Annotated in this window: 204 protein-coding genes, 1 tRNA gene and 7 pseudogenes (1 of these 212 cut by a window edge); 100 read left to right on the top strand and 112 right to left on the bottom strand. The window is 60.5% G+C overall.

Translation table 11 applies throughout. The features are described 5' to 3' along the window. From astE to AC1MDC_RS04110, 7 genes are all read right to left on the bottom strand, one after another. Positions 1-895, bottom strand: partial view of a succinylglutamate desuccinylase gene (astE, locus tag AC1MDC_RS04140; protein ID WP_007951052.1) — the 5' portion only. The gene continues 116 nt to the left of window position 1, outside the view; only the first 895 of its 1,011 coding nucleotides appear in the window; the start codon lies at positions 893-895; its stop codon lies beyond the left edge, outside the window. A gap of 12 nt (positions 896-907) precedes the next feature. Continuing rightward, positions 908-1,198 (bottom strand): hypothetical protein, encoded by a 291-nt coding sequence (locus AC1MDC_RS04135; protein ID WP_011335531.1) that lies wholly within the window; start codon positions 1,196-1,198, stop codon positions 908-910. A gap of 59 nt (positions 1,199-1,257) precedes the next feature. Beyond that, positions 1,258-2,604 carry an N-succinylarginine dihydrolase gene (gene astB / locus AC1MDC_RS04130; RefSeq protein ID WP_480392550.1) on the bottom strand — a complete coding sequence of 449 codons (1,347 nt, stop codon included), beginning with the start codon at positions 2,602-2,604 and terminating at the stop codon, positions 1,258-1,260. A 138-nt stretch (positions 2,605-2,742) separates the two neighbouring features. Then, a complete protein-coding gene (gene astD / locus AC1MDC_RS04125) occupies positions 2,743-4,212 on the bottom strand; it encodes a succinylglutamate-semialdehyde dehydrogenase (protein ID WP_480392631.1) in 1,470 nt (489 codons plus the stop codon). Continuing rightward, entirely contained in the window at positions 4,209-5,234 is a 1,026-nt protein-coding gene (astA, locus tag AC1MDC_RS04120; RefSeq protein WP_011335534.1) for an arginine N-succinyltransferase, read from the bottom strand. The genes astD and astA overlap by 4 nt, the downstream gene beginning before the upstream one ends. A gap of 51 nt (positions 5,235-5,285) precedes the next feature. Then, positions 5,286-6,305 (bottom strand): arginine/ornithine succinyltransferase subunit alpha, encoded by a 1,020-nt coding sequence (gene aruF / locus AC1MDC_RS04115; protein ID WP_064598807.1) that lies wholly within the window; start codon positions 6,303-6,305, stop codon positions 5,286-5,288. Between the two features lie 201 nt (positions 6,306-6,506). Next, entirely contained in the window at positions 6,507-7,727 is a 1,221-nt protein-coding gene (locus AC1MDC_RS04110; protein WP_085697082.1) for an aspartate aminotransferase family protein, read from the bottom strand. A gap of 306 nt (positions 7,728-8,033) precedes the next feature. Here AC1MDC_RS04110 and AC1MDC_RS04105 point away from each other — a divergent pair, with 306 nt between their 5' ends. Beyond that, a complete protein-coding gene (locus AC1MDC_RS04105) occupies positions 8,034-15,767 on the top strand; it encodes a dermonecrotic toxin domain-containing protein (RefSeq protein ID WP_480392549.1) in 7,734 nt (2,577 codons plus the stop codon). Between the two features lie 48 nt (positions 15,768-15,815). On the opposite strand, the gene argR is transcribed toward AC1MDC_RS04105, so the two are convergent. From argR to acs, 7 genes are all read right to left on the bottom strand, one after another. Beyond that, complete coding sequence (gene argR / locus AC1MDC_RS04100; protein WP_480392548.1) at positions 15,816-16,796, bottom strand: transcriptional regulator ArgR; 981 nt, start codon at positions 16,794-16,796, stop codon at positions 15,816-15,818. Positions 16,797-16,908: 112 nt separating this feature from the next. Next, a complete protein-coding gene (locus tag AC1MDC_RS04095) occupies positions 16,909-17,673 on the bottom strand; it encodes an ABC transporter ATP-binding protein (RefSeq protein WP_003227281.1) in 765 nt (254 codons plus the stop codon). A 23-nt stretch (positions 17,674-17,696) separates the two neighbouring features. Further along, complete coding sequence (locus tag AC1MDC_RS04090; protein WP_234205817.1) at positions 17,697-18,809, bottom strand: succinylglutamate desuccinylase/aspartoacylase family protein; 1,113 nt, start codon at positions 18,807-18,809, stop codon at positions 17,697-17,699. A 1-nt stretch (position 18,810) separates the two neighbouring features. Beyond that, the gene (locus AC1MDC_RS04085; protein WP_085697085.1) at positions 18,811-19,509 is read right to left on the bottom strand and encodes an ABC transporter permease; all 699 of its coding nucleotides are present in this window, start codon (positions 19,507-19,509) and stop codon (positions 18,811-18,813) included. After that, positions 19,506-20,195, bottom strand: coding sequence for an ABC transporter permease (locus tag AC1MDC_RS04080; protein WP_007951063.1), 690 nt, complete (start codon positions 20,193-20,195; stop codon positions 19,506-19,508). Before AC1MDC_RS04080 ends, AC1MDC_RS04085 begins: the two co-directional genes overlap by 4 nt. Positions 20,196-20,286: 91 nt before the next feature. Further along, positions 20,287-21,060 (bottom strand): ABC transporter substrate-binding protein, encoded by a 774-nt coding sequence (locus AC1MDC_RS04075; protein WP_064383630.1) that lies wholly within the window; start codon positions 21,058-21,060, stop codon positions 20,287-20,289. A gap of 693 nt (positions 21,061-21,753) precedes the next feature. Further along, on the bottom strand, positions 21,754-23,709 hold the full coding sequence (acs, locus tag AC1MDC_RS04070; protein ID WP_085697086.1) for an acetate--CoA ligase: 1,956 nt from the start codon (positions 23,707-23,709) through the stop codon (positions 21,754-21,756). A 452-nt stretch (positions 23,710-24,161) separates the two neighbouring features. On the opposite strand from acs, the gene AC1MDC_RS04065 reads away from it, so the two are divergent. From AC1MDC_RS04065 to AC1MDC_RS04030, 8 genes and pseudogenes are all read left to right on the top strand, one after another. Then, on the top strand, positions 24,162-24,422 hold the full coding sequence (locus AC1MDC_RS04065) for a DUF2790 domain-containing protein (protein ID WP_085683611.1): 261 nt from the start codon (positions 24,162-24,164) through the stop codon (positions 24,420-24,422). 554 nt (positions 24,423-24,976) lie between these two features. Beyond that, positions 24,977-26,227 (top strand): ribonucleotide-diphosphate reductase subunit beta, encoded by a 1,251-nt coding sequence (locus AC1MDC_RS04060; protein WP_085683612.1) that lies wholly within the window; start codon positions 24,977-24,979, stop codon positions 26,225-26,227. A 347-nt stretch (positions 26,228-26,574) separates the two neighbouring features. After that, positions 26,575-27,105 carry a BRO-N domain-containing protein gene (locus tag AC1MDC_RS04055; protein ID WP_480392630.1) on the top strand — a complete coding sequence of 177 codons (531 nt, stop codon included), beginning with the start codon at positions 26,575-26,577 and terminating at the stop codon, positions 27,103-27,105. A 114-nt stretch (positions 27,106-27,219) separates the two neighbouring features. Next, positions 27,220-27,933 carry an HNH endonuclease gene (locus AC1MDC_RS04050; protein ID WP_480392547.1) on the top strand — a complete coding sequence of 238 codons (714 nt, stop codon included), beginning with the start codon at positions 27,220-27,222 and terminating at the stop codon, positions 27,931-27,933. 168 nt (positions 27,934-28,101) lie between these two features. Beyond that, on the top strand, positions 28,102-29,088 hold the full coding sequence (locus tag AC1MDC_RS04045; RefSeq protein WP_480392546.1) for a hypothetical protein: 987 nt from the start codon (positions 28,102-28,104) through the stop codon (positions 29,086-29,088). 65 nt (positions 29,089-29,153) lie between these two features. Further along, positions 29,154-29,564: pseudogene (locus AC1MDC_RS04040) on the top strand (helix-turn-helix domain-containing protein); the annotation flags it as partial. A 93-nt stretch (positions 29,565-29,657) separates the two neighbouring features. Next, entirely contained in the window at positions 29,658-29,975 is a 318-nt protein-coding gene (locus AC1MDC_RS04035) for a helix-turn-helix domain-containing protein (protein ID WP_480392545.1), read from the top strand. 20 nt (positions 29,976-29,995) lie between these two features. Then, positions 29,996-30,247: an XRE family transcriptional regulator gene (locus AC1MDC_RS04030; RefSeq protein WP_227233267.1), complete on the top strand. Its 252-nt coding sequence runs from the start codon at positions 29,996-29,998 to the stop codon at positions 30,245-30,247. A gap of 42 nt (positions 30,248-30,289) precedes the next feature. Here the strand turns inward: AC1MDC_RS04030 and AC1MDC_RS04025 are convergent, their stop codons facing one another. Continuing rightward, positions 30,290-31,342: an MBL fold metallo-hydrolase gene (locus AC1MDC_RS04025; protein WP_480392544.1), complete on the bottom strand. Its 1,053-nt coding sequence runs from the start codon at positions 31,340-31,342 to the stop codon at positions 30,290-30,292. Positions 31,343-31,555: 213 nt separating this feature from the next. Between AC1MDC_RS04025 and AC1MDC_RS04020 the strand changes: the two genes are divergently transcribed. The 5 genes and pseudogenes from AC1MDC_RS04020 to AC1MDC_RS04000 all read left to right on the top strand — a co-directional run bounded on the left by AC1MDC_RS04020 (position 31,556) and on the right by AC1MDC_RS04000 (position 35,526). Further along, positions 31,556-32,164 (top strand): TetR/AcrR family transcriptional regulator, encoded by a 609-nt coding sequence (locus AC1MDC_RS04020; RefSeq protein ID WP_085697095.1) that lies wholly within the window; start codon positions 31,556-31,558, stop codon positions 32,162-32,164. A gap of 147 nt (positions 32,165-32,311) precedes the next feature. Further along, entirely contained in the window at positions 32,312-33,364 is a 1,053-nt protein-coding gene (locus AC1MDC_RS04015; protein ID WP_480392629.1) for a diguanylate cyclase, read from the top strand. A gap of 174 nt (positions 33,365-33,538) precedes the next feature. Next, positions 33,539-34,312 (top strand): annotated as a pseudogene (locus AC1MDC_RS04010) (PAS domain-containing protein); the annotation flags it as partial. A gap of 87 nt (positions 34,313-34,399) precedes the next feature. Further along, a complete protein-coding gene (locus tag AC1MDC_RS04005) occupies positions 34,400-34,858 on the top strand; it encodes a methyl-accepting chemotaxis protein (protein ID WP_480392628.1) in 459 nt (152 codons plus the stop codon). Positions 34,859-34,983: 125 nt separating this feature from the next. Then, the gene (locus AC1MDC_RS04000) at positions 34,984-35,526 is read left to right on the top strand and encodes a DUF1003 domain-containing protein (RefSeq protein ID WP_085697097.1); all 543 of its coding nucleotides are present in this window, start codon (positions 34,984-34,986) and stop codon (positions 35,524-35,526) included. Positions 35,527-35,533: 7 nt separating this feature from the next. On the opposite strand, the gene AC1MDC_RS03995 is transcribed toward AC1MDC_RS04000, so the two are convergent. Continuing rightward, the gene (locus AC1MDC_RS03995; protein WP_480392627.1) at positions 35,534-36,475 is read right to left on the bottom strand and encodes a LysR family transcriptional regulator; all 942 of its coding nucleotides are present in this window, start codon (positions 36,473-36,475) and stop codon (positions 35,534-35,536) included. Between the two features lie 15 nt (positions 36,476-36,490). On the opposite strand from AC1MDC_RS03995, the gene AC1MDC_RS03990 reads away from it, so the two are divergent. Together AC1MDC_RS03990 and AC1MDC_RS03985 are read left to right on the top strand one after the other, a co-directional pair. Beyond that, positions 36,491-37,198 (top strand): CTP synthase C-terminal region-related (seleno)protein, encoded by a 708-nt coding sequence (locus AC1MDC_RS03990; RefSeq protein WP_480392543.1) that lies wholly within the window; start codon positions 36,491-36,493, stop codon positions 37,196-37,198. Next, positions 37,195-37,509 (top strand): antibiotic biosynthesis monooxygenase family protein, encoded by a 315-nt coding sequence (locus AC1MDC_RS03985; protein WP_480392542.1) that lies wholly within the window; start codon positions 37,195-37,197, stop codon positions 37,507-37,509. Before AC1MDC_RS03990 ends, AC1MDC_RS03985 begins: the two co-directional genes overlap by 4 nt. An 85-nt stretch (positions 37,510-37,594) precedes the next feature. Here the strand turns inward: AC1MDC_RS03985 and AC1MDC_RS03980 are convergent, their stop codons facing one another. Continuing rightward, positions 37,595-37,921, bottom strand: coding sequence for a DUF2025 family protein (locus AC1MDC_RS03980; RefSeq protein ID WP_085701605.1), 327 nt, complete (start codon positions 37,919-37,921; stop codon positions 37,595-37,597). 217 nt (positions 37,922-38,138) lie between these two features. On the opposite strand from AC1MDC_RS03980, the gene AC1MDC_RS03975 reads away from it, so the two are divergent. Continuing rightward, positions 38,139-39,266, top strand: a complete 1,128-nt coding sequence (locus AC1MDC_RS03975) for a glycerophosphodiester phosphodiesterase (RefSeq protein WP_085701606.1) — start codon at positions 38,139-38,141, stop codon at positions 39,264-39,266. Between the two features lie 138 nt (positions 39,267-39,404). Beyond that, positions 39,405-39,710, top strand: coding sequence for a PepSY domain-containing protein (locus AC1MDC_RS03970; RefSeq protein ID WP_007951089.1), 306 nt, complete (start codon positions 39,405-39,407; stop codon positions 39,708-39,710). A 201-nt stretch (positions 39,711-39,911) separates the two neighbouring features. Here AC1MDC_RS03970 and AC1MDC_RS03965 read toward each other — a convergent pair whose 3' ends face one another. Both AC1MDC_RS03965 and AC1MDC_RS03960 read right to left on the bottom strand, forming a co-directional pair. Continuing rightward, positions 39,912-40,616: a methyl-accepting chemotaxis protein gene (locus tag AC1MDC_RS03965; RefSeq protein ID WP_416383553.1), complete on the bottom strand. Its 705-nt coding sequence runs from the start codon at positions 40,614-40,616 to the stop codon at positions 39,912-39,914. Positions 40,617-40,844: 228 nt separating this feature from the next. Beyond that, positions 40,845-40,955: pseudogene (locus tag AC1MDC_RS03960) on the bottom strand (hypothetical protein); the annotation flags it as partial. An 854-nt stretch (positions 40,956-41,809) separates the two neighbouring features. Between AC1MDC_RS03960 and AC1MDC_RS03955 the strand changes: the two are divergent. Further along, entirely contained in the window at positions 41,810-42,832 is a 1,023-nt protein-coding gene (locus AC1MDC_RS03955) for a transporter (protein ID WP_085606510.1), read from the top strand. 241 nt (positions 42,833-43,073) lie between these two features. After that, the gene (locus AC1MDC_RS03950) at positions 43,074-44,687 is read left to right on the top strand and encodes an inorganic phosphate transporter (protein ID WP_480392541.1); all 1,614 of its coding nucleotides are present in this window, start codon (positions 43,074-43,076) and stop codon (positions 44,685-44,687) included. A 25-nt stretch (positions 44,688-44,712) separates the two neighbouring features. On the opposite strand, the gene AC1MDC_RS03945 is transcribed toward AC1MDC_RS03950, so the two are convergent. Continuing rightward, positions 44,713-45,609: a LysR family transcriptional regulator gene (locus AC1MDC_RS03945; protein ID WP_227233276.1), complete on the bottom strand. Its 897-nt coding sequence runs from the start codon at positions 45,607-45,609 to the stop codon at positions 44,713-44,715. A gap of 121 nt (positions 45,610-45,730) precedes the next feature. Between AC1MDC_RS03945 and AC1MDC_RS03940 the strand changes: the two genes are divergently transcribed. After that, positions 45,731-46,486 (top strand): SDR family NAD(P)-dependent oxidoreductase, encoded by a 756-nt coding sequence (locus AC1MDC_RS03940; RefSeq protein ID WP_480392540.1) that lies wholly within the window; start codon positions 45,731-45,733, stop codon positions 46,484-46,486. Positions 46,487-46,544: 58 nt separating this feature from the next. Here the strand turns inward: AC1MDC_RS03940 and AC1MDC_RS03935 are convergent, their stop codons facing one another. Further along, on the bottom strand, positions 46,545-46,982 hold the full coding sequence (locus AC1MDC_RS03935) for a multidrug/biocide efflux PACE transporter (RefSeq protein ID WP_085701612.1): 438 nt from the start codon (positions 46,980-46,982) through the stop codon (positions 46,545-46,547). An 87-nt stretch (positions 46,983-47,069) separates the two neighbouring features. Between AC1MDC_RS03935 and AC1MDC_RS03930 the strand changes: the two genes are divergently transcribed. Next, positions 47,070-47,924: a LysR family transcriptional regulator gene (locus AC1MDC_RS03930; protein WP_480392539.1), complete on the top strand. Its 855-nt coding sequence runs from the start codon at positions 47,070-47,072 to the stop codon at positions 47,922-47,924. 1 nt (position 47,925) lies between these two features. Here AC1MDC_RS03930 and AC1MDC_RS03925 read toward each other — a convergent pair whose 3' ends face one another. Next, positions 47,926-48,762, bottom strand: coding sequence for a LysR family transcriptional regulator (locus tag AC1MDC_RS03925; protein WP_480392538.1), 837 nt, complete (start codon positions 48,760-48,762; stop codon positions 47,926-47,928). A 111-nt stretch (positions 48,763-48,873) separates the two neighbouring features. Between AC1MDC_RS03925 and AC1MDC_RS03920 the strand changes: the two genes are divergently transcribed. After that, positions 48,874-49,599, top strand: a complete 726-nt coding sequence (locus AC1MDC_RS03920; RefSeq protein WP_266201706.1) for an SDR family oxidoreductase — start codon at positions 48,874-48,876, stop codon at positions 49,597-49,599. Between the two features lie 122 nt (positions 49,600-49,721). Here AC1MDC_RS03920 and AC1MDC_RS03915 read toward each other — a convergent pair whose 3' ends face one another. Genes AC1MDC_RS03915 through AC1MDC_RS03905 form a run of 3 tightly spaced genes read right to left on the bottom strand, consistent with a single transcriptional unit; the run spans position 49,722 to position 51,754 of the window. Continuing rightward, positions 49,722-50,951 carry an RNA polymerase sigma factor gene (locus tag AC1MDC_RS03915; RefSeq protein ID WP_234205865.1) on the bottom strand — a complete coding sequence of 410 codons (1,230 nt, stop codon included), beginning with the start codon at positions 50,949-50,951 and terminating at the stop codon, positions 49,722-49,724. Further along, positions 50,944-51,288, bottom strand: coding sequence for a YciI family protein (locus AC1MDC_RS03910; RefSeq protein ID WP_007951101.1), 345 nt, complete (start codon positions 51,286-51,288; stop codon positions 50,944-50,946). Before AC1MDC_RS03910 ends, AC1MDC_RS03915 begins: the two co-directional genes overlap by 8 nt. A 40-nt stretch (positions 51,289-51,328) precedes the next feature. After that, positions 51,329-51,754, bottom strand: a complete 426-nt coding sequence (locus tag AC1MDC_RS03905) for a YybH family protein (RefSeq protein WP_266201704.1) — start codon at positions 51,752-51,754, stop codon at positions 51,329-51,331. 141 nt (positions 51,755-51,895) lie between these two features. On the opposite strand from AC1MDC_RS03905, the gene AC1MDC_RS03900 reads away from it, so the two are divergent. Beyond that, on the top strand, positions 51,896-52,381 hold the full coding sequence (locus AC1MDC_RS03900) for a GNAT family N-acetyltransferase (protein WP_085697113.1): 486 nt from the start codon (positions 51,896-51,898) through the stop codon (positions 52,379-52,381). A 115-nt stretch (positions 52,382-52,496) separates the two neighbouring features. Here AC1MDC_RS03900 and AC1MDC_RS03895 read toward each other — a convergent pair whose 3' ends face one another. The 3 genes from AC1MDC_RS03895 to AC1MDC_RS03885 all read right to left on the bottom strand — a co-directional run bounded on the left by AC1MDC_RS03895 (position 52,497) and on the right by AC1MDC_RS03885 (position 54,528). Beyond that, entirely contained in the window at positions 52,497-52,985 is a 489-nt protein-coding gene (locus tag AC1MDC_RS03895; protein WP_085697114.1) for a GNAT family N-acetyltransferase, read from the bottom strand. Between the two features lie 317 nt (positions 52,986-53,302). Further along, positions 53,303-53,797, bottom strand: a complete 495-nt coding sequence (locus tag AC1MDC_RS03890) for a GyrI-like domain-containing protein (protein WP_085701617.1) — start codon at positions 53,795-53,797, stop codon at positions 53,303-53,305. Between the two features lie 68 nt (positions 53,798-53,865). Continuing rightward, complete coding sequence (locus AC1MDC_RS03885) at positions 53,866-54,528, bottom strand: LysE family translocator (RefSeq protein ID WP_085697116.1); 663 nt, start codon at positions 54,526-54,528, stop codon at positions 53,866-53,868. Between the two features lie 139 nt (positions 54,529-54,667). Between AC1MDC_RS03885 and alaC the strand changes: the two genes are divergently transcribed. Next, positions 54,668-55,876, top strand: a complete 1,209-nt coding sequence (gene alaC / locus AC1MDC_RS03880; RefSeq protein WP_085697117.1) for an alanine transaminase — start codon at positions 54,668-54,670, stop codon at positions 55,874-55,876. Between the two features lie 193 nt (positions 55,877-56,069). Here the strand turns inward: alaC and AC1MDC_RS03875 are convergent, their stop codons facing one another. After that, positions 56,070-57,422, bottom strand: coding sequence for a GntP family permease (locus AC1MDC_RS03875; protein ID WP_085697118.1), 1,353 nt, complete (start codon positions 57,420-57,422; stop codon positions 56,070-56,072). 82 nt (positions 57,423-57,504) lie between these two features. Beyond that, positions 57,505-58,038: a gluconokinase gene (locus AC1MDC_RS03870; RefSeq protein WP_085697119.1), complete on the bottom strand. Its 534-nt coding sequence runs from the start codon at positions 58,036-58,038 to the stop codon at positions 57,505-57,507. Between the two features lie 216 nt (positions 58,039-58,254). Here AC1MDC_RS03870 and gntR point away from each other — a divergent pair, with 216 nt between their 5' ends. Then, entirely contained in the window at positions 58,255-59,286 is a 1,032-nt protein-coding gene (gene gntR, locus AC1MDC_RS03865) for an HTH-type transcriptional regulator GntR (protein WP_085697120.1), read from the top strand. Between the two features lie 156 nt (positions 59,287-59,442). Here gntR and AC1MDC_RS03860 read toward each other — a convergent pair whose 3' ends face one another. Beyond that, positions 59,443-60,315 (bottom strand): LysR family transcriptional regulator, encoded by an 873-nt coding sequence (locus AC1MDC_RS03860; protein ID WP_480392537.1) that lies wholly within the window; start codon positions 60,313-60,315, stop codon positions 59,443-59,445. Between the two features lie 121 nt (positions 60,316-60,436). On the opposite strand from AC1MDC_RS03860, the gene AC1MDC_RS03855 reads away from it, so the two are divergent. The 3 genes from AC1MDC_RS03855 (at position 60,437) to AC1MDC_RS03845 (ending at position 63,145) form a co-directional block, all read left to right on the top strand. Further along, entirely contained in the window at positions 60,437-60,877 is a 441-nt protein-coding gene (locus tag AC1MDC_RS03855) for a PACE efflux transporter (protein WP_064598890.1), read from the top strand. Between the two features lie 125 nt (positions 60,878-61,002). Continuing rightward, complete coding sequence (locus AC1MDC_RS03850) at positions 61,003-62,424, top strand: MFS transporter (protein WP_085697123.1); 1,422 nt, start codon at positions 61,003-61,005, stop codon at positions 62,422-62,424. Between the two features lie 154 nt (positions 62,425-62,578). Further along, entirely contained in the window at positions 62,579-63,145 is a 567-nt protein-coding gene (locus AC1MDC_RS03845; protein WP_085701623.1) for a hypothetical protein, read from the top strand. Between the two features lie 86 nt (positions 63,146-63,231). Here AC1MDC_RS03845 and AC1MDC_RS03840 read toward each other — a convergent pair. From AC1MDC_RS03840 to AC1MDC_RS03815, 6 genes and pseudogenes are all read right to left on the bottom strand, one after another. After that, positions 63,232-63,660 (bottom strand): annotated as a pseudogene (locus tag AC1MDC_RS03840) (methyl-accepting chemotaxis protein); the annotation flags it as partial. Between the two features lie 120 nt (positions 63,661-63,780). Beyond that, positions 63,781-64,551, bottom strand: a pseudogene (locus tag AC1MDC_RS03835) (PAS domain-containing protein); the annotation flags it as partial. A gap of 579 nt (positions 64,552-65,130) precedes the next feature. After that, positions 65,131-66,144 (bottom strand): ABC transporter substrate-binding protein, encoded by a 1,014-nt coding sequence (locus AC1MDC_RS03830; RefSeq protein ID WP_085697126.1) that lies wholly within the window; start codon positions 66,142-66,144, stop codon positions 65,131-65,133. Further along, positions 66,141-66,686 (bottom strand): sigma-70 family RNA polymerase sigma factor, encoded by a 546-nt coding sequence (locus AC1MDC_RS03825; RefSeq protein ID WP_085697127.1) that lies wholly within the window; start codon positions 66,684-66,686, stop codon positions 66,141-66,143. Before AC1MDC_RS03825 ends, AC1MDC_RS03830 begins: the two co-directional genes overlap by 4 nt. A gap of 127 nt (positions 66,687-66,813) precedes the next feature. Then, complete coding sequence (locus tag AC1MDC_RS03820; protein ID WP_480392536.1) at positions 66,814-67,605, bottom strand: phosphate/phosphite/phosphonate ABC transporter substrate-binding protein; 792 nt, start codon at positions 67,603-67,605, stop codon at positions 66,814-66,816. A 7-nt stretch (positions 67,606-67,612) separates the two neighbouring features. Next, positions 67,613-68,554: a fatty acid desaturase gene (locus AC1MDC_RS03815; protein WP_480392535.1), complete on the bottom strand. Its 942-nt coding sequence runs from the start codon at positions 68,552-68,554 to the stop codon at positions 67,613-67,615. 120 nt (positions 68,555-68,674) lie between these two features. Here AC1MDC_RS03815 and AC1MDC_RS03810 point away from each other — a divergent pair, with 120 nt between their 5' ends. Beyond that, complete coding sequence (locus tag AC1MDC_RS03810) at positions 68,675-69,094, top strand: GNAT family N-acetyltransferase (RefSeq protein WP_234205871.1); 420 nt, start codon at positions 68,675-68,677, stop codon at positions 69,092-69,094. Here AC1MDC_RS03810 and def read toward each other — a convergent pair whose 3' ends face one another. From def to AC1MDC_RS03795, 3 genes are all read right to left on the bottom strand, one after another. Beyond that, positions 69,095-69,634, bottom strand: coding sequence for a peptide deformylase (gene def, locus AC1MDC_RS03805; RefSeq protein ID WP_007951144.1), 540 nt, complete (start codon positions 69,632-69,634; stop codon positions 69,095-69,097). 2 nt (positions 69,635-69,636) lie between these two features. Further along, complete coding sequence (locus AC1MDC_RS03800) at positions 69,637-70,587, bottom strand: YihY/virulence factor BrkB family protein (protein ID WP_085697131.1); 951 nt, start codon at positions 70,585-70,587, stop codon at positions 69,637-69,639. A 177-nt stretch (positions 70,588-70,764) separates the two neighbouring features. Next, positions 70,765-70,956, bottom strand: coding sequence for a CsbD family protein (locus AC1MDC_RS03795; RefSeq protein ID WP_039766114.1), 192 nt, complete (start codon positions 70,954-70,956; stop codon positions 70,765-70,767). 197 nt (positions 70,957-71,153) lie between these two features. On the opposite strand from AC1MDC_RS03795, the gene AC1MDC_RS03790 reads away from it, so the two are divergent. After that, the gene (locus tag AC1MDC_RS03790) at positions 71,154-71,531 is read left to right on the top strand and encodes a hypothetical protein (protein WP_007951149.1); all 378 of its coding nucleotides are present in this window, start codon (positions 71,154-71,156) and stop codon (positions 71,529-71,531) included. A 92-nt stretch (positions 71,532-71,623) separates the two neighbouring features. Here the strand turns inward: AC1MDC_RS03790 and fadD1 are convergent, their stop codons facing one another. Together fadD1 and fadD2 are read right to left on the bottom strand one after the other, a co-directional pair. After that, positions 71,624-73,321 carry a long-chain-fatty-acid--CoA ligase FadD1 gene (gene fadD1 / locus AC1MDC_RS03785; RefSeq protein ID WP_480392534.1) on the bottom strand — a complete coding sequence of 566 codons (1,698 nt, stop codon included), beginning with the start codon at positions 73,319-73,321 and terminating at the stop codon, positions 71,624-71,626. Positions 73,322-73,668: 347 nt separating this feature from the next. After that, complete coding sequence (gene fadD2, locus AC1MDC_RS03780; RefSeq protein ID WP_085697134.1) at positions 73,669-75,357, bottom strand: long-chain-fatty-acid--CoA ligase FadD2; 1,689 nt, start codon at positions 75,355-75,357, stop codon at positions 73,669-73,671. 258 nt (positions 75,358-75,615) lie between these two features. Here fadD2 and AC1MDC_RS03775 point away from each other — a divergent pair, with 258 nt between their 5' ends. After that, entirely contained in the window at positions 75,616-76,560 is a 945-nt protein-coding gene (locus AC1MDC_RS03775; protein WP_085697135.1) for an alpha/beta hydrolase, read from the top strand. A 42-nt stretch (positions 76,561-76,602) separates the two neighbouring features. Then, entirely contained in the window at positions 76,603-77,073 is a 471-nt protein-coding gene (locus AC1MDC_RS03770; RefSeq protein ID WP_480392533.1) for a MaoC family dehydratase, read from the top strand. Between the two features lie 70 nt (positions 77,074-77,143). Here AC1MDC_RS03770 and AC1MDC_RS03765 read toward each other — a convergent pair whose 3' ends face one another. After that, on the bottom strand, positions 77,144-77,620 hold the full coding sequence (locus tag AC1MDC_RS03765; protein WP_227233295.1) for a ferritin-like domain-containing protein: 477 nt from the start codon (positions 77,618-77,620) through the stop codon (positions 77,144-77,146). Positions 77,621-77,825: 205 nt separating this feature from the next. Here AC1MDC_RS03765 and AC1MDC_RS03760 point away from each other — a divergent pair, with 205 nt between their 5' ends. Further along, positions 77,826-78,062, top strand: coding sequence for a DUF3820 family protein (locus AC1MDC_RS03760; RefSeq protein ID WP_003213031.1), 237 nt, complete (start codon positions 77,826-77,828; stop codon positions 78,060-78,062). A 30-nt stretch (positions 78,063-78,092) separates the two neighbouring features. Then, positions 78,093-79,274 carry an aminotransferase class V-fold PLP-dependent enzyme gene (locus tag AC1MDC_RS03755; RefSeq protein WP_085701633.1) on the top strand — a complete coding sequence of 394 codons (1,182 nt, stop codon included), beginning with the start codon at positions 78,093-78,095 and terminating at the stop codon, positions 79,272-79,274. Here AC1MDC_RS03755 and AC1MDC_RS03750 read toward each other — a convergent pair. From AC1MDC_RS03750 to zwf, 4 genes are all read right to left on the bottom strand, one after another. Continuing rightward, complete coding sequence (locus tag AC1MDC_RS03750) at positions 79,271-79,987, bottom strand: intradiol ring-cleavage dioxygenase (protein ID WP_480392532.1); 717 nt, start codon at positions 79,985-79,987, stop codon at positions 79,271-79,273. The genes AC1MDC_RS03755 and AC1MDC_RS03750 overlap by 4 nt on opposite strands. Before the next feature lie 187 nt (positions 79,988-80,174). Continuing rightward, positions 80,175-80,840, bottom strand: a complete 666-nt coding sequence (locus AC1MDC_RS03745) for a bifunctional 4-hydroxy-2-oxoglutarate aldolase/2-dehydro-3-deoxy-phosphogluconate aldolase (RefSeq protein WP_011335602.1) — start codon at positions 80,838-80,840, stop codon at positions 80,175-80,177. 17 nt (positions 80,841-80,857) lie between these two features. Then, positions 80,858-81,571: a 6-phosphogluconolactonase gene (gene pgl / locus AC1MDC_RS03740; protein ID WP_480392531.1), complete on the bottom strand. Its 714-nt coding sequence runs from the start codon at positions 81,569-81,571 to the stop codon at positions 80,858-80,860. Further along, positions 81,558-83,024 (bottom strand): glucose-6-phosphate dehydrogenase, encoded by a 1,467-nt coding sequence (gene zwf, locus AC1MDC_RS03735; RefSeq protein ID WP_085697141.1) that lies wholly within the window; start codon positions 83,022-83,024, stop codon positions 81,558-81,560. The genes pgl and zwf overlap by 14 nt, the downstream gene beginning before the upstream one ends. A 226-nt stretch (positions 83,025-83,250) precedes the next feature. On the opposite strand from zwf, the gene AC1MDC_RS03730 reads away from it, so the two are divergent. Next, the gene (locus AC1MDC_RS03730) at positions 83,251-84,111 is read left to right on the top strand and encodes a MurR/RpiR family transcriptional regulator (RefSeq protein ID WP_169842436.1); all 861 of its coding nucleotides are present in this window, start codon (positions 83,251-83,253) and stop codon (positions 84,109-84,111) included. A 136-nt stretch (positions 84,112-84,247) separates the two neighbouring features. Here AC1MDC_RS03730 and AC1MDC_RS03725 read toward each other — a convergent pair whose 3' ends face one another. The 11 genes from AC1MDC_RS03725 to edd form a co-directional block, all read right to left on the bottom strand. After that, positions 84,248-85,102: a D-hexose-6-phosphate mutarotase gene (locus AC1MDC_RS03725; protein ID WP_085697142.1), complete on the bottom strand. Its 855-nt coding sequence runs from the start codon at positions 85,100-85,102 to the stop codon at positions 84,248-84,250. A gap of 116 nt (positions 85,103-85,218) precedes the next feature. Further along, entirely contained in the window at positions 85,219-86,565 is a 1,347-nt protein-coding gene (locus tag AC1MDC_RS03720; protein WP_085697143.1) for a carbohydrate porin, read from the bottom strand. A gap of 132 nt (positions 86,566-86,697) precedes the next feature. Then, positions 86,698-87,858 carry an ABC transporter ATP-binding protein gene (locus tag AC1MDC_RS03715; protein ID WP_227233300.1) on the bottom strand — a complete coding sequence of 387 codons (1,161 nt, stop codon included), beginning with the start codon at positions 87,856-87,858 and terminating at the stop codon, positions 86,698-86,700. A gap of 2 nt (positions 87,859-87,860) precedes the next feature. Beyond that, on the bottom strand, positions 87,861-88,706 hold the full coding sequence (locus AC1MDC_RS03710) for a carbohydrate ABC transporter permease (protein ID WP_007951164.1): 846 nt from the start codon (positions 88,704-88,706) through the stop codon (positions 87,861-87,863). Then, on the bottom strand, positions 88,699-89,607 hold the full coding sequence (locus AC1MDC_RS03705) for a carbohydrate ABC transporter permease (protein WP_085697145.1): 909 nt from the start codon (positions 89,605-89,607) through the stop codon (positions 88,699-88,701). The genes AC1MDC_RS03710 and AC1MDC_RS03705 overlap by 8 nt, the downstream gene beginning before the upstream one ends. Positions 89,608-89,700: 93 nt before the next feature. Further along, positions 89,701-91,002 (bottom strand): ABC transporter substrate-binding protein, encoded by a 1,302-nt coding sequence (locus AC1MDC_RS03700; protein ID WP_085697146.1) that lies wholly within the window; start codon positions 91,000-91,002, stop codon positions 89,701-89,703. A gap of 118 nt (positions 91,003-91,120) precedes the next feature. Beyond that, the gene (locus AC1MDC_RS03695) at positions 91,121-92,380 is read right to left on the bottom strand and encodes a D-mannose isomerase (protein WP_480392530.1); all 1,260 of its coding nucleotides are present in this window, start codon (positions 92,378-92,380) and stop codon (positions 91,121-91,123) included. A gap of 105 nt (positions 92,381-92,485) precedes the next feature. Next, a complete protein-coding gene (locus AC1MDC_RS03690) occupies positions 92,486-93,913 on the bottom strand; it encodes an ATP-binding protein (RefSeq protein ID WP_249490807.1) in 1,428 nt (475 codons plus the stop codon). A gap of 31 nt (positions 93,914-93,944) precedes the next feature. Further along, on the bottom strand, positions 93,945-94,676 hold the full coding sequence (locus AC1MDC_RS03685; protein WP_085697149.1) for a response regulator: 732 nt from the start codon (positions 94,674-94,676) through the stop codon (positions 93,945-93,947). Positions 94,677-94,848: 172 nt separating this feature from the next. Next, positions 94,849-95,802: a glucokinase gene (locus tag AC1MDC_RS03680; protein WP_085697150.1), complete on the bottom strand. Its 954-nt coding sequence runs from the start codon at positions 95,800-95,802 to the stop codon at positions 94,849-94,851. Next, positions 95,799-97,625 (bottom strand): phosphogluconate dehydratase, encoded by a 1,827-nt coding sequence (gene edd / locus AC1MDC_RS03675; RefSeq protein WP_011335614.1) that lies wholly within the window; start codon positions 97,623-97,625, stop codon positions 95,799-95,801. The genes AC1MDC_RS03680 and edd overlap by 4 nt, the downstream gene beginning before the upstream one ends. A 221-nt stretch (positions 97,626-97,846) precedes the next feature. Here edd and gap point away from each other — a divergent pair, with 221 nt between their 5' ends. From gap to AC1MDC_RS03630, 9 genes and pseudogenes are all read left to right on the top strand, one after another. Continuing rightward, positions 97,847-98,848 carry a type I glyceraldehyde-3-phosphate dehydrogenase gene (gap, locus tag AC1MDC_RS03670; RefSeq protein WP_007951174.1) on the top strand — a complete coding sequence of 334 codons (1,002 nt, stop codon included), beginning with the start codon at positions 97,847-97,849 and terminating at the stop codon, positions 98,846-98,848. Between the two features lie 190 nt (positions 98,849-99,038). Next, positions 99,039-99,557 carry an RNA polymerase sigma factor gene (locus AC1MDC_RS03665; protein ID WP_085697151.1) on the top strand — a complete coding sequence of 173 codons (519 nt, stop codon included), beginning with the start codon at positions 99,039-99,041 and terminating at the stop codon, positions 99,555-99,557. Positions 99,558-99,679: 122 nt separating this feature from the next. Next, on the top strand, positions 99,680-100,645 hold the full coding sequence (locus AC1MDC_RS03660) for a FecR family protein (RefSeq protein ID WP_227233306.1): 966 nt from the start codon (positions 99,680-99,682) through the stop codon (positions 100,643-100,645). A 122-nt stretch (positions 100,646-100,767) separates the two neighbouring features. Continuing rightward, positions 100,768-103,353: a TonB-dependent receptor gene (locus AC1MDC_RS03655; RefSeq protein ID WP_480392529.1), complete on the top strand. Its 2,586-nt coding sequence runs from the start codon at positions 100,768-100,770 to the stop codon at positions 103,351-103,353. 111 nt (positions 103,354-103,464) lie between these two features. Next, on the top strand, positions 103,465-104,061 hold the full coding sequence (locus AC1MDC_RS03650) for a biliverdin-producing heme oxygenase (protein ID WP_480392528.1): 597 nt from the start codon (positions 103,465-103,467) through the stop codon (positions 104,059-104,061). A 180-nt stretch (positions 104,062-104,241) separates the two neighbouring features. Continuing rightward, positions 104,242-104,637 carry a YbaN family protein gene (locus AC1MDC_RS03645; RefSeq protein ID WP_085697155.1) on the top strand — a complete coding sequence of 132 codons (396 nt, stop codon included), beginning with the start codon at positions 104,242-104,244 and terminating at the stop codon, positions 104,635-104,637. A 102-nt stretch (positions 104,638-104,739) separates the two neighbouring features. Further along, positions 104,740-106,098: pseudogene (locus AC1MDC_RS03640) on the top strand (methyl-accepting chemotaxis protein); the annotation flags it as partial. A 102-nt stretch (positions 106,099-106,200) separates the two neighbouring features. After that, on the top strand, positions 106,201-106,956 hold the full coding sequence (locus AC1MDC_RS03635) for a methyl-accepting chemotaxis protein (RefSeq protein WP_371320921.1): 756 nt from the start codon (positions 106,201-106,203) through the stop codon (positions 106,954-106,956). Between the two features lie 92 nt (positions 106,957-107,048). Further along, positions 107,049-108,398: a CoA transferase gene (locus AC1MDC_RS03630; RefSeq protein WP_480392527.1), complete on the top strand. Its 1,350-nt coding sequence runs from the start codon at positions 107,049-107,051 to the stop codon at positions 108,396-108,398. A 75-nt stretch (positions 108,399-108,473) separates the two neighbouring features. Here AC1MDC_RS03630 and arcD (AC1MDC_RS03625) read toward each other — a convergent pair whose 3' ends face one another. After that, a complete protein-coding gene (gene arcD, locus AC1MDC_RS03625; RefSeq protein WP_480392526.1) occupies positions 108,474-109,901 on the bottom strand; it encodes an arginine-ornithine antiporter in 1,428 nt (475 codons plus the stop codon). A 448-nt stretch (positions 109,902-110,349) separates the two neighbouring features. On the opposite strand from arcD (AC1MDC_RS03625), the gene arcD (AC1MDC_RS03620) reads away from it, so the two are divergent. From arcD (AC1MDC_RS03620) to AC1MDC_RS03565, 12 genes are all read left to right on the top strand, one after another. After that, positions 110,350-111,777, top strand: coding sequence for an arginine-ornithine antiporter (gene arcD / locus AC1MDC_RS03620; protein ID WP_085697158.1), 1,428 nt, complete (start codon positions 110,350-110,352; stop codon positions 111,775-111,777). Between the two features lie 34 nt (positions 111,778-111,811). Continuing rightward, positions 111,812-113,068, top strand: coding sequence for an arginine deiminase (gene arcA / locus AC1MDC_RS03615; RefSeq protein WP_480392525.1), 1,257 nt, complete (start codon positions 111,812-111,814; stop codon positions 113,066-113,068). 69 nt (positions 113,069-113,137) lie between these two features. Next, a complete protein-coding gene (locus tag AC1MDC_RS03610; protein WP_085697160.1) occupies positions 113,138-114,148 on the top strand; it encodes an ornithine carbamoyltransferase in 1,011 nt (336 codons plus the stop codon). 121 nt (positions 114,149-114,269) lie between these two features. Continuing rightward, on the top strand, positions 114,270-115,199 hold the full coding sequence (gene arcC / locus AC1MDC_RS03605; protein WP_227233315.1) for a carbamate kinase: 930 nt from the start codon (positions 114,270-114,272) through the stop codon (positions 115,197-115,199). Positions 115,200-115,261: 62 nt separating this feature from the next. Then, positions 115,262-115,624 carry a DUF5064 family protein gene (locus tag AC1MDC_RS03600; RefSeq protein ID WP_085697162.1) on the top strand — a complete coding sequence of 121 codons (363 nt, stop codon included), beginning with the start codon at positions 115,262-115,264 and terminating at the stop codon, positions 115,622-115,624. A 209-nt stretch (positions 115,625-115,833) separates the two neighbouring features. Then, entirely contained in the window at positions 115,834-117,342 is a 1,509-nt protein-coding gene (locus AC1MDC_RS03595; protein WP_085697163.1) for a sigma-54-dependent transcriptional regulator, read from the top strand. Positions 117,343-117,792: 450 nt separating this feature from the next. Continuing rightward, complete coding sequence (gene gcvH, locus AC1MDC_RS03590) at positions 117,793-118,176, top strand: glycine cleavage system protein GcvH (protein WP_007951190.1); 384 nt, start codon at positions 117,793-117,795, stop codon at positions 118,174-118,176. A gap of 10 nt (positions 118,177-118,186) precedes the next feature. Continuing rightward, a complete protein-coding gene (gene gcvP, locus AC1MDC_RS03585) occupies positions 118,187-121,039 on the top strand; it encodes an aminomethyl-transferring glycine dehydrogenase (protein WP_480392524.1) in 2,853 nt (950 codons plus the stop codon). A gap of 75 nt (positions 121,040-121,114) precedes the next feature. Next, the gene (locus AC1MDC_RS03580; protein WP_480392523.1) at positions 121,115-122,491 is read left to right on the top strand and encodes an L-serine ammonia-lyase; all 1,377 of its coding nucleotides are present in this window, start codon (positions 121,115-121,117) and stop codon (positions 122,489-122,491) included. 116 nt (positions 122,492-122,607) lie between these two features. After that, positions 122,608-123,732: a glycine cleavage system aminomethyltransferase GcvT gene (gene gcvT, locus AC1MDC_RS03575; protein ID WP_085697166.1), complete on the top strand. Its 1,125-nt coding sequence runs from the start codon at positions 122,608-122,610 to the stop codon at positions 123,730-123,732. A gap of 405 nt (positions 123,733-124,137) precedes the next feature. Then, positions 124,138-124,350, top strand: coding sequence for a cold-shock protein (locus AC1MDC_RS03570; RefSeq protein WP_011335634.1), 213 nt, complete (start codon positions 124,138-124,140; stop codon positions 124,348-124,350). Positions 124,351-124,447: 97 nt separating this feature from the next. Then, positions 124,448-124,936, top strand: a complete 489-nt coding sequence (locus AC1MDC_RS03565) for an RDD family protein (protein ID WP_085697167.1) — start codon at positions 124,448-124,450, stop codon at positions 124,934-124,936. Between the two features lie 58 nt (positions 124,937-124,994). On the opposite strand, the gene nadA is transcribed toward AC1MDC_RS03565, so the two are convergent. From nadA to AC1MDC_RS03470, 19 genes are all read right to left on the bottom strand, one after another. Then, complete coding sequence (gene nadA / locus AC1MDC_RS03560; protein ID WP_039766022.1) at positions 124,995-126,053, bottom strand: quinolinate synthase NadA; 1,059 nt, start codon at positions 126,051-126,053, stop codon at positions 124,995-124,997. Between the two features lie 271 nt (positions 126,054-126,324). Further along, positions 126,325-126,400: transfer RNA gene (locus tag AC1MDC_RS03555), tRNA-Lys, on the bottom strand. Positions 126,401-126,463: 63 nt separating this feature from the next. Then, on the bottom strand, positions 126,464-127,156 hold the full coding sequence (gene queC / locus AC1MDC_RS03550) for a 7-cyano-7-deazaguanine synthase QueC (protein ID WP_480392522.1): 693 nt from the start codon (positions 127,154-127,156) through the stop codon (positions 126,464-126,466). Position 127,157: 1 nt separating this feature from the next. Further along, entirely contained in the window at positions 127,158-127,805 is a 648-nt protein-coding gene (gene queE / locus AC1MDC_RS03545; protein ID WP_007951198.1) for a 7-carboxy-7-deazaguanine synthase QueE, read from the bottom strand. 165 nt (positions 127,806-127,970) lie between these two features. Next, a complete protein-coding gene (gene ybgF / locus AC1MDC_RS03540) occupies positions 127,971-128,810 on the bottom strand; it encodes a tol-pal system protein YbgF (protein ID WP_085701652.1) in 840 nt (279 codons plus the stop codon). 6 nt (positions 128,811-128,816) lie between these two features. Then, the gene (gene pal, locus AC1MDC_RS03535; RefSeq protein WP_003178634.1) at positions 128,817-129,314 is read right to left on the bottom strand and encodes a peptidoglycan-associated lipoprotein Pal; all 498 of its coding nucleotides are present in this window, start codon (positions 129,312-129,314) and stop codon (positions 128,817-128,819) included. A gap of 52 nt (positions 129,315-129,366) precedes the next feature. After that, positions 129,367-130,647, bottom strand: coding sequence for a Tol-Pal system beta propeller repeat protein TolB (gene tolB / locus AC1MDC_RS03530; protein ID WP_166742344.1), 1,281 nt, complete (start codon positions 130,645-130,647; stop codon positions 129,367-129,369). Between the two features lie 17 nt (positions 130,648-130,664). Further along, on the bottom strand, positions 130,665-131,744 hold the full coding sequence (gene tolA, locus AC1MDC_RS03525) for a cell envelope integrity protein TolA (protein ID WP_085697170.1): 1,080 nt from the start codon (positions 131,742-131,744) through the stop codon (positions 130,665-130,667). Further along, on the bottom strand, positions 131,744-132,196 hold the full coding sequence (tolR, locus tag AC1MDC_RS03520) for a protein TolR (RefSeq protein WP_162803534.1): 453 nt from the start codon (positions 132,194-132,196) through the stop codon (positions 131,744-131,746). The genes tolA and tolR overlap by 1 nt, the downstream gene beginning before the upstream one ends. 23 nt (positions 132,197-132,219) lie before the next feature. Further along, the gene (gene tolQ / locus AC1MDC_RS03515; protein WP_007912733.1) at positions 132,220-132,915 is read right to left on the bottom strand and encodes a protein TolQ; all 696 of its coding nucleotides are present in this window, start codon (positions 132,913-132,915) and stop codon (positions 132,220-132,222) included. After that, entirely contained in the window at positions 132,905-133,372 is a 468-nt protein-coding gene (gene ybgC / locus AC1MDC_RS03510; RefSeq protein ID WP_007951203.1) for a tol-pal system-associated acyl-CoA thioesterase, read from the bottom strand. The genes tolQ and ybgC overlap by 11 nt, the downstream gene beginning before the upstream one ends. A 127-nt stretch (positions 133,373-133,499) precedes the next feature. Continuing rightward, positions 133,500-134,561: a Holliday junction branch migration DNA helicase RuvB gene (ruvB, locus tag AC1MDC_RS03505; RefSeq protein WP_085689401.1), complete on the bottom strand. Its 1,062-nt coding sequence runs from the start codon at positions 134,559-134,561 to the stop codon at positions 133,500-133,502. Continuing rightward, positions 134,562-135,170 carry a Holliday junction branch migration protein RuvA gene (gene ruvA, locus AC1MDC_RS03500; protein ID WP_007951205.1) on the bottom strand — a complete coding sequence of 203 codons (609 nt, stop codon included), beginning with the start codon at positions 135,168-135,170 and terminating at the stop codon, positions 134,562-134,564. 114 nt (positions 135,171-135,284) lie between these two features. Next, entirely contained in the window at positions 135,285-135,812 is a 528-nt protein-coding gene (ruvC, locus tag AC1MDC_RS03495) for a crossover junction endodeoxyribonuclease RuvC (protein ID WP_007951206.1), read from the bottom strand. Between the two features lie 158 nt (positions 135,813-135,970). Then, positions 135,971-136,717, bottom strand: coding sequence for a YebC/PmpR family DNA-binding transcriptional regulator (locus AC1MDC_RS03490; RefSeq protein ID WP_085697172.1), 747 nt, complete (start codon positions 136,715-136,717; stop codon positions 135,971-135,973). Between the two features lie 123 nt (positions 136,718-136,840). Next, a complete protein-coding gene (gene aspS / locus AC1MDC_RS03485) occupies positions 136,841-138,616 on the bottom strand; it encodes an aspartate--tRNA ligase (protein WP_085697173.1) in 1,776 nt (591 codons plus the stop codon). A 108-nt stretch (positions 138,617-138,724) separates the two neighbouring features. Continuing rightward, positions 138,725-138,946, bottom strand: coding sequence for an FmdB family zinc ribbon protein (locus AC1MDC_RS03480; protein ID WP_007951210.1), 222 nt, complete (start codon positions 138,944-138,946; stop codon positions 138,725-138,727). A 113-nt stretch (positions 138,947-139,059) separates the two neighbouring features. Beyond that, positions 139,060-139,407, bottom strand: a complete 348-nt coding sequence (locus AC1MDC_RS03475; RefSeq protein ID WP_085697236.1) for a ribbon-helix-helix domain-containing protein — start codon at positions 139,405-139,407, stop codon at positions 139,060-139,062. A gap of 241 nt (positions 139,408-139,648) precedes the next feature. After that, on the bottom strand, positions 139,649-140,119 hold the full coding sequence (locus tag AC1MDC_RS03470; protein WP_085697174.1) for a Dps family protein: 471 nt from the start codon (positions 140,117-140,119) through the stop codon (positions 139,649-139,651). A gap of 308 nt (positions 140,120-140,427) precedes the next feature. Here AC1MDC_RS03470 and AC1MDC_RS03465 point away from each other — a divergent pair, with 308 nt between their 5' ends. Continuing rightward, positions 140,428-141,030: a cold-shock protein gene (locus AC1MDC_RS03465; protein WP_480392521.1), complete on the top strand. Its 603-nt coding sequence runs from the start codon at positions 140,428-140,430 to the stop codon at positions 141,028-141,030. 87 nt (positions 141,031-141,117) lie between these two features. Here AC1MDC_RS03465 and AC1MDC_RS03460 read toward each other — a convergent pair whose 3' ends face one another. The 3 genes from AC1MDC_RS03460 to AC1MDC_RS03450 form a co-directional block, all read right to left on the bottom strand. Then, entirely contained in the window at positions 141,118-141,324 is a 207-nt protein-coding gene (locus AC1MDC_RS03460) for a SlyX family protein (protein ID WP_085689409.1), read from the bottom strand. A gap of 3 nt (positions 141,325-141,327) precedes the next feature. Further along, the gene (locus AC1MDC_RS03455; RefSeq protein WP_480392520.1) at positions 141,328-141,753 is read right to left on the bottom strand and encodes an HIT family protein; all 426 of its coding nucleotides are present in this window, start codon (positions 141,751-141,753) and stop codon (positions 141,328-141,330) included. Positions 141,754-142,222: 469 nt separating this feature from the next. Beyond that, positions 142,223-142,576 (bottom strand): hypothetical protein, encoded by a 354-nt coding sequence (locus tag AC1MDC_RS03450; protein ID WP_480392519.1) that lies wholly within the window; start codon positions 142,574-142,576, stop codon positions 142,223-142,225. A 75-nt stretch (positions 142,577-142,651) separates the two neighbouring features. Between AC1MDC_RS03450 and AC1MDC_RS03445 the strand changes: the two genes are divergently transcribed. Beyond that, complete coding sequence (locus AC1MDC_RS03445; RefSeq protein WP_480392518.1) at positions 142,652-144,007, top strand: OprD family porin; 1,356 nt, start codon at positions 142,652-142,654, stop codon at positions 144,005-144,007. A 123-nt stretch (positions 144,008-144,130) separates the two neighbouring features. On the opposite strand, the gene AC1MDC_RS03440 is transcribed toward AC1MDC_RS03445, so the two are convergent. Beyond that, positions 144,131-144,970 carry a mechanosensitive ion channel family protein gene (locus AC1MDC_RS03440; RefSeq protein ID WP_064599011.1) on the bottom strand — a complete coding sequence of 280 codons (840 nt, stop codon included), beginning with the start codon at positions 144,968-144,970 and terminating at the stop codon, positions 144,131-144,133. A gap of 138 nt (positions 144,971-145,108) precedes the next feature. Further along, positions 145,109-145,594, bottom strand: coding sequence for a YajQ family cyclic di-GMP-binding protein (locus AC1MDC_RS03435; RefSeq protein WP_065258535.1), 486 nt, complete (start codon positions 145,592-145,594; stop codon positions 145,109-145,111). A 140-nt stretch (positions 145,595-145,734) separates the two neighbouring features. Here AC1MDC_RS03435 and AC1MDC_RS03430 point away from each other — a divergent pair, with 140 nt between their 5' ends. Genes AC1MDC_RS03430 through AC1MDC_RS03420 form a run of 3 tightly spaced genes read left to right on the top strand, consistent with a single transcriptional unit; the run spans position 145,735 to position 149,322 of the window. Then, positions 145,735-146,652, top strand: coding sequence for a putative 2-dehydropantoate 2-reductase (locus AC1MDC_RS03430; protein WP_085697179.1), 918 nt, complete (start codon positions 145,735-145,737; stop codon positions 146,650-146,652). Between the two features lie 45 nt (positions 146,653-146,697). Continuing rightward, positions 146,698-148,734: a sensor histidine kinase gene (locus tag AC1MDC_RS03425; protein ID WP_480392517.1), complete on the top strand. Its 2,037-nt coding sequence runs from the start codon at positions 146,698-146,700 to the stop codon at positions 148,732-148,734. 3 nt (positions 148,735-148,737) lie between these two features. Further along, a complete protein-coding gene (locus tag AC1MDC_RS03420; RefSeq protein WP_480392516.1) occupies positions 148,738-149,322 on the top strand; it encodes a cob(I)yrinic acid a,c-diamide adenosyltransferase in 585 nt (194 codons plus the stop codon). Between the two features lie 137 nt (positions 149,323-149,459). Here AC1MDC_RS03420 and AC1MDC_RS03415 read toward each other — a convergent pair whose 3' ends face one another. The 4 genes from AC1MDC_RS03415 to secA all read right to left on the bottom strand — a co-directional run bounded on the left by AC1MDC_RS03415 (position 149,460) and on the right by secA (position 155,174). Further along, complete coding sequence (locus AC1MDC_RS03415) at positions 149,460-150,404, bottom strand: Nudix family hydrolase (protein ID WP_085701658.1); 945 nt, start codon at positions 150,402-150,404, stop codon at positions 149,460-149,462. Continuing rightward, positions 150,401-151,033, bottom strand: coding sequence for a glutathione S-transferase family protein (locus tag AC1MDC_RS03410; protein ID WP_085697183.1), 633 nt, complete (start codon positions 151,031-151,033; stop codon positions 150,401-150,403). Before AC1MDC_RS03410 ends, AC1MDC_RS03415 begins: the two co-directional genes overlap by 4 nt. A 62-nt stretch (positions 151,034-151,095) precedes the next feature. Then, complete coding sequence (gene argJ / locus AC1MDC_RS03405) at positions 151,096-152,313, bottom strand: bifunctional glutamate N-acetyltransferase/amino-acid acetyltransferase ArgJ (protein ID WP_064383762.1); 1,218 nt, start codon at positions 152,311-152,313, stop codon at positions 151,096-151,098. Between the two features lie 122 nt (positions 152,314-152,435). Continuing rightward, positions 152,436-155,174, bottom strand: coding sequence for a preprotein translocase subunit SecA (gene secA / locus AC1MDC_RS03400; protein WP_085697184.1), 2,739 nt, complete (start codon positions 155,172-155,174; stop codon positions 152,436-152,438). A gap of 307 nt (positions 155,175-155,481) precedes the next feature. Here secA and AC1MDC_RS03395 point away from each other — a divergent pair, with 307 nt between their 5' ends. Then, on the top strand, positions 155,482-155,937 hold the full coding sequence (locus AC1MDC_RS03395) for a DUF721 domain-containing protein (RefSeq protein ID WP_085697185.1): 456 nt from the start codon (positions 155,482-155,484) through the stop codon (positions 155,935-155,937). Positions 155,938-155,947: 10 nt separating this feature from the next. Here AC1MDC_RS03395 and AC1MDC_RS03390 read toward each other — a convergent pair whose 3' ends face one another. Then, the gene (locus AC1MDC_RS03390; protein WP_227233329.1) at positions 155,948-157,435 is read right to left on the bottom strand and encodes a helicase HerA-like domain-containing protein; all 1,488 of its coding nucleotides are present in this window, start codon (positions 157,433-157,435) and stop codon (positions 155,948-155,950) included. A 187-nt stretch (positions 157,436-157,622) separates the two neighbouring features. On the opposite strand from AC1MDC_RS03390, the pseudogene AC1MDC_RS03385 reads away from it, so the two are divergent. The 5 genes and pseudogenes from AC1MDC_RS03385 to gpgF form a co-directional block, all read left to right on the top strand. Then, positions 157,623-158,654, top strand: a pseudogene (locus tag AC1MDC_RS03385) (HAMP domain-containing protein); the annotation flags it as partial. 93 nt (positions 158,655-158,747) lie between these two features. Then, positions 158,748-159,512 carry a methyl-accepting chemotaxis protein gene (locus AC1MDC_RS03380; protein WP_480392626.1) on the top strand — a complete coding sequence of 255 codons (765 nt, stop codon included), beginning with the start codon at positions 158,748-158,750 and terminating at the stop codon, positions 159,510-159,512. Positions 159,513-159,671: 159 nt separating this feature from the next. Next, positions 159,672-160,784: an N-acetylglucosaminyl phosphatidylglycerol synthase gene (gpgS, locus tag AC1MDC_RS03375; protein WP_085697187.1), complete on the top strand. Its 1,113-nt coding sequence runs from the start codon at positions 159,672-159,674 to the stop codon at positions 160,782-160,784. Further along, a complete protein-coding gene (gene gpgD / locus AC1MDC_RS03370) occupies positions 160,777-161,553 on the top strand; it encodes an N-acetylglucosaminyl phosphatidylglycerol deacetylase (RefSeq protein WP_480392515.1) in 777 nt (258 codons plus the stop codon). The genes gpgS and gpgD overlap by 8 nt, the downstream gene beginning before the upstream one ends. Continuing rightward, positions 161,550-162,548, top strand: a complete 999-nt coding sequence (gpgF, locus tag AC1MDC_RS03365; protein WP_227233334.1) for a glucosaminyl phosphatidylglycerol flippase — start codon at positions 161,550-161,552, stop codon at positions 162,546-162,548. Before gpgD ends, gpgF begins: the two co-directional genes overlap by 4 nt. Here the strand turns inward: gpgF and AC1MDC_RS03360 are convergent. Both AC1MDC_RS03360 and purU read right to left on the bottom strand, forming a co-directional pair. Continuing rightward, on the bottom strand, positions 162,532-162,708 hold the full coding sequence (locus AC1MDC_RS03360; protein WP_007951232.1) for a hypothetical protein: 177 nt from the start codon (positions 162,706-162,708) through the stop codon (positions 162,532-162,534). The genes gpgF and AC1MDC_RS03360 overlap by 17 nt on opposite strands. A 58-nt stretch (positions 162,709-162,766) precedes the next feature. Continuing rightward, on the bottom strand, positions 162,767-163,615 hold the full coding sequence (gene purU / locus AC1MDC_RS03355; protein ID WP_011335666.1) for a formyltetrahydrofolate deformylase: 849 nt from the start codon (positions 163,613-163,615) through the stop codon (positions 162,767-162,769). A 339-nt stretch (positions 163,616-163,954) separates the two neighbouring features. Between purU and mvaT the strand changes: the two genes are divergently transcribed. Then, positions 163,955-164,332: a histone-like nucleoid-structuring protein MvaT gene (gene mvaT / locus AC1MDC_RS03350; protein ID WP_007951234.1), complete on the top strand. Its 378-nt coding sequence runs from the start codon at positions 163,955-163,957 to the stop codon at positions 164,330-164,332. Between the two features lie 101 nt (positions 164,333-164,433). Here the strand turns inward: mvaT and sbcB are convergent, their stop codons facing one another. Further along, on the bottom strand, positions 164,434-165,864 hold the full coding sequence (sbcB, locus tag AC1MDC_RS03345) for an exodeoxyribonuclease I (RefSeq protein ID WP_480392514.1): 1,431 nt from the start codon (positions 165,862-165,864) through the stop codon (positions 164,434-164,436). A 180-nt stretch (positions 165,865-166,044) separates the two neighbouring features. Between sbcB and AC1MDC_RS03340 the strand changes: the two genes are divergently transcribed. The 8 genes from AC1MDC_RS03340 to AC1MDC_RS03305 all read left to right on the top strand — a co-directional run bounded on the left by AC1MDC_RS03340 (position 166,045) and on the right by AC1MDC_RS03305 (position 174,125). Then, positions 166,045-166,770: an RDD family protein gene (locus AC1MDC_RS03340; protein WP_480392513.1), complete on the top strand. Its 726-nt coding sequence runs from the start codon at positions 166,045-166,047 to the stop codon at positions 166,768-166,770. Continuing rightward, a complete protein-coding gene (locus AC1MDC_RS03335) occupies positions 166,767-167,744 on the top strand; it encodes a stage II sporulation protein M (RefSeq protein WP_480392512.1) in 978 nt (325 codons plus the stop codon). The genes AC1MDC_RS03340 and AC1MDC_RS03335 overlap by 4 nt, the downstream gene beginning before the upstream one ends. Beyond that, positions 167,731-169,275: a DUF4129 domain-containing protein gene (locus AC1MDC_RS03330; protein ID WP_480392511.1), complete on the top strand. Its 1,545-nt coding sequence runs from the start codon at positions 167,731-167,733 to the stop codon at positions 169,273-169,275. The genes AC1MDC_RS03335 and AC1MDC_RS03330 overlap by 14 nt, the downstream gene beginning before the upstream one ends. Next, positions 169,272-170,438, top strand: a complete 1,167-nt coding sequence (locus AC1MDC_RS03325; RefSeq protein ID WP_480392510.1) for a DUF4350 domain-containing protein — start codon at positions 169,272-169,274, stop codon at positions 170,436-170,438. The genes AC1MDC_RS03330 and AC1MDC_RS03325 overlap by 4 nt, the downstream gene beginning before the upstream one ends. After that, a complete protein-coding gene (locus AC1MDC_RS03320; protein WP_227233343.1) occupies positions 170,435-171,436 on the top strand; it encodes an AAA family ATPase in 1,002 nt (333 codons plus the stop codon). Before AC1MDC_RS03325 ends, AC1MDC_RS03320 begins: the two co-directional genes overlap by 4 nt. Further along, positions 171,433-172,767, top strand: coding sequence for a DUF58 domain-containing protein (locus AC1MDC_RS03315; RefSeq protein WP_480392509.1), 1,335 nt, complete (start codon positions 171,433-171,435; stop codon positions 172,765-172,767). The genes AC1MDC_RS03320 and AC1MDC_RS03315 overlap by 4 nt, the downstream gene beginning before the upstream one ends. Before the next feature lie 193 nt (positions 172,768-172,960). Beyond that, positions 172,961-173,176: a hypothetical protein gene (locus AC1MDC_RS03310; RefSeq protein WP_115079009.1), complete on the top strand. Its 216-nt coding sequence runs from the start codon at positions 172,961-172,963 to the stop codon at positions 173,174-173,176. Positions 173,177-173,720: 544 nt separating this feature from the next. Then, a complete protein-coding gene (locus AC1MDC_RS03305; RefSeq protein WP_234205887.1) occupies positions 173,721-174,125 on the top strand; it encodes a DUF6124 family protein in 405 nt (134 codons plus the stop codon). A 45-nt stretch (positions 174,126-174,170) separates the two neighbouring features. Here the strand turns inward: AC1MDC_RS03305 and AC1MDC_RS03300 are convergent, their stop codons facing one another. Then, a complete protein-coding gene (locus tag AC1MDC_RS03300) occupies positions 174,171-174,530 on the bottom strand; it encodes a PilZ domain-containing protein (RefSeq protein ID WP_108563106.1) in 360 nt (119 codons plus the stop codon). 224 nt (positions 174,531-174,754) lie between these two features. Further along, positions 174,755-175,141: a tetratricopeptide repeat protein gene (locus AC1MDC_RS03295; RefSeq protein ID WP_007951249.1), complete on the bottom strand. Its 387-nt coding sequence runs from the start codon at positions 175,139-175,141 to the stop codon at positions 174,755-174,757. A 173-nt stretch (positions 175,142-175,314) separates the two neighbouring features. Between AC1MDC_RS03295 and pyk the strand changes: the two genes are divergently transcribed. Continuing rightward, a complete protein-coding gene (gene pyk, locus AC1MDC_RS03290; RefSeq protein ID WP_085697206.1) occupies positions 175,315-176,766 on the top strand; it encodes a pyruvate kinase in 1,452 nt (483 codons plus the stop codon). A 249-nt stretch (positions 176,767-177,015) separates the two neighbouring features. Here pyk and AC1MDC_RS03285 read toward each other — a convergent pair whose 3' ends face one another. Genes AC1MDC_RS03285 through AC1MDC_RS03275 form a run of 3 tightly spaced genes read right to left on the bottom strand, consistent with a single transcriptional unit; the run spans position 177,016 to position 179,829 of the window. Continuing rightward, positions 177,016-177,765: an enoyl-CoA hydratase-related protein gene (locus AC1MDC_RS03285; protein WP_480392508.1), complete on the bottom strand. Its 750-nt coding sequence runs from the start codon at positions 177,763-177,765 to the stop codon at positions 177,016-177,018. Positions 177,766-177,794: 29 nt separating this feature from the next. Continuing rightward, positions 177,795-178,730, bottom strand: coding sequence for an iron-sulfur-binding ferredoxin reductase (locus tag AC1MDC_RS03280; protein WP_480392507.1), 936 nt, complete (start codon positions 178,728-178,730; stop codon positions 177,795-177,797). Continuing rightward, positions 178,723-179,829 carry a GGDEF domain-containing protein gene (locus tag AC1MDC_RS03275; RefSeq protein ID WP_234205889.1) on the bottom strand — a complete coding sequence of 369 codons (1,107 nt, stop codon included), beginning with the start codon at positions 179,827-179,829 and terminating at the stop codon, positions 178,723-178,725. Before AC1MDC_RS03275 ends, AC1MDC_RS03280 begins: the two co-directional genes overlap by 8 nt. 311 nt (positions 179,830-180,140) lie before the next feature. Between AC1MDC_RS03275 and AC1MDC_RS03270 the strand changes: the two genes are divergently transcribed. The 8 genes from AC1MDC_RS03270 to AC1MDC_RS03235 all read left to right on the top strand — a co-directional run bounded on the left by AC1MDC_RS03270 (position 180,141) and on the right by AC1MDC_RS03235 (position 199,279). Beyond that, the gene (locus tag AC1MDC_RS03270) at positions 180,141-181,664 is read left to right on the top strand and encodes a fumarate hydratase (protein WP_085697210.1); all 1,524 of its coding nucleotides are present in this window, start codon (positions 180,141-180,143) and stop codon (positions 181,662-181,664) included. A 153-nt stretch (positions 181,665-181,817) separates the two neighbouring features. Continuing rightward, positions 181,818-186,275, top strand: coding sequence for a SpvB/TcaC N-terminal domain-containing protein (locus AC1MDC_RS03265; RefSeq protein ID WP_480392506.1), 4,458 nt, complete (start codon positions 181,818-181,820; stop codon positions 186,273-186,275). Then, positions 186,272-189,055 (top strand): RHS repeat domain-containing protein, encoded by a 2,784-nt coding sequence (locus AC1MDC_RS03260; RefSeq protein ID WP_480392505.1) that lies wholly within the window; start codon positions 186,272-186,274, stop codon positions 189,053-189,055. Before AC1MDC_RS03265 ends, AC1MDC_RS03260 begins: the two co-directional genes overlap by 4 nt. Before the next feature lie 40 nt (positions 189,056-189,095). Continuing rightward, positions 189,096-191,804, top strand: coding sequence for an RHS repeat-associated core domain-containing protein (locus AC1MDC_RS03255; RefSeq protein WP_480392504.1), 2,709 nt, complete (start codon positions 189,096-189,098; stop codon positions 191,802-191,804). 30 nt (positions 191,805-191,834) lie between these two features. Continuing rightward, positions 191,835-194,555 carry an RHS repeat-associated core domain-containing protein gene (locus AC1MDC_RS03250; RefSeq protein ID WP_480392503.1) on the top strand — a complete coding sequence of 907 codons (2,721 nt, stop codon included), beginning with the start codon at positions 191,835-191,837 and terminating at the stop codon, positions 194,553-194,555. Positions 194,556-194,650: 95 nt separating this feature from the next. Continuing rightward, the gene (locus tag AC1MDC_RS03245) at positions 194,651-196,411 is read left to right on the top strand and encodes a sensor histidine kinase (RefSeq protein WP_085697215.1); all 1,761 of its coding nucleotides are present in this window, start codon (positions 194,651-194,653) and stop codon (positions 196,409-196,411) included. Next, positions 196,411-197,739: a sigma-54-dependent transcriptional regulator gene (locus tag AC1MDC_RS03240; RefSeq protein WP_085697216.1), complete on the top strand. Its 1,329-nt coding sequence runs from the start codon at positions 196,411-196,413 to the stop codon at positions 197,737-197,739. Before AC1MDC_RS03245 ends, AC1MDC_RS03240 begins: the two co-directional genes overlap by 1 nt. Positions 197,740-197,959: 220 nt before the next feature. After that, a complete protein-coding gene (locus AC1MDC_RS03235) occupies positions 197,960-199,279 on the top strand; it encodes an MFS transporter (RefSeq protein WP_085697217.1) in 1,320 nt (439 codons plus the stop codon). Positions 199,280-199,408: 129 nt separating this feature from the next. On the opposite strand, the gene AC1MDC_RS03230 is transcribed toward AC1MDC_RS03235, so the two are convergent. Then, on the bottom strand, positions 199,409-200,164 hold the full coding sequence (locus AC1MDC_RS03230) for a COG4705 family protein (protein ID WP_480392502.1): 756 nt from the start codon (positions 200,162-200,164) through the stop codon (positions 199,409-199,411). 347 nt (positions 200,165-200,511) lie between these two features. Between AC1MDC_RS03230 and AC1MDC_RS03225 the strand changes: the two genes are divergently transcribed. Together AC1MDC_RS03225 and AC1MDC_RS03220 are read left to right on the top strand one after the other, a co-directional pair. Next, positions 200,512-200,829 (top strand): hypothetical protein, encoded by a 318-nt coding sequence (locus tag AC1MDC_RS03225; protein WP_480392501.1) that lies wholly within the window; start codon positions 200,512-200,514, stop codon positions 200,827-200,829. 128 nt (positions 200,830-200,957) lie between these two features. Next, positions 200,958-201,587 carry a flavin reductase family protein gene (locus tag AC1MDC_RS03220; protein WP_011335689.1) on the top strand — a complete coding sequence of 210 codons (630 nt, stop codon included), beginning with the start codon at positions 200,958-200,960 and terminating at the stop codon, positions 201,585-201,587. A gap of 4 nt (positions 201,588-201,591) precedes the next feature. Here the strand turns inward: AC1MDC_RS03220 and AC1MDC_RS03215 are convergent, their stop codons facing one another. Next, on the bottom strand, positions 201,592-201,834 hold the full coding sequence (locus tag AC1MDC_RS03215; RefSeq protein ID WP_007960172.1) for a hypothetical protein: 243 nt from the start codon (positions 201,832-201,834) through the stop codon (positions 201,592-201,594). A 43-nt stretch (positions 201,835-201,877) separates the two neighbouring features. Continuing rightward, a complete protein-coding gene (locus tag AC1MDC_RS03210; RefSeq protein ID WP_085684418.1) occupies positions 201,878-202,231 on the bottom strand; it encodes a putative quinol monooxygenase in 354 nt (117 codons plus the stop codon). Between the two features lie 335 nt (positions 202,232-202,566). Between AC1MDC_RS03210 and AC1MDC_RS03205 the strand changes: the two genes are divergently transcribed. Next, on the top strand, positions 202,567-203,508 hold the full coding sequence (locus AC1MDC_RS03205) for an AraC family transcriptional regulator (protein ID WP_085697221.1): 942 nt from the start codon (positions 202,567-202,569) through the stop codon (positions 203,506-203,508). A gap of 6 nt (positions 203,509-203,514) precedes the next feature. On the opposite strand, the gene AC1MDC_RS03200 is transcribed toward AC1MDC_RS03205, so the two are convergent. The 6 genes from AC1MDC_RS03200 to AC1MDC_RS03175 form a co-directional block, all read right to left on the bottom strand. After that, positions 203,515-204,570: an ABC transporter ATP-binding protein gene (locus tag AC1MDC_RS03200; protein ID WP_085701684.1), complete on the bottom strand. Its 1,056-nt coding sequence runs from the start codon at positions 204,568-204,570 to the stop codon at positions 203,515-203,517. 17 nt (positions 204,571-204,587) lie between these two features. After that, positions 204,588-205,436 (bottom strand): ABC transporter permease, encoded by an 849-nt coding sequence (locus AC1MDC_RS03195; RefSeq protein WP_480392500.1) that lies wholly within the window; start codon positions 205,434-205,436, stop codon positions 204,588-204,590. Further along, positions 205,433-206,341: an ABC transporter permease gene (locus AC1MDC_RS03190; protein ID WP_480392499.1), complete on the bottom strand. Its 909-nt coding sequence runs from the start codon at positions 206,339-206,341 to the stop codon at positions 205,433-205,435. Before AC1MDC_RS03190 ends, AC1MDC_RS03195 begins: the two co-directional genes overlap by 4 nt. 192 nt (positions 206,342-206,533) lie before the next feature. After that, on the bottom strand, positions 206,534-207,637 hold the full coding sequence (locus tag AC1MDC_RS03185; RefSeq protein WP_085697225.1) for an extracellular solute-binding protein: 1,104 nt from the start codon (positions 207,635-207,637) through the stop codon (positions 206,534-206,536). A 217-nt stretch (positions 207,638-207,854) separates the two neighbouring features. Beyond that, the gene (locus tag AC1MDC_RS03180; RefSeq protein ID WP_480392625.1) at positions 207,855-209,303 is read right to left on the bottom strand and encodes an aldehyde dehydrogenase family protein; all 1,449 of its coding nucleotides are present in this window, start codon (positions 209,301-209,303) and stop codon (positions 207,855-207,857) included. Further along, positions 209,303-210,940 (bottom strand): 5-guanidino-2-oxopentanoate decarboxylase, encoded by a 1,638-nt coding sequence (locus AC1MDC_RS03175; RefSeq protein WP_480392498.1) that lies wholly within the window; start codon positions 210,938-210,940, stop codon positions 209,303-209,305. Before AC1MDC_RS03175 ends, AC1MDC_RS03180 begins: the two co-directional genes overlap by 1 nt. A 139-nt stretch (positions 210,941-211,079) precedes the next feature. On the opposite strand from AC1MDC_RS03175, the gene AC1MDC_RS03170 reads away from it, so the two are divergent. Continuing rightward, positions 211,080-211,958, top strand: coding sequence for a LysR substrate-binding domain-containing protein (locus AC1MDC_RS03170; protein WP_480392497.1), 879 nt, complete (start codon positions 211,080-211,082; stop codon positions 211,956-211,958). A 122-nt stretch (positions 211,959-212,080) separates the two neighbouring features. Here the strand turns inward: AC1MDC_RS03170 and AC1MDC_RS03165 are convergent, their stop codons facing one another. Further along, a complete protein-coding gene (locus AC1MDC_RS03165; RefSeq protein WP_085701688.1) occupies positions 212,081-212,695 on the bottom strand; it encodes an NAD(P)-dependent oxidoreductase in 615 nt (204 codons plus the stop codon). 46 nt (positions 212,696-212,741) lie between these two features. Continuing rightward, complete coding sequence (locus AC1MDC_RS03160) at positions 212,742-213,620, bottom strand: MBL fold metallo-hydrolase (RefSeq protein WP_480392496.1); 879 nt, start codon at positions 213,618-213,620, stop codon at positions 212,742-212,744. Positions 213,621-213,735: 115 nt separating this feature from the next. Here AC1MDC_RS03160 and AC1MDC_RS03155 point away from each other — a divergent pair, with 115 nt between their 5' ends. Both AC1MDC_RS03155 and AC1MDC_RS03150 read left to right on the top strand, forming a co-directional pair. Then, positions 213,736-214,641 (top strand): LysR family transcriptional regulator, encoded by a 906-nt coding sequence (locus tag AC1MDC_RS03155; protein ID WP_218191818.1) that lies wholly within the window; start codon positions 213,736-213,738, stop codon positions 214,639-214,641. A gap of 84 nt (positions 214,642-214,725) precedes the next feature. Continuing rightward, the gene (locus AC1MDC_RS03150; protein ID WP_166225760.1) at positions 214,726-214,902 is read left to right on the top strand and encodes a hypothetical protein; all 177 of its coding nucleotides are present in this window, start codon (positions 214,726-214,728) and stop codon (positions 214,900-214,902) included. 100 nt (positions 214,903-215,002) lie between these two features. On the opposite strand, the gene AC1MDC_RS03145 is transcribed toward AC1MDC_RS03150, so the two are convergent. Beyond that, positions 215,003-215,899 carry a helix-turn-helix domain-containing protein gene (locus tag AC1MDC_RS03145; protein WP_480392495.1) on the bottom strand — a complete coding sequence of 299 codons (897 nt, stop codon included), beginning with the start codon at positions 215,897-215,899 and terminating at the stop codon, positions 215,003-215,005. 187 nt (positions 215,900-216,086) lie between these two features. Between AC1MDC_RS03145 and pobA the strand changes: the two genes are divergently transcribed. After that, positions 216,087-217,271, top strand: coding sequence for a 4-hydroxybenzoate 3-monooxygenase (pobA, locus tag AC1MDC_RS03140; protein ID WP_371918952.1), 1,185 nt, complete (start codon positions 216,087-216,089; stop codon positions 217,269-217,271). A 75-nt stretch (positions 217,272-217,346) separates the two neighbouring features. After that, entirely contained in the window at positions 217,347-218,864 is a 1,518-nt protein-coding gene (locus tag AC1MDC_RS03135; RefSeq protein WP_480392494.1) for an MDR family MFS transporter, read from the top strand. A 35-nt stretch (positions 218,865-218,899) separates the two neighbouring features. On the opposite strand, the gene AC1MDC_RS03130 is transcribed toward AC1MDC_RS03135, so the two are convergent. From AC1MDC_RS03130 to AC1MDC_RS03115, 4 genes are all read right to left on the bottom strand, one after another. Beyond that, positions 218,900-219,748 carry a cache domain-containing protein gene (locus AC1MDC_RS03130; protein WP_480392493.1) on the bottom strand — a complete coding sequence of 283 codons (849 nt, stop codon included), beginning with the start codon at positions 219,746-219,748 and terminating at the stop codon, positions 218,900-218,902. 124 nt (positions 219,749-219,872) lie between these two features. After that, complete coding sequence (locus tag AC1MDC_RS03125) at positions 219,873-220,748, bottom strand: ATPase (RefSeq protein WP_480392492.1); 876 nt, start codon at positions 220,746-220,748, stop codon at positions 219,873-219,875. Positions 220,749-220,864: 116 nt separating this feature from the next. Then, the gene (locus tag AC1MDC_RS03120; protein WP_480392491.1) at positions 220,865-221,857 is read right to left on the bottom strand and encodes an NAD-dependent epimerase/dehydratase family protein; all 993 of its coding nucleotides are present in this window, start codon (positions 221,855-221,857) and stop codon (positions 220,865-220,867) included. 53 nt (positions 221,858-221,910) lie between these two features. Then, a complete protein-coding gene (locus tag AC1MDC_RS03115; RefSeq protein ID WP_085606712.1) occupies positions 221,911-222,804 on the bottom strand; it encodes a LysR family transcriptional regulator ArgP in 894 nt (297 codons plus the stop codon). Positions 222,805-222,900: 96 nt separating this feature from the next. Here AC1MDC_RS03115 and AC1MDC_RS03110 point away from each other — a divergent pair, with 96 nt between their 5' ends. From AC1MDC_RS03110 to AC1MDC_RS03085, 6 genes are all read left to right on the top strand, one after another. Beyond that, entirely contained in the window at positions 222,901-223,302 is a 402-nt protein-coding gene (locus AC1MDC_RS03110) for an ACT domain-containing protein (protein WP_480392490.1), read from the top strand. Positions 223,303-223,307: 5 nt separating this feature from the next. Then, positions 223,308-223,910 (top strand): LysE/ArgO family amino acid transporter, encoded by a 603-nt coding sequence (locus AC1MDC_RS03105; protein WP_011335710.1) that lies wholly within the window; start codon positions 223,308-223,310, stop codon positions 223,908-223,910. A 176-nt stretch (positions 223,911-224,086) separates the two neighbouring features. Continuing rightward, a complete protein-coding gene (locus tag AC1MDC_RS03100; RefSeq protein ID WP_003227660.1) occupies positions 224,087-224,683 on the top strand; it encodes a superoxide dismutase in 597 nt (198 codons plus the stop codon). 353 nt (positions 224,684-225,036) lie between these two features. Then, on the top strand, positions 225,037-227,088 hold the full coding sequence (locus AC1MDC_RS03095; protein ID WP_085699625.1) for a putative bifunctional diguanylate cyclase/phosphodiesterase: 2,052 nt from the start codon (positions 225,037-225,039) through the stop codon (positions 227,086-227,088). Positions 227,089-227,285: 197 nt separating this feature from the next. After that, entirely contained in the window at positions 227,286-228,632 is a 1,347-nt protein-coding gene (locus AC1MDC_RS03090; RefSeq protein WP_480392489.1) for an imelysin family protein, read from the top strand. Between the two features lie 234 nt (positions 228,633-228,866). Then, a complete protein-coding gene (locus AC1MDC_RS03085; RefSeq protein WP_227233387.1) occupies positions 228,867-229,205 on the top strand; it encodes a hypothetical protein in 339 nt (112 codons plus the stop codon). Positions 229,206-229,324: the final 119 nt, after the last annotated feature.

Below are 229,324 nucleotides of genomic sequence, written 5' to 3'. Positions count from 1 at the left end.
TATTGGCCAGGTCTTCGGCCAGCACATAACCCACATCCAGTTCCGAAAAGTTTTCGATGTCCGCCGGCAGGTTCAGGCGGAACGCATCGCTGTGCTTGATGATTTCCCGCGCCACGCTGAACAGTTGCAGACCGTCCAGGCCCTGCTCGGCCATCTCAGGCTCAGTGCCTTCGATGATCTGCTTCAGACGGGTTTCCAGCAGCGACACATTGACCCCGGCGTTCTGTCCGAACGGCCGCGCCTTGCCCAGCTCCAGCGTGAAGGACTCTGCACCCAGTTTGTCGTAGGTGTAGGAGCTGAACACGATCGACGGTTTGTTCTGCAACAGCACCGCTTCCATGCCGGCGGCGCGCAGGCGGGCCAGCTCGAGACGGGAATGCTGGCGACCTTCCTTCCACGGATACAAAGCGAACTGCTCGATCTTCGAACCACGAATCGCGGTGTGCAGGTCGTAGTGCAGACGCTGACGATCAGGAAGGCTGAAGAAACTTGCCGCCAGACGTTCCAGCTCGCAGGCGCGCAGGGCTTCGGAGCCGCTGCTTTGTTCGTGACGGCCATTGAACAGTCGATTGACATCCTGCTCGACGAAACGCTCGCCCTTGCGAATCGCTTCCGGGTTGCCGAACAGGAACAGAATGCGTGCGCGCGGCTTCAGGTCGCCGCGAGCGATGTCATGCAGCAGCCGGTCGAGCAATTCGATCGGTGCCGTTTCGTTGCCGTGGATGCCTGCCGACAGCAGCAGGTCCAGGCCATTGTCGCGCGCTTCGGGTGGCCGGACTTCCAGCGCACCCTCGCTCAACCAGCGCATGCGCACGCCTTCGACAGTCAGTTGAGTCTTCTCCGCCGGTTCACGGCCGGCGAGGGTCAGTTCAAGCAGTTTGCCGAGGGCGAGCATAGAGCGGTTTCCTTAGTGGTCGTGATTGCAATCCGGGCCGTGCACGTGGCCGTCATCGTCGCCGAGGTCAGCCGGTTCCATCTCCAGTTGCAGACTTACCAGATTAGTCGCCAATGGACGCAACAGCAGGTTGGCGTACTCTTCGTCGCCCTCTTCGACGTCCACGCCGATCAGCAGTTGGCCGCGGCCGTCCTGCTGGATCCACAGCTCTTTGCCTTGCCACATGACCGCGACGCGGGTGCAGGAAGTTTGCAATTGCGTGCCGTCAGTGTCTTCAAGGATCAGCTGCAGGGAATCGCTCATGTTTTACGCTCTCTTGGGGAGATGAAACCGTGCGCCGCGACGAGGCGGCGCACCGGTCATCAATTGATCTGGAATGGATAAACCGCGCCCAGTTTAAGGATTTGCGTCAGTTCATCCAGTGCCGTCCGGCATTCAAGCAGCAATTGCGGATCCGCCAGATCACTTTCGGTCAGGCGGTCGCGGTAGTGCTTTTCAACCCATGCGGTCAACGAACCGTACAACGGGGCGGTCATGATAACCCCTGGGTTGACGGCCGCCAGCTCGGTTTCGTTGAGCGCGACGCGCAGTCGCAGGCACGCCGGGCCACCACCGTTCTGCATGCTTTGCTTGAGGTCGAAGACTTTCACTTCGCGGATCAGGCCGCGGGAGCTGATCAGGCCTTGCAGGTAATTCCACACGCGCTCGTTGCCACGGCACTCTTCCGGCACGATCAACAGCATCGAACCGTCAGGACGCGACAGCAGCTGGCTGTTGAACAGGTAGGAACGTACTGCGTCGTCCACGGTGACGGCCGAACGCGGCACACAGACCGACTGGAAGTTGCCACCGACCTTGGCCAGTTTGGCTTGCAGTTCGGCCAGCATCTGATCGGTGTCGAGGAACGCGTCCTCGTGATAGAACAGCACCTCGCCGTTGCCCACCGCGATCACGTCGTTGTGGAACACGCCCTGATCGATCACCGCCGGGTTCTGCTGCGCATAGACCACGCCGTCGTCACGCAGGCCGTGCAGACGGGCAACCGCTTGCGACGCTTCGAGGGTCTGGCGCGCCGGGTATTTCTGCGGTGCCGGGTAGCGGGTGTCGAACGCACTGCGACCGAACACGAAGAACTCGACACCGGCCTCGCCGTACTCACGGCAGAAACGCGTGTGGTTGGCTGCGCCTTCGTCGCCGAACTGCGCCACCGCCGGCAACGCGGCGTGGTGAGCGAAGTGTTGCTGGTTGGCGAACATCGCGCCCAGCACGCGACTGGTGGTCGGGTGCTCGATGCTGCGGTGGTATTTGCAGTTCAGGTTGGCGGCGGTGAAGTGCACGCGACCGTCAGCGGTGTCGGCGCTCGGGCTGACCGTAGCGGCGTTGGCCACCCACATGCTCGACGCCGAGCAACTGGCGACCAGCAGCGGCATCGCTTCTTTTGCAGCGCGCTCGATCACCTGAGCGTCGGTGCCGCTGAAACCCAGACGGCGCAAGGCAGCCACGTCCGGACGCTCCTGTGGTGCGAGGACGCCCTGCTGAAAGCCCATTTCCATCAGCGCTTTCATTTTTGCCAGACCTTGCAGCGCCGCTTCCTTCGGGTTCGAGGATTGCTGGCTGTTGCTCTGGGACGCAACGTTGCCGTAGGACAGACCACCGTAGTTATGGGTCGGCCCCACTAGACCGTCAAAGTTGACTTCATAGGATTTCATCAGCGAGGCTCCACGAGAATCTGTTGTTATAGGCATCGGGTAACAATTCAATAAGACCGAGTCGCGGCCTTCGCGAGCAAGCTCGCTCCCACAGGAATCTCATCGTCCTTGTGGGAGCTGGCTGGCCAGCGATGGGCATCACACCATCTTCACGCCAGGCGTCAGGGCCGCCGGCAACACCAGGCTCGGGGTTTCGAGCGAGGCCACCGGGTACGCGCAGTAATCCGCCGCGTAGTAGGCGCTGGCGCGGTGGTTGCCCGAAGCGCCGACACCGCCGAACGGTGCGCTGCTGGCAGCACCGGTCAATTGCTTGTTCCAGTTGACGATCCCGGCACGGCTTTCCAGCCAGAACTGCTGGTAGCGCTCTTCGGAATCAGACAGCAGACCGGCAGCCAAGCCAAACGCGGTGTTATTGGCTTCGGCAATCGCCGCCGCGAAGTCGGCGTAGCGGATCACCTGCAACAGCGGGCCGAACAGTTCTTCATCGGAGCGCTCGGCAACCGCCGTCACATCAACGATGCCGGGGGTCAGCAGCGCCGACTGCGCCTGTGGCTGCGTCATTGCCAGCAGCGACACCGCGCCGTTGGCCAGCAGATGCGCCTGGGCATCCATCAACGATTTAGCCGCGCCGAGGGAAACCACCGAGCCCATGAACGGCGCCGGTTGCTGATCGAAAGCACCGACCTCGATGGTCGAGCTGACTTCCACCAGACGCTTGAGCAGGCTGTCGCCCCACGCGCCTTGCGGCACCAGCAGACGACGGGCGCAGGTGCAACGCTGGCCGGCGGAAATGAATGCCGACTGAATGATCGTGTAGACCGCCGCGTCGAGGTCGGCGACCTGATCGACCACCAGCGGGTTGTTGCCGCCCATTTCCAGCGCGAGGATCTTGTCCGGACGACCGGCGAACTGCTGGTGCAGGTGATTGCCGGTACGGCTCGAGCCGGTGAAAAACAGACCGTCGATGCCCGGGTTTGCCGCCAGTGCGATACCGGTTTCGCGGGCACCTTGCAGCAGGTTCAGCACGCCGGCCGGCAGACCGGCCTCGATCCAGCACTTGACCGTCAGTTCGGCGACTTTCGGGGTCAGCTCGCTGGGCTTGAACAGCACGCTGTTACCGGCCAGCAGCGCCGGCACGATGTGGCCGTTCGGCAAGTGGCCAGGGAAATTGTAAGGGCCGAACACCGCGACCACGCCATGCGGCTTGTGGCGCAACACGGCGGTGGCGTCGCCCAACGGGCCGCTCTTCTCGCCGGTACGTTCGCGGTAGCTCTGCACCGAGATCGCGATCTTGTTGACCATGCTGGTGACTTCGGTCGCGGCTTCCCACAGCGGTTTGCCGGTTTCCTCACCGATGGTGCGGGCCAGTTCGTCGGCGTGGTTTTTCAGCGCGGCGGCAAACGCCTCGAGCACGCTGATGCGATCTTCCAGGGTACGACGGGCCCAGCCCGGGAACGCCTGACGCGCAGCCTGCACGGCCGACTCGACCTGAGCGGCGGTGGCGCCCTCCCCCGACCACAGCACTTGCTGGGTCACCGGGTTCAGCGATTGAAAGGCCTCGCCCTGACCGGCCAGCCACTCACCTGCGATGTATAGCGAATTCATTATTTCGACTCCCGTGCAGCGGACAACGCCACGGCGCGAACCTGATCGCCAGCGTTGAGTTGAAGACGTTTGGCGGTCAGCGGATCGACCACCAGCGTACCGGCAGCCAGACGGGCCGGCGCAGCCGTGATGCGGCAGTCTTCGCGTTTGCGGTTATGGATGATGAACGGCGTGGCATCGTCGCCCGGCGTGCCGATGGCCAGCACCAGCGCTTCGCTGTCACGCACCGCGCGGATCTTGCTGGTCTCGCACTCGATGGCCGGGCCGGCGTCGAAGATGTCGACGTAACCCTGATAGCTGAAGCCTTCGCTCTTGAGCATCGCCAGTGCAGGCTCGGTGTCCGGGTGAACCTGGCCGATGACATTGCGCGCGTCCGGCGACAGGAAGCAGGTGTACAGCGGGAATTTCGGCATCAGTTCAGCGATGAACGCCTTGTTGCCGACGCCGGTCAGGTAATCGGCCTGGCTGAATTCCATCTTGAAGAAGTGACGGCCCAGGCTTTCCCAGAACGGCGAACGGCCGGCGTCATCCGACACGCCGCGCATCTCGGCGATGATCTTGTTGCCGAACAATTCAGGGAATTCGGCGATGAACAGCATCCGCGCCTTGGACAGCATGCGGCCGTTGAGGCCGGTGCGGTAATCGGCGTGCAGGAACAGCGAGCACAGCTCGGAGTTGCCGGTCAGATCGTTGGCCAGGAACAGCGTCGGGATCTCGCGATAGATGTTCAGTTCCTGCGAGGCGCTGACGGTCAGGCCGACGCGAAAGTTGTACCACGGCTCGCGCAGACCGACAGCGCCGGCGATGGCGGAAATACCCACCACGCGACCGTTGTCGTCTTCGAGCACGAACAGGTAGTCCGCGTCGCCACGACCGGCTTCACCGCGAAAGGTCTTCTCGGCCCAGCCGACCCGGTGAGTCAGGCGTTCTTCGTTGGCCGGCAAGGTGGTCAGGCCGGTGCCGGTGCTGCGGGCCAGGTCGATCAGAGCGGACAAATCGCTGCTGCGTACGGGACGAACAATCATGCTATCTCCTCAAACGGGCCGCCGTGGCCACCCGTGAAACTCGCTAAGGCGTTAAACCGCCACCAGGCGCACGCTGGCACCTTCACCGACGCCCAGGGCTTCGGCCGCTTCCAGATCCAGGGTCACCGGTTTGCCCGGCGCGTAATCCAGTTCCAGCAGTACCGCGCGGTAATCCTGCAACTGGGCATTGGCTACCAGATACTGGCGCCCGGCACCTTTGACCGGCTCGCCGAGCTTCACCGGCACCACACGGCTCTGGGCGATCGAACGGATCCCCGAAACCCGCGCATGCAGGGTCGGGCCACCGTCGAAGATGTCGATGTAGTGATCGGTCTCGAAGCCTTCGCGCATCAGGATGTCGAAGGTGATCTGCGCACGCGGGTGCACCTGGCCCATCGCTTCCTGAGCGGAGTCCGGCAGCAACGGCACGTAGATCGGGTAATGCGGCATCAGTTCGGCGAGGAACGTGCGGCTTTTCAGGCCACACAGACGCTCGGCCTCGGCGTAGTTCAGGTCGAAGAAGTTACGACCGATGGCGTCCCAGAATGGCGAGTCGCCGTTCTCGTCGCTGTAACCGACGATCTCGGTCACCACCGAATCGGCGAAACGCTCCGGATGGCTGGCAACGAACAGCAGACGGCCACGGGAGTTGAGTTCGGCCCACGGCGAACCCACCAGCTCGCGCTGCACATAGAAACTGGTCAGCAAGCTGTTGCCGGTCAGGTCGTGGCATTGCGAGAGCACGTGGATCTTGTTGTGGATCTTCAGCTCGCGGGAGGCGTGCACGAAGGTCTCGTTGCGAAAACTGTAGAACGGCTCGGAATAACCGGCCGACGCAACGATCGCCGAGCAGCCCACCAGCTTGCCGGTGGCGGTGTCTTCAAGGACAAAGAAATAACTCTCTTCGCCGTTGAAGCTCACTTCGGCGGCAAACGAGGCTTCGCTCGCGGCAATCTTGTCGCTCAGGCGTTCAACGTCATCCGGCAAGGAAGTGACACCAATCGGGCTGTCCGCAGCCAGACGCTGTACCTCGCCCAGATCAGCCATTTGCGCGGGGCGCATCACCAGCATGGTGTCACTCCTTTCTCTTATAAATTCACAGTAAAAAAACGCCGGACACTGTGGGAGCGAGCTTGCTCGCGAAGGCGGTTCACTAGTCGACAAACAGGTTGTCTGACCCACCGCATTCGCGAGCAAGCTCGCTCCCACTTTGATTTGCCCGGCATCAAAATTGGGTTCGGCGCCTGAAAGCTCCAGGCGCCGAAGGATCTATCAGGCTTGCGTCAGTTTCGCGGCAGCACGTTCGAAACGATCCAGACCGGCGTCGATGTCCGCGTCTTCAACCACCAGGCTCGGGGCGAAACGGATCACGTCCGGGCCGGCCTGCAGAATCATCAGGCCTTCTTGTTCAGCGGCGTTGAAGATGTCCTTGGCCTTGCCTTTCCAGGCATCGCTCAGCACGCAACCGATCAGCAGACCGAGACCGCGCACCTGGGTGAACAGGCCGTACTTCTCGCCGATCTGTTGCAGGCGGGTCTTGAACTTGTCGTGCTTGGCGTTGACGCCGTTCAGCACCTCAGGGGTGTTGATCACGTCGATCACCGCTTCAGCCACGGCGCACGCCAACGGGTTGCCGCCGTAAGTGGTGCCGTGAGTGCCGACAACCAGATGCTTGGCCAGCGCTTCGGTGGTCAACATTGCGGCGATCGGGAAACCGCCGCCCAGGCTCTTGGCGCTGGTCAGGATGTCCGGAACCACGCCGAAATGCTGGTAGGCGAACAGGTTGCCGGTACGGCCCATGCCGGTCTGCACTTCGTCGAACACCAGCAGCGCGTTGTTCGCGTCGCACAGCTCACGGGCGCCTTGCAGGTACGCCTGCTCGGCCGGCAGTACGCCGCCCTCGCCCTGGATCGGTTCCAGAACGACCGCGCAGGTCTTGTCCGAAACAGCGGCTTTCAGCGCCGCCAGATCGTTGTACGGCACGTGAGTGATGCCGGTGATTTTCGGGCCGAAACCGTCGGAATACTTCGACTGGCCGCCGACGTTCACGGTGAACAGGGTGCGGCCGTGGAAGCTGTTGAGCGCGGCGATGATTTCGTACTTCTCGGTGCCGAAACGGTCGAACGCGACGCGACGGGCCAGCTTGAAGGCGGCCTCGTTGGCTTCAGCGCCGGAGTTGCAGAAGAACACGCGCTCGGCAAAGGTGGCGTCGATCAGCTTGTGCGCCAGGCGCAGGGCTGGTTCGTTGGTGAACACGTTGGACACGTGCCACAGCTTGTTCGCTTGCTCGGTCAAGGCACCGACCAGCGCCGGGTGCGCATGGCCCAATACGTTGACGGCGATACCGCCGGCGAAGTCGATCAGCTCGCGGCCGGCCTGATCCCAGACGCGGGAACCGGCGCCACGCACCGGAATGAAAGCGGCAGGCGCGTAGTTGGGAACCATAACCTGGTCGAAATCGGCGCGTTGTACCGCAGCGTGCTCAACGGACATCGGAGTCTCCTGATGAGGGCCACCCGCCTGAAACTGGCGAGCGATGGGGGGATTGTAAGGACAGTTTTCAGCCCGGCCTTGTCGCCAAGCGACAACTTCTTATAGCGCAAACCCCGGATTTTCCCGGGTTTACGGCAATGCGACATATAGCGTCGCAAAGGCGCAGTTTAAACTGCCGCCGGCCATTGCAGCAGGCCTGCGAGCATATCAATTGCGAAGGCGCTGCCTGTCATACATCTCTACCACCTGCCGATGGCCGGCTGCTGTTTTGCTTGGGCTCCATTTCGATGCTCAAGGACGCCAACAATGCCATCCAATACCGGGCACTTGCCCGCCCTTCCACTCACGCCCGGCGCGGCGGCACTCAACCCTCCGTCTCACTATGAACCGCTGGTCAAAGCGCTTCCCGAATGGCTGGGCAAGGCCTCACCGGCCCGGCGCCTCGCCCTGAAGAACAACCGCCACCGCCTCCACCATGCCGTGAAGACAGCCCCGCGAGAGCAGCACGATGCCCTCAGAACGCTCATTGTCGAGTACATGAAGGCGCAAAACGGTGTCGATCAGGTGCTCGATCGCGTTCAGGACGCCAGCACCTTCGCCGAACCGCTGCTGACCGAGGCGCTCAAATCAAGCTTCGGCGTTGACGTGAATGTCAGAGAAACCTTCCTGCACTTGTACATCCCCGTGACCGCATCCGGCATTACCACCGGCACCCGGACATGGACGGTGTCTCTGCTCGACGCGGCCTTGCATAACTTCGAGACCGACGAAACCGTCGCCGACGCCTATGCCGCCGGCTCATCGTTCGTCACCCGACCCTCGGCAAGCGGGGCATACGAAACGCTGGCGCCCCTCAACATGAATCCGGGGATTGCCCCTTTCACCCGACTGTGCCGGGAACTGGACATCGGCAGCCGCTACAAAACCTATCTCGAAGAAAACCTGGCGGTGTCCAGTCCGGTGGCTGCCGCAGTCTTGCGCCACAAGATCAATGCGGCGCAAAAAGCCGCACTGCGCGCCGCCCTGAAACTGGCGCGGATGAAGGGCGATATCGACCACGCGCATCTGCATGCGATTGAACGTCTGCTCGATGGTGCCCACAACGTGCAAATGAATGGCCAGCCGCTGCTGTGCCAGGACCTGACGATGATGTCGGTCGAACTGACCGGGATTGTGCTGTTCGCACCCAACCTCGAACAGGTACGAACCGCGGCGCAAGTGGTGGCTTACATACCTGGCCACCCTGAACACCCGGTCAAGCAATACGCGTCTACAGCCCAACTGACAGAAGCGCTGATCCGGCAATTGCGCGAAGCGGCCTTCCAGCGATTCTTCAGCCGTTTTGTCGCCCACGATCAACGCGGGCAATTCTTCGGCCAGCTCAGGCAACGCCTGAGTCAGGTGACCTATCACAAGCCGCAGGCCGGCGATTTATCGCCTCCCTGGCGCGAAACGCCAGTCGCAAGGCCGATTCTGCAAATTGCCGCTACGCCCATCGCCGGCGAACTCTGGGAACACCTCTATCAGCGCAAGTTGAACAAGATACTCAACGATGCCGCCGCGATCGCGATTTCCACTGCGACGGTTGATCGCAACGCTCGCTGGCAGCGCTGGGATGCACTGGTCAGTGTCGCCGAGTCGATCCTGGAAGCGGCCGCGTTCGTTGTTCTGCCGTTCGTGCCGTTTCTGGGTGAAATGATGATGGCGTACATCACTTACCAGTTGCTTGACGAAGTCTTCACGTTCGTTGTCGATCTGTCCGAAGGACTCACCACCGAAGCTTGCGAACACTTTTTTGCCGCACTGGAATCCATGATCCAGCTCGGTTCATTCGGAGTCGGAACCGGCATTGCCATGGCGGAACTCCCCAAAGTATTACCGCCCGAAGTGGTGGCGTTCATGGATCGCTTCCAGCCGGTGAAACTGCGCAACGGCAAGACCCTGTACTGGAAACCGGACCTGAAACCCTACGAGTACCCATTGACCCCAGCGGCCGATTCCAGTCCCGACGCACAGGGTCTGCACCTGCTCGACGGAAAAAAACTGCTGCCTGCCGACCAGGCGCACTACACCGTCAGCGATCACGAACATCCCGGCAAGCTGCGCATCGAACACCCCACCGATCCGGATGCCTATCAGCCGATTGTGCGGCACAACGGCGAAGGTGCGTTTCATACCGAGCTGGAAAACCCGCTGCAATGGGACCGCGCCACCTCATTGCGACGTATCGGCCCACGCATGGAACCGTTTGCTGCGGCAAAGCGCGAGCGAATTCTGCAAGTCAGTGGTTACACCGAAGACGGGTTACGCAAAATGCACGTCAACCAGGAGCGAGTGCCACCCTTGCTGGCCGATACCATCGAGCGCTTCAAGATCGATCAGGACCTGCAGACCTTCATACAACAGCTCTCCAGCGACGACCCGACCGAGTACCGGATGGCCGATCCGTTGATTCAGCTGCAATTGCTCAACGAGCAGGGTTTGTGGCCTGCCAACCGGCGACTGCGCTTGCTCAACGCCCGAGGCGAAACCCTCTGGCAATCCTCCAGCGATGCGCAGCTTGCGCTGACAGACATTCACCAAGGCCAGCTGACCGACGGCGATCTGCTCAAGACCGTGCTGGAATCCCTCAGCGAGCCCGAAAAAAACACGCTGCTCGACGAAGAATTCGGGCAGGTGCTTTCCATTGAGGCCCGCACCCGGCGACTGCGCGCCAGACTCGCCGCAATCGCCGATCAACAGCGCCCGAACCTGTTCGAAAAACGCTATCAGGCACTTCAGCACCGCGATGCTCCACTGATAAAGGCGGTGGCCCGGCATGTGCCGCAACTGCCCGTCAGAATTGCCGAAGAGCTCATAGACACCGCCACGGGCACCGAGCTGCTGCAACTGGGTGATGGACAGTTTCCACAGCGTCAACAAGAGCTTTCCCAAACCGCCATGCACGAGCTGCGCATCACCCGCGCCTATGAGGGGCTGGAAATCGATTCGGTGCGTAATCCGGATTCCGAGATACTGGCCCTGCACAGCCTGCAGCTGTTGCCCGGCTGGCCCGAAGGCCTGAGCCTGGAAGTCCGTGACCTGACGTTTGCCGGAAACAGACTCGATGGCACCGGCCCTATGGATGCAGCCATCAAGAAAATCCTGGTACGTCAGGCCGATGGCCTGTGGCAACCGTTCGATTCGGACGGATTGCAATTGCACGGTTCGACGGACTTTTACACCTGCGTGCTTCAAGCCTTGCCGGACGCCCAGCGTCAGGCGTTGAACCTGCAGATCGGCGAAGGAGCGAAACTCCAGCAACTCATACGCGACAACCCGCTGCCCCGCTCCAACCTGCGTCTCACGCTGACCGACGCACCGGTGCCGACCCCGACACGCGACACCTTGCGCCTCCTGGGCACCGAGGGTTATTCACGCAATCGATCGACGGGCAGCTCGCCGCCTACCCTGGAAACACGCACAAGAGACATGTTTCCAGGGATCACCCGGGACGGCCTGCAAGCGATGGTGCAACACCTGCAAAATCTTCCGGGAAATCCGGTTGCCGAACTCTCGCGCCTGCGCCTCGAATACGCACGCCTGGAGAGCGACCTCGATCAATGGCGGTTCAGGGCCATGCGGACCGATCCTGCGACCGGCCGGGAACTGTCCCTCGCCCAGCGGGAAGCCGCAGAGCGCAATCGCCATTTGTTTGCCCGCACCCTGCTCAGTTGCTGGCGCCGGGAAACCCTGGACCGAATTGGCTATCGCCTGCAGTTCAACGAACCGCTGTTGGGCGATCTCCCGCAGCTGTCAGCCGATTACAGCCATGTCGTCAGCCTGGAACTGAGTGGCAGCGGAACGTCCTCAGGCATCGCAGCGTTCATCAGTCACTTTCCTGAACTGAGGCGCCTCGATCTGCGCAACTTCGACCTGCACGATCTGCCAACAGTTATCGCAAAGCCCTCCCTGCGCCAACTTCGGCTGCGCACATGCGAGATCGTACTGACCCCGGAAAACCAGGCACTGCTGGCCTCCCTTGATGAATTGATCGAACTGGACCTCAAGGACAACCCGCTGGGCACACGCCTTGATGTCACCCGCATGTCATCGCTGACCTACCTCAATCTCTCCCGCACCGCGATCGCCGAGGTGCCTTTCGGGGTGATCGACCACCCGAGAATCAGAAGCGCATGGTTGAGCGAAAACCTGATCACCTCTGTGCCTGATGCCCTGTTTGAACTCACGCCCGATGTCGGCGCCGGGTACGACCTCTCGGGCAACCCGCTCTCTGCGGCCACGCGCGAACACATCAAAAACTATTTCACCCGGACCGGACTCAATTTCGGCGTGCGTGCCGAGCAGGCTGATATAGCCCGAACCCGGGCGCTGTTTCCGGATATCGATGACGGCCAGGCCAGCAGCCTGATCTACAACCTGCCCGGCTCGCTGAATCAGGGTCGCCTGCAACTGACCGTGTGGGAAACGGAGCTGGCCACGCTGAACGCCGATCTGGCTTCATGGGCAAAAGATATTCCCGACCGCGATCCAATCAGTGGCACCACACTGGAGGCGAATGAGCGCTTTACCGAAATTGACGCCCGCGAAACTTTCGCCGGCAATCTGTTGCGCCTGTGGCGACACCGCTCAACCAGCCCTCCATACGTCAGAGCCGACGTCCTTTCGATCCAGGCCAACTTCAGGGGGGATTTGCCGGTATTGAACGCCGATTTCAGCCATATCACTCAGCTGACTCTCAACGGCAACAAGGGGATTGGCGGCAACACGGCATTCCTGAGAAGTTTCCCCCGACTCAGACAGCTGATGCTGCGCAACGGCAAGATTGATCAGTTGCACACGATGCTCAATGGCCTGCCGATGATGGAGATACTGGTCATGGAAAACTACGGTGTGACGTTCACTGCCGAGTCGCTGACAGCGCTGGCCAGCATGCCTGGGCTCGAGTCACTGGAACTACCCGGCAACACGCTGGGGCTGGCGCCCGACCTGCAAATGCTGAACTCACTGACCTATCTCGATCTGTCGCGCACCGGCCTTAGGGAAATACCGTCCGGTCTGATCGGCCACCCGAGACTCGAGACCGTTATTCTCAGCGAGAACCAGATCACCGAGTTGCCGGAAGGTTTGTTCGAAATACCGAATCAGGTCGCCGACGGCTATGACCTGTCGAACAACCCGCTGAATGCGGCCACCCGCGAACGTATCAAGCAACACCAGCGTGAAGCCGGCCAGGATTTCGCCGTGCTCGCCGACCGCGCAGATATCGAGTCCATCCAGCAACTGTTTTCCGACCTCGATGATCAAGATGCCAGCGACGTGTTCTACAGCTTGCCGGGGTCGATCGAGCATGGTCGCAGCCAGGTCAGGCACTGGCAGGCGGAACTGCGTCAAATGAAAGACGAACTGTTGCGATGGGAGGCGGCTGCGCCGAACATTCACCCGCTTACGGGACAGAGGCTGACCCCGTGGCAGATGTCGGCGATGCGTACCAGCCGGCGGGTTTTCACCCAACGTATTGAAGAACTGTGGCGCCACCGGTCTGCCGAAAAACCCACGGAGCGAGGCGATGTACTGATGGCCAGTCTGACCTTCATTGGAGACTTGCCTGAGCTGTCGGCCGACTTCAGTCATATTCTCGAGCTGACGCTCGATGGCAATCCGAATCTGGGCAATATCGACGCGTTCCTCTCGGGCTTTCCCGGCCTGCGCCACCTGGAATTGCATGATTTCAGACTCGAGCACCTGCCACAGGCTTGCGAACGCATGCCTTTACTGGAGCGTCTGGTGCTGGAGTCCTGTGGGCTGAGCCTCACACCGCAAACCCAGGCCCGCCTCTCTTCAATGAGCCGATTGCAGCTCCTCAATCTCAGCCATAACCCGCTGGGTGCCACACCACAGTTGAATACATTGCCGGCACTGGCCCGCCTGCGTCTGGTAGACGCCGGGATCTCTGAGCTGCCGGACGGCCTGATCGAACACCCGACGCTGAAAATGGCTGACTTCGATCAAAACCGGATCAGCGAACCGCCCGACAGTCTTTACCAACGCTCGGCACTGTCGCCCAAGCAATTCACCTTGAGGGATAACCCTCTGTCCCCGGCCGCTCGCGACCGGATCAAGACCCACTACCAGCGCAATCGGCAGAACTTCGGGGTATCGATGCCACAGGCCGACATCGATCGTGTACGCGCACTGTTTCCAGCACTGGATGCCGAGCAAGCGAATCAGTTGCTCTATTGGTTGCCGGGAACAATGGATGAGGGACGTGCCCGGATCGGCCACTGGGAAACGGAGTGGCAGCAGATGAATGCGACTCTCGGAGAATGGGCCGCGGAAATTCCCGAACGACATCCATCCAGCGGCATACCACTTACCGATGAGGAAAAAGCCGCTGAGCGCGCCGGGCGTGATCAATATCGCCGCGACCTGCAAGCGTTCTGGCGCGAACGCTCGACAATCCGCCCCGAAGTTCGCTCGGACAGCCTGACTCTCAACCTGTCCTTGATCGGTGAATTGCCCCCACCGAGCGCAGACTTCAGCCACGTCACAGCGCTGTCGATAACCGGCACTGGCCGATTGCGCATCGGCGACAACTTCTTCAGCACGTTCACAGGGCTGAAGACTCTGGAATTGCGTGATTTGGGATTGCGGCAGATACCGGCCTCATTCAGGCAGATGTCAGCCATGGAAAGCCTGGTGCTGAGCAACTGCGCCTTGAAACTGGATGCCGAAGGTCGCGCCACCCTCGCCACGATGACAGGGCTGAAAAAACTCGATCTGTACAACAATCCGCTGGGGCTGGCACCGCACATTGATACCCTGCCGAATCTGGATTTTCTGGATCTGGCCAGCACCGGGTTGGACGAATTGCCTGCCGGGATAATCAATCATCCGACGCTGGGCATCGCCATTTTCAACAACAATCGCATCAGCGAAATTCCTGATGAGATTTTCAATTTGCCGGCAGAAAGCGGTGACGGCTACGACTTTGGCAAGAACCCCCTGAGCCCTGCGACTCGCGAGCGGGTCAAGGACTACTTCAGACGTACCGGCAGTGATCTCGGCGTGCTTGCCGATGAGAGGGATCTCGCTCGGGTGCAAACCCTCTACCCCAGTCTGGATGACGATCAGGCCAGCACCCTGTTTTATCGTTTGCCCGGCAGTCTGGCCGACGGTCGCAACGAACTGACACGTCTGGAAAAGGTACTGAGCGATCTCAACCGCAATCTCGCTCGCTGGATCAGCGACATTCCGCTCGATCCGCGCACCGGCGAGCCACTGTCCGAAACCGCGCGGTCGCACCAGGAGCAACTGCGCTCACAGTTCGCCGAGGAACTGCTGACCTGCTGGCGCAAGGTTCCGCTGGAAGACTCGACCCTCGACGCTTACGCGTTCAACCATGCGATTAACTTCGCCGGAGACCTGCCGATACTGGGCACCGAATTTCCTCACGTACATGATCTGTATCTGACGGGCGACGGCCACTCGACGCGACTCGGGCATTTCCTTGAAGCGTTCCCCAATATCGACAGCCTGGCCATCCGGGCAATCCATCTGGGCGACATACCCAAGGACATTTACACCCTGAATCGACTGACAGCCCTGAGCCTTTCGGATTGCGGAATCAGCCTGACACCCGAATCTGTGGCGGCACTGGCAGGTATGGATAAGCTCGAGGTGCTCAACCTGAGCGACAATCCTCTGGGACTGACCCCCGACCTCAGCAACCTGCAGAGCCTGACCGAACTGGACCTGAGTCATACCGGAATCTCCGAAATCCCGAAAGGCGTGCTGGAAAACCTGCACTGGGGTGAGATTGACCTGTCCGGCAATGCCATTACCGAAGTGCCGGAAACCCTGATGGAAGTGCCCCCGACCATCGGTGACCGCTACGACCTGGGCGGCAACCCATTGTCGGCACAAAGCCTGGCGCGCATCCGCGCCTACTATGAGGAAACGGGTAACGACCTGAACGTCGCAGGCATTGACGGCACTCCACCACCACAGGTGAGGCCGGATATGGAAATAGAAGACTGATCGAGCTGCAGCCATGGCCGCTCGTGCCATGGCTGTATCGGTTATGGATCAACCGCGCTCGGGCGGCACCGACGACAGTTCGAAAGGACTGCTGCTGCGCCGCTGGTTGCGGTCTTCCCGTGGCGTGGCGCCGAAGAAGTTGCGATAGGCGCTGGAGAAATGCGGCCCCGAAGAGAACCCGCAGGACAGGCCGATCTGGATGATCGACTTGCTGGTCTGCATCAACATCTGCCGGGCCTTGTTCAGGCGCAGTTCCAGGTAGTACTGGCTCGGCACACGGTTGAGGTATTGCTTGAAGATCCGCTCCAGCTGACGCCGGGACACGCACACATGCTGGGCTATTTCGTCGGTGGTCAACGGCTCCTCAATGTTGGCTTCCATCAGCAGCACCGCCTGGGTGAGCTTCGGATGGCTGGAGCCGAGACGGTTTTGCAATGGAATGCGCTGACGCTCGCCGCCCTCGCGGATGCGCTCGACCACCAGTTCTTCGGAGACCGCACCGGCCAGCTCCGCACCGTGGTCACGGGCCAGCACAGCCAGCAGCAAATCGAGCACCGACATGCCGCCGCACGCGGTCAGGCGATCGCGATCCCAGTCGAACAGATGGCTGGTGGCGATGACTTTCGGGAAGCGTTCGGCGAAATCGTCCTGCCAGCGCCAGTGCACCGCCGCGCGGTAACCATCGAGCAGACCCAATTGCGCCAGCGGGTACACACCGGCCGACAGACCACCGATCACACAACCGGCGCGCACCAGTTGCTTGAGCGCGCTGCTGAGTGCCGGCGCCAACGTCGTCGGAGGCACATCGGCGAGCAGGAACAGTTTCTGGAAGTTCTCGAGTTTGCCGGCCCAGGGTTCGCCGGGCAGTTGCCATTCACCTTCGGTCGGGGCTTCGGCCTGCAGGAATGACAACTCGTAAACCACGTCCGGATGCACACGCTGGGCGACACGCAAGGCCTCCTCTGCCAGCGCCAAAGTCAGAGCTTTAGTGCTGGGCCAAATCAGGAAACCAATTCGATGGGCAGTCATGGGCGGGCAATCCGAAACGTAAACAGAGGGAAAAACCGAAATCGGCTGCAACCAAATTAGACCATCTGGCGCGCTGCGCAGCATGACCTAATTTGGTGCATAACGGGAGCGATTACTTGAGGCTGCCCGAGAGGAATTGTTGCAAACGTTCCGACTGCGGATTGACCAGCACTTCACGCGGGTTGCCGCTTTCTTCGACGACACCTTTGTGCAGGAACACCAGCTGGTTCGACACTTCACGGGCGAAGCCCATTTCGTGGGTTACCACCACCATGGTCCGGCCTTCCTGAGCGAGGGCCTGCATGACTTTCAGCACGTCGCCGACCAGTTCCGGGTCGAGGGCCGAAGTCGGTTCGTCGAACAGCATCACTTCCGGCTCCATCGCCAGCGCACGGGCGATTGCCACACGCTGCTGCTCGCCACCGGACATGTGCCCCGGGAACGCGTCTTTACGATGGGCCACGCCGACCTTGTTCAGGTAGTGCTCGGCTTTCTCGCGAGCTTCGGCCTTGGACACGCCAAGGACGTGAACCGGCGCTTCCATGATGTTTTCCAGCGCGGTCATGTGCGACCACAGGTTGAAGTGCTGGAACACCATCGACAGGCGCGAACGCATGCGTTGCAGCTGTTTCGGGTCAGCGGCTTTCAGCGCGCCGTCCTTGTTGGCGACCAGCTTCAGCTCTTCGTTGTTGAGCAGGATCTTGCCCGCGTGCGGCTGCTCGAGCAGGTTGATGCAGCGCAGGAAAGTACTTTTGCCGGAGCCACTGGAGCCGATGATGCTGATCACATCGCCGGCGGCCGCTTTCAGGGAAACGCCCTTGAGCACTTCGTGACTGCCATAGCGTTTATGCAGGTCTTGGACTTCAAGTTTGTACATGCGGTCGGTTCTCACAAAAACAGTCAGTCGTTGAGCAAAGGGCCGTCGCGCAGCGCATCGCGCCCCGCCACTTTGGCCAGCCAGAAACCGGGTTGGGCGTAACGCAGCCGCTCAATGGCAAACAGCACCCCGGACGTACCAGCACACACCGTGCTGACCCGATCCGACAGCGGATCGATCACTTCGAAAATCTTGTCACCGGCTTCAACCCACTCGCCGGGCTTGCGCAGGAAACTCACCACGCCCGGATGCGGCGGCAGGAGCAATTCAGTGCCCTCGAACGGCATGCCTTCGCACGGTTCGTGTGCCGCGCCCGGCCACTCGCCACGGATCAGGCCTTGCTCGGCAAGGAACGCCAGAATCCCTTCGGCCCAGGCTTCAGCCTGTGCAGGCGTGGTGTCAGCCTGACCGCCCAGTTCGACAGTCGTCGCCAGGCACGCCAGCGGAATCTGTGCATCCGGAAACAGACGCGACAGACGCAGCCACGGCAGCGAACAGGCTTCGTCGAACGAGCTGCCGCCGGAATCTTCCGCCAGCAAGCCGACCTTCACGTCCAGGTGCGCAGCGAGCGAACGCCACTGCGGCCAGTGCTGCGGCAAGGCATACATGTGCAGCGCGGCTTCACAGTCGCAATGCAGGTCCAGCACCACATCGGCGGTGGCGGCGTGTTGCAGCAGGATGCGCTGCATGCCTTGCAACTGGCTGCTGGCCTCGGGCAATGCGGCCAGATGATCGGCCATCGCCTGACGGATCAGACGGATGTTGGCGTGCGGGTCATCACCGAGATGTCCTTCCAGCCTGGCGGCCACGGGGGCGCTGAGCTCGACGAAATCACGGTTGAAATTCTTGCCGCTGCCGGCCTCGAAACGGCCCTGATGATTGCCTTGCAGCAACTGGCCAAGACCTAGCGGGTTGGCCACCGGCACCAGCTCGATGACGCCGTTGAGCAGACCCTTGGCTTCGAGTTCGCCGAGGCGTTTTTTCAGTTCCCAGGCGGTGCGCATGCCGGGCAGTTCGTCGGCGTGGAGGCTGGCCTGAATGTAGGCCTTGCGCTCGCCGCTGCCGAATCGAAATACCGAAATCCGGCGCTCGCTGCCCAGGTGGCTCCACGGCAGAACGTGGTCGATGCGTTCCATATCAGTGCTTCCTCGGGGCCAGGTAGCTCAGCCAGCGACGCTCGGCCAGCTTGAACAGGCGCACCAGAATGAAGGTCAGGCACAGGTAGAACACGCCGGCGGTAATGTACGCCTCGAACGGCAGGTAAAACTGCGCGTTGACGGTACGGGCCGCGCCGGTGATGTCGATCAGGGTCACGATGGACGCCAGACTGGTGGTCTGCAGCATCATGATCACTTCGTTGCTGTACTGCGGCAGCGCCCGGCGCAGGGCCGACGGCAACAGAATGCGCTTGTACATCTTGACCCGCGACATGCCCATGGCCTTGGCCGCTTCGATCTCACCGTTCGGCGTGGCCTTCAGGCTGCCGGCGATGATTTCAGCGGTGTAGGCGCTGGTGTTGATCGCGAACGCCAGGCACGCACAGAACGTGGCGCTGGACAGCCACGGCCAGAGGAAGCTTTCACGCACCGCTTCGAACTGGGCCAGACCGTAGTAGATCAGGAACAGCTGAACCAGCATCGGCGTGCCGCGAATCACGTAGGTGTAGAGCCACGCCGCGCCGTTGACCACAGCGTTCTTGGATACCCGCATCAGCCCCAGCGGCAGCGCCGCGAGCAGACCGAAGAACAGCGACAGCGCGAGCAACTTGAGGGTGGTGACCAGACCGCCGAGGTACAGCGGCAGGGCCTCCCAAATGACGTTGTAGTCGAAGATCATAGATCAGCCGCCCTTACGCCTACCGAGTAGCGCTTCTCAAGGTGACGCAGCGCCAGCAACGAGACACTGGTGATCACCAGGTACATCGCCGCCACTGCGAGGAAGAAGGTAAAAGGCTCGCGGGTGGCGTCGGCCGCCTGCTTGGCCTTGAACATCATGTCTTGCAGACCGACCACGGAAATCAGCGCGGTGGCCTTGGTCAACACCAGCCAGTTGTTGGTGAAGCCCGGAATCGCCAGACGGATCATCTGCGGCACCAGCACCCGGAAGAACACCTGGAAGCTGCTCATGCCGTACGCCATGCCGGCTTCGGCCTGACCTTTAGGGATCGCCATGAACGCGCCGCGGAAGGTTTCCGACAGGTACGCACCAAAGATGAAACCGAGGGTGCCGATACCGGCGGCCAGCGGGTTCAGGTCGATGTAGTCGTCATAGCCGAGCATCGGCGCAACGCGGTTGAGCAGGTCCTGACCGCCGTAGAAGATCAGCAGGATCAGCACCAGGTCGGGAATCCCGCGAATCACCGTGGAATACAGATCGCCCAGCCACGCCAGCCAGCGCACCGGCGACAGGCGCAACGCGACGCCGATCAGCCCGAGAACGATGGCCAGGGCCATGGACGACAAGGCGAGCTGAAGCGTCAGCCAAGCGCCATCGAGGATGACAGCCCCGTAGCCTTTCAACATGATTCAGGTCCTCGAAAGTTGGGATGAAAAAATGGCGCAAACCGCAGAGATCCTGTTGCTTGCGCCATTTCGGACGGGTCGAGCGACGTCTTTACTTGCCGTAAATGTCGAAGTCGAAGTACTTGTCCTGGATTGCCTTGTACTTGCCGTTTTCGCGGATGGCCGCGATGGCAGTATTGATCTTGTCTTTCAGGGCGTCGCCCTTGCGTACCGCGATGCCTACGCCGTCGCCGAAGTATTTGACGTCGGTGAACGCCGGGCCGACGAACGCGAAGCCTTTGCCGGCGTCGGTTTTCAGGAAGCCGTCATTCAACAGCGTAGCGTCCGCCACGGTGCCGTCGAGGCGGCCGGCGGCCACGTCGAGGTAGATTTCGTTCTGCGAGCCGTACGGCTTGATCTCGGCACCCAGCGGGGCCAGGACTTCGCGGGCGAAACGCTCGTGGATCGAACCACGCTGCACGCCGATGTTCTTGCCCTTGAGCTCGGCCAGACCTTCGCTGACCTGAGTGCCTTCCTTCATCACAAGGCGAGCCGGGGTGTTGTAGTACTTGTTGGTGAAGTCCACGGACTTCTTGCGGTCTTCAGTGATCGACATGGACGACAGGATCGCGTCGATCTTGCGCACTTTCAGTGCCGGGATCAGACCGTCGAACTCTTGCTCGACCCACTGGCACTTGACCTTCATTTCTTCGCACAGTGCGTTGCCGATGTCGTAGTCGAAACCGACGATGCTGCCGTCCGGCGCTTTGGAGGCGAATGGAGGGTAAGCCGCTTCGATACCGATTTTCAGAGGCTTTTCATCGGCGAATGTCGGCAGGGACAGCACGGACAGTGCCAGGGCGCCAAGCAGCACAAGTTTCTTCATCTTGGGACTCCATCGGTAAAGGGCAAAAACGGCAGAGTGAGCGACAGCCCAATATGCGAATGGGTGTAACGAAATCGATTGCTGCGTGCGTGGGACAGTTCCAGTCAAAACCGCGAAGGCTTCAACGCAAGCCACGACGAGCGAGTGATCGGCATTCTAACGACAGGCCCGAAGCCGATATTTCTTCAATGCGACAACTAATTACAGATGCACCGAGAAACCCGCTTGAGCACATTGACAGCCCTGCAATTTCATGCAAGAGCGAAAGACAGTGAACCGATCTATGCTGCAAATTGCGGGCCTATTATTCGCAAACCCTTCTAATCCGGCAAGCGCGGGGATGCGTCTTATTTTTCACCGGGGGTTTTGAGGCTCTAAAACGGGGCGATGCGTTTCCGGACGCCCCGTTGCGGAGCGGGCGGTTACACATTCAGTTACTTGAAGGCTGGCGGGTAACAGTGGGAATGGGCTGACGGAGCAATTCGATAATTATTGGCCGAAGATTCCCCCCTAACTGATTGTTCCCACGCTCCGCGTGGTAACGCCTCCCTCGACGCTCTGCGTCCGCTCTTGGGACGCAGAGCGTCCCGGGCTGCATTCCCACGCAGAGCGTGGGAACGATCGACTCCACAAATGAAAAAGCCCCGCCCGGTGCGATGCCGGGCGGGGCTTTTCAGCCTTCAGACCCGCCGCTTACGCGACGTTCATGGTCTTGTGCGTATCGATCAGGTGTTGCACCACACCCGGATCGGCCAAGGTGGAAATATCACCCAACCCTTCGTACTCGGCCGTGGCGATCTTGCGCAGAATGCGGCGCATGATCTTGCCCGAACGGGTCTTCGGCAGCCCCGGCGCCCACTGGATCACGTCCGGCGAAGCAATCGGACCGATCTCCTTGCGCACCCAGTTCTTCAGTTCCAGACGCAGCTGCTCACTCGGCTCTTCGCCGTTTTTCAGGGTGACGTAGACATAAATGCCCTGCCCCTTGATGTCGTGCGGCACACCGACCACCGCCGCTTCGGCGACTTTCGGGTGAGCGACCATCGCGCTTTCGATCTCGGCGGTGCCCATGCGGTGGCCGGACACGTTGAGCACGTCGTCCACGCGACCGGTGATCCAGTAGTAACCGTCGGCATCGCGACGGGCGCCGTCACCGGTGAAGTACATGCCACGGAAGGTCTTGAAGTAGGTGTCGACGAAACGGTCATGATCGCCATACAGCGTGCGCGCCTGACCTGGCCACGAATCGAGAATCACCAGATTGCCTTCGGCCTCGCCCTCGATGATGTTGCCGAGGTTGTCCACCAGCGCCGGCACCACACCGAAGAACGGACGTGCTGCAGAACCCGGCTTCATTGCATGAGCGCCCGGCAGCGGGCTCATCATGTTGCCGCCGGTTTCGGTCTGCCACCAGGTATCGACGATCGGGCAACGGGACTTGCCGACGTTCTTGTAGTACCAGTCCCAGGCTTCCGGGTTGATCGGCTCGCCCACCGAACCCAGCAGACGCAGGCTGCTGCCGTCCGCGCCTTCAACAGCGGCGGTGCCGGAGGCCATCATCGCGCGGATCGCGGTCGGCGCGGTGTAGAGGATGTTGACCTTGTGCTTGTCGACGATCTTCGCCACCCGGGTGATGTCCGGATAGTTCGGCACGCCTTCGAACAACAGCGTGGTCGCGCCGTTGGCCAGTGGGCCGTAGACGATGTAGGAGTGACCGGTGACCCAGCCCACGTCGGCGGTGCACCAGTAGATTTCGCCCGGACGGTAGTCGAACACGCGCTCGTGGGTCATGGCCGCGTACAACAGATAGCCGCCAGTGGTGTGCTGAACGCCCTTCGGCTTGCCGGTGGAACCGGAGGTGTAAAGGATGAACAGCGCTTCTTCGGCGCCCATCTCTTTCGGCGCGCAGACGGTGCCCGCCACTTTCATCAGGTCTTCGTACCAGATGTCGCGGTGCTGGTTCCACTTGATGTCACCGCCGGTGCGCTTGCACACGATGACTTTCTGGATGCTGCTGGTTTCCGGGTTGGTCAGGGCGTCGTCGACGTTGGCCTTGAGGGAAATCTTCTTGCCGGCGCGGATGCCTTCGTCAGCGGTGATCACCACTTTCGAGCGGCAGTCGATGATGCGACCGGCCAGGGCTTCCGGCGAGAAACCGCCGAACACCACCGAGTGAATCGCACCGATCCGGGTGCAGGCCAGCATGGCGACCACGGCTTCGGGGATCATCGGCATATAAATGGTCACCACGTCGCCGCGGTGCACATCCTGGCCACGCAGGGCGTTGGCGAACTTGCACACTTGTTCGTGCAGTTCGCGGTAAGTGATGTTGCGGCTTTCGGAAGGATCGTCGCCTTCCCAGATGATGGCGACCTGATCGCCGCGCTCGGCCAGATGACGGTCGAGGCAGTTGTAGGAAACGTTCAGGGTGCCGTCGGCAAACCATTTGATGTCGACATGGTGATCGTCGAACGAAGTCTGTTTCACCGTGGTGAAAGGCTTGATCCAGTCGAGGCGCTTGGCTTGTTCGCGCCAGAAGCCGTCAGGGTTGACGACCGACTGTTGGTACATGGCTTTGTAGGTCGCCTCGTCGGTCAGCGTATTGGCCAGAACCTCGGGACGAACGGGATACAGGGAAGCCGCACTCATCTTTCCTACCTCGGTGTAATAGTTGTTTTTGTATGACCCTGTTGTAGCCGGGGCGCCCGTATAGAACCATTCGACGATGGTAGTAACAAGCCCCTACAAAACATCCAGAAATGACCCAAGCGCCTCTGAAGCAAAGCACGCAGCCCTTGTGGGAGCTGGCTTGCCAGCGATTCAGACGACTCGGTTTCCGGGGAAAACCGCAGCGCTGATAACACGATATCCAGCGATTGTTACCAAATCTGCCAAAGGTGTTTATCAAAACCGGGTCTGTTTACCCCTACTCCGCCTCCCTAAAATTCACCTCGCCGACAAGGCAAAGCGATTAACAAGGTTACAGCCCCCACGAAGGCCGTTAATCCAGTTCTGAAGTAACAAAGCAAAACGATGAAGTTCCACACGCAACCCCAAAAAGGTTGCGTGACCCCACTCGACCTCAAGAAGGTAAATTTCAAATGAAAGCTTTATTGGTTCTGGCCCTCAGCAGTCTGTGCGCAACCGCCATGGCAGACGAGGTTCCGACTGATGTCGCACAGCAACAACCCGCCATCGAGGAATACACTTACTCCACTCACCTGGACATCGCCAAAGTTGTTTCCATGAGCGAAGTTCCAAATGTCTGCGAAGTAGTACCGATGAAAATGGAGTACGACGACTCCAAGGGTCAGCGTCACATCCTGCGTTACAGCATCATGGGCAACGGCTGCACCAATTGATGTTTTGAGACTGCACCGAATCGGATCGCTCAGCGCAACATCGAGGGTCGATTCCAGCCCGGCTTCGGTCGGGCTCAGTTGTGTTTGAAGCGGCGCAAAAGGCTTGCAAAACACAAGATATAGTGAAAAACCCGGTTTTTTGCTCGTTTTTTGAGCAATCAATCACACGCCAAAAAATTAATGAAAAAAAATTCTCCGGGGCCAATCCCGGCGAAAGCCCTGTAAACCCTCGCTCCGAACGAAATCACCTTCGCGCTCGACCACCCTGCGCTGTTTCGCCCTCCCCCACGCGGTTGTTTTTTTCCCTATAATGCCGCCCCATCGGGTCAGCAATATTCCCTTACAGGGATCAAAGCCATTCTGAAGCCCCGCAGCAGCGTCAACGCTGACTCGCGCCCGTCAGAGGCTCTCGGAAACCCGAAAAAATTTTCTGTTTATTGCCTGCGTAGCACCGCTGCAAAAAACGACATCCAACGCGGCCTGTACGGCCGTGTGAAAAACCAACCCATCAGTTTTCACACGGGCACAGGCCCTCACGCAGGAGACGACACGTCATGCTGAGCTGGGACGAATTCGACAAAGAAGACAGTGAAGAAGCAGTAGTGAAAGGCGCCAACGCCGGCCACGCTAGCGAAGCCAACATGGACCGCCTCGACAGCGCCGGCGGTGCCGCCGCCCTCGAAGCCCGTGCCGTGACCGCCGAAGACTCGGCCGCCGTGGCCCGCGCCAAGGCTGCACTGGATTCCCTCGACGTCGCCGAAGGCCTCGCCGAACTCGAAGGCTCCGCCGCCCGTGTCGCCGTTGACGAAAAGCGCATGATCAACTGCCGCGCCGACCTCAACCAGCTCGTGCCATTCAAGTACGACTGGGCCTGGCAGAAATACCTGGACGGCTGCGCAAACCACTGGATGCCGCAAGAAGTCAACATGACCGCCGACATCGCCCTCTGGAAAAACCCGGAAGGCCTGACCGACGACGAGCGCCGCATCGTGATGCGCAACCTCGGCTTCTTCTCCACCGCCGACTCCCTGGTTGCCAACAACCTGGCCCTGGCCGTGTACCGCCTGATCACCAACCCGGAATGCCGCCAGTACATCCTGCGCCAGGCGTTCGAAGAGGCGATCCACACCCACGCCTACCAGTACTGCATCGAATCGCTGGGCATGGATGAAGGCGAGATCTTCAACATGTACCACGAGATCCCGTCGGTCGCGAAAAAAGCCGCCTGGGGCCTGAAATACACCCGCGCCATCTCCGACCCGGAATTCAACACCGGCACCGTAGAGACTGACAAAGAACTGCTGCGCAACCTGATCGCCTACTACTGCGTGCTGGAAGGCATCTTCTTCTACTGCGGCTTCACCCAGATCCTCTCCATGGGTCGCCGCAACAAAATGACCGGCGTCGCCGAGCAGTTCCAATACATCCTGCGCGACGAATCCATGCACCTGAACTTCGGCATCGACGTGATCAACCAGATCAAAATCGAAAACCCACACCTGTGGGATGCCGAAATGAAGGAAGAAGCGTCGCAGATGATCCTGCAAGGCACCCAGCTGGAAATCGAATACGCCCGCGACACCATGCCTCGCGGCGTATTGGGCATGAACGCCGCGATGATGGAGGACTATCTGAAGTTCATCGCTAACCGTCGTCTGTCGCAGATCGGCCTTAAAGAAGAATATCCAGGGACCACTAACCCGTTCCCTTGGATGAGCGAGATTATGGACTTGAAGAAAGAGAAGAATTTCTTTGAGACTCGCGTGATCGAATACCAAACTGGTGGTGCGCTTAGCTGGGACTAATCGTCTCGCTCGCCACGATTTGACGATTGCTGCTTGAGTCGTCAAATTCAGAAAGCAAAAGCCCCGATTTTATCGGGGCTTTTTTTATAGGCGACTGGTAATCCTTTTCCATCCCTACGTGGCAGCGCTCAATCTCCTACAGCACTTACAGCCGCTTCGCATTGAAGCCAACTGCAAGCACCTCTAAGCTCAATTGCAGGTGCCTAAGAAACACCCAACGTAGAAAGCTTGGCCAGTTACACAGACGCACATGTCGTCGGTGGAACTGCCCCGCTCGTTGGGATTTCTTCAGTCCACTCTACGTTGGGGTCAGGCCCTCCAAAAATCTAAACGTAGAGGTAATGGATATGCCTAATCCTTTTTCTGTAACAGTCTTCTCACGTCACAACCTCGCTCTACATGCCCTTCTGCTCGAAAACCAAACGTGGTTCTGCGCTCGCGATGTCGGCCGCTTGATGGGTTTCCATCTGTGCGAACGCATGGTCAACAAGCTAGATAAAGATCAACGTCGCGTTTTGTGGATTGAGTATTTTCGGCAACCTGAAAAGCAGTTAATGCTCAGCGAGTCAGGTGTGTATGCGCTGCTGGTGTATCACTACGTCCCAGGGAATCGCTTGTTACGTGAGTGGTTAACTCTGCAGGTGGTGCCGGCCTTGCGCGATGCAGAGCACTCAGGACATTCAGAACGACCGATATTGAGTTTGTTGGATTGGCCGGAGATGTCGTTGAGTCTGTTGCATTGGCAGGATGAAGGCTGGATTCGGCTGCGGGATATGCCTTACCTGCTGAGCGATCAGACGCAACGGCAAAAACCGGGGAAGCCTTGGTGGCGAAAGGTTGCGCAGGTGTTTCAGTCTTCGAGGCATTCCATGGGCTAGTGATGGTGGTTGTAGGACTTCGCGAGATTCGTCGTTATTTTCTGTAGGAATTTTCGTAGACAGCTGTGATGGCCACTCAGTATCGTCCGAGGGTTTTCAACCCTCGGCGACTGTATGGATACGGAAAAAACTAATTGCGATTGGAGTGACGTAGAGATTCAGGCTGCGGTCGATGCCTACCTCAAGATGCTGGCGCGTGAGCAGAGCGGCCAGAAATTCGTCAAGACTGAGGAAAATCGCATTCTGCGAGAAGGCCCACTCGCCGGCCGGACGAAGGGTTCTGTCGAATTTCGGATGCAGAACATTTCTACCGTGTTGGTAGAAATGGGTCGAAAGCGTATTGAAGGCTATAAACCTGCCAAGAATGTTGGTGCGAATGTAGCGCGTAGCATCCGTAAAGCACTTGATGATTCCACCGTTCTGACGCTTGAAGATTCTGATCCAACTGCGGACGAAGCGTTACTGGAACAACGCGCAGACAAATTTGAGCGAACGCAATTTGATTACGTCCCCCAAGGGATAAAGACACCTCTCCAAACGACGGCCACCAGAAAGGTTTACTTTCGTGATCCCGAATTGAGGGGCTGGGTTCGTCAGGAAGCCAATGGGAAGTGCGAAGGTTGTGGCGAAGAAGCGCCATTTAAGAAAAATGGAAAACCGTTTCTTGAAGTTCATCACGTAAAGCATATGTCGCAAGAAGGATCGGACCAGCCTTCGAATGTCGTGGCGCTGTGTCCCAACTGTCACCAACGTTGCCACCATTCGGATGACAGAGAGGCTTTCACTGCTTGGCTGTATGACAACGTTGGAAGACTCGAAAGGGAATAATCGCGGTTTATCTGACTAATCGCGCTTGCTGACTTTCGGGCTGCTTCGCGGCCCAGCGGGAGCTGGCTCACTCACACAGACTTTGCATCATCCCGAAAACAATCAGTGCAACCCACCCCACCAACCGCTATTAATACCCCTCCCCCACTCAAGGACCCGAGCCCCACCATGAAATTCGACCTCGCCTACTGCCTCAGCCTCGACGACAAGTTGTCGATCTATGACGTTCGCGATCTCAATTTCGATGAGACGGTGGCGTTCGATTCCGCCAAGGAGCACTTCCAGTGCCCCAACGACGCCTGTCGTGCGGCGTTCGATGCTTCCAACGAGTTGGGCACGTTCAACGCCAAGAACGTGAATTACGTGCGCACGCCGCATTTCAAGAATCTGCCCGGTACGCAGCATGTGGCGGGTTGTCCGTATGTGAGTTTGAAGACGTCGGCGTCTGGGGTTGAGGCGGCGGATGGGGAAGTGGATGACGGGCGGGAGGAGCATTTCCCGTCGGAGTTGTTGCTGACGCGTCGTGAGTATGTGCGCAAGCCTGCCGCGCCAGCGGGGGCGGCGGATGTGTTGCGGGATGATCCGGTGCGGGTGGCGGCTAGCCCCTCAAAAGAATCGCCGAGTCGAGAGACTGCGCCGGGCAAGACCAGTGTCTTCGCTCACCCCGTGGAGTGTTTTGTGTCGAACTTCGCGGACAAGGATTTGCTCAAGCGCATGCCGTTGAAGATTGGCGAGCATACGGCGCCCTACAGTTCGTTCTTCAAGAAGATCGAGTATTTGATGGACAACAAGGGGCTGATTTACTGGGGCCGGATCAAGAAGATCGAGGACTTTCACAGCGCCAGTTTCCGGATCGATTTCGAGGACAAGGTCTGGTTCAAGAAGCCGGATGACAGCAAGAAGAAGCCTTATCCGGTGAGTGTCTATCTCAACAAGAAGCTGATCGACAACTACCGCAAGCGCAAGGCGTTTCTGGAAGAGATCAAGCACGCGATCGACAGTGATAAGGCGTTGTTCTGCTTCTTCTATGGTGTGACGCCGGAGTTGAAGCAGGTGCCGGGCAAGAAGAACCCCGAAAAGCCTTTCGAGGTCTTCAATGCCAATATCGAGAACCTGGATCACTTCATCATTCGTGAAGCGCCGGGGCTGGCGTGAGGGTTAGCCTTGGGGCAGTTGCAGTTTGACGGCGCCGGGGTTTGATCAGGGAGTACAGCCAGACGTATGACCTGAGCGGGCGCGACGGCGCGCTGATCGATTTGTTGCTGCATGAATTGCTACGCAGTGCGCCGTTGCCGCTACATATCCCGCTGCCGCCTGACGGAAGACTGCTCGAACTGTGTCAGACCTTTCTGCATCAGCCGAATGCCCACCAATCACCCCAGCAATGGGCCGATCAGCTGCACGTAAGCTTACGCACCTTCAACAGACTGTTTCGCCAGCAGACCGGCCTGAGTTTCAGCCAATGGCGCCAGCGCGCCTGCGTGGTATTGGCACTGGCACGGCTGGCGGCCGGTGAAGCGGTGACGCGAATTGCCCTGGATTTCGGCTATGACAGCCCGGCGGCGTTCTCGACGATGTTCCGCCGGATCCTCGGTCAGGCACCGTCCGTCTGGTTGGAGGCGGCGAACTAGGGCAAATCAAAAAATGCGTTTGATCCCGGCCGAAAACAACTGTACAAAAACACAGTGCATTTTCCATCAGCACTCTCGAGCCCGGAGCACACCATGGCCTCTTCTGCGATGAACCTCATCCTCGAACGTATTGCCCTTTTCCAGTTCACCCCGACCCATTGCGCCCAGGCCCGAGAGATGTTGGGCTGGAGCGTGGAACAACTGTCGCGGGAAGCCGGGGTTTCGGTTGACGACATTCAGCGGTTCGAAGCGCAGCAGGACATTGCGGATGCGGCGCGGCTGGCGTTGACGTATCGGTTCGAGGCGCAGGGGCTGGTGTTCTTTCCGGGGTTTGCGCCGGGGCGTTCGACAAGCATCAAAGGGACCACGGCCGAATCGGTGGAACGTGGGAATTATGCGATGGCAGACTGAAGACTCAGGACTTGATCGAAATGGAAGAAAGCACAGGTAACGTTTATCAAGACCTAGGCGTTGGTGATGCATACGAGATGCAGACCAAGGCAGAAGCGGTGATGAAGTTGGCTGCACTGATGGAAACTGCGCAGATGAGCGGAATTGAAGCGGCGGAGAAACTTGAGATATCGCTGGAGAAACTAGAGGGCATGCTCCGAGGACGATTCCGCGATATACCATCCGCCACAATTTCAAAGTACCTGAATCAGATTTCGGTAAAAGAAGCCTGAAAGAGCGGTTCGCTCCGATGGGGAGCGAGCCCGAGAAACTCGTCAGGCCCCTTGAACCACCGCCTCACTCTCCCCTTCAACCTCCGACCACCACGCATTCCCGCGTTGCGGTTGTGCCAGGTTGAACGCCTCGCCCATTTGAGGGGTGGTAATGGAAACACTGCGCTCCCAGGCCAGCGCCAGAATGCGATCAAACGGTTCATGCCAGGCATGCATCGCCAGATCGAACGTGCCGTTGTGGATCGGGAATAACCAGCGGCCCTTGAGGTCGATGTGGGCTTGCAGGGTTTCTTCCGGTTGCATGTGCACGTGGGGCCATTCGACGTTGTAGGCGCCGGTTTCCATCAGGGTCAGGTCAAACGGGCCGAACTGTTCGCCGATGCGTTTGAAGCCGTCGAAGTAGCCGCTGTCACCGCTGAAGAAAATCCGTGTGTCGCCGTGGATGATCACCCAGGAAGCCCACAGGGTCTGGTTGCCATCGAACAGACCGCGACCGGAAAAATGCTGCGACGGGGTGGCGATGAAGCGGATGCCGGCGACTTCGGTGCCCTGCCACCAGTCGAACTGGTGGATCTTGTCGGCATCGATGCCCCATTTGATCAGGGTGTCGCCGACGCCCAGCGGGGTCAGGAAGACGTTGACCTTGTCGGCCAGTTTCAACACCGCTTCGTAGTCGAGGTGGTCGTAGTGGTTGTGCGACAGGATCACCGCTTCGATCGGCGGCAATTCGTCGATGCTGATCGGTGGTTGGTGAAAGCGTTTCGGCCCGGCCCATTGCACCGGCGAGGCACGCTCGGCGAACACCGGGTCGGTGATCCAGAATTTGTCTTGCAGTTTGAGCAGCAGGGTCGAGTGACCGAGGCGATAAACGCTGTGGTTGGGCGCCGCGATCAGGTCCGCGCGGGTCAGTGGCTGCACCGGAATGGCCGCGGCCGGCCGGGTGTTGCGCGGTTTGTGGAAGATCATGTTCCACATGATTCGTAGCATCTTGCGCACACCTTCACGCTGCACCGGCGCATGGTTGCGGAATACGCCTTCGGCTTGACGCGAAGGTTCAGGAGTTTGACTGCCCGCAGAAGCAATGGATTTGGCCATGACTGAATGACTCCGGAAACACCGCGCAATTCACGGATTCCCACGGTGGGACGATAATGGCCAAGGCACGCACGCATCAGCCGGACATCTGGTTTTAGGTTGCACCGATTAACGCAGCATTACACTGACCGGTGTACTTTCTAGGTTGCATCAATCCTGGTGACAAGTAAACTGCCGAGTGTAATTTCACCCTTTTCCTGCCGAATCGAATTTATGACAGCCCCCCAGCGCCTCACCGACCGTAAACGCGAAGCCATCATCCAGGCCGCGATCACCGAATTCCGTACCAACGGTTTCGAGGTCACTAGCATGGACAAGATTGCGGCCACTGCCGGGGTGTCGAAGCGCACGGTGTACAACCATTTCCCCAGCAAGGAAGAGCTGTTCGCCGAAATTCTCAACCAGTTGTGGGCACGGATCAGCACCGAGCAAGCCGTGTCGTACCAGCCCGACCAGCCATTGCGCGATCAATTGCGAACGATGCTGCTGGCCAAACTGCAGACGATGGCAGACGACAACTTCATGAACCTGGCCCGGGTCGCTATCGCCGCCGCGATCCACTCCCCCGAGCGCGCGCAAAACATGGTGGCGCGCATGGGCGAACGTGAGGAAAGCGTGACCGTGTGGATTCGTGCCGCCCAGGCCGACGGTCGGTTGAAACCGGTTGATCCGGAGTTCGCCGCGCATCAGGTGCAGGGTTTGTTGAAGGCGTTTGCATTCTGGCCGCAGATCTCCATGGGCCAGCCCTCACTCGACAGCACCACGCAAAATGCGGTGGTCGACTCTGCACTCGATATGTTTCTGGCCTGTTATCAGCTCTAGACAAGGACCTGCGCCACGGTAAATGGCTCATAAGGACACTGAATTTTCCCGCTGGAATAAATGACAATGTCTGCCTTTGGCCGATGAACGGTCTGTCTGAAGAATGACACTGCAAAGTGTTTCAGAATGAATCTGGCGCAGAACATCATGGAAAACCAACGCGGCAAAGGCTTGTCATTCGCCAAGCGCATTTACTTGCCACGGGCCATCGGGTTGGGCATCGGTTTTTTCAGTGTCAGTGCAGCGCTGTATCCATTGAACATGCCGGGCTGGCTCTGGGCGCTGTTGCTGTTCAACGGTTTTCTCTGGCCTCACGTGGCCTATCAATGGTCGACCCGCTCGGCTTTCCCCTATCGCGCCGAACGCCGCAACCTGCTTTATGACTCGGTTTGCGGCGGCTTCTGGACCGCGTGCTTCCAGTTCAATCCGCTGACCACAGTAACCATTCTGTCGATGATGACCATGAACAACGTGGCCGCCGGCGGCCAGCGCCTGTTCCTGCTCGGCGCCCTCGCTCAGGTGATCGGCGTGCTGCTGGGCTGGTCGGTGTTCGGCGTCCATTTCACCCTGACGGCCACGCCGATTCAGGTTTGGGCCTGCCTGCCAATGCTGACCCTTTATCCGTTGGCGCTGGGCATGGTCTGTTACCGGTTGGCGATCAAACTCGCCGAACACAAACGCACCCTGAGCGCCCGAAGCCGCACCGACAGCCTGACCGGACTGCTCAACCACGGCGCCTGGAAAGACCTGCTGCATCTCAAGTTCCAGCAGTGCCGACAACACAATTCCCAAGCCATTCTGGCGCTGATCGACATTGATCATTTCAAGTCGATCAACGACAGTTACGGGCACATCGTCGGCGATGCGGTGCTGCGGCAATTGAGTCGCGAGCTGAAATTCGTGCTCGACGAAAGCGAGCTGGCCGGGCGTTACGGCGGCGATGAATTCTGCGTGATCTTGCCCAACCTGCCACTGAACAAGGCCGAAGCACTCATGGAGCAATTGCGTCAGGGAATGGATCGTTATCGCCACCCCGACGTCGCCGAACTGCGCGTCAGCCTGAGCATCGGCCTCGCCCGCTATCAGACCTTCTACGCCGACGCCCTTGAGTGGTTCGACGATGCCGACAAGGCGCTATACACCGCCAAGCACGCGGGACGTAACACGATCAGCGTTGCGTTGAGCCGATCCAGCGCCTGAAAAACTTGTACAAAATTGAAAAAAATCGATTTCTTGTACAAGTTTATAAAGTTTTGTATAAGTGAACCCGCCAGCCTGGATGCTGGCACACTGCTGCCAGCCATCGACATGTCTGGCTGACTGACGCGGAAACAGGGAACCCACTATCAGCCCTATTTCCAGAGTGCCTCCAGCATGTTTTTCAATCGCCACAAGACCGTCCTCGCCGATCTCCAAAACACCATTACCGAACAGTCCAGTCTGCTGGAAGCGATCAACCGCTCCATGGCGGTGATCGAATTCGATCTCGACGGCGTCGTGCTCAGTGCCAACGACAATTTCCTGAAAACCATGGGCTACACGGCTGAACAGGCGATCGGCCAGCCCCATCGCCGCTTCTGCCCGCCAGCGTTTGCCAATGGCCATCAATACACCGAGTTGTGGTCGCGATTGAAAAGCGGCCAGTTTCAGTCCGGCACCTTTGAACGAATCGACAGCCAAGGCCGACCGATCTGGCTCGAGGCCAGCTACAACCCGATCAAGGATGCCTCGGGCCGGGTAGTGAAAGTGGTCAAATACGCCATGGACGTCACCACCAAAGTCCAGCAGGAAAGTGAAGCCAACGCCAAGTTGCAGGCCATTGATCGCGCCATGGCGGTGATCGAATTCGATCTCGACGGTAATATCCTCACTGCCAATCAGAATTTTCTGACGCGCATGGGTTACACACTCGCCGAGCTGAAGGGCAAGCATCATCGGCTGTTCTGCCCGGCGGATCTGGTCAACAGCAGCGACTATCAGGACTTCTGGCGCCGGTTGAACCAGGGCGAGTTGTTTCAGGGGCAGTTCGAACGCATCGACAAACGCGGCCAGACCGTGTGGCTGGAAGCCAACTACAACCCGGTCTACGACGCCGCCGGCCGCTTGTGCAAAGTCGTAAAATTCGCCTCCGACGTAACCGCCCGGGTCGAGCAGCATGAGCAGGATGCACGCAGCGCCAGTGCCGCTTATCACATCTCCGTCGCCACCCGAAAAGTCGCCGAGCAAGGCACGCAAGTGATCCAGCAAGCGGCCAGTGAAATGCGCGAAATCGCCGACGACATTGCCGAGTCATCCACACTGATTGCGCAACTGGGCGAGCGCTCCGAACAGATCACCGCCATCGTCAACACCATCCGCGCGATTGCCGACCAGACCAACCTTTTGGCCCTGAACGCCGCCATCGAAGCCGCCCGTGCGGGCGAGCAGGGTCGCGGCTTTGCGGTGGTGGCCGATGAAGTGCGGCAGTTGGCGGCGCGCACCAGCGGCTCGACAGCAGAGATTTCCAATATGATCGGCCTGATCCAGAGTGAAACCCGTCAGGCGATCAAGAGCATGGACGGCACCCGGGATCGCGCAGCGCAGGGTGTTGAACTGGCGGATCAGGCCGGCACGGTAATCCTGCAGATTCGTGACGGCGCCAGCGAGGCGGTGGAAGCCGTAAGCATGTTCGCCAATGAGCGGGCGCGAGGATGAAATCCGCCACCATCGGCTAGCCCCCGGCGCTGGCATCTCTTTCGGGAGCCAGCTGCCAGCGCTGGGCACAAGCTCCACGGCGCGGGACTATAGTGTCTTCAGTCCCAAGCGTCACCGAGCCCATCATGACTATCAAACATCCCGAATCGCCTTCCCCTGCCGCCGCCGATCACCTGCGCTTCCACCGCCCCCACGCCCATCTCAACACGACGTTCGGCAACGACAAGTTCGCCTTGCGCGCCGAGGCGTTTGCACGATTCTTCGGCACGCCGACCTTTCTCGGCGCACAGACTCTGATTGTGGTGCTCTGGATGGGGCTCAACGTCAGCGGCGTAACCGGGTTCGACGCTTACCCGTTCATCCTGTTGAATCTTGCGTTCAGTCTGCAGGCCGCCTATGCCGCCCCGCTGATTCTGCTGGCCCAGACCCGTCAGGCCGCACGGGACAAGGCGCAATCAGAGGCCGACGCACAGCATCGTGAGGCGCTGGCGGTGGCCAACAGCGAACGCCAGGCGGAGGCGGCGAAGAACACTGCGCAACTGCTCGAATTACTGCAGCAGAACACACACCTGACCGAGATGACCAAGGACCTGACCGAGCGCATCGAAATCCTCACACGCGAAGTTCATCAGCACATCCTGCAACAGGAACAACGCCCTTCGTCATGATTCCTCTTCAGGCCAGACGCAACGCCCGCCCCAATTCATCGAACAACGTGACCACCGAGCGCAATGCGCGGCAGTCCGGGCGGGTCAGCAACCACAGCGCGGTGTCATAACCGTGCAAGGGTTCGCTCAGGGCTTGCAGCCCTTCGTTGATGAGAAAGTCCGGCAACGCCGCCACGCCCAGTCCGGCGCGGACCAGTTCGGTCACAGACAGCATGCTGTTGCAGCGATAACTTGGCGTCACACCCGGCAACTGCTGACGGCGCCAGGCAACGGTCGGGTGATCGGGCAGAAAGTCGTCCGGGGCGATCCAGGTCAGCGCTGCCAGATCGGCCGCTTCAACCTTTTGTAGATAGCGCGGACTGGCGCAAACCCGGTAGGAAATCTTCGCCAGCTCCCGTCCGACCAGATGCTCCGGCGGTGTACGCGTCAGGCGCACGGCGATGTCGGCATCACGACGGCTGAGGTTGGCGAAATCGTTGGACGTGCTCAGCTCGATGGTCAGCGCCGGGTAGTTCGGCATGAACTGCGCCAGCGCCGGCAGCAACAGACTTTGCAACACCGAGTCGGTGCAGGTCAGGCGCACCTTGCCGCTGACCACTTCACCGCCCTGCTCCACACCAATACGCGCCGCTTCCAGCGCTTGTTCAGCACGTTCGGCCTGCTCGGCCAGGGTTTGCGCGAGGCTGGTGGGCAGGTAACCGGCGCGGCTTTTTTCGAACAGTTGCTGTCCCAGTGCGGCTTCCAGTCGGCGCACGGCGCGAAACACCGTCGACACATCGACCTTCAGCAGCTGCGCGGCCCGGGCCAGAGAGCCGCCGCGCACTAAAGCGAGGATCAGGGCCAGATCCGGGAAATCCAGTCGGTATTGCGTGGCTGCATTGATCACTTGGGCAAACGCCAATTTTGAGTGCGTGAACGCCAATCTATAGTGAGCGCCATCCCTCAACAAGCACAGCGAGTACTCATGGAATCCAGAGCCCTGCGCATCGCCCTGATCGGTGATTACGATCCGCAAGTCACCGCCCACCAGGCCATCCCGGTCGCCCTTGGTCTGGCGACGGAGCACCTTCGCCATCCGGTCGATTTCGAATGGTTGGCCACCGACCGAATCCTGCCCGGGACGCCGCTGGAAAATTTCGACGGTTTCTGGTGTGTGCCGGCCAGCCCCTACAAAAGCGAAGTCGGTGCACTGCGAGCCATTCGTTTTGCCCGCGAACAGCAGCGCCCTTTCCTCGGCACCTGCGGCGGTTTTCAGCATGCGGTGCTGGAGTTTTCCCGCAACGTACTGGGCTGGGCCGACGCCGAGCATGGCGAAACTTCACCTGACTCGAGCCGTGCGGTGCTCTCGCCCCTGACGTGTTCACTGGTGGAAGCGGTGGACAGCATCCATCTGGTGCCCGGTTCGTTGATCGCCAAGGCGTACGAAACGTCGGAGATTCGCGAAGGCTATCGCTGCCGCTATGGTGTGAATCCGCAGTTCGAACGGGAGTTGCTGATCCATGATCTGCACGCCGTGGGTCACGATTCGGCAGGTGATCTGCGCGCCATCGAACTGAAAAACCATGTGTTCTTTGTCGCGACGCTGTTCCAGCCGGAACGCGCAGCACTCAAGGGGCAATTGCCACCGCTGGTGCGGGCGTTTGTCGAAGCCTGCGCGGAGAAACCTCGATGAAACCGAACACTGAATGCTTCGCCGTGATCTTCACCTCGACCCGCACCGAGGGTGACAACGGCTACACCGAGGCCTCCGAGCGCATGATGCAATTGGTGGCCGAGCAACCGGGTTTTCTCGGTATCGATTCGATCCGGGGCGCGGACGGCGTGGGGATTACGGTTTCGTACTGGGCGAGTGAGGCGGCGATTCTGGCCTGGCGCGAGCATCCGGAGCACCGGGTGATTCAGGCGCGCGGGCGGGCGGAATGGTATTCGGCGTTTCATACGCGGGTGTGTCGGGTGGAGCGGGAGTATCGGTTTGCTCTGTGAGTATTGAGGCGTGCTCACTGGCTTCATCGCGGGCTTGCCCCGGGCGGCGTTCCGACGATGAAGCCAGAAAAGTCACAGCAGAACCTCAGCCCTTCACCAGACTGCGCACCGCCTCAATCTCCGGCACTTCACGCTTGCTCATGTAAACGCGCAACGGCTCGGTGATATTGATCCGGTCGTCGATGTGCTGATCGAGCAGCAATTGGATCAACTCGCGCTTCAACGTCATGGTCTGTTCGGTGGCCGGTGCCCAGACGAATTCGCTGGCGGGAATAATGCCGTCATCGGCCACGTCCATGCCGAACGAGTCCTCACTGAAGCGCACGATGTACTGGCCGGTCTTGCGGTTGAGGCCGACGAAGCCCTTGAGGTCGTCGGCCGCCTGGCAGATGAGTTGCGATGTGATGCGCATGGTAAACCTCACGAAAAGGATCGATGGTCTACACGCAGGGCAATGAGAGGCGCGCCCTCTGCCGGGGCGGTTGCCGTGGCCAAGCGTACTGCAAACGAACGCACAAAAGTGCGGAAATATTCGCTTTCAGTACGTTTATGTCGGTCTCGCGATAGCACGTTTTCGTTTGAGTTGCTAAAAAGTACATCTTCGAAAATACCTGCGAAAGGACCTCGACATGCCCGCCACGTTCACCAAAAGCGCACTGCTGCTGAGCCTGATGCTCGGCCTCGGCCAGGCTCATGCCGCCGCCCAGCCAAGCCCTGCTGCGCTCGCTGCCTCCGAGGGCATTCCGCGTCCGGCGGTGATCGCCCACCGTGGCGCGTCCTTCGATGCCCCGGAATCCACCGCCGCCTCCTACAAACTGGCCCGCGACCTGGGCGCCGATTACCTGGAAATGGACTTGCAGCGCAGCAAGGACGGCGTGCTATTCGCCCTGCACGATGACAATCTGCAGCGCACCACCGACGTCGCCACCAAGTTTCCGGAGCGCAAGGACAGCCCGGCCAATGCCTTCACCATGGCCGAACTGAAAACCCTCGACGCCGGCAGCTGGTACAACGCCAAATACCCGGATCGCGCGCGTCCTTCCTACGTTGGTCTGAAGATTCTGACCCTGGACGAAATCATCGACATCGCCCAGGCCAATCCGAAGCACAAGCCGGGTCTGTACATCGAAACCAAGGAGCCGAAACTGTTCCCGGGGATCGAGCATGACCTGAAGGAAAAACTCCAGGATCGCGGCTGGCTCAGCCCGGCCGGTTCGAAACTGGCGAAAAGTGCTCTCGGTGTCGGCCAGGGTAAAGGCAAGGTGATCCTGCAAACCTTCGAAAAGAGCAGCCTTGAAATGCTGCAGAAGGAAATGCCGCAGGTGCCAAAAATCCTGCTGCTGTGGGTGGGCGAAGGCAGCATCGAGCCGAAATCCAAAGTGACCTTTGCCGAATCCGGCGAGAAGGACAAGAACGCGTTCTACGGCAAGCAAGAGCCGAAATCCGAGGCCGAATTCAAGCAGTGGATCGACTACGCCAAGGCCCAGGGCGCCATCGGCACCGGCCCTTCGGCGAAGCTGACCCACGGCGGCGATCAGAGCTATTCGGACCTGGTGCAGCCATGGATGAACCAGTACACCCACGACAAGGGAATGCTGGTGCACGTCTACACCGTGGATGAGCCGGTGGACTTCGAGAAGGTCATGGACTCCGGCGTCGACGGCATCTTCACCAACCGCGCCAGCGAACTGTTGAAGTTCTATAAACGCCCGGCCGCCGCCAGTGTGGATCAGGTGTTGAAGAACAACGGCTTCTGATCTGCAAATCAGGGTGTCAGTACCGCGAGCAGGCTCGCTCCCTTGGGGAGTCCGGCCTGCTCGCTGCGTTTTAAGGGTGAATTAAGTTGCGGCGATTAACCTGAACTCACTTAAACGAATCACCCAAAGGAATAACTCATGAAAACCCTGACTGCCCTGTTTACCGCTGCCGCCCTGACCCTCACCGCTGGCCTGGCCCAGGCTGACGTTCGCGTCGACCAGATCCCGCAACTGGTCAAGGAAGGCAAGATCAAGTCGCTGGAGTCGATGAACGAACAAGCGCTGAAACTGCATCCGGGTGCGACCATTACCGACACGGATCTGGATAACCACTTCAATGGTTATGAGTACGAAGTTGAATTGCGTACGGCTGATGGCAAAGAGTTCGATGTGGACTTCGACGCAACGACCGGCAAGGTGCTGACCAACAAGCAAGACACTTGATTGGCTGATAAGACAAAGCCGCACGATTAATAAATCGTGCGGCTTTTCTGTGTCCGCAAATTATGCGGAGGTCGAAACAGACGTGATGCTGACCGTCTCCAATGCCGGTTATAGATGACCGGGCATCGGCGGCGGTCTGCACGAATTGAGATCGACTGTGTACCGACTCGGTAACCGAACCGGTACACAGTCACTGGCCGGTCAGACGCTCAGGCGCGCGGTGACGTCGTTCAGTTGGCCCGACAGGCCGTGCAGGTTCCGGCTGGCGCTTTCGGTGCGCTGCACGTTGTCGAGGTTGGTGCTGGCGATCGAGGTGATCTCGGTCAGGTTGCGAGAGATGTCTTCGGCCACCGAGGTCTGTTCTTCAGCCGCCGTGGCGATCTGGCGGTTCATGTCGCGGATCGCTTCCACCGCGTGGGTGATGCGCTCGAGCATGGCGCCGGCCTGGGTCACTTGCTCGACGCTTTCATCGCTGCGGGTCTGGCCGCTGTCGATGGCCTGGGCAGCGTCCACCGCACCGGTCTGCACGCTGTGGATGATCTGGTTGATCTCGATGATCGACTCCGCCGTGCGCTGCGCGAGGTTGCGCACTTCATCAGCGACCACCGCAAAACCACGCCCGGCTTCCCCGGCCCGGGCCGCTTCGATGGCGGCGTTGAGCGCCAGCAGGTTGGTCTGCTCGGCGATCCCGCGAATCACTTCCAGCACCTTGCCGATGCGGCCGCTGTCGGCTTCCAGACGCCGGATGACCGTGGCGGTGTTGGCGATTTCACCGCGCATCTGGGTGATGCTGTGGATGGTGCTCTGCATGACCTTCTCGCCCTGTTGCGCGGACTGGTCGGCATCGTCGGCAGCACGCGCTGCATCAGCCGCATGGCGGGCGACTTCCTGGGCGGTGGCGGACATTTCGTTCATCGCCGTGGCCACCTGATCGGTGCGGTTGAACTGCTCGTTGGTGCCGCCGGCCATCAGCGTGGCGATGGCGTTCAACTCGCCGCTGGCGCTGTCCAGATCCTTGGCGCTGTGTTGCAGGTGATTGAAGGTTTCGGCGAGGAAATCGCGCAGGGTGTTGGCGGCAGCCGCCAGGTTACCCAGCTCGTCCTGACGGTCGCTGGCCACGCGCTCGACCAGACGGCCCTTGCTCAACTGGGTGACGTAGTCGATGAGTTTGCGGATCGGTTCGACCAGATTGCGGTTGACCAGCCACAGGCTCAGCAAACCGATCAGCAGGCCCGACGCAAGCATCACCAGCAGCCCCAGCCAAACGGTGCGATCGGCACTGGCGCTGATCTGCGCCGATTGTTCGGTGCCCTGCTTGCGCAGCTCGGCCACCAGTTCACTCATCTGGTCGCTGGCGGCTCGGTCGACGCCTTTGACGGCGGCGTCGCCAGCGGTCGGATCGGCACCGGCGGCGACGTAGGCATCGCGGCCCTTCTGATACGCAGCACCGAGCTGACGATGTTCTTCGCGCAGACGTTCGATGCGGGTTTTCAGTGCAGGCTCAAGGCTTTTCTGATTCGCAAGCTCACCGAGGATGCCCTGCACATCGCGCTGACGGTCTTCGAACTGGCTCCAGTATTTGGCCAGATCCGCCGGTTGCTTGCCGCGCAGCAGAACGTTTTTCCACTCCTGGACCTGCACCTTGAATTGCAGGTTGGCTTCGTCGATCAGTTGCGAGGCGTGCAAGGGGCCGGCGATCAACTGGCTGTAACTCTGCACGCCGTTGGACAGGAAGTGAAAACAAGCCAGCGCGATCAACAGCATCGCCAGCAGGCTGCCGCTCAGCAGGGCAAGAATTTGCGCTCTCAGGGATTTTTGCAGCATCGCAGGTACTCGGGACAGGGATGAGGCACGTCCGGCAAGACGTGATTTTTTAACCGGACATCCCTGTCGGCGAACCTTGGCTCTTGGCCGAAGGCGCGCAACCTAACCCATGCGTGATCGGCGTGCCAGAGCCCTTCTTTAGAAATATCCGACCGCCGGTAACGCATTGATTTGACATCATTTTGCTGTCACACAAGTGTCATGTGACATTGCGATGATGCGGCTCAGGTGAATCTGCAAATCCCGCGACAGACGCCTCCTCGCAGCGAGCCTTCATGAACCACAGCCTCGATATCAGTCATCGTGATCCTGACCTGTTCGGCCTGCTTTACGGTTTTCGGTTTCGCCCCGGTGAACGCGGGCGCGAGGTGGATTCGGCGACCGCCCTGCGCTGCCTGCAAGACGACAGCGAGGGCGATGAATTTCTCTGGCTGCACCTGAACCTGGCCCACGCCGCGTGCGAGCGCTGGATGAAAAGCCATCTGCAATTGCCCGAAGAGTTTTTCGAAGCGCTGCACGAAGGCTCGCGCTCGACGCGCATCGAGCATGTCGATTCGGCTTTGCTGGCAGTGGTCAACGACGTGGTGTTCAACCTTAGCAGCATGGTGTCGTCGGACGTGTCGACGCTGTGGGTCTGCGTGCGCAGCAAACTGATCGTCAGTGCGCGCCTGCAACCGCTGCACTCGGTGGACAAGCTGCGTTCTTCGGTGAAGTCCGGCGAGTGCTTTCGTTCGCCGCTGGAACTGCTGGTGCATCTGCTGCGTGATCAGGGTGAAGTGCTGACCCAGATCGTGCGCAAGACCAGCATGAGCGTCGATCAGGTCGAAGACGAATTACTCTCCTCGCGACTCTCGACCAACCGCGCCGAACTCGGCGCCAACCGCCGGGTGCTGGTGCGCCTGCAACGATTGCTGGCGCTGGAGCCGGGTTCGCTGCTGCGCCTGCTCAACCGGCCGCCGCCGTGGTTGCAGAAGGAAGACGTGAAGGAGCTGCGCAAATCCACCGAGGAGTTCGCGCTGATCATCAACGACCTCACCGCCCTCGGCGAGCGGATCAAGCTGTTGCAGGAAGAGATCGCCGCCAACCTCAACGAACAGAGCAACCGCACCCTGTTTACCCTGACCGTGGTCACGGTACTGGCGCTGCCGATCAACATCATTGCCGGCTTTTTCGGCATGAACGTCGGCGGGGTGCCGCTGGCCACCGATCCCGAAGGGTTCTGGATTCTGGTGGCGCTGGTAGCAACGTTCACCGTGATCGCCGGGCGCTGGGCGTTTCGCAAGCGGCGGGATTATTAAGAGCCGATCTCCTTGTGCCGCTCGTTCCCACGCTCCGCGTGGGAATGCCGCCCGGGACGCTCCGCGTCCCTGTGACGCAGAGCGTCACCTTATGCATTCCCACGCGGAGCGTGGGAACGATCATCATCCTTCAGATCAGCGGTGAAGCTAAAAACCCAAATACTGATCTATCGCAGATTCTCTGTAATATTTAGCAACGATCATGGGCAACACTCCTTCCCCCGCTCAGGATTGTCCGCCCATGGCTACTCCCTCCCTGACCGCCAGCCCGGCCTCCGCTGCCAGTGGCAGACCGGTCCTCGACAAGAAAACCGGCCCGTTCACCTACGTGGTGTTTTTTGCGGTGCTGGCGATGGGGCTGCTGTTCACCGCCTACAGCCTGATGCACGACATGCACCAACTCGGCACGGTGGTCACCACCTGGACCCCTTTTCTGCTGCTCGGCGTGGCGCTGTTGATTGCGCTGGGCTTCGAGTTCGTCAACGGTTTCCACGACACCGCCAACGCCGTGGCCACGGTGATTTACACCCATTCGATGCCGCCGTATTTCGCGGTGGTCTGGTCGGGGTTCTTCAACTTCCTCGGCGTGTTGCTGTCGAGCGGCGCGGTGGCGTTCGGCATCATCGCGCTGCTGCCGGTGGAGCTGATTCTGCAGGTCGGTTCGTCCGCCGGGTTCGCGATGATCTTCGCCCTGCTGATCGCGGCGATCCTGTGGAACCTCGGCACCTGGTGGCTGGGCCTGCCGGCTTCGTCGTCGCACACGCTGATCGGTTCGATCATCGGCGTCGGCGTGGCCAACGCGTTGATGCATGGCCGCGACGGCACCAGCGGTGTGGACTGGGCCCAGGCGACCAAGATCGGTTACGCCCTGCTGCTGTCGCCGCTGGTGGGTTTCGGTTGTGCGGCGCTGTTGCTGCTGGCGTTGCGCGCGTTCGTGAAGAACCGTTCGCTGTACAAGGCACCGAAAGGCAACACCCCGCCGCCGTGGTGGATTCGCGGTCTGCTGATTGCGACCTGCACCGGCGTCTCGTTCGCCCACGGCTCCAACGACGGACAGAAAGGCATGGGCCTGATCATGCTGATTCTGGTCGGTACGCTGCCGATGGCTTATGCGCTGAACCGCACCATGCCTGCCGATCAGACGTTGCAGTTCGCGGCGGTGGCCGAGGTCACCCAGCAGGCGCTGGTGAAAAGCGCCCCGCTGCCGGCCCCGGCCGATCCGCGTCCGGTGCTCTCGGATTACGTACGCAGCAAGCAAGCCACGCCACAACTGATCCCGGCCCTTGCTTCCCTGACCGGACACATCGGTGAAGAAGTCAAAGGCTACGGCTCGCTGGCGAAAGTGCCAGCCGAGGCCATGGGCAACGTGCGTAACGACATGTACCTGGCCAGCGAAACCATCCGCCTGATGGACAAGAACAAGGTCGGTAACTTCGACGCCGATACCACCGGCAAGCTGCAACTGTTCAAGCAACAGATCGACAACGCCACGCGGTTTATTCCGTTGTGGGTGAAGATTGCCGTGGCGATCGCGTTAGGGCTGGGCACCATGGTCGGCTGGAAGCGGATTGTGGTCACGGTCGGCGAGAAGATCGGCAAGACCCACCTGACCTACGCCCAGGGCGCCTCGGCAGAAACGGTTGCGATGCTGACCATTGGCGCCGCCGACATGTTCGGTCTGCCGGTGTCGACCACTCATGTGCTGTCCTCGGGCGTGGCCGGGACCATGGTCGCCAACGGTGGCGGCCTGCAGATGAAGACCATCCGCAATCTGCTGATGGCGTGGGTGCTGACCTTGCCGGCGGCGATTGTGCTGTCGGGCAGTCTGTATTGGCTGTTTACCCGGATCTTTTGAACACTTCGGGCTTTTGTGGGAGCTGTTAAAGCGTTGAGCGAATCAAATCCCCCAACCAATCCATGAACACCCGAACCCGCAACGGCAGATGCCGCTGCCTCGCGTACAGCAGTGAAATACCCATCGCCGGCGCGGCGTATTGCGGCAGCACGGTGACGATCTCGCCGCTGTCCAGATAGGTGTTCATGCCGGTGCGCGGCACCTGAATCAGACCGAATCCTCCCAGGCACGCCGACTCGTAGGCATCGGTGCTGTTGACCGTCACGCTGCCGGCCATCGGCACGCGATGGACCTGCCCGTCCTGCTCGTAGACAAACCCTTCCGAACGCGAACCGAGCACACCGACGTAGTGCACCAGCCGATGCTGCGCCAGATCCTCAAGCGTTTGCGGCACGCCGTAACGCTCCAGATATGCAGGGCTGGCGCAGTTGATCATGCTGAAATCCCCCAGATGCCGCGCCACCACGGATTGATCCGGCTGCGCGCCGACGCGCAGCACGCAATCGAAACCTTCGGCGAGCAGGTCGACCCGGCGATCGGTGCTGCTGATTTCCAGTTCCAGATTCGGATGACGGGCCATGAACTCCGGCAGCTTCGGCATGATCAGCCGCCGCGACAGAATGTTCGGCATATCGACCCGAATCCGCCCGGTCAGCGACGCTTCGTCCTGACGGAACAGGTTCTCGATTTCGTCCATGTGCGACAGCAGATCCTTGCTGCGCTCGTACAGCGCCAGCCCGTCCTGAGTCGCCTGTACCCGGCGTGTGGTGCGCTGCAGCAGGCGCGTGCCGAGCAGGGTTTCCAGCGCCTGCACCTGTTCGGACACCGTCGAACGCGGCAACCCCAGACTCTCCCCCGCCTTCGTGAAACTCGACAATTCGCTGACCCGGACGAAGGTGCGCAGCAGTTCCAGTTTGTTCATGAGCCACCCATTGATTGTTCTGACAATCCGACCAGTGATTCCGGTTTCAGTCTGTTTATCACCTCACGGCGGATAAATAAACTTTGCCTCATCAACCGTCACCGCCAAACGAGGAAGACCCATGAACCGCAAAATCGCATTGATCACCGGTGCCAGCCGTGGCCTCGGCAAGAACGCCGCCCTGCACCTCGCCGCCCAAGGCGTGGACATCATCGGCACCTACAACAGCCGCGCCGATGAAGCGCAGTCGTTGGTCGCGGAACTGAAAAATCTCGGCGCCAACGCCGTGATGCTGCAACTGGATGTCGGCCGCAGCGAAGGCTTTGCCGATTTCGCCGTGCAAGTCGAACAGGCGCTGCAACAGCTCGATCGTCCGCGCTTCGATTTCCTGATCAACAACGCCGGGATTGGCGTGCATGCGTCCTTCGCCGACACCACGCCGGAGCAGTTCGACCTGTTGATGAACGTGCAGTTGAAAGGGCCGTTCTTCCTGACTCAGCAACTGCTGCCGCTGATCAACGATGGCGGGCGGATCATCAACATCTCCAGCGGTCTGGCCCGTTTCACCCTGCCGGGTTATGCCGCTTACGCGGCGATGAAAGGCGCGATGGAAGTGCTGACCCGCTATCAGGCCAAGGAGCTGGGCGCGCGGCAGATCGCCGTGAATATCCTGGCCCCGGGCGCCATCGAAACCGACTTCGGCGGCGGCGCGGTGCGCGACAATTCGGCGCTGAACGCGATGGTCGCCAGCAACACCGCGCTGGGCCGTGCCGGTCAGCCGGATGACATTGGCGGCGCGTTGGCGCTGCTGCTGTCGCCGGGGGCGCAGTGGATCAATGGTCAGCGGATTGAAGCGTCGGGCGGGATGTTTCTCTAAACCCTCAACAAAAACCGGACAAAAAAATCGCAGCCCTCTCAGGCTGCGATTTTTTGTTTCAGCTCTGGCAAGCGTTGCGCATCACCAGCCGCTCGCGCACCACGTCATAACCCCAGTGGTAGATGTAGGTGTACGGCAGGAAAAACAGCAGCACGCCGATGTCGAGCAGGAACGCCTGCCACAGACTGACCGACAGCCACCAGGCAATCAGCGGCACGCCCATCACGATCAACCCGCCCTCGAACAGCAGCGCGTGCGCCACCCGCACCCAGGCGTTGTGCGGGATGTTCCAGCGTTTGAGCATGCGATCGAAGAAGCCGTTGAACACCACGTTCCAACCCAGGGCCAAGAGCGCGATGGCAATGGTGACCGCACCCATTTCGACCAGCGGCTTGCCCATGATCAAGGCCAGCAACGGAGTACAGATCAGGATCGCCAAAAGTTCGAAACCGATGGCCTGGAAGATACGTTCAGTGATGGATTTGTTGGCAGTCATGGCGAACTCCTCTGTGAAGATGGTTGCCATGATCCAGCACCAAACCGATACTTCAAAACCAATAACCATCGATCAAGGCGATAGTTCATGGCCTCTCAGGAAGTGTTGCTGGCGTTTGTCCAGGCGGCGGCTCAAGGTTCTTTTTCGGCGGCGGCGCGCAAACTCGGGCGCAGTCAGTCGACGGTGAGTGCGGCGGTGGCCAGTCTTGAAATTGATCTGGACTTGATCCTGTTCGACCGCAGCAGCCGCAAACCGACGCTGACCCCGGCCGGCCACGTGATGCTGCAACGGGCCGAGGCGATTCTGGCGGCCACCAGCCGACTGGAAATGACCGCCCGGCAATTGGCTCAAGGCGTCGAACCGAAACTCACGGTGGCGATTTCCGACACGTATCAGTCCGACCGATTCGAAGCGGCACTGGTGGGGTTCGAGCAGCGGTATCCGGATCTGGAACTGGAATGCCTGATCGCCGAATGCGATGACCTGGTTGAACTGGTGCAGCGCGGTCGGGCGCACCTGGCGTTCGCCGAGATGCAGGACAACTACCCGCCGGATCTGGCGACTGCGACCGTCGCCGAACGCACTGAAATCGCCTTGTTCGCCGGTCGCAACCATTCGTTGGCAACGCAGGAATCCATCGATCAAACAGTCCTTGAACAACATCGCGAGCTGCGCCTGGCCACCATCGTCAATCCCTATGACAGTCGCGGCAAAGGCCGGGTGTGGTCGGCGCCGAGTTATCTGATGCTGCTGGAAATGGCGGAAAAAGGTTTCGGCTGGGCGCCACTGCCGCGCTGGCTGGTGGAGCGCTTCGGCAATGACTTGCTGGTTGAACTGAAGGTGCGCGGCTGGCCGAAACCGGTGTTCGTCGATGCACTGTGGTCGCGGCTGTACCCGCCGGGGCCGGCGGGCAGCTGGTTGCTCAGCAAAATGCTGGAATAGCTCAGGCCGCCTCGATGGCGGCCGGGCGATTGACCTGAAAATACTCGTGCAACCGGCGCATCGTCGGCAACTCCAGCGCCTGCGCCGCGTAACACAATCCCACCCGCCGGGTCGGCGCCGGCAGGTGCAGCGCACGCACGACGATACGCTCGTGCCCGCTGACCAGCGACTGCGGCAACATCGCCACGCCAACGCCCGCCGCCACCATGTGCAACGCCTGTTGCAGTGAACCGGCATGCCCCGCCACGGCTTCCGGCGACCGCCCATAAAGCGCCATCAAGCGCTGATGGGACGGATGTTGCGGACAGGTGATCCAGTCCTCGATCGGCGCCCAGCCGGCCTGCGCGTTGGCCATCGGATGATCAAGGGGCAGCGCCATCACATAGGATTCTTCCCACAGCGGCAGGAACAGTTCGTCCTCGCAGCACATTTCCTCGACCGCCAATCGACCATCGCCGTGACAACCCTCCTCCAGGGTCAGCAGCAGATTGGGCAACGCCTGATGGGCCATGCGCACGAAGGCTTCGATGTGGCTGGCGGCGATGTCGCCCTCGATGCCGAGGGTCAGCGGCGCGCGGTTTTCGCGGCCGCGAAACATCCGGCTCAGCGCCTCGGCTTCGGCCACCATCCGCCGCGCCTGCGGGTACAACAATCGCGCTTCGTCGCTGACCTCCACACCACGGGGCTGACGCACGAACAGCGGCGCGCCGAGTTCTTCTTCCAGTTGTTTGATGGTCACCGACAACGTGGGCTGGCTGATGAACAGCCGTTGCGCGGCAGCGGTGATATTGCGTTCCTCGAATACGGCGAGGAAGGCTTTGAGATGGCGGATATCCATAGGAGATTCCGATAGTAGACAGAGGAATAAGGCATTTTTCAGCCTCCAACGGGCTAAATATACTGCGCCACGAATCTGGTTATTTGTTTTTCTTATTTCAGGAGTTCAACCATGGGCAAGCCATTGATCATCATCACCGGTGCCAGCTCGGGCATCGGCGAAGCCACCGCTCGCCGCTTGAGCGCTGCCGGCCATCCACTGCTGTTGCTGGCCCGGCGCATCGAACGCCTGGAAGCACTGGCCCTGCCGAACACCCTCAGCCGCCGCGTCGACATCACCGACCGCGCCGCGTTGCTGGCCGCTGTTGCCGAGGCGCAAGCGCAGTTCGGCCCGGCCGATGCACTGATCAACAACGCCGGCGTGATGCTGCTGGGCGAGATGAGCAAACAGGACCCGGCGCAGTGGGACCAGATGCTCGACGTCAACGTGAAAGGTTTGCTCAACGGCGTACACGCGGTGGTGGCCGGGATGATCGAGCGCAAGCACGGCACCATCATCAACGTCAGCTCGGTGGCCGGGCGCAAGACCTTCCCCAACCATGTGGCGTACGTCGGCACCAAGTTTGCGGTGCACGGGTTGTCGGAAAACCTGCGTGAAGAGTTGTCGCCGCATAACGTACGCGTGATCACGATTGCGCCGGGTGCGGTGGAGACCGAATTGCTGAGCCACACCACGGATGAGGCGATCAAGACCGGGTATCAGGCGTGGAAGCAGGACATGGGCGGCACGGTGCTGAGCGCCGAAGATGTGGCGACGGCGATTGCCTATGCGTATGGGCAGCCGCAGGGGGTTTGTATTCGCGAGATTGTGATGGCTGCTACGCGTCAGCAGGCCTGATCCATTGTTACAGACCTAAATGGCCCCTTCGCGGGCAAGCCCGCTCCCACATTTGATCGCATTCCAATTGTGGGAGCGGGCTTGCCCGCGAAGAGGCCAATATTGCCAACGATCCTTTCGGATCAGTCCAGTGCTTTAAGCCGCCCCTCGATAAACCGCCGCTCCGGCTCCTGCCGCGTCAACTCCAGCGCCCGCGTATAAGCCGCCCGAGCCTCCTCGACCCGCCCCAACTGCCGACAAAACTCCGCCCGTGCCGAATGCGCCAGGTGGTAATCCTGCAGCTCCCCGCGCTGCAGAATCCCCTCGATCAAGGTCAACCCGGCCAGCGCCCCGTCGCGCTTGGCCACCGCCACCGCCCGGTTCAACTCGATCACCGGCGACGGCACCGCCCGCAGCAAAACGTTGTACAGCCCGACGATCTGTGCCCAGTCCGTCGCCTCTGCTGTCGGCGCCTCGGCGTGCACCGCCGCGATTGCCGCTTGCAGGCAATAAGGGCCGAAGCGTCCGGTGGTCAGAGCCCGCTCCACCAGATTGCAGCCCTCGGCAATCAGCTCGGCATTCCACGAACTACGATCCTGGTCATCCAGCAAAATCAACTCACCATCCGGAGAAGAGCGCGCCGACCGCCGCGACTCATGCAGCAGCATCAACGCCAGCAACCCCATGACTTCCGGGTCCGGCAACAACTCCAGCAACAACCGCCCGAGGCGAATCGCCTCGCGGGTCAAATCCTCGCGGGTCACCTGGGCGCCGCCGGACGCCGAGTAGCCTTCGTTGAACACCAGATAAATCACCCGCAACACGCTGTCGAGGCGTTCGGGCAACTCACTCAGACTCGGTACTTGATAAGGAATTTTCGCGTCGCGAATCTTCGCCTTGGCCCGCACGATGCGCTGGGCAATCGCCGCCGGGGCCGAGAGGAATGCGCGGGCGATTTCTTCGGTGGTGAGGTCGCAGACTTCACGCAGGGTCAGCGGCACTTGCGCGTCCGCCGCCAGCGCCGGATGACAGCAGGTGAAGATCAGGCGCAAGCGATCGTCTTCCACGTCTTCAGCGTGCCATTCGGCCTGTTCCAGTTCTTCCAGTTGCGCCAGCAACAATGGTTGCGAGGCCTTGAACCGGGCGCGACGGCGCAACACGTCGATGGCCTTGAAACGCCCGGTGGACACCAGCCAGGTCCGCGGATTGTCCGGCACGCCGTCACGCTGCCAGCGCTCGACCGCGACGAAGAACGCCTCGTGCAAGGCTTCTTCGGCGAGGTCGAAATCGCCGAGCAGGCGGATCAGGGTCGCGAGGATCCGCCGCGAGTCTTCGCGATAGACCTGCTCGACCCGCGCCCTGACTTCAGACATTCAACTGGCGCACAGGACGCACTTCGACGCTGCCGACCCGGGCCGCCGGAATGTTCCCGGCGACCTGAATCGCCTCGTTCAGATCCCGCGCGTCGATCAGGTAGAAACCGGCCAGCTGCTCCTTGGTCTCGGCGAACGGGCCGTCAGTGATCGACAGCTTGCCGTTGCGCATGCGTACCGTGGTGGCGGTCTGCACCGACTCCAGCGCTTCGGCGGCGACCATCCGCCCGCTGCCCTGGATCGACTCGGCATAGGCCCAGCACTCGGCGTCTTCCGGGCTGTCGGGCGATGAATGCAGCAGGCGCTCGTCGCTGTAGACCAGGCATAAATACTTCATGGCGTTCTCCTGAATCGGACGGATCAACTATGGCTTAAGATCAGGGTTTCGCATCGAACAGGGTCGCACCAGTCATCGGATCGAACGGTGCCGACCAGTGTTCGTGGGCAATTTTCCAGGCACCGCCGACCAGCCGATAGCAGGCAGTGGCGCGCATCCAGCAACTCTGGGTTTCGCCTTTTTCATTGGTCCCGCCGCAGTTGGCGACCCAGTGAGCGAAGGCGATGTTGTCGCCGGTCTCGATGGCGATTTCGTGGAATTCGAAGATGTGCGGGCCGGGGCACATTTCCATGCAGGCGATCCAGTGGGCGCGGTAGGCCTCCTTGCCCTTGAATTGCAGGGCCTTGATCGCATCGAACGAGAGGATGTCGTCGGCGTAAAGGGTCATGACCTTGTCCACGTCCTTGGTCATGACGGCCTGACGGTAGGTGTCGATCACGGCTTGAATCTGCGCTTGCGTACTCATGGGGTTTCTCCCTGGTTTTTGTTGTGAAGACACCCTTAGTCGTTCGGCGATTGGCCGGATCGACAACCGAAACAAAAAATTACCGAAGAAGCCAAAATCGCTAGAATCCGAGGCTCATCTTTGCAGGAAAAGGAAATTCCCGTGTCAGCCCGACTCGTACCTTACGAAAGCCTGAACGCCGCCCAACGCCAACAGGTCGAGGCCATTGAAATCCACCCCGAGCAGATCAAATTCTCCGGCGACATCCACGGCGCCCTGCACACGCTGCTGTCCAAACCCGGCCCAGGCGTGAAGGGATTCGCGCTTTTGGCCGAAGACGTGCCGGTGGCCTTCCTGCTGCTCAAGCGCCCGCCGGCGTTGCCGGAATGGGCCGATGAACACAGCGCCACCCTGCATGCGTTGCAGGTCGATCACCGCGCCCAGGGCAAGGGCTATGGCAAGGCCTGCCTGCTGGCGCTGCCAGAAGTTGCGCGCGAGGCATGGCCGGAAATCAAAGGGCTGGAACTGTCGGTGGACGCCGACAACGACGCCGCGATTGCGCTGTACGCCAAGTACGGCTTCGTCGACAGCGGCGAAGCGTACAAGGGCCGTATCGGTTACGAGCGGCGGATGGGGTTGTTCTTCTAATCGTCGGGGGAGCAACGATGATCGAGAGTAAGGCGCGGGTGCGCGACATGCTCTACCGACCCACCCGTTGATCGTTCCCGCGCTGCGTGAGAACGATCAGGTCAGGGGCTTCTCCTCAGAGGGTCAGGATCATCTCGTGCCACGCCATCCCGCCGTGGTCGGACTCGGACGGTTTGATATAGGCAAAACCGAATCCGGCGTACAGCGGGATGTGCCGCTCCTTGCACATCAGGTGAATCGTTGCCTTGCCCTGCTCGCGCATGCGTTCGATGAATTCACCCAGCAGACGCTTGGCCAGACCCTGGCCCTGATAGTCCGGGTGCACCACCACCGACATGATCACCACGTTAGGCCCGGCCGGGTCGTGGCCGATCAGTTCCTTGAACGCCTCGTCGGACATCTGCACATCGAACGCCGCGCCGGAGTTGATGAACCCGGCCACCTGCCCGTCCACCTCGGCGACGATGAACCCGTCCGGCCAGGTGGCGATGCGCGTGGCGATCTTCTCGCGGGTCGCGGCTTCGTCGCCTTCATAGGCGAGGGTTTCGATGGCGTAGCAGCGGTCCAGGTCGGCGGCGGTGACGTGGCGGATGACGGTGTTCATGGCGGCTCGAAATCAGTGGAAACAAGGCGGCCAAGGATAAAGGAATAAGGTGTTCATATCGATCCGCGCGGGGAGCGTAAAGCCTGCGTATAAGCGCTTTTCTTCGGATTCGGGACGGTCTATTTCTGACGCCTGTCTCTGATCACCCGAGGAGGGAACCGTTTATGAGCAGCGTGGAAATCGGTTTGTTGATGGTGTTGGGCATCAGTGTCTTCGGTTTCATCACCCTGGGCATCGACCTGTTGCGGGCACGACGGATCAAGGGCAAATAAGGCTCGACCGGCAGCGCGAAGCGGGTTCGCGCTGCCGGTTGTCGATCAGGTTTTCTTTTCGACCGGGACACAGATTTCCAGCTTGCCGGTATTGAGCTTCGGGTTGAAGTCGGCGCTGTAGCGCTCCAGCTCCGGGGCGTTGAGCCCTTTGTAATCAGACGCCGGCAGCCAGGTGTTGTAGATGTAGTCAATGGTCTGCGGCAGCTGATCCAGCGACCCCTTGTGTTCGAACACTGCGTACTGACGCGGCAGGATTTCGATCCACGGATACTTTTCCTGCGGGAAGTCATCCAGCTTCCTGATTTCGACCCCGGCCATGTAATCGAAACCGCCGTTACCGTCGAAATTGCTGCAAACGCCGTAGGTCACCTCGCCCTTTTGACCCGGAATGCTTCCGATGTGCGGGATCAGTTTTTCCCACAGCGCGGAGATGTCCTGAACGGTCTCTTTGGTAAAGCGATCGCGAAAACCTGCAATCAGCAGGAAGTGCCCATGTTCGAAGCGAGGTTCAGCCACTTCGACGCGTTTTTGCTCATCCATGACGCGACTCCTTGAACGAAAAAAATGGGTTCGGCTGGGAGTATAGAAGCCAAACCCGATTCGCACATTTACAGCGTATGCAGGGCCTCGGCGGCGCCTGAACCGACGAATTCGTTATAACCGGATACGATCACGTAGACCGCGAAATAGCAGAAGATCGCCGCAGATGCCAGGTAGGAATAGCGCAGCAGCTTGTCGCCGAGCAACTTGCCGCCGTGGCTCGCGGCGAAACACAGCCCCGCCGACCACAGCAGCCCGGCGCACAAGAAACCGCCGAGGAACAGCGCCGAGCTCAAAGGACCGCCGCCACCGGAGCGGGCGATCAAGGTGCCGCCGACGGCCGCGAACCAGAGGATGGCGCTCGGCGACGACATGGCGAGAAAAATCCCGCGAAAGAACTCCTTGCGATGGGAGTTCTGCCCGACTTCGGCGGTCGCCGCCAATTGCGCTTCGTGATGAATCGCCGAATGGATCATCTTCGCCGCGAAGTAGATCAACAACGCCGAACCGCCGATCCACAGCACCCAGCGCACGGTTTCGTATTGCAGCAGAACGGTCATCCCGGCCAGCGCCAGTACCGCGTAGATCAGGTCGCCGACGCAGGTGCCGAGGCCCAATGCGAAGCCCTGAAAATAGCCGCGCTGCATGGCCAAAGTGATCATGGCGATGTTGGCCACGCCGATATCCAGGCACAGCGAAAGGCTCAGCAAGAAGCCACTGGTGAATTCCATTAACCGTTTTCCTTGGGAAAAAATTGTTGTCGTGCACGCTGGACAGTCAGCCATTGCTGCCCTTATCTTCCGCCACAGGTCACCGCAGTGACCAGCGTCGCTCGGACGGTTCCGGGCGCTTACGTTATCCGAGGCAACAATGGCTGAACAAGGTTCGCCGCGCCGCTTTGCGCGCATTGATCGACTCCCCCCTTACGTTTTCAACATCACTGCCGAGCTGAAGATGGCCGCCCGACGTCGTGGCGAAGACATCATCGACTTGAGCATGGGCAACCCCGACGGCGCCACGCCGCCGCACATCGTTGAAAAACTGGTGCAGGTTGCACAACGCGAAGACACCCACGGTTATTCCACGTCCAAGGGCATTCCGCGCCTGCGTCGGGCGATTTCCAACTGGTACAAGGAACGCTACGAGGTCGAGATCGACCCGGAAAGCGAAGCCATCGTCACTATCGGTTCCAAGGAAGGCCTGGCGCATCTGATGCTGGCGACCCTGGACCAGGGCGACACCGTGCTGGTGCCGAACCCGAGCTACCCGATTCACATCTACGGTGCCGTGATTGCCGGCGCCCAGGTGCGGTCGGTGCCGCTGGTGCCGGGCGTGGACTTCTTCGCCGAACTGGAACGGGCGATTCGCGGCTCGATCCCGAAACCGAAGATGATGATCCTCGGCTTCCCGTCCAACCCGACCGCGCAATGTGTGGAACTGGATTTCTTCGAGCGGGTGATCGCCCTCGCCAAACAGTACGACGTGCTGGTGGTGCATGACCTGGCCTACGCCGATATCGTCTACGACGGCTGGAAAGCCCCGTCGATCATGCAGGTGCCGGGCGCCAAGGACATTGCGGTGGAGTTCTTCACCCTGTCCAAGAGCTACAACATGGCGGGCTGGCGCATCGGTTTCATGGTCGGCAACCCGGAACTGGTCAGCGCGCTGGCGCGGATCAAGAGCTACCACGATTACGGCACGTTCACCCCGCTGCAGGTGGCCGCGATTGCTGCGCTGGAAGGCGATCAACAGTGCGTGCGTGACATCGCCGAGCAGTATCGCCAGCGCCGCAACGTACTGGTCAAGGGCCTGCATGAACTGGGCTGGATGGTCGAGAACCCGAAAGCCTCGATGTACGTCTGGGCGAAGATTCCCGAAGCCTACGCGCACCTCGGTTCGCTGGAGTTCGCCAAGAAGCTGCTGGCCGAGGCCAAGGTCTGTGTCTCGCCGGGTGTCGGCTTTGGTGAGTACGGCGACGATCACGTGCGCTTCGCGCTGATCGAAAACCAGGACCGGATTCGTCAGGCGGTCCGCGGGATTCGCGGGATGTTCCGGGCGGATGGCCTGGGCACTAAGTAACTGCCTCCTCCCCACCTGATCGTTCCCACGCTCCGCGTGGGAATGCAGCCCGGGACGCTCCGCGTCCCTGCCGAAAGCGGACGCAGAGCGTCCATTGAGGCATTCCCACGCGGAGCGTGGGAACGATCACTCGCGAATTGCACCCACAAAAAAAACCGCATCGCTGCGGTTTTTTTGTGTCTGCGATTCGCCGTTAGACGAAAAGCGACAACAACAGGATAAAGCCCAGGCCAACCACCGACAGGATGGTTTCCATCGCCGTCCAGGTTTTGAAGGTCTCGGCCACAGTCATGTTGAAGTACTGCTTCACCAGCCAGAAACCGGCGTCGTTGACGTGGGACAGAATCAGCGAGCCGGCACCGGTGGCCAGCACCAGCAACTCACGATTCACGCCCGGAATCATCCCGACCACCGGCACCACAATGCCCGCGCCAGTGATGGTCGCCACGGTGGCCGAACCGGTCGCGATGCGGATCACCGCCGCCACCAGCCACGCCAGCAGGATCGGCGAGATTTGCGCGCTGACCGCCATGTGGCCGATCACGTCGCCCACGCCGCTGGTCACCAGCATCTGCTTGAAACCGCCGCCGGCACCGATGATCAGGATGATCGCGGCAGTCGGCGCCAGGCTCGCGTCGAGCCATTTGAGCATCTGCTGAGAACCGATGCCCTGCTTGTAGCCGAAGGTGTACAGCGACAGCAGCAACGCCAGCAGCAGTGCCGAGATCGGGTGACCGATCATGTCCATCCAGGTGCGGAAGAAATGACCCTCCGGCATCACCACATCAGCGAAGGTTTTCAGCAGCATCAGGAACACCGGCAACAGCACGGTGACCAGCGTGATGCCGAAACTTGGCAGATCCTGCGAGTCCGACTCACGGGCCAGTTGATCGACCAGTTCCTGATTCGGTGTACCGGGAATGTGCTTGGCGATGAACGTACCGAAGATCGGGCCAGCGATGATGGCGGTCGGCAGCGCGACGATCAGACCGTACAGAATGGTCTTGCCGATGTCGGCACCGAACACGCCGATGGCCAGCAGCGGGCCCGGGTGCGGTGGCACCAGACCATGCACGGCGGACAGGCCGGCGAGCAGCGGAATACCGATCTTGATGATCGACACACCGGTGCGGCGAGCCACGATGAACACCAGCGGAATCAGCAGCACGAAGCCGATTTCGAAGAACAGCGGAATGCCCACCAGGAACGCGGCGAACATCATCGCCCACTGAACCTTGTCCTTGCCGAACGCGCGGATCAGGGTCTGGGCGATCTGATCGGCACCGCCGGATTCGGCCATCATCTTGCCGAGCATGGTACCCAGCGCGAGGATGATGCCGACGAAACCGAGCACGCCACCGAAGCCGTCCTGGAACGCCTTGATGATGGTGCCGATCGGCATGCCGGACGTCAGGCCGAGGAACGCGGCGGCGATGGTCAGGGCAATGAAGGGGTGAATCTTGAACTTGGTGATCAGGACGATAAGCCCGATCACCGTGACCACTGCATCAAGCAGCAGGTAGGCGTCATGGGACATGCCAAACATTGGGGGTGTCTCCTGGTTTGTTGTTGTTATTAAAGCGGGTTAATCAGAAGCCGTAATGACAGCGCTATCTTCGCAATCACACTCATACCGCCTGTTTCAGGCCATGGGCCTGCCACCAGACGTGGGCTTGCGACGCCAGTTCTTCGACGCTGTGGATCGAAGCATTCAGGGCCAGGGTCAACGGCTCGCCTACCGGCGATTCGAGGGTGGCGAACTGGCTTTCGATCAAGGTGGCCGGCATGAAGTGGCCCGGGCGATGGGAAACGCGGTCGGCGGCGACTTCAGGCGTCAATTCAAGGAATACGAAGCCCAGGCCCGGCAAGGCGCTGCGCAGGCGTTCGCGGTAAATGTGCTTGAGGGCCGAGCAGGTCAGCACCGGGCGTTCGCCCAGGGCGTCGACGCGACGCAGTTCGTCGCACAGGCTGTCGAGCCAGCCGGCACGGTCTTCGTCGTTCAGGGGGATCCCCGCGCTCATCTTTTCGATGTTCGCGGCCGGATGGAAAGTATCGCCTTCAATGGCAGTGGCGCCGCTCAATTGGCACAGGGCCTGGCTGACGCACGTCTTGCCGCAACCGGCAACGCCCATGATGACCAGGGCGGTGATGGGATGATTCATGTAACACCTCAGCGCGCAGACAGCGCTACCTTTGCTAGCTATGACTCTAGTGCACAGGCAGAAGTTGCCGACGCCTTCTTGTCGTTTTTTTGGGTTGCAGCAGGTTTTGTCGGTACGCCAAAAAGCGAGGATCAGGCAGGACCTCGCTTACGCATTTGCAGCTGCATAAGGACAGCGCTACCTTAGTGCCTTGATTTTTGTTTGGCAAGCCGCCCGATGACCACCCCTAAAAACGATAAAAACACCCGCACCACCGGCCGTCCCACCCTCAACGAAGTCGCCCGTCTGGCCGGCGTCAGCCCGATTACCGCCTCGCGCGCCCTGCGCGGGGTCAGCACGGTTGCCACCGAACTGGTGGAAAAAGTCCAGAAAGCCGCGCTGGAACTCAACTACGTGGTCAACCCCGCCGCCCGCGCCCTGGCCTCGGCCCAGAGCCATTCGGTGGTGGTGCTGGTGCCTTCGCTATCCAACCTGTTGTTCATCGACACCCTCGAAGCCATTCATCGGGTGCTGACGCCCAAGGGCTTCGAAGTGCTGATCGGCAACTTCCACTACTCGCGCGATGAAGAAGAAAACCTGCTGCGCAACTACATGGCCTATCAGCCACGCGGCCTCCTGTTGACCGGTTTCGACCGCACCGAAAGTTCGCGGCGGATGATCGAGGCCAGCAACATTCCCTGCGTGTACATGATGGAGCTGGACAGCGCCGCCGGGGTGAATTGCGTCGGTTTCTCACAGCTCAGCGCCGGCGAAACGGCTGCCGAACATTTGTTGTCCCGTGGCCGCAAGCGTCTGGCGTACATCGGCGCGCAGCTCGATCAGCGCACATTGCTGCGTGGCGAAGGCTTTCGCAAAGCACTGCAAAAGGCTGGTCGTTACGACCCGGATCTGGAAGTGCTGACCCCGCGTTCATCGTCCGTGGGGCTGGGCGGCGAGTTGTTCCTGCAATTGCTGGCGGCGCATCCGGATGTCGATGCGATCTTCTTCGGCAACGACGACCTGGCTCAGGGCGCCCTGCTCGAGGCCCTGCGCAACGGAATCAGGATTCCCGAACAAGTGGCGATCCTCGGCTTCAACGATTTGCCGATGTCGGAGCACATGGTGCCGCGCCTGAGCAGCATCAACACCCCGCGTGAAGCCATCGGCCGGCGTGCGGCGGAACAGATGCTGACGCTGATGGCCGGCAACAGCGTGGCGCGGCCGGTCGAGGACATGGGCTTCGAATTGAAAATCCGCGAGAGCACCTGACCCCCGCACGGCAATAACCTGTTTGATCGTTCCCACGCTCTGCGTGGGAATGCCTCAACGGACGCTCCGCGTTCGGCTCTGGAAGGGACGCGGAGCGTCCTGGGCTGCATTCCCACGCGGAGCGTGGGAACGATCAAGAGCGTGGGAACGATCACCTCACTTCCCAAGCAAATCCACTAGCGCCAGCGCGCCCTTCTGCAACGGCTGGCTCTTGAGCCACACCGCATGCACCGGCAGCACCAGGCCGTTTTCGATGTTGCGGAAATTCAGCCGTTTCAATCGCCCGCTATCGAGCCACGGCTGCACCACCGACAACGGGAAATTGCCCCAGCCCAACCCCGCCTCGACCATCTCCAGCGCCGTCTCCAGGCTATCGGTGCGCCAGTGGGATTCAGCCACCAGCGGCCGTGTTTCGCTGATCGGCAAATCACGACTGCCGACCACGATCTGCCGCACATGCACCAGATCCTCGAGAAACAGATCCTGCCCCTGCAACAGCGGACTGTCCGCCGCCAGCGTCGCAATCATTCGCTCGCTGCCGACAAACTGAAAGCGCTCCAGCACGTTCACACTCAACCCGGCGAACGCCAGGCAAACGCTGACCCGGCCACTGTGAAGCATCGCCAGCACATCGTCCTGCGGCGCAGTCAGCACTTCGATGTCGAGCAGTGGATGACGCTCGCTGATCTCCCTGATGGCCGCCAACAACCGTCGACGATCAATATCCGCCGCCACGCCGATCGACAATTTGCTCTCCAGACCCAGCGACAACTGCACCGCATGCACCTGCAATTGCTTGAGCTGATCGGCGATCAATCGCGCGTGAGGCACCAGCGAAAGCGCCATGGCCGTGGGTTGCGGTTCGCGGTGACGGCGGTCGAACAACGCATAGCCGAGTTCGGCCTCCAGATTGCCGATAGCCATGCTCACCGCCGACGGGACTTTACCCAATGCTCTGGCAGCGGCGGAAAACGAGCCGCGCTCGATCACGGCGAGAAACAGTTCGATGCTTTCGCTGTTGAAATTCACTTCACACACCTATCAATAAAACTGAAAGCTACTTACTTTTTCTGTCACCTCAATTGAAGCTATCTTTCGTCGCCTTCGCCAGTCCCACTGGCAACAAGTCGAAAGAAAGAGGCAATTTCCCATGCAAGGCGTCAAACGCAAACTGGTCTATGTGTCGCTCTATGAAGTGATCGGCATGACCTTCTCGGCCCTCGGTCTGGCGCTGCTGTCCGGCACTTCGCCCGGCAGCACCGGCCCGCTGGCGGTGATCATTACCACCATCGCCGTGACCTGGAACTTCATCTACACCTCGCTGTTCGAGCGTTGGGAAAGCCGTCAGGTGTCACGCACCCGCACGGTGAAACGGCGCATTGCCCACGCCGTCGGCTTCCAGCTGACGCTGATCGTGTTCCTGATTCCGCTAATCGCGTGGTGGATGAACATCAGCCTTGTGCAGGCCTTTTTGCTGGATCTGGCGCTGATCGTGTTCATCCCTTGCTACACCTTCGCCTTCAACTGGCTGTTCGATAAAGTGTTCGGCCTTCCGGCCTCGGCATTGCCGGATCCGCAGCCCGCGACATAAATCGTTAATTGGTAAGCAGATATTGCAAGAAATCGGCGGTTTTTCCGCGCCAACCGCCGATATAAACAATCCTTGATTTCCGATAGCAGGCTAAGCTTTTCCATCAATAAAAAATGGATCAGCCCATGACTGCACACGCCCCCGCCGCACAACGCGACGGCATCGACCCGATACGCGCCGCACAGATTTCCGCCCGCATCGACCGCCTGCCGGCCGTCGCCACGATCTGGCGGCTGGTGGCGCTGCTGTCGATCGGTGGTTTCTTCGAACTCTACGACCTGTTCCAGACCGCCTACATCAGCCCCGGGCTGATCCGCGACGGCATCTTTGCCACCGGCAATCAGGGCGTGTTCGGTTTCTCCGATCAGGCCGCGTTCGCCTCGGCGACGTTCCTCGGCCTGTTTCTCGGCGCCAGTCTGCTCAGCCCCATGGCGGATCGGTTCGGGCGGCGGGCGATCTTCACGTTCGCGCTGGTCTGGTACACCGTCGCCACGGTGCTGATGGGCGTGCAGAGTTCGGCGCTGGGGATCATCTGCATGCGTTTTCTGGTGGGCATCGGCCTCGGCATCGAGCTGGTAACCATCGACGCCTACCTCTCGGAACTGGTGCCCAAACGCATGCGCAGTTCGGCATTTGCCTTCGCGTTTTTCGTGCAGTTCCTGTCGGTGCCGGCGGTGGCGCTGATGTCCTGGTGGCTGGTGCCGCAGGCGCCGTTCGGGGTGTCCGGCTGGCGTTGGGTGGTGCTGGCAAGTGCGGTGTTTGCGTTGTTCATCTGGTGGCTGCGCAAGCGTCTGCCGGAGTCGCCGCGCTGGCTGGCCCAGCATGGCCGCTTCGATGAAGCGAACCGGATTCTCGATGGCATCGAGGCACGCTGCGAGAAAGATCACCGTCAACCACTGGACGCACCGCAAGCCGTGCCCGTGGACGTCGAAGGCAAGGGCCGCTTCGCTGATATCTGGCAACCACCGTACCGGCGCCGCGCGCTGATGCTGATCGCCTTCCACATCTTCCAGGCCATCGGTTTCTTCGGCTTCGGCAACTGGCTGCCAGCGTTGCTTTCCGGTCAGGGTGTCAGCGTCACCCACAGTCTGATGTACGCGTTCATCATCACCCTCGCCTACCCGCTCGGGCCGTTGCTGTTCGTGAAATTCGCCAACCGCTTCGAGAACAAATGGCAGATCGTCGGCTCGGCGCTGGGCGCCATGACCTTCGGCACCTTGTTCGCCCTGCAGACCAGCGCCTTCGGCCTGATCTTCTGCGGGGTGATGATCACCTTCTGCAACGCCTGGCTCAGCTTCAGTTATCACTCCTATCAGAGCGAACTGTTCCCCACCAACATTCGCGCCCGGGCGGTGGGCTTCTGCTATTCATTCAGTCGTTTGTCGACGGTGTTCAGCAGCCTGTTGATCGGTCTGTTCCTCGACCACTTCGGCACACCGGGCGTGTTGGCGTTCATCGTTGTCAGCATGCTGATCGTGATGCTGACCATCGGCTATTTCGGCCCGCGCACCCGCAACCTGGCGCTGGAAAACATCGCCCATCGCTGACGGACAACGGTCATCCTCTGCCGCCCACCGGCAAGGGATGACCGCTTCATCGGGCCACGCCAGAACCCAAATCGCTGAAATAAAAGGACTTTCTCGAAAGGCACGGTATTTGCTGGCGTAGGACTGACAGTCATTACCTACAGGTCTATCCATCATGTTGGTCAGTGCAAAACAACAGCAAATCATCCATCTGCCCAAGCACCTGAATGATGATGCAACCACCACCGCCGCTGCCGGCCTGCAAGGCGGGTTGCATGGCGCAATGCTGCAAACCCTGCAAGCCCAGACACAGGCGCAAACCGCCGAAGCCACCGCCAAGGTGCAAGAGTCGGCCACCCAGCTCGCCACCCAGCAAGTCAGCGAAGCCACGCGCATCAGCGACAACGTCGACGAGGCATTCGCCAAGACCCGCGTCGCCCTGCAAACCTCCGATAACTCGCCGACCAAATCCTCAGGTTCATCGGCGCTGGACGAGTTCAAGGACTACATGAGCAAGACGCCGGAACAGCGTTTGCGCGACAGTATCCTCCAGGAAATGGGCCTGACCGAAGACGACATCAAAGCCATGCCGCCGGAGAAACAACTGGCCATCGGCAAAGAGATCGCCGAGCGCCTGCAGGACAAGATGAAGCTGGCCGAAGCCGAGAAGCAGAACAAGCAAGACGCCAATTCGGCGAAGATCAGCGACGAGTCGGCTGACAAGTTCCTCGCCGCACTCTGACTGCTGCCGGTTGAATCGGATTAAGCACTGACACCTGTGGGAGCGGGCTTGCCCGCTCCCACAGGTTTTTCGGATGTTGCGATCAGTCAGTTCAGCTGCAACGTCTCGTTGAACTGGCTGATCGCATCCACCACATGCCGCGAGCCCTGCTGAATCTCACGGATCGCGTCGCCCGCCTCGTTCGCCAGTTCCACCCCGAGCCCGGTGCGGCTCAGGCTCGACTGCATGCTCGACACCGCACTCAGTGACAACTCATGGTTCTTGCGCACCACATCGACGATCTCCAGGGTCGCCTGGCTGGTCCGCGCCGCGAGGCTGCGCACTTCGTCCGCCACCACCGCAAAACCGCGTCCGTGCTCACCCGCCCGCGCCGCTTCGATGGCCGCGTTGAGCGCCAGCAGGTTGGTCTGGTCGGCGATCCCGCGAATGGTCTGGACGATGGTGCCGATGATGTCCGACTGTTTGCTGACCGCATCGATGCTCAGCGCCGCTTCATTGAGATCGCGGGAAATGTCCTGAATGATCTGCACCGTTTGCTGCACGACCTGTGAGCCTTTTTGCGCGCAGGCGTCGTTTTGTACCGAGGTGCTGTGGGCCGATTCCGCAGCAGTCTGCAAGGTGGTCATCTGGTGGGTGATGTCGCTGGCGAACTTCACCACTTTGTACAACCGGCCCTTGGCGTCGAACAGCGGGTTGTACGAGGCTTCAAGGTAGACGGTCTGCCCGGACTTGTTCTTGCGCTCGAAACGGTGCGAGTGATATTCGCCGCGATTGAGCGAAGCCCAGAACGCTTTGTACTGCGCGGATTCGGCTTCGGCCCGGTGACAGAACAGACTGTGATGGTGGCCGACGATTTCGTTGAGCGAGTACTGCATGGTCTTGAGGAAGTTGTCGTTGGCCGAGATCACATTGCCTTCCGGGGTGAACTCGATCACCGCCATCGAACGGCCGATCGCGGCCAGCATGCTTTCCTCTTCCTTTTCCTTGTTCACGCGCGTCGTAATGTCCGACGCCACTTTGATCACACTGCGGACTTGTTTGTCCGGGCCATACACCGGCATGTAACTGGCTTCGAGCCAGATCTCCCGGCCACTCTTGTTCAAGCGCAGGAAAGTACCGCTGATGGGTTCGCCCCGGGCCAGGTCACGCCACAACTTGGCGTATTCCTCGCTGCGATAGAACTCTTCTTCACAAAAGATCCGGTGATGTTTGCCACGCACTTCTTCGGCACTGTAGCCCATGGTCTTGCAGAAGTTCTCATTGGCATCCAGCACGATGCCTTCGGGAGTGAATTCGATCATTGCCATCGAACGGCTGATCGCCGCCAACTTGGCGTTGGCTTCGGTCAGGGCACAACTGAAGCGTTCGATTTCCTGCAGGTCAGCCTTGTGATGTAGGTTGAACATGTCTCGATCACCTTGAGCGCAGTCTTTTGATTTGATGAAAGTTCAGGTCTTTCAGAATCCACCACTACGTTCCACGGAACAGGCACACGCATTCCTCCACAGGAGGAAGTTGTCAGGTGATAAACGATGATCAATCGGAGGGTCCATGCGGCGACGCTCTAATCAAGACATCCTTCTCTTGATAGCCCGGTGACGGGCCATTCCTAACATGCAGAAGAACTTCCCTTTAAAAACAGCTCCTTGTCGGTCAAATGTCGGTGCCTTGGATTGCGCACTCTGGCAGCTTTGAGATCGGTAACTGCTAGCGGTCGAACCACACTGAAGGCGTTCGGCATAGTTAGTTATGAATGAGCATAGACAGCGCAATGCTTTGCGCAAGGCCACTAGTCGGCCAGCATTGAGTGAATTCGGACAGGAAGCGGACGAGAAACGGTTCAGCGAATGTGTTTTGTTTGATCTACCACTTTCGCGGGCAGGCCCGTTCCCACAGGTTTTACGCGCTGTTCAAGTCAGCGTAATACCTGTGTGGGCTTGCCCGGGATGGCGACGGTGCAGCGCTACAGAAATTTCAGAAAAGAATTACAGACTCCCGCTCACCTTGCTCGCCACATCACCCGGCACCCAAGGCGTCCACACTTGCGGTTGATCGCGCAGAAACGCTTCGGCCACCTGGCGTGGTTGCTGGCGCTTTTCGCTCATCCCGGCCAGGGTCTGGTTCAGCAGATCAATCGGCAAATCGACTTTCTCAAAGAACGTCACCAGTTCCGGGTACTGCGTCTTGAACGGCGCCGACACGCCAATCGCCAGACTCGCCGGCATCGAGCGGGTACCTTTCGGGTTTGGGTTGCTGGCATCGGCCAGGGTTTTCCAGGCTTCGGCGTCGAACGGCGGTTCTTCCAGCTTCACCAGTTTGAAACGGCCGAGCAACGGCGTCGGCGACCAGTAATAGAACAGCACCGGCTTGCCGCGCTTGATCGACGACGCCACCTCGGCATCCAGCGCCGCGCCGGAACCGGTACGGAAGTTGACGAAGCTGTCGTTCAGCGCATACGCCTTGAGCTTCTGGCTGTTGACGATCTCCGAAGTCCAGCCGGTCGGGCTGTTGAGGAAACGCCCGCGGCTCGGGTCTTCCGGATCCTTGAACACATCCTTGTAGCGCGGCAGGTCGGCCACCGATTTCAGCTCCGGCGCCAGCGGTTTGATCCCGCGCTCGGGGTCGCCCTTGATCACGTATTCCGGCACCCACCAGCCTTCGGTGGCGCCCTTCACGGTGTCGCCAAGACCGAACACCTTACCTTCGGCAGCGGCCTTGACCCACGCCGGACTGCGCCCTGCCCACTCTTCACCGATCACTTGAATATCGTTTTTCGCCAGCGCCGCTTCCAGGCTGACGGTGCTGCCCGGCAGTGTGTCGGTCGGGTAGCCGTAGCCTTTCTCGACGATCAGGCGCAGCACTTCGGTGATGAAACTGCCGCTTTCCCAGGTGATGTCACCGAAGTGGATCGGCGCTCTCGTTTCCGCGGCGCCAACATGCCCGGTCGTCAGGGTCAGGGCCAGCAGCGAACTGCCGAGCAGGGTTTTGATCGATCTCATGCGGACCTCTTGTTCTGGGAGGAAATCAGGGTTTGATTGGCGCTGTGGCGGTTGCACAGCGCCTGGGAACGGGTCATGTACAGGCTCACCGAACGCTGGGAGATGCCCAGTTCGGCGGCGATTTGCGGGTAGGTCAGGCCGTCGATGCGCGCCAGCAGAAAGGTCGAACGGACTTTGCCCGGCAGGCGCTGGAGCGTCCGGTCCAGATGTTTGAGGCTCTGTGACAGGTCGGCCAGTTCCTCTGGGGACGGCCCGTGATCAAGGTCACTCTGTCGCAGTTGCTGGAGATGCCGACGCTCCAGATCGCCGCGCCGCCAGCGTTCGTACAGCAGGCGTCGGGCGATGGTGGTGAGCAAGGCGCGGGGTTCGCGGATGGCGGTCAGGTCCGGAGCTTCGAGCAGTTGCGCGAATGTTTCGGCGGCGATGTCTTCGGCCGTGGCCGCATCATTCAATTGCCGACGCAGACGCGTGCACAACCACGGGTAATGGTCGCGAAACAACGTGTTCACATGATTGCGATGGGATGAGTCGGCGCCGGACATGGGGGCTCCTTGGTCAAGGGTCGCTGAATGTCCGGTCGTCCGGTGGCGCGATCCTAGCAAGGTGCTTTATGCGTTAAAAATACTTAAAAAGAATTCTTATATTCCATTAGTGAATTAATCGAGGGCCCTAACGCAAGCGGCCATAACCCAGTTCTTCGGCCTCGCGCTGGTAATCCAGCAGGATGAGGTAATCGTTTTCGCTGGCAGGCAGGACTTCGGACAAGCCGAGGATGCGGGCCACCTCGGGCAGGTCTTGAAGGCTGCGGTTCATGGCTCGGCGCAAGCGTTCGATCTGCTGGTCCGACGTGCTGGCGGCGGTGATAAAGGGCAAGGTCGGGCTGAACGCACTGCGCGCCAACACCCGCAATCCAATGACCTCTTCAACGGCGTACTGCGCCAGGTACGCGAAGGTCACGCTGTCGATGGCCGCCAGATCGGCATGGTCCTCGCGCAACCAGCGCAGGCTTTCGCGATGGCCGCCACTGATGCCCACCGAAGCAAAAAACTGCCCGTCCCGCTGCAATGGCGCCAGACGCTGACGCAACAGGTTCATGCCGCTGTTGGAGTCTTCGCTGTTGATCACTCCGCGACTGTCGAAGAACTCCGCCAGATGTCGGCGCGGATCATCGGCGCGGGCAAGGATCAGGCTGCAATGATTGCCGGCCGTGGCGTCCGGCAATTCGTAGCGCGGACGGCCGACAATCCTCACCTGCCTGCGCAGTGCGGTCATCAGCGGGTAGCCGCAGGTCTGGGTCAGCAGCAGTTGCGGCGACAGCCAGAGCTCCGGCAGCGACAAACCTTCGGCACTGAGCCGCGAATAGCCCAAGTGCTCGAGAATCCGCGCCAGCCACTGTTCATTGGCCGCGCGGATCGGCGCGGGGGCGATGTACATCAACAGTTCTGCGTAACCTGACGTCATGCTGGCCTCAAATAAACGGATGCTGCGGGCTGTCGATCGGCTTGATGCCGTGCTGGCGCCACAGTTGCCCGTAACCTTGCACCAGAAATCCACCGCTGCGCGCCACCCATTGCTCCCGACGCATGCGGTAGGCCTCGGGCAAGTCGTACCACGAAAGCTTCGGCAAATCGTGGTGCACGAGGTGGAAATTCAGGTTCAGGAACAGCCAGCGCCAAGGCCACCCGGCTTCGTTGAGCACCGTGCGCTGTTCCGGTTGTGTGTGCGGCCGGTGTTCATAGTAAGAGCGAACCATCGCAATCGACAGCGCCGGCACGCTGATCAAAAACAGGTAATGCCAGACCGGCAACACGCTGTAGCGGGCGATGAAAAACAGCATCAGCACGGCCAGGGCGCCGTGGGTCAGCCACATCAGCCAGGCCTGGCGCTCGCGGCTTTTCAGTCGTTGCAGTTCTTCACCGGCTAGCGCCAGCAACGCCAGCGGCGCGCCAAGAATGAATCGGCCCAATACGGTTTTGTTCAGCCAGTGCAGGCTGCGTTCGAACAGCGAACTGCCCTGCCAGCGCTCGGCGCTCAGGTAGCGGCTTTCGGGGTCGAGGCCAGGAATCGTCAGGTCTTCATCGCGATGGTGCTGCAAATGGCTGTCGCGATAGAGCGTATAGGGATACCACACCGCAAACGGCGCATAGCCGAGGACTTTGTTGACGAAGCTCCAGCGCGTCGGATGACCGTGAAGCAACTCGTGCTGCACGGACAGCCACAGCACCAGCAATGGAATCAGCAGCAGCGTGCTCCACCAGACGCCAAGCCAATTGCTGCCCAGCATCAGGGCGAACCAGCCGGCATACACGCCAATCAGCAGCAACCAGGTCGGCCAGTCGGTACGGGCCGTGAAGCGTTGACGCAGGGTTTCGATCTGTTGGCGATGGGCATCGTCGAAATAGTGGGGCATGGCGTGGCTCGGAACGAAGGTCTGTTCGTTCTGTGCAACACCAACGGGAAATCTTGCAGATTATTTTTGCGAGCCGGGATCCTTATAATCCCGTCTCTTTTTGCACCGGCAGTCCGAGTGATGACCGATACCCGATATAGCCAGCTCGATGAATTGTCCTGGCCCTTGATGAACAAGTTCTACCGCCAGCATCAATCGTCGATGAAAGCGGTGCGCGAGGCGCAATTGTGGGTGGCGCGGCGTGAGGAAATCGTGGCTGCGCTGTGCCTGCGGCCGGTGTTCGGCGGGCATTGGCTGACCGGGTTGTTCGTTGATCCGGCCTGCCGCGAACAGGGCATAGCTGCGCAGCTGATCGCGGCGGCGGTGAACGATGTGGAGGCCCCGGTGTGGCTGTTCTGCCACCCGGACCTGCGTGGTTTCTATGAGCGGCGCGGCTTCACCTTCGACCCCGCCCTGCCCCAGGCCATGGCCGAGCGCCTGAGCCGTTATGCGCGGAGCAAGCCGATGATTGCCATGGAGCTGGCCCCGCGCACTGGCTGATCAGTCGTCAGCGTTGGGATCGAGATCCGGGAACATCACTTCGGTAAAACCGAACTTGCTGAAATCGGTGATGCGCGACGGGTACAACCGCCCGATCAGGTGATCGCATTCGTGCTGCACCACCCGCGCGTGGAAACCCGAAGCCACACGCACAATCGGCTCGCCCTTGGGATCGACGCCTTCGTAACGGATCTGCTGGTAACGATCCACCGCGCCACGCAGACCAGGTACCGACAGGCAGCCTTCAAACCCCTCTTCCATGAGCGGACTGAGTGGCGTGATCAGCGGATTGATCAGGATCGTCTGCGGCACGGCTTCGGCATCCGGGTACCGTTCGCTGTGCTCGAAGCCGAAGATCACCAGTTGCAGATCGACGCCGATCTGCGGCGCGGCCAAGCCGACACCGCCGACGCTTTCCATGGTCTGGAACATGTCGTCGATCAGTTGCCACAGCTCCGGGCTGTCTAGCATCTCGGCGGGCACTGGCGGGGCGATACGCAGCAGGCGTTCGTCGCCCATCTTCAGAATTTCACGAATCATGATCAGGCTTCGTCGGTGTTCGGCTTGAGCGAGTGATCGCGCCCGAGGCCGGAAACGTGTTGTTTGGGATGTTCATCGAGTTCGCCGGGGACTTTCTCGCCCGGATCCTTGCCCTCGTTGGACATGTGTTCGATCACCGCATTCATCTCCGCACCGAGCAGCAACACGGCGGACGAAATGTAGAAATACAGCAACAGCACGATGATCGCACCGATGCTGCCATACATGGCGTTGTAGTTGGCGAACGTCTTGACGTAGAACGCGAATCCCAACGACGCGATGATCCACACCACCACCGCCAGAACCGAGCCCGGCGTGATGAAGCGAAACTCCTGTTTGACGTCGGGCATCACGTAATAGATCAGCGCCACGGCCACCATCATCAGGATCACGATCACCGGCCAGCGGGCGATGGTCCACACCGTGACGATGAAATCTTCCAGCCCGACCTGCGCGGCGATCCAGCCCATCACCTGCGGGCCGAGCACCATCAGCGCGGCGGCCACCAGCAGCATGCCGGCGATGCCGACGGTGTAGACAATCGACAATGGAAAGCGCTTCCAGATCGGCCGACCCTCGACCACGTCGTAGGCCGCGTTCATCGCGCTCATCATCAGGCGCACGCCGGCGGACGCAGTGTACAGGGCGATGACGATACCGACCGACAGCAGGCCGCCCTTGGATTGCTGCAGTTGATCGATCACCGGGTTGACCTGCTCCAGCGCCTGAGGCGGCAGGACCAGTTCCGATTGCAGACGCAGCCAGGAGAAGAAGTCCGGCAGGTGCAGGAAACCGATCAGGGCAATCAGGAACAGAATGAACGGGAACAGCGAGAACAGCATCTGGTAGGCCAGTGCCGAGGCATAGGTCGACATCTCGTCGTCCATGAACTCGGTGACGGTGCGCACGATGACCCGGTGCAGGGGCAGGCCTTTCATGTCGGGGAAAATCATTCGCGTCTCCTTTCGCCGCAAAACAGGTTGAAGTCGTGGCGACTCAGGGGCCGTTTTTCTCTCATCAAAGTAGCTCACTTGGCGACTTTGAAACACTGTGATCCATGACCGCATGTGAACGGGATACAAAAACGGCCATCCTTGGATGGCCGCTTCGTTGTTTCGTTCAAGGCTCGATCAAGCCTTGTCGACGCCTTTCTTGACCGCGTCCTTGGCTTTGCCCACCGCTTGCTGGGCCTCGCCTTTCTTCTCTTGCAGTTTGCCTTCGGCTTGCAGCTTGGTGTTGTCGGTGGCTTTGCCGACACCTTGCTTGACGTTGCCGACCGCTTCGTTGGCCATGCCTTTCACTTTATCGCTCGTGCTGCCCATGGTGATTCTCCTTGGAACATTAACGGGGAAAGTCAGTACGTAATGATTGACAGGCCCGGTTTGCGCCAAGTTTCATTTATTTTCACGGCTTCATTTCGTCGCCATGCGCAGGTTGGGCTTTATGTTTGCGAGCGTAGCCCCGAGAATGCCCGGCATAAGGGCGCCAGGCGCCACAGAACCGATCCCGCAGGAATGTTATGAAACTCGATAAAAAGCAGGCCATCGCCCGTCGCAACCAGGAACTGGGCGGTGCCGTGCTCGGCACCAACAACTGCCACTTCGCCGAACTGAACCGCAACCGCAACATCTGGTGGTTCGACTTGCCGGTGTCGCGCCTGGCCATCGGTCAATACGAGTGGATTCACCTGTTGATGCACACCCCGGCCACTGACGAACTGCTGCACCTGAAAGTACCGACCGTGTTCCTGCGTGAAAAGCTCGAAGGCCTGGTCATCCGCAACGAAGGCAAACGCAAGGCAGCCCTGAGCCTGGAACTGAGCGCCGACAAGGACTCGTACCTGCAGGACATGCGCCCGGCAGGCACCAATGTGAACTTCGCGCCGTTCCGCCAATAAACCTTTTATGCTGACCGACGTGATCGTTCCCCTGCTCTGCGTGGGAATGATCATCTACAACAAAAAGCCCCGCATCTGCGGGGCTTTTCGTTTTATGCGGCGTTCTTCGCCTTGATCTTCTTCAGCTCTTCGTCGCGCAGTTCGCGACGCAGGATCTTGCCGACGTTGGTGGTCGGCAGCGCATCGCGGAACTCCACCGAACGCGGCACCTTGTAACCGGTGACGTTGGCGCGCATGTGCTCCATCACCTGTTCCTTGGTCAGGGTGACGCCCGGTTTGGCGACGATGAAGATCTTGATCGCCTCGCCGGATTTCTCGTCCGGAATGCCGATGGCCGCGCACTGCAACACGCCCGGCAGGGCCGCCAGCACGTCTTCCAGCTCGTTCGGGTACACGTTGAAACCCGAGACCAGAATCATGTCTTTCTTGCGATCGACAATGCGCATGTAGCCGTCCGGCTGGATCAGCGCGATGTCACCGGTCTTCAACCAGCCTTCGCTGTCGAGCATTTCATCGGTGGCTTCCTGACGCTGCCAGTAGCCCTTCATCACTTGCGGGCCCTTGACGCACAGCTCGCCGATTTCGCCCAGCGGCTGCTCGACGCCGGCATCGTCGACGACTTTGCACAGGGTCGACGGCACTGGAATGCCGATGGTGCCGATCTGGATGTTCTGGATCGGGTTGACCGTGGCCACCGGGCTGGTTTCGGTCATGCCGTAACCTTCGCAGATCGGGCAACCGGTGACCGCTTTCCAGCGCTCTGCCGCGGCCAGTTGCAGGGCCATGCCGCCGGACAGGGTAACTTTCAGCGCCGAGAAATCAAGCTTGCGGAAGCCTTCGTTGTTGCACAGGGCCACGAACAGCGTGTTGAGGCCGACGAAGCCGCTGAACTTCCACTTCGACAGTTCCTTGACCATCGCCGGCAGGTCGCGCGGGTTGCTGATCAGGATGTTGTGGTTGCCGATCAGCATCATCGCCATGCAATGAAAGGTGAACGCATAGATGTGGTACAGCGGCAACGGGGTGATCAGGATCTCGCAACCTTCATTGAGGTTGGAGCCCATCAGCGCCTTGCACTGCAGCATGTTGGCGACGAGGTTGCGATGGGTGAGCATCGCGCCCTTGGCCACGCCGGTGGTGCCGCCGGTGTATTGCAGCACCGCGACGTCGCCACTGTCAGGGTTGGCTTCGGCGACCGGCTGGCCCTGGCCCTTGCTCAGTACGTCATTGAACTTGACGGCTTTGGGCAGGTGATAGGCCGGCACCATTTTCTTCACGTACTTGATGACGCTGTTGATCAGCAGGCGCTTGATCGGCGGCAGCAGATCCGCGACTTCAGTGACGATGACGTGCTTGACGCCGGTTTTCGGCACCACGGCTTCGGCCAGGTGCGCCATGTTCGCCAGGCACACCAGCGCCTTGGCACCGGAGTCGTTGAATTGGTGTTCCATTTCCCGCGCGGTGTACAGCGGGTTGGTGTTGACCACGATCAGCCCGGCACGGATGGCACCGAAGACGGCGACCGGGTACTGCAACACGTTGGGCAGTTGCACGGCGATTCGATCACCTGGCTGCAAATCGGTATGCTGTTGCAGATAAGCGGCAAACGCACCGGACAATTCGTACAGTTCACCGTAGGTGATGGTCTTGCCCAGGTTGCTGAACGCCGGTTTGTCGGCGAAGCGTTGGCAGGATTGCTTCAACACTGCCTGAATATTCGGGTACTCGTCTGGATTGATGTCGGCAGCAATTCCAGCGGGGTACTTATCCTTCCAAAAGTCTTCGATCATGGAAGCCCACTCCTCAGCAACGCGAATTCAGCACCGCATTTGATGCGATTATTATTGGTGTTTGTTTATTGGTGAGTCTGGCTTTTTACAAGGCCGAGAAGTCACAAAGCGCGCCGAGAGTAGCAGCTTTGCCAAGGGTCGACTAGAGCCAAAAGCGGCCCCTACAGTCATTTTCATGACTCAAGAACTACTGGCAGTCATTTTAGAGCAAAAATCCTATAACCCCTTGAAAGTCCCTGTTTTCGGGGACAACGTCGGGGATAAAAAGCAAAAGATCGCAGCCTGCAGCAGCTTGAGGAAGCCGCCAGAGGCTGCGATCTTTCAGTTTCAACGGTGCGCGTCATCGATCAGGCGATATCGCGCAACTCCCGCCGCAGAATTTTCCCGACAGGCGTCATCGGCAACGACTCACGCAGCACGATGTGTTTCGGCACCTTGTACGCCGTGAAATTCTCTTTGCAGTAGGCCTTCAGCTCTTCCAGGCTCACGCCGGTTTCCCGCGCCACCACGAACAGCTTCACCGCCTCCCCGGAGCGTTCGTCCGGTACGCCGATCACTGCGCAGTTGGCGACTTTCGGGTGAGCCATCACCACGTCTTCGATCTCGTTCGGGTACACGTTGAAACCGGAGACGATGATCATGTCTTTCTTGCGGTCGACGATGCGCACGAACCCGTCCGGATCGATCACCGCGATGTCGCCGGACTTGAACCAGCCCTCCGCGTCCAGCACCTCGGCGGTAGCCTCGGGTTTCTGCCAGTAGCCCTTCATGATCTGCGGACCCTTGATGCAGAGTTCGCCGCGTTCGCCCAACGGCTGTTCGACGCCGTCGTCATTGATGACTTTCAACCGGGTGCCCGGCACTGGCAGGCCGACCGTGCCGATGCGAGACAGCTCGCCGTACGGGTTGGTACAGGCTACCGGCGAGGTTTCGGTCAGGCCGTAGCCTTCGGTGATGCGGCAACCGGTGATCTTCTCCCAACGTTCGGCGGTGGCCTTGACCAGCGCAGTGCCGCCGGAGTTGGTGAGCTTGAGCGTGGAGAAATCCAGGGTCTTGAAGTCCGGATGATCCATCAACGCAACGAACAGTGTGTTGAGCCCCAGCAGCGCCGAGAACTTCCAGTTCTTCAGCTCCTTGATGAAGCCGCCGATGTCACGCGGGTTGGTGATCAGTACGTTGTGGTTGCCCGACACCATCATGCACATGCAATTCGCGGTGAACGCATAGATGTGGTACAGCGGCAGCGGCGCGATCATCACCTCCTGCCCTTCGCGCAACAGCGGCTGGCCGTCGCTGCCGAACTGACCGAGACAGGCGCGCACCTGCTGCATGTTCGCCACCAGATTGCCGTGGGTCAGCATCGCGCCCTTGGCCAGGCCGGTGGTGCCGCCGGTGTATTGCAGCACGGCGATGTCATCCAGACCGACCTTCAGCGGCTTGATGCCCAGGCCCCGGCCCATGCGCAACGCGCTCTTGAAGGAAATCGCCTGGGGCAGCGAATATGCCGGGACCATTTTCTTCACTTTGCTGACCACGGTGTTGACCAGCCAGCCCTTGGCGGTGGGCATCAGGTCGCCCATCTTCGCTTCGATCAGATATTGAATGTCGGTGTCCGGGAGCACTTCCTGGACTTTCTGGCCGAACATGTTCAGGTACACCAGCGCCCGGGCGCCGGAGTCCTTAAACTGATGACGCATCTCGCGCGCGGTGTACAGCGGGTTGGTGTTGACCACGATCAGCCCGGCGCGCAACGCGCCGAACACGGCAATCGGATAATGCAGGACGTTGGGCATCTGCACCGCGATGCGATCCCCCGGTGCCAGATCGGTGTGGGTTTGCAGATAACCGGCGAACGCGGCGCTCTGGCGCTCCAGCTCGGCGTAGGTCAGGGTCACGCCCATGTTGCTGAACGCCGGGCGATCAGCGAATTTCTTGCAGGAACGCTCGAACACCTCGATCACCGACTTGAATTCACCCGCGTCGATGTCCAGGGGTACGCCCGCCGGGCGTTTGTCATTCCAGAAATCAGGTTGCATTGTTCTTGTCCTCTTTACCTGAGCCGATCCGGGGCCGCTTCGCTGTCATTTTTGTCTGTCCCTGAAAAAGCCGAGAGCAAAAAGCGGGGCTTCACGGACACTAGCAGCTATGGTCAATCAGGCAAATATGGGCAAGGTCGTCATTGATCGTGTGAATCTTCCTGCCGTGGCGAGAGCTGATCGGACGCGCTATACAATGCAACCTCTGCAAGACGCATCAGCAACATTCAGCAATATCAGGCCGCAAAAGGAATCGCCATGATCCACGACACCTTCTGGCTGGACGCGAGTGACCGCAGCCGCCTCTACGTCAACCTGTGGCTGCCGAACACGCCGCTGAAGGCGCTGATTCTGCTGGCCCACGGCATGGCGGAACACAGTGGCCGCTACGCACGCCTGGCAGAGGCCTTCTGTGCCGAGGGCTACGGTGTGTATGCACCCGATCAGCGTGGCCATGGCAAAACCGCCGATCATGGGACGCTCGGGCATTTCGCCGATGATGATGGCTGGTGCAAGGTGGTTGGCGATATCGCCAGCCTCAACCAGTTCCTCGGCCAGCGTCATCCGGGGGTGCCGATCGTGCTGCTCGGGCACAGCATGGGCAGCTACATTGCCCAAGCGTATCTGCTGCATCACAGCGCCAGCCTGCACGGCGCGATTCTCAGCGGATCGAATTTCCAGCCGGTCGCGCTGTACCGCGCGGCCCGACAGATCGCCCGGTTCGAAAAACTGCGCCAGGGCCCCAAGGGCCGCAGCGCGTTGATCGAATGGCTGTCGTTCGGCTCGTTCAACAAGGCATTCAAACCGGCACGCACGCCTTTCGACTGGCTCAGCCGCGATCCGGCCGAGGTCGACAAGTACGCCACCGATCCGCTGTGCGGCTTTCGTTGCACCAATCAGTTGTGGATCGACCTGCTCGGCGGGTTGCAGCAAATCAGCAAAGCGTCCAATCTCGCCCAGATCGATCCGGGCCTCCCGCTGCTGGTAATCGGCGGCGAATGTGATCCGGTGAGCGAAGGCAAGCGTCTGACTGATCTGGCCAACGCCTTGCGCGCGGCCGGCAGCCAGAACCTGCAACTCAAGATCTACCCGCAGGCGCGGCACGAATTGTTCAACGAGAGCAACCGCGAGGAAGTGACCGCCGATGTGCTGACCTGGATCGACCAGGCCCTGAGCCATCGCCGGCCGCACCGCAGCGAATAATTTTTTGTGGATTCATTTCATCCGTCACAGGAATTCAGCCCCATGACCCAGGTTACCAACATCCCTTATGAAGCCCTCGAAGTGGGCCAGACCGCGACCTATAGCAAGACCGTCGAGGAACGCGACATTCAGCTGTTCGCCGCGATGTCCGGTGACCACAACCCGGTGCACCTGGACGCCGAGTTCGCCGCCGCCAGCATGTTCAAGGAGCGCATCGCCCATGGCATGTTCAGCGGCGCGCTGATCAGTGCCGCATTCGCTTGCGAGCTGCCTGGGCCGGGGACCATTTATATCGGCCAGCAGATGAGCTTCCAGAAGCCGGTGAAGATCGGCGACACCCTGACCGTGCGTCTGGAAATCCTCGAGAAACTGCCGAAATTCCGCGTGCGCATTGCCACCCGTGTTTTCAATCAGCGTGATGAGCTGGTGGTGGACGGCGAGGCCGAAATTCTGGCGCCGCGCAAACAACAGACCGTTACCCTGCCGACGTTGCCGGCTATCAGCATCGGCTGATCATCCTCGGTTTGATCCGGACACAAAAAAAACGCCAGACCCGCTGGCGTTTTTTGTTGGCCTCGAACGCTTACGAGCGTGCGCGGGCCTGGTCACGCAACACTTTCACCTGATCGTGATTGCGTTGCACACCGTGGTACTGCTTTTCGACCAGGTCAAAAATTTTTGTCAGGCCGTGATCTTTAATCTTGGTAAGCTTATCGATCGCTTCACGATAAGCCTTCAGGGCGTGGTCTTCACCGCGCTCGGCTTCGTTGAGCACCGCTTCTTCATCCTTGCCGGTGAACATCGCTTTGACGTCGACCCAACGACGGTGCAAGTCACCGCTCACGCTGGTCGAGGTTTCCGGATCGCCACCCATCGAACGCACCGCAGCTTGCAGCTCGGCCGCAGCCGTTGCGCAATCGGCGGAGCGTTTCACGAACAGCGTTTTCAGCTCTGGATGCTTGATGTCTTCAGCGCAGGTCTTGAACCCTTCCTGACCGTCCTTGCTGGTTTCGATCAGGTCGTTGAGGACGGAGATGGCTTCTTTATTCATGTCAGTCATTTTTCAATTCCTTGCGTGGGTTAAAGATGCAAGGAGTGTTGCAGCAGCCGTGCCAGATTCTATTAAAGAATTTAATCGTTATTTTTCAATAAGTTATAGATAAAGCAAAAATCTGTATGCCTGTTATTTGCATGATCTGTCATTTGGCCTGCATGCAGAATGCCTGTATTTTCCAAAGTGTTTTCAAAGCCAGACGACTCCAACGATGAACCCTGAAAAGCTCGAACTGCTGATCACCCGCGAAATGCCCTTCGGCAAGTACAAGGGCCGGATCATTGCCGACCTGCCGGGCCCTTACCTGAACTGGTTTGCCCGGGAAGGATTTCCCCATGGCGAACTGGGCGGGCTGTTGGCGTTGATGCAGGAAATCGACCACAACGGCCTGTCGGAACTGCTCGAACCGCTGCGCGCCAAACACGGCAAACCCGCCCCGCGCCACTGAGGCGTCACCCTGATCCGAGTCGAGTCGACCATGCCCGATAACACCCGCCGCGCCCGAGACGAAGCTTTCTGGCAAACCTTCGCCGACCGTTACGACCGCCACCCTGGCCCCGTGAATCTGGAGAACGGCTATTTCGGGCGCATGTCGCGCACCGTGGTCGAGGAGTACCAGCGCAACATCGAGCTGATCAACAACAGCAACTCGATCTACGTGCGCCAGCGTTTCGAACAGCACGACAGTTTCGACATCCGCGCGCAACTGGCCGAGTTGATCGGCGTGCGCGCGCAAAGCGTGGCGTTCACCCACAACGCCACTGCCGGCCTGCAATCGCTGATCCGCAACTACAATCGCCTGCAGCCAGGCGACCAGGTGTTGATCTGCGATCTGGAGTACGACACTGTCAAGGGCGCCATGCGCTGGCTGGCGCAGTATCGCGGAGTCGAGGTGATCGAAATCGAGCACGCCCACCCCGCCACCTTCGACAGCCTGCTGGCCACGTACCGCGAAGCCTTTATCCGCCATCCAAAGCTCAAGCTGATGGCCCTGACCCACGTCACCCACCGTACCGGGCTAGTGATGCCGGTGCAGGCCATTGCCTCGCTGGCCAGGGAGTACGGCGTCGATATCATCCTCGATGGCGCCCATGCCCTTGGCCAGATCGAGTTCAATCTTGAAGCGCTGGGCATCGCCTTTGCCGGGTACAACCTGCACAAGTGGATCGGCTCGCCGCTGACCCTCGGTTTTATCTACATCGCACCGCAGCGCCTAGCCGACATCGACCCGGACATGGGCGAGATGCATTTTCCGGCTGGCGATATCCGCTCACGCACGCCCCACAGCACGCCGAACATTCCGGCACTGATGACCCTGCCTCTGGTGTTCGAGGAGCACCGCTCACTGGGTGGCGCGGCGGCCAAAGGTGCACGGATGAATTACCTGCGCAACCTGTGGGTCAGCGCCGTGCGCAACCTGCCAGGCATCGAAGTCACGACCCCGGACGATCCGCGCCTGTATTGCGGCATCACCTCGATGCGTTTTACTCGCCATACCGACCAGCAGGCGATGGTCGAACGCCTGCTCAACGACTACAACCTGTTCACTGTCGTGCGCAACGGCGCAGCCTGCGGACCGTGCATCCGTATCACGCCGTCGCTGACCACGACGGCGGCGGAGATTCAGTCGCTGATTCTGGCGCTGAATGAGCTGCGTTAAACCGTGTACTTGTCGAAATCCTCGGGCTTGATCTGCGACGACACCGCAAAGGTGTCGATGCCGATCGTGAGGTGGCCGAAGTAACCGTCCTCGTGTGACTCGCGACCGATCGGCCACACCGTCAGGGTCGACTCTTCACCGCCCATGTTGGCGAAGTAGGGATCGTCTGCGTTGCACACCGGCAGCGAGCTGCGCCCGCGATAGGCCTTGGCATTGAGCACGCCACGGGAAACCACCTCCGGAAAATACAACTGCCCGACCCAGGCCACATTGCGCTCCTCCAGGTATTCGGTGCCGGCGACGATGCGCACCGCCACATGAATATGCAGGGCACGGCCGGCGTAGAACCCCGGATAGATCGTGGTGAAGCGCACCCTGCCCTTGTGGTCGCTGAACTGGCCACCGCGCAGATAAGTGTCGTCGTCGGTTCGCGGAATCGAGCCGATGTCCTCGACGTCGACTTCCAGATCCGGGTTCACCCGACTCCAGCCGGAATAGGCGCCGCGTGCGTTGCAATGCCAGATATCCACCAGCGCACCGCTGACCGGCTCGGCAGTCATGGCGTCGACGATGGTCAGGCGCAGCAGCAGCGGCAGGCCTTCGGCACCTTCGCTGATGTTGCGGCGCAACAGTTTGGGATTGCGAAAATACGGCCCGGCGACTTGCTCGGGGGCCAGTTGATATACCGGGGGTGCTGAAGGCTGGTTATCCATGACGCGCTCTCTCTTCCATAAGATGAACGCAGGTTAACGCCACACGCGAAGCCAGGTGCGGTAACTATGTATCTCCAGATAACGTATCTCCAGATAACGAAGTTTTTCGCGGGCAAAAAAAAACGGTGCACCGACCAAGCGCACCGTAAAGCCGTAGAACACACAACGAAGTGTAGGGTTGAACCAATCAGTCCAGCAGCGCCAACGCCTCGGCAGTGCATTCCTGAATGCGGGCCCAGTCGCCGTTCTTGATCCACTCAGGATCAAGCATCCAGCTACCGCCCACGCACATGACGTTTTTCAGCGCCATGTAGCTCTTGATGTTGGCAGGGCCGACGCCGCCGGTCGGGCAGAATTTCACTTCGCCGAACGGGCCGCCAAGGGCCTTGATCGCCGCCACGCCGCCGCTGACTTCAGCCGGGAACAGCTTGAAGCGGCGATAACCCAGGCCATAGCCTTCCATGATGCCGGAGGCATTGCTGATGCCCGGCAGCAGCGGGATCGGGCTTTCGACGCTGGCTTCCAGCAGATCACGAGTGATCCCCGGGGTGACGATGAATTGCGAACCGGCGGCTTCGGCCGCAGCCAGCATGTTACGGTCGAGCACGGTGCCGGCACCGGTCACCAGTTCCGGGCGCTGCTCGCGCAGGATCTGGATCGCCTTGAGGCCGAACTGCGAACGCAGGGTCACTTCCAGCGCGGTCAGACCACCGGCAGCCAGGGCGTCGGCCAGCGGCAGCACGTCCTGTTCACGGGCGATGGTGATCACCGGCAGAATCCGCGCCTTGGCGCAGAGGCTGTCGATCAGGGCAACTTTGTCCGCCATGGAAACGGTCGGGGATGGGGTTGTCATAGCGGCTGTTCCTTGGCTCATGGGCACCAGTAAATCTCTAACGTAGGTTGCAGAAACGCGCGAACCGGCATGGCGGCGACGTCGTTGGATGCCACTGCGGCATTCAGGGTGGTCAGTTTCGACTGACCGGAAATCGACAGAATCTTGTGCTTCGCGGAGGCCAGCAGTGCGCGGCTCATGGTCAGGCGCTGACGCGGCACGCTTGGCGCGAGCATCGGCCAGCAGCGGCGAGTGCCGTCAGCTTGCAGGGCTTCAGCCAGGTTCGGGCTGTCCGGGAACAGCGACGCGGTGTGACCGTCATCGCCCATGCCCAGCACCAGCACGTCGATGGGCGGCAACTCGGCGAGCAAACGATCGGCCTGCTCCGCAGCCTGATCGACGTTGGCCGCCGCGCTGTAAAGGCTGAGGAACTGCGCCTTTGCCGCCGGGCCCTTGAGCAGATACTGCTTGAGCAGACCGGCGTTGCTGTCGGCATGTTCGACCGGTACCCAGCGTTCGTCAGCGAGGGTCACGACGACCTTCGACCAGTCCAGTTCCTGCTTGGCCAGGTGCTGGAAAAACGCCACCGGGCTACGACCGCCGGACACCACCAGCACAGCGTTGCCGCGCGCTGCCAGTGCTTCGCTCAACTGTTTGGCGACGTTCAGCGCCAAACCTTCGGCGAGCAACACCGGGCTCTTGAATTCACGGGCATTCACGCCCTCGGGCAGTTTCACATCAGATATCGCCATACCACGACCTCCCGTCCCGCGTGATCAATGCAATGGAGCTCATCGGCCCCCATGACCCGGCCGCATACGGCTTGGGCGCGTCACCGGATTTTTTCCACCCGGCGATCAGCTGGTCACACCATTTCCACGCGGCTTCAATTTCATCTTTACGGACAAACAGGTTCTGATTGCCGTTCATCACTTCCAGCAACAACCGCTCGTAGGCATCGGGGATTCGAGCGCTGCGCCAGGTGTCGGAAAAATTCAGTTGCAGCGGGCCGCTGCGCAGTTGCATGCCCTTGTCCAGGCCTTGTTCCTTGGTCATCACGCGCAAGGAAATGCCTTCGTCCGGCTGCAGGCGGATGATCAGTTTGTTGCTGATCTGCAGGCGCTGCTCGGGGGCGAAGATGTAGTGCGACGGTTCCTTGAAGTGGATGACGATCTGCGACAGTTTCTGCGGCATGCGCTTGCCGGTACGCAGGTAGAACGGCACGCCGGCCCAGCGCCAGTTGCGGATGTCGGCACGCAGGGCAACGAAGGTTTCAGTGTCGCTCTGGGCGTTGGAATTCGGTTCTTCGAGGTAGCCCGGCACGGACTTGCCCTCGCTGTGCCCGGCGATGTACTGGCCGCGCACCACTTGGGTGGTCAGGCCTTCCGGACTGATCGGCGCCAGGGCCTTGAGCACCTTGACCTTTTCGTCGCGGATGCTGTCGGCGGACAGGTCGGCCGGCGGATCCATGGCGATCAGGCAGAGCAGTTGCAGCAGGTGGTTCTGAATCATGTCCCGCAGCTGACCGGCCTTGTCGAAGTAGCCCCAGCGGCCTTCGATACCGACCTTCTCGGCCACGGTGATTTCCACGTGGGAGATGTAGTTCTGGTTCCACTGAGTTTCGAACAGGCTGTTGGCGAAACGCAGGGCGATCAGGTTCTGGACGGTCTCTTTGCCCAGGTAGTGGTCGATGCGGTAGGTGCGGTTCTCCGGGAAGAATTGCGCCACGGCGTCGTTGACCTTGCGCGAGGATTCCAGGTCCGAACCGATCGGTTTTTCCAGTACCACGCGGGTGTTTTCTGCCAGACCGACATTCGCGAGGTTCTCGCAGATCGCGCCATACACCGCCGCCGGAGTGGCGAAGTAGGCAATCATGCGTTGTGTGTTGCCGGCCAATTCTGCCAGCGCCACGTAATCTTCAGCCTTGAGGAAGTCGACGTGCAGGTAGGTCAGGCGCGCCAGAAAGCGCTCGGCCACGGCCTCGTCCAGCTCTTTGCCCACATAACGGCGCAGCTCGGCGGCGATGAACGCCAGGTGCTGCTGCTCGGTACCCGCCTCACGGGCCAGTGCGATAATGCGCGTGTCCTCGTGCAGCAGGCCGGCGCCGTCAAGGTGATAAAGGGCAGGAAACAGCTTGCGCAGGGCCAGATCGCCCAAGGCGCCGAACAAGGCGAAGGTGCACGGTTCAACCGTAATCGAAGGCATGATGTTTGTTCTTTTATCAAGTTAAGCTACAAATACCTTTTTTCAAGGCATCACTCAAGGGAAAATGTAGTAATAACCACAACATTTTCGCAAAATACAGATTCCGAGTGGTGGTCGGTCGGAGCCATCAGTAGGATAGGCCACCGTCACGGGCCACATCAAAGGCCCAATTTGCATAGCCGCGCGCTTATCGGCGCCGGTGAATCTAGGAATTCTTATGGACCGCGTGCGAAATTTACTGGAACAGATCCAGAGTCGCCTTGAAGAGCTGAACAAGGCCGAACGCAAAGTCGCCGAAGTGATCCTGCTCAACCCACAGCAGGCCACCCGCTTCAGCATCGCCGCCCTCGCCCAGGCAGCGTCGGTCAGTGAACCGACGGTCAACCGTTTCTGCCGTTCGTTCGGCGTCAGCGGCTACCCCGAACTCAAGTTGCAACTGGCCCAGAGCCTGGCCAGCGGCGCGGCCTATGTCAGCCGCGCAGTAGAAGCCGACGACAATCCCGAGGCCTACACGCAGAAGATTTTCGGCAGCGCCATCGCCTCGCTGGACAGCGCCTGCCAGGCATTGGACCCGAACCTGATCAGCCGCGCCGTCGACCTGTTGATCCAGGCCCGGCAGATCCACTTCTTCGGCCTCGGAGCTTCGGCTCCGGTGGCTTTGGATGCGCAGCACAAGTTCTTCCGCTTCAACCTGGCGGTGACCGCCCACGCCGATGTGCTGATGCAACGCATGATTGCTTCGGTGGCGCACACCGGCGAGCTGTTCGTGATCATCTCCTACACCGGGCGCACCCGCGAGCTGGTGGAAGTGGCGCGCATCGCCCGGGAGAACGGCGCGTCGGTGCTGGGTCTGACGGCAGAAAACTCGCCGCTGGCCAAGGCCAGTACGCTGAGCCTGAACATTCCGTTGCCGGAAGACACCGACATCTATATGCCGATGACTTCGCGGATCATTCAGTTGACGGTGCTGGATGTGCTGGCGACGGGAATGACGTTGCGTCGCGGGGTGGATTTCCAGCCGCATCTGCGCAAGATCAAAGAGAGCCTGAACGCGAGCCGGTATCCGGTTGGCGATGAGTTCAACTAGTTCGCGCTGATCGCCCCCACGCTCTGCGTGGGAATGCCTCAAGGGACGCTCTGCGTCCAGTAACGCGGAGCGTCACGGGCTGCATTCCCACGCGGAGCGTGGGAACGATCAGCGCTCTGCGTCGGAACGATCATCGCTAGGCGCCAGCCCAAGCCTGCAAACTCAAATGCGCCTTCTCCCCCGGCGCCAGATGCAGGCTGTCGGTGCCCCCCGCCGCCGCTTCAACACAGACAAATTCCGAGATCTCGTCCCAGCTCACGCCCAGCAACGGCCGTGCTCCCGGATGCCACACCACGGTGTCCGCGCTGTCACCGGTATCGATGCACAATTCGCGTTGCCAGGCGTGATCCTTGAGCTGCAATTCGCCGTCGTGCTGGAACACTCGCTGACAGCCACCATCGACCCGTAACTCGCCCTCCTGCTGGCAGACCTCACGGTTCAACTGATCATAACCCTGCGCGCCTTCGAGCCCAGACAGCGCTATCTCACTCACATCGCCAATACGCCAGTAAGCGTGCAAAGCCTGGCTCAACTGGCACGGCATGTCGTCCTGATGCTCGGTGCTCAGGCGCAATTCCATGCGTTCGCCCAGGTGCGCGTGCAGGTCCACCTGCCAGTCGCACAGTTGCAATTGCCAGTGCAGGCGCACGCCGTCATCGGCGCTGCTGCTGTCGAGCAGTTTCCAGTCCAGCAGTCGCGCCCAGCCATGGGACGGCCACGCGTTTTCGCTCGGGTGACGGCCATACCACGGCCAGCACACCGGCACGCCGCCGCGAATCGCGCCGACATGCGGCCACTTCGCCGCGCACCACAACCACGGTTTCTGACCTCGCGGCTGAAAATGCAGCAATTGCGCGCCCTGACGACTGAACACCGCCTGACACAGTGGATGATCGATCACCAGCACATCGCGCATCTGATAGCGCTCCCAGGCGAACACCGGTCGTTCGCGCAGGGATTTGAAGAAGCGTTGCAGCGGATGCTCATGCATGGGCCACGGTTCCAGATTCAACTTTCATGGGCTGCGACACCCCTTTCCAAAAAAAAGCGGACAGCCTTGGCCGTCCGCAAATATGCGCACATAGAGAGGAGCTTATCGCAGACGCGTCAGAACGTAGACTGAATTTTCAGGCCAGCGACCAAAGCGTTATCCACTTCATCCACACCGCCCGGATGAGTGATGTATTGCAGGTTCGGGCGTACGGTCAGCCAGTTGGTGACGTGGAAGCCGTAGTTGATCTCGTAGTTGTATTCGGTTTCACGAATCGGCGAGAACACCGGATTGTCGTAGTCCGAAACACCGTTGGAGACGTTCAGCAGTTCAGCGTTCTTCTTCACGTCATCGTTGACATGAATTCGTGCCGCACCGATACCGAAGTCATCTTTCGGACGCGCGTCGAACGGACCTTTGTACACAAACATCACGGACTGGTAGTTGTCGATGAAGTTGGTGTCCTTGTCGTGGAACGTGGCGTTGGCAGCGATGCTCAGGCCACGGCTCTTGTCACCGTTGTGGCTGGTGAGTTGCTGTTGCGCAACGAACCAGTAACCGTGCTTGCTGCTGTGGGTGCGGTAGGCATCACCGGTGGTCGCCGCGTCGAAACCGTTGACGTCTTCGCGAACGTCGTCGGCATCGGCCGTGCTCTTGTAGTAACCGACACGGTATTCGCCCGGCAGGCCGCTCGGGTTAGGCGACCAGACCAGTTCCACTGGCAACACGGTGCCTTTGGTACCGCTGCCGCTCAGCTTGAAGCCGTTGCCGTGTTCCAGTTGCGACGGGTTCTGGTTGTACGCACCGATCTGCGCATACAGCTCGTCGTTGATGTTGTACTTGACGCGAATGGCCGCCTGGCTGACCGGCCAGTTGTACCAGATGTTGGTCGCCCAGTTGCCCACTTGCGAACCGCAGAACGCCAGGTTCTGGAAGTCGCACGGGAAGGTGTTGAAGTCTTCGCCTTCGCCGAAGTAACCGGCCTTGACGTCGAGTTTGTTGTCGAAGAACTGGTGTTTGATCCACAACTGGGTCAGACGCACCATGTGGCCACGACCGTAGACTTCCTGCGAGGAGCTGAGTGTGCCGGCACGCGGATCGCCAACACGGTCGTTGGAAATGTTTTCGCCATTACGGTTGGTCAGCTGGATCTTGGCCTGGGTGTTGTCCCAGCCCCACAGTTTTTGCAGGTCCAGCGCCACGCCCAGACCGAACTGGTCGGAGTAACGCGCCGTCTTGTCGTTGTTGTAGCCGCCGTGCAGGTTGCCGCCCACCTCACCGACGTAGTCCATCTTGATGTCGATACCCTGCTCGATCAGCTTGGTACGTTCGCCACCCCAGTCCCCGGTCATCCACTCCGAATCGGAGCTGAACGCGTCAGCCGCGTGGACGCTACCGGCCAGCATCATTGCCGCAATCGCCGACAACTGGCCGATACGCTGAGCGTTGTTGTTCTTCTTCATCCCTACATCCTCGTTTTATTGTTATTAACTGTTCTTCTTATCTAACGCGGTTTACATCTGATGCGGCGCGCGACAGGCCACGCACCGCGTGCTCCCTGCGGAAACGGGCGAGCCCGCTCCCGCATTTGTTGATCAGCGCCCCTTGAACTGGGCCACGTTTGCGCTGTGCGACTCGGTTTTCGGCAGGCCCGCAACCCCAAGGCGCTCACCGGACTTGGCGTCGAACAGCAGCACTTTCGACGGATCGAATTGCAACGTCAGGGTTTCGCCCACCTGCGGCGCCACGTCCGGCGCCAGACGGCAGCAGACCTTGGTGTCGTTGAGGTTGACGAACACCAGGGTGTCCGGACCGGTCGGCTCGGTGACCTGCACTTCAGCCTTGATGCTCGGCAGGCCATTGCCCTCGCCGTTCGCCAGAGCGATCTGCTCCGGACGCAGGCCGAGGATCACTTCGCGATCTTCGAGACCGGCGTCCTGCATCGCCATCGGCAACTCGCAACGGGCCTGGCCGCTGTCGAGCAGCGCCACCAGACGGCCGTCCTTGCGTTGCAGGCGCAGCGGGATGAAGTTCATCGGCGGCGAACCGATGAAGCTCGCAACGAACAGGTTGGCCGGGTCGTTGTAGATCTCCTTCGGCGTACCGAACTGCTGGATGATCCCGTCCTTCATCACCGCCACTTTGTCGCCCAGGGTCATTGCTTCGATCTGGTCGTGGGTCACGTAGACCGTGGTGGTTTTCAGACGCTGATGCATCAGTTTCATTTCGGTGCGCATCTCGACGCGCAGCTTGGCGTCGAGGTTGGACAGCGGCTCGTCGAACAGATAAATCTTCGGGCGACGCGCCAGGGCGCGGCCCATCGCCACGCGCTGTTGCTGACCGCCCGAGAGCTGGCCCGGCTTGCGATTGAGCAGGTGCTCGATCTGCAACAGCTTGGCCACGCGGGCGACTTCTTCGTCGATGGCCGATTGAGGCATCTTGCGAATCTTCAGACCGAATTCGATGTTCTCGCGCACGCTCATGGTCGGGTACAGCGCGTAGGACTGGAACACCATCGCGATGTCGCGATCTTTCGGGCTCATGCCGCTGACGTCCTGGTCACCGATCATGATCGCGCCGCCGGTGATGGTTTCCAGGCCGGCGATGCAGTTCATCAGGGTCGACTTGCCGCAGCCCGAAGGCCCGACGAGGATCAGGAATTCACCGTCCTTGATCGACAGTTCGATGTTCTTCAGTGTGTCCGGCAGGCCGGTACCGTAGGTCTTGTTTACATTGCGAAGTTCAAGCGTAGCCATGATTACCCCTTGACTGCGCCGGCCGTCAGCCCGCGCACGAAATACTTGCCTGCGACCACATAGACCAGCAGGGTCGGCAGCCCGGCGATCATCGCCGCCGCCATATCCACGTTGTATTCCTTGGCCCCGGTGCTGGTGTTGACCAGGTTGTTCAGCGCCACCGTGATCGGTTGCGAATCACCGCTGGAGAACACCACGCCGAACAGGAAGTCGTTCCAGATCTGGGTGAACTGCCAGATCAGACAGACCATGATGATCGGGGTGGACATCGGCAGGATGATCTGGCGGAAGATCGTGAAGAACCCCGCGCCATCGAGACGCGCCGCCTTGATCAGCGCATCCGGAATGCTCACGTAGTAGTTACGGAAAAACAGCGTGGTGAACGCCAGGCCGTAGACCACATGGATGAACACAAGGCCCGTGGTAGTGCTTGCCAGGCCCATCTTGCCGAGGGTGAACGACGCCGGCAGCAGCACGGTCTGGAACGGCAGGAAGCAGCCGAACAACAGCAGACCGAAGAACAGCTGCGAACCTCGGAAGCGCCAGAACGACAGTACATAACCGTTCAATGCACCGATGGCGGTGGAGATGATCACGGCCGGAACGGTGATCTTGATCGAGTTCCAGAAGTAGCCGTCAACGGTGGCCCAGGCTTTCACCCAGCCGATGCCGCTGACCACGGTCGGCCAGCTCAGCAGGTTGCCGGTGGAGATGTCTTCCGGGGTCTTGAAGCTGGTCAGCAGCATGACCACCAGCGGTACCAGATACAGCAGGACCGCGAGGATCAGCACCGCGTAGATCGCGATGCGACTCAGGCTGATGGCCGGTTTGGAGGCGAGACTAGTCATGACGCTTGGTCCTCAGCTCGGAGTACAGGTAAGGCACGATGATCGCGAGGATCGCGCCGAGCATCAGGATTGCACTGGCCGAGCCCATGCCCATCTGTCCACGGCTGAAGGTGAACGAGTACATGAACATCGCCGGCAGATCGGAGGAATAACCCGGGCCGCCGGCCGTCATGGCCGCCACCAGGTCGAAGCTCTTGATCGCGATGTGCGCCAGGATCATCACTGCACTGAAGAACACCGGACGCAGGCTTGGCAGCACCACTTTCCAGTAGATGCGCGGCATGCTCGCGCCGTCGATCTGGGCGGCACGAATGATCGACTGATCAACGCCACGCAGACCGGCGAGGAACATCGCCATGATGAAGCCCGAAGCTTGCCAGACCGCCGCAATCACCAGGCAATACACCACGCGATCCGGGTCGATCAGCCAGTCGAGACGGAAGCCTTCCCAGCCCCAGTCCCGCAGCAATTTGTCCAGGCCCATGCCCGGGTTGAGCAGCCATTTCCACGCAGTACCGGTGACGATCATCGAGAGCGCCATCGGGTACAGGTAAATGGTGCGGATAAAGCCTTCGCGGCGGATTTTCTGGTCGAGAAAAATCGCCAGTGTCACGCCGATCACCAGGGTGATGCCGATGAACATGCCGCCGAACACGGCCAGGTTCTTGCTCGCTACCCACCAGCGGTCGTTGTCGAACAGCCGCGCGTATTGCGCCAGGCCTGCCCACTTGTAGTTCGGCAGGAAGGTCGACGTGGTGAACGACAGGACAAACGTCCAGAGGATATAGCCATAGAAGCCCACCAGAACGATGAACATGCTCGGCGCCAGCACCAGTTTCGGTAGCCAGCGCTGCAATGCGTCGAACGGCGAGGCCTTGCTGAACACAGCAACAGAACTCATGGGAAGATCCAGTAAAGAAAATGAAGGACCGCTGCAAGCTGCAGGCTTGAGGCCGATGCGCGACCTCAAGCTTGCAGCTGCTCTACGCTGACGTTACTTGGCAGCCTTGATGGCGGTGCCGAGTTTTTTGGCAGCGTCGGCCGGGTCGGCTTTCGGGTCGTTGATGTAGTTGGTCACGACATCAAAGAACGCACCCTGCACCGCCAGCGTGGTCGCCATGTTGTGCGCCATGCTCGGCTGCAGGCCGCCATTCTTGGAATCTGCCAGGAAATCCTTGGCAGCGGTCTGGGCGCACGAGTCGAAACCGTACTTGCCCATGTCGGCGAGCATGTCGTTACGCACCGGGATCGAGCCCTTGTTGATGCTGAAGACTTTCTGGAAGTTTTCACCCAGCACGACTTTGGCGATGTCCTGCTGACCGGCCGCGGTGCCCGCGTCCTTCTGCTTGAACACGGCCAGCGAGTCGATGTTGTAGGTGAACGCCTTGTCGGTGCCCGGGAAAGCTACGCACTCGTAGTCCTTGCCGGCGACTTTCTTGGCGGCGGTCCATTCGGACTTGGCCCAGTCACCCATGATCTGCATGCCGGCCTTGCCGTTGATGACCTTGGCCGCTTCCAGGTTCCAGTCCTGACCTTTGCCGTCGACGTCCATGTAGGTCGCGACTTTCTTCAGCTCGGTCAGGGCCTTGACCATTTCCGGGCCGGTCAGGGCAGCGTTGTCCAGGTCGACCAGGGCTTTCTTGTAACCATCAACGCCCATCACCGACAGCACGACCGCTTCGAACACGGTGCTGTCCTGCCATGGCTGACCACCGTGAGCCAGCGGGATGAAGCCCGCCGCTTTCAGCTTGTCGCCGGCGGCGTAGAACTCTTCGAGGGTGGTCGGGGCTTTTTCGATACCGGCTTTCTTGAAGACTTCCGGGTTGATCCACAGCCAGTTCACCCGGTGAATGTTCACCGGCACGGCCACGTAATCACCTTCGTACTTCACGGTGTCGGAGACTTTCTTGTCGAGCAGGCTGTCCCACTTCTCGGACTTGGAAACGTCCTTCAGCACGTCAGTGTCGAGCAGACCGGTCGACGCCCATTCCTGGATGTCCGGGCCTTTGATCTGGGCAACGCCCGGCGGGTTGCCGGCTACCGCGCGGCTTTTCAGCACGGTCATGGCAGTCGCACCGCCACCGCCGGCGACAGCGCCGTCTTTCCAGGTGAAGCCGTCTTTCTCGACTTGAGCCTTGAGCACATCGACGGCGGCTTTTTCGCCACCGGACGTCCACCAATGCACGACTTCCACCGAACCTTTGGATTCGGCAGCGGAAACACTCAGGGGCAGCACAGCGAGCGGGAACAGGGAGGCGACAGAAATGACAGTAGCGAGGCGAGAAATCGCATTCATCTGAGATGTACCTTTCTTGTTGTTATGCATGCAAGTCTGGTGCTTGCGCTGCACACGAGTTTAAACAGAGCGTTTCCCCTCGCAGGTAACGAAGGGACGCGCGAATGTCACCACATGGTTACACAGGAACGCTTCGTGAAAGCTGTGCCAGAGCACTGGCCATGCTTGGCGCCAGCGGCAGACGCGGAATCAGAACCGCCTGCCAGGCGTGGTACAGATCCGGTTTGCCCGCCCAGATATCGGCACTTGGACGGTTTTGCGGGTCGAGTTCGTGATGCCAGCTGCCGTCGCAGCGGTCGATGAAACGGGTTTCGCAAAATTCCCAGAACAGGCGATACCAGGTTTCGTACTGCGCATCGCCGGTGCGCTTGAGCAAGGCACTGGCGGCAGCGCTGGCCTCGGCGTGAGTCCAGTGCAGGCGATGGCGCACCACCGCTTTGTTGTTCCAGTCGAGGGTGTAAACGATGCCCGGCGCACCGTCGACGTCCCAGCCATGGCGGCAGTTTTGTTCGAACAGTTTTTGCGCGTCGGTGGCCAGCCAGCCGGGGGTCAGCATGCCAGCCTGGACCCGCGCCGCTTCAAGGTGCAGCAACAGCCGCGCCCACTCGAAACCGTGGCCCGGCGTGGTGCCGTAGGGACGGAAACCGTCGGCGGGATTGTCCTGGTTGTATTCGCGCAGTGGCTGCCAGTCGCGGTCGAAATGCTCGATCACCAGGTAATCGTTGGCAGCGGCGTGACCGTGAATCACCCGTTCGACGATGCGCTGCGCACGCACCAGCCAGCGCGGATCTTCTGTGGCATCGGCCAGCGCCAGGAAGGCTTCAGTGGCGTGCATGTTGCTGTTGGCGCCGCGATAGGCTTCCTCTTCGCGCCAGTCGCGATTGAAGAACTCGCGCATGGCGCCCTCTTCTTCGCTCCAGAAATAGGTGTCGATGATGTCGATGGCGTCATCCAGCAACGCCTGTGCGCCGGGGCGTTGCGCGACCACTGCGGAACTCGCCGCCAGAGCGACGAAAGCATGCAGATAAGCGTTCTTGCCGGTGTTGCCGTCACGGTGTTCAGCGACGGCGAACCAGCCGCCGTGCAGCGCATCGCGCAACGGACCGCGCAGGGCCGCAATGCCGTGATCGACCAGCTCGGCAAAGCCCGGCAGGCCCTGAATGTGGGCCATGGCGAAACTGTGGGTCATGCGCGCAGTGTTCATGGTTTCGGCTTGCGCGCCGGCCTGGAGCTGGCCGCGCTCATCAAGATTGCCGAAGCCTTCGGGCAATCGTGAAGCCTTGGCAAATGCCAGCAGGCGCAGGCCTTCGTCGGCAAGCCATTGCTGGTGGGCAGGGGCGTTCAGCCAACTGCTGAAGTCCGGATTGAAGTGATCCATGGGTGGCCTTTTTTTGTTGTTATGACTGCGGGCAGTCTAAACAACGGGCCGAGGTGGACTTGTAACGAAGGGGGCGGGTTTTGTCACCGATCGGTGACATTCAGATCAATCCGCCGAACGCGGCAATTGCAGGGTCACCCGCAATCCGCCCTCACGCAGATTCTGCAACGTCACTTCACCGCCATGGCTATGAGCAATGTTGCGGGCGATCCCTAACCCGAGCCCATACCCCTGCTGCTGCCCCGCCAACCGGAAGTGCGGCTCGAACACCTGCTCCAGCCGCTGCTCCGGCACGCCAGGCCCTTCGTCATCGACGTGCAGCACGAAGGCGCTTTCGTCGTCATCGATATGCAAATGCGCGTTCTGTCCGTACTTCAACGCATTGTCGATCAGGTTGCCGATGCAGCGCTTGAGCGCCAACGGCTTGCCCGGATAAGCCGCCAGCGCCCGTCCCTGCTGGGTCACACGACCGTTGCCGTTGGGCGCCAGATACGGTTCCACCAGACAGTCGAGCACATGGTTCAGATCCACCGGCTCAATGTTTTCGTGGATGTCGGTGTCTTTGACGCATTGCAGCGCACCCTTGACCAGCAGCTCCAGCTCATCCAGATCGCGGCCGAACTTGGTTTGCAGCGTTTCATCTTCCAGCAGTTCGACGCGCAATCGCAGACGGGTAATCGGCGTGCGCAGGTCATGGGAAATCGCGCTGAACAACTGACTGCGCTCGGTCAGGTAACGGCTGATCCGCTCGCGCATGGTGTTGAACGCGCGGCCCACTTCCACCACTTCACTGCCACCGCCCTCGGCCACCGGCTCGACGTCGGCGCCCAGCGACAAGTCCCGCGCCGCCCGCGCCAGGCGCTTGAGCGGCCGACTCTGCCAGTGCACCAGCAGGCCGATGAACAACAACAGGAAACCGCTGGTGAAGACGATGAACCACACCTGCTGAGTCGGCAGGCCCTGCTCTTCCAGACTGGTGTAGGGTTCGGGCAACAGCGAGGCAATGTACAGCCATTCACCGGGCGCCAACTGAATCTGCGTGACTAGCACCGGCGGATTCACCGGTTCCAGCGTCAAGGCGTAATGCGCCCACGAACGTGGCAACTCATCGAGCTTCAATCCGGCGTTGAAAATCCGCAGATCATCGGGGCTGACGAAGGTCACCAGAATGTCGGTGTCCTGGCCCAGCGACTGACGCAGCACCTCATCCACCGCTTGAAGCACCGCTGCCTTGCGCGGTGTAACCGGCAACACTTCCATGCCCAGCGGTTTGTCGTTCAGCGTCACCACAAATCGGGTGCCGCCCATGCTGCGCAACTGATCGAGCACCAAAGGCCGGTAAGCCACCGGCAACGAGCGGAAATAACTGACGCTGGCGGTCATCGAATGGGCGAGGCTGCGGGCGCTGGTGACCAGGCCTTCGAGCTGGGTCGCACGCAACTGGGACACCCAGATCACGCTGGACAGGGTCTGGGCGAACAACACCGCGAGCAACGTCAGCAGCAACATCCGCCCAAGCAGCGAACGCGGCATCGGCACTTTGCGTGCAGTGTTGCGCAGGAACTCAGTGACCATTGCCGGCAACCACGTTGGCTGCCAGTTGGTAGCCGCTGCCACGTACGGTGCGGATCAGCCGTGGCGGCTTTTCGGTGTCGCGCAGACGCTGGCGCAAGCGGCTGACGGCCATGTCGACGATACGATCGAGGGGCATCAGATCGCGGCCGCGGGTGGCGTTGCCGATGGTGTCGCGGTCGAGGATTTCCTGCGGGTGATCAAGGAACAGCTTGAGCAGGGCGAAGTCGGCGCCGGACAGAATCACTTCCTCGCCGTCGGTGTGAAACAGTCGATGGCTGACCATATCCAGCCGCCACTCGTCGAACGCCAGCACTTCACTGCCGCCGCGCTCCTGACCGAACTGGGCGCGACGCAGCAGGGCCTTGATCCGGGCTTGCAGTTCGCGGGGGCTGAAAGGTTTGCCGAGGTAATCGTCGGCGCCGAGTTCCAGGCCGATGACCCGGTCGGCTTCGTCGGAACTGGCGGTGAGCATGATGATCGGCACCTGAGCCTGACGCGGATGCTGGCGCACCCAGCGGCACAGGCTGAAGCCGTCTTCATCGGGCAGCATCACATCGAGGATCACCAGATCGCTCGGCGCTTCGTTCAGCGCCTGACGAAAACCGGCGCCATCCGCCGTGGCCCGTACCTGAAAACCCGCGCGGGTCAGGTAGGTTTCCAGCAACTCGCGTATCTCCTGGTCGTCATCGACCAACAAAATCGACTTGTTGACTGAGCTCACTTCGAAGGCATCCTTGTTGTTGGAATTGGGCGGATTATGCCTGATGTGTAGACCGATCGTTCCCACGCTCTGCGTGGGAATGTATCAAGGGACGCTCCGCGTCCAGTGACGCAGAGCGTCACGGGCTGCATTCCCACGCGGACGGTTCGACGCCTCGACGTGGGAACGATCTTCAGCCTTCCTGTTCGAGCGCCACTCCTGCACCGACAAGCCCCGAGTACGGCGCCGTCACCAGCCACACCGGAATGCCCTTGAAGTAATCGCTCATGCAGCCCTTGTCGGCGAAACTGCGGGCGAAACCGCTTTCGAGGAAGAAATCGGCGAAACGCGGAATCACGCCGCCCACGATGTACACCCCGCCACGGCCGCCAACGGTCAGCACGTTGTTGCCGGCCACGCGACCAAGCCAGCAGCAGAATTGCTCCAGCACTTCCAGGGCAATCGGGTCGCCCGCAAGGCCTGCCGCAGTGATGGCTTCCGGCGTGTCGAGTTTCGGTTCATGCCCGTCCACCGCGCAGATCGCCCGGTACACCCGCGGCAAGCCGCCGCCGCTCAACGCGGTTTCCGCGCTGACGTGGCCGATTTCGTTGTAGATGTGCTGCCAGAGCTGGGTTTCGCGCGGGCTGCTCAGCGGCAGATCGACGTGACCGCCCTCTCCCGGCAACGCGGCGAACCGCCCTTCACCGAGATCAAGCAACGTGCCGACGCCCAGACCGGTGCCCGGGCCGATGACCACTGCCGGGCGCAATGGCTCCGGCTCGCCTTCGCAGACCACGCGGAATTCGCCGGGCTGCAAACGGGTCATGCCCAGCGCCATGGCCGAGAAGTCGTTGACCAGCAACAACTGCTCAACCTGCAGGGTCTGGCAGAACGCCTTGCGACTCAGGCGCCAGTGGTTGTTGGTGAACTTGAATTCATCACCGCTCACCGGCCCCGCCACCGACAGGCACACCGAACCGATGGCACCCGGCGCCAGACCCAGCCCGCTCAGGTAGAGGCTGATCGCCTCTTCCGGGCTGGCATGGTCGGCGGTGGCCAGCACCTGAACCGATTCGAGCTGCTGATCTTTCCACAACGCAAACCGCGCGTTGGTGCCTCCGATGTCACCGACCAAAGCCAGTTTCAATTAAGCGTCTCCAGGGCAGAAGTGAAGGCGCTGGCGCCCTGCTCCGCCGAGCTGAAGGCCAAACGCATGAAGCCAAACAGTTCGCGACCGCTGCCGATGTTGTTGCCCAACAGGCCTTTGGCGGGTTCGCGCGCTGCGAATTCAGCGGCGTCCACCTTGAGTTCCAAAGTGCCTTTGACGCCATCGACGCGGATGATATCGCCCTCTTGCACGCGCGCCAAAGCGCCACCCACATAAGCTTCCGGACTGACGTGGATCGCCGCCGGGATTTTCCCCGAGGCGCCGGACATGCGTCCGTCGGTCACCAGCGCAACCTTGAAGCCGCGATCCTGCAGCACGCCGAGAAACGGCGTCATCTTGTGCAGTTCCGGCATGCCGTTGGAGCGCGGGCCCTGGAAGCGCATCACCGCGACGAAATCCTTCTCCAGAAGACCGGCCTTGAAGGCGTCGGCCAGGTCCTGTTGATCCTGGAACACCATGGCCGGAGCTTCGACGATCTGGTTTTCCAGCGCGACGGCGGACACCTTCATCACCCCGCGACCGAGGTTCCCTTCCATCACCCGCAAGCCACCCTCTGCCGAGAACGCACGAGCCACCGGACGCAGGATGTTTTCGTCGAGACTTTCGGTCGGGCCTTCGCGCCACACCAGCTTGCCGTTATCGAGGAACGGCTCTTTGGTGTACTGGCTCAAACCGTGGCCGAGCACGGTGTTGACGTCTTCGTGCAGCAGGCCGGCTTCGAGCAGTTCGCGGATCAGGAACGACATGCCGCCGGCGGCCTGGAAGTGGTTGATGTCAGCCTTGCCGTTCGGATAGACGTGGCTCAGGGTCGGCACGACTTCGGAGAGGTCGGCCATGTCCTGCCAGGTCAGTTGAATGCCCGCCGCCATGGCGATGGCCGGCATGTGCAGGGTGTGGTTGGTCGAACCGCCGGTGGCGTGCAACGCGACGATCGAGTTGACCAGCGCCTTCTCGTCGACGATTTCGCCGATCGGCAGGAAGTTGCCGTTCTGCTTGGTCAGACGGGTGACCTGATGCGCGGCTTCGCGGGTCAGGGCTTCACGCAGCGGCGTGTTCGGGTTGACGAAGGAGGCGCCCGGCAAGTGCAGGCCCATGACTTCCATCAGCAACTGGTTGGTGTTGGCGGTGCCGTAGAACGTGCAGGTGCCCGGGCTGTGGTAGGACTTCATTTCCGATTCCAGCAGCTCTTCGCGGGTCGCCTTGCCTTCGGCGTACTTCTGCCGCACGTCGGCTTTTTCCTTGTTGGAAATCCCCGAGACCATCGGCCCGCCCGGAACGAAAATCGTCGGCAGGTGACCGAAACGCAGCGAGCCCATCATCAGGCCCGGCACGATCTTGTCGCAGATGCCGAGCATCAGCGCGCCGTCGAACATGTTGTGGGACAGCGCCACCGCCGTCGACATGGCGATCACTTCGCGGCTCGGCAGGCTCAGTTCCATGCCGGGCTCGCCCTGGGTCACGCCGTCGCACATCGCAGGCGTGCCGCCGGCGAACTGGCCGACCGAGCCGATTTCGCGCAGGGCGTTCTTGATCTGTTCCGGGAAGACTTCATACGGCTGGTGCGCCGAGAGCATGTCGTTATATGACGAAACAATTGCGATGTTTGCCGAGTTCATCATCCGCAGGCTGTGCTTGTCTTCGCTGCCACATCCGGCCACGCCGTGGGCGAAGTTGGCGCATTGCAGCTTGCCGCGCATCGGCCCGTCAGTTGCAGCGCCGCGAATCAGCGCAAGGTAAGCCTGACGCGTGGCGCGGCTGCGGGCGATAAGCCGTTCGGTGACCTCAAGAACGCGGGGATGCATGTTTAGAACTCCAGGCTAACGGATGTGGCGACCTGATTGTCTATGCTGATCAAGGAGCCCGCACGCATGGGATGACGGGCGGTTTTCTTGATCATTCGGACCAGTTGATTCAGGTCACTCGTTGTAGATAAAACAAAATATTGCCACTAAAAAGGCTTGTTTTCTATTTTTATGCGAATAATCTTGTAATTCCAACAACAAAACGACGGCGGCGCTGCTCAATGACTCTTCGAATCGCAATCAATGGTTTTGGCCGCATCGGCCGTAATGTCCTGCGTGCACTGTATACCCAGGGCTATCGTCAGGATTTGCAGATCGTCGCCATCAACGATCTGGGCGACAGCGCGATCAATGCGCATCTGCTCAAGTACGACACCGTTCATGGCACATTCGACGCCGAAGTTGCTCATGACAACGAGAGCCTGACCGTCAACGGCGACCGCATTTCGGTCAGCGCCATCCGCAACCCGGCCGACCTGCCATGGGCCGCGGAAAAGATTGATGTGGTGTTCGAATGCACCGGTCTGTTCACCGACCGGGCCAAAGCCGCCGCGCATATTACCGCCGGCGCACGCAAAGTGATTATCTCGGCCCCGGCCAAAGGCGCCGATGCCACCGTCGTTTATGGTGTGAACCACGACATTCTGCGCCAGTCGCACCAGATCATTTCCAACGCGTCTTGCACCACCAACTGCCTGGCGCCGGTGGCCCAGGTGCTGCACCGCGAACTGGGCATCGAAAGCGGTCTGATGACCACGATTCACGCCTACACCAACGACCAGAACCTGACCGACGTCTATCACACCGACCCGTACCGCGCGCGCTCCGCCACCCAGAACATGATCCCGAGCAAGACCGGCGCTGCCGAAGCTGTGGGCCTGGTGCTGCCGGAACTGGCGGGCAAACTGACCGGCATGGCCGTGCGCGTACCGGTGATCAATGTGTCGCTGGTTGACCTGACCGTGCAGTTGAAGCGCGAAGCCTCGGCCGATGAAGTCAATGCACTGATGAAAGCCGCGAGCCAGCATTCGAAGATCCTCGGCTACAACACCCTGCCGCTGGTCTCGAGCGATTTCAATCACAACCCGCTGTCGTCGATCTTCGATGCCAACCACACCAAATCCAGCGGCAAGCTGCTGAAAGTGCTGGCCTGGTACGACAACGAGTGGGGCTTCTCCAACCGCATGCTCGATAACTGCCTGGCGCTGTGCAACGCGGAATAAACAGCTATCCACCAGCGGGAACGAGCTTGTTCGCGAAAGCGGCAGGTCAGTCGACGTTTAATTGCCTGACACGACGCCTTCGCGAGCAAATCCCCTCCCACAGGTTTTTGATCTCAATCTGAAATCAACACTTGACCACTCCGACGGATGATAAGCATTATCATTCGCTCAAAACGGATCAGGTCCTCCCGTGAGTCATTCGCAGTTCAATCACGTTTTCCTCGCCCAGCGCACCTCACTGCTGCGAACGCTGGAACGCATGGTCAACAACCACAGCACCGCCGAAGACCTGTTGCAGGAAACCTACCTGCGCGTCACCCGGGCGCTGAGCGAGCGGGACATCGATCACCTTGAACCCTTTGTTTTCCAGACCGCGCGCAATCTGGCGCTGGACCATTTGCGTGCGCGCAAGATTCAATCGCGAACCATGGTCGACGACGTGCCGCAGGACGTGGTGCACAGCGTCGCCGCCCCCGCCAGCAGCGCCGAAGACGCCGCCCACGCCGAACAATTGCTGGAGCGCCTGAACGTGAGCCTCGGTGAACTCAGCCCCCGCCAGCAGCAAATCTTCATCCTCAGCCGCCTGCATGGGCGCAGCTATCAGGAAATCGCCGAAGAACTGAGCGTTTCCCTCAGCACGGTGCAGAAAGAACTCAAACTGATCATGACCATCTGCATCGGTGTCGCCGAACGCTTGAACGGCGACTGATCGGCAGCCTTGTCGGTATTGGACAGGATCGACTGCACTGATCATCGGGCTTTGTTACCCTTGCCCGACTTTTACGCTTCACCAAAAAAACAGCCGTGCACAGACACTGCCGAGGAAACACCGTGACGGACATCCACCGCTCCCCTTCGCCTGCATCGGCGCAGGACGCCGCAAGTGCAATGGACCAGGCGCTGGACTGGCTCATCGTGCTCGGCAGTCCGGACGAGGAGCAGACCCGGCAATTCCATGCCTGGCTGGCGGCCGATCCGTTGAATGGCGAGGCGTTCGCCAAGGCCCAAGCGATCTGGGACGGTCCGCAGATCGCCCAGTGCGCGAAGGACCTCGCAGCCAAACCGAAGAAAGTCCCCGTCCTCACTCGTTTGCGTCCGCACTGGAAACCGCTGGCGACCGCCGCCGTGCTGCTGCTCGGCCTGTTCAATTTCAGCAACCTGCCGATGCGTTTGCAGGCCGATCACCTGACCGTGGTCGGCGAACGTCAGCGCTTGCAGCTTGAGGACGGCTCGAAAGTCCTGCTCAACACCAATTCCGCGTTCTCCAGCACGATCAACGATCAGCAGCGAGTCGCGCGGCTGTATCAGGGCGAAGCGTTTTTCGAGATCCCGGCCAGCCGCAGCCAGCCGCTGGAAATCGATGCCGGCCCGGTGAAAGCCAGCGTGCGCGACACCGCATTCGCCGTGCGTTATCTGGACGGCGTGGCGCAGGTGCGCGTGCAGCGCGGCGATGTCGATCTGCGGGCTACCCGCGATGATGCGCGGGTTCGGTTGTCTGCCGGGGAAAGCATCCGCATCGGTCCCAACGGTTTCGACCGTCCGGCCAAGGTCGACGCCGCCACCGATCTGGCCTGGGTACAGGGTCGGCTGATCTTCGAGAACTGCCCGCTGAGCCAAGTGCTGGCGGAACTGCGCCGCTACTATCCGGGCTTCATCATCAACACCAGCGAACGGTTGGCCGACGTCGCCGTCACCGGCAATTACCGCCTCGACCAGCCGCTGGACGCAGTGCGTTCGCTCGCTCACATCACCTCGGCCAAGCTTCAGGAATTCCCGGCGCTGGTGATTTTGAACTAAATGAGAATTATTTTTACTCGATAGCCGAAGCTCGTTCGTCTCGTTATAGCCAATGCAATTGATTCGCATCTCGCGAGTTCAATCAGCACCTATAAAGATTCGTGCGACACGGAGCGCTATCGATGTCCTCACGCCTTACCCGCCAGACTTCTTCCCCTTCCCGCGTGCTGTCGCTGCTGACCGCCGCCATCCTGATGGCCGGCACCGCGCCGCTGATGGCCGCCACCGAACAACCGACGCGCAACATGGGCGATTACTCGTTCGCCATTGCCCAGCAGCCGTTGGTGTCGGCGCTCAATGCGTTCACCGCCGTCACGGGCTGGCAGGTCGGTTTGCCGGCGCAACTGGGTCAGGACGTATCGTCGCCGGGCGTGCGCGGTTCGCTGCCACCGGAAAAAGCCCTGGAGCGTCTGTTGGTGGGGACCAACCTGAGCTTCCGCAAACTGAGCAACAACAACGTCGTGCTGGAGAAACGCGTCAGCAGCGGCGCACTTAACCTCGATCAGGTGACCATCAGCGCCACCCGTCAGGAACAGTCGATCAACAGCGTGCCGACCACCGTCACCGTGCAGACCCGTCAGGATCTGGACCGCAACAACGTCAACACCATCAAGGATCTGGTGCGCTACGAGCCGGGCGTGTCCGTGGGCGGCGCCGGCCAGCGTGGAGGGATCAGCGGCTACAACATTCGCGGCATCGACGGCGACCGCATCCTGACTCAGGTCGACGGCGTCGAAGTGCCGGACGGTTTCTTCAACGGCCCCTACGCCAAGACCCAACGCAACTACGTCGACCCGGAAATCATCAAACGCGTCGAAATCCTCCGTGGCCCGGCCTCCGTGCTGTACGGCAGCAACGCCATCGGCGGCGCCGTCAGCTACTACACCCTCGACCCGGACGACATCATCAAGCCCGGCAAAGACGTCGGTGCCCGCCTGAAAACCGGCTACAGCTCCGCCGATGAGAGCTGGCTGAAATCCGCCACCGTCGCCGGTCGCGCCGACCAGTTCGACGGTTTGCTGCACTACAGCCAGCGCGACGGCCACGAAACCGATTCCTACGGCAGCAACAACGGCACCGGCCTGGAGCGCACCGCCGCCAACCCGGAGGACGTCAAAGCCACCAACGTGCTGGCCAAGATCGGCTGGAACTACAACGAAGGTTCGCGCCTGGGCCTGACCTATGAAAAGTACAAGGATGATCGCGACACCGATCAGAAAAGCGCCTACGGCGGACCGTACTTCAACGGTGCCCCGACGATCCCGAACAGCGTGCTGCCCGGCGGCATGTACCAGTGGCGTACCGGCAACGACACCATCACCCGCGAGCGTTTCGGTCTGGAGCACAGCTTCGAGCTCGACAGCCTGCTGGCGGACAACGTGAAGTGGAGCCTCAACCACCAGACCGCCAAGACCGACCAGAGCACCGACGAGTTCTACTACCCCATCACCCGTAAAGTGCTGCGTACCCGTGACACGATCTACGAGGAGAAACAGTGGGTCTTCGACGCGCAACTGGACAAAGCATTCGCCATCGGTGACACCGATCATGTGCTGACTTACGGCACCACCCTCAAGCAGCAGAAAGTCACCGGCTCGCGCAGCGGCGACGGCAAGTGCCTGTCGGTCGGTCGCGGCTGCACCGCCATCGGCGCTACCAGCGCGGCTGACGTACTGAAGAAGTCCAGCGACTTCCCGGACCCGACCATCAACACCTACAGCCTGTTCGCCCAGGATCAGATCAGCTGGAACAACTGGACCTTCCTGCCGGGCCTGCGCTACGACTACACCCGGCTCAAGCCGCACATCACCCAGGAATTCCTCAACACCGTGGCCGCCGACGGCAACGGCACGGTCAGCGACGAAAACAAGACCTGGCATAAAGTCTCGCCCAAATTCGGCCTGACCTACGCCCTGACCGACAACTACACCTGGTACGGTCAGTACGCCGAAGGCTTCCGCACCCCGACCGCAAAAGCGCTCTACGGCCGCTTCGAAAACAGCACCACCGGCTACAACGTGGCGCCGAACCCGGACTTGGAACCGGAAAAGAGCAAAAGCTATGAAACCGGCCTGCGCGGCAACTTCGAGCAAGGCTCGTTCGACGTGGCGGTGTTCTATAACAAGTACCGCGATTTCATCAACGAAGACGCCGTCACTCCGGGCTACGACGAGCTGACCTTCCAGTCGAGCAACATCAAGCACGCCACCATCAAGGGCGCCGAAGTCAAAGGGCGTCTGAATCTCGACGCGTTCGGCGCGCCGCAAGGCCTGTACACCCAGGGCTCGATTGCCTATGCCTACGGTCGCAACAACGACACCGGCGAACCGCTCAACAGCGTCAACCCGCTGACCGGAGTGTTCGGTCTGGGTTACGACCAGGACAACTACGGCGGCCTGCTGAGCTGGACCGTGGTCAAGAAGAAGGATCGCGTCGACGACAGCAACTTCAAGTCGCCGGACGGTGTCAGCAGCCAGTTCAAGTCGCCGGGCTTCGGCATTCTCGATCTGACCGGGTTCTACAAAGTCACTGACGACGTCACCGTCAGCGGCGGCATTTACAACCTGACCGACAAGAAATACTGGCTATGGGACGACGTGCGCGGTTACGACAGTGTCGGCGAAGCCTCGGTGACACAACCGGCCAACCTCGATCGCCTGACCCAGCCGGGTCGCAACTTCGCGATCAATCTCGTCTGGGATATCTGATCCGGATGACCTCACGGCACGCGTGCATTGCCGCGCCGTGAGGTTTTTTTACTGTCCGGCGCTTGCCCGTACGTCTCGTTATCAAGCGCCTCTTCTTTTCAAGGACATCTCATGAGCACCCAGGAAAAAGCCCTGCGTTCGCAACGCTTGAACCAGATCACCCACGAGCCGCACAGCAAGCTCGATGCACTGGTCAAGGCCCACGCGCCGTTCGAGAACCGCGCCAACTTCGCCCGCTTCGTGGTCGCGCAGTACCTGTTCCAGTCGGAACTGGTGTCGCTGTACAACGATGCCGAACTGACCGCCATCATCCCTGACCTGCCGACCCGCTGCCGCGCCGAAGCGGCCAGGGCAGACCTCGCGGACCTCGACACCGAAGTGCCTGTACCCGTCGCCGGTGCGCTGAAAAACCCGAGCAAGGCCCGCGCCCTGGGTTGGATCTTCGTGTCTGAAGGCTCCAAGCTCGGCGCTGCGTTTCTGATCAAGCGCGCCGTTGCCCTGGACCTGAGTGAAACCTTCGGCGCCCGTCACCTGGGCGAGCCTGAAGGTGGTCGCGCCGAAGGCTGGAAGCGCTTCGTGCGCACCCTCGATTCGCTGCAATTCAGCGCTGAAGAAGAAGCCGAAGTGGAGCAGGGCGCGATCGATGCGTTCAACCGCTTCACGGTGTTGCTGGAACAGGCTTACGCCACAGAAGCCGAACCGGCCTAAAGCGACACCGACCGCCCATTGTGGGAGCGAGCTTGCTCGCGAAGAGGCCGTCAGATTCAACATCATCGTTGACTGACGTACCGCTTTCGTCGGAGCGCCGCCCGGAGCAAGCTCGCTCCCACAGGGAACTGCACAAGTCTGTAAGATTGCCATTTCGCCTCACGCATTCCCCCCGAGCCCATGCCCCAACCCGCCTCTTCTCGACTCGCCCGCCTGCTGTTTGGCCTGCTCGCCTATGTCAGCCTCGGTATCGGCCTGATCGCCATCGTCGTGCCCGGCCTGCCGACCACCGAGTTCATCCTGCTCGCCGCCTGGGCCGCGACCCGCAGCTCGCCGCGCCTGAGTGCCTGGCTGGAAAACCATCGGCTGTTCGGGCCGATCCTGAGCAACTGGCGCAACGGCAAGATCATCGCCCGCAAGGCCAAGGTCAGCGCCACCGTCAGCATGCTGCTGTGCGCGACCCTGATGCTGGTGATGCTCGATCACGGCTGGCCGATTTATCTGGCGATTGCAGGGATGACGATGGGCAACCTGTGGATCTGGTCGCGACCGGAAACGCTGCCGAAGATTTCCTGATTTTTCCCTTGTTTTCAGGGCTTTTACCCACGCAAACGTTTAGTCATGACCGTTCGTCGGCATGTCGCTCATGCACTCTCGCCTCGCGCCGATGAGCATTGAATGGCGCTGAATGGATTTGGCGATCCGGGCTCCTCCCTGCCCCGCAGCCAACAGTTCATTCATTCGCGAGAACGTCCCATGTTCGACTCTCTGTCCATACGCCTGAAAATCGTCCTGCTGTCCGGCCTGTGCCTGCTCGGTGTGGTTGCGCTGATCGTCGGCATCAATATCTACCAGACCAACCAGAACGATGAACTGGTCAGCCAGTCGAGCAGCAGGATGCTCACCGCCAGCGTGCAGAACCTGCTGCAGGCCAAGGCTGCCGAACAGGCGGTGCAGGTACAGAAAACCTTCGGCGAAAGCCTGCTGGTGATTACCGCGCTGGCCGACCAGATCAAGGACATGCGCGTCATGGCCGCCAAGCGTTCGCTGGACGCCGGCGCCCTGCGTGAAGAGTTGAACCTGAGCCTGAAGACCGCGTTCGAGCGCAACAGCAAGGTGCTCGGCATCTGGCTGGCCTTCGAACCCAATGGCCTCGACGGCAAGGACAGCGAGTTCGTCAATGACGCCGCGCGCCAGTCCAACGAAGCCGGGCGCTTCGCCACCTACTGGAGCCGCGCCGCCGGTTCTGCGCTGAACACGATCATGGTCGAAGACGACATGAACAAGACCACCCTCAGTGTCAGCGGCACGCCTTACAACAGCTGGTACACCTGCCCTCGCGACAACAAGCGCACCTGCCTGCTCGACCCTTACGCCGACACCGTGGGCGGCAAGGAAATGCTCATGACCACCATTGCCGTGCCGCTGCTGGTGGATGGCAAGGCTATCGGCGTGGTCGGCGTCGACATCGCCCTTGATGCACTGCAAGCGGCGGCCGTGGGTTCCCAGCGCGAACTGTTCAACGGTGCCGGGCACATGCTGATTGTCTCCGGCAGCGGCGTGTTGGGCGCCTACAGCACCGACGCGACCAAGGTCGGCAAAGGCATCGCCGAAACCCTCGGCACCGAAGGCAAGGACATCCTGCAACTGCTGAGCGCCGGCACGCCGAAGATTCTGGAACAGGGCGATCTGATCCGCGCCGTTTACCCGGTCGATCCGATCGGCAATTCCCGCGCCTGGGGCGTGGTCATCGACTTGCCGAAACAAGTGCTGCTGGCCGACTCGGTCAAACTGCAAGCGGTGCTCGACGACGCTCAGCAAACCGGCCTGATGACCGCGCTGACGGTGGCCGTGATCGCCGGTCTGATCGGCCTGGTACTGATCTGGCTCACCGCCTCGGGCGTGACCCGTCCGATCAACAGCGTCGCCGAAATGCTGAAAAACATCGCCAGCGGCGAAGGCGACCTGACTCAGCGCCTGAACTACACCAAGAAAGATGAACTGGGCGAACTGGTGAACTGGTTCAACCGCTTCCTCGACAAGCTGCAACCGACCATCGCCCAGATCAAACAGAGCATCACCGAGGCCCGTGGCACCGCCGATCAATCGTCGGAGATCGCTCGCCAGACCAGCGAAGGCATGCAGGTGCAGTTCCGCGAGATCGATCAGGTGGCGACCGCGTCCAACGAAATGAGCGCCACCGCCCACGACGTCGCCAACAGCGCTTCGAATGCCGCCAACGCGGCGAAAGGCGCCGACCAGTCGGCCAAGGACGGGATGTCGATCATCGAGCGCAGCACCCGTGACATCAATCAACTGGCCGACGAAGTCAGCAAAGCGGTCACCGAGGTCGAAGAGCTGGCGGTCAACAGCGAGCAGATCGGTTCGGTGCTGGAAGTGATCCGCAGCATCGCCGAACAGACCAACCTGCTGGCGCTGAACGCCGCGATCGAAGCGGCCCGTGCCGGTGAAAGCGGTCGTGGTTTCGCGGTGGTGGCGGACGAAGTCCGTAACCTGGCCAAGCGCACCCAGGATTCGGTGGAAGAAATCCGCGTGGTGATCGAACGCATCCAGACCGGCACCCGTGGCGTGGTCGCGACCATGCACTCGAGCCAGACCCAGGCCCACAACAACGCCGGGCAGATCCGCCAGGCCGTGGACGCCCTCGGCAAGATCAGCGATGCAGTCACTGTGATCAGCGACATGAACCTGCAAATCGCCAGCGCCGCCGAACAGCAGAGCGCCGTGGCCGAAGAGGTCAACCGCAACGTCTCGGCGATCCGTACCGTCACCGAAACCCTGACCGAACAGGCCACCGAATCGGCGGCGATCAGCAGCCAGCTCAACGCCCTCGCCAGCCAGCAGATGAAATTGATGGATCAATTCCGCGTGTAATCGCTCGCCCTGACTCCCACAGGGGACAGAGTGTTTCATCGAGGTCGATAGTGTTTTGCACTATTCTGCCCTCTCGTTCCGGAGGGCCTTCGATGACCGATCTGCTCACGTCCATTCAAGCCGCACTCGGCTTGTCCCCCACGCCGATTGCATTTACCGCCGAGGGCGCCCTGCCCTCGGTGTTTGCCGTCACCGACCTTGCCTGCGCCAGTATTGCCGCTGCCGGGCAAGCGGTTGCCGAACTCCTTCAGCAGCAGACCGGCGACTTGCCCACTGTAGAAGTCGACCGACGTCTCGCGTCGTTCTGGTTCGCCACCTCGCTGCGACCGATCGGCTGGGCAGTGCCGCCCCTGTGGGATCCGGTGGCCGGCGACTACGCGACCAAAGACGGCTGGATCCGCCTGCACACCAACGCCCCGCATCACCGCGCCGCCGCTGAAAGCGTGCTCGGCGCTTGCGCCGACCGGGCGGCGATGGCGGCGAAAGTCGCGCAATGGGCCAGTGCCGATCTGGAGCAAGCGGTGGTCAATGCCAAGGGTTGTGCTGCCGAAATGCGCAATTGGGCGCAGTGGCAAAAACATCCGCAGGGGTTGGCGGTGAATGCCGAACCCTTGGTGCATTTCAGTGACGGGAAAGACGAAAGTCATCAACCCTGGCAAGGCTCGGTGGCGCAACCATTGGCCGGGCTCAAGGTGCTCGATCTGACTCGCGTACTCGCCGGGCCGACTGCCAGCCGTTTTCTTGCAGGGCTCGGCGCCAATGTGTTGCGCATCGACCCGCCGACCTGGAACGAACCCGGCGTGGTGCCGGAAATGACCCTCGGCAAACGTTGTGCGCGGCTGGATCTCCATCAACCGGCGGATCGTGCGGTGTTTGAAGGGTTACTTCAGGACGCTGACATTCTGTTGCACGGCTATCGCGCCGACGCTCTTGAACATCTCGGCTTCGGCGTCGAACGTCGCCGGCAACTGGCGCCGGGTCTGATCGATGTCTGCCTCAATGCCTACGGCTGGAGCGGCCCGTGGCAGAACCGTCGGGGGTTCGACAGTCTGGTGCAGATGAGCAGCGGCATCGCCGAGGCCGGGCAGCGCTGGAAGCAGGCAGACAAACCGACACCGCTGCCGGTACAGGCGCTGGATCATGCGACGGGGTATCTGATGGCGGCGAGTGTGATTCGGTTGCTGGCTGAACGGTTACGCAGTGGTCGAGGTGGCTCGGGGCGGTTGTCGCTGGCGCGGACAGCGAAGCTGTTGATCGAACATGGGCCGGGGACGGACGAAGTGCTGCGTCCGGAGGATGCAAAGGATCAGAGTTTGCAAATGGAACAGACGCCGTGGGGGCCGGCGCATCGGCTGCAAACGCCGCTTCGTATTGCTGGAACGCCGTTGCAGTGGGCTTTGCCGGCAACCGAGTTGGGCTCACATCCAGCGCAATGGTTTTGAAGGAGTGCGGATATCAATCCGCACGACTCAAGGTTGTCCACAGCACCTGCGCCGCATCCCGCCGGAGTCGCAATCTCACAGTGACAACACGCCGCTGTACAACCCGTAGGCCGCAAGCCCGGCCCCGGCGATGACGCAGGTGAAAATCCCTTTCTCGAGCGTGGTGAACAGTGGCTCGCCCTGCTCACGTTTGGCCTTGGCGAACAGGATCACCCCCGGCGCATACAGCAGCGCCGACAGCAGCAGGTATTTCACCCCGCCGGCATACAACAGCCACACCGCATAACACAGCGCGATGCCGCCGATCAGCAGATCCTTGGTGCGTTCGGCGGAGGCATGTTCATAGGTTTCACCCCGTCCGCTGAGCAACACGGCGTAGGCCGCCGACCACAGATACGGCACCAGAATCATCGACGAGGCGAGGTAGATCAGGCTGGTGTAAGTGCCGGCGGAAAACAGCGTGATCAGCAGGAAAATCTGGATCATCACGTTGGTCAGCCACAACGCGTTGACCGGCACATGGTTGGCGTTTTCCTTTTTCAGGAACGCCGGCATCGTATTGTCCCTGGCGGTGGCGAACAGGATCTCCGCGCACAACAGCGCCCACGACAACAACGCACCGAGCAACGAAATGGCCAGGCCCACGCTGATCAGCAACGCGCCCCATGGTCCGACGATGTGTTCCAGCACGGCGGCCAGCGACGGGTTCTGCAAGATCGCCAGTTCCGGCTGACTCATGATCCCCAGCGACAACACATTGACCAGCACCAGCAGCGCCAGCACACCGAGGAAACCGATCACCGTGGCGCGGCCGACGTCCGTGCGTTTCTCCGCCCGCGCCGAGTAAACGCTCGCGCCTTCGATACCGATAAATACAAACACGGTGACCAGCATCATGTTGCGCACCTGATCCATCACGCCGCCGAAATTCGGATTGCTGCGGCCCCAGATATCGCGGGTAAAAACGTCGGCCTTGAACGCCACGGCGGCGATGATCACAAACATGATCAACGGAATGATCTTGGCCACGGTGGTCAACTGATTGATCAGCGCTGCTTCCTTGATCCCGCGCATCACCAGAAAGTGCACGGCCCACAGCAACACCGAGGCACAACCGATGGCGATTGGCGTGTTGCCCTGGCCGAACACCGGAAAGAAGTAGCCGAGGGTGCTGAACAGCAACACGAAATACCCGACGTTGCCCAGCCAGGCGCTGATCCAGTAACCCCACGCCGAAGAAAAGCCCATGTAATCGCCGAACCCGGCCTTGGCGTAGGCATAGACGCCGGAGTCCAGTTCCGGTTTGCGGTTGGCCAGGGTCTGGAACACGAAGGCCAGGGTGAGCATGCCGATCGCCGTGATCCCCCAGCCGATCAGGATGGCCCCGGCATCGGCCCGGGCCGCCATGTTCTGCGGCAGGGAGAAGATCCCCCCGCCAATCATCGACCCCACCACCAGGGCGATCAGTGCGCCAAGGCGCAGCTTTTGCGTCGGTTGCGACATTCCAGCGTCTCCAAGTTCCAGAGCGGCAACTGCCGCGAAACCGTTATGCAACCGGCTTTTAACTAAATGGATAAAGCGTAATGACGTTTATTGAATAACGCCAATCAACACCCGTTATATATAGCCATCGGCACTAACGCATAGCACGTTCAGTTAGTTTTGTGCGCGAATCCTGATAAATCAATTCTGTACTGAAAACAGCGATGAAAAATTTGCCAAAACCTGAAAAGGAACTAGCGTGATAATTCGAAAGTAATAGGATCCATTCTTAACCACTCCGGACAAAGGCCTCTAGGACGGGCCTTCCAGAAAATAGCCTTATGCCTCCAGACGTTTCATAAGTCATTCATTAACAATGGAATGTGACTATGCACTGATCTAAGTCAGCTGTTTGAAAAGCCAACAGAACTACGCTGTGAACTCTTCTCTCCTGCAATGGAGTCATGCAATGTCTGAAGCTCCCGGAAAACTACGACTAGGTGCACTGGTTGCATTGGTAGTCGGTTCAATGATCGGTGGCGGGATATTCTCTTTGCCACAAAACATGGCCGCCAGCGCCGACGTCGGCGCGGTATTGATTGGCTGGGCCATCACTGCCGTCGGCATGCTCACCCTCGCTTTTGTCTTCCAGACCCTCGCCAACCGAAAGCCTGACCTTGATGGCGGTGTCTACGCCTACGCCAAGGCCGGTTTCGGCGACTACATGGGTTTCTCTTCGGCCTGGGGCTACTGGATCAGTGCCTGGCTGGGTAACGTCGGTTATTTCGTTCTGCTGTTCAGTACCCTCGGTTATTTTTTTCCGATTTTCGGGGAAGGCAACACTGTTGCCGCCGTGATCGGCGCCTCTGTCCTGTTATGGGCCGTGCACTTTCTGGTGCTGCGCGGGATCAAGGAAGCGGCGTTCATCAACCTCGTGACCACTGTCGCCAAGGTCGTGCCGCTGCTGCTGTTCGTCTTGATCGCGCTCTTCGCCTTCAAACTGGACATCTTCACCGCCGACATCTGGGGTGCGAAGAACCCGGACCTGGGCAGCGTGATGAACCAGGTGCGCAACATGATGCTGGTCACCGTGTGGGTGTTCATCGGCATCGAAGGCGCGAGCATCTTCTCGGCCCGGGCGGAAAAACGTTCGGACGTCGGCAAGGCGACCGTGCTCGGCTTCATCACCGTGTTGCTGTTCCTGGTGCTGGTGAACGTGCTGTCGCTGGGCATCATGACTCAGCCGGAACTGGCCAAACTGCAGAACCCGTCGATGGCCGCCGTGCTGGAACATGTGGTCGGTCACTGGGGCGCGGTGCTGATCAGCGTCGGTCTGGTCATCTCGCTGCTGGGAGCGTTGCTGTCGTGGGTGCTGTTGTGTGCGGAGATCATGTTCGCCGCCGCCAAGGACCACACCATGCCGGAGTTCCTGCGCAAGGAGAACGCCAACCAAGTGCCGGTCAACGCCCTGTGGCTGACCAACGCGATGGTGCAGCTGTTCCTGATCATCACCCTGTTCTCGGCCAGCACTTACCTGTCGCTGATCTACCTCGCCACTTCGATGATTCTGGTGCCGTACCTGTGGTCGGCGGCCTACGCCCTGCTACTGGCGGTGCGCGGCGAAAGCTACGAAGGCTTCGCGGCCGAACGGCGCAAGGATCTGATCATCGGCGCCATCGCCCTGATCTACGCGATCTGGCTGCTCTACGCCGGCGGCGTGAAGTACCTGCTGCTGTCGGCCCTGCTCTATGCCCCGGGCGCGATCCTGTTCGCCAAGGCCAAGCTCGAACTCAATCAACCGGTTTTCACCAACGTCGAGAAGCTGATTTTCGCCGCAGTGGTCGTGGGTGCCCTCGTGGCCGCCTACGGACTGTACGACGGCTTCCTGACTCTGTAATTGCCCAACGTTTTCTCTCTGGAGGATCACTGAAATGACCACGGAAAAAGTTAAGTACGGCGTCCACTCCGAAGCCGGCAAACTGCGCAAAGTCATGGTTTGCTCCCCAGGTCTGGCCCATCAGCGGCTGACCCCGAGCAACTGCGACGAACTGCTGTTCGACGACGTCATCTGGGTCAATCAGGCCAAGCGCGACCACTTCGACTTCGTCACCAAAATGCGCGAGCGCGGGATCGAAGTGCTGGAAATGCACAACCTGCTGACCGACATCGTCGGCAACCCCGAAGCGCTGAAATGGATTCTGGATCGCAAGATCACCCCCGATACCGTCGGCGTCGGCCTGACCAACGAAGTGCGCAGCTGGCTCGAAGGCCTGGAGCCACGCAAGCTCGCCGAGTTCCTGATTGGTGGCGTGGCCGGCGAGGATCTGCCGGACAGCGAAGGCGCCAGCGTGATCAAGATGTACCGCGACTACCTGGGCCATTCCAGCTTCCTGCTCGACCCGCTGCCCAACACCCAGTTCACCCGCGACACCACTTGCTGGATCTACGGCGGCGTGACGCTCAACCCGATGTACTGGCCGGCCCGTCGCCAGGAAACTCTGTTGACCACCGCCATCTACAAGTTTCACCCCGACTTCACCGGTGCCGACTTCGAAGTCTGGTACGGCGATCCGGACAAGGACCACGGCAAAGCCACTCTCGAGGGCGGCGACGTGATGCCGATCGGCAACGGCGTGGTGTTGATCGGCATGGGCGAGCGCTCCTCGCGCCAGGCCATCGGTCAACTGGCCCAATCGCTGTTCGCCAAAGGCGCGGCCGACAAAGTCGTGGTCGCCGGCCTGCCGAAATCCCGCGCGGCAATGCACCTGGATACCGTGTTCAGCTTCTGCGACCGCGACCTGGTGACGGTCTTCCCGGAAGTGGTCAAGGAAATCGTGCCGTTCATCATCCGTCCTGACGAAAGCAAACCTTACGGTCTGGACGTACGACGGGAGAACAAATCGTTCCTCGAAGTCGTGGCCAACTCGCTGAACCTGCCGAACCTGCGCGTCGTGGAAACCGGCGGCAACAGCTTCGCCGCCGAGCGCGAGCAATGGGATGACGGCAACAACGTGGTGGCTCTGGAGCCCGGGGTCGTTATCGGCTACGACCGCAACACCTACACCAACACCCTGCTGCGCAAGGCCGGGGTCGAGGTCATCACCATCAGCGCCGGCGAACTGGGCCGTGGCCGTGGCGGCGGCCACTGCATGACCTGCCCGATCGTGCGCGACCCAATCGACTACTAAACGACCATCTCCCCGGCCGCACTGACCCTGTCGCGGCCGGGCCGATTACCGAATCCAAGGAGAATCATCATGGCGTTCAACATTCACAACCGTAACCTGCTCAGCCTGGAACACCACACCCCACGTGAGCTGCGCTACCTGCTCGACCTGTCCCGCGACCTCAAGCGCGCCAAGTACACCGGCACCGAGCAGCAACACCTCAAGGGCAACAACATTGCCCTGATCTTCGAAAAAACCTCGACCCGCACCCGCTGCGCGTTCGAAGTCGCCGCCTATGACCAGGGCGCCAACGTCACCTACATCGATCCGAACTCTTCGCAGATCGGCCACAAGGAAAGCATGAAGGACACAGCCCGCGTGCTGGGTCGCATGTACGACGCCATCGAGTACCGTGGCTTCAAGCAGGAAATCGTCGAAGAACTGGCCAAGTTCGCCGGCGTGCCGGTGTTCAACGGCCTGACCGATGAATATCACCCGACCCAGATGATCGCCGACGTGCTGACCATGCGTGAGCACGCCGACAAGCCGATCCACGAAATCAGCTATGCCTACCTGGGCGACGCGCGCAACAACATGGGCAACTCGCTGCTGCTGGTCGGCTCCAAACTGGGTATGGACGTGCGCATCTGCGCGCCGAAAGCCCTGTGGCCGCACGATGACCTGGTCGATCGCTGCAAGCAATACGCAGAGGAAAGCGGCGCTCGCATCACCCTGACCGAAGACCCGAAAGCGGCGGTCAAGGGCGTGGATTTCATCCACACCGACGTCTGGGTATCGATGGGCGAGCCGGTTGAAGCCTGGGCCGAGCGGATCAAGCAACTGCTGCCGTATCAGGTCAACGCCGAGCTGATGAAAGCCACCGGCAACCCGCGCACCAAGTTCATGCACTGCCTGCCGGCGTTCCATAACAGCGATACCAAGGTCGGCAAACAGATCGCCGAGCAGTATCCGCACCTGGCCAACGGCATCGAAGTGACCGACGACGTGTTCGAGTCGCCTGCCTGCATCGCCTTCGAGCAAGCGGAAAACCGCATGCACACCATCAAGGCGATTCTGGTGTCGACTCTGGCTGATCTGTAACCCGGCTTTGGCACTGATCGTTCCCACGCTCCGCGTCCGCTGTGACGCAGAGCGTCACGGGATGCATTCCCACGCGGGAGCGTGGGAACGATCAGCGATCAACACGAAAAGGACATGCACCATGCGTATCGTCGTAGCTCTGGGCGGTAACGCCCTGCTCCGCCGTGGTGAGCCGATGACCGCTGACAACCAGCGCGCCAACATCCGCATCGCCACCGAGCAAATCGCCAAGATTCACTCCGGCAATCAACTGGTCATCGCCCACGGCAATGGCCCGCAAGTCGGCCTGCTGTCGCTGCAGGGCCTCTCCTATAAACCCGATGAAGCCTACCCTCTGGACGTGCTCGGTGCCGAAACCGAAGGCATGATCGGTTACATCATCGAACAGGAACTGGGCAATCTGCTGGACTTCGAAGTGCCGTTCGCCACCCTGCTCACCCAGGTCGAAGTCGATCCCAAAGATCCGGCCTTCAAAGACCCGACCAAATTCATCGGCCCGGTCTACGCCAAAGAAGAAGCCGAGCGCCTGGCCAAAGAGAAAGGTTGGGTGGTCAAGGCCGACGGTGACAAATACCGTCGCGTGGTGGCCAGCCCGAAACCCAAGCGCATCTTCGAGATCCGCCCGATCAAATGGCTGCTGGACAAGGGCAGCATCGTGATCTGCGCCGGCGGTGGCGGCATTCCGACCATGTATGGCGCTCATGGCAAGCTGCAAGGCATCGAAGCGGTGATCGACAAGGACCTGTGCTCGGCGCTGCTGGCCGAACAATTGGAGGCGGACTTGCTGGTGATCGCCACCGACGTCAACGCGGCGTACGTCGACTTCAAGAAACCGACCGAGAAAGCCATCGCCCAGGCCCATCCGGACGAACTCGACCGCCTGGGTTTCGCCGCCGGTTCCATGGGGCCGAAGGTGCAGGCAGCTTGCGAATTTGCGCGCCATACTGGCAAGGTCGCGGTGATCGGTTCGCTCTCGGACATCGAAGCCATCGTCCAGGGCACCGCCGGTACGCGGGTCAGCACGGCAGCGCCGGGCATCACCTATCGATAAAAAGAGACTCCGGGGGCAGACCTCAGGTCTGCCCTTCTCCCATGCCTTGAAAGGAGAAAACCATGGCCCAGTTCGAACCCGGTCATTTGCATATTGAGCGGCATGCGTTGACTGACGATGACGTCAATTACAACGTGCACCTCGACTATGAAGTGTTCACCGACCCTCAGAAAGGCAAAGGGATACAGTTCACCCTTCACGGCAGCATGCAGGGCAAAGAGGTCAACGAACCGTTCTTTCTGCCCAAGGAGGAAGCCTACAACTTCGCTCGCAACGTGACGCAGATTGCTGAAAAGTACGGCATCCCCAAGAGCCACAGCCAGCTCGGCTCGGTGCACAAGCATTACGACCTGATGTTTGAAGACATCCGCAAGCAGTTGAACATGCAATCCGGGGATCCGGTCAATCTCGAGCATTTCGAGTAACTCGAACTCACCCCATACCCCCTGTGGGAGCGAGCTTGCTCGCGAAAGCGCTCTGTCAGTCCATATCTTCATTGCTGATACACCGCATTCGCGAGCAAGCTCGCTCCCACAAGGGTATGTAGCCAGCGGAAGAACGCGCCCGGTTTCACCATTTCCCCGCCCCAAGGCATACTTGCCACCCTCCGCACTCCAGAACCCAGAACCACCCCATGCGTATCCACGTCAGCTTCATCGACCGCGTCGGCATCACCCAGGAAGTCCTGGCGATCCTCGGCGGACGCAATCTCAATCTGGATGCGGTGGAGATGATCCCGCCCAACGTCTACATCGACGCCCCGACCTTGAGCCCGCAAGTGCTCGAAGAACTGAAAGATGCGCTGTTTCGCGTGCGTGGCGTAGAAGCAGTGACCGTGGTCGACATTCTCCCCGGCCAGCGCCGGCACTTGCAGCTCGACGCCTTGCTCGCGGCAATGACCGACCCGGTACTGGCACTGGACAGCGCCGGCAAGGTGCTGCTGGCCAACCCGGCGCTGATCGCCTTGTACGGCCGCGAGCCGGCAGGCGAAAGCGTTTCGGAACTGTTCAATGATCCGCTCCTGCTGGAAACGTTGCTGGAGCAGGGCTTCCGCCTGCCGCTGCGGGAAATCACCGTCAACGGCCAGACCCTGTTGCTGGACGCCACGCCGATCACCGACGCCGGCGCCCTGCTCACCCTGTATCAGCCGAACCGCATCGGCGAACAACTCTCGGCGCTGCACCACGACCATGCCGAAGGTTTCGATGCGCTGCTCGGCGAATCCCCGCCGATCCGTACCCTCAAGGCCCGCGCGCAACGCGTCGCGGCCCTCGATGCACCGCTGCTGATCCAGGGCGAAACCGGTACCGGCAAGGAACTGGTGGCCCGCGCCTGTCACGCCATCAGCGCCCGGCACAACGCACCGTTTCTGGCGCTGAACTGCGCGGCCCTGCCGGAGAACCTCGCCGAGAGCGAACTGTTCGGCTACGCCCCCGGTGCCTTCACTGGTGCACAACGCGGCGGTAAACCGGGGCTGATGGAACTGGCCAACCAGGGCACGGTATTCCTCGATGAGATCGGCGAGATGTCGCCGTACTTGCAGGCCAAGCTGCTGCGCTTCCTCAATGACGGCAGCTTCCGCCGGGTCGGCGGTGATCGCGAAGTAAAGGTCAACGTGCGGATTCTCAGCGCGACCCATCGCGACCTGGAAAAAATGGTCAGCGAAGGCCTGTTCCGCGAAGACCTTTTCTACCGCCTCAACGTGCTCAACGTCGAAGTGCCGCCGCTGCGCGAACGCGGCCAGGACATTCTCCTGCTGGCGCGCTATTTCATGCAGCAGGCCTGCGCGCAGATCCAGCGCCCGGTCTGCCGCCTCGCCCCGGGCACTTACCCGGCGCTGCTCGGCAACCGCTGGCCGGGCAACGTGCGGCAATTGCAGAACGTGATCTTCCGCGCGGCGGCCATCTGCGAAAGCAGTCTGGTGGACATCGGCGACCTCGACATCGCCGGCACCTCCGTGGCGCGTCAGACCGACAGCGACGTCGACAGCCTGGAAGAAGCCGTGGAAGCATTCGAGAAATCCTTGCTGGAAAAGCTCTACGTCAGCTACCCCTCGACCCGCCAACTGGCCAGCCGCCTGCAGACCTCGCACACCGCGATCGCCCACCGATTGCGCAAATACGGCATTCCCAACAAACCCTGATCTGACCGCAAATCCCCTGTGGGAGCGAGCTTGCTCACGATGGCGGTGCGACATCCAAAAAGCTGTCGACTGACACGCCCTCATCGCGAGCAAGCTCGCTCCCACAGGGTTTTCCATCTAGCCGGCTCTCCATCCAGTTGAGGGTCCCAGCCCAAAAGCGACCTCCATCTGTACTGAAAGCGCTACAGCGGAACGATATCGCTACACCCTTCTCCGATCACCGCCGTGCAAGGCTTTGATCCGCTTCAGCTTTTTTCTTCGCCCCGAGCTGTAGCGATTTCGCTACAAGCCCCACCCTCAAAGCCTATCGGAAAAATATCAACTCATTGATTTATAACGATATTTTTACGTTGGCCGCGTTCTTGCTAAGTAACCGCTCATAAAATCAGGGCATTGCCGCCCGAGTATTCCACCGCGTCCACCAGACGAGTCTGGCCCCTAGGAGATTCCATGAGCGAGTTGCGTTTTACTGAAGATCACGAATGGCTGCGCGCCGAAGCCGATGGCTCTGTCACCGTTGGCATCACCGCTTTCGCGCAGAACGCCTTGGGCGACGTGGTGTTCGTGCAACTGCCTGAATTGCAGGCGTACGAGAAAGGCGCCGAAGCCGCCACCGTGGAATCGGTAAAAGCCGCCAGCGGCGTTTACATGCCACTGGACGGCGAAGTCCTGGCCACCAATCCGGCCCTGGAAGACAGCCCTGAACTGGTCAACGAAGATCCGCTGGGCGAAGGCTGGTTCTTCCGTTTCAAGCCGGCCGACGCATCGGCCGTCGCCAAGCTGCTGGATCAGGACGCCTACGACCGCCTGATCAAAGCCCAAGCCGAAGCCTGAGGAACCTGACATGACCCAAGTTAATCTCGGCACCGCCAACGAATTCATCACCCGTCACATCGGCCCGCGCGCCGGTGACGAGCAAGCCATGCTCAACAGCCTCGGCTTCGACTCGCTCGAAGCCCTGAGCGCCAGCGTCATCCCGGAAAGCATCAAGGGCACCAGCGTGCTCGGCCTCGACGACGGCCTGAGCGAAGCCGACGCCCTGGCAATGATCAAAGGCATCGCCGGCAAGAACCAGTTGTTCAAGACCTACATCGGTCAGGGCTACTACAACTGCCACACGCCGTCGCCGATCCTGCGCAACCTGCTGGAAAACCCGGCCTGGTACACCGCTTACACCCCGTATCAGCCAGAAATTTCCCAGGGCCGTCTCGAAGCGCTGCTGAACTTCCAGACCCTGATCAGCGACCTGACCGGTCTGCCGATCGCCAACGCTTCCCTGCTCGACGAAGCCACCGCTGCTGCCGAAGCCATGACCTTCTGCAAACGCCTGAGCAAGAACAAGGGCAGCAACCAGTTCTTCGCCTCGATCCACAGCCACCCGCAAACCCTCGACGTGCTGCGCACCCGTGCCGAGCCGCTGGGCATCGACGTGGTCGTGGGCGATGAGCGTGAACTGACCGACGTGACGCCTTTCTTCGGCGCGCTGCTGCAATACCCGGCCAGCAACGGTGATGTGTTCGACTACCGCGAACTGACCGAGCGCTTCCACGCCGCCAACGCTCTGGTGGCCGTGGCTGCCGACCTGCTGGCCCTGACCCTGCTGACTCCACCGGGCGAATTCGGCGCGGACGTGGCCATCGGCAGCGCCCAACGCTTCGGCGTACCGCTGGGCTTCGGCGGCCCGCACGCTGCTTACTTCTCCACCAAGGATGCGTTCAAGCGCGACATGCCGGGCCGTCTGGTCGGTGTCTCGGTTGACCGCTTCGGCAAGCCGGCCCTGCGTCTGGCGATGCAGACCCGCGAGCAACATATCCGCCGCGAGAAGGCCACGTCGAACATCTGCACCGCACAAGTGCTGCTGGCCAACATCGCCAGCATGTACGCCGTGTACCACGGCCCGAAAGGCTTGACCCAGATCGCCAACCGCGTGCATCACCTGACCGCGATCCTGGCCAAGGGCCTGAGCGCCCTGGGCGTGACCGTCGAGCAAGTCAGCTTCTTCGACACACTGACCCTGGCCACCGGCGCGCAAACTGCTGCGTTGCACGACAAGGCTCGCGCTCAACAGATCAACCTGCGCGTGATCGATGCCCAGCGTCTTGGCCTGTCGGTCGACGAAACCACCACCCAGGCTGATATCGAAACCCTGTGGGGCCTGTTCGCCGACGGCAAGACCCTGCCGGACTTCGCTGCTCTGGCCGCTGCCGCGCAATGCACCATTCCTGCCGCGCTGGTTCGCCAGTCACCGATCCTCAGCCACCCTGTGTTCAACCGTTATCACTCGGAAACCGAGCTGATGCGCTACCTGCGCAAGCTGGCGGACAAGGACCTGGCCCTCGATCGCACCATGATCCCGCTGGGCTCGTGCACCATGAAACTCAACGCCGCCAGCGAAATGATTCCGGTGACCTGGGCCGAGTTCGGCGCCCTGCACCCGTTCGCCCCGGCCGAGCAAAGCGCCGGTTACCAGCAACTGACCGACGAACTGGAAGCGATGCTCTGCGCCGCCACCGGTTACGACTCGATCTCCCTGCAACCGAACGCCGGTTCCCAGGGTGAGTACGCAGGTCTGCTGGCAATCCGCGCCTACCACCAGAGCCGTGGCGAAGACCGTCGCGACATCTGCCTGATCCCGTCGTCCGCTCACGGCACCAACCCGGCGACCGCCAACATGGCCGGCATGCGCGTGGTCGTGACCGCCTGCGACGCCCGTGGCAACGTGGACATCGAAGACCTGCGCGCCAAGGCCATCGAGCACCGCGAACACCTCGCCGCGCTGATGATCACTTACCCGTCGACTCACGGCGTATTCGAAGAAGGCATCCGCGAAATCTGCGGCATCATTCATGACAACGGCGGCCAGGTGTACATCGACGGCGCCAACATGAACGCGATGGTCGGCCTCTGCGCACCGGGCAAGTTCGGCGGCGACGTGTCGCACCTGAACCTGCACAAAACCTTCTGCATCCCGCACGGCGGTGGCGGTCCGGGCGTCGGCCCGATCGGCGTGAAATCGCACCTGACTCCGTTCCTGCCGGGCCACGGCCACATGGAACGCAAGGAAGGCGCGGTCTGCGCAGCACCGTTCGGCAGCGCGAGCATTCTGCCGATCACCTGGATGTACATTCGCATGATGGGTGGCGCAGGTCTCAAGCGCGCTTCGCAACTGGCGATCCTCAATGCCAACTACATTTCCCGTCGCCTGGAAGAGCACTACCCGGTGCTGTACACCGGCAGCAACGGTCTGGTGGCGCACGAGTGCATCCTGGATCTGCGTCCATTGAAAGACAGCAGCGGCATCAGCGTCGATGACGTCGCCAAGCGCCTGATCGACTTCGGCTTCCACGCCCCGACCATGTCGTTCCCGGTGGCCGGCACGCTGATGATCGAGCCGACCGAAAGTGAATCCAAGGAAGAACTGGATCGCTTCTGCGATGCCATGATCCGCATCCGCGAAGAAATCCGCGCAGTGGAAAACGGCACTCTGGACAAGGACGACAACCCGCTGAAGAACGCTCCGCACACGGCTGCCGAGCTGGTCGGCGAGTGGACTCATCCGTACAGCCGCGAACAAGCGGTGTACCCGGTGGCGTCGTTGATCGAAGGCAAGTACTGGCCGCCGGTCGGTCGCGTCGACAACGTGTTCGGCGACCGTAACCTGGTCTGCGCCTGCCCGTCGATCGAAAGCTACGCTTGACCTGTGAGGGGGCGGGTTCGCCCGCCCCTTTCATGCGTGCCTGATGTGCCTATAACAAGAAACCGGAGAACAACCATGTCGTTAAGCGTGTTCGACCTGTTCAAGATTGGCATCGGCCCCTCCAGCTCCCACACCGTCGGCCCGATGCGCGCAGCTGCGCGTTTCGTCGAAGGCCTGCGTCGGGAAAACCTGTTGTCGGCCACTACCAGCGTCAGGGTCGAGTTGTATGGATCCCTCGGCGCCACCGGCAAGGGTCACGGCAGCGACAAGGCCGTGCTGCTGGGCCTGGAAGGTGAACACCCGGACACCGTGGATACTGAAACCGTCGCCGGCCGTCTCTCGGAGATTCGTGGCAACGGGCGTTTGAACCTGCTCGGCGAACACAGCATTGCGTTCAACGAGAAAGAACACCTGGCAATGATCCGCAAGCCGTTGGCCTATCATCCCAACGGCATGATTTTCCGTGCCTTCGATGCGGCGGGATTGCAGATCCGCAGCCGCGAGTACTACTCGGTCGGCGGTGGTTTTGTGGTCGACGAAGATGCGGCCGGTGCCGACCGCATCGTCGAGGACGCCACCCCGCTGACCTTCCCGTTCAAAAGTGCCAAGGACTTGCTCGGTCACTGCACCACCTATGGCCTGTCGATCAGCCAGGTGATGCTGACCAACGAAAGCGCCTGGCGCCCGGAAGCGGAAACCCGCGCCGGTCTGCTGAAGATCTGGCAAGTGATGCAGGACTGCGTGGCTGCCGGCTGTCGCAACGAAGGCATCCTGCCAGGCGGCCTGAAGGTCAAGCGGAGGGCGGCGGCGCTGCACCGGCAACTGTGCAAGAACCCGGAATCGTCGCTGCGCGACCCGCTGTCGGTGCTGGACTGGGTCAACCTCTACGCCCTCGCCGTCAACGAAGAAAACGCCAATGGCGGGCGCGTGGTTACGGCACCGACCAACGGCGCGGCGGGGATTATTCCCGCCGTATTGCATTACTACATGCGCTTCATTCCCGGCGCGAACGATGACGGCGTGGTGCGTTTCCTGCTGACTGCGGCGGCCATCGGCATTCTATACAAGGAAAACGCCTCGATTTCCGGCGCCGAAGTCGGCTGTCAGGGCGAGGTCGGTGTGGCCTGTTCGATGGCGGCCGGCGCGTTGTGCGAAGTGCTCGGCGGCAGCGTGCAGCAAGTGGAAAACGCTGCCGAAATCGGCATGGAACACAACCTCGGCCTGACCTGCGACCCGATTGGCGGACTGGTGCAAGTGCCGTGTATCGAGCGCAACGCCATGGGCTCGGTCAAGGCGATCAATGCCGTGCGCATGGCCATGCGCGGAGACGGGCAGCACTTCGTCTCCCTCGACAAGGTCATCCGCACCATGCGCCAGACCGGCGCCGACATGAAAAGCAAATACAAGGAGACCGCCCGTGGCGGTCTGGCGGTCAACATTATCGAGTGCTGACAGACGCCCTCTCCCTATGGGAAAGGGATGAATAAATTTCCTCTCCCGACGGGAGAGGGTCGTAATGAGCTCCCTCTCCCTCCGGGATAGGGTTGGTGTGAATCAAGGAGTCACGCATGTCCACCGAACAACTGTCGAAAACCCCGCTGCACGCTCTGCACATCGAACTCGGCGCCCGCATGGTGCCGTTTGCCGGCTACGACATGCCGGTGCAATACCCGCTGGGCGTGATGAAAGAACACCAGCACACCCGTGAGCAGGCCGGGCTGTTCGATGTCTCGCACATGGGCCAGATCCGCCTGACCGGCGCCAATGCCGCCAAAGCTCTGGAGACCCTGGTACCGGTGGACATCATCGACCTGCCAGTGGGCATGCAGCGCTACGCGATGTTCACCAACGAAACCGGCGGCATCCTCGACGACCTGATGGTTGCCAATCTGGGCAATGACGAACTGTTCCTGGTGGTCAACGCCGCGTGCAAGGATCAGGACCTGGCCCATCTGCAAAAACACATCGGCGATCAATGCACCATTACCGAGCTCTTCGAAGCACGCGCCCTGCTCGCCCTGCAAGGCCCGGCCGCCGTGACCGTACTGGCACGCCTGGCGCCGCAAGTGGCGAAAATGACTTTCATGCAATTCGCCCGCGTGACTCTGCTGGGTGTGGATTGCTTTGTCAGCCGTTCGGGCTACACCGGTGAAGACGGTTTCGAAATCTCGGTTCCGGCAGCCGACGCGGAAAAACTCGCCCGCGCCCTGCTGGCCGAACCGGAAGTCGCCGCCATCGGCCTCGGCGCCCGTGACTCGCTGCGCCTGGAAGCCGGTCTGTGCCTGTACGGCCACGACATGAACACCGAGACCACCCCGATCGAAGCCAGCCTGCTGTGGGCAATCTCCAAGCCTCGGCGTGCCGACGGTGCGCGCGCCGGTGGTTTCCCCGGCGCGGAGCAAGTCTTCGCTCAACAGCACAATGGTGTTCAGCGCAAACGTGTCGGCCTGCTGCCGCAAGAGCGTACGCCGGTCCGTGAAGGTGCAGAGATCGTCAACGAAGCGGGCGAGATCGTCGGCAGCGTGTGCAGCGGCGGCTTCGGCCCGACCTTGGGCGGCCCGTTGGCCATGGGTTACCTGGACAGCGCCTACGTTGCACTCGATACGCCAGTTTGGGCAATTGTTCGTGGGAAAAAGGTGCCATTGCTTGTAAGCAAAATGCCATTTGTTCCACAACGCTACTATCGCGGTTGATTGACTGTTTCTATAAGTAACGCGATTGCGTTATGCGTGCACTAATGTGTAACGCAATCGCCATAAAACAGTGCACTCAGTTTACTTTCGTTTCGAATATGAACTTGGTTTATAACGTTCGAAAACAATTGAACGAGCTAATCGTATAAGCCGGTCTAGTGGACCTACCAAAGTGCCGGCAAGCGCAGGAAACTCGGGGTCTTCACGGGGCTTGTTTTTCCTCCCGTAGTTGGCGTAGAGTTTGTCCACTGTGTTTGCATGGGTCAGCTTGGAATCGTGACCTGGGCAGTAGCCTACAAGTTAGCTACATCCCGTTCGACGTCTTCTTACTCTCCTGCAACCAGCCCCAGTACTCTTTCATGAGGAAGAGACTGTCATCAATTTTTGCGTCAAAGGAAATAAGAAATGTCCCAACGTCAGAGCGGTACCGTCAAGTGGTTTAACGACGAGAAAGGTTTTGGTTTTATCACTCCAGAAAGCGGTCCGGATCTGTTCGTGCATTTCCGTGCCATTCAGGGCAACGGCTTCAAGAGCCTGAAAGAAGGCCAGAAAGTGACCTTCGTTGCAGTGCAAGGCCAGAAAGGCATGCAGGCTGACGAAGTTATCGCAGAAGCCTGATTTTCTGTTACGAAAAAGCCCCTGATATTGATATCAGGGGCTTTTTTGTGGGCGCAAATCCGTAAAATGGCGCTTCACTTTCCGTCCAGAGGCTGCCATGTCGAAACACCTGCTCACTCCCCAGGGCGATTTCCCCACCGTCGGCCTGGGTCGTCGTCTGGCAGCGATGTTCTATGACTTTCTGTTGTGCACCGCCCTGCTGATCGTGACGGGTGGCGTCTACAAGATGATTCAGGCGGCAATCATCGGCGAGGAGCGTCTGCGGGTTCTGACTGACGCCGGGCAGCTGGATGGCGATCCGCTGTACTCCACAGTGCTGCTGCTGGTGCTGTTCGGCTTCTTCGCCAAGTTCTGGACTCACGCCGGGCAGACCCTGGGCATGCAGGTCTGGGGCATTCGCGTGCAGAACGCTGATGGCACTGCGATCAGCCTGTGGCAGGCGTTGCTGCGGTTCATGGTATCGATTGCGTCGTGGCTGTGCCTGGGCCTTGGGTTCTTCTGGTCGCTGTTCGACAAACAGAAACGCGCCTGGCATGACATCTACTCCGACACGCAGCTCGTGCGAATCCCGAAAAAGACCAAATAATCCTCCAGATGCAAAAACGCCCCGATCCAATCGGGGCGTTTTTGTTTGCAGCTCAGAGTCAGGCGTTGCCGGCCAGCTTCATCCGCGCGGCCTGAGTGAAATCGAGCATGCGCTTGAGCGGGCGGATCGCCTGTGGGATCAGGGCCGGGTCGACGAAGATCTCGTTCGAGCCTTCCTTCAGGCACTTGAGGGTGCGCTCAAGGGTGTTCATGGCCATCCACGGGCAATGTGCGCAACTGCGGCACGCCGCGCCGTTACCGGCGGTTGGCGCTTCGATGAAGACCTTGTCAGGGCACAGCTGCTGCATCTTGTAGAAGATGCCGCGATCGGTGGCGACGATCAGGGTCTTGTTCGGCAGCGATTGAGCGGCGGCGATGAGCTGGCTGGTGGAGCCGACGGCGTCCGCCAGTTCGATCACCGAGGTCGGCGACTCCGGGTGCACCAGAATGGCAGCGTCCGGGTACAGCGCCTTCATGTCTTCCAGCTGCTTGGACTTGAACTCTTCGTGGACGATGCAGGCACCGTCCCACAGCAGCATGTCGGCGCCGGTCTGACGCTGGATATAGGTGCCCAGGTGCTTGTCCGGGCCCCAGATAATGGTTTCGCCGTTATCCATCAGGCTTTCGACGATTTCCAGTGCGCAGCTGGAGGTCACTACCCAATCGGCCCGGGCTTTGACGGCAGCCGAGGTGTTGGCATACACCACCACGGTGCGTTCCGGATGCTGATCGCAGAACGCCGAGAACTCGTCCACCGGGCAACCCAGATCCAGCGAGCAGGTCGCTTCCAGGGTCGGCATCAGCACGCGTTTTTCAGGGTTGAGAATCTTCGCGGTCTCACCCATGAATTTCACGCCGGCGACCACCACGGTCTTGGCCGGATGGGCATTGCCGAAGCGGGCCATTTCCAGGGAGTCGGAAACGCAACCGCCGGTTTCTTCGGCGAGGGCCTGGATGATCGGATCGCAATAAAAGTGGGCAACCAGCACCGCGTCCTGAGCCTTGAGCTCGGCGGCGATGGCGGAACGGTAATAGGCCTCTTCCTCGGCCGTCAGCGGCTTGGGCTGCTTGGCGTCGAGGTGGGCTTGTACCAGAAGGCGTTCGGAAATCTGCGTCATGTTCGCAAGACCTGCAGGCGCATTCGCGCGAAAGTCGAGTATACACCCGGCTCCGGACCGCTTGAGGGTACCGCCGGGAAAGTGAGTATTATCAGGCACGGACAGCGTTGGAGCTGCGCAAGGCTACAGAATATCCCGGTGATACAAAAGATGATTCTGACCTGCGTCACGGCGGGAAGAAACGAAGGGTGGGATGCCTGAATCGCAGGCAAAAAAAAATCCGGAAATCCTCACTTTCGTGGGCCTTCCAGACTTTTAAAAACAGCAAAAATGGTGGGTCGTGTGGGATTCGAACCTACGACCAATTGGTTAAAAGCCAACTGCTCTACCAACTGAGCTAACGACCCGCTGTGTGGTGGCGCGTATAATACTGATTTTTAAGGACTATTCAACACCTAATTTGAAAAAAATCAAAAATAAGGTGTCGGGTCGCTGATTCCGGCCGCCGCGAAGCCTTCTGCACGCAGTCGGCAGCTGTCGCATTTGCCACAAGCGCGGCCGTCATCGTCGGCCTGATAGCAGGAAACGGTCAGCGCGTAATCGACGCCCAGCTTCACGCCAGCCTGGACGATCTGCGCCTTGCTCAGGTTCTGCAGTGGTGCCTGGATGCGGAAACCATTGCCTTCCACACCAGCCTTGGTCGCCAGATTGGCCATGCGCTCAAACGACTCGATGAACTCGGGACGGCAATCCGGGTATCCGGAGTAATCCACTGCGTTGACGCCGATAAAGATGTCACGGGCGCCGAGCACTTCAGCCCAGCCGAGGGCCAGCGAAAGGAAAACCGTGTTGCGCGCCGGCACGTAGGTCACCGGAATGCCTTCGCCCAACTCCTCCGGAATATCGATGCTGGTGTCGGTCAAGGCCGAACCCCCCATGCCGTTCAGGTTCAGGCCGATCACCTTGTGCTCGACCACACCCAGATCGCGGGCAACGCGAGCAGCAGCATGCAGTTCAGCGTGGGAACGCTGACCGTAATCGAAACTCATGGTGTAGCAGGCGTAGCCTTCAGCGCGCGCCATCGCCACGACCGTAGCCGAGTCCAGCCCACCCGAAAGCAGGATTACCGCACGTTTTTGGCTAGTATTCAGTTGTTCAGTCATCTCAGCGCCCCGGCTCATCATTCCATAGATATTTATGCAGCTGCAGTTGCAGGCGCACTGGCAGGTTATCCGCCACCACCCAGTCCGCCAGATCCCGAGCATTCAGGTCGTGGTGACTTGGGGAAAACAGCACTTCACCTGCACGTCGCTCGAGACCGTACTGGATCAGCTTCGATACCGCCCAGTCATAGTCCTCCCGCGAGCAGATGACAAACTTCACCTGATCGTTGGGCGTCAGCAGTTCGATGTTCTCGTAACGGTTGCGATGGGCTTCTTTGGAGTCAGGCGTCTTCAGGTCGACCACCCGACTGACCCGCGGATCGACCGCCGAGATGTCGAGGGCGCCGCTGGTTTCCAGCGAGACTTCGTAGCCGGCATCGCACAATTGCTTGAGCAAAGGGATGGCGTTGGGCTGAGCCAGCGGCTCACCGCCAGTGACACAGACGTAGCGCGGGCGAAAGCCGGCCACTTGCTCGAGGATGTCGTCGAGGGTGCGGATCGTGCCACCGCTGAATGCGTAGGCGCTGTCGCAGTATTGGCAACGCAATGGGCAACCGGTCAGGCGCACAAAAACCGTGGGCAGCCCGGCAGTCCGCGTTTCCCCCTGCAACGAGTAGAAAACTTCGGTGATTCTCAATGTGTCTTGCATAGTCGCCACGGGCGTAACAGCTAAACAGGCTGTCCGCCTCCGTCAGGCACTTCAGGCAACCCCGCCAACGCGTAGATCACCAGAAGCGTGTTTCATAAAAGGGCGTGAATTCTAACGAAAAAACCCGCGACAAGCGCGGGTTTCTTCCAAACGGGTCAAACGCTGTTACATGCGTTGCAAGTCGCGCTGGGCCAACTGAGCGGCGGATGTGCCCGGATACTGGGCCACCACCTGCTGCAGAATGCCTTTGACCTTGTCGGTATGACCGAGGCGGCGTTCTACGTCAGCCAGCTTGTACAGCGAATCCGGCACTTTGGCGTGCTTGGGATACAGCTGCGAAACCTTGGCGAAAGCTTGACCTGCGCCTTGCAGATCCCCCTTGGCCAGGTTCACTTCACCCAGCCAGTACTGGGCGTTGCCCGCGTATTGGCTGTTCGGGTACTTACGCAGGAAAGCGGCAAACGCCTGGCTGGCCTTGTCGAAATCCTTGGCCTTGATCAGGTCGAAAGCTGCATCGTAATACAGCTTTTCCTTGGCCGGATCAGCCGGTTCGCCACCCGCAGCAGGTGCCTGGGCGGCAGCAGCGGCCCCGGCTCCAGCGGCGGCACCGGCAGCAGCACTTGCATCGCCACCGGCAGAAGAATTCTCGGGATTCGCGGCAGGTGCAACGCCGGACCCTATGCGCCGATCAAGATCCTGGTATCGCTCCAGGGATTCCTGTTTCATGCGCGAAACCTGGTTCTGCAGTTCTTCGATCACGCCTTGCTGGCGCGACAGTTGATCCTGCATTTGTTGCAGTTGGTTGAACAGCATGCCTTGTGCCGAGGCAGGGGCCGAAGCCGCTCCCCCGGCATAGGCGCCGTTCGTACCGTAACCTGCAGGCGGATAACTGCTCCCGCTATTGTTATAACCGGAGTTGTCATCGACCACAGGAACCGCAGCCCACGCCGCAAGCGGCGCGAGGCTGAGAGCCAGAACAGTTACAGCACGACGGCACGTTCGCATATCGAATTACTTACGCAGTTCGACGCGACGGTTTTGAGCCCAGGACTGCTCGTCGTTGCCGGTAGCAACTGGACGCTCTTCGCCGTAGGAAACCAGTTCCAGCTGAGCTGGGGAAACACCTTGCAGTACCAGGTAGCGCTGAACGGCTTTCGCACGACGCTCGCCCAGTGCCATGTTGTACTCACGAGTACCACGTTCGTCGGTGTTGCCTTCCAGAACAACGCGAGCGCCGTTTGCTTTCAGGTCTTTGGCGTGAACGTCCAGAGCGCGCATGGCTTCTGGCTTCAGGTCCGAGCTGTCGTATTCGAAGTAGAAGGTGGTGATTGCGCGCAGAGCAGCTTCTTCGCTCAGGGAACCGTCAACTGCACCAGTGTTTGCGCCGTAACCAGCGTTTGGATCAACAGCGCCTTCACCGGCGTTGTCGCCGCCTTTGGACGAGCAACCTACAGCTACAGCCATGGCCAGAGCCAGCGCAGCAAATTTACCAAACTTCAGCATTTCCATCGTGAAACTCCTAATGAACCCCAGTGTGTTAAGTAAAACGTAAAGCGCCGCGTCAGTTCAGGTAAGGGGACCAGGACGGTTCTCTGACTTCGCCTTGAGCGGTAGGAAGCGGGAGCCTCACGCGTCCATTAATGGACACGAGCATCAAGACTCCCCGGCCCTGCTGGCGGGTGGCGTAGATTACCATGGTGCCGTTGGGCGCAACAGTAGGCGACTCGTCCAGAGTGCTATCAGTGAGGATTTTTACACTTCCGCGCTGCAAATCCTGGGCCGCCACTTTGAAATTGGTGAAACCGTCCTGACGATGGATCATCACCAGGGTCTTTTCATCTGCCGAAAGCTTGGGGTTGGCGTTGTAGTTGCCCACGAACGTCACGCGCTCGGCACCGCCGCCACCGGCGCTGGTCTTGTAGATCTGCGGCTTGCCGCCACGGTCGGAGGTGAAGTAGATGGTCGAGCCATCCTTGCCCCAGTACGGTTCGGTGTTGATGCCAGGACCTGCGGTCACGCGGGTGATCTGACGCGAACCGAGGTTCATCACGTAGATGTCCGGGTTACCGTCCTTCGACAATACGAACGCCAGGCGATTGCCGTCCGGCGACCAGGCTGGCGCGCCGTTCAGGCCTTCGAAGTTGGTGATCTGCTCGCGGCGACCGGTGTCGATGTTCTGCATGAAGATGCGCGGACGCTTCTGCTCGAACGACACGTAGGCGATACGCTTGCCGTCCGGTGCAAAACGCGGCGACAGGATCGGCTCACGCGATTGCAGCAAGGTCACGGCGCGGGCGCCGTCATAGTCCGAGCGCTGCAGGGTGTAACGGGTGTTCTTCTCGGAGAAACGCTCGGCTGTGACGTACAGCAGGCGAGTCGAGAATGCACCTTTAATGCCGGTCAGTTTTTCGAAGGACTGATCGGAGATGTAGTGCGCCATGTCGCGCAGCTGTTCGGTGGTGCCGGACACACTGCCGTCAGCCACTTTCTGCTCGGTGGCGACGTTGAACAAAGCCCACTGCACCTGCAGACGGCCGCCGGCCGGCACGATGCTGCCGACCATCATGTATTGCGCGCCCACCGCCTTCCAGTCGCGGAAGATGATTTCGCTCGGCTGGCTTGGCTGGCTGATCATGTTTTGCTTCGGAATCGGCGAGTAGTAGCCCGAGTTGCGCAAATCGTTACCAATGATTTCAGCCATGTCATCCGGCAGGACGGCACCGCCCTGGAAACCGAACGGCACGACGGCGATCGGAGTCGCCCGATCACTGCCACTGGTGACCAGAATGTTCTTTTCATCCGCCATCGCGATCCCTGCCATGCAGCAGATCACGACCAGCATTCCTCGAAGAAGGTTTCTCACAAGGCTAGATCCTCAGGTGTGAATGTCATCTTGAATGAACGATACGGAGCGAAATCGCTCGGCTTCATTCCCTGCATTTCCGTCAAACGTCCAATATTCTTGACCGCTGCCACTGCAGATGCATCGAACGGACCGTCGCCACTGGACTTGGCCACGCTGACCGAAGTCACCGTACCGTCCGGCAACATGCCGATCTGCAGCACAACCGTCATGCCTTTGCGTGCCGAAGGTGGACGTGCCCAGCCTTCCGCTGCCCGCGCACGAATCAGGTCATCGAAACTGCCCGCGACTTCATCGCCCTGCTCATCGGCCAAGGCCTGCTGGCGCTGCGGCGTGTCGGAAAGCAAATCTGCCAGGGCCTGAGCCTTTTTGTCTTCGGCGGATTTACGTGCCGCTTCCTGCGCTTTCTTCTTCGCAGCATCGGCAGCAGCTTTCTTCTTCGCGTCTTCGGCGACTTTCTTCTTCGCCTCTTCAGCTTCAGCTTTCTTCTTGGCGTCTTCGGCGGCTTTCTTTTTCGCGTCTTCGACGATCTTCTTCTTGGCTTCTTCAGCGGCCGCTTTCTTGGCCTCTTCTTCAGCAGCCTTCTTGGCTTCTTCTTCGGCTTTCTTCTTGGCTATATCAGCCAATTGTTTCTCTTCTGCCTTCTTGGCCTCAGCGGCTTTCTTCGCGTCTTCGGCTTTCTTGGCTTCATCAGCCTTCTTCGCCTCGTTCGCTTTCTTCGCCTCATCGGCCTTCTTGGCTTCCTCGGCCTTTTGAGCCGCTTCTTCTTTCTTTTGTTCCGCAGCTTTCACCGCTTCCTGCTCGACCTTTTTCTGCTCCATCTGCTCGACTTCGGTCTGGCGCGCGGCGGATTTCTTCGCCTCACCCGCAATCTTCTGATTGGTCTGGGTGGTCGCCTGACTTTTCGATTTCAGCTGGTACAGGGTCGCCTGGACAATCGGCTTGGCCGGCGGCAGCTCAGGCGTCATGGCGAAACTGACAAACAGCATGCCGAACACCAGCACGTGCAAGCCAATCGCCCAGACGCTGGGCCAGAAGTAGCTTTCCGAGGCGGACGGCTCTCGCTGTTGCTGCATCAGGGCGCCTCGGTGATCAAGCCAACGTTACCGACCCCGGCTTTCTGCAACCCGCCCATGGCGCCCATGACGGAGCCATAATCGACGGACTTGTCGCCACGGATGAAGACCTGGGTACGCTTGCCGCCTTCAGTGCCGGCGCGAATGATCTTGGTCACCGCGTCGGTCATCTGTGGCAGGGTCATGGCCCGGTCCTGTTGCTTCTCGGTGTCGACTTCGCTGCCAAGGTTCCAGTAGTAGGTCTTGTCAGCCTTGATCGAAATGGTCAGCACCTGGGTGTTGTTGTCCTGCGGCAAGGCTTCGCTGGAAACCTTGGGCAGATCCACCTTCACGCCCTGATTGAGCATCGGCGCAGTCACCATGAAGATGACCAGCAGCACCAGCATCACGTCGATGTAAGGCACTACGTTCATCTCGGCGACCGGCTTGCGCTTGTGTCGGGCTCGAGTGATTAAAGCCATCGGGAAATACCTGCTTATTCTTCGCTGGTGTGCACTTTGCGGTGCAGGATCGCCTGGAATTCATCGGCGAAGGTGTAGTAGCGGCTCAGCAAGGTTTCGCTGCGGGCAGAGAAACGGTTGTAAGCGATAACGGCCGGGATTGCGGCGAACAGACCGATCGCAGTGGCGATCAGGGCTTCGGCGATGCCGGGTGCCACAGTGGCCAGGGTGGCCTGTTGTGCGCTGGCCAGACCACGGAAGGAGTTCATGATCCCCCAGACGGTACCGAACAGACCGATGTACGGACTGACGGAACCCACGGTAGCGAGGAACGGCAGGCTCTGCTCGAGCTTTTCTTCTTCGCGGGAGATGGCGACGCGCATGGCACGGGCCACACCTTCCATCACCGCTTCAGGATCGACACCTGGCTGCTGACGCAGACGGGAAAACTCCTTGAAGCCGGCACGGAAGATCTGCTCGACGCCCGAATCCGGATCCGGGTTGCTGCCGGCCTGACGATAGAGCTTGGACAGGTCGATACCCGACCAGAAGCGCTCCTCGAAGCTCTCCAGGGCGCGTCGACCGGCGCGCAGCAGATTGCTGCGCTGAAAGATCATGATCCATGAGGTCACCGATGCGGCCACCAGGGTCAACATTACCAACTGCACCACGATGCTGGCATTGCTGACCAGGCTCCACATGGAGGAATGGTCGACGACGTTAGCTTCCACGCTTTATCTCCTGCTTTGAGTGTGTACCCGTGCCGACCGCGTCGGCAAAGGCCGCACGCAGGTCTTCGGGAAGGGCCCGGGGTTTCAAACTGTTAGTGCGCACACAGGCCACCAGAAACTGCCCTTCGCAGAGCAGCACATTATCCGTTGCCCGCCTGACCTGCTGTCGAAAGCGCAGGCTGGCACGGTTCAATTCGATTACATCAGCGCTTACCAGAAGCTCGTCGTCCAGTCGCGCCGGCGCGTGATAACGCGCTTCGCTGGAATGCACGACGAACAACAGGTCCTCCCCTGCCAGCGCCGACTGGGCAAAGCCCAGCTCCCGGAGCCGCTCGGTTCGAGCCCGTTCCATAAACTTGAGGTAATTAACGTAATACACGATGCCGCCCGCATCGGTGTCCTCGTAATAAACGCGACAACGATGTGCGAACGGCTCAAGCCCGTTTTGCGCGCGCATACTCTAGTGCTTACTCCTCGGGTTGCCAATCCGGCCAGGCAACTGTTTTTCAATGTTCAAAGGCTTTACCGCAAAAGTACCGTCCTGAGACAGTACAAACGCTGAATAAATCGCCATTAAATGTGTATCAATCGTCCACGGCATCAAGAAACTCGTCTGCCACGGGCATTTCGCCCATTCGTGTCGGAATGTTTAAACCAAAATGCAGGTACGCGTGGCGAGTAACCACCCTGCCGCGCGGCGTCCGCATGATGTACCCCTGCTGAATGAGGTACGGCTCGAGCACGTCCTCAATGGTGTGGCGTTCTTCACTGATCGCCGCCGCCAGACTGTCGATGCCCACCGGGCCGCCATCGAACTTTTCGATCATGGTCAAGAGCAGACGCCGGTCCTGATGATCAAAACCGTGCTCGTCGACATCCAGCAGGTTCAGCGCCAGATCCGCGACGGACTTGGTGATGTGCCCCTTGGCCCGGACTTCGGCGAAATCCCGCACCCGGCGCAACAATCGGTTGGCGATTCGCGGCGTGCCCCGAGCGCGGCGAGCGATCTCGAAAGACCCTTCCGGATCCAGCGGCAGACCGAGAATGCTCGCCGAACGGCTGACAATCGTCGCCAGATCAGCAGTGCTGTAGAACTCGAGGCGCTGGACGATGCCGAAACGGTCGCGCAACGGATTGGTCAGCATGCCTGCCCGCGTGGTTGCACCGACCAGGGTGAACGGCGGCAGATCGAGTTTGATCGAACGCGCCGCCGGCCCTTCACCGATCATGATGTCGAGCTGGAAATCTTCCATGGCCGGGTACAGCACTTCTTCAACAATCGGCGACAGACGATGGATTTCATCGATGAACAGCACATCGTGCGGTTCGAGATTGGTCAACAGCGCCGCCAGGTCACCCGGACGCTCAAGCACCGGACCGGAAGTGCTCTTGATCGATACGCCCATTTCCTCGGCGATGATGTTCGCCAGGGTGGTTTTACCCAGCCCCGGCGGACCGAAGATCAGGGTGTGGTCGAGGGATTCGCTACGACCACGGGCGGCCTGGATAAACAGTTCCATCTGCTCGCGAACGGTCGGCTGGCCGATGTATTCGGCCAGACTGACGGGACGTATCGCCCGATCCTGGACTTCTTCGCGCTCACGCGGACTGTGCGTGGCGGCGATCAGACGATCAGCTTCAATCACTTAAATCATTCCCTTCAGGGCGCGTCGAATCATGTCTTCGCTGCTCAGGCCTTTCTCTTTGATTGCGGAAATCGCCTTGCTCGCTTCCTGTGGCTTGTAACCCAGAGAAATCAGCGCGCTGACCGCATCATTCTCGGCGGTATTGACCGGCGCCGGGCCGTCCGGCTGGTTCGGAACCAGCGCAAACATGGCCGGCGAGGTTTCCCAGGCCTTGAATCGATCCTTGAGCTCGACCAGCAGACGCTCGGCGGTTTTCTTGCCCACGCCCGGCACCTTGGTCAGCGCCGAGGTGTCCTGGGACTGCACGCAGCGGATCAGCTCATCGACTTCCAGACTCGACATCAAGGCCAGGGCCAGTTTCGGCCCCACACCATTGAGACGGATCAACTCGCGAAAAAAGTCTCGCTCACGCTTGCCGGCAAAACCATAGAGTAACTGCGCGTCTTCGCGTACGACCAAATGGGTGTGCAAGGTCAGCGGTTCACCGACCGACGGCAGACGATAAAGGGTGGTCATGGGCACTTCCAGCTCATACCCGAGGCCATTTACATCCAGAATCAGGTGCGGCGGCTGTTTCTCAGCCAGAGTGCCGCGCAAGCGTCCAATCACGTTTCAGATCCTTGAGCGTTGGCCAGCCGTGGGCTGGCGACCGACAGAACATGGATTTACGGCCGACGACCCAGGCGCGAAATCCACACTCCGTGAAATTGACTGCTGATGCTATCAGAGACGCAGGCGCCCGCCACGACTGCGTGCCGTTCCCAGGCCGTGCGGCAACAGACTGGAGCGGGTGTGAGCGTGACAAATGGCGATGGCCAGGGCGTCCGATGCGTCGATTTGCGGTTTGCTGGTGAGCTTGAGCATATGCATGACCATCATCTGCACCTGCTCTTTATTGGCGGCGCCGGTGCCGACCACGGCCTGCTTGACCTGGGTGGCCGTGTACTCGGCAATCTCCAGGCTCTCTTCGGCGCCGGCAACGATAGCGGCCCCACGGGCCTGCCCGAGCTTGAGCGCCGAATCGGCGTTTTTCGCCATGAACACCTTTTCGATGCCCATGGTCACCGGGCCGTAGGTCTGAATGATTTCCCGCACGCCGCGATAGACGATCTGCAGGCGCTCGTGCAGCTCGCCGGCACCGGTGCGGATGCAACCCGAGGCGACATAGATGCAACCGCCGCGTCCGGTATCGCGAACGATGCCGTAACCGGTAATGCGCGAACCGGGGTCGATACCAAGAATTAAAGTCATAACGCCTGCAGGTTCGGTAAAAGCACTGAATTCGAGATAACGCATAACAAATGTGGGAGCTGGCTTGCCAGCGATGACGGTGTGTCAGGCACCATCATTACCTGATGTGCCGACGCCATCGCTGGCGAGCCAGCTCCCACATTGCAGCCTAGCCGCTCTTAACCGAGCTGAGCGGCCACGTCTTCCGGAATGTCCGCGTTGGAGTAGACGTTCTGCACGTCGTCCAGGTCTTCCAGCATATCGATCAGCTTGAGCACCTTCTCGGCCCCCTCCAGATCCAGTTCGGCGCTGGTGGTCGGCTGCATGACGATTTCCGCGTCATCACCCTTGAAACCTGCGGCTTCCAGGGCAGTGCGCACCGCATAGAAACTGGTGAACGAGGTGAATACGTCGATCGAGCCGTCTTCGTGGCTGACCACGTCGTCGGCATCGGCTTCCAGCGCCGCTTCCGTCAGCGCGTCTTCGTCGACGCCTGGCGCAAAGCTGATCTGGCCCTTGCGTTCGAACAGGTAGGCTACCGAACCGTCGGTACCGAGGTTGCCGCCACACTTGCTGAACGCATGGCGCACAGCCGCTGCGGTACGGTTGCGGTTGTCGGTCATGCACTCGACCATCACCGCCACGCCACCCGGGCCGTAACCTTCGTAGGTCAGCTCTTCAACGTTGTCGGCTTCGGTCGCACCGGCGCCACGGGCAACGGCACGGTCGATGATGTCCCGGCTCATGTTGGCGCCCAGTGCCTTGTCCAGGGCCAGACGCAGACGCGGGTTGGAGCCCGGATCACCGCCGCCCTGACGGGCCGCCACGGTCAGTTCGCGGATCCACTTGGTGAAGATCTTGCCTCTCTTGGCATCCTGGCGTTCTTTGCGGTGCTTGATGTTCGCCCACTTGGAATGACCTGCCATAACTCGCTCCGAATTCTCTTGAACAATGCCCGCCATGCAAGTGCATCGGCCAGCAAAAAAACTTGTTTTCAATCACTGCAGAAAGAAAAAAGGCGCATCCGAAGATGCGCCTTCAGGCCCGTCTTACTCGGCCTTTGGCGTCTCGCGCAAACGAATGTGCAATTCGCGCAATGCCTTCGCATCCACAACACCCGGCGCCTGCGTCATCACATCGGCAGCACTCTGGGTTTTCGGGAAGGCGATCACTTCACGGATCGACTGGGCGCCGGTCATCAGCATTACCAGACGGTCCAGACCGAAGGCCAGGCCACCGTGCGGCGGCGCGCCGTATTTCAGGGCGTCGAGCAGGAAGCCGAACTTCTCTTCCTGTTCCGCTTCGTTGATGCCCAGCTGACGGAACACCGCCTGTTGCATCTCTTTACGGTGGATACGGATCGAACCGCCACCCAGTTCGGTGCCGTTCAGCACCATGTCATAGGCACGGGACAAAGCGCCTGCCGGGTTGGCTTCCAGCTCTTCAGGCGAGCACTTCGGCGCGGTGAACGGGTGGTGCAGAGCCGAGAAGCTGCCGTCGTCGTTCTCTTCGAACATCGGGAAGTCAACGACCCACATCGGAGCCCATTCGCAAGTCAGCAGCTTCAGGTCGTGACCGAGCTTGATACGCAGCGCGCCCAGGGCTTCGCTGACGATCTTGGCCTTGTCGGCACCGAAGAACACGATATCGCCATCGACTGCGCCGACGCGATCGAGGATCACGTTCAGGTTGGCTTCCGGGATGTTTTTCACGATCGGCGATTGCAAACCTTCAACACCGGCAGCGCGCTCGTTGACCTTGATGTACGCCAGGCCCTTGGCACCGTAGATGCCGACGAACTTGGTGTAGTCGTCGATCTGCTTGCGCGGCATGCTCGCCCCGCCTGGAACGCGCAGCGCGGCGATACGGCATTTCGGATCGTTGGCAGGACCGCTGAAGACCTTGAAATCAACTTCTTTCAGCTGATCGGCCACGTCGACCAGTTCCAGCGGGTTACGCAGGTCCGGCTTGTCGGAACCGTAACGGCGCATGGCTTCTTCAAAGGTCATGTGAGGGAATTCGCCGAATTCCAGATCCAGCACTTCCTTGAACAGGTTGCGGATCATGCCTTCGGTCAGGCCCATGATGTCCTTTTCGTCGAGGAAGCTGGTCTCGATGTCGATCTGAGTGAACTCAGGCTGACGGTCGGCACGCAGGTCTTCGTCACGGAAGCACTTGGCGATCTGGTAGTAGCGGTCGAAGCCGGCGACCATCAGCAGTTGCTTGAACAGCTGTGGCGATTGGGGCAGCGCGAAGAACGAACCAGCGTGGGTACGGCTCGGCACGAGATAGTCACGCGCGCCTTCCGGAGTGGCACGGGTCAGGATCGGCGTTTCGACGTCGAGGAAGCCGTTTTCGTCCAGGTAGCGACGGATGCTGGTGGTCATGCGCGAACGCAGACGCAGCTTCTCGGCCATTTCCGGACGACGCAGGTCCAGGAAGCGATAACGCAGGCGGGTTTCTTCGCCGACGTCGGAGAACTCGTTCAGCGGGAACGGCGGGGTTTCCGACTCGTTCAGCACTTCCAGCTCGTAGCCCAGCACTTCGATCATGCCCGACGCCATGTTGGCGTTGGTGGCACCGGCTGGACGCAGGCGAACCTTGCCGGTGATCTTCACGACGTATTCGCTGCGCACGCGATCGGCAGCGGCGAAGCTCTCGGCGCGATCCGGATCGAACACTACCTGGGCCAGACCGTCACGATCACGGATATCGAGGAAAATCACCCCGCCGTGGTCGCGACGACGGTGAACCCATCCGCAAAGGGTAATTTCCTGGCCTTCCAGGCTTTCGTTCAGTTGGCCGCAATAATGGCTGCGCATCATGGTAGTGGTTCGCTTCTCGTAATTCGAAATTCGGTGGAGATCCGGTTGCACTCAAGCAATGTGCAATCTGTGGAAACTCGCGCGTGTCGTTCGACCTGGGTTTGAACCCTAGTCAGATTTGTCGCCACCGGCCAGATTCTTCTTCGCGCCGGTCTTGAAATCGGTTTCGTACCAGCCGCTGCCACTGAGGCGAAAGCCCGGCATCGACAGTTGCTTCTTGAGTTCCGGCGCCTGGCAGGCAGGGCAATCGACCAATGGTGCGTCACTGATCTTTTGAATGGCTTCCAACTGATGACCACAGGAAGCACATTGGTAATCGTACATCGGCATGGGGTTGTCTCGGCAATCAGATTGCCAGCACACGCAGGGCTGTGCGGCGAAAGAGCGGGATTATATCCATTAAATGCGGCCTGTGCAGCCGGAAGACTGCACAGGCCGTCTTGTCAGTGACAACCCGCGGCGGGCGTCCCCGGAGAATCCCGCAGGCCATGCACCACGCACACCACCCGCACCAGACCGCTGAAGTTTTTCACCCCGCCATGGCGCAGGTGCACTTCACGATCGACACGGGACAACAGCGCGCCGACCGAACAGCAATTGTCTTCGGCCATCCGGCCCAGAATATTCCAGTAAACCTGCTCCAGCCGCATGCAGGTCGCGAACCCGTTCAAGCGTACCGATCGGGACAGTGGCCGGATCAACTCCATGTCGAACCCGCCGAGAAACGGCTCCCCGAACTTTTCCTGCTGCAAATCGACTGCAATATCTCGTCGCCTGCCTCCACCTTCCATATAGCTGACACTCCTTTGCCATTTTGCGCCTGTGTTCAAGGCGAAATCCTGTGACCTCATTAAAAGCGCAGGTGCAAAGGCGGATCCAGACGACTTATTGACCATCCACGTAGGATAAGCCAACACGATACGGAGGATCATGGAGCGGCGGGGCGTCTTCCTGGTTTCCTACCGTCGCGGGTGAAGTTTCCGAGGGGAAAGAAGAGCGCACGAACCATGAACATCCGTGCGCCTCCCGTCATCAGGCCTCGAGCAATGCACGAAGCATCCACGCGGTTTTCTCGTGAACCTGCATGCGTTGGGTCAGCAGGTCGGCAGTCGGTTCGTCACTGACCTTGTCCAGCAGAGGGAAAATCCCCCGCGCCGTGCGCGTGACCGCCTCCTGCCCCTCGACCAGTTGTTTGATCATGTCCTCGGCACTCGGCACGCCCTCCTCCTCTTTAATGGAAGACAGGCGAGCGTAGGTCGCGTACGCGCCCGGCGCCGGAAAGCCCAGCGCCCGGATGCGTTCGGCAATCAAGTCGACTGCCAGGGCCAGTTCGTTGTATTGCTCCTCGAACATCAGATGCAGGGTCCGGAACATCGGCCCGGTGACGTTCCAGTGGAAGTTGTGGGTCTTCAGATACAACACGTAAGTGTCCGACAGCAGGCGCGAGAGCCCTTCGACGATGGATTTGCGGTCTTCTTCACTGATACCGATATCGATTGCCATGCTTACCCCCTAACGGCGATTGAAATTCATCCAGCAGGTGTCGGTTCACTGTAGCAAGGCCACCCCCGCCCCGCAGCCCCCGCATGGGCCCGATAGACGCGACAAATCGTCCGGTACCTGCCGCTGGCCGGCGTGATTTGAGTAGCCGCAGGCTTTACTGTTAAATAGGCAGTGTGTCGCTACGCCCCGTTTTCCGGGCCTGCGCATAGGCTGATGCCGTGCACGTGTCCAACGCCTCTTATTGTTCCGAAGCGAACCGTGCGCTCTCAGCTCTTCCTTGTGAGCCGTCATAACGTGAGTCAATAAAAATGTTGAAAATCGTCCACCTGCTAATGGGCGCAGCAGCCTTGCTGCTGTCCTTCATACCTAGCCTGAAGTCCGAAGCGGTACCTTACCTGCAACAACCCGATGCACTTTACCTGGCCTTTTTCGGCCTGCTGAACCTGATCCTTGCGCCAGTTATTCCCTACTGGAACAAAGGTCCGCGCCAGCATCTGCAAAATCTGGTCAGCGCCTTGCTGGTTCTGACCGTCGTCCTGCAAACCCTGACCCTGATCGCGCCGATGCCTGTCATCGCCGGCCAGCCAGCCGTGCTGTTCAGCCTGGTGATCGCTCTGGTTGCCGTGGTCCTGCACCTGGCCATCAGCTTCTACAAGTCCGCCCCGGCCGCCGCTCCCACCAGCTACGACATGAGCAATCGCGATACCGGCACCGTCAAGTGGTTCAACACCTCCAAGGGCTTCGGCTTTATCTCCCGGGATTCCGGCGATGATATTTTCGTGCACTTTCGCGCCATCCGTGGCGAAGGCCACCGCGTCCTGGTCGAAGGCCAGCGCGTGGAGTTCTCGGTGATGAACCGTGACAAGGGCCTGCAGGCCGAAGACGTGATCGCTGCCCTGCCGCGCCGCTGATCCACGTCCCCGCAATAAAAAAAACCGCGAACAGCCTGGCTGTTCGCGGTTTTTTAATGGGAGCACGGAAGCATGCCCGCACACATTTCAATAGTGTGGCGGTGGCGCATCTTCTTCAAACGATCCGATCTGCCCCACCATCTCTTCCTGGCGCTTGAGTACGGCTGCCATCTGCAATTGCAGGCGCTCGACCACTCGCTGCTGTTCCACCAGCACATCGTTCAATGCCTGAATGGTGTCGTCCTGAAACGCCAGGCGGCTTTCCAGTTCAGTAACACGTTGTTCGAAACTCATGACTCAGCCCTCCAGAAAAGTGAAGTCTTCGTCCAGCACCAGACGCAGGCGCTCGCGAATCGCAGCCACTTGCCCGGCACTGTAAGGCTTGGCGGGATGTTTGCCCCAGACCGGTGCCGGCCAGGCGGCATCGTCCCGTTTACGTACGATCACATGCATATGCAGTTGGCTGACCACGTTACCCAGGGTCGCAACATTCATTTTGTCGGCGTCGAAGGAATCCTTGAGCACTTCGGCCAGGGCGGTGGTTTCCTGCCACAGGCGCTGCTGGTCGGCGAAATCCAACTGAAACAACTCGCTGATATCGTCGCGGCGTGGCACCAGGATGAACCATGGGTAGTTGGCGTCGTTGGACAACAGCAGTCGGCAAAGCGGGAAATCGCCGATGGTCAGCGTGTCCTGTTGAAGTCGTGAATCTAAAGCAAACACTGCGCGCACTCCCGGCGAATGACCTGTTTTCAGCTTAGCGCCCCGCCACGAACGCGGCGAGCCAAGCGACTGGATGGCAGCATACCTGCGATTGGAGAGACCTTCACGGCGAACAGCATTGCCGAAAGAATTCCTCCACGCCCCGAGATGTGACATTTATGACTTGAGCGCACCAGGACGGAACCGGGAGTGCGAATGAGCAGAGCAAAATGACCCGCACACACCTCAGTGTTCACGTTCATCCAGCGTCCCAACTGTATGAATTCAGTACAGCCTTTGAATTTTTTTGCACCAAAACCGCACAGTGCGTCTACGCTCAATGCGTCGGGCATCCGCCGAATACTCACTCACGGGGTGAACCGGTAACGTTTTTGGTTGTCGCGCAGCGAAACTGAAGGAGCAACACCATGCGAAGGATGGCGTCAAGCCTGTATGAAAGGCCCTCGAGGCCCCCGGTTTTATGAGGTTTTCACAGCGTCAGACGAGCACCTTGAAAAAAACCGGAACGATTCAGCGGTTTGTGCACGCTTGTTGCATTCATACCCATATGGACTATAAGCGCACCACACGAAGTGGATGCCTTGAGCCCCATAAAAACAGTGGCAGGGTTGCCCGATGGAGATTCAAGCGTTTTGCCAAGGGACTCTTTTTTACCGATGCTCAAGCTCTGTAAAACAGCGCTGAAGTTGTCAGTCCCATTGCATTTGGACTGTAAATTTGCGACATCTACCAAGCCGATTGCGACACGCTCGTAAAGAAGCTGAAAGGTTGGATTCGCAAGTATCGCCAACATGGTCGGCGTGATATAAGTTTGCGCCGACACAAAAAGAAAGAGCCGCCCAGATAATAAAACAGGTGGGACGGCAGTACTCTTCTAAAACCAAAGGAGCAAATCACGATGCGCGTGATGAAGTGGAGCATGATCGCACTGGCAGTTGCAGCAGCAGCCAGTACTCAGATGGCTACGGCCGCACCGTTCGTAAGTGACCAGGCTGAAGCCAAAGGCTTTGTTGAAGACGCGAAAGCTGATTTGCTGATTCGCAACTATTACTTTAACCGTGACAACAAAGACCGTTCCCGGGATCAGAAAGACTGGACCCAGGGCATTTGGGGCAACTTCAGCTCCGGCTACACCCAAGGCACCGTAGGCGTCGGCGTCGACGCATTCGGTTACCTGGCCATCAAACTGGACGGCGGTGATGGCACCAGCGGTTCGGGCAACATGAGCCGTGCCAACCTCCCCAATGCCAACGGCATCCGCGAAGCCAACGACAGCCAGGGTAAAGCCGGCGCTGCCATCAAGTTTCGCGTATCCAAAACCGAGCTGAAAATCGGTGACATGCAGCCAAGCACTGCTCCAGTGTTCGCTGTCGGCGGTTCCCGTATCCTTCCTCAAACTGCCAGCGGCTTCCAGCTGCAGAGCAGCGAAGTCAAAGACCTTGACCTCGAAGCCGGTCACTTCTACGCGGCGACCGCCCAGGACAAGAACGCCCATGATGGCGAGCTGTGGGCAACCTACGCCGGCGTACAGGCCGACAGCATCGACTACTTCGGCGGCAAGTACGGCATCACTGAAAACCTCAGCGCATCGCTGTATGGCGCCAAGCTGGAAGACATCTGGAACCAGTACTACGCCAACGTGAACCTCACCACGCCATTCGGTGGTGACACTTCGCTGAACACTGACTTCAACATCTACCGCACCACGGATACCGGCAGCGCCAACGCAGGCGACATCAGCAACACTGCATTCTCCCTGGCAACCGCCTTGTCGTTCCTGAAAGCACACACCATCACCCTGGCCTTCCAGAAGATCAACGGTGACACGCCGTTCGACTACATCGGCGTTGGTGGCCACGGCCCATCCAACCGTGGCGGTGACTCGATCTTCCTCGCCAACTCCATCCAGTACTCTGACTTCAACGGCCCAGGCGAGAAATCTGCCCAGATCCGTTATGACATCAAGATGGCCGAGTACGGCGTTCCAGGTCTGAGCTTCATGACCCGTTACGTTAAAGGCTGGGACATCGACGGCACCCACACTCCGGCAGGCAGCGCCTACACCGGTCTGTATGGCGAAGATGGCAAACACAACGAAACCAACTTCGAAGCCAAATACGTAGTTCAGTCTGGCCCGGCCAAAGACCTGTCCTTCCGTATTCGTCAGGCCTGGCACTTTGCTAACGCCGACGAAGGTGAAGGCGATACCAAAGAGTTCCGTCTGATCGTCGACTACCCGCTGTCGCTTTTGTAATCGCACCGCGTTAGTTGCGGTAACAAAACAAAAAGGCCCATCTTCCGATGGGCCTTTTTTATTGCCTGTCACTTGTAATAGATGCCTGACCGATAAGTCAGCCAATTAATTAGCAACCTATCATTACACCGCCGATTCCTGAACCACACGAATCACTCGTTGCGGGAAAGGAATATCAATGCCTGCAGTCTTTAAACGATCACGCGACTGTTCGTTAAACATGAACATCACATCCCAATAATCCGCAGTTTTAACCCACACGCGCAGGGAAACAGTGATCGAGCTGTCACCCAGTGTCGAAATAACGGCCTGCGGCGCCGGATCCTGCAGAACGCGCTCATCCTTGGCCAGATCCAGCAGCACCTGACGGGCCTTTTGCAGATCGGCTTCGTAATCCACACCTACGTCGAACACAACCTTGCGGGTTGGCTGACGGTTGGTGTTGGTAATGATGCCATTCGACAGATTGCCGTTCGGGACGATGATGGTCTTGTTGTCGCCGGTGCGCAGCACGGTGTGGAAGATCTGGATGCTGTCGACGGTACCCGCCACACCCTGGGCTTCGATCCAGTCACCAATGCGGAACGGACGGAACAGCAGAATCAGCACGCCGCCGGCGAAGTTCGCCAGGCTGCCCTGCAACGCCAGACCGATGGCCAGACCCGCCGCACCGATCGCCGCGACGAACGAAGTGGTCTCGACGCCGATCATCGACGCCACGCTGACGATCAGCAGCACCTTGAGAATGATGTTGGCCAGGCTGCTGATGAAACCTTGCAGGGCCAGGTCGGCGTTGCGCAGAGCCAACAGGCCGCCGAGCTTTTGCGTGACCTTGTTGATCAGCCACCAGCCGATGGCCAGGGTGATCACCGCCAGCAGCACACGGCTGCCGTATTCCATGATCATCGGAATCCACGCCTGGGATGCCTTGACCAGGTTGTCTACCTCAGCATTCAAATCCATCTTTTATCTCCTGATTACCGGCTTCCCGGGCTGTAAAAAACCAGCGGCAGAAAGACCGGGCCGTAAATGGCTCAATCGTTTCTGCCGTTGCTTGGGCCTCGGACGCTGTAAACGCCGAGAGGTTCCCGACCGGAAAGCTTAGTCGCGGAAGTTGTTGAACTGCAGTGGCATGCCGAATTCCTTGGCACGCAGTGCAGCAATGGCTTCCTGCAGGTCGTCACGCTTCTTGCCGGTTACACGTACCTGCTCGCCCTGAATGGCGGCCTGCACCTTGAGCTTGGCGTCCTTGATATGAGCGACGATCTTCTTCGCCAGCTCCTTGTCGATGCCTTCCCGAAGTACGGCATCCTGCTTCATCACTTTGCCCGATGCGTAAGCGTCCTTGACCTCAAGGCATTGCACATCAATCTTGCGCTTGACCAGTGCCAGCTTGAGGATTTCGATCATCGCTTCCAGCTGAAACTCGGCTTCAGCGGTCAGGTTGACGGTCAGTTCCTTTTCCTTGTACTCGTAGCTGCCCTTGCCTTTCAGGTCATAACGACGATCGAGATCCTTCGCGGCGTTCTCGACCGCGTTGGTGAGCTCGTGTTTGTCCAGTTCGGATACCACGTCGAACGACGGCATGTAATCTCTCCAATAAAAAGGCGCGCTCGTTCAGGACGTGGCGCGCTTGGCTTGCGGTTAAAATCGGGCTCATTATAACGGGTCTTTTCCCACCGACACCGCGAGCCTTGCATGCCTGTACCTTACCGAGTGAAAAACTGATGTCCACCCCTTGGCACATCCTCGGCGCCGGAAGTCTCGGCACGCTCTGGGCCACGCGTCTGGCCCGGGCCGGGTTGCCGGTCCGGTTGATCCTGCGCGACGTCGACCGTCTGCATGACTATGCAACGGCGGGCGGCCTCACCCTCGTCGAACAAGGCGTGGCCAGCCGTTACACGATCCCCGGCGAAACGCCGGACAGTCCCGGGCCGATTCGCCGCCTGCTGGTGGCCTGCAAGGCCTACGACGCCGAAGCAGCCGTGGCCGCACTTGCCCATCGTCTGGCGCCGGACGCCGAACTGATTCTTTTGCAGAACGGCCTCGGCAGCCAGGAAGCGGTCGCCGCGCGTGTCCCGCAAGCCCGCTGCATCAGCGCCTCCAGCACCGAGGGCGCGTTTCGCGATGGCGACTGGCGCGTGGTGTTTGCCGGTCATGGTTACACCTGGCTCGGCGACGCCGGTCACCCCGTGGCCCCCATCTGGCTGGACGATCTTGAGGCAGCGAAAATCCCCCATGAATGGAGCGCCGATATCCTCACCCGCCTGTGGCGAAAACTGGCGCTCAACTGTGCGATCAATCCGCTGACGGTGCTGCACAATTGCCGCAACGGTGACCTCCAGCAACATCATTGCGAAGTCGCGACGCTGTGCGGCGAACTGACCGAACTGCTCGAATGCTGCGGGCAACCGGCAGCGGCGGACAACCTGCAACAGGAAGTTGAACGGGTGATCCAGGCCACGGCGGCGAACTTCTCGTCGATGTATCAGGATGTGGCCAATAAACGCCGCACCGAAATCAGCTATCTGCTCGGGCATGCCTGCAAGGTAGCCGAGCGTCATCAGTTGAACCTGCCGCATTTGAAGCAATTGCAGCAGCGCCTGAGCGCCCATCTGAACAGTCTCGGATTGCCCGTCGACTGAGCAGCGGCTACGCTGGCCACTTGTTCCTTTTCTGCGATAAACCTGATGCCATTGCGCCAGCGTCTTGAAAACCTGCCGGTCGGCCAGAAACTGCTGGCTGCCCTGCTGGTGCTGTTGACCACCGTGCTGCTGGTCGCCAACCTGACCTTTATCAGCGCCGCCTATTACATCTCCCAGGAAAGCATGGCGCCTCAGGCGTTGCAGACCATCGGCCGGCTGGTATCCAACCCGAGCCTGGTGGCCGAAGCCTTGCAGTCGCCGCAAAGCGCCGAGCGGCTGCTCAAGGAACTCGACAGCTATTCCCCGCTGCGCGCCGCCGCTTTATACGACGGCAAAGGCGAACGTCTGGCGCAGTTGCAACACGGCGACAAACTCAAATTGCCAGAGCGCTATCGACACATCGAAGCCTGGCAACTGACCGAATTTCGCAGCAATCAACTCATCACCCTGCCCCGCCCCGGCACTGCACCAGGCCACCTGCTTTTGGTGGCCAGCAGCGAACTGCCAGTAGCGTTCTATACCGGCACACTCACGGCCAGTCTGGGGATCCTGATTTTCAGTGTGCTGCTGTGGCTGGTCATCGCGCGGCAGATCAAGCGCCTGATTACCCGGCCGATCCATCAACTCGAAGAACTGTCCCGCCAGGTGACCCGCGAAGAGAATTACGCCCTGCGCGCCTCACGGGGCAACCGTGACGAAATCGGCAGTCTGGCCGAGGCGTTCAACACCATGCTCTCGCGCATCGAGGCCCGGGAGCAGCAACTCAAACGCGCCCGTGACGATTCCCAGGCAGCCTACGATCAGGCCCAGGGTCTGGCCGAAGAAACCCGCCACACCAACCGCAAGCTGGAACTGGAAGTCCAGGTGCGCAGCAAGATCGAGAAGAAGCTCACCGGTTTCCAGAACTACCTCAACAGCATCATCGACTCCATGCCCTCGGCGCTGATCGCACTTGACGAACAGCTCTACGTCACGCAATGGAACCAGGAAGCCAGCGCCCTCTCCGGTACACGGCTGGACGAAGCGCTGAATCAGCCGATCTTCCTCGCCTTCGCGCCGCTCAAGCCGTTCCTGCCGCAACTCAAGCAGACCGTCGAGCAACACACGGTGGCGAAAATCGAGCGGGTGACATGGTTCAAGGACGACGAGCCCAAACACTACGCCCTCACCTTCTACCCGTTGATGGGCGGTGCCGGACGCGGCGTGGTGATCCGGATCGACGACATCACCCAGCGCCTGTCGCTGGAAGAAATGATGGTGCAGTCGGAGAAAATGCTGTCGGTCGGTGGCCTCGCCGCCGGCATGGCCCACGAGATCAACAACCCGTTGGGGGCGATCCTGCACAACGTGCAGAACATTCGCCGACGTCTGTCGCCAGACCTGCCGAAAAACCTCGAACAGGCCGAGCAACTGGGCATCGAGCTGGACGCAGTCAACCGCTACCTGCAAGGCCGGGAAGTCCCGCAATTGCTGGATGGCATCCAGCAGGCCGGCGCCCGGGCGGCAAAAATCGTCACCCACATGCTCAGCTTCAGTCGTCGCAGCAACCGCCAGATGGCGCCGTGCGATTTGCCGGCATTGATCGATCAAGCGGTGGAAATCGCCGGTAACGACTTCGATCTGGCCATCGGCTTCGACTTCAAGGGTCAGGCGATCATTCGCCAGTTCGACCCGGCGCTGGGCCCTGTGCCCGGCACCGCCAACGAACTTGAGCAGGTGCTGCTCAATCTGCTGAAAAACGCCGCGCAGGCAATTCACCAACGTGAAGATGACAGCGAGCCTGGGCGGATCACTCTGCGTACCCGGCTCAATCCACCCTGGGCCGAGATCCAGGTCGAGGACAACGGCATCGGCATGAGCGAGAACGTGCGCAAGCGCACCTTCGAGCCGTTCTTCACCACCAAGGAAATCGGCCAGGGAACGGGACTCGGTTTGTCAGTGTCGTACTTCATCATCACCAACAACCACAAAGGGCAGATGGAAGTGCAGTCGGCGCCGGGGCAAGGTACCTGCTTCACCCTGCGTCTGCCACTGACACAACCGGCGCCCATCGCCGCCGAAACCAATCAACTACCGAGGTAAACCATGGGCTTTCGCTTGTCGAAGATCTACACCCGCACCGGCGACAAGGGCGAAACCGGACTTGGCGACGGCCGCCGCGTGCCCAAGGATCACCCGCGCATCGAGGCCATTGGCGAGGTCGATACGCTGAACAGTCAGGTCGGCGTGCTGCTGGCCGGATTGCTCGCTGAACGCGAAACCTGTCCTGGGCTGAATGAGTTGATCGACGTGTTGGCGCCCTGCCAGCACCGACTGTTCGATCTCGGTGGCGAGTTGGCGATGCCGGAATATCAGGCGCTGAACACAGCGGAAATCGAACGGCTGGAATCGGCCATCGATGTGTGGAACGAGGAATTGGGGCCGCTGGAGAACTTCATTCTGCCGGGTGGTTCAATGCTGATTGCCCAAGCGCATGTCTGCCGTAGCCTGGCGCGCAGTGCCGAACGTCGTTGCCAGCATTTGAATGCGATCGAACCGTTGGCCGGGGTTGGCCTGGCGTACATCAATCGCTTGTCGGATCTGTTGTTTGTCGCGGCGAGGTTGATTGCGCGGCGCCAGGGTATTGCCGAGATTCTGTGGCAACCGGCGGCGAAACCTTCACAGCAGTAGCGACTGTCAGGACGCCTTCGTCGGAACGCCGCCCGGAGCAAGCCCGCTCCCACAGGGAAATGTATTCCTACAGTTGGAATGCAATCAAATGTGGGAGCGGGCTTGCCCGCGAAGGGGACATCAGCCTCAGTAAAGAATCAAGCCTCAGGCCAGAACGCCCGAATCCCCGCCACACCCTGAGCCCCGGCATCCCACGCTTTTTCGCGCTCCGCCGGGCCGACACCGCCCAGTAGAAATACCGGTTTGCTGAAGCCTTCGATCAGCGTCGAAGCCTGCTCCCAGCCCAACGGCTGGGCATCCGGGTGAGTCAGCGTCGGCTGCACCGGTGACAGGGTGACGAAATCCACGCCCATCTGCTCGGCCAGCGCCAGTTCTTCAGCGTTGTGGCAGGACGCCGCCAACCAGCGCTCCGCCGGCAGCGGCCGCCCCGCAGCCGCGTACTTGCGCAGTTGCGCCGAGGTGATGTGCCAGCCCGCGGCCGGGAAATCGCCCAGCCATTCGAACGGGCCTTTGATCATCAACTGCGCCTTGCCGGCACAGAGGCCGACCGCATCTACCGCCAGATCGCGGTACTTCGGGTCATAACCATTGGGCGCACGCAACTGGATCAGCTTGATCCCACCGGCGATCGCCTTCTGGATACCGCGCAGCAAGGCCGGAGTTTCCAGATCTTCCGGGGTGATCAGGTATTCGGCAGGCAGACGCGCCGCCGCGACGATCGGCTGGTTCGCCGCCGGAAATTCGTAATCCGTCAGCTCCTTGGCCGAAACCCAGGCCAATGGCTGGCCTTCGGCGCCATGGGGTTCGCCGGTGAAGCTCGAGACTTCCCAGACATCCAGCAACACCTGCTTGTCCGGATAATCGTGGCGCACCTTGATCAGCGGCCGCGCGGCGCCGACGACGATGCCCAATTCTTCGTGCAGCTCACGGGCCAGCGCGGTTTGCACCGACTCGTCGGCTTCGACCTTGCCACCGGGAAATTCCCAGAGGCCGCCCTGATGCTGGGTATCGGCACGCCGGGCGATCAGAATCTTGCCGCTGTCGTCACGAATGACGGCGGCGGCGACGTGTACACGTTTCACGACTGCAATTCCTCCAGTCCAGCCTTTTGCCAGGCCTTGAAGGCCGGCCATTGGTAGACGGTTTCAACATAGGCTTCATCTTCGGCGGGCAGCTTTACCTGATAGGTACGCAGGCGCACGGCAATCGGTGCAAAGAACGCATCGGCCAGCGACACCCGACCAAACAGGTAAGGTCCAGGCTCAGTCGCAACGGCGCGGCATTCGGCCCATAGCGCGAGCATGCGCTCGATGTCGACCTTCACCTCAGGCGGCACCGGATTGAGTGGCGCATCGTGGCTCAGGTTGAACGGCATGTGATTGCGCATCGCGAAGAAGCCGCTGTGCATCTGCGCGCAGGCGGAGCGGGCCTGGGCACGGGCGGCGATATCGGTCGGCCAGAGTTGTTCGGAAGGAAACTGTTCGGCCAGGTATTCGGCAATCGCCAGAGAATCGGCGATGGTGCCACGGGCAGTTTTCAGCAGCGGCACCTTGGCGGTCGGCGAGTGCGCCAGCAGCCGCTCACGAGTGTCGGGCTTGCCGAGTTTGACCAGTTCTTCGGTGTAGGGCGCGCCGGTCAGTTCAAGCGCCAGCGCCGCGCGCAGGGACCAGGAGGAAAGCAGTTTGTCGCCAATGATCAGGTGAAGGCTCATGTTCGGGTCCTTTCATGGGACAGAAGAAAAGGAGGTCCGCAGACCTCCCTCTTCGGCAGGGATCAGGTGCGGTATTCGGCGTTGATCTTCACGTACTCGTGGGACAGGTCGGTGGTCCAGATGGTTTCGCTGCAATCGCCGCGACCCAGCTCGATCCGGATGGTGATTTCTTCCTGCTGCATCACCGCCGAGCCCTGGGCTTCGGTGTAGGTCGCGGCGCGGGCGCCACGGCTGGCGATGCACACGTCACCGAGGAACACGTCGATCTTGCTCACGTCCAGATCCGGCACGCCGGCACGGCCAACGGCGGCGAGAATGCGGCCCCAGTTCGGGTCGGACGCAAACAGTGCCGTCTTGATCAGCGGCGAGTGGGCCACGGTGTAGCCGACATCCAGGCATTCCTGGTGATTGCCGCCGCCGTTGACTTCAACGGTCACGAACTTGGTCGCGCCTTCGCCGTCACGCACGATGGCCTGGGCCACATCCATGCACACTTCGAACACGGCCTGTTTCAGCTTGGCGAACAGCTCGCCTTCGGCACGGGTGATTTCCGGCAGCGCAGCCTTGCCGGTGGCGATCAGCATGCAGCAGTCGTTGGTCGAAGTGTCGCCGTCGATGGTGATGCGGTTGAACGACTTGTTGGCGCCGTCCAGCATCAGGTTTTGCAGCACGTCGCGGGAGACTTTGGCGTCGGTGGCGATGTAGCCGAGCATGGTCGCCATGTTCGGACGGATCATCCCCGCGCCTTTGCTGATGCCGGTGACGGTGATGGTCACGCCGTCATGCTGGAACTGGCGGCTGGCGCCTTTGGGCAGCGTGTCGGTGGTCATGATGCCAGTGGCGGCAGCTTCCCAGTTGTTTTCCGACAGATCGTCCAGCGCGGCCTGCAAGGCGCCCTCGATCTTCTCGACCGGCAGCGGCTCGCCGATCACGCCGGTGGAGTACGGCAGGATCTGGCTGGCATCCACACCGGTCAGTTCAGCCAGTTTGGCGGTGGTTCGCTCGGCGGCTGCCAGGCCCGGTTCGCCGGTGCCGGCGTTGGCATTGCCGGTGTTGGTCAACAGGTAGCGCACCGGGTTCTGCACGCGCTTCTTGGCCAGGATCACCGGCGCTGCGCAGAAAGCGTTCAACGTAAACACGCCCGCCACGGTGGAACCTTCGGCGCAACGCATCACGACGACATCCTTGCGCCCCGGGCGCTTGATGCCGGCCGAAGCGATACCGAGTTCAAAACCGGCAACCGGGTGCAACGTTGGCAAAGGACCAAGACCAACAGCCATGAATGCGCTCCTTACTCAATGATGTCAGCACCGCCAAGCGTAGTGGCGGTGGTGTAAATGGCAAAACGCCGCGACGGCTGGTGCCGGTCGCGGCGCGGGTATTTCAGCGATTGAAACGGGGTTTACTGGATCTGCCCGTGGCAATGCTTGAATTTCTTGCCCGAACCGCAGTAGCACAGTTCGTTGCGGCCCAGCTTCTGCTCGTTGCGAACCGGGGCGGCGGCGAGGGCCACATCGACCTCTTCACCGACCAGTTCCGGTTGCGCTTCCAGGCCAGGAGCCTCGGCGTGTTCGAACTGCATGCGGGCGGCCAGTGCTTCGGCTTCCTGACGCAGGCGTTGTTCTTCTTCGGCCGGATCTTCGCGGCGAACCTGAACGTGGGACAGCACGCGGATCGAGTCGCGCTTGATCGAATCCAGCAGCTCGGAGAACAGCGTGAAGGACTCGCGCTTGTATTCCTGCTTCGGGTTCTTCTGCGCATAACCACGCAAGTGGATGCCGTGACGCAGGTGATCCATGGTCGACAGGTGGTCTTTCCACAGGTCGTCCAGTACGCGCAGCACGATCTGCTTCTCGAACGAGCGCAGGGCTTCGGCACCCGCCTGGTCTTCTTTTTCGTTGTAGGCGGCGATCAGCTCGTTCATCAGCTTCTCGCGCAGGGTTTCTTCGTACAGGTGATCGTCTTCGTCGAGCCATTGCTGGATCGGCAGCTTCACGCCGAAGTCGCTGGCGATCGACGCTTCCAGACCCGCCACGTCCCACTGCTCTGGCAGCGATTGCGGCGGAATGTGCGCGCTGACGGTAGCGTTCAGGACATCCTGACGGAAATCAGCGATGGTTTCGCCGATGTTGTCCGCAGCCAGCAACGTGTTGCGCATGTGATAGATCACTTTACGCTGCTCGTTGTTGACGTCGTCGAACTCGAGCAGTTGCTTGCGGATGTCGAAGTTGCGGCCTTCAACCTTGCGCTGCGCCTTCTCGATGGCGTTGGTCACCATGCGGTGCTCGATCGCTTCACCGGATTGCATGCCCAGGGCCTTCATGAAGTTCTTCACCCGGTCAGAGGCGAAGATGCGCATCAGGCTGTCTTCCAGCGACAGGTAGAAGCGGCTGGAACCGGCGTCACCCTGACGGCCGGCACGGCCACGCAGCTGGTTGTCGATACGACGGGATTCGTGACGCTCGGACGCGATCACCTGCAGACCGCCGGACTCCAGCACTTGCTGGTGACGCTTCTGCCAGTCGGCCTTGATCTGGGCAATCTGCTCAGGGGTCGGGTTTTCCAGCGACGCGACTTCAACTTCCCAGTTGCCGCCCAACAGGATGTCGGTACCACGACCGGCCATGTTGGTAGCGATGGTCAGTGCGCCCGGACGACCGGCCTGCGCGATGATTTCAGCTTCTTTTTCGTGGAACTTGGCGTTCAGGACCTTGTGTTCGATGCCTTCCTTCACGAGCAATGCGGACATGTGCTCGGAGGTTTCGATGGTCGCAGTCCCCACCAGCACCGGACGGCCGGCGGCCATGCTTTCCTTGATGTCATTGACGATTGCCGCGTATTTCTCTTCGGCAGTCAGGAACACCAGGTCGTTGTAGTCCTTACGGGCCAATGGCTTGTTGGTCGGGATCACGACGACCTGCAGACCATAGATCTGATGGAATTCGAACGCTTCGGTATCGGCGGTACCGGTCATGCCGGCCAGTTTTTCGTACAGGCGGAAGTAGTTCTGGAACGTGGTCGATGCCAGGGTCTGGCTCTCGGCCTGAATGTTCAGGTTTTCCTTGGCTTCGATGGCCTGGTGCAGGCCTTCGGACAAACGACGGCCGGGCATGGTACGGCCGGTGTGTTCGTCGACCAGTACGACCTGACCGTCCTGCACGATGTATTCGACGTTGCGGTGGAACAGCTTGTGCGCACGCAGACCGGCGTAAACGTGAGTCAGCAGGCTCAGGTTATGCGCCGAGTACAGGCTCTCGCCCTCGGCCAGCAGGCCGATGCTGGTCAGTTGGTCTTCGATGAACTGGTGACCGGCTTCGTTGAGTTCGACCTGACGGGTCTTTTCGTCGACGGTGTAATGGCCTTCCTGGGTGACTTCGCCTTCGACTTCCTCGACGTGCAGCTTGAGTTTCGGGATCAGCTTGTTGATCTCGATGTACAGCTTGGAGCTGTCCTCGGCCTGACCGGAAATGATCAGCGGGGTACGCGCTTCGTCGATGAGGATGGAGTCGACTTCGTCGATCACGGCAAAGTTGAGTTCGCGCTGGAATTTCTCTTCCATGCTGAACGCCATGTTGTCGCGCAGGTAGTCGAACCCGAATTCGTTGTTGGTGCCGTAGGTGATATCGGCAGCGTAGGCGGCGCGCTTCTCTTCCGGCGGCTGGAACGGCGTCACGATGCCGACGCTCAGACCGAGGAATTCATACAGCGGACGCATCCAGTTGGCGTCGCGGCGGGCCAGGTAATCGTTCACGGTCACAACGTGCACGCCCTTGCCGGACAACGCGTTGAGGTAAACGCCCAGGGTACCCACCAGGGTCTTGCCTTCACCGGTGCGCATTTCGGCAATCTTGCCTTCGTGCAGGGTCATGCCGCCGATCAGCTGGACGTCGAAGTGGCGCATGCCCATGACACGCTTGCCGGCTTCGCGGGCGACCGCAAAGGCTTCCGGCAACAGCTTGTCGAGGGTCTCCCCCTTGGCAATGCGGTCCTTGAACTCTGCGGTCTTGGCGCGCAGTTGATCGTCCGAGAGGGCGACCATCTTCTCTTCGAAGGCATTGACGAGCTGCACCGTCTTGAGCATGCGCTTGACTTCACGCTCGTTCTTGCTTCCAAAAAGTTTTTTTAACAAAGGCGCAAACATATCGGCAGGATCTTCCACACTAAAGGGATGGAGGGCGGCCCCGTGAGTCGCCCGTGCAGCCCTCATGGCCGCATGCGAACGAGCATTCTACCCGGAAACGGTGGTGAGGAAAGTGGGGATATTCCACGATGCTGGCACTGCGCTTTGACGGGGCTCACTTAAAATAGGGGCATTTTGCTCAACTTCAAGCCGTACAGCGAAGAAGTTAGTCGTTGATTTAATGGGCAAAGCAGTGACAAAAGCAATGGGCGAGTGAAATGGGTGCCATCTGCTACCATGGCGCCTCTGCAACTTCAGGTCCTAGATCATGGCATTTCGCCCTCTCACAGCCAGAGCGCCCGCCGTTCTGCTACGCGAAGCCAGGCCGTTGAAAGCCATCCTCGGTCATGCCCAACGTCTGGCCCATCTGCAACGTCTGCTCGAAAGCCAGCTGCAACCCGCCGCCCGTGAACACTGCCACGTGGCCAAGTGGCGCGAAGGCGAGCTGTTGCTGATTGTCACCGACGGCCATTGGGCCACGCGTCTGCGCTATCAGCAGAAACGTCTGCAACGACAACTGCAGATGTTCGACGAGTTCGCCAATCTGACGCGGATCAAGTTCGCCGTGCGGCCACCGACCCTCCAGCGCGAGACGAGCGGATCCACGATCGATCTGTCGACGGATGCGGCGGCGACCATCCAGGCCACCGCCGAAGGGATCAGCGATCCAAATCTGCGAGCGGCCCTGGAACGACTGGCCGCCCACGCCAAACCCAAAACCTGAGCCTTATTGATCAGCGGCGCTTGCTGCCGCCCAGCAATGACCCCATCAGACCGCGCACCAACTGTTTACCCAGCGAATTCGCCGCCTGACGCATCGCCGATTTGAGCGCCTGCCCCGCCGCCGTGCCGAGGAACTCTCCGGCCCTGTCTGCCAGACTTGGCTCCTCAACCGCCGGTTTACCCGGCGCCGCTTCAGCCTCCGGTGCCAGCCCCTTGCGGCCCATCAGAATTTCATAGGCCGACTCGCGGTCGATCGGTTTGTCGTACCGCCCCTTGAACGGCGACCCGGCAATCAGCATCGTGCGCTCGGTCTCGGTCAACGGCCCGATCCGCGATTGCGGCGGCGCCACCAGCACGCGCTGGACCATTTCCGGCGTGCCCTTTTCCTGCAAGGTGCCGACCAGCGCCTCGCCAATCCCGAGCTCGGTCAACACCGACAACGTGTCGAACGCCGGATTCGGCCGGAAGCCGTCCGCCACCGCCCGCAGGGATTTCTGTTCCTTGGCGGTGAACGCGCGCAGGCCGTGCTGGATCCGCAGCCCCAGTTGCGCCAGCACATCATCCGGCAGGTCACCCGGCGACTGGGTGACGAAATACACGCCGACGCCCTTGGAGCGGATCAAACGCACCACTTGCTCCAGCCGTTCCTGCAAAGCCTTCGGCGTATCGCCGAACAACAAATGCGCCTCATCGAAAAACAGCGCCAGGAGCGGCTTGTCGGCATCGCCTCGTTCCGGCAGTTGCTCGAACAGCTCGGCCAGCAGCCACAGCAGGAAGGTCGCGTAGACCTTCGGCGCCTCATGCACCAGACGACTGGCATCCAGCAAATGAATCCGCCCGCGACCATCGGCGGCCGGGTGCAGAATGTCTTCCAGTTGCAGCGCCGGCTCGCCGAACAACGCTTCGGCGCCCTGCTGTTCCAGCGTCGCCAGACGCCGCAACAGCGCCTGGCTGGAGCCGGTGGTGAACAGCGCGGCGTCATCGCCCAGCAGTTGCGGATTGTCCTTGAGGTGGTTGAGCAGCGCTTTCAGGTCTTTGAGATCGAGCAGCAATAACCCTTCGCGATCGGCCACTTTGAACGCCGCGTACAACGCCGATTGCTGGCTGTCGGTCAGTTCCAGCAAGGCCCCGATCAATAGAGGGCCCATTTCACTCAACGTGGTGCGTAACGGATGACCGGACTGACCGTGGATGTCCCACAAGGTCACGGGATACGCCTGAGGCGTGTGCTTGAGCCACGGCATGCCGGCGATGCGCTCGGCGATCTTGCCCTGGGGATTGCCGGCGGCACCGAGACCACACAGGTCGCCCTTGACGTCGGCGGCGAACACCGCGACCCCAGCGTCGCTGAACGCCTCGGCCAGACGCTGCAAAGTAACGGTCTTGCCGGTACCGGTGGCCCCGGCTACCAGTCCATGACGGTTGGCCAGGCGCATCGCCTGAGCGATCGGTTGCCCGGCGAGATCGGCGCCGATTACGAGTTGCAAGGAGTCAGGCATTTGGTCACCCAATGGTTAATCTTTGTCGAGCATGGCCGATAGAGAGAGTGAGAGACCCGATCAAAAGTCCGGTCTGAGATTTCCCTAAGGAGAGAAGGAAATATCAGTGCGCTTTCACCCCTGCCCATTCTGCGCGCGTTTATAAAAGCACGCCTTGGACATTAAGACCTTAGCGGAACCCCAAGCCATGAACAAAAATCTGCGTTTCAGCCATAAAATTTTGCTTGCCGCGGCCCTCATTGTCATTGCCGCCTTCGCTTCGTTCACGCTGTACAACGACTGGTTGCAGCGCAATGCGATCCGCGAAGACCTGGACAATTACCTCAACGAGATGGGCGAGGTTACAGCCGACAACATCCAGACCTGGCTCAGCGGCCGCATCCTGCTGATCGAGAACGCTGCCCAGAACATTGCCATCAACCCCGAGCCGTCCGCCGTCGCCAGCCTGCTGGAACAGAAAGCCCTGACGTCGACCTTCATGGCCTCCTACCTCGGCGATGCCACCGGGCACTTCACCATCCGCCCGGATGCGAAGATGCCGGACGGTTTCGATCCACGCGTTCGCCCCTGGTATAAAGGCGCGGAAAGCAGCAGCACGTCGACCCTGACCGAACCGTACATCGACGCGGCCACCGGCCAGACCATCATTTCCATCGCCACCGCCGCGAAAAAGGCCGGCCAAAGCGTGGGCGTGGTGGGCGGCGACCTGAGCCTGCAGACCCTGATCAACACCCTCAGCGCCCGGGACTTCTCCGGCATGGGTTACGCGTTCCTGGTCAGCGCCGACGGCAAGATTCTGGTGCACCCGGACAAGGCCCTGGTGATGAAGTCACTGAAGGAAGCCTATCCGCAGGACACCCCGCGCATCAGCAGCGACTTCACTGAAATCACCGTCGACGGCAAGACCCGCATCGTCAACTTCACCCCGATCAAGGGCCTGCCATCGGTGAACTGGTACATCGGCCTGTCGGTGGACAAAGACAAAGCCTTCTCGATGCTCAGCGAATTCCGCACCTCGGCCGTGATTGCCACCGTAATTGCAGTGGCGATTATCATCGCCCTGCTCGGCATGCTGATCCGTTTCCTGATCCAGCCGCTGCACGTGATGACCCGCGCCATGGAGGACATCGCCGACGGCGAAGGCGACCTGACCAAGCGCCTGACCATCCAGAACCAGGATGAATTCGGCGTACTCGGCACCGCGTTCAACCGTTTCGTCGAGCGTATCCACGGCTCCATCCGCGAAGTGTCGTCGGCCACCGGCCAGGTCAACGAAGTCGCCCTGCGCGTGGTCGCGGCCTCGAACTCGTCGATGTACAACTCCGACCAGCAAGCCTCGCGCACCAACAGCGTGGCCGCGGCGATCAGCCAGCTCGGCGCCGCCGCCCAGGAAATCGCCCGCAACGCAGCCCAGGCCTCGACCCAGGCCAGCGACGCCCGCAACCTGGCCGAAGACGGTCAGCAAGTGGTGGATCGCAGCATCAAGGCGATGAATCAGCTGTCGAGCATGCTCAGCGCATCGAGCAGCAATATCGAATCGCTGAACAGCAAGACCGTGAACATCGGCCAGATTCTGGAAGTGATCACCAGCATCTCCCAGCAGACCAACCTGTTGGCGCTCAACGCCGCCATCGAGGCAGCGCGGGCCGGTGAAGCCGGGCGCGGTTTTGCGGTGGTGGCGGACGAGGTGCGCAACCTCGCCCACCGCACCCAGGAATCGGCGCAACAGGTGCAGACCATGATCGAGGAGTTGCAAGTCGGCGCCCGCGAATCCGTCAGCACCATGAGCGACAGCCAGCGCCACAGCCAGGACAGCGTGGACATCGCCAACCTTGCCGGCGAGCGCTTGAACAGCGTGACCCAGCGCATCGGTGAAATCGACGGGATGAACCAGTCGGTGGCGACCGCGACCGAGGAACAGACTGCCGTGGTTGAATCGATCAACGTGGATATCACCGAGATCAATACGCTGAACCAGGAAGGTGTCGAGAACCTGCAGGCGACGTTGCGTGCTTGCTCGGATCTGGAGCAGCAGGCTTCGCGACTGAAGCAGTTGGTGGGTAGTTTCCGTATTTAAAGCCGTTCTGCCGGTCGTCTTCATCGGTTCGTTGCCATCTGACGAAGACGACCAACAACCCCTCCGCAACCGGCCTTGCGCCTCACCGCGAAACCCCGACCGAACATCTATTCTTGATAAGGGTCAACCAAGGGAGATCAACGCGGAGGGCCGTTCACCGTGCATATCGCCGACATCACCATGTTCTACGCCCCGGCCAGCGGCGGCGTGCGCACCTATCTGGATGCCAAGCACCGTCGGTTGGCGGTCAAACCCGGCATCCGCCACAGCCTGCTGATTCCCGGCGCGCATTTCGGCGAACGTGACGGCGTCTACACCGTTCCTGCCCCCGCCCTGCCTTTCGGCAAAGGCTATCGCTTCCCCGTGCGCCTGGCCCCCTGGCGCAAGGTGCTGCAGGATCTGCAGCCGGATCTGATCGAAGTCGGCGATCCGTACCTCACCGCCTGGGCCGCGCTCGATGCGCGTCGACAACTCGATGTGCCGGTGATCGGTTTCTACCATTCCGACCTGCCGCTGTTGGTGGGAAACCGCATGGGCCATTGGGTCACGCCGAATGTCGACGCCTATGTGCGCAAGTTGTACGGCAATTTCGACCGGGTGCTGGCGCCCAGCCAGGTGATGGCCGACAAGCTCAGCGGGCTGGGTGTGCGCAACGTCTACGTGCAACCGCTGGGCGTTGACCTGCACACCTTCCACCCTGATGCCCGCGATACCGGCTTGCGCAGCGAACTGGGGATAGCCGAGGACACGCGCCTGTTGATCTTTGCCGGTCGCGGTTCCAAGGAAAAAAATCTGCCGGTGCTGCTCGATTGCATGAAACGCCTGGGCCCGCGCTATCACCTGTTGCTGGTCGGCTCGTCGATGCCGGCGTCCGTCCCGGACAACGTCAGCGTGATCGACCGGTTCTGCCCGGCCGCACAGGTCGCGCGACTGATGGCCAGTGCCGACGCTTTGCTGCACGCCGGCGATCAGGAAACCTTCGGCCTGGTGATTCTGGAAGCCATGGCCTGCGGCATTCCGGTGGTGGCGGTGGCGGCCGGGGCATTCGAGGAAATCGTCAGCGAATCCTGCGGCCTGCTCTGCGCGCCGAACAATGCGCAAGCCATGGCCAATGCGGTGCGCGAACTGTTCAGTCGCGGGACTGGGGTACTCGGTCAACAGGCGCGCCAACACGTCGAACGACATTACGCCTGGGACACGGTGGTCGATAGCCTGTTGGGCCATTACCACGCCGTGCTCGGCGATTCGGCTCCGTGGGTGGCCAATGGCTGAATCTCGCGAGCGCCCGGCGCTGATGTTGGTGCTGCATGACGTGGCGCCCTCCACGTGGGCTGATTATCGGGGGTTCGTCGAAGCCGTTGACCGGCTGGGCAATGTTCCGATCACGTGGCTGGTGGTCCCGGACTTCCATCGACACGATGCACTTGAAGCCGATCCGGCGTTTTGTCGGATGCTCGACGAGCGGGTCGCTCGCGGCGATGAACTGGCCCTGCACGGCCACTTTCATGAAGACACCGAGCCTGGCCCGCACACGGCGCGCGACTGGTTCATGCGCCGGATCTACACCCATGAAGGCGAGTTCTATCAGTTGTCCCGTGAAGCCGCCCTCGCCCGCCTGCTCCCGGGCATCGATCTGTTTCGACGCCACGGCTGGCCACTACACGGTTTCGTGGCCCCGGCCTGGTTGATGAGCGCCGGCACCCGCCAGGCACTGCGCGAATTGCCGCTGCGCTACACCAGCGATCCGCAGCATCTTTATCACTTGCCGGATTTCTCCGCGGTCGAGGCCCCCGGACTGGTGTGGAGCGCGCGCAGTGCCTGGCGTCGCGGGGTGTCGAAGATCATCAGCGAACAGCGTGAGCAGCGCTGGCGTCAGGCGCCGGTGATTCGTCTAGGCTTGCACCCGGTGGACATGCGCCACCGGTTTTCCCGGGATTACTGGTGGCGCACCCTTGAACGACTGCTGGCGGAGGGACGCGTGCCCATGACCAAAATCGACTGGCTGACGCGCCAGCGCACTCAAGCCGAGCGTGCCGCTTGAGCCGCGGCATTCTTTTGCTGATCGGCCTGCTGGTGGCCGTGGCGGTTCCCGTCCTGCTCGGGGGCGGCGAAACCTGGGAGCGCCTGCAGGCATTTCCACTGCGTTGGCTGTTGATCATGTTCGCCATGGTTCTGTTGTGCTGGGGCATCAACACCTTGCGCCTGCGGCTGCTGCTCGGCGATCAGCGTGACCGGGTCACGCCCGTCAAAAGTCTCGGGGTGGTGATGGCTGCCGAATTCGCTTGGTGCGCCACGCCCGGCGGCAGCGGGGGGCCGTTGACAATCATGGCGCTGCTGGCGCGCAGCGGCGTTCGTCCGGCCCGGGGCAGCGCCGTGTTTGCGATGGATCAATTGAGCGATCTGCTGTTCTTTCTCTGCGCCCTGAGCGGGATTCTGATCTACGCGCTGTTCCAGCATCTCAGCGACCGCATGGAGTGGCTGTTGATCGTCAGTGCCCTGTCGTTGACCGGCGGCCTGTTCAGTTGCGTGCTGGTCGCGCGCTATCACCGTCGATTGATCCGCCTGAGCGGGCTCCTGCTGGCGGGGATGAACGTCGAACCGCGTACCCGACGGCGCTGGGCGCGGCAGTTGCTGCACTTTCTGGCGGCTTTCACCGATGCGCTGAAATTGCCCTGGCAGACATTGATCAAGGTGTTCGTCCTGACCTGCGTGCATTGGTCGTTGCGATACAGCGTGCTTTATCTGGCGTTGCGCGGTCTGGGGGCGGATGTGCAATGGGCCTGGACCTTTCTGATCCAGATGCTTTCGCTGGGTGCGGGGCAATTCAGCCTGTTGCCGGGCGGTGCCGGTGCGGCGGAGTTGACCTCGGCGGCGCTGCTGGCGCCGATGGTCGGCAAATCGACCGCCGCGGCGGCGATCCTGATCTGGCGGGTGGTGACGTATTACTTCTATCTGCTGGTCGGTGGCCCGGTGTTTCTATTGATGCTGGGCCGGCCGTTGCTGAAAAAGCTGCTGAGCGTCAGACAGGCTTCTTGAGGTCATCCTCTTCGTCCTTGAGCTGTTCCCACAGTTCGGCAGCGCCGGGAAACTCCGTGCCGTCCTCCGGGCTCAGGTCATCCGGGTCATAGCGGCTCAGGCAGCCCTCACCCAAGGTGGCGGGGGCCTTGGAAGTGGCTTTGTCCAGTGGATCGCTCATCGGTCATTCCTCACGGTCCATGGATCGCTCCCGCGCTCTGCGCGGGAGCGAACCTGAATCAGAACACCACGGTCTTGTTGCCGTGCACCAGCACGCGGTCTTCCAGGTGATAACGCAGGCCACGGGCCAGCACCATCTTCTCGACGTCACGACCGAAACGCACCATGTCTTCGATGCTGTCGCTGTGGCTCACGCGCACCACGTCCTGTTCGATGATCGGGCCGGCGTCCAGCTCTTCGGTCACGTAGTGGCAGGTCGCACCAATCAGTTTCACACCGCGCATCGAAGCCTGGTGGTACGGCTTGGCACCGACGAACGACGGCAGGAAGCTGTGGTGAATGTTGATGACCTTGTGCGCGTATTCGCGGCACATGTCCGGCGGCAGGATCTGCATGTAGCGCGCCAGCACCACCACTTCGGCGTCGTGCTGCTTGACCAGACGCGACACCTCGTCGAAGGCCGGTTGCTTGTCCTGCGGATTGACCGGCACGTGGTAATAAGGAATGCCGTGCCACTCGACCATGCTGCGCAGGTCGTCGTGGTTGGAGATCACGCAGGAGATCTCGCAATCCAGCTCGTCGCTGTGCCAGCGGTGCAGCAGGTCAGCCAGGCAGTGGGATTCGCGGCTGGCCATCAGCACCACGCGTTTTTTCTGCTCGGTGTCAGTGATGCGCCAGTCCATCGAGAACTCTTCGGCGATCGGTGCAAACTTCTCGCGCAACACCTCGATACCGAAAGGCAGGGAATCGGCACGTATTTCGTGACGCATGAAGAACCAGCCGACCTGGTTATCCGAGTGGTGGCTCGCTTCGGTGATCCAGCCATTGTGGGCCGCCAGAAAGTTACTGACTTTGGCAACGATGCCTACGCGGTCCGGGCAAGAAATCACCAACCGAAAAGTGCGCATGAGGGGGAAACTCCAGAACTTCGCAAAGGCGGCCATTCTAGCGACTGCGCGGGAAAACTGCAGTATTGATGACCCTCGGAGCCTCCCGACAGCCCGCCGCAATTTTTTTGACGCCTGCAAACGCCAGAATGATGGCGTAGCAATAGCCCTGCATGTGCAGACCTGTGTGAATATCTGCGAAGACTCCATCACAATATTTAACTGAACATTCAATTCCGGGCTTTTCAACGTAACTAATTCAAATAAAAACCCCGGTTAAATGTTTACTTGATGAAACAGCCTGACTATTATTGCCGCACTGTCCCCTGCCATCGCGCACTCCCACATAAGGTAGTAATCATGTCCTTGATCAACGAATATCGTGCCACCGAAGAAGCTATCAAAGAGCTGCAAGCCCGTTTGAAAAACCTGTCGCAAGACGACAAACTGCAAGCCGAGCTGGAATTCGAAGGCAAACTGCGCACACTGATGGGCGAATATTCCAAATCCCTGCGCGACATCATCGCGCTGCTGGATCCAGAGTCCAAAACCAAGGCACCACGTGGCGGCGCAGCCAAAACTACCGGCACCAAGCGTGCTCGCAAAGTTAAACAATACAAAAACCCGCACAACGGCGAAGTCATCGAAACCAAAGGTGGCAACCACAAAACTCTGAAAGAGTGGAAAGCCAAGTGGGGCGGTGACGTGGTTGAAGGCTGGGCTACCCTGCTGGGCTAAGCCGCAACCCTCGTCGCAGAGCGCTTCTGTGACACAAAAAAACGCCAGCGAATGCTGGCGTTTTTTTATGCCCGGCATTCAAGCGCCGAACATGTTCGATTTCAAAGATCCAAACGTTTGCGCAGTGCCTGGACATAGTTCTGCCATTCAACCAACACCTCGGCCTGCATCGGCGCAGCACTAAGCAACCATTGCTGCATCGCCTCGGCAAAAGATTGCAAGGTATTAGGGGCACCCCACTCCGGCTCGGACAAGCGTTGCCGGCAAAAGATTTTCCAGCGTTCTTGCTCTTCGAAACTCAACGTATCGGGAAAGTTACGTGCTCGATATCGAAACAACAATTCAGGCAAACGTTCGTCATCGAACGGCCATTGCTCTCGCGCCAATTGAGCAGGATCGGTCGCTCTCACTTGCTCACATAAACGACGATCACGGTCACCGATAAATCCGTCGTACAACTGCTGTTCGGGATCGTCACTCGAGGTGAAATCTTCGCTGGCATAAATCGCCGAGACTTTATCTTTCCAAACTTGTTGTGCGTCACTTAGTCGCAACGCACGCGCCTGATACAACGCCATGTCCAGACCCAGACGCTGTTGATCGTTCGCACGCAACACCGACAATGGCGCCACCACCGGGCACTTGTTGATGTGGATGAGTTTGAGCGGTACCGGCAACTCGCCTTCGGCCAGGTCGTCACGCCGGGTGTACAGGCGCTGACGTAATGTTTCGGCATCCAGGTCGAGCAGACCCTGCGGATCCAGGTGCAGATCACAAACGATCAACGCGTTCTTGTTGCGCGGATGCCAGGCCAGCGGCAGCACCACGCCGACATAACTGCGCGCAGCGGAGAAACGACCGGAGATGTGCACCATCGGTTGCAACAGACGAATCTGGTCCATGACCTTCTGTTTGCTGCGCAACTGGAACAGCCAGTCATACAACTTCGGCTGCTTCTCGCGGATCAACCGGGCGAGGGCAATCGTGGCGCGCACATCCGACAAGGCTTCGTGGGCATTGCCGTGATCGATGTTGTTGGCGGCGGTCAGTCGTTCGAGCTTGAGCGTCACCTTGCCTTCATCATCGGTCGGCCAGACCAGGCCATCCGGGCGCAATGCGTAGGCGGCGCGCACCACATCGATCAGATCCCAACGGCTGTTGCCGCCCTGCCATTCACGGGCATAGGGATCGAAAAAGTTACGGTACAGGCTATAGCGGGTCATCTCGTCGTCGAAGCGCAAGGTGTTGTATCCCGCACCGCAAGTGCCAGGAGCTGCGAGCTGGGCATGGACCCGGGTCATGAAGTCGGCTTCGCTCAAGCCTTGCTCGGCGAGGCGGCTCGGAGTGATGCCGGTGATCGCGCATGCCGCCGGATGCGGCAGGATGTCTTCGCTGGGCTGACAGTAGAGATTGACCGGCGCGTCGATTTCGTTGAGTTCGTGATCGGTGCGGATCCCGGCCACCTGCAAGGGGCGATCGCATCGGGGGTTGATGCCGGTGGTTTCGTAGTCGTACCAGAAAATGGAAGTCACGGGCGGTTCCTGAACTGAAGATCGGCAAAGTCTAGGCGTTCAAGCGTCGTCGCGGCCAGCACCGCATCATTCAGTCACCTTTGGTTGAAGAATGTGTATGACATAGTTATGTCGTTTCCCCCCGAGAGACTGCTAGCATCGGACGCACTTGCATCCCGATCCGGCAACATCAGGTAGCCCATGCTCGAGACCACAGCACCGCGAAGGAAAGCATCGCTGGCCCCGCCACTGGACACGCGGCACAAGGTCGAAACGCCGGAAGGCATCGACCTGCCGCTGCGCCCCGCCGGCCTGATGGTGCGCGCCGTGGCGTACACCATCGATCTGGGGTTGCGCGGGCTGATCCTGGGACTGCTTTTCATGTTACTGGCGCTGCTCGGCAAACTCGGCATAGGCCTCGGATCACTGCTGCTGTTCGGGGTGAGCTGGTGGTACATGGTGCTGTTTGAAGTGCTGCGTCAGGGCCGCTCGCCGGGCAAGCAATGGATGGGCCTGCGGGTGGTGCACGACGATGGCACGCCGGTCGGCTGGTCAGCCTCCCTGTTGCGCAACCTGCTGCGTTTTGTCGACCTGATGCCCTTCGGCTATTTCCTCGGGGCGATCAGTTGCCTGCAACACCCGACCTTCAAACGCCTGGGCGACATCGCTGCCGGCACGCTGGTGATCTACAGCGAACGCTCGCTCCAGCGCCCGCAGTTGCCCGATGCCGAACCCCGCCGCTCGCAGATTCCGCTGACCCTGACTGAACAACGCGCCCTGCTCGCTTTCGCCGAACGCCAGGGGGAACTGTCGACGGCGCGGGTCAATGAACTCGCTGCATTGCTCGCTCAACCGCTGCACATCAGCGCGCCGAAAGCCGTTGGCGAGCTTAACGGCATCGCTCGCGGCCTGTTGGGTCCGACATGAAGCAAAGCCTTTTCGAAACCCGCCACAAGGCCGAATGGGAGCGTTTCACCCTCGCCCTCGAACGTCTCGAACGAGGCAAGGACACGTCGCAGGTCGCAGAATTTCCCAAGGCCTATCGACGCATCTGCCAGCATCTGGCGCTGGCGCAGGAACGTGGTTACAGCAGTTTTCTCGTCGACTCATTGCAACAGCAAGTGCTGCGCGGCCATCAACAGCTTTACCGTCATCGCCGGCAAACTGGTTCCAGCCTGCTGAGCTTCATCTTCGCCGGGTTCCCCCGGCTGGTTCGCGCGCAATGGCCTTTCGTGTTGGTGGCCGGGCTGCTGTTCCTCGGCAGCCTGGCCGGTTTCGGGGTACTGGTGTATCTGAATCCCGAATTGATCTACAACCTTATCCCCGCCGAGCAGGTGCGCGAGATGCAAGGCATGTACGATCCGGTCGCCGGCCACCTCGGGCGCTCGGCCGAGCGCGCCGCCAGTGAAAACTGGGTGATGTTCGGCTACTACATCATGCACAACATCGGCATCGCCTTTCAGACCTTTGCCAGCGGTTTGCTGCTGGGCCTGGGCAGCGCGTTCTTCCTGTTCTACAACGGTCTGACTATCGGCGCGGTGGCCGGGCATCTCACCGAGATCGGCTTTGGCCAGACTTTCTGGCCGTTCGTGATCGGCCACGGCGCATTTGAACTCAGCGCGATTGTCCTGGCCGGTGCAGCGGGGTTGAAACTGGGTTGGGCGCTGATAGCACCGGGACGCCTGACGCGCGGCGAGGCCTTGAGACATTCGGCGCGCCAGAGCGTACTGCTGATCTGTGGGGTCATGCTGTTTCTGTTGATCGCCGCGTTTATCGAGGCGTATTGGTCGTCACGCATCGGGTTTTCGCCGCAGACCAAATACCTGGTCGGCGCCGGGCTCTGGCTCGGCGTGGCGATCTATCTGCTGTTCGCCGGAAGGACCCGCCATGCGCCTGAGTGACGCAACTGTGGCAATCCGTCCGCGCACTACCTGGGAAGCCATGGATCTGGGCGTGCTCATGAGCCAGCAACATCGGCGCCTGCTGATGACCAGCTGGGCCATCGTCACCCTGCCGCTGTTCGCGGTGCTCAGCCTGCTGTTGTGGGATTCACCGTCGCTGGCCGTGTTCATCTTCTGGTGGCTGAAACCGGCGTACGAACGCTTGCCGTTGTACATCCTCTCCAAGGCGCTGTTCGGCGAAACACCCACCTTTAAACAGGCCTTGCGCCAATGGCCGCGTCTGCTCAAACCACAATTGCTCGCCAGTCTGACCTGGCGCCGCTTCAGCCTCAGTCGTAGCTTCCTGCTGCCCGTGCTGCAACTCGAAGGCCTCGACGGTAACGCCCGCCAGCAGCGTTTGCAGGTGCTGTTGCAACGCAACGCCGGCGCCGCGCAGTGGCTGACAATCATCGGTGTGCATCTGGAAACGGCGCTGTGGATCGGCCTGATGGTGTTGTTCTACCTGCTACTGCCGCAACAGGTCGAAACCGATTGGGACTGGCAAAGCCTGATCTTCGCGCCCGACTACGAATGGCGCTGGCTGGAGCATCTGACCAATGCGTTCTATGCGCTGATCCTGGTGATCTGGGAACCGATCTACGTCGCCTGCGGTTTCAGTCTTTACCTGAACCGCCGCACCGTCCTCGAAGCCTGGGACATCGAACTGGTGTTCCGCCGTTTGCGCCAGCGTTTGAACAGCAGCGTGATCGGCTTGCTGCTGGTGGTGTGCCTGCTGCTGCCGGGAGTGCCCTCGGCATGGGCCGCCGAACCTGACACCGCGCCGGATGCGCCCCGGCTCCTGAATCAGCCACTGACCAGTCAGACATCCCGTGACAGCATCAAGGCCTTGCTCGAACAACCGCCGTTCAAGAACAAGGAAACCGTCACCCGTTATCGCTTCGGCGACGATCCCGCTGCTGCCGAAAAAAACAAGGAAGGCGAAGCACCGCAATGGTTGAAAACCCTGCTCGACTGGCTGGACGGCCGACACCTCGAGGGCCTCGCCAAGGCGATCGAAGTCGTGCTGTGGGGCGCGCTGATCGCCGGAATTGGCTGGCTGGTCTGGCGCTATCGGGATTTTCTGCAAGGGTTCGTCGGCCGCCGTCCACGCTTGCCCAAACAGATCAAAAGGCCTTTGCCGCAACAGGCCTTCGGGCTGGATCTGCAAAAGGAAAGCCTGCCCGATGACATCGCCAGCCACGCGGAACAGCTCTGGCAAACCGAGCCGCGCGCAGCACTGGGCCTGCTGTACCGGGCACTGCTCAGTCATCTGTTGCACGACTTCAACCTGACCCTGAAACCTGCGGACACCGAAAACGAAGTGCTGGCCCGGATCGAACAGTTGCAGCGTCCCGACTTGCTCGCCTACAGCCGTCACCTCACAGGCCACTGGCAGAACATGGCCTACGGGCACCGCGTACCGGCGGCGCATCTGCAACAGCAATTGTGTGATGGCTGGCGGTCCCTGTTTGGCCAGGGAGTCGCCCGTTGAACCGGCGTGCGCTCTGGCTTTCGGGTGGCACGCTTATCGTCGTCCTGCTCGGTGCGCTGGGCATTTATCTGTACCTCATGGCCACGCCTTACCAGGCCGAAGTCGATCATGGCCCGTCCCCCGCCGCGCAAGCCAATCCTTATCTGGCGGCGGAGATGTTTCTGCGCGAACGCGGAATCGAGGTCACTCACGCCGAAAGCCTCGCCGTGTTGCCCGACATCGATCCGCGCCAGCACACACTGCTGATGTTCAATGACCGCTCGAAAATGACTCCGCGTCAGGTCGATCAGGCTCTGAACTGGGCCCGGGCCGGCGGAAGGCTGGTGTTCGTCGCCGAATCGATCTGGGATGAGAAGACCGGCCAGAGCAACGACCTGCTGCTCGACCGCGTGCAACTGCATCAATCCTTCACCAAGGATCTCGAGGGAACGCCACCGGATGCCGCCGAAGATCCATACCCCAATCTGACCAAGCTCTACCTGGAAGACGAAGACGCCCCGGCCTATGCCGGATTCGACACCGCGTTCCACCTCGACGACCCGAAAAACCTCGCCCAGGCCTGGGCCAACAGCGCGAAAGCCACACACATGATGCAACTGGCTTTCGGCCTCGGCACGATCACCGTGGTCACCGATGCCGACCTGTGGAAAACCCCGGCGATTGCGCAACACGACAATGCCTGGCTGCTCTGGTACCTCAGCGCCGACACCGCCGTGACCTTGTTGTACAACACTGAACACGACAGTCTGCCGACCCTGCTCTGGCGCTATTTCCCACAAGCCATCGTCGCCCTGCTCGCGCTGATCGGTCTGTGGCTGTGGCATGTCGGCGTGCGTCACGGCCCGGTGCAGGCGCCCGCCCCGCGCAGTCGTCGGCAGTTGATGGAACACCTGCGCGCCAGTGCTGGTTTCATCCTGCGTCACAACGGACAACAGACCTTGCTGCAAGCGTTGCAGCAGGACGTCCTGCGCCGCGCCCGTCACCGTCATCCCGGTTTCGATCAACTGAATGTCGCCGAACAATGGCTGGTGCTGTCGCGTCTGACCCGCCAGCCGACCCGTGCCATCAGCCAGGCCCTGAGCCCGGCACCGAAGCGGCGCATGTCCGACGCCGAATTCTGCCGTCAGGTCGCCCACCTGCAAGCCTTGAGGAACACGCTATGACCGAACACATAGAACCCGGCTCGCCCGGCCACGCGGCCCAGCAACGCCAGCGAGCCAGTCAGTTGGCCCAAGCAGTGCGCGGCGAATTGCAGAAAGCGCTGATCGGCCAGAACCCGGTGATCGACGACGTGCTGACCGCGCTGATCGCCGGCGGCCACGTGCTGCTCGAAGGCGTTCCCGGCCTCGGCAAAACCTTGTTGGTACGCGCCTTGGCAAAGTGCTTTGGCGGCGAGTTTGCGCGCATCCAGTTCACCCCGGACCTGATGCCCAGCGACGTCACCGGCCACGCGGTCTACGACCTGCAGACCGAGCAGTTCAAACTGCGCAAAGGCCCGTTGTTCACCCACCTGCTGCTGGCGGACGAGATCAACCGCGCCCCGGCCAAGACGCAAGCCGCCCTGCTCGAAGCGATGCAGGAACGTCAGGTCACCCTCGAAGGTCGCGCCCTGCCGATAGCCCAGCCGTTCATGGTGCTCGCCACGCAAAACCCGATCGAACAGGAAGGCACCTACCCGCTGCCCGAGGCCGAGCTCGACCGTTTCATGCTCAAGGTGCGCATGGATTACCCCGACGCCGATCAGGAGCTGGACATGGTGCGGCAGGTCAGCCGCTCGACCCGCGCCGACATGCTCGACGTGCAGCCGCTGCGCACCGTGTTGCAGGCCAAGGACGTGCAAGCCCTGCAACGCATCGCCAGTGATTTGCCGCTGGACGATCAAGTGCTCGATTACGCCGTGCGCCTGGCGCGCAGCACCCGTACCTGGCCGGGGCTGACCCTCGGTGCCGGACCTCGCGCCTCCATTGCACTGGTGCGCTGCGCCCGCGCCCGGGCCTTGTTGCGCGGTGGCGAATTCGTGATCCCGGACGACATCAAGGGCTGCGCGCTGGTGGTGCTGCGTCACCGGGTGCGCCTCGCACCGGAACTGGACATCGAAGGACTGCAAGTTGATCAAGTCCTTCAGCAACTGCTTGACCAAGTACCGGCGCCGCGCCTGTGAAACCCTCGCGTCGTTTGTTGATCTGGCTGGCAATTCTGCTGGCCATCGGCATTGTCCTGGGCGCGTTACAGGCGCTGGATGTGGAAGTGCCATCGAGCCTGTTGTCGATCAACTGGGGTTTGCTGCTGGCGCTGTTCGCGCTGAGCCTGCTGGACGCGCTGCGCCTCAGGCGCCTGCCCTCGCCCCGCGTGCAACGACAGATGCCCGGCAGCTTGGCATTAGGTCGCTGGAGCGAAGTGCGGCTGGAGGTAGAACATGATTTCGACCAACCACTGGCCATTCAGATCTTCGATCACGTACCCGATGGCCTGAGTTTCGAAAACCTGCCACTCGACACCGAGCTGCAACCGGGCCAGAGCAGCCTGATCGGCTATCGCCTGCGCCCGCTCAAACGCGGCCACTTCACCTTCGACACCTGCGAGCTCAACCTGCCGAGCCCCTTGGGTTTGTGGTCCGGCAAACGCCTGCTGAACATCACCGACCACACCCGCGTCTACCCCGACTTCGCCCGCCTCTACGGCGGCCAGTTACTGGCGGTCGACAACTGGCTCAGCCAGCTCGGCATACGCCAGCGCCAACGCCGTGGGCAGGGGATGGAATTCCATCAACTGCGGGAATTTCGCGAAGGCGACAGCCTGCGCCAGATCGACTGGAAAGCCACCGCCCGCCACCGCACGCCGATTGCCCGAGAGTACGAGGACGAGCGGGATCAGCAGATTGTTTTCATGCTTGATTGCGGGCGGAACATGCGCAGTCAGGATGGAGAGCTGTCGCATTTTGATCATGCGTTGAATGCGTGTCTGTTGTTGAGCCATGTGGCTTTAAGGCAGGGGGATGCGGTGGGGTTGTTCACCTTCGCCAGTGTCCAGCCGCGGTTTATTGCGCCGGCCAAGGGTGCAGGGCAGATCAAGGTGTTGCTCAACGGTGTTTACGATCTGGATAGCACGCGACGTTCGGCGGATTATCCGGCGGCGGTGAATCAGTTGCTGGCGAGGCAGAAGCGTCGAGCGCTGGTCATATTGATGACCAACCTTCGTGATGAGGATGATGAAGATCTACTGAGCGCCATCAAACACTTGAGCCAACAGCATCAGGTGCTGGTTCTCTGTATACGCGAGGAGGCCTTTGATCCTTCGCAACTGGCGACAGTGCAAACCTTGCAGGAAGCGCTTGCTTACTGCGCGACTGTGGATTACCTGAACGCCCGAGCTACAGTTCATCAGCGCTTGGACGCTCAGGGGATAGTGGTGCTGGACACTCGTCCCGAACGATTGGGCGCAGAGCTCGTATCTCTATATCTGAACTGGAAAAAATCTGGAGCACTCTGCTAACACTTTGTGAAATTCACACGGGGGGGCCAGATTAAAATTAGGAAAATCAAATGTCCTAAACAATAAGCTGGCTCAGTTCACCCGCGGAGCATCACAAGCTGATGCAGCTCATCAGTTGAGTAGAAGTCGCTAGCCAACTAACACTCGCAAATGCCACTGCTATGCTTGGTTTTTTGCAAAAAGGAGCCTAAAAATGGCCGCTCAATACTCTCTATCAGACGTGCTGGAAAGGATGTATCAGAATCAACTTGGCTTGGAAGCCGCTCTGATGGAATTAGTACTCCAAGTCGAAGCACAGGGAATGGTGGAGACCGGAAACAACGTCCGAGAAGCACTTTTTACAATTGGAGAAAACGCTGGCTTCATCAAGCAAGGTTTGGCCAAGCTGAAGGGAAAACGTCCCAGCTAAAAGCTTTCTGGCTTTCACCTATGCCCAAGATCTTTTGATGTATTTCTTCTATGCTTCGTGTCCTCTAAAACCAATCATTAACTGGGGGGGGGGGGGCTTACTGCTCGGTTCTTAAAAAAACCCCTTTGCCTACGACTACACTGGCCCTGCCCCACGTGTAAAAAACCTCAAAAGACATGCAAAACTGTTGTTCTCTCGCTTTTTGTGGACAACAAAAAAACGGTGGAATTGAGGCTACAACATGTGACGCTTTTGCCTACATATAAGCGCGAATCCGCTGGCTTGTGCACCTTGGCGTTGCCCCGTAACTTGATCACGTCGCTGCCAATCAGCGGCCGGGTTTAGTCGCCCGAGGTAAGATAGGTTTGCAAACGCATCGTCCAGTCGGGTATTCCCTATCCCTGCACTCGATGGTGGCTGTGAGCAGGGTGCCCCCGGGCACGCCGGAAAAAGCCTACTTCCCCGGTCGACTAACCTGCTTACAGCTGCCACCCCCTCGCTTAGTCGCGAAGCGGTAACAGCCCAACTTATTAGGAAGTTAGGTATGTTCAAAGCAACACCAAATCCGCCTTCGGATATCGATCCAACTGACAAGACTGATCAGACCGATCCAATCTCCCCCTATGCCTCCGTCGATTCAAAAAAACTCCACGACGCGGCTCATCGGGCCCTCGACTTCTACCTCAACCCCAAAGCTGAAAAATCACGCAATTCCGTGGATCGTGGCATGCAGATGTTCAAGGTCGATCCGGACATCAACCCAGAAGCCATCGCCATCCAAACCTACGAAACCTTTTCCTCGGTCAGCATTCTGTTGCTGGATCTGGCAGACAGCCTGGACGACAAGCCGAGACATCTGGCGATGGCTATCTATCAGTTGAGTGAGTTAGGGTTGTTGCTGGTGGAGAAGACACTGGATAACGAACGGGCGATTGCAATAAGAGAGTAAGAAAAAAGGGCCACAACCTTCAGCAGGTTGTGGCCCTTTTGGTTTTCAGGCCGAGGCCGGCAACGGCTGAAAACTGAAGTACTGCTTCAACGCCTCGACCAGCTGCCCATACTCGGGCGGCGTCCGGTACAGGCTGAAGCCGGCGTCGTAGTGTCGAGGGGTCGCGTCTTCGTGGCACCACAGGCAGCACGCCGTCAGGTCTATGACCTGCTGACAGCCCTCGCCCAAGGGGATTTTCAGGCGCAAGTTGAACTCGGCACCAATCATCATCGGCAACTGGCTGATAAGCATCAAACCATCTTCGGACACGTTGCCCAGAAAACCGATGGGTTTGTCGGTGACTCTGTTGAACACTCGCAGAAAATACGGCAGCTGATGTCGTTCGATTCGACGGTCGGTAAACATACGCATTTCGCCATGCAAGGCTCTATCACAGAGCCGCACTCTCGCTTCGGAACGGGACTGTGCGTCAGACCCGCTCTCCCCACTCCCGGTGTGGTGCTCGCCAAGTGCATCTCACGCCAGTCGCAGGTGTTGCACCGATACCGATACCGATACCGATCTGCACCAGTGTCATTCGACTATAGCTCACCCTATACAAGCAGCCAGCCTCTGTATGACAACCGCCATCAGAATCGGGTTGGACGCACCACGGCGGCTGCGCTGCGAGTCGGGTAGTGACCCAGGCTCTGCAGGGTTTCCAGACGCGCACGGGCGCGGTAGGCGTATTCGCTGTTGGGGTACGAGGCGATGATGAACTGGTAGGTCTGCGCCGCATCGACGAACATTTTCTGCCGCTCAAGGCACTGGCCGCGCATCATCGAGACTTCCGGCCACACGTAAGGGCGGGCCCGGCTGGCGCGTTCGACCTTGGACAGCTCGAGCATCACCTGCTCGCAGTTGCCCCGGTCATAGGCGCTGTAAGCGTTGTTCAAATGATGGTTCATCGACCAACGGGTGCAGCCCGTGACGGCGAGGACGCTGAGGGCAAGGGCGGCAATGGGCACGAATCGCATGGGGGTTCTCCTGTCTTGTGCTCTGTATCGACCCCTGGTCGGAAATCTTCAGGCGCGTTTGTCCCAAAGTTGCCGTGTTCAATAAAGAAAGTATTAAGTAGTGCAAACGAACAATGACTACACCCCAAGAGCATAGTAGCCTTCGCTGGCGCTTGAACTTGAGGAGTCTTTGCATGTCCGTCCGTCGTACCAAAATCGTCGCTACCCTTGGCCCGGCCAGTAACTCGCCGGAAGTTCTCGAACAGCTGATTCTGGCTGGCCTGGACGTCGCCCGTCTGAACTTCTCCCACGGCACCCCCGACGAGCACAAGGCTCGCGCGAAGCTGGTGCGTGACCTCGCTGCCAAGCACGGCCGCTTCGTCGCCCTGCTGGGTGACCTGCAAGGCCCGAAAATCCGCATCGCCAAATTCGCCAACAAGCGCATCGAGCTGAAGATCGGTGACAAGTTCACCTTCTCCACCAGCCATCCGCTGACTGAAGGCAACCAGCAGGTTGTCGGCATCGACTACCCGGACCTGGTCAAGGACTGCGGCGTGGGCGACGAGCTGCTGCTCGACGACGGCCGCGTGGTCATGCGCGTTGAAACCGCCACCGCCACCGAGCTGAACTGCGTCGTGACCATCGGCGGCCCGCTGTCCGACCATAAAGGCATCAACCGTCGCGGTGGCGGCCTGACCGCACCGGCCCTGACTGAAAAAGACAAGGCCGACATCAAGCTCGCCGCTGAAATGGAAGTCGACTACCTCGCCGTGTCCTTCCCGCGTGACGCCGCCGACATGAACTACGCCCGTCAACTGCGCGACGAAGCCGGCGGCACTGCCTGGCTGGTGGCGAAGATCGAACGCGCCGAAGCCGTGGCCGACGACGAAACCCTCGACGGCCTGATCAAGGCTTCCGACGCTGTGATGGTTGCCCGTGGTGACCTGGGCGTGGAAATCGGCGACGCCGAGCTGGTGGGCATCCAGAAGAAAATCATTCTGCACGCACGCCGCCACAACAAGGCGGTGATCGTGGCGACCCAGATGATGGAGTCGATGATCCAGAACCCGATGCCGACCCGCGCCGAAGTGTCCGACGTGGCCAACGCCGTGCTCGACTATACCGACGCCGTGATGCTGTCGGCCGAATCCGCTGCCGGCGCTTACCCGCTGGAAGCCGTGCAGGCGATGGCGCGCATCTGCGTCGGCGCTGAAAAGCACCCGACCAGCAAGACGTCCAGCCACCGCATCGGCAAGGAATTCGAGCGTTGCGACGAGAGCATCGCGCTGGCGACCATGTACACCGCCAACCACTTCCCGGGCGTCAAGGCGATCATCGCGCTGACCGAAAGCGGCTACACCCCGCTGATCATGTCGCGTATCCGTTCGTCGGTGCCGATCTACTGCTTCACTCCGCACCGCGAAGCCCAGGCCCGCGCGGCAATGTTCCGTGGCGTGTACACCGTGCCGTTCGACCCGGCGTCGCTGGCCCCGAACGAAGTCAGCCAGAAAGCCATCGACGAGCTGGTCAAGCGCGGCGTTGTGGAGAAAGGCGACTGGGTGATCCTGACCAAGGGCGACAGCTACCACACCACCGGCGGCACCAACGGCATGAAGATCCTGCACGTGGGCGACCCGCAGGTCTGAGTGACCGGTTGCTGAAAACGAAAAGCCCCGCCATGTGAATGGCGGGGCTTTTTCATTTCTGGGTTGGATTTTGTTGATCGTTCCCACGCTCTGCGTGGGAATGCCTTAATGGACGCTCCGCGTCCGCTTCGGCATGGGACGCGGAGCGTCCCGGGCTGCATTCCCACGCAGAGCGTGGGAACGATCAGTGTTCGGGGTGCGAGCGCCAGGTGCGCGTCGGCAGTCGGTAGTCGGCAGTCGGCAAATATTTCAATGCCGTTTGATGAACCCGGTCAGCGCCGCCAACGCCTCTGGCGAGCGCAACCGCTGGGTGAACAACGCCCCCTCCTCTTCGATCACCTTGCGAATCAATTCCCGATCCGGCGCGCGCATTAATTGTTTGCTGATGCGTACCGCCTCCGCCGGCAGCTCGTCAAACCGCAGCGCCATTTCCCGCGCCCTGGACAATGCGGCTTCGCCACTGCCCAGCGCTTCGGTGGCAATCCCCCATTGCGCCGCTTGCTCACCGGTAAAACCTTCACCGAGCAGCAACAGTTCCGACGCCTTGGCCTGCCCGAGCAATCGCGGCAGGATCAGGCTGGAACCGAACTCCGGGCACAACCCGAGATTGACGAACGGCATGCGCAACCGCGCATCCCGCGCCACATAAACCAGATCGCAATGCAGCAACAGCGTGGTGCCGATCCCCACCGCCGCCCCGGCCACGGCAGCGATCACCGGTTTGCGGCATTCGAGCAGTTCAAGCATGAAGTGGAACACCGGGCTGTCGAGGTCGCCCGGCGGTTGCTGGATGAAGTCGGCGATGTCGTTGCCGGCGGTGAAGCACTCGGTGCTGCCGGTGATCAGCACGGCGTTGACTTCCGGGTCGCTGCCGGCCTGTTTCAGCGCCTCGGCCAACTGGCTGTACATGGCGCGGGTCAGGGCGTTTTTCTTGTCCGGGCGGTTGAGGCGCAGGGTCAGCAAACCGCGTTCGCGGTGCAGCAGGATGGCTTCGGGCATGGCAGGTCTCGCGTCTGGGAATTCAGCGCTCAATCACGGCTGAGGAAGACATCGGCCAGCAGTTGATTGCGCGGCAGTCCGGCCAGGAACAGACGCTTGGCAAACGCGTCGACGCTGGCAGTCGAGCCGCAGACTAAAGCCAGGGTTTGTCGGGAGACAAGGCGCAGTTGCGCCAAAGCGCCCGGCAACTCGGCCGCCGTCCAGCATTCGACGCTGAGGTTTTCCCGCTGCGCGGCCAGTGCCTCAAGGGGTTTGACCAGGTAATGCCCGTCGGCATCATGGGCCAGGTGAATGACACGAATGGCGCCCCGATGATCGTGACGCAAGGCTTCGCGCAACACCCCGAACAACGGGCCGAGCCCGGTACCGGCGGCCAATAGCCACAGCGGCCGGTCATGCCAGTCAGGGTCGTAATGCAGCGCACCGCCGCGCAGTTCGCCGAGGCGGATGGGGTCGCCGATCTGCAAGCGGCGCGCGGCATCGCTGAATTCGCCGGGCTCGCGGCAATCAACGTGAAACTCAAGAAAGCGGTCTTCCTCCGGCAGGCTCGCCAGCGAATACGGCCGCGCGATGTGGCCGGCCCACAGCACCAGATGCTGGCCGGCGCTGTAGCGCAACGGCCGCTGGGGTGTCAGGCGCATTCGCAACACGCTGTCGCCGAGCCAGTCCAGCGCTTCGACCGTGGCCGGACGACCATCGGTGACGGGATCGAAGGTGTGCACCTGCAAATCCTCGATCACCTGACACTGACAGGCCAGGCGCCAGCCCTGATCGCGTTGCTCCGCGCTGAGGGCATCCGGACGACTGTCAGCAGGCAAACCCCGCACGCATTGCACCAGACACGCGTGGCAACTGCCGGCGCGGCAGCTATAAGGCACCGCTACACCGTTCTGATTGAGAGCATCGAGCAGATTGCTGCCCGCCGCCACCGACCACTGTCGCTCACCGACCCGCAGTTCAGGCATCGACGTTCTCCCACGCCGCTGCGCAACGGTTGCGCCCGTCACGCTTGGCCCGGTACAGCGCCTGATCGGCGCGCTGCAAGGCTTCGTCCAGATCATCGCCCAGTTCCAGCAAGGTCATGCCGGCCGAAAGACTCAGGTTTTTCACATTCAGGCCCACCAGTTCAACGTCGGTGAAGGCGATGCGCAGGCGTTCGCAACAGGCGGTCAGGCGCTCGGCGTTGCAATCGGGCAGCAGCACCACGAATTCTTCACCACCATAACGCGCCAGCACGTCGCCGTCGCGCAGGCAGGCACCGGCCACCCCGGCGAACGCTTGTAACACCTGATCGCCGGCGGCATGGCCGTGCAGGTCGTTGATGCGCTTGAAGTGGTCGAGGTCGATCAGCGCCAGACCATGTACCACGTCGGCCTCCATCGCGTTCAGCTCGCGGGTGGCCAGGCGCAGAAAATGCCGGCGATTGAACAGCCCGGTCAGTTCGTCGGTGGCGACCAGATCTTCGAGCTGGCGCATCATCCCGCGCAGGGTGTCCTGATGCGCCTGCAAGGCGAACCGGCGCTGGCGCATGCGTTGCCGCGAGGTCTGGACGAAACGGGCATAGATCACCAGCCACACCAGCACGATCAGCAGAAGGCACACCTGCAACGCGGCCAGCGCCGGGTCAGGTAACTGGAAGTGATAGCCGTCCCACAAGGTGATGGCGCAGAAACTGAAGAACACCAGCATCGCGCAGCGCACGAATGCCCGGCGTGACAGATGGAACAGGCCGAACAACAGGATCAGTACATAAAAGACCAGGAACTCGCCCCGGGCTTCCTCCAGATGCGCGATCAGCCACGTCTGCCAGCCGAGGCCGAGCAATACTTGTGCTTCAGTCAGGCTCGGATCGGAGAAGCGCAGGTTGGCGCCCGAAAAAAACACCGCGAACAGGGTCGCCTGGCTGATCACCACCAGCGCGCTGCCGACGGCGACGCCGGCCAGCGAATCGTTGTAGTGACCAGTGAAATACGCCAGCCACAGCAGCAGCAAAGCCAATCCATAGGTGGCTGCAGCGAGGGCGAAGCGTTTGAGCAAAAGACGTTGAATGGCGTTATGGGTCAATCGTTGACTCACCGTGCGATAAGAGGCTGACCGAGTGTCCTACTCTACAGACCGGCTGCCACTTTAGTGGCCCGGTCGATAAATGACCATTGATTTTCGGGCCGGGTATTTGGCGTCAAAAACCTGCAGCCATGCGACCAACGAATGACTCCCGGCAGATGTGCCCGGCACCGAGGCGCGGTATACTGCCGCGCCTTTTTAGCGTCGCGCCAGCAGCCCCGGCGTGCCTTGAAAGGTGTCTGCGACCGACCGATGCACCCAAGCCGCAGGCACCTTATTGAATGTTCCCGTCTTTTAGAGGAGCGCGACTCATGACCGTGATCAAGCAAGACGACCTGATTCAGAGCGTTGCCGACGCCCTGCAGTTCATTTCCTACTACCACCCCGTGGACTTCATCCAGGCGATGCACGAAGCCTACCTGCGCGAAGAATCGCCAGCGGCCCGTGACTCGATGGCGCAGATCCTGATCAACTCGCGCATGTGCGCCACCGGCCACCGGCCGATCTGCCAGGACACCGGCATCGTGACCGTGTTTGTGCGTGTGGGCATGGACGTGCGCTGGGATGGCGCGACGATGAGCCTGGACGACATGATCAACGAAGGCGTGCGCCGCGCCTACAACCTGCCGGAAAACGTCCTGCGTGCCTCGATCCTCGCCGACCCGGCGGGCGCTCGTAAAAACACCAAGGACAACACCCCGGCGGTCATCCACTACTCCATCGTTCCGGGCAACACCGTGGAAGTGGACGTGGCGGCCAAGGGCGGCGGTTCCGAGAACAAGTCGAAAATGGCCATGCTCAACCCGTCCGACTCGATCGTCGACTGGGTACTCAAGACCGTTCCGACTATGGGCGCCGGCTGGTGCCCACCGGGCATGCTGGGCATCGGCATCGGCGGCACCGCCGAGAAAGCCGCTGTGATGGCCAAGGAAGTGTTGATGGAGTCCATCGACATTCACGAGCTCAAAGCCCGTGGCCCGCAGAACCGCATCGAAGAAATGCGTCTGGAGCTGTTCGAGAAGGTTAACCAGCTGGGCATCGGCGCCCAGGGCCTCGGTGGCCTGACCACCGTGCTCGACGTGAAAATCATGGATTATCCGACCCACGCAGCTTCCCTGCCGGTGTGCATGATCCCGAACTGCGCCGCGACCCGTCACGCGCACTTCGTGCTCGATGGTTCCGGCCCTGCTTCGCTGGAGGCGCCACCGCTGGACGCCTACCCGGAAATCGTCTGGGAAGCCGGCCCGTCGGCCCGTCGCGTCAACCTCGACACCCTGACCCCGGAAGAGGTGCAGAGCTGGAAGCCGGGCGAAACCGTCCTGCTCAACGGCAAGATGCTCACCGGTCGCGACGCTGCGCACAAGCGCATGGTCGAGATGCTGAACAAGGGCGAAACCCTGCCGGTTGATCTGAAAGGCCGCTTCATCTACTACGTCGGCCCGGTTGATCCGGTCGGTGACGAAGTGGTGGGTCCGGCTGGCCCGACCACCGCCACGCGGATGGACAAGTTCACCCGCCAGATCCTTGAGCAGACCGGCCTTTTGGGCATGATCGGCAAGTCCGAGCGCGGCCCGACCGCCATCGACGCGATCAAGGACAACAAGGCCGTGTATCTGATGGCCGTCGGCGGTGCCGCTTACCTGGTGGCGCAAGCGATCAAGAAGTCCAAGGTTCTGGCGTTCGCCGAGCTGGGCATGGAAGCGATCTACGAGTTCGAGGTCAAGGACATGCCGGTCACCGTTGCGGTGGACAGCAAAGGTGAGTCGGTGCACATCACCGGTCCTGCGATCTGGCAACAGAAGATCAGCGAAAGCCTGGCGGTGGAAGTGCAGTAAGCACTTCATCTGCTTGTGAAAAAACCGGGCGGCCAGCGATGACCGCCCGGTTTTTTTTCGCCTGCCGTCAGTCGGCACCTGTCAGATCTGACAGGTGTCTGGCGCACTTCGCTTTGCTAGCGTGATGTCTCGACATTTTCAGGTTGCGACGCCATGACCCCGGATGCAGATGCGCTCGTCACTCCTCCCTCCATTTCCAAGACTGCGTCCATTGCAACGAATGGACGCAGTTGGAGTGAGACGGGTGCGACCGGGCAGCGCTCTTACACCCTGCCCCTCCCGATCCTGAAGGCGCGCACGCTCACTCCCGAGTTGCAGCTTGTCTACGAGGGGAACGCGGGCAATGGCAAGTACGGGCTCGGCTGGGATCTGCCGCTGCCCGCGATCTCGCGCAAGACCAGCAAGGGCGTGCCGAAGTACGCAGGCGCCGATGTCATGCAGGCCGACGGCACCGACCTGCGGCCCGAACTGACGGCCAGTGGCAGGATCAAGGCAACCCGGCGCACTCGAGGAAAAGGCAAGAACACCAGAAAATTTTCCGTAGTGCGCTACATCCCTCGCCTGGAAAGCACGTTCAACCGCTACGAACTCTGGACACCTGCCGACGGCAACCCTTTCTGGGTGGTGTCCCGTGCCGACGGCTCGCAACATTGCTACGGCAACTCGCCGGAATCATGCATTTACGACCCTGAAGATCCAACCCGTATTGCCGTGTGGCTGCTGGTGGAAATCAGGAACGCCGTCGGGGAAAACATCTGCTTCGAATACAAATCCGACGACACCGACGCCGACCCACGCTTTGACTATCGGGCCCAGCGCTACCTGCGTCAGGTCTGCTACTGCAACAAGGCTCCCAGCACCGGGCTGCTATGTCTCGAACACCCGAACCCGCAGGATCTGGAATGGTTGTTCAGATTAATCGTCTGCTACGGCGAACGTGCCACCGGGCTGGATGAGCTACCGACATTTGAACCCGTTCGTGCGTGGCCAGCACGCAGCGACCCTTTTCGCATGCATCGCTTCGGGTTCGAGGTGGGCACCCGGCGCCTGTGCAGGCAGTTTCTGTTGTTCAACCACACCGGTCCCGCTCCGGTGCTGGTCAATCGCCTGCTGCTGGAACACGAATCCACACCACTGCTGTACAACCATCTGAAAGCCGCGCACTACATGAGTTTCGACGCTACAGGTCGCGTCAAGCACATGCCGCCCCTCGAATATTTCTATGAAGCACTAATACTCGACACTACCCCCAAACCCTTCCTGCAACTCGATCACATGCCCGGCCTCAACGACGGCCAGCCCTACCATTGCGTCGATGTTTACGGCGAAGGCGTGCCCGGTTTTCTCTGCCAGTACGACGGCGCCTGGTACTACCGCGAGCCCTTGCGGGGCGCGCCTGGTACAGACGAAATCGTCTACGGTTCCTGGACACTGCTACCGCTGATTCCGAACGCCGACAGCAACAAGCAGGTGGTGCAGATTCTCACCGACCTCACCGGTGACGGGCGTCTGGACTGGGTCGTCGCGCAACCCGGAGGCAGCGGGTATTACACGCTCAATCCGGATGGCACCTGGTCGTTGTTCAAACCTTTCAGCCAGTTCCCCGTGGAGTTTTTCCACCATCTGGCCCAGATGGGCGACTTGAGCGGCGCCGGTCTGGACGACCTCGCTCTGATCGGCCCGAACAGCGTAAGGGTGTATGCCAATGTGCGGGAGAAAGGATTCATGCCCGGCAAGGAGATACCGCATACACCGGATCGCTTGCCGCTGTTCGGCAACGCCCGCACCGAACTGGTGATGTTTGGCAACCTGCACGCCAGTGACCTCTCGGGACTGTGCAGAGTCCGCCACGACAGTATCGAAACCTGGGCGAATCTGGGGCATGGCCGATTCGGCAAAGGTATTGCGATCAGCGCGCTGCCTTTTGAGTATCAGCATTTCAACGCCGATCACATTCGCTTCGCCGACCTCGACGGCTCCGGTGCACCGGCGCTGATCCGTCTGTGCTCCGATCATTTCGAGATCTACTGGAATTACGGGGGCAATGCCTTTGAGCAAGTCCCGCTCATCGTCGACTGGCCCACAGGCATTCGCTACGACAACCTCTGCCAGGTAACCTTCGCCGACCTGCGAGGCCTGGGCTGCGCCAGCCTGCTGTTGACCAAACCGCACATGACGCCGCAGCACTGGGTTTATCACTTCGTCAGTGAACGGCCCTATCTGCTTACCGGCTGCAACAACAACATGGGCTACGGCGCAACCCTGAAACATCGCAGCAGTGCGCAATTCTGGCTGGATGAAAAACGTCTGGAACTGATGGCGCGCCGGCGTCCGGTCTGCCTTCTGCCCTTTCCCCAAATGGTGCTTCACTGGTTGCGCCAGGACGATGAAATCACCGGCAATTATCTGATGCAGTTCCACGAATATTTCGAGGGCTATTACGACGGCTACGAACGTGAATTCCGCGGTTTCGGCAAAGTCTGTCAGACCGACAGTGACCTGGAGCCGGGCAAGGCCGAAAGTGGCCACACGGCGCCGATGCGGGTGACACATTGGTTTCATACCGGTAGAAGCATCGATCTGGTCTTGAGCGGCATCTGCGAACTCGACGACGAAAACACGCCACTGGGGCCTACGGTTATTTCAACGTTCGATGCCAAGAACAGAAAGGAGCGTGTTCGGACGCAGCACACAGCCGACGACCATCGCGAAATCGCCTACGCCCTGGCCGGTAGTCCACTGCGCAGCGAGGTCTGTCAGGCAGACGACCCCGCCCCGGCGCGGCTGTTCTCACTGAGCGAATTCCGTTATCGGGTGCGGGTGGTCAACGACAACCCGTCCAGTCTGCTGGTGCTCGAACTGGAAACCCGTACCCATCAATACGAACGCTTCATGGACGACCCCAATTGTCAGCACACCATCAATCAGGAGCTGAACGAGTACGGTCAGTTGACTCGAAGTGTCACAGTCGCCTGTGCTCGCCGTCGCACCGAACTGGACAAACCGCCCTTCGATCGAGAGGACCAGCTTCGAGCCTGGGTGGACAGCCACGACGAGCAGCAACAGTTTTTTTATCTGAGCGAAACACTCGCCGCGTACATACAACTGACCACTGACGGCCACTGGCTGCTCGGCTTGCCCTGGCGCCAGCGCAGCAACGCGATGAAGCTGCCCAAAGGCGCACTCCCGGGCGGACTGCAAGCGGCGGACATCAGTTTCGAAAACTTCGAACGGTATAAAGACAGTGCCGAATGGACGACCGCGCGGGAACTGACCTCACTCTTGCAACACACGTATCTGGAGTCAGGGGGCAAGATGCTCTACCCGCCGCTGGCCGGCCCGACCGAGCAGGCCGTGTTCGACAAGAAGGCCCTGGTGGCCTACGACGGCGTCCCGATAGTCATCCGGGACGAACTGACAAAGATCGGCTACACGCCCATGAAGCTGTTCTTCCCGGAGGACCCTGAAGAGGATCTGCTGCAAAACCTGTGGTCAGCGCAAAGCGGCTTTTTCACCTACGCCAGCGCCAGCGGTTTCCACCACGTCACCGAGGTGCAACAGACCGCCAGCCATGGTGTGACGCACATAACATGGGATGCAGACCATCTGCTGACCATTGCCATCACCCTGCCGGACGGCTGTGCGACTTCAGTGAAATACGACATGCACACCCTGTTGCCGCAGAGCATCACGGATCCCAACGAGAACATTCAGGAAGTGCTGTACGAACCGGGCGGCCAACCGATTGCCCATAGTTTTCATGGCACCGAAGAGGGGCTGCCGGCCGGTTTTCAGCCGCTGGCCGCTTACCCGCCGCAGTCTGATCTGAGTGTCGAATACGCCCTCGCCCATCCGAAAACCGTAGTGGCATCCGCCGCCAGTGCAGTGCGCACCGAGCTGTTCAGCTGGATGCCCGTTCTCTCGCGCCAGACCCTGTCGCAGAAAAGAAAGGAATGGGTCTCCAACGGCCTGATTCTGCCCGATGGCCACATCCGTGCCTCGGCATTGCGCTGGCTGAACCAGCGCAAAAAACGCACGGCCAGCGAACAGGCCCTGCTCGGTATTATTCACACCGCTCCCAGGCAGCCGGTGCACAGCCTGAGTCTGGTTGCCGACCGCTATCACACCGACCCGCTGCAACAGATTCAGATGACGATCAGCTATACCGACGGTTTTGGCCGCGAGCTGCAAAGCAAACAGCTCGTCCCGCCGGGCGATGCCCTTGTCGCCACGCCCGAAGACGATCTGGTGACCGGCGCCGACGGCAAGCCGGTCGAAATGCCGGCCATTCAGCGCTGGCGGGTCCAGGGGCGTGTGGAATACAACCACAAGGGCGAGACCATCCGGGTTTACCGCCCCTACTTTCTCAACACCCATCGCTGCATCAATGACAGTGCGATGCGCAAGCACGGCTACCACGACCAGATGTTCTACGACGCCCTGGGCCGGCCAATCCAGACGATCAACGCTCTTGATTATCTGGCGTTCGACATCCTGCATCCATGGTTCAAGCTCAGTTATGACTTCAATGACACTGATGACACACCGCCGTCGAAACCCGCGAAGGTCCCTTTTAAACAACCTGTCAGAAGGTTGAAAAAGGCTAAATGACAAGTGCCAATGTGCACGGGAACACACCCGCCCTGCAGGCTCATGATCCGCGCGCACTCGGGATTCGGCAGGTGGCCTATCTGCGCAATGTGGCGGGTGAGGCTGTTCAGGCGCTCGTCACCCGCAGGCTCCATGACGTCGCTGGCCGAGCCGTGGGGCAACAGGATCCGCGCCTGTCCACGGTGAATACAACCAGCCTTTTTACGCTGGATGGTCAGGTCGTGAAGCTTGCCAGCGTCGATGCCGGCGTGAACGTCACGTTGCCGGGGCTGGCCGGTGAAACCCTGCAATCCTGGGACGCGAACGGCAACCACCGACGCAGGCATCACGACCTTCAACTGCGCCTTTTGACGCTCGAAGAGAACGGCGTGCCGGAAGTCGAAACCCGGCTGTATGCCACCCTGTCAGCCGACCCTGGTCACAACCTGCGCGGGCAGATGATCAAGCTGACCGACCCGTCCGGCAGTGTCGAATTTCACAGCTTCGCTCTCACAGGCCCCGCTCGACAGGAAACCCGCACTTTTCACGATGGCCTGGCGCTGACCAGCCACAAGTTGTTCAGCCCGCTGGGCATGCTTGTCGAACATACCGATGCCGCCGGGCACCGGCAGCAGTCGAAGTTCGATGTGGCAGGTCAGCTGGTACAAGTGCTGCTCGGGCTGCATGGCCAACCCGACTGGCAAACGGTACTGCAAGGTGCACAGTACGATGCCGCCGGGCGGGTCATCGAACACCAGGCCGGCAATGGCGTAATCAGCCATTCGCACTATCGCGCCGCCGACGGTTTCCTGCTGCGTCGCTACGCACAAAAGGGGTCAGGGCCGGCGCTTCAGGATTTCGAATATGAATACGATCCGATGGGCAATATCACGACCCTCATCGATAACACCTTCACGCCGCGTTTTTTCGCCAACCAGCGGCTCGACGGTCGTCGCCTGTTCGCCTATGACTCACTCTACCGACTGCACAGCGCGACCGGATACAGCGACAGGCCCCTGACAGACAACCCGGGCCGGCCCCAACCGTCCGACCCTGCTGATCGGCGCAATTACACGCAAACCTATGAGTACGACAAGGGCAACAACCTCATCAAAACCACTCATGCACGCGACGGCGCCAGTTACACCAGCGAGGTGTTCATAGATCCACTCAGCAACCGGGGTTTGCGCTGGAGGCCCGGAGATCCGCCACCAGACTTCAGCACTCGGTTCGACAGCGCCGGCAACCTGCTGGCCCTGCAGTCTGGCCAGCCGATGCAATGGAACAATCGCAATCATCTGGCGTCGGTCATCCTGGTAGACCGCAACGGCAGTGGCCCGAATGACGAAGAGCATTACCGCTACAGTCAGGGCAAGCGAGTCTACAAACGCCACGACAGCCACACAGCGGCCATCGATCACTTCCATGAGGCGCGCTATCTGCCGGGGCTGGAGATTCGCACCCGAGACAATGGCGAAGAATTACATCTGATCGCCCTCGTCAGCGGCATCGAAAACGTGGTTTGCCTGCACTGGGTCAGCGGTAAACCGCCGAACATGCCGGCCGATCAAATGCGCTACACCCTCAATGATCACCTGCAGTCCGTATCCATGGAACTCGATCAACAGGCGCAGGTGATCAGTCATGAAGGTTACTTGCCCTTCGGCACCACCGCCTGGATGGTGGCGCGATCACAGATCGAGGTGGACTACCGCTTCATCCGCTACTCGGGCAAGGAAATGGATATCGGCGGGCTGTACTACTACGGTGCGCGTTACTACGCCCCCTGGCTGGGCCGCTGGATCGCCGCCGATCCGGCGGGAGATGTGGACGGACTGAATCTTTACGCGTTTGTCGGCAACAACCCGCTGATCCATGTCGATGTCACAGGTCACGAAAGTACGTGGTTTAACGTGCTCACGGGCTTCTTTTCGTTCGTGAACATATCGAAAAAAGCGTCGGGACAGCTCAAGGGAATGGCAGCAGCTTTCAGAGATATGGTGCCTGAACCTTCACCGCAAGATGAAGGTGGTGGCGGTGGCGGTGGCCCACCTCTAAAGCCGGAGCCACGTGGTCGAGCGGATGTAGATGACGCCCCTCCCGACAGGCCGGTGCCAAAAGGTTTTAGCCGATATCTTGCTTTCAAGGCACAGATTGAAAATCTTACGCTCGGCGAGTATCTGCGTTCTTCGTCCGGTCGGGCCGCCATGAAGGCCGGTGTGAAGATTGGCTCCACAACAGGCTCGGCGCTGGGTACTTTTATCGGTGGAATTGCGGGCTTGATAATCGGTGGCCCGCTGGGCGCCGTCCTGGGTGCCGTGCTCGGAGGCGCGATTTTCGCAATCCTGGGTGGGGTGATCGGCTATGTGGCGATGCCCGTCATCATGCTCAGGTACATGAAGAAGAACGTAAACGAGGGAAAAGCCAGGGAAGACATTCTGGAGTCCATGAATAATCTGGCCGACCATATCGACATCGTCAACGTGATAAGTGAAAACCTCCCTGATCCGCAGGATCTGCCTTCCGAACTACCTGATGACTCCAGAGGTAATACGGGCAATTTCTTTTCGGACATCGAAATGGGCCGCCTGCTTGGGCAAGTCGGGCAACTCCCTACAGAACAACAGGTGGCGTTTGCAGCAGTGGTGAATCACCGGGCATTGGTGCAGGCCATTTCAAGAGGTGGCGCCCCTCGAACGATAGAGGTGAGCGATACGCACCGCGCGCAAAGGCCAACGCCAAAACCAGGAAACCTGAGAACCGTCAGGCTTCAGCGCCAGTATTCCGAAACATTCGTCTGACGCCGTTTCATCCTGTAAAGCCCATAAAACGGATCAAGTCATGAACGCCAGCGTGCACTACCTCACACCAACGATGTCGGTATCCGGCCCTCGTGGCGAGGCTGTCAGACAAGTCGACTACCTGCGCAAAGTAGCCGGCGAGGAAGTGCGAGCGCTCATCAACCGACTGCAATATGACGTTGTTGGCCATCTGGTTGCACAGCAGGATCCGCGCTTACCAAAGCCCAATACAACGACCGTGTTCAAGTTAGATGGCATAGCGGTCAAGGCCCGGAACGTCGACGGTGGCGCGGACACGCTTCTGCCCGGACTCGACGACGAGCTTTTGCAGCATTGGGATGCCAACGGCAATCACCGGGAGATGAGCTACGACCCGCAACTTCGTCTGAGCAGCGTCACAGAAAACGGGATAACCGGATTCGAAAGCTTCAGCTACGGCAGCGTTTCGGCCGACCCGACGCACAACCTGCGCGGACAAATGACAGCGCTGAGCGATCCATCGGGTACGGTGCAATTCAACAGCTTCAACATGCGTGGCCAGTCAACGGAAGAAATCCGCACCTTCAATGACGGCAAGATCTGCACCGGCCGCCAGCGTTTCAGCGCCATGGGTGCACTGCTGCAAACCACCGACGCCGGCGGGCATGTTCAACTTTCCACCTTCGACATCGCCGGGCAGCTTGCTCAAGTGCAACTGCAACTCAGCGGACAAAATGTTCAGCCGATCTTGAATGGCGCGGATTACAACGCCGCCGGCCAGATCACCGAACAACGGCACGGCAACGGTGTGAACAGCCACTGGCATTACCGCGAGGCCGACGGACGTCTGCTTCGGCAGTCCGCGCAAAAGGCTTCGGAGCCGCCGGTTCAGGATTTCGAGTATGCATATGACGCAGCAGGGAACATCACTCGCATCATCGATCACACCTACACACCGACGTTTTTCCGCAACCAACAGGTCGACGGTGAACGCACATTTGGCTATGACTCGGTGTACCGCCTGATCCGCGCCACCGGTTACAGCGACGCCCCGCCTGCGGACAACCCCGGACGGCCGCAACCCACCGATCCCGATGACCGACGCAACTATGTCGAGTCTTTCGAATACGACGACGGCAACAACCTGAAAAAACTGACCCACGTGCGCGAGGGCAACACCTACACCCGCGAGATGTTCATCGACCCGTCCAGCAATCGCGGTGTGCGCTGGAAAGCGGGAGACCCGGCACCTGACTTCAACGCCCTGTTCGACCGCGCCGGTAATCAACTGGCCCTGCAACCCGGGCAGCCGATGGACTGGAACAGCCGCCATCAGCTGAAATCGCTGATCCTCCTGGAGCACGCTAGCGGCCCGCCCGATCAGGAGTTGTATCACTACAGCCAGGGTGCAAGGGTCTATAAGCGCCACGAAACCCACACAGGCACAGTCAACCATGTTGCTGAAGCGCATTACGTGGGGAGTCTGGAAATCCGCACCCGAAGCAGCGGAGAAGAATTGCACAGGGTCACTGTCGCCACCGGCATCGGCGAAGTGACGTGCCTGCACTGGATCACCGGCAAACCACCTGGTATCGATGCTGATCGGTTGTGTTATTCCCATTCCGACCATTTGGGATCGAGCGTTACGGAGATTGATCAACGGGCGCAGGTGATCAGCCGCGAAAGCTACTACGCCTTCGGCGCTACCTCGTCGATGGCGGCCCGCTCGCAGATCGAAGCGGACTACAAGTTCACCCGCTATTCGGGCAAGGAAATGGATGTCACCGGGCTTTATTACTACGGAGCACGGTATTACGCGCCATGGCTGGGGCGCTGGATCAGCGCCGACCCCAGCGGCGATGCGGATGGAATGAATCGGTATGCTTTTGTCGGCAACAATCCGATTTTCTATGTGGACGACACCGGCAACACGAAAGACGAAGCCGGCGCCTCCGGCAACACCGGTGACGGCAAAAAAACCATTGGTTATAAGCTGAATAGATGGGTTGGCGCCGTTAAAAAAGCGCAAACAGCCGCAGGACAGATGAAAAACATCGCATCCGATTTTGAGAAACTGGTTCCTGAAGACGCCGATATCGAGCAGGTTCGCCAAGACCTCACGTTTGGAAAATACATCAGGTCCCGGTACGGCAGGGCTGCCATACGAAAAGGCTTAGGTGTCGGCGGTACTGCGGGAGGGGCTATCGCCGGCGTTGTCGGCGGCGTTGCTGCCCTCATTTTTCCCCCCGCCGCCGCCGCCGCCCCCGCCATCGTGAGTGTCGCGCCGGCTATCGGCATGGCCCTCGTACCGATATTAGGTTACCGCCACTTGAGGAAAGGCCTGAACAGGGCGGACATGTTGCGCAAAGCCGAAGCCGTGAACGACACCATCGACCTCGCTGAAGAAATCCTGGGCGCCGTTGCTGGACTACCCGATCAACTGAATCCAGTAGCGGATGAAGGCCCGGAAACGGAAATGAAGCCCGAGGCCGCTCCCGCTACCTATGAGGCAAAGATGCAGGAATTGTTCTTTGAGCAAATGAAGACACTCACTCCTCTGCAGCAGGCGGAAATTGGCAAATTGGTCCCAGGCGAAGGCGCCCCGTACTTCGAGGCATTGAGCCAAGTGCTGAAGGCTGCCAACGATCCGTCCTCTTCGCCCCGGCAGACGCCGGAGGTCAGCGACCCTCCACAAGAAAAACCAACACCTGAATCGATGGTAAACAAGCCTCAACTCGCTCGGCGCAGGCTTGTAATGTCGGGTCTTTGAATTTGATGAACACAGCAGAGGACAAAGACGATGCTCCCCTCTCTCCATGAGCGCACACCTTCGCTGTCAGCTTATGACAGCCGGGGCCTGATGGTTCGTCAGGTGGCCTATCTGCGCTCGGTTGCCGGCGCAACCGCCGAGGCACTGATCACACGCCAGCAACGCGATGCGCTCGGGCACGTGGTGAAACAGTGGGACCCGCGTCTGGCCAGCCCCACCATCACCAGCGTTTTCAATCTGATCGCAGAGCTGCTTGAAACAGACAGTGTGGACGCCGGAAAAAGCCGGCGCCTGCCTGGAGTGACAGGCGAAACCTTGCAACGCTGGGACGCACGCAACCACCACTGGCAGCACACATTCGACAATCAACTGCGCCTGGTGTCCGTCGCGCAGGACACCGGACTGGATAAAGAGGCCTACGTCTATGCCGATGCCTCGGCCGACGCGGGCTACAACCGGCGCGGGCAAATGGTCGAAATCAATGATCCATCGGGCAGCGTCAAACTGCACTCTTTTGCCCTTACAGGCGCAGCGCTGCAGGAAAGCCGAACTTTTCACGATGGATTGTCCTTTTCCAGTCAGCAGAATCTCAGCCCCCTTGGCGCACTACTGAAGCAGACCGATGCCGGCGGCCACCAGCGGCGTCTGGCTTACGACGTAGCCGGGCAGCTCACACAGGTGCAACTCAAGGTTAACGACCTACTCGCCTGGCAACCGGTCTTGCGGGATGCACAATACAACGCCACCGGGCAGACGACCCTGCAACGGACAGGCAATCATGTGAGCAGTCACTGGCACTATCGGGCCGCTGACGGTCGCCTGCTTCGACAATACGCACAAAAGGCGACAGGGGAATCGATTCAGGATTTCGGGTATGAATATGACCGGATGGGCAACATCACTCGCATCCTCGATGGCGGCTACGCACCGACGTATTTTCACAACCAGCGCGTCGATGGCCACCGTGCGTTCAGCTATGACTCAACGTACCGCCTGATTTACGCCAGCGGATACGACGAGATGCCACCTACGGATAACCCGGGTCTGCCACAGCCGACCGACCCCAATGATCGGCGCAATTACACGGAAACATACGAGTACGACAATGGCGACAACCTCGTAAAAACCACCCGCGTCCGCGATGGGGCCAACCATACTTTCCAGGTGTATATCGATCCGGACAGCAACCGGGGGGTGCGCTGGAAAACGGGTGATCCGATACCGGTTTTTCCCATCGAGTTCGATGCTGCGGGCAACCAGCTGGCGCTTCCGTTCGGCCCACTGCAGTGGAACAGTCGCAATCAACTGGACTCCGTGACCCTGGCCAGACATCCCACCGGACCACACGATACGGAGCAGTATCGCTACAGTCAGGATCTGCGCGTGCACAAAAGACTGGAGACCCACACTCCCTCAGTCAGCCATTTCCGGGACGTGCGCTACTTGCCCGATCTGGAGATCCGCACCAGAGACAACGGCGAAGAGCTGCACGTGATCAAGCTGGACACTGGCGCAGGCCACGTGACATGTCTCCACTGGGTGAAGGGAAAACCCACGGGCATCGATCAGAGTCAAATGCGCTATATCCTCAAGGATCACCTGGGGTCGTCCCTGAAAGAAGTGGATCAACTGGCGCGATTGATCAGTGAGGAGACCTACTACCCGTTTGGCAGTACCTCGACACTGGGAGCCCGGTCACGGATTGAGGTGAACTACAAGTTCATCCGCTACAGCGGCAAGGAAACCGATGAAAGCGGCCTGATCTATTACGGACAACGCTATTACGCCCCATGGCTGCAACGCTGGACCCAGCCGGACAAGGCAGGAACCGTGGACGGATTGAATCTGTACCGGATGACGGCGAACAACCCGATCAATTTCATTGACGAGCAAGGGATGATGACGAGACCGACGCCGGCCACGCCTGACCAGACCTCCGTCCACATAGGCGGATCGACGTCGTCGTCACGTCCCAACTCGATCGCCGGCAGCGAGCCATCCACCGGTACACCCGCGCTGGTGGATGACCCGGCAAACAATCCTCCCGGCAAGCTGCCGCCCAAACCCGAACAATCCTGGGGCGAATGGGGCACGCAAGCCGCGCTGGCGGCGGTCAATTCGAAAGTCGGATTGGCATTGCTGCCCGTCGGGACTTCGTCTCCGGCCAACGCAGCTGTAGTTTCCACATTACTCACCGCCACCGCCCAGTTCGTTTTGCACGCAACGCTGTTCACCCCGGGCTGGTCACCGCCCAACACCTGGAACCCCGGTGGGAACGGCGCCGTACCACCCGCCGATGTCACGCAAGATGCCAACCGGTTCTTCACCATGAGCACACTGGGTGTTACCACGGCAGCAACCGTGGCGGGCATGATATTGGGTCCGATCGTAGGGGGCTACGTCGACGAGTTGAGAGGCACCAAGGCCAAGGCGGACAAGAAGGCTCAGGCGGCAAAATGGCTGGACACGGCTGACAGGCTCATCGCCGAACAGAGCCTTAAGGAAGAGGTGTCAGTGAAAGCCCAGCAAGCGCTGCGTCAGCAAGTACTGGACGCCGAAGAGTTGGTCGGAATTTCCTGGCAAAGCATGACAATGCTCGAAAAAATCACGGGGCTGCGGCCGTCAGACCAGAGTGAAAGCAACCTATCGTTACGTCGCAGTTCAGTGTCCTCGCAAAGTTCTGCCGGGAGTGTATTTCATAGAGCCAAAATAACTCGCATCCCCGTGCGCAAATCCAACACGCACCTCTGATCAGGCGATCCGGGCAGAACTTCTGCCCCTCTTGTCAGTTCGGGCCGACACCATGCTATGGTGCCGGCCCGACTTCCTATCTCTATGCGCCCAGCATGCTGCCGACTTCCCGTACCTTGCGTCTGTCGTTGTACACCCTGCTGATCCTCGCCGGCGCTGCCCTCGCCGCAACGCTTGCGATCCGTCACGCCGAACGCCAGGCACTGGTGGAAGATGCCGCCCGAGCCAACCAGCAACTGGCGCTGTACGCCAATTCGCTGCACACCCTGATCGACCGTTACCGCGCCCTGCCCGCCGTGCTGGCGCTGGACCCGCAATTGCGTGCGGCGCTGGCAGGTCCCGTGGATGCCGAACAGCAGGCTGCGCTGAATCTGAAGCTGGAAAAGATCAACGGCGCCGCGCAGTCCTCGACGCTTGAACTGCTCGATCACACCGGCCTGGCGGTGGCGGCCAGCAACTGGCGTCTGCCCAGCAGTTACGTCGGCCACAACTATGGCTTTCGCCCCTATTTCAGTCAGACCCGCACCCAGGGCACCGGGCGTTTCTACGCAGTCGGCGTGACCAGCGGGATTCCCGGCTACTTCCTGTCCAGCGCGGTGCTCGGCGACAACGGCGAGTTCCTCGGGGCGATGGTGGTCAAACTCGAATTCCCGGAGCTTGAACGCGAATGGAGCCAGGGCAGCGATACGCTACTGGTCAGCGATGCCCGGGGCATCATCTTCATTGCCAACCAGCCCGACTGGCGCTACCGCCTGCTGCACCCGCTGAGCCCGGCCGATTACCGAGAGATCAAGCGCACTCGCCAATACGACAAGCAATCGCTGGTGCCGCTGACTCATCTGTCGCTACGCCGCTTTGATGACAACAGCGAACTGCGCCGCGTCGAAGGCCCGCAAGGCACGGCGGATTACCTGTGGGAATCGCTGCCGCTGACCGCCGAAGGCTGGACGCTACACCTGCTGCGGCGTCCGCAAGTGTCCTTCGAAGACCAGCGCAATGCCGGGCTCGCCGCCGCCGGGGTGTGGCTGGCGCTGGTGTTTCTGTTGCTGTTCCTCAACCAGCGCTGGCGTCTGGCCAAGATGCGCCAGCGCAGCCGCGAAGAGCTTGAGCAACTGGTGGAGGAACGCACCCGGGACTTGCGCACCGCCCAGGAAGGTCTGGTGCAATCAGCGAAACTGGCGGCACTGGGGCAGATGTCCGCTGCGCTGGCCCACGAAATCAATCAGCCGCTGACCGCCCAGCGCATGCAGCTTGCAACTCTGAGGCTGCTGCTCGATCACGGTCGGGTCGATGACGCCTGCAAGGCGCTCAAACCGGTGGACGAAATGCTCACGCGCATGGCTGCCCTCACCGGCCACCTGAAAACCTTTGCCCGCAAAAGCCCCAGCGGCTTGCGCGAACGGCTGGACCTGGCGACTGTGGTCGATCAGGCGCTGCAATTGCTCGATGCGCGCCTGCGTGATGAACAGGTCAGTCTGGTGCTGCACCTGACCCGTCCGGCCTGGGTGCGCGGCGACGCGATTCGCCTCGAACAAGTGCTGATCAACCTGCTGCGCAACGCCCTCGATGCGATGCAGGGCAAGCCGTGCAAGCGTCTGGAAATCCGCCTGGAAGCTGACGAACAACTGTGGCGCCTGAGCGTCATCGACAACGGTGGCGGCATTGCCGAAGAACATCTGGGTCAGGTATTCGATCCGTTCTTCACCACTAAACCTGTGGGTGACGGGCTGGGTCTGGGACTGGCGGTATCGTTCGCCATCGTCCATGAATCCGGCGGGCGCCTGTGCGCCGAAAATGGTGACAACGGTGCAGTGTTCAGCCTGACCTTGCCGATCGATCTGGAGGCGCACCTCTGATGCTCAACTCAGTGATGGTGGTCGATGACGAAAGCAGCATTCGCAACGCCGTCGAGCAATGGCTAAGCCTGTCCGGGTTCGAGGTGCAGCTGTTCAGCCGCGCCGAGGAATGCCTGGCGGCGCTGCCGAAACACTTTGCCGGGGTGATTCTCAGCGATGTGCGCATGCCCGGTCTCAGCGGTCTTGAACTGCTGGCCGAAGTCCAGCGCCGCGATGCCGACCTGCCGGTGATTCTGCTCACCGGCCACGGCGATGTGCCGATGGCGGTCGAAGCGATGCGCGATGGCGCCTACGACTTTCTGGAAAAACCCTTCAGCCCCGAGGCCCTGCTCGGCAGCCTGCGGCGGGCGCTGGACAAGCGTCGGCTGGTGCTGGAAAACCGCGCCCTGCACGAACAGGCCGACAACCGCGCCAGACTGGATGCGACGCTGCTCGGCGTGTCCCGTGGTATGCAGACCCTGCGCCGGCAGGTGCTTGACCTCGCAACATTGCCGGTCAACGTGCTGATCCGTGGCGAAACCGGCAGCGGCAAGGAACTGGTTGCCCGCTGCCTGCACGACTTCGGCCCGCGCGCCGACAAGCCGTTCGTGGCACTGAACTGCGCGGCGATCCCCGAGCAGTTGTTCGAAGCCGAATTGTTCGGGCATGAGAGCGGCGCGTTCACCGGGGCCTCCGGCAAGCGCATCGGCAAACTGGAATACGCCGATGGCGGCACCCTGTTTCTCGATGAAATCGAAAGCATGCCGCTGGCCCAGCAGGTGAAACTGCTGCGGGTGTTGCAGGAGCAGAAACTGGAACGGCTGGGGTCGAACCAGAGCATTCGCGTGGACTTGCGCATCGTCGCGGCGACCAAACCCGATTTGCTGGATGAGGCCCGGGCCGGGCGTTTTCGCGAGGACCTGGCGTATCGCCTGAACGTTGCCGAATTGCGCCTGCCACCGCTGCGCGATCGTCGGGAGGACATTCCGTTGTTGTTCGAGTCCTTCGCACAAAGCGCCGCTCAGCGATTGGGGCGGTCTTTTCCGCCGCTCAGTGGTGCGCAATTGAGTCACCTGCTGAGCCATGACTGGCCGGGTAATGTTCGTGAGTTGGCGAACGTCGCCGAACGGCAGGTGCTGGGGCTGGATGAACCGGTGCAAGGTATCGATCCGGGGCAGTCGCTGGCGGCGCAGCAAGAGGCGTTTGAGGCGCAGTGCCTGCGGGCCGCTTTGACCCGGCACAAGGGGGATGTGAAAGCCGTGTTGGAAGAACTGCAACTGCCGCGCCGAACCTTCAATGAAAAGATGCAGCGCCATGGTCTGACCCGGGAAATGTTCGTGCCCGACTGATCCCCGCATTGAGGCATTCCCACGCAGAGCGTGGGAACGATCCGAGCCCGAGTGAGCGGATTTCCGCTCATTCATTCCGGCTCATCGGCAAAATCCCGCTCAACCCATCTCCCCAACCCCTCTAAACCGGCCCTCTCCCCGTTGGCACAGCTCCTGCTATAGCCCTCGCAGGCTGCGTTTCTGCGCGCTCCACAAAAACAATTAAACGAAGGATCCTTCAATGGATAACTCCAACGCCCTGCCTCTTGGGTCGGCTGCCGTGCCGGCCAAAGAACGAACCACCGCCAGTCGCATCAAGTCGATCTTCAGCGGTTCCGTCGGCAACATGGTCGAGTGGTACGACTGGTACGTTTATGCCGCCTTCTCGCTGTACTTCGCCAAGACCTTCTTCCCCGCCGGTTCCACCACCGCCCAGTTGATGAACACCGCTGCGATCTTCGCCGTGGGCTTTCTGATGCGTCCGATCGGTGGCTGGCTGATGGGTCTGTACGCCGACAAGGTCGGCCGTAAAAAGGCACTGATGGCCTCGGTGTACCTGATGTGCTTTGGCTCGCTGCTGATCGCCCTCAGCCCGAACTACGAAACCATCGGCATCGGCGCGCCGATCCTGCTGGTATTCGCCCGTCTGCTGCAAGGCCTGTCGGTCGGCGGCGAGTACGGCACCTCGGCGACTTATCTGTCGGAGATGGCGACCAAGGAACGTCGCGGCTTCTTCTCCAGCTTCCAGTACGTGACCCTGATCTCCGGCCAGCTCATCGCGCTGGGCGTGTTGATCGTGCTGCAGCAGATGCTCACCACTGAGCAACTGTACGCGTGGGGCTGGCGCATCCCGTTCGCCATCGGCGCGCTGTGCGCAATCGTGGCGCTGTACCTGCGTCGTGGCATGGAAGAAACCGAATCCTTCGTGAAAAAAGAGAAATCCAAGGAAAGCGCCATGCGCACCTTGCTGCGTCATCCGAAGGAATTGCTGACCGTGGTCGGCCTGACCATGGGCGGTACGCTGGCGTTCTACACCTACACCACTTACATGCAGAAATACCTGGTGAACACCGTCGGCATGAGCATTTCCGACTCCACCACCATTTCCGCCGCCACGCTGTTCCTGTTCATGTGCCTGCAACCGATCATCGGCGGCCTGTCCGATAAAATCGGTCGTCGCCCGATCCTGATCGCCTTCGGCGTGCTGGGGACGATCTTCACCGTGCCGATCCTGATGACCCTGCACACCATCCAGACCTGGTGGGGCGCGTTCTTCCTGATCATGGCGGCGCTGATCATCGTCAGCGGCTACACCTCCATCAACGCCGTGGTGAAGGCCGAGCTGTTCCCGACCGAAATCCGCGCCCTGGGCGTGGGCCTGCCGTACGCACTGACCGTGTCGATCTTCGGCGGCACCGCCGAATACATCGCGCTGTGGTTCAAGAGCATCGGCATGGAAACCGGTTACTACTGGTATGTGACCGCGTGCATCGCGGTGTCCCTGCTGGTGTACATCACCATGAAAGACACCCAGAAACACTCGCGCATCGTCACTGACTGACCGGATTCATTCAGCCACTGCAACGGTGGCTGTTCTGGCCCCATCGCGAGCAAGCTCGCTCCCACATTGGATCGGCATACAACTGACCCTGTGGGAGCGAGCTTGCTCGCGATTGAAGTCACCTCGGTATCAGGTCAACTCGGCAACCTGCTGTTTGCCATAACGCTTCTGCGCATAAGACGCGCCCACGATCATCACCAGCAAAATCCCCGCCAGCACTGCCGACGAACCGATGGTGCCAAAGTCCAACCCGCCCTTCTCATGGGACTTGGTCATCAAGTCGCCCAACGTCGCGCCAAACGGCCGGGTCAGCACGAACGCCACCCAGAACAGCGCGACGGTCGAAATCTTCGTGAAGTACTTGAGCAGCACCACCACAGCAATCGCCGAGCCGATCAGCAGCGCGCCACCGGCAAAGCCCAGGCCCGAGTCGTCCGCCAGGTAATCGCCGAGCGCGGTGCCCAGGGTGTTGGAGAACAGAATCGCCATCCAGTAGAACATCTCGCCGCGAAAGCTCTGCACCCTGGTGACGTTGAGCGAGTCGCCGCTCAGGCGCCATGCCGCGAAGATCGCCAGCAGAATCGCGATCAGGATCATCGAACCGGTGGCGTAGCCCAGCTCCAGCGTGCGGTCCATGAAGTCCGACATGGTGGTGCCGGCGGTGCTGGTCGACAGGATCACGATCCAGTACAGCAACGGCTTGTAGGTCTTGGACATCAGCTGCGTGATCAGTGTCAGGACAAACACGCTGATCAGGATCAGCGAACTGATGGCGTAGCCGACGTTAAGGGTCATCGACAGCAAATCCCCCGCGGTTTCCCCCAGGGTCGTCGCGCAGATTTTCATGACCCAGAAGGCCAGGGTGATTTGAGGCAGTTTGTTCATCGCGGGCAACGCTCCTGTGTGTGACGGCCGTTTTTGGCTTTATGGCCGTGGGCAGACTGGCGTTGCGCGGGTGAAAAACCGGTCGGGAATCCATGAAAAATCTGTCACACAGGCAAAAAGCGGCGATTAATCACCGGTTAATGCCCCCGCCGCATTCTGCACCTACCTGATCGATTAACCGCGCGACGCTCGCTACGACGACGAAAGCGAATTGAATGCGTCGCCCTTAATATCAAGTTAATCGATAGTTTTTAGCATTATTTTGCGCTTTTTAATCAACTTAGTTGGCGTAGCATGAATCCCATGCGAAACACATCGCCAACGAATAACGAATCTGGAGAACGAACATGAAAACCAAACTGATCCTCGCCCTGACCCTGTCCGTCCTGGCCGCCAACACCTTTGCCGCCGACGGTTCGGACAAAACCAAATCCGCCGACTTCATTTCCGGCGTCAGCGCTGCCATCGAAACCAGCCACACCGGCACCTACGCCGCTGACGGCTTCGACAAGACCAACGTCGGCAAAGCCGTTGCTGCTGATGGTTTTGACAAGACCGGCACTGCTGCGGCTATCGCAGCTGACGGTTTCGAGAAGACCGGTACTGCCAACGCTATCGCTGCCGACGGTTTCGATAAAACCGGTACTGCTGCAGCTATCAGCTGATCGGCAGAATGCAGACACCAAAGCCCGGCCATTGCCGGGCTTGTTCATTTTCAAAGGTCGGCATTTGATCTTCGCGGACCGGACTTGCACTATTGGCCGCTTATAAAAGCCTTCAGGAACACCCCACCATGCCCGATGACATCCATTTCTACGAACCGGCCAACGGCCACGGCCTGCCACACGATCCGTTCAACGCCATCGTCGGCCCGCGCCCCATCGGCTGGATTTCTTCGCAGGATGCCGAGGGCCGGCTGAACCTGGCGCCCTACAGCTTTTTCAACGCGTTCAACTACATTCCGCCGATCATCGGCTTCTCCAGCGTCGGGCGCAAAGACAGCCTGAACAACATCGAGCAGACCGGTGAGTTCGTCTGGAACCTCGCCACCCGCCCGCTGGCCGAGCAGATGAACCAGAGCTGCGCGATGGTCGGGCCAGAGGTCAACGAGTTCGAACTGGCGGGGCTCACGCCGGTGGCGTCGAAGGTGATTGCCGTGCCGCGCGTGGCCGAAAGCCCGGTGTCCTTCGAATGCAAGGTCACCCAGATCATTCAGTTGCAGCGCGCCGACGGCGAGACCGTACCGAGCTGGCTGGTGCTGGGCGAAGTGGTCGCCGTGCACATCGCCAAATGGCTGTTGAAGGACGGGATCTACGACACCGCCGCCGCCGAACCGATACTGCGGGGCGGCGGACCGGCGGACTATTTCCAGCTGGGGCCGGAGGCGTTGTTCAAGATGTGGCGCCCGGGGGCTACGAAGTAAGCGCTTACCAGATCAGCTCGGCGTCGTCGGTGACGCCCTTGAGCTTGTCCAGTTCATTGATCGCGGCTTCATCGGCCGCGATGGCGCCGGGGAAAACCTGATCGTTCAGCAGTTTGTGAAAGCGCGGTGCTCCGCCGTCGACCAGCGCCTTGACGGCGATTGCCGCGTGATAACCCTTGTTGCCGCCCAACTCGACGGGGACTACAGCGGAAACCGCTTCGAAGTGTTCGAACTCTTTACGTGCCATATCGCAGGTCCTGGCTCAGTCAGATAGGCCGGCCATTAAACATTCAACCGGCGAGTTTGTGTATCGGCGCAGTGCATTGGCCTACGGCCTGTGCGGCCGAGACTTCCTTGAACGTGTGGAAATCCAGGCTATTGACCACCAGGTCCTGCACCAGCTCGGCAAAGATTTCCATCGACGGGCTGCTGAAATAGGCGGTCATCGATTGCTGGTTGATCCAGAAACCGGAGACCAGCCACAACTCCGGATCACACTGCGAATGCTGCAAGGAAAAGCTCAGGCAACCGGCGGCGGCACGGGACGGCTCGATCAGCGCGCTCAGGCGCATGCCGAGTTCCGCCGAGCGCCCGGCGCGCGCTCGAACGAAGGCCATATGACTGACGGGAATCTGCTTGGACATGTTCAACCCTCCCAGGGAGTCGTGTGGCAGCCGGGGACGGGCTGCGACAGGATCAAAGGTTAAGGGCCGGGCATCGCTCGCCGTTAGTCGATTCCTGCCGTCGCGTTGCACAATCCTGCGAGACTGTCTTGCAGACCTGTAACAAGTCGTGAATTGCTGTCACTGTCCTGTCACACCGGTTTCGAGCAAGTTTCCCGGGTTTCGCCCCTTCATGTCCGGGCAGGCACGCAACGCCATGCAGGATCAGGCAAGCATTTCGCAGGATGTGTCTACCGCTCGCGCTTGCACAAACTTAAGCTCTGCTCCCATTCCATCCCTTGCCGAGGAGGCTGTGCATGACGTCGTTCGATCGTTTTCAGGCGCCGCGCGATGCCGATATGGAAGCCGACATGGAAAAGCAGCGCGCGGAACTGGCGGCCATCATTCGCCGCAACACGTCCGAAGATGGCAGTTATGCCACTGCCGTCGGTTCGCTGTTCATGTCGCGCCACACCCAATCCCATGACTTCGCCCCGGTGCTCGCGCAACCGGCGCTGTGCATCATGGCCCAGGGTCGCAAAGAGGTACGGCTGGCGGACGAGTTCTTCAATTACGACCCGTTGAATTACCTCGTGGTGTCGGTCTCGATGCCGTTGAGCGGTCGAGTCGTGAATGTCTCGCCCGAAGAGCCGATTCTCGCCGTACGCCTGGACATCGACCCGGCGGAAATCACCGCGCTGATCGCCGACGCCGGCCCGATGGGCGTGCCGACCCGTCCGACCGGGCGCGGTCTGTATGTGGAAAAGATCGACAGCGCGATGCTCGATGCGGTGCTGCGTCTGGCCCGTCTGCTCGACGCGCCGAAAGACATCGCCATGCTCGCACCGCTGATCCGCCGGGAAATTCTCTATCGCCTGTTGCGCAGTCCCCAAGGCCATCGGCTGTACGAAATCGCCATCGCCAACAGCCAGAGCCACCGCATCAGCCAGGCGATCAAATGGCTCAACGGCAACTTCGAACAGCCGCTGCGCATTGATGATCTGGCGAAGGAAGTGAACCTCAGCGTCTCGACCTTGCATCACCGCTTCAAGGCGATGACGGCGATGAGTCCGTTGCAGTATCAGAAGCAACTGCGCCTGCAAGAGGCGCGGCGCTTGATGCTGGCTGAGGGGCTGGAGGCGTCGGCGGCGGGGTATCGGGTGGGGTATGAAAGCCCTTCGCAGTTCAGCCGCGAGTACAGCCGCCTGTTCGGCGCGCCACCGTTGAGGGATCTGGCGCGCTTGCGGCTGACCGTCTGATCTGGATCAGGCGCCGAGCACCCGACACGCCTCACTCGGCAGCGTCACCGACACCGGATGCCCGATCCCCAGACCGATGCCCTGACACGGCGTGCTCAGCGCCGTGAAGGTCACCCCGGAACATTCCACCGTAGTCTCGATGGTCGCGCCGATGTCGCGCACGAACGTCACCTTGCCCAGCAGGCGATTGCCCGCCGTGGCCTGGGGCGCCGACAGTTGCAGATCTTCAGGGCGGATCAGCATTTTTACTTTCTGCCCGACCACGATGCTGCTGCAGATCGGCACTTGCAGGGCATCGCCGCCCGGCAGCACAACCTTGCCATCGCCCAGGGCCGTTGCCGGGAAGATATTGCCGGAGCCGATGAAGTCCGCGACGAATTCGTTGGCCGGATGCCGGTAGATTTCAATCGGCGTGCCCACCTGCTGCACCCGATGCTCACCGAGGACTACCACGATGTCCGCCATGGTCATGGCCTCGCGCTGATCGTGGGTGACCATGATCGTGGTGATGTTCAGGCGTTGTTGCAGCTGGCGGATTTCCACCTGCATCGACTCGCGCAACTTGGCATCCAGCGCCGACAGCGGTTCGTCCAGCAGCAGGATTTTCGGGTGCGAGGCAATCGCCCGGGCAATCGCCACTCGCTGACGCTGACCGCCGGAGAGTTTCGCTACCGGACGATCGATCATCGGTTGCAGCTGGATCAGCTCCAGCAATTGCACCACCCGCGCCTGTTGATCGGCCTTGCTCACGCCGCGCAGCTTCAGCGGATAGGCGATGTTCTCGCCCACGGTCATGTGCGGAAAAAGCGCCAGCGACTGAAACACCATGCCGAAGTTGCGCAGGTGCGCCGGCGTGTGGCCGATGTCCTCGCCGTCCAGGCGAATCTCGCCGCCGGTGAGGGTTTCCAGCCCGGCGATCATTCGCAGCAAAGTGGTCTTGCCGCAACCCGAAGGGCCGAGGAAACACACCAGTTTGCCCTCGGGCAAATGCAGGTTGACGTCTTTCACCGCGCAGGCCGAGCCGTAGTGTTTCTCGACGTTTTCCAGAATCAGACCAGACATAAAATCACCTCAAGAAATCAAAAGGACACGCCGCCTTCACCGACCAGCTTCTCCAACGCCCAGATCAGGACGAAGTCGATCAACACGATCAGCACGGCAAACGAGAACACGGTAGGGTCGAGCGATGACACGGTGCGGCTGTACATCCAGATCGGCACGGTCATGACGTCGATGGTGTAGAGGAAATAAGTCACGGTGAACTCGTTGAACGAGACGATGAACGCCAGCAGCATCCCCGCCAGAATCCCCGATTTCATCAACGGCACCACCACGTCGACGATGGCGCGCAGTGGCGAAGCGCCAAGCATCTGCGCGGCCTCTTCGACTTCGCTGCCGATGGAAAGCATGGCAGCCGTGCAGTTCTTCACCACGAACGGCAGCGCCAGAATCACGTGAGCAATTACCAGCCGCGATGTGGTCATGTGAAACGGCAGGCTATCGAACACCAGCAGCAACGCCAGCCCGAGCACCACCATCGGGAACACCAGCGGCAGCGACATCAATTGCAGCGCCACAGTCTTGCCACGGAACTCGCAACGGGTCAGCGCGTAAGCCGCCGGCACCGCGATCAGCGTGGCGAAAATCATCGTCAGGCACGACACCAGCAAACTGGTGCCCATGGCCTGGCCGAGGCTCAGCACATCGCTGGCGTCCGGCGACACAAACGTGTGCCACGCCGCCTTGTACCACTGCAGGCTGTAACTGCTTGGCGGGAAGTCGAGGTTCGACGCGCCGCTGAACGACATCACGATCATGGTCAGGATCGGCAACACGGCCAGGAACAAAATGATCCCGGAAAGGATGCCCGCAAACTTGCCGGTGTCGCCCGGCAGCAGCGACTGACGCTTCTTGATCAGGGCACTCATTGCGAAGCCTCCAGCAGACAGCGACGGCGGCCGGTGATGTATTCGGACAAGGTCATGATGGCGAGCGTGGTGACGATCAGCACCACCCCGGCGGCGGAGGCGGCAGGCCAGTTCATCAGCGGAGCGATCTGGTCATGCACCATCACCGCCAGCATCGGCACGCGACGGCCACCCAGCAGAAGTGGCACCACAAAGCTGCTGGCGTTGTAGGCGAACACCAGCGTCGCGCCGGTGATGATTCCCGGCAGACTCATTGGCAACACCACCTGGCGGAACACTTGAAAGCGGCTGGCGCCGAGGGTCGCGGCGGCTTCTTCGTAGCTGCGTGCGACGCCGCGCATGGCGCTGGCAATCGGCAGCACGGCCAGCGGAAACGCCGTCTGCACCAGGCCCATCAACACGCCGTTCTGGTTGTACAGCAACATGATCGGGCGCTTGATCAGACCGAGTCCCATCAGGGTCTGGTTGAGCATGCCGCCGGGGCCGAGGATCACCAGCCAGCCGTAGCTTTGCAGCAGCAGGTTGACCAGCAACGGCAGCAGCACCGCCGCGAGGAAAATCCGTCGCACGAACGGCGAGGTCAGGCGCGCCATGGTGTACGCCACCGGGATCGCCAGGACCACGGCAATCACCGCGCTGATCAGCGCCAGACGCAAAGTCAGCAGCAACGATTTGAGGTAGTAGGGTTCGAGCAACTGCGCGTAACTGGCCAGGCTGAAACCGGACCACTCCGCGCCCTTGGTGCCGACGCTCATGCGCAGCACCAGCAGGCTGGCGGCAATCAGCACGCCGAGAAACAGCATCGACGGCGTGAGGAAAAACCACGCCCGCGCCGTCGGCGAAATACCGCGCGCCGGGCGCACGTCACCCGTGCCGACCGGTTGGGTCAGGGATTGATGTTCCATAGCAATGATCTCGTCAATGGAAAAACAACTGACAGACACTGCCTTCAAATTCACCGAGAAACCTGTGGGAGCGAGCTTGCTCGCGATAGCAATCTGTCAGTCGACACTGTCGGTGAATGTCAGTCCGCGATCGCGAGCAAGCTCGCTCCCACAGGTACTTCGGTGTTTGAAGAACCTGTGTCCATCACTCGATCAGGAAGAAAAGATTTCCGTGTAGCGACGAATCCACTGGTCATGCACGGTCGCCAGGAAAGCGTTGTCGTGCATGATCGCCTTCTCCGCGATCTGCTCCGGCGTGAGGATGAACGGGCTCTTGCGCGCTTCGGCGGAGATGATCGCCTTGGCGTTGACCGGGCCGTTGAAGATGTCTTCGGCCATCTTGCCCTGCACGAGCGGGTCGAGGGAGTGGTCGATGAAGGCATAGGCCAGATCGGTGTCGCCCGGACGGTTCTTCGGCATCACCGAGAGCATCAGGTCGGTATAGAAACCTTCCTTCATGCCGAACGTGGCGCCGAGGCCATAGTTCGGGTCGCGGATCTGCTTGGGGAAGAACGCCGGGGCGTAGAGGCCGCCCATGTCCAGGGAGCCGGTGCGGAACAGCTCGGCGATCTGGTTGGGGTTTTCGCCCAGGGTCACCACGCGGTCTTTCAGCTCCGCGAGTTTCTTGAAGCCCGGTTCGATGTTGTGCTCGTCACCACCGGCCAGTTTGGCGGCGATGATGATCAGGTCCATCGCCTCGGTCCAGTTCGGCGGCGGCAGGAAAATGTTCGGCGCCAGATCGGCGTCCCACAGCGCGGCGTAACTGTCCGGCGCGGTGGTCTGGGTGCGAGTGCTGTAGACCAGACTGTTGCACCACAGCAGGTAACCGATGCCGTGACCATTGGCCCCGGTACGGTATTTTTCCGGAACGTCGATCAGGTTGGGAATGCGGTTGAGATCGGGTTTTTCCAGCAGTCCGGCAGCGGCCAGACCTTCGGCGCCGACCCCGGCCAGAGTGATGATGTCGTACTGCGGACGATCACCGCCGGCCTTGAGTTTGGCGACCATTTCCGAGGTGCTGCCGGTACGGTCGGCAATCACTTTGGCGCCGGTCTTGGCTTCGAACGTTGCAGCGATGTTGCGCAGCGCGGCCAGGCCCGTGTCATCGGACCAGGTCAGCAGGCGCAGGGTCTTGCCGGCAAAGCGGGTGTCGCTGGCACTGGCCCGGATGAAGGGCATGCTCATGGCCGCCGCAGCCACCGAGGCCACGCCGACGGTTTTGATGAATTGACGCCTGTTCAGATCGTGCTCGCCCATTTAGGACTCCCATTATTCTTCTAAGTATGAGATTGATCGCAACCCTTGCATCTGCCTGACCGATGTTGCCCAAGCGCCCGGTTTCAAAGGGCTTGAGCGTGGTCTGCGGGTTCATCCTGAGGTCGTGCAAAACACCTGACTATCGATAAAAACTCATTGGAGCCATGACGCCGGCGCATGCCTCCTTGCGAGGCATGCGCTGACCTTTTTCGGGCATTCAGAGCGCGCGAATCACGTGCTTGATTTCCTGAAATGCCGCCAGACCCCACGGCCCCAACTCGCGACCGATGCTGCTCTGCTTGTAGCCGCCCCACGCGGTCTGCGGGAAGATCACCTGCGGCGCGTTGAGCCATACCAGCCCCGCCTGCAAGGCGTTGGCGACCCGATCCGCCGTCTCGGGATTGCGCGTGACGACACTGGCGACCAGACCGAACTGGCTGTCGTTGGCCAGGGCAATCGCCTCGGCTTCCGAAGCGAAACTGCGCACGCAGATCACCGGGCCGAAGATCTCTTCACACCACAGCGCACTGTCGAGGGGCACTTCGGTGAAGATCGTCGGCTGCAAGAAATAGCCGCGCGGCAGATCGGCGGGACGATTGCCGCCACAAATCAGCCTGGCCCCGGCACTCAGCCCACGGTCGATATGACCGAGCACCCGCTGGTACTGCGCCTGATTGACCAGCGCACCCATCTCGACCTCCGGATCGAACGGATCGGCGACACGGATTTTTTCCGCGCGGGCCTTCAGACGAATCAGGAATTCGTCGGCCAGCTCATCGGCCACCAGCACCCGGCTGGTGGCCGAGCACATCTGCCCGGCGTTGAAGAAACCGCCGCCACAGGCCAGCTCCACCGCCAGGTCAAGGTCGGCATCTTCCAGAATCAGCAGCGAGGATTTGCCGCCCAGTTCCAGGCTCACACCCTTCACGGATTCAGCGGCGCGCTGCATCACTTGCACACCGACGGCGTTGCTGCCGGTGAAGGAAACCTTGGCGATGCGCGGATCCGCCGACAGCGGCGCGCCGACTGCCGGACCGGTGCCGCACACCAGGTTGAACACGCCTTTGGGCAGGCCGGATTCGGCGATGATGGTCGCCAGTTCCAGCTCCGGCAGCGGCGTGACTTCCGACGGCTTGAGCACCACGCAGCAACCGGCGGCCAGGGCCGGGGCGAGTTTCCACGCGGTGGTGACCATCGGGAAATTCCACGGCACGATCAGCCCGACCACACCGCACGGTTCGCGGCGCAGACGTGCGCTGAAATCGTCGCTCGGCAGCGGTACGTCACTGTCGAGTCTGGCGTCGAGGCCTTCGGCGAGTTCGGCGTAATACTCGAAAGTGGCGATCACGTCGTCGACATCGATTCCCGCTTCGAACTGCGGTTTGCCATTGTTGCTCGACTGCAACGTCATCAGATGTTCGCGACCGTTGCGCACGCCATCGGCGATGTTGCGCAGTATCGCGCCGCGCTCGGCGCCCGAGGTTTTCGACCAGTCCTTGAAGGCTTCAGTCGCCGCTGTCACCGCTTGATTGACGGCGCTTTCGTCACCGCCATTGACCGTGGTCAGCAACGCTTCGGTGGCCGGATTGATGACGCGCAGGTGTTCGCGGCCGGCGGACCATTGGCCGTTGATGTACAGGCCGTCGAGTGTGGTCGGGAAGTTCATCATTGGGTCACCGCCTTCATCCATTGGGTCTGGTCGATTTCGATCAGGGTCGGGCCCTGACGATCGCTGGCGGCGCGCAGTGCACCGCGCAGTTGTTCGGCCGAGCTGATCGCTTCTGCCGCGCAACCCAGGGCCTTGGCCACGCCGATGAAATCCGGGGTGTAGATGTCCACGCCCACCGGCTCGATGGCGCGGTTGACCATGTATTTCTTGATCTCTTCGTAACCCTGGTTATTCCACAGCAGGATGATCACCGGCGTGCGCGCTTCCACGGCACTCGCCAGTTCCGGCAGGGTGAATTGCAGACCGCCGTCGCCGATCAGACACACCACCGGTGGACGTGCGCCGTGTTCGAGGTTGCCGCCGAGCCACGCGCCAATCGCTGCCGGCAAGGCGTAACCAAGGGTGCCGTAGCCGGTGGACGAGTTGAACCAGCGGCGCGGACGCTCCGGGTTGAAGGTGAGATTGCCGGTGTACACCGGTTGCGTGGAGTCGCCGACGAAAACTGCATTCGGCAGTTCGTGCAGCACGGTTTCCAGGAAACGGGTCTGGGCCAGGGTCGGCGCGTCCCAGGTCGCTGCCAGGTCTTCACGCAGACGGGCGGCTCGCACCTGGCCCCAGTCGTTGCGGCGCTCGGCCAGCGGTTTGTGCGACAGCGCACTGAGCAGCGCTTGTGCGGCATTGCGCGAGTCGGCGACCAGCGCCACGTGGGGCGGGTAGTTGCGCACGGTCTGGTCGGGATCGATATCGACGCGCAGCAACTTGCCGGGAATTTCGAAGCCGCCGGCGAAGGTCACGTCATAGTCGGTTTCCGCCAGCTCGGTGCCGATTGCCAGCACCACGTCGGCATCGGCCACCAGGGCGCGGGTCGCTACCAGGCTCTGGGTCGAACCGATCAGCAGCGGATGACTGGACGGCAACATGCCTTTGGCGTTGATGGTCAGCGCCACGGGTGCGCCGAGCAGTTCGGCCAGCTCAGTGAGTTCGGCAGCCGCGTCGATGGCACCGCCACCGGCGAGGATCAGCGGACGCTGGGCGCCGGCCAGCAGTTCGGTCATGCGGCTCACGGCGGCCGGCGCAGCTCCGGCGCGGTCGATGTTGACCGGCACACTGGCCAGCAGTTCGTCGGCCTCTTCGACCAGCACGTCCAGCGGAATTTCGATGTGTACCGGACGCGGACGCCCGGCCTGGAACAGCGCAAACGCACGGGCCAGCACTCCCGGCAATTCCGACGCCGACATCAGGGTGTGGGAGAACGCCGCCACGCCGCCGACCAGTGCGCTCTGGTTCGGCAGTTCATGCAACTTGCCGCGACCGCCACCCAGTTGACTGCGCGACTGCACGCTGGAGATCACCAGCATCGGAATCGAATCGGCGTACGCCTGGCCCATGGCGGTGGTGATGTTGGTCATGCCCGGGCCGGTGATGATGAAGCACACACCCGGTTTGCCGCTGGTGCGGGCGTAGCCGTCGGCCATGAAGCCGGCGCCTTGTTCATGCCGGGGGGTGACGTGGTTGATGCTCGAACGGGCCAGCCCGCGATACAGCTCCACGGTATGTACACCGGGAATGCCGAACACCTGCTCGACCCCATAACCTTCGAGTAACTTGACCAGTACTTCGCCACACGTCGCCATGTCTTTGCCCTTCTTGTTCGTTGAGGCACCGGGCTTTAAAGGAACCGGTGATTGGCCTCATTGAAACGGGCGGCGTGTAGCCGCAACAATCGATAAAAGCTCATACTAGCCATGTCCTCACGTCATACCTTGGATCCACATGAAACGACTGCCTCCCCTGCCCGCCCTGCACACGTTTCTGATCACCGCGCAGTGCTGCAACTTCACCCGGGCCGCCGAACAGTTGCACATCACCCAGGGTGCGGTGAGCCGGCAGATCGCCGGGCTGGAGGAACATCTGGGTTATGAGCTGTTCATTCGCCTGGCCCGGGGCCTGGAGCTGACGGCCGAAGGTCGCGAATGGCTGCCACGGGTGCAGCAGATCTTCAGCCTGATCGGCGACTCGGTGGAGCAGATCGGCGCCAAGCGCGAGACCCTGCAACTCAAGGCCCCGAGCTGCGTGATGCGCTGGTTGTTGCCACGGCTGTTGCAATGGCAGCGCGAACGCCCGGACGTGCCGGTGAAACTCACGGCGTCGTTGCAACACGGGGTGGACTTTCATCGCGAGCAGTTCGACGCGGCGGTGATCTACGGCACCGCGCCCCACGACTCACCCGCGACCCTGCATCTGTTCGATGAGCAACTGACGCCGGTCTGCTCGCCGACGCTGCTCAACGGCGGTCCGGTCCTGCACACACCGGCAGACCTGCAACAACATCTGCTGCTGCACCCGACCCACACCGATGACGACTGGACACTCTGGCTCGAAGCCGCCGAACTGCAATTGAGCAACATCGCCAGCGGTCAGCATTTCGAAACGCTGGATCAGGCGATGTCGATGGCGTCCCACGGGACAGGGGTGGCGATCGGCGACTGGTCGTTGATCGGCGATGACTTGAACGCCGGGCGACTGGTGATGCCGTTCGATCTGAAGGTGAAGACGGGACTGGGCTATTACATCGTCGCGCCGGCGTCGGAGCCGTCGGCGAAATTGCAGGAATTGATGGGGTGGCTGGTGGAGCAGGCTCATACGCGGTGAACACCCCAATATCCTGTGGGAGCGAGCTTGCTCGCGAATACGGTGCGTCATTCAACGTTGATGTCGACTGACACGCCCTCTTCGCGAGCAAGCTCGCTCCCACATTGGATCGGTGTCGAGATTCAGTAACCGACCGTAAACCGCTGACGCGAATGCTTCGGCGTTTCCACTTCGTCGAGCAGCGCAATCGCGTAGTCGGCAAAGGTGATCGAGCTCTGGCCTTCAGCACTCACCAGCAAGTCATCCTTGCCGACACGGAACTTGCCGGTGCGCTCGCCTTCGACAAACAGCGCCGACGGCGACAGGAACGTCCAGTCCAGCTCCTGCTCCTGACGCAGCGCATCGAGAAACGCTGCACCGGCGCTGGCCTCGGCCTTGTACTCGGCGGGGAAACCGGCGCTGTCGATCACACGAGTACCGTCCGGCAGCAACAGCGAACCGGCACCGCCGACCACCAGCAGACGTTTCACCCCCGCCTGTTTCACCGGACCGATCAGCGCACTGGCCGGCACCGTGGCGAAATGTGCGGCGCTGATCACCACATCGTGACCGACGACGGCGTCCTGCAGCGCGGCGGAGTCCAGCACGTCGACATTCTTGCTGACCACACCGGCACGGGCGCCGATTTTCGAGGTATCCCGAGCGATGGCGGTGACGCTGTGGCCGCGACGCAGGGCTTCTTCCAGCAGTTGGCTGCCGGCACGGCCGGTGGCACCAATGATTGCGATCTTGCTCATGACATTCTCCAGTTGGCTTGAGAGTGCTGCGTTTTTCAGAATCGGGTTACCACTTCATTTCGCCCTTGGCGACTTTGGCGCTCAGCTCCAGTGAGCTTTCTTCGCCCAGTTTCGGGTAGCGTTTTTTCATCGCGGCGATCAGTGCGGCAGAGTCCTTGGCCTTGGCAGTTTCTTCGTCGAACGCCTTGATGTAGTCGGCAGTGAATTTCACGGCCGCCAGTGAACGGGCGCTGTCACCCAGGTAATGACCCGGCACCACGGTTTTCGGTTTCAGGGTTTCGATCGAGTGTAGGGTTTCCAGCCAGTCGGCGTGGGATTGCGCGGTCTGGGTGTCGGCCATCCACACGTGGATGTTCTCGGCGACAACCACACCACCGACCACGGCTTTCAGTGAAGGAATCCACACGAAGCTGCGATCCGGCTGCTTGCCTTCCAGGCCAACCACCTGCAGCTTTTGCCCTTCAAGCATCAGGCTGTCGCCCTTGAGCACGCCCGGCACGATGGTTTTGGCCGGCACGTCGGCGCCCATTTTCGGGCCCCAGAAGGCGAGTTTGCCGTCGACGGTTTGCTTGATGTGATCAACGGTCGGTTGCGAGGCCAAGACCTTTGCCTGCGGGAAGGCTTTGGTCAGGGTGTCGAGACCGAAGTAGTAATCCGGGTCACCGTGGCTGATGTAGATGGTGGTCAATTGCTTGCCGCTGGCGCGGATCTTTTCCACCACTTGCTCGGCCTGGGATTTGCCGAACTGGGCGTCCACCAGAATCGCGTCTTTCTCGCCGCTGACCAGCACCGAAGTCATCGGGAAGATCGCCTTGGTGCCCGGGTTATAGACGTCGAGGGTCAGGTTCGCGGCCGCTGCGTGGGCAGCAAAACCGAGGGTGGCGGTGGCCAGTAAAACGCGCTTGAGAGTGGTGAAGCCGATCATGAGTTGCTCCGCTGTTCGAATGCCGTGCTTGGCGATGGGGGCAGAGCTTAGTTGCCAGACTCGTTACAAAAAATGCGATGCTTGAACATAGTTTGTTTCTGAAAGCGGGCAAATCATGGATCGTCTCCAAGCAATGCGGGTGTTTGTCACGGTGGTGGATCTGGGCAGCCAGTCGGCGGCGGCCGATCACCTGGACCTGTCGAGGCCGGTGGTGTCGCGGTATCTGGCGGAACTGGAAGACTGGGTCGGCGCGCGCCTGATGCACCGCACCACCCGCAAGTTGAGCCTGACCGCCGCCGGCAACGAAATCCTGCCGCGCTGCCGGCAGATGCTGGAGCTGTCCGGTGACATGCAGGCCGCGGTCAGCGAACCTGCCGATGCGCCACGGGGTATGTTGCGGATCAGCGTCAGCACCTCGTTCGGCCAGGCGCAGCTGGCCGATGCCATGGCGGCGTTCGTCAAAGCGTATCCGGGGGTGAACATCGATCTGCAGATGCTCGATCGCACGGTAAACCTGGTGGACGAACGCATCGACCTGGCAATTCGCACCAGCAATGACCTCGATCCGAATCTGATCGCCCGGCGCCTGACGGTGTGCCGCTCGGTGGTCTGCGCCGCGCCCGCCTATCTGCAAGAACATCCGCAGCCACAACGCGTAGAAGATCTGAGCCGCCACAACTGCCTGACCCATTCCTATTTCGGCAAGAGCCTGTGGCATTTCGAGGAGGATGGCGAACCGGTTTCGGTACCGGTGCAGGGCAACATCAGCGCCAACGAGGCCAGCACCCTGCTGCGCGCGACCCTGGCCGGCGCCGGGGTGGCGATGCTGCCGACCTATCAGGCCGGGGTGCATGTACACAGCGGCGAACTGGTTCGCCTGCTGCCCCACGCCGAGCCGCGACAGATGAACATCTATGCCGTGTATGCCTCGCGCAAGCACATGCCGGCAGCGCTGCGTTGCATGCTGGATTTTCTGGTGCAGCGTTTTCCCGAAAACCCGCAATGGGATGAAGGGCTGTAAAGACGTTCGCAGCCGCTGGCAACTCCACGGCGCTGACCTATGCTGAAAGCAGTACCCAAGGGTATTCGTTCAGAGGTCACCGCCATGAACACCAGAACAAGAAGATACTTCGCGATTTTCATCACCTGCGCGGCCACGCTGGCGCTGTACGGCACCGCAGCATGGCGCGTGGAGCAGTTGCGGCAACTGCCCCGTGAATACGCGAGCTGCAACTTCGAGCGCTGCATTCCTCACAACGCCACCCTCAACGCCCTGCGCTGATACTGGACGTCTGTGGGAGTGAGCTTGCTCACGAAGGCGGCGTGTCAGGTGGCAAAACTGCCGGCTGATCCACCCTCTTCGCGAGCAAGCTCGCTCCCACCTATTCACTCTCTTGTTGTTCGGATTTGAGTCGGTCGCGGAACGCCTTTGGCGAGATCCCCACCCGGCGCCGGAACAGGCGCGTGAAGTTGGTCGGATCGGAAAACCCCAACACCTCGGACATCTCGTAAATGGTCATGCTGGTGTAAGTCAGCAGGCGCTTGGCTTCCAGTAACTGACGCTCGTGCATGATCTGCAACGCCGGCTGCCCCGCCAGTTCGCGGCAGGTGCCGTTGAGATGCGAGACGGAAATCCCCAGACGGTGGGCCAGGTCCTCGACCTTGACGTGCTGCCTGTACGTCTCCTCCACCAATTGAATAAAGCCATTGAGATATTCACGCTGGCGCTGCGGGCGTTGCGTGGCGTTGTGACGGCGGATCGCCTGACGGCTGACCCAGACCATGATCACGCTGACCAGCGAATGCATGAGCATTTCCCGCGCCGGTTGATGGCCGTTGTACTCGGCCTGCAATGCGGCAAACAGACTGTTGAGGTACTCCGCGTCCTTGCCCGACGGATAGCTTTCGGCCTGGGCCAGGGCCTGCACCGCGCTGCCCAGTTGTGCCTGCAAATGGTTGATCAACGGTGTGGCGAGGGTGACGACAAATCCTTCGACGTCCTCGGAAAAACGAAATCCATGCACCGATAACGGCGGCAGGATCTGGATCGCGGCTTCCTTCAGTTGCGTGCGTTGGCCTTCGATTTCAAGCTCTGCCTGACCTTTGAATACGAAGAGCAACTGGCACAAATCGGCATGACGGTGGGGTTTGATTTCCCATTGGTGTTCGCGGCTGCGTTTGGAAATGGTTTCACAGTGCAGCAAGTCAGGGGTCGGCCAGTCCAGGCTTTCACCGTAGAGCTTGAACACCGGAATCGAAGGCAGGTCAGGCTTGTTCATCACTTCAATCCAGGCCTCGAGGTTTGCGGGCGATAATCGCACCGATTGGCAGAATGTACAGGTATCGGCTCAGTTTTCACCTTCAATTGACAGACCCGCAAGGGAAAAATGCAAGCACTCGAATCCTGAAAATCATTCACCGGCCGTTGTCGCGTGAAGCTTGCGAGTCATAAAAACAATGAAAACGCTGAAAACCCAAGTCGCCATCATCGGCGCCGGTCCGTCCGGATTATTGCTCGGCCAACTGCTGCACAACGCCGGCATCGACACCCTGATTCTGGAGCGTCAGACACCTGACTATGTACTCGGCCGAATCCGCGCCGGTGTGCTTGAACAAGGCATGGTAGAGCTATTGCGCGAGGCTGGCGTGGGTCAGCGGATGGACGCCGAAGGGCTGGTGCATGGCGGGTTCGAACTGGCCCTGGACGGGCGTCGGGTACACATCGATCTGCAGGCGTTGACCGGTGGAAAAACCGTGATGGTCTACGGCCAGACCGAGGTCACCCGTGACCTGATGGCCGCTCGTCGGGAGACCGGCGGACAAACCATCTACGAAGCCAGCCATGTCGTTCCCTGTGACATGAAAAGCGACGAGGCCTACGTCACCTTCGAAAAGGACGGCGAAACCTGGCGCGTCGATTGCGACTACATCGCCGGTTGCGACGGGTTCCACGGTGTGGCCCGGCAGTCGATTCCCGAGGACTGCCTGAAAGTCTTCGAGCGGGTTTATCCGTTCGGCTGGCTGGGCATTCTCGCCGATACGCCACCGATTCACGACGAACTGGTCTACGCCCGCCACGAGCGCGGCTTCGCCCTGTGCAGCATGCGTTCGGCGACCCGCACCCGCTATTACCTGCAAGTGCCGGCCGAGGAAAAGGTCGACGACTGGTCGGATCAACGCTTCTGGGATGAACTGCGCAAGCGTCTGCCGGAGGACCTGGCGCAACAACTGGTGACCGGTCCGTCGATTGAAAAAAGCATCGCGCCGCTGCGCAGTTTTGTGGTCGAGCCGATGCAATACGGGCGGATGTTTCTGGTAGGGGACGCGGCGCACATCGTTCCGCCGACCGGCGCCAAGGGTCTGAATCTGGCGGCCAGCGATGTCAGCACGCTGTTCAGGATTTTGCTGAAGGTCTATCGCGAAGGTCGCACCGGACTTTTGGAGAAGTATTCAGAGATCTGCCTGCGCCGGGTGTGGAAGGCCGAGCGATTTTCCTGGTGGATGACCTCCATGCTGCACCGTTTCGACGAGCACGACGATTTCAGTCAGCGCATCAGCGCGTCTGAACTGGATTACTTTGTCAGCTCGGAAGCGGGGCAAAAAACCATTGCAGAAAATTACGTCGGGCTTCCGTATGAGGCTATCGAATAGCCTGCTATCGACTTACACTGGCGAGCACTGATCCGCTCGCCACGGCGGATATCATCTCTGCCCACAGGTTTGCCCGTGACCACTCTCAACCACCCCGAAACGCCCAAAACGGCCATTCGCAGCGTGCTGGTCGCGCTGATGCTGGCGATCTTTCTCGGCGCGCTGGACCAGACCATCGTCGCCGTTTCCATGCCGGCCATCTCCGCACAGTTCAAGGATGTCAGCCTGCTGGCCTGGGTGATTTCCGGGTACATGGTGGCAATGACCGTAGCGGTGCCGATTTACGGCAAGCTCGGCGATTTGTACGGGCGGCGCAAACTGATGCTGTTCGGCATGGGCCTGTTCACCCTCGCCTCGCTGTTTTGCGGCATGGCCCAGAGCATGGAGCAACTGGTACTGGCGCGGATTTTCCAGGGCATCGGCGCCGGCGGGATGATTTCGGTGAGCCAGGCGATCATCGGCGACATCGTGCCGCCACGGGAGCGCGGCCGTTATCAGGGTTATTTCAGCAGCATGTACGCGGTGGCCAGCGTCGCCGGCCCGGTGCTCGGCGGCTACATGACCGAGTACCTGTCCTGGCGCTGGGTGTTCCTGATCAACCTGCCGCTGGGCCTTGGCGCGTATTGGGTGGCGCGACGCAATCTGATCGGCCTGCCGATTCCGCAGCGCAAGCCCATCATCGATTACCTCGGCACACTGCTGATGATCATCGGCCTGACCGCGCTGTTACTGGCGATCACTGAGGTCGGCCAGGGCCACGCGTGGCGCAGCAGTGAAGTGCTCGGTCTGTTCGCGTGCGCGGTGGCAGTGCTGGCGGTGTTCGTCTGGCATGAGCGGCGCGCCCGGGAGCCGTTGTTGCCGATGCATCTGTTCACCAACCGCAGCGCGCTGCTGTGCTGGTGCACGATTTTCTTTTGCAGCTTCCAGGCGATTTCGCTGATTGTGCTGATGCCGCTGCGCTTCCAGAGCGTGACGGGCGCGGGAGCTGACAGCGCTGCGTTGCACTTGCTGCCGCTGGCGATGGGTTTGCCGATCGGCGCGTATTTCGCCGGCCGTCGTACCTCGATCACCGGGCGCTACAAACCGCAGATTCTCACCGGCGCGCTGCTGATGCCGATCTCGATCCTTGGCATGGCCTTCAGCCCGCCTGATGCGACACTGATCAGCAGCCTGTTCATGCTGCTCAGCGGTATCGCCGGTGGCATGCAGTTCCCGACCTCGCTGGTCGGCACGCAGAACTCGGTCGAGCAAAAGGACATCGGCGTCGCCACCAGCACCACCAACCTGTTCCGCTCCCTGGGCGGCGCGGTGGGTGTGGCGTTGATGTCGGCGCTGTTGCTGGCGTTGTTGCAGGACTCCAGTTTCGCCCATCTGGCCGGCAGTTCGTTGATGAGCGAAGGGCATTCCGGCAACGTGCTGCTCGATGGCCTGAACGCGGCGCCCGGCGATGCGCAGAACGCCTTGCGCGCCGAGCTGCTGGTGACATTCCGGCATCTGCTGATGGTCAGCGCGGCGGTGTCGCTGCTCGGGCTGGCGGCGGCGATCGCGATGCCGAACCGGTTGTTGCGCGGGCGTGAACACGGCGTCCGCTGACTAACGAACACCGCCGCTCCCACAGGGATGTGCACTCAAGCGCTGTAATAACCGACCGCCACCAGCATGTTCCCGACCTTCTTCAGGTAGGCATGTTTGTTCTCGACCTTGCCGGTTACCGGGTTTTTCCAGCGGTACTCGTACTCACCCTCATCCTGTTTGCCAATCAGTGCCAGAATCGGTTCGCCCACCGGTTTGCCTTCCGGGTCATCGACCTTGGCGAAATCGGTGTTGATCAGGCGCAGGTTGGTGCCGTGGGCGACGTAGCGGTGGGTGTCGAGATTGACGACGAACACATACAGGTCGTCCTGCAAGTAACCGCCCTTGAGCGAGTTGATCGCGGACAACGTGCCCTTCTCGTCTTTGGTCAGGTCGGTGGCCGCTTTGTCGAGCAATGCTTTCGCCTGTTCAGCCGACGCGCGCGGCAAGTAATAACCCACTGCCAGAATCCGCTGACCGATGCGTTGATAGTAAACGTGCTTGCGCTCGACCTTGCCGTCGGACCAGTTCTGCCAGCGGTACTCGGCCTGCTGGATGCCGCTGCCCTCCGGCACTTTCAGGGCGTCCCTGAAGGACTTTTGCAAGTCCGGCCCGAGGACTTCGCTGACGTCACGGCCGATCAATGCCGACGACGGCCCGCCGCTGGCGAGCATCACGCCCTTGGTGTCGACCACGAACACGTAACGGTCCTTGTCGACGAATTCGCCCTGACGGCTGAACGCCGCGAACGCCTTGTCGCCGTTGTCGTGGTAATAGGCCAGAGCCTTTTCCAGCAAGGCGATGGCGGCCTTGCTGTCGTCTTTTTCCGTGGTGGCCGCGTTGGCCTGACCGAAACTCAACAGCAGCACCGCGCCGAGCCAGGCCAGCTTGTGCACAAACCCCATGACGCATCCCTCGTTCTTGTTGGTGTTTCAAGAGCGTAGACGGCCTGAAGGCATGTATGGATATTCAGAAAGCTTCTGAATGTTGCTGCGGCGAGGGTGTTCGCGCCCTCGCCATGCGACAAGCTTACGGACGGGCGTTGATTTGCTGTTGCAGATTCTGGATCTGCGCTTGCAGGGTGTTGATGTTGCGGGTCATCTGCCCACGGAATGCGTCGAACTCGGCGGTGTTGGTGCCGCCCTGCGCAGCGGCCGGACGATTGTCCTGCTCGCTCTTGAGAATGACGATTTCCTGCTCCAGACGCTCGATGGCGGCGTTAGAACCGCCCTGTTTTTTCAGGGCCGTGATGTCGGCACCGAGGCTCTTGAACTGCGCGTCGAAGCCTTTCACCTGTGCATCGAAGCTCTTGAGCTGGGCATCGACCTTGCTGGTGTCGGCCGGCGTGCTTTTCAGCGTCGCCAGCTCGGCGCTCAGGGCTTTGACCTGGGCCTGCAACTGGGTGTTGGCGTTCTGTTGTTCGGTGGTCTGGGCGGTCATCTGCGCCAGGCGCTTGTCCAGATCCGTCGCCTGCCCGGCCACGCCCTGCTGCTGTTTGCTTTGATCCTGAAGCGCACTTTGCAGCTGCTTGATCTGCAGCTTCAGGGCTTCGCTGTCGGTGGTGACGTTGGTCTGGCTGGCTACGACCTTGCCGGAAATGTCCTGCAAGCGCCCCGCCGCTTCCTCACTGATGCGCGCAAAACTTTCCTGGGTCGCCACCAGTTGCTGCTCCATCAGCGAAATCTGCTGGAAGCTCCACCAGGCCAGACCAATGAACGCGAAGAACAATGCGCCGACCAGTGCCCACAACGGCCCGGTGCTGGCAGCCTTGACCTTGACCACCGGCGGCGTGCGCGAATGCACGGAGGTGCGGGCGGTGGCCGGAAAATCGTCGTCATCGAGGGTATCGGCGCGCAGGCTCGGTACATCGTCGAAATCGTCGTGGGCATCGTTACGCATGGACATTGAGGCAACCTTTGTGAAACGCGGTGATGGCAGATTGGGGCGAAGTATAAACCCCGCGGCCGCTGGGGTTGACCCTCAAGCCGTGGCGCGGTTCAGTGCCGGCCGGCAGATTCGTGTCAACGAATGTCCTGGGCCTTCCACCAGCCACAGAACTCATCGAGGGCCGTCCACAGACTGACTTTCGGATCGTAGTCCAGATAATGCCGGGCGCGACTGATGTCGAGGGTGAAATTTTTGTTCATCACCTGCATGCCCAGGCGCGACAGGGTCGGCTCGGGACGCCCCGGCCAGAGCTTGCACACACCTTCGTTGAGCGCCGCCACGCTGTAGGCCAGGCCGTAGGAACGGTATTTGGTGACCTGTGGGACTTCCATCTTGCGCATCACGTAATTGACCACATCCCACAGCGGCACCGGAGCGCCGTTGCTGATGTTGTAGGCCTTGCCCAGCGCTGAGGCGTCGGCCAGCAGGCTGCTGAGCAACGCTTCGTTGAGGTTGTGCACGCTGGTGAAATCGACCTTGTTCAGACCGTTGCCGATGATCGCCAGACGGCCCTTGCGCTGCATGTTCAGCAAGCGCGGGAAGATGCTCATGTCGCCGGCGCCGGTGACGAAACGCGGGCGCAAGGCGAGGGTTTCGAGGCCGAATTCCTGGGCGCCGAAGACCCTTTGCTCGGCCAGGAATTTGGTCGCTGCGTAGTGATGCTTGAAGCGCTTGGGCACTTGCTCTTCGGTCAGGCCGAGATGGTCGCGACCGTCAAAGTAGATTGATGGCGACGACAGATGCACCAGCCGCCGAACCCGTTGTTTCAGGCAGGCCTCGACCACGTTTTCGGTGACCTGCACGTTGCCCTGATGGAAGTCCTGATACCGGCCCCACAAGCCGACCGCGCCGGCGCAATGCACCACGGCTTCGACATCACTGCATAGCGCACGCACCAGATCCGGGTCGCTCAAATCGCCTTGAACGAACTCGGCACCGCGACGCACCAGATGCTCGACACCCTCGGCCCGGCGACCGTTGACCCGCACGTCCAGGCCCTGCTCCAGGGCGAAACGCGCAAAGCGTCCGCCAATGAAGCCGCTTGCGCCGGTGACCAGAATTTTCATGTAAAGCTCCGCTGTCTTTCGTTTGCCTGATTCGTGAGTCTTGACGCTGGCCGTCAGTCCAACGGCACCAGCCATTGCGCCGACGAGCGCACCAATTGCTCGGTCAACAGGCCGAGCAACTGACCGCCATTGCGCCAATGATGCCAGTACAAGGGCACGTCGATCGGTTTATCTGGCAACAGTTCGCGCAGCACGCCGCGCTCCAGTTGTTCGCGCACCTGTAATTCCGGCACCAGTCCCCAGCCGAGTCCGGCTTCGGTCAGGCGAATGAAGCCTTCGGACGACGGACACAGGTGATGTTCGAAACCGCCATCGACGCCGAGGGAAGCCAGATAACGATGCTGCAGAAAATCGTCCGGGCCGAACACCAGCGCCGGGGTGCGCGGCAATTGCTCGGCCCGCACGCCGTCGGGAAAGTGCCGTTCAATGAACGCCGGACTGGCCAGTGCCCGATAACGCATCGCGCCAAGTAACACGCTACGCGCGCCTGCAACCGGCCGCTCGCTGGCGCACAGGCAACCGGCCACTTCACCGGCGCGCATGCGTTTGAGGCCGACAGTCTGGTCTTCGACGATCAGGTCCAGCAATAGATGTTGTTCGGCGCAGAAATCGCCCACCGCCTCGGCCCACCAGGTGGCGAGGCTGTCGGCATTCAGGGCGATGCGCAGGCGCTCCGGCAGGCCTTCTTCGTCCAGCGCCGGCACCAGCGTCTGCAAATCCCGTTCGAGCAGGCGCACCTGCTGCACATGGTTGAGCAGGCGCCGGCCAATTTCGGTCGGCGAAGGCGGCGTGCCGCGCACCAAAACCGGCTGGCCGACCCGCGCCTCCAGCAGTTTGATCCGCTGGGAAATCGCCGATTGCGAAAGGCCCAGCACCTGCGCCGCCCGTTCGAATCCGGCCTGCTCGACCACGGCGGCCAGAGCGGAAAGCAATTTGTAGTCGAACATCAGTTTTCCTAATGAGCGATCAGCACTATTGGTTTTTCTTATACAGCGTCAACCGGGAGAATAGCCAGCAAGCACTCTTTATCAAGGACCACCTCCATGGCTGGCGAAACCTCGTTGACCACCCTGCTGCGCAGCATGAGCCCGCAGCTCAATGCTGGCGATTACGTGTTCTGTACCTTGCGCGACGGGCATTTGCCGAGCGGCCTGGAAATCGTCGGCAGTTTCCGTGAACAGGAAGGCCTGACGGTGATTCTCGAACGCTCCCACGCCGAGCGCGCCGGATTCAGCTTTGACTATGTCGCGGCGTGGATCACGTTGAACGTGCATTCGGCGCTGGAAGCCGTCGGCCTGACCGCCGCGTTCGCCACCGCACTGGGCAGGGCCGGCATCAGTTGCAACGTGATTGCCGGCTACTACCACGATCATTTGTTCGTCGGTCAAGCCGACGCCGAACGCGCCATGCAAGTGCTGCGCGATCTCGCAGCCAACGCGGAGTAACGATCATGTGGCAAAGCTATACCAACGGTTTGCTGGTGGCGTTCGGGCTGATCATGGCGATCGGCACGCAGAATGCCTTTGTCTTGGCGCAGAGCCTGCGGCGTGAGCATCACCTGCCGGTCGCCGCGCTGTGCGTCGCCTGTGATGCGTTGCTGGTGGCGGCAGGTGTTTTCGGTCTGGCCACCGTGCTGGCGCAGAATCCGACCCTATTGGCGGTCGCCCGCTGGGGCGGCGCGGTGTTTCTGATCTGGTACGGCAGCCAGGCGTTGCGCCGGGCTTGCTCGAAGCAAAGTCTGCAACAGGGAGAAAACCAGACCGTTCGTTCGCTGCGCGCGGTGATGCTCAGCGCACTGGCAGTGACGCTGCTCAACCCGCACGTCTATCTGGACACCGTTCTGCTGATCGGTTCTCTCGGCGCACAACAGTCGGTGCCTGGCGCTTATGTCGTCGGTGCGGCGAGTGCTTCGCTGTTGTGGTTCTTCACCCTGGCGTTCGGCGCGGCATGGCTTGCACCGTGGCTGGCACGGCCGAGTACGTGGCGGATTCTCGATCTGTTGGTCGCGGTAATGATGTTCACGGTGGCAGGGCAATTGATATTGGCTTCATGATTTATTCCAAACAGCTCTGGAACCTCTATCCCACACAGTTGTTGCGTGGTTAAGCCGCACCCCCGGTGCTATGATCCGAACCCTGCGCCGCAAAGAGTAAAAACTCGCCGGTGCATTTCTGGCCGCCCGTGATCGGCCTTGCGCTCACCGCAACAGACCTGATTAGGAGAATCATCATGGCTTTCGAATTGCCGCCGCTGCCTTACGCACACGATGCCCTGCAGCCGCACATTTCCAAGGAAACCCTGGAATTCCACCACGACAAGCACCACAACACCTACGTCGTGAACCTGAACAACCTGGTGCCAGGCACCGAGTTCGAAGGCAAGACCCTGGAAGAAATCGTCAAGACTTCCTCGGGCGGCATCTTCAACAACGCCGCTCAGGTCTGGAACCACACCTTCTACTGGAACTGCCTGGCGCCAAACGCCGGCGGTCAACCAACCGGCGCACTGGCTGAAGCCATCAACGCGGCTTTCGGTTCGTTCGACAAGTTCAAGGAAGAGTTCAGCAAAACCTCGATCGGCACCTTCGGTTCCGGCTGGGGCTGGCTGGTGAAAAAGGCTGACGGTTCCCTGGCCCTGGCCAGCACCATCGGCGCCGGCAACCCGCTGACCAGCGGCGACACCCCGCTGCTGACCTGCGACGTGTGGGAACACGCTTACTACATCGACTACCGTAACCTGCGTCCAAAATACGTCGAGGCGTTCTGGAACCTGGTCAACTGGAAGTTCGTGGCCGAGCAGTTCGAAGGCAAGACCTTCACCGCTTAAGCTGCACGCCAGACAAAAACCCGGCCATTGCCGGGTTTTTTCTGCCCGCAGAAATCCTCGTGGGTGCGCCGCATAACAAACAGAGCCTTTTCCCACACGCAAAGCAGCCCTTCTCGCCTTGCTCACAAGCCACCGCGAACTAACATCAAAGAGGAAAAATTGTCCGACGCCCCTCAAGTTGGAGGCCAGAACTACCGACACAGTACAAATAGGGCAAATACTCCAGACAGCAGCATTTCGGCCAAGGCCACGGACAAATTTTCCGCGGCTCGATTGTCCCTTTGACTGCCAACACGGGATTGCCAATACTCATGGCAACTTGACGCTACCCGCACGGAACAAGGAATAACCCTTTGAAGCTGGAACTCAAGAACAGCTTGTCGGTGAAGTTGCTCCGGGTCGTGCTCCTGTCGGCATTGATCGTCGGCGTGGTCTTGAGCTGCGCGCAGATCGTTTTCGATGCGTATAAAACACGCCAGGCTGTCGCCAATGATGCCGAACGCATCCTCGACATGTTCCGCGATCCCTCCACCCAGGCGGTCTACAGCCTGGACCGGGAGATGGGCATGCAGGTGATCGAAGGCCTGTTCCAGGACGACGCCGTGCGCCAGGCCTCCATCGGCCATCCCAACGAAGCGATGCTCGCGCAGAAATCCCGCGAACTGCAGCATTCCAACAGTCGCTGGCTGACCGACCTGATCCTTGGTCAGGAACGCACGTTCACCACCCAACTGGTGGGACGCGGCCCCTACAGCGAATATTACGGCGACCTGAGCATCACCCTCGACACGGCCACCTACGGTCAGGGTTTCATCGTCAGCTCGGTGATCATCTTCATATCCGGCGTGTTGCGCGCTTTGGCCATGGGGCTGGTGCTGTATCTGGTCTATCACTGGCTGCTGACCAAACCGCTGTCGCGGATCATCGAACACCTCACCGAGATCAACCCCGACCGCCCCAGCGAACACAAGATTCCGCAGCTCAAGGGCCACGAAAAAAACGAACTGGGGATCTGGATCAATACCGCCAACCAGTTGCTCGAATCCATCGAACGCAATACCCACCTGCGCCACGAGGCGGAAAACAGCCTGCTGCGCATGGCCCAGTACGACTTTCTCACCGGTCTGCCGAACCGCCAGCAATTGCAGCAGCAACTGGACAAGATTCTGGTGGACGCCGGCAAGCTGCAACGGCGGGTCGCCGTCCTTTGCGTAGGTCTGGACGATTTCAAAAGCATCAACGAACAATTCAGCTATCAGACCGGCGACCAGTTGCTGCTGGCACTCGCCGACCGCCTGCGCGCCCACAGCGGTCGCCTCGGCGCCCTCGCCCGTCTCGGCGGCGATCAGTTCGCTCTGGTGCAGGCCGATATCGAACAGCCTTACGAAGCGGCGGAACTGGCGCAAAGCATTCTTGATGACCTGGAAGCACCGTTCGCCCTCGATCATCAAGAAATTCGCCTGCGCGCGACCATCGGCATCACCCTGTTCCCGGAGGATGGCGACAGCACCGAAAAGCTGTTGCAGAAAGCCGAGCAGACCATGACCCTGGCCAAGACCCGCTCGCGCAACCGCTATCAGTTCTATATCGCCAGCGTCGACAGCGAAATGCGCCGACGTCGCGAGCTGGAAAAAGACCTGCGTGATGCGCTGTTGCGCGACCAGTTCTACCTCGTCTACCAGCCACAGATCAGCTACCGCGATCATCGTGTGGTCGGCGTCGAAGCCCTGATCCGCTGGCAGCATCCGGAACATGGTCTGGTGCCGCCGGACCTGTTCATCCCGCTGGCGGAACAGAACGGCACCATCATCGCCATCGGCGAATGGGTGCTGGATCAGGCCTGCAAGCAACTGCGCGACTGGCACGATCAGGGCTTCGTCGACCTGCGCATGGCGGTCAACCTGTCCACCGTGCAGTTGCACCACGCCGAGCTGCCACGGGTGGTCAACAACCTGTTGCAGATGTACCGCCTGCCACCGCGCAGCCTGGAGCTGGAAGTCACCGAAACCGGCCTGATGGAAGACATCAGTACCGCCGCCCAGCACCTGCTGAGCCTGCGCCGCTCCGGCGCCCTGATTGCCATCGACGACTTCGGCACCGGCTATTCGTCGCTGAGTTATCTCAAGAGTCTGCCGCTGGACAAGATCAAGATCGACAAGAGCTTCGTCCAGGATCTGCTGGATGACGACGATGACGCGACCATCGTTCGCGCCATCATTCAACTGGGCAAGAGCCTGGGCATGCAGGTGATCGCCGAGGGCGTGGAAACCGCCGAACAGGAAACCTACATCATCTCCGAAGGCTGCCACGAAGGTCAGGGCTACCACTACAGCAAGCCGCTGCCGGCGCGCGAGCTGAGCGTTTATCTCAAGCAGGCCCAGCGCAGCAACGCGGCCATCCTCTGAAATCTTCCTGCAAAGCCCGGCAAAACCCTCGATCCGCCGGGCGTCGTCTCCGCTGTTGATCCAGCGCAAGCCTCGCGCAAATAGGAAATATTTCCAGCTACAACCCTTTACACATAATGCGAAAGATTTGCATTATGTCGCAGCTTTTTGCGCAGCCCCGCGCCTGTCCACTCAATTACCGAAGCAGGATGTTCGCCATGATTCGTATGCCTCTGGCTACCGCCAGTCTGCTGGCCATCGCTATTTCCCTCGCCGGTTGCGGCGAAGGTAAAGACAAAGAAAAGGCCGCCGCTCCTGCGCCGACTCCAGCTGCGAGCACTGCCGCACCGGCTGCGCCTGCTGCTGCCGGCAAAGTCGACGAGGCCGCCGGCAAAGCCGTTGTCTCGCACTATGCCGACATGGTCTTCGCCGTTTACAGCGATGCCGAATCCACCGCGAAAACCCTGCAAACCGCCATCGACGCGTTCCTTGCCAAGCCGAACGCCGACACCCTGAAAGCCGCCAAGGCTGCCTGGGTAGCCGCCCGCGTTCCTTATCTGCAGAGCGAAGTGTTCCGCTTCGGCAATACCATAATCGACGACTGGGAAGGTCAGGTGAATGCCTGGCCGCTGGACGAAGGCCTGATCGACTACGTCGACAAATCCTATGAGCACGCACTGGGCAACCCGGGTGCCACTGCCAACATCATCGCCAACACCGAAGTTCAGGTTGGCGAAGACAAGGTCGACGTCAAGGACATCACCCCGGAAAAACTCGCCAGCCTGAACGAGCTGGGCGGTTCCGAAGCCAACGTCGCCACCGGCTACCACGCCATCGAATTCCTGCTCTGGGGCCAGGACCTGAACGGCACCGGCCCTGGCGCCGGCAACCGTCCTGCGTCGGACTACCTGGAAGGCGCCGGCGCTACCGGCGGCCATAACGACCGTCGTCGTGCCTACCTGAAAGCCGTTACCCAGCTGCTGGTCAGCGACCTGGAAGAAATGGTCGGCAACTGGAAACCGAACGTGGCCGACAACTACCGCGCCACCCTGGAAGCCGAACCGGCTGAAAGCGGTCTGCGCAAAATGCTGTTCGGCATGGGCAGCCTGTCCCTGGGCGAGCTGGCCGGCGAGCGCATGAAGGTGTCCCTGGAAGCGAACTCCCCGGAAGACGAACAGGATTGCTTCAGCGACAACACCCACAACTCGCACTTCTACGATGCCAAGGGCATTCGTAACGTTTACCTGGGCGAGTACACCCGCGTCGACGGCACCAAAATGACCGGCGCCAGCCTGTCGTCGCTGGTGGCCAAGGTTGACCCGGCTGCCGACACCGCCCTGAAAAACGATCTGGCCGCTACCGAAGCCAAGATCCAGGTCATGGTCGATCACGCCAACAAGGGTGAGCACTACGACCAGTTGATCGCGGCCAGCAACACCGCCGGCAACCAGATCGTCCGCGACGCCATCGCTTCGCTGGTCAAGCAGACCGGTTCAATCGAGGCCGCAGCCGGCAAGCTGGGCATCAGCGACCTGAACCCGGACAACGCCGATCACGAGTTCTGATTGACACTGTCTGACTGAACAAGGCGACCTTCGGGTCGCCTTTTTTGTTTGCTGTGTTCAAGGAGCATTGTTGAGCAGGCCATCGCGCATAAGCGACCCTTCCTACTTCGTTTGAAGAAGCTGCCTACATATCCCACAAAGCGCTCTTGATAGCGTGCCCGCCAATTTTCGCGAGCACGAACCACGGACGGTTTGGACATCGCGCACTTTTCCTCTTTGCTTAAGGATAAGCGTATGTTCCGGTCGGCCAATGCGGCACATTTCGCGTTTCGGATTCCAGCGATCCGCCACGACTTCAAGGTAGTGGCTTTCAGCGGCACCGAAACGATCAGCCCCCTCTACAGCATTCACATTGAGCTGGTCACCTCAGTGCCCTGCCCCCTGCCTGAGCACAAGACCAAAACCGTGCCGCACAGCCACAGTTCGCCGCACACCACCGACGACTTGGTCAGCATCAGCGGCAACAGCACCACGACGAGCGGCACGCGGGTCGTCCAGGCTGTGAACTTTCCCGATTGCCCGACGCACGGCGCCTACCGGCAGTCGCTGACTGACAAGGACCTCACCCTATGAGCGCCGAAAAATTGGCCATGGTCGACCAGGCCGCGCAGGCCGAACGGGCCGCCAAAGCCCAGCCGCATGTGGATATCAACAGCACGGTGCATCCGTGTCCCGCCAGTCAGCCTGATCTG

It is taken from the genome of Pseudomonas sp. 1 (assembly GCF_056626735.1).
Note: the sequence above shows the minus strand (reverse complement) of the source record. Positions and strands in the feature narration are given on the sequence as shown.

Excerpts from the sequence above, each read along its gene's own strand:
- gcvT (WP_085697166.1), top strand. The coding sequence starts at position 122,608 with ATGTCCACCGAACAACTGTCGAAAACCCCGCTGCACGCTCTGCACATC.
- def (WP_007951144.1), bottom strand. The coding sequence starts at position 69,634 with ATGATTCGTGAAATTCTGAAGATGGGCGACGAACGCCTGCTGCGTATC.
- AC1MDC_RS03810 (WP_234205871.1), top strand. The coding sequence starts at position 68,675 with ATGACCGATACCCGATATAGCCAGCTCGATGAATTGTCCTGGCCCTTG.
- AC1MDC_RS03160 (WP_480392496.1), bottom strand. The coding sequence starts at position 213,620 with ATGATCGGCTTCACCACTCTCAAGCGCGTTTTACTGGCCACCGCCACC.
- AC1MDC_RS03990 (WP_480392543.1), top strand. The coding sequence starts at position 36,491 with ATGGAATCCAGAGCCCTGCGCATCGCCCTGATCGGTGATTACGATCCG.
- AC1MDC_RS03920 (WP_266201706.1), top strand. The coding sequence starts at position 48,874 with ATGGGCAAGCCATTGATCATCATCACCGGTGCCAGCTCGGGCATCGGC.
- AC1MDC_RS04080 (WP_007951063.1), bottom strand. The coding sequence starts at position 20,195 with ATGTTGAAAGGCTACGGGGCTGTCATCCTCGATGGCGCTTGGCTGACG.
- AC1MDC_RS03115 (WP_085606712.1), bottom strand. The coding sequence starts at position 222,804 with ATGTTCGACTACAAATTGCTTTCCGCTCTGGCCGCCGTGGTCGAGCAG.
- AC1MDC_RS03955 (WP_085606510.1), top strand. The coding sequence starts at position 41,810 with ATGAACCACAGCCTCGATATCAGTCATCGTGATCCTGACCTGTTCGGC.
- gpgD (WP_480392515.1), top strand. The coding sequence starts at position 160,777 with ATGGCTGAATCTCGCGAGCGCCCGGCGCTGATGTTGGTGCTGCATGAC.
- AC1MDC_RS03255 (WP_480392504.1), top strand. The coding sequence starts at position 189,096 with ATGAACGCCAGCGTGCACTACCTCACACCAACGATGTCGGTATCCGGC.
- AC1MDC_RS03820 (WP_480392536.1), bottom strand. The coding sequence starts at position 67,605 with ATGACGTCAGGTTACGCAGAACTGTTGATGTACATCGCCCCCGCGCCG.
- arcC (WP_227233315.1), top strand. The coding sequence starts at position 114,270 with ATGCGTATCGTCGTAGCTCTGGGCGGTAACGCCCTGCTCCGCCGTGGT.
- AC1MDC_RS04045 (WP_480392546.1), top strand. The coding sequence starts at position 28,102 with ATGAAATTCGACCTCGCCTACTGCCTCAGCCTCGACGACAAGTTGTCG.
- AC1MDC_RS03870 (WP_085697119.1), bottom strand. The coding sequence starts at position 58,038 with ATGAATCATCCCATCACCGCCCTGGTCATCATGGGCGTTGCCGGTTGC.
- pgl (WP_480392531.1), bottom strand. The coding sequence starts at position 81,571 with ATGGCGATATCTGATGTGAAACTGCCCGAGGGCGTGAATGCCCGTGAA.
- zwf (WP_085697141.1), bottom strand. The coding sequence starts at position 83,024 with ATGCCTTCGATTACGGTTGAACCGTGCACCTTCGCCTTGTTCGGCGCC.
- gap (WP_007951174.1), top strand. The coding sequence starts at position 97,847 with ATGACTCTTCGAATCGCAATCAATGGTTTTGGCCGCATCGGCCGTAAT.
- AC1MDC_RS03120 (WP_480392491.1), bottom strand. The coding sequence starts at position 221,857 with ATGAAAATTCTGGTCACCGGCGCAAGCGGCTTCATTGGCGGACGCTTT.
- AC1MDC_RS03790 (WP_007951149.1), top strand. The coding sequence starts at position 71,154 with ATGAAACTCGATAAAAAGCAGGCCATCGCCCGTCGCAACCAGGAACTG.
- AC1MDC_RS04030 (WP_227233267.1), top strand. The coding sequence starts at position 29,996 with ATGGAAGAAAGCACAGGTAACGTTTATCAAGACCTAGGCGTTGGTGAT.
- AC1MDC_RS03125 (WP_480392492.1), bottom strand. The coding sequence starts at position 220,748 with ATGTCCATGCGTAACGATGCCCACGACGATTTCGACGATGTACCGAGC.
- AC1MDC_RS03580 (WP_480392523.1), top strand. The coding sequence starts at position 121,115 with ATGTCGTTAAGCGTGTTCGACCTGTTCAAGATTGGCATCGGCCCCTCC.
- AC1MDC_RS04015 (WP_480392629.1), top strand. The coding sequence starts at position 32,312 with ATGGAAAACCAACGCGGCAAAGGCTTGTCATTCGCCAAGCGCATTTAC.
- ybgF (WP_085701652.1), bottom strand. The coding sequence starts at position 128,810 with ATGCGAACGTGCCGTCGTGCTGTAACTGTTCTGGCTCTCAGCCTCGCG.
- AC1MDC_RS03710 (WP_007951164.1), bottom strand. The coding sequence starts at position 88,706 with ATGACTAGTCTCGCCTCCAAACCGGCCATCAGCCTGAGTCGCATCGCG.
- AC1MDC_RS03815 (WP_480392535.1), bottom strand. The coding sequence starts at position 68,554 with ATGCCCCACTATTTCGACGATGCCCATCGCCAACAGATCGAAACCCTG.
- AC1MDC_RS03270 (WP_085697210.1), top strand. The coding sequence starts at position 180,141 with ATGACCGTGATCAAGCAAGACGACCTGATTCAGAGCGTTGCCGACGCC.
- ruvC (WP_007951206.1), bottom strand. The coding sequence starts at position 135,812 with ATGACTTTAATTCTTGGTATCGACCCCGGTTCGCGCATTACCGGTTAC.
- AC1MDC_RS03905 (WP_266201704.1), bottom strand. The coding sequence starts at position 51,754 with ATGAGTACGCAAGCGCAGATTCAAGCCGTGATCGACACCTACCGTCAG.
- AC1MDC_RS03175 (WP_480392498.1), bottom strand. The coding sequence starts at position 210,940 with ATGGCGACGTGTGGCGAAGTACTGGTCAAGTTACTCGAAGGTTATGGG.
- AC1MDC_RS03390 (WP_227233329.1), bottom strand. The coding sequence starts at position 157,435 with ATGCCTGACTCCTTGCAACTCGTAATCGGCGCCGATCTCGCCGGGCAA.
- AC1MDC_RS03630 (WP_480392527.1), top strand. The coding sequence starts at position 107,049 with ATGACCGATCTGCTCACGTCCATTCAAGCCGCACTCGGCTTGTCCCCC.
- AC1MDC_RS03570 (WP_011335634.1), top strand. The coding sequence starts at position 124,138 with ATGTCCCAACGTCAGAGCGGTACCGTCAAGTGGTTTAACGACGAGAAA.
- AC1MDC_RS04050 (WP_480392547.1), top strand. The coding sequence starts at position 27,220 with ATGGATACGGAAAAAACTAATTGCGATTGGAGTGACGTAGAGATTCAG.
- purU (WP_011335666.1), bottom strand. The coding sequence starts at position 163,615 with ATGCGCACTTTTCGGTTGGTGATTTCTTGCCCGGACCGCGTAGGCATC.
- AC1MDC_RS03475 (WP_085697236.1), bottom strand. The coding sequence starts at position 139,407 with ATGGAAGGTGGAGGCAGGCGACGAGATATTGCAGTCGATTTGCAGCAG.
- AC1MDC_RS03885 (WP_085697116.1), bottom strand. The coding sequence starts at position 54,528 with ATGGAATTCACCAGTGGCTTCTTGCTGAGCCTTTCGCTGTGCCTGGAT.
- AC1MDC_RS04000 (WP_085697097.1), top strand. The coding sequence starts at position 34,984 with ATGACTATCAAACATCCCGAATCGCCTTCCCCTGCCGCCGCCGATCAC.
- AC1MDC_RS03600 (WP_085697162.1), top strand. The coding sequence starts at position 115,262 with ATGGCCCAGTTCGAACCCGGTCATTTGCATATTGAGCGGCATGCGTTG.
- AC1MDC_RS03305 (WP_234205887.1), top strand. The coding sequence starts at position 173,721 with ATGTTCAAAGCAACACCAAATCCGCCTTCGGATATCGATCCAACTGAC.
- AC1MDC_RS03300 (WP_108563106.1), bottom strand. The coding sequence starts at position 174,530 with ATGTTTACCGACCGTCGAATCGAACGACATCAGCTGCCGTATTTTCTG.
- AC1MDC_RS03105 (WP_011335710.1), top strand. The coding sequence starts at position 223,308 with ATGTGGCAAAGCTATACCAACGGTTTGCTGGTGGCGTTCGGGCTGATC.
- AC1MDC_RS04020 (WP_085697095.1), top strand. The coding sequence starts at position 31,556 with ATGACAGCCCCCCAGCGCCTCACCGACCGTAAACGCGAAGCCATCATC.
- AC1MDC_RS03205 (WP_085697221.1), top strand. The coding sequence starts at position 202,567 with ATGACGTCGTTCGATCGTTTTCAGGCGCCGCGCGATGCCGATATGGAA.
- acs (WP_085697086.1), bottom strand. The coding sequence starts at position 23,709 with ATGAGTGCGGCTTCCCTGTATCCCGTTCGTCCCGAGGTTCTGGCCAAT.
- AC1MDC_RS03360 (WP_007951232.1), bottom strand. The coding sequence starts at position 162,708 with ATGAGCGATCCACTGGACAAAGCCACTTCCAAGGCCCCCGCCACCTTG.
- AC1MDC_RS03185 (WP_085697225.1), bottom strand. The coding sequence starts at position 207,637 with ATGGGCGAGCACGATCTGAACAGGCGTCAATTCATCAAAACCGTCGGC.
- AC1MDC_RS04090 (WP_234205817.1), bottom strand. The coding sequence starts at position 18,809 with ATGGAACGCATCGACCACGTTCTGCCGTGGAGCCACCTGGGCAGCGAG.
- AC1MDC_RS03765 (WP_227233295.1), bottom strand. The coding sequence starts at position 77,620 with ATGACTGACATGAATAAAGAAGCCATCTCCGTCCTCAACGACCTGATC.
- AC1MDC_RS03940 (WP_480392540.1), top strand. The coding sequence starts at position 45,731 with ATGAACCGCAAAATCGCATTGATCACCGGTGCCAGCCGTGGCCTCGGC.
- AC1MDC_RS03265 (WP_480392506.1), top strand. The coding sequence starts at position 181,818 with ATGACCCCGGATGCAGATGCGCTCGTCACTCCTCCCTCCATTTCCAAG.
- AC1MDC_RS03090 (WP_480392489.1), top strand. The coding sequence starts at position 227,286 with ATGATTCGTATGCCTCTGGCTACCGCCAGTCTGCTGGCCATCGCTATT.
- alaC (WP_085697117.1), top strand. The coding sequence starts at position 54,668 with ATGGCTGAACAAGGTTCGCCGCGCCGCTTTGCGCGCATTGATCGACTC.
- AC1MDC_RS03465 (WP_480392521.1), top strand. The coding sequence starts at position 140,428 with ATGTTGAAAATCGTCCACCTGCTAATGGGCGCAGCAGCCTTGCTGCTG.
- argR (WP_480392548.1), bottom strand. The coding sequence starts at position 16,796 with ATGACTGCCCATCGAATTGGTTTCCTGATTTGGCCCAGCACTAAAGCT.
- AC1MDC_RS03720 (WP_085697143.1), bottom strand. The coding sequence starts at position 86,565 with ATGAAGAAGAACAACAACGCTCAGCGTATCGGCCAGTTGTCGGCGATT.
- AC1MDC_RS04135 (WP_011335531.1), bottom strand. The coding sequence starts at position 1,198 with ATGAGCGATTCCCTGCAGCTGATCCTTGAAGACACTGACGGCACGCAA.
- AC1MDC_RS03260 (WP_480392505.1), top strand. The coding sequence starts at position 186,272 with ATGACAAGTGCCAATGTGCACGGGAACACACCCGCCCTGCAGGCTCAT.
- AC1MDC_RS03340 (WP_480392513.1), top strand. The coding sequence starts at position 166,045 with ATGCTCGAGACCACAGCACCGCGAAGGAAAGCATCGCTGGCCCCGCCA.
- AC1MDC_RS03965 (WP_416383553.1), bottom strand. The coding sequence starts at position 40,616 with ATGTCCGCCACCGCCCAGGAAGTCGCCCGCCATGCGGCTGATGCAGCG.
- AC1MDC_RS03215 (WP_007960172.1), bottom strand. The coding sequence starts at position 201,834 with ATGGCACGTAAAGAGTTCGAACACTTCGAAGCGGTTTCCGCTGTAGTC.
- AC1MDC_RS03930 (WP_480392539.1), top strand. The coding sequence starts at position 47,070 with ATGGCCTCTCAGGAAGTGTTGCTGGCGTTTGTCCAGGCGGCGGCTCAA.
- AC1MDC_RS03235 (WP_085697217.1), top strand. The coding sequence starts at position 197,960 with ATGGATAACTCCAACGCCCTGCCTCTTGGGTCGGCTGCCGTGCCGGCC.
- AC1MDC_RS03395 (WP_085697185.1), top strand. The coding sequence starts at position 155,482 with ATGGCATTTCGCCCTCTCACAGCCAGAGCGCCCGCCGTTCTGCTACGC.
- AC1MDC_RS03725 (WP_085697142.1), bottom strand. The coding sequence starts at position 85,102 with ATGCATGAGCATCCGCTGCAACGCTTCTTCAAATCCCTGCGCGAACGA.
- aspS (WP_085697173.1), bottom strand. The coding sequence starts at position 138,616 with ATGATGCGCAGCCATTATTGCGGCCAACTGAACGAAAGCCTGGAAGGC.
- astA (WP_011335534.1), bottom strand. The coding sequence starts at position 5,234 with ATGATTGTTCGTCCCGTACGCAGCAGCGATTTGTCCGCTCTGATCGAC.
- edd (WP_011335614.1), bottom strand. The coding sequence starts at position 97,625 with ATGCATCCCCGCGTTCTTGAGGTCACCGAACGGCTTATCGCCCGCAGC.
- arcA (WP_480392525.1), top strand. The coding sequence starts at position 111,812 with ATGACCACGGAAAAAGTTAAGTACGGCGTCCACTCCGAAGCCGGCAAA.
- AC1MDC_RS04095 (WP_003227281.1), bottom strand. The coding sequence starts at position 17,673 with ATGTACAAACTTGAAGTCCAAGACCTGCATAAACGCTATGGCAGTCAC.
- AC1MDC_RS03240 (WP_085697216.1), top strand. The coding sequence starts at position 196,411 with ATGCTCAACTCAGTGATGGTGGTCGATGACGAAAGCAGCATTCGCAAC.
- AC1MDC_RS03910 (WP_007951101.1), bottom strand. The coding sequence starts at position 51,288 with ATGAAGTATTTATGCCTGGTCTACAGCGACGAGCGCCTGCTGCATTCA.
- AC1MDC_RS03760 (WP_003213031.1), top strand. The coding sequence starts at position 77,826 with ATGAACCCTGAAAAGCTCGAACTGCTGATCACCCGCGAAATGCCCTTC.
- AC1MDC_RS03875 (WP_085697118.1), bottom strand. The coding sequence starts at position 57,422 with ATGTTTGGCATGTCCCATGACGCCTACCTGCTGCTTGATGCAGTGGTC.
- AC1MDC_RS03335 (WP_480392512.1), top strand. The coding sequence starts at position 166,767 with ATGAAGCAAAGCCTTTTCGAAACCCGCCACAAGGCCGAATGGGAGCGT.
- AC1MDC_RS03945 (WP_227233276.1), bottom strand. The coding sequence starts at position 45,609 with ATGAACAAACTGGAACTGCTGCGCACCTTCGTCCGGGTCAGCGAATTG.
- gcvH (WP_007951190.1), top strand. The coding sequence starts at position 117,793 with ATGAGCGAGTTGCGTTTTACTGAAGATCACGAATGGCTGCGCGCCGAA.
- AC1MDC_RS04110 (WP_085697082.1), bottom strand. The coding sequence starts at position 7,727 with ATGTCCGTTGAGCACGCTGCGGTACAACGCGCCGATTTCGACCAGGTT.
- AC1MDC_RS03970 (WP_007951089.1), top strand. The coding sequence starts at position 39,405 with ATGAAAACCCTGACTGCCCTGTTTACCGCTGCCGCCCTGACCCTCACC.
- AC1MDC_RS03310 (WP_115079009.1), top strand. The coding sequence starts at position 172,961 with ATGGCCGCTCAATACTCTCTATCAGACGTGCTGGAAAGGATGTATCAG.
- AC1MDC_RS03985 (WP_480392542.1), top strand. The coding sequence starts at position 37,195 with ATGAAACCGAACACTGAATGCTTCGCCGTGATCTTCACCTCGACCCGC.
- AC1MDC_RS03745 (WP_011335602.1), bottom strand. The coding sequence starts at position 80,840 with ATGACAACCCCATCCCCGACCGTTTCCATGGCGGACAAAGTTGCCCTG.
- AC1MDC_RS03320 (WP_227233343.1), top strand. The coding sequence starts at position 170,435 with ATGACCGAACACATAGAACCCGGCTCGCCCGGCCACGCGGCCCAGCAA.
- AC1MDC_RS03110 (WP_480392490.1), top strand. The coding sequence starts at position 222,901 with ATGGCTGGCGAAACCTCGTTGACCACCCTGCTGCGCAGCATGAGCCCG.
- AC1MDC_RS03895 (WP_085697114.1), bottom strand. The coding sequence starts at position 52,985 with ATGAACACCGTCATCCGCCACGTCACCGCCGCCGACCTGGACCGCTGC.
- AC1MDC_RS03845 (WP_085701623.1), top strand. The coding sequence starts at position 62,579 with ATGTTGGTCAGTGCAAAACAACAGCAAATCATCCATCTGCCCAAGCAC.
- AC1MDC_RS04035 (WP_480392545.1), top strand. The coding sequence starts at position 29,658 with ATGGCCTCTTCTGCGATGAACCTCATCCTCGAACGTATTGCCCTTTTC.
- nadA (WP_039766022.1), bottom strand. The coding sequence starts at position 126,053 with ATGACGCAGATTTCCGAACGCCTTCTGGTACAAGCCCACCTCGACGCC.
- AC1MDC_RS03425 (WP_480392517.1), top strand. The coding sequence starts at position 146,698 with ATGCCATTGCGCCAGCGTCTTGAAAACCTGCCGGTCGGCCAGAAACTG.
- AC1MDC_RS04060 (WP_085683612.1), top strand. The coding sequence starts at position 24,977 with ATGCTGAGCTGGGACGAATTCGACAAAGAAGACAGTGAAGAAGCAGTA.
- AC1MDC_RS04055 (WP_480392630.1), top strand. The coding sequence starts at position 26,575 with ATGCCTAATCCTTTTTCTGTAACAGTCTTCTCACGTCACAACCTCGCT.
- AC1MDC_RS03285 (WP_480392508.1), bottom strand. The coding sequence starts at position 177,765 with ATGCCCGAAGCCATCCTGCTGCACCGCGAACGCGGTTTGCTGACCCTG.
- AC1MDC_RS03130 (WP_480392493.1), bottom strand. The coding sequence starts at position 219,748 with ATGGGGTTTGTGCACAAGCTGGCCTGGCTCGGCGCGGTGCTGCTGTTG.
- AC1MDC_RS03755 (WP_085701633.1), top strand. The coding sequence starts at position 78,093 with ATGCCCGATAACACCCGCCGCGCCCGAGACGAAGCTTTCTGGCAAACC.
- AC1MDC_RS03715 (WP_227233300.1), bottom strand. The coding sequence starts at position 87,858 with ATGGCTACGCTTGAACTTCGCAATGTAAACAAGACCTACGGTACCGGC.
- AC1MDC_RS04065 (WP_085683611.1), top strand. The coding sequence starts at position 24,162 with ATGAAAGCTTTATTGGTTCTGGCCCTCAGCAGTCTGTGCGCAACCGCC.
- AC1MDC_RS03480 (WP_007951210.1), bottom strand. The coding sequence starts at position 138,946 with ATGCCGATGTACGATTACCAATGTGCTTCCTGTGGTCATCAGTTGGAA.
- AC1MDC_RS03565 (WP_085697167.1), top strand. The coding sequence starts at position 124,448 with ATGTCGAAACACCTGCTCACTCCCCAGGGCGATTTCCCCACCGTCGGC.
- gntR (WP_085697120.1), top strand. The coding sequence starts at position 58,255 with ATGACCACCCCTAAAAACGATAAAAACACCCGCACCACCGGCCGTCCC.
- AC1MDC_RS03330 (WP_480392511.1), top strand. The coding sequence starts at position 167,731 with ATGCGCCTGAGTGACGCAACTGTGGCAATCCGTCCGCGCACTACCTGG.
- arcD (WP_085697158.1), top strand. The coding sequence starts at position 110,350 with ATGTCTGAAGCTCCCGGAAAACTACGACTAGGTGCACTGGTTGCATTG.
- AC1MDC_RS03795 (WP_039766114.1), bottom strand. The coding sequence starts at position 70,956 with ATGGGCAGCACGAGCGATAAAGTGAAAGGCATGGCCAACGAAGCGGTC.
- AC1MDC_RS03635 (WP_371320921.1), top strand. The coding sequence starts at position 106,201 with ATGCAGGTGCAGTTCCGCGAGATCGATCAGGTGGCGACCGCGTCCAAC.
- AC1MDC_RS03200 (WP_085701684.1), bottom strand. The coding sequence starts at position 204,570 with ATGTCTGGTCTGATTCTGGAAAACGTCGAGAAACACTACGGCTCGGCC.
- AC1MDC_RS03180 (WP_480392625.1), bottom strand. The coding sequence starts at position 209,303 with ATGAACTTCCCGACCACACTCGACGGCCTGTACATCAACGGCCAATGG.
- AC1MDC_RS03145 (WP_480392495.1), bottom strand. The coding sequence starts at position 215,899 with ATGAACAAGCCTGACCTGCCTTCGATTCCGGTGTTCAAGCTCTACGGT.
- AC1MDC_RS03645 (WP_085697155.1), top strand. The coding sequence starts at position 104,242 with ATGCCCCAACCCGCCTCTTCTCGACTCGCCCGCCTGCTGTTTGGCCTG.
- AC1MDC_RS03280 (WP_480392507.1), bottom strand. The coding sequence starts at position 178,730 with ATGCCTGAACTGCGGGTCGGTGAGCGACAGTGGTCGGTGGCGGCGGGC.
- gcvP (WP_480392524.1), top strand. The coding sequence starts at position 118,187 with ATGACCCAAGTTAATCTCGGCACCGCCAACGAATTCATCACCCGTCAC.
- pyk (WP_085697206.1), top strand. The coding sequence starts at position 175,315 with ATGTCCGTCCGTCGTACCAAAATCGTCGCTACCCTTGGCCCGGCCAGT.
- AC1MDC_RS03470 (WP_085697174.1), bottom strand. The coding sequence starts at position 140,119 with ATGGCAATCGATATCGGTATCAGTGAAGAAGACCGCAAATCCATCGTC.
- AC1MDC_RS03595 (WP_085697163.1), top strand. The coding sequence starts at position 115,834 with ATGCGTATCCACGTCAGCTTCATCGACCGCGTCGGCATCACCCAGGAA.
- aruF (WP_064598807.1), bottom strand. The coding sequence starts at position 6,305 with ATGCTGGTGATGCGCCCCGCGCAAATGGCTGATCTGGGCGAGGTACAG.
- AC1MDC_RS03410 (WP_085697183.1), bottom strand. The coding sequence starts at position 151,033 with ATGAGCCTTCACCTGATCATTGGCGACAAACTGCTTTCCTCCTGGTCC.
- AC1MDC_RS03915 (WP_234205865.1), bottom strand. The coding sequence starts at position 50,951 with ATGTCTGAAGTCAGGGCGCGGGTCGAGCAGGTCTATCGCGAAGACTCG.
- AC1MDC_RS03085 (WP_227233387.1), top strand. The coding sequence starts at position 228,867 with ATGTTCCGGTCGGCCAATGCGGCACATTTCGCGTTTCGGATTCCAGCG.
- AC1MDC_RS03460 (WP_085689409.1), bottom strand. The coding sequence starts at position 141,324 with ATGAGTTTCGAACAACGTGTTACTGAACTGGAAAGCCGCCTGGCGTTT.
- astB (WP_480392550.1), bottom strand. The coding sequence starts at position 2,604 with ATGAAATCCTATGAAGTCAACTTTGACGGTCTAGTGGGGCCGACCCAT.
- AC1MDC_RS03700 (WP_085697146.1), bottom strand. The coding sequence starts at position 91,002 with ATGAATGCGATTTCTCGCCTCGCTACTGTCATTTCTGTCGCCTCCCTG.
- AC1MDC_RS03950 (WP_480392541.1), top strand. The coding sequence starts at position 43,074 with ATGGCTACTCCCTCCCTGACCGCCAGCCCGGCCTCCGCTGCCAGTGGC.
- AC1MDC_RS03935 (WP_085701612.1), bottom strand. The coding sequence starts at position 46,982 with ATGACTGCCAACAAATCCATCACTGAACGTATCTTCCAGGCCATCGGT.
- AC1MDC_RS03225 (WP_480392501.1), top strand. The coding sequence starts at position 200,512 with ATGAAAACCAAACTGATCCTCGCCCTGACCCTGTCCGTCCTGGCCGCC.
- tolB (WP_166742344.1), bottom strand. The coding sequence starts at position 130,647 with ATGCTGGTCGTGATCTGCTGCATGGCAGGGATCGCGATGGCGGATGAA.
- AC1MDC_RS03980 (WP_085701605.1), bottom strand. The coding sequence starts at position 37,921 with ATGCGCATCACATCGCAACTCATCTGCCAGGCGGCCGACGACCTCAAG.
- AC1MDC_RS03490 (WP_085697172.1), bottom strand. The coding sequence starts at position 136,717 with ATGGCAGGTCATTCCAAGTGGGCGAACATCAAGCACCGCAAAGAACGC.
- AC1MDC_RS03690 (WP_249490807.1), bottom strand. The coding sequence starts at position 93,913 with ATGCCGCGTTCGCTGCTTGGGCGGATGTTGCTGCTGACGTTGCTCGCG.
- AC1MDC_RS04025 (WP_480392544.1), bottom strand. The coding sequence starts at position 31,342 with ATGGCCAAATCCATTGCTTCTGCGGGCAGTCAAACTCCTGAACCTTCG.
- AC1MDC_RS03220 (WP_011335689.1), top strand. The coding sequence starts at position 200,958 with ATGCCCGATGACATCCATTTCTACGAACCGGCCAACGGCCACGGCCTG.
- AC1MDC_RS03150 (WP_166225760.1), top strand. The coding sequence starts at position 214,726 with ATGAACACCAGAACAAGAAGATACTTCGCGATTTTCATCACCTGCGCG.
- AC1MDC_RS03890 (WP_085701617.1), bottom strand. The coding sequence starts at position 53,797 with ATGGATGAGCAAAAACGCGTCGAAGTGGCTGAACCTCGCTTCGAACAT.
- ybgC (WP_007951203.1), bottom strand. The coding sequence starts at position 133,372 with ATGCGCGCGCAAAACGGGCTTGAGCCGTTCGCACATCGTTGTCGCGTT.
- AC1MDC_RS03295 (WP_007951249.1), bottom strand. The coding sequence starts at position 175,141 with ATGCGATTCGTGCCCATTGCCGCCCTTGCCCTCAGCGTCCTCGCCGTC.
- AC1MDC_RS03830 (WP_085697126.1), bottom strand. The coding sequence starts at position 66,144 with ATGAGATCGATCAAAACCCTGCTCGGCAGTTCGCTGCTGGCCCTGACC.
- AC1MDC_RS04085 (WP_085697085.1), bottom strand. The coding sequence starts at position 19,509 with ATGATCTTCGACTACAACGTCATTTGGGAGGCCCTGCCGCTGTACCTC.
- tolA (WP_085697170.1), bottom strand. The coding sequence starts at position 131,744 with ATGCAGCAACAGCGAGAGCCGTCCGCCTCGGAAAGCTACTTCTGGCCC.
- AC1MDC_RS03440 (WP_064599011.1), bottom strand. The coding sequence starts at position 144,970 with ATGGATTTGAATGCTGAGGTAGACAACCTGGTCAAGGCATCCCAGGCG.
- pal (WP_003178634.1), bottom strand. The coding sequence starts at position 129,314 with ATGGAAATGCTGAAGTTTGGTAAATTTGCTGCGCTGGCTCTGGCCATG.
- AC1MDC_RS03245 (WP_085697215.1), top strand. The coding sequence starts at position 194,651 with ATGCTGCCGACTTCCCGTACCTTGCGTCTGTCGTTGTACACCCTGCTG.
- AC1MDC_RS03195 (WP_480392500.1), bottom strand. The coding sequence starts at position 205,436 with ATGAGTGCCCTGATCAAGAAGCGTCAGTCGCTGCTGCCGGGCGACACC.
- AC1MDC_RS03445 (WP_480392518.1), top strand. The coding sequence starts at position 142,652 with ATGCGCGTGATGAAGTGGAGCATGATCGCACTGGCAGTTGCAGCAGCA.
- AC1MDC_RS03975 (WP_085701606.1), top strand. The coding sequence starts at position 38,139 with ATGCCCGCCACGTTCACCAAAAGCGCACTGCTGCTGAGCCTGATGCTC.
- AC1MDC_RS03380 (WP_480392626.1), top strand. The coding sequence starts at position 158,748 with ATGTACAACTCCGACCAGCAAGCCTCGCGCACCAACAGCGTGGCCGCG.
- AC1MDC_RS03695 (WP_480392530.1), bottom strand. The coding sequence starts at position 92,380 with ATGGATCACTTCAATCCGGACTTCAGCAGTTGGCTGAACGCCCCTGCC.
- AC1MDC_RS03925 (WP_480392538.1), bottom strand. The coding sequence starts at position 48,762 with ATGGATATCCGCCATCTCAAAGCCTTCCTCGCCGTATTCGAGGAACGC.
- AC1MDC_RS03650 (WP_480392528.1), top strand. The coding sequence starts at position 103,465 with ATGAGCACCCAGGAAAAAGCCCTGCGTTCGCAACGCTTGAACCAGATC.
- mvaT (WP_007951234.1), top strand. The coding sequence starts at position 163,955 with ATGTCCTTGATCAACGAATATCGTGCCACCGAAGAAGCTATCAAAGAG.
- AC1MDC_RS04105 (WP_480392549.1), top strand. The coding sequence starts at position 8,034 with ATGCCATCCAATACCGGGCACTTGCCCGCCCTTCCACTCACGCCCGGC.
- AC1MDC_RS03170 (WP_480392497.1), top strand. The coding sequence starts at position 211,080 with ATGAAACGACTGCCTCCCCTGCCCGCCCTGCACACGTTTCTGATCACC.
- AC1MDC_RS03825 (WP_085697127.1), bottom strand. The coding sequence starts at position 66,686 with ATGTCCGGCGCCGACTCATCCCATCGCAATCATGTGAACACGTTGTTT.
- AC1MDC_RS03850 (WP_085697123.1), top strand. The coding sequence starts at position 61,003 with ATGACTGCACACGCCCCCGCCGCACAACGCGACGGCATCGACCCGATA.
- secA (WP_085697184.1), bottom strand. The coding sequence starts at position 155,174 with ATGTTTGCGCCTTTGTTAAAAAAACTTTTTGGAAGCAAGAACGAGCGT.
- fadD1 (WP_480392534.1), bottom strand. The coding sequence starts at position 73,321 with ATGATCGAAGACTTTTGGAAGGATAAGTACCCCGCTGGAATTGCTGCC.
- AC1MDC_RS03190 (WP_480392499.1), bottom strand. The coding sequence starts at position 206,341 with ATGGAACATCAATCCCTGACCCAACCGGTCGGCACGGGTGACGTGCGC.
- queE (WP_007951198.1), bottom strand. The coding sequence starts at position 127,805 with ATGCAAGACACATTGAGAATCACCGAAGTTTTCTACTCGTTGCAGGGG.
- AC1MDC_RS03155 (WP_218191818.1), top strand. The coding sequence starts at position 213,736 with ATGGATCGTCTCCAAGCAATGCGGGTGTTTGTCACGGTGGTGGATCTG.
- arcD (WP_480392526.1), bottom strand. The coding sequence starts at position 109,901 with ATGTCGCAACCGACGCAAAAGCTGCGCCTTGGCGCACTGATCGCCCTG.
- AC1MDC_RS03800 (WP_085697131.1), bottom strand. The coding sequence starts at position 70,587 with ATGATTTTCCCCGACATGAAAGGCCTGCCCCTGCACCGGGTCATCGTG.
- AC1MDC_RS03750 (WP_480392532.1), bottom strand. The coding sequence starts at position 79,987 with ATGGATAACCAGCCTTCAGCACCCCCGGTATATCAACTGGCCCCCGAG.
- AC1MDC_RS03435 (WP_065258535.1), bottom strand. The coding sequence starts at position 145,594 with ATGCCGTCGTTCGACGTGGTATCCGAACTGGACAAACACGAGCTCACC.
- AC1MDC_RS03165 (WP_085701688.1), bottom strand. The coding sequence starts at position 212,695 with ATGAGCAAGATCGCAATCATTGGTGCCACCGGCCGTGCCGGCAGCCAA.
- AC1MDC_RS03855 (WP_064598890.1), top strand. The coding sequence starts at position 60,437 with ATGCAAGGCGTCAAACGCAAACTGGTCTATGTGTCGCTCTATGAAGTG.
- argJ (WP_064383762.1), bottom strand. The coding sequence starts at position 152,313 with ATGGCTGTTGGTCTTGGTCCTTTGCCAACGTTGCACCCGGTTGCCGGT.
- AC1MDC_RS03420 (WP_480392516.1), top strand. The coding sequence starts at position 148,738 with ATGGGCTTTCGCTTGTCGAAGATCTACACCCGCACCGGCGACAAGGGC.
- AC1MDC_RS04075 (WP_064383630.1), bottom strand. The coding sequence starts at position 21,060 with ATGAAGAAACTTGTGCTGCTTGGCGCCCTGGCACTGTCCGTGCTGTCC.
- AC1MDC_RS03705 (WP_085697145.1), bottom strand. The coding sequence starts at position 89,607 with ATGAGTTCTGTTGCTGTGTTCAGCAAGGCCTCGCCGTTCGACGCATTG.
- AC1MDC_RS03770 (WP_480392533.1), top strand. The coding sequence starts at position 76,603 with ATGACCCAGGTTACCAACATCCCTTATGAAGCCCTCGAAGTGGGCCAG.
- AC1MDC_RS03430 (WP_085697179.1), top strand. The coding sequence starts at position 145,735 with ATGTCCACCCCTTGGCACATCCTCGGCGCCGGAAGTCTCGGCACGCTC.
- AC1MDC_RS03610 (WP_085697160.1), top strand. The coding sequence starts at position 113,138 with ATGGCGTTCAACATTCACAACCGTAACCTGCTCAGCCTGGAACACCAC.
- queC (WP_480392522.1), bottom strand. The coding sequence starts at position 127,156 with ATGACTGAACAACTGAATACTAGCCAAAAACGTGCGGTAATCCTGCTT.
- AC1MDC_RS03100 (WP_003227660.1), top strand. The coding sequence starts at position 224,087 with ATGGCTTTCGAATTGCCGCCGCTGCCTTACGCACACGATGCCCTGCAG.
- AC1MDC_RS03230 (WP_480392502.1), bottom strand. The coding sequence starts at position 200,164 with ATGAACAAACTGCCTCAAATCACCCTGGCCTTCTGGGTCATGAAAATC.
- AC1MDC_RS03775 (WP_085697135.1), top strand. The coding sequence starts at position 75,616 with ATGATCCACGACACCTTCTGGCTGGACGCGAGTGACCGCAGCCGCCTC.
- AC1MDC_RS03250 (WP_480392503.1), top strand. The coding sequence starts at position 191,835 with ATGCTCCCCTCTCTCCATGAGCGCACACCTTCGCTGTCAGCTTATGAC.
- AC1MDC_RS03210 (WP_085684418.1), bottom strand. The coding sequence starts at position 202,231 with ATGTCCAAGCAGATTCCCGTCAGTCATATGGCCTTCGTTCGAGCGCGC.
- fadD2 (WP_085697134.1), bottom strand. The coding sequence starts at position 75,357 with ATGCAACCTGATTTCTGGAATGACAAACGCCCGGCGGGCGTACCCCTG.
- AC1MDC_RS03655 (WP_480392529.1), top strand. The coding sequence starts at position 100,768 with ATGTCCTCACGCCTTACCCGCCAGACTTCTTCCCCTTCCCGCGTGCTG.